The sequence below is a fragment of the Mycobacterium sp. IDUB_36 genome (assembly GCF_055419225.1).
Genome location: NZ_JBVAXH010000001.1, coordinates 2669240 through 2893682 on the forward strand (window position 1 = coordinate 2669240; position 224443 = coordinate 2893682).

A 224443-nucleotide genomic window follows, 5' to 3' on the forward strand; every position below is an offset into this window, starting at 1 on the left:
CGTTCTGCGAGGCGCTGGCCCAGGTCGGTGTGAACATCGATCTGATCTCCACCTCCGAGATCAGGATCTCGGTGCTGTGCCGCGACACCGAACTGGACAAGGCGGTTGTCGCGTTGCACGAAGCATTCGGCCTCGGCGGTGCCGAGGAGGCCACGGTGTATGCGGGAACAGGACGATAGATATGGGCGCCAATTCGGTGTCAATAGGAGTTGTAGGTGCCACCGGCCAGGTGGGCCAGGTGATGCGCCGGCTGCTGGAGGAGCGTGATTTCCCGGCGACCAGCGTGCGGTTCTTCGCTTCGGCTCGCTCGCAGGGCCGCAAACTGCCGTTCCGAGGTCAGGAAATCGAGGTCGAGGACGCCGAGACGGCCGACCCGAGCGGGCTGGACATCGCGCTGTTCTCCGCGGGCGCAACGATGTCGCGGGTTCAGGCACCGCGGTTCGCCGCAGCCGGCGCGACCGTCATCGACAACTCGTCGGCCTGGCGCAAAGACGACCAGGTGCCGCTGGTGGTCTCCGAGGTCAACTTCGACCGGGATGTACGCGGCGCCGGACGCCTGCCGAAGGGCATCATCGCCAACCCCAATTGCACGACGATGGCCGCGATGCCGGTGCTCAAGGTGCTGCACGACGAGGCCCAGCTTGTCCGCCTGGTGGTGTCGAGCTACCAGGCCGTGTCCGGTACCGGGGTGGCCGGCGTCGCCGAGCTGGCCGAGCAGGCCCGTGCGGTGATCGACGACGCCGAGCAGTTGGTGCAGGACGGTAGCGCGCTGCACTTCCCGGAGCCGAAGGCCTACGTCGCGCCGATCGCGTTCAACGTCGTGCCGCTGGCCGGAAAACTGGTCGACGACGACTCGGGCGAAACCGACGAGGACCAGAAGCTGCGCAACGAGAGCCGCAAAATCCTGGGCATCCCCGAGCTGTTGGTCAGCGGAACCTGTGTGCGGGTGCCGGTGTTCACCGGACACTCGTTGTCGATCAATGCCGAATTCGCTCAACCGCTTTCGCCGCAGCGGGCCCGGGACATCCTGGCCGGCGCGCCGGGGGTCAAGGTGGTCGACGTGCCGACACCGCTGGCCGCCGCCGGTATCGACGAATCGCTGGTCGGCCGGATCCGTCGCGACCCCGGTGCACCGGAGGGTCGTGGCCTGGCGCTGTTCATCTCGGGCGACAACTTACGAAAAGGCGCGGCGCTGAACACTATTCAGATCGCTGAACTGCTCGCTGCCGATCTGTGACGCACGGGTGAGCCTGGCCCGCCGCTCACTTGTCGCCGTCGTAGTACTTACCTGCCCAGGGTTTTCGATAGCGCATGCCGACCCACCGGCTCCGATGCCGCAGCCGGTTCTGCGGCCGCTGAACCCGGGCGAGGTCGTCCGGATCGGCCCGGCCGCCGGCACCGGTACGCCCACCCGCGACTACGGCATCGGCGCCACCGATCTGTGTGTGTTCCTGCAATTCCCGACGCAGGTGGTCCAGGTCTGCGGCGACAGCTTCGCCGGTCAGGGAGTCGGGTTCGGCGGCTACTACTCGCCGATCGCGCTGCGGGTGGACACCTCGTCGGTGGACGACCCGGACGGCGTCAAGTACACCGGGGTGACCGGTGTCGACGAACCGTTGCTGGCCGAGCCCACCCCGGCGGGCGCGTCCCAACTACCGGCCGGCGTCGTCCAGATCAACCGGCAGAACTATGTGCTGATCACCACCGCCGAGAACCTGGTTCCGAGGAGCTCGAGACTGGTGAAAGCTGAAGCGGGGCAAGGGCGTTGGCCGACAGTGACGGGCTCTGCGCGGGACGCCGACTATGCCGGCGGCCGGCAGTCGCAGATCAGCGGCTACTACGACCCGATTCCGACGGCCGAGTCGCCGACCGGCTGGGTGTACATCGTCGCCGATAATTTCGACCGCAGCCAGCCGATGGTGCTCTACCGCGTGACACCGCAGGACTTCGGCGACCGGTCCCGCTGGCAGGGCTGGGCGCCCGGGTCGGACGGCGGTTGGGGCAGACCGCCCGTCGCGCTGTGGGGCGATTCGATCGGTGAAATCAGCATGACGCAGATCGACGGCAGAGCGGTGCTCTCGTACTTCAATTCCAGCACCGGCAACATGGAGATCCGGGTTGCCGACGATCCGACCGCGCTGGCCACGGCGCCGGTCACCACCGTGGTTCAGCACGACGACTGGCCCGAGCCGGCCGAGAGCCTCCCGCCGCCGTACGACAACCGGCTGGCTCAGCCCTATGGCGGGTACATCTCGCCGGGTTCGACGCTGGACGAAGTGCGGGTGTTCGTCAGCCAGTGGCACAACACCGACGGGCGGGAGCGGTCGCCGTATCGGGTGATCCAATTTGCTGTCAATCCGTTCAAGCCCTGGCCGGATGCCGGCTGATACCGCGTGAGCTGCATCTCATAGCAGTTTCATAAGTTGCGCCTAGCGGAGCCTATTTGTTGCCACCGCATCATTCACATATGAGCGAAACACCTGAATCAGTAACGCGGCCGACTGCGGTCGCCACCGAGCCGGCGGTCGTGGCCGACAAACCCTATTGGGTCTACCGCTTCGCGGCGTGGGTCGTGATCGTCGCGGGCATCGTCTTCATCGTCCTGAGTGTCTTCTTCACCGGCTTCAAGGTCGCCCACTTGGGGCATCACAAGTGCCATCACCACGGTTGGCACCACCAGCACCCCGGCGGCCCGGACGGTCCGCGCCACCACGAGCAGGGCGCCGGCTTCCACCACGGCCTCGGCGGTCCCGGACCGTCGCACACGCCGGAATCGATCGCTCCGTCGTTGGCCCCGGCCCACTCCTAGCCCCGACTGTCCCCAGCCCGGCGTCCTCCGTGGACGCCGGGCTCTGCAGTTTTATCGAACCGATCGGTCGGGGTAGCGCTCGCGGACCGCGTTGAGCTGAGGCATTATGCGGGTATGAGCGAGACGCCCGAAGGGTCCACACCGCCACCGCCCCCGGTGTCGGCGCCCATCCTGGCTCCGTCGGCGCAGTCGGAACGGCTCTACCAAGTGGCGGCCTGGGTGGCGATCATCGCCGGAATCACGCTCATCGCCGTGGTCATCCTGAAGTTCGCCTGGGTGCTCGGCTACTAGGGATCCCGGAGCCATCGCCATCGTTTCTTTGCTCCCGACTCGCGCGCATCGCTGGTTGATGGGCGAGGCGCGCCTCGGCATGATCAAGACATGACCCAAGCTCCCGAACCCCCGATCGCGCCGCCGGGTCCACCCGCGGCCGTCCCGGCGGCCGCGCCGCTGCTGCCCCCGGCCAGGCATGCGCGGCTCTATCAAGCCGCGGCCTGGGTGGTGATCGTGGCCGGCACCGTATTCGTGCTGGCGGTCGTCTTCCTCGCCGGCGCCGAGCTGTCCGGCTACGGCCCGCAGAATCAACACCACAATCGCGGGGTGTTCGGGCCGGAGGCGCCGAGCGGGCCGGAAGGCCCACCGTGGGTGGTGTTCCCGGGTGGGCCGTTCCCGCCCGGTTCGGGTCCAGGCGGACCGCCGTGGGTCGGTCCGTGGGGTCCCGGCATGGGACCGGGAGGGCCGGGCGGTCATGGTGGTCATGGCGGCCCCGGCGGGCCCGGCGGCCCGGACCAGCCTCCGCCGCCGACCTACACGCCGTAATGACAGCCGATCGGCGATGATGAGCCGGATTGGATCGGCGGCAACGACATTCGTGGTATCGACGGTGTGCGCCACCATGTCGTGGGACGGCGCAGTCGCGTCCGCGCGACCCTCGGACCCCGGGGTGGTCAGCTACGCGGTCCTGAGTAAGGGTTCGGTGGGCAACATCGTCGGCGGCCCGATGCGGGACGAGTCGCTGTTCGCCCAACCGGTGCAGGCGTTCTCCGTCGACAATCCGGTGTGCAACAACTGGGCCGACATCGGGCTGCCAGAGGTCTACAACGATCCCGATCTGGCTTCCTTCAACGGAGCGAGCACGCAGACGTCGCCGACCGATCAGACGCACTTCGTCAAGCAAGCCGTCGGGGTGTTCGCCACCGGTCCCGCGGCCGGCGCCGCGTTCCATCGCGTGGTCGACCGCACGGCCGGTTGCTCGGGCCAGACCACGGCCATGCACCTCGACAACGGGACCACCCAGGTGTGGACGTTCGACGGCGGCCCGGCCGGCGCGTCCGACGCCGCATGGAGCAAGCAGGAAGCCGGCACCGACCGGCGATGTTTCACCCAGACCCGTCTGCGGGAAAACGTCGTCCTGCAAGCCAAAGTCTGTCAGTCCGGCAACGGGGGTCCGGCAGTGAACGTGCTGGCCGGCGCCATCGAAAACGCGCTCGGCCAGTAGCCGTCGGGCCCGGCGGGAATATGTCGGGGCGGTCTGGGGGATGAGTCTTGTGACTATCGTTGGTTAGCCGCGCGCAACCGGCGGGCTCGATCGCTCGGGACCTGCGGTGTGGGGTCGAAGGGATTCCGGTCATGGCGTTTGCCGTCGCATCGCAGGTCGATCCTGCGCGCCTGAAGGACGAGGAATTCGCCAGCGCCTCGGCGGCCGCCCAGTTCATCGCCGACGTCTGCTTGACGGACGGCCCGGTGGGCCGCGTCGGCTTGGAGATCGAGGCGCACTGTTATGACCCGGCCGACCCATATCGCCGGCCGAGCTGGGACGAGATCACCGGCGTCCTGGAGTCGCTGCCGGCCATGCCGGGCGAAAGCCTCGTCACGGTCGAACCCGGTGGCGCCGTCGAACTCTCCGGCCCGCCCGCACTGGGCGTGACGGCTGCGATCGAGGCGATCGCCGGCGACCAGGCCACGCTGGCCAAGGCGTTCGACGCCGCCGGCTTGGGTCTGGTGCCACTGGGAGCGGACCCGCTGCGGCCGGCCGGACGGGTGAATCCGGGCCCGCGTTATCGGGCGATGGAGGAGTTCTTCATCGCCAGCCACACCGGTGAGGCCGGCGCGGCGATGATGACCTCGACCGCATCCGTTCAGGTCAATCTGGACGCCGGTCCGCAGGCGGGTTGGGCGGACCGGGTCCGGCTGGCTCACGCGCTGGGCCCGGTGATGGTCGCGATATCGGCGAACTCGCCGCTGTTGAACGGGACGTTTTCCGGCTGGCGCTCGACCCGCCAGCGCGTGTGGAGTCAACTGGACTCGGCGCGGTGCGGGCCGGTCCTGACCGCGAGTGTCGACGACCCCGGCACCGACTGGGCGCGCTACGCGCTCAATGCGCCGGTGATGCTGGTGCACACCCCCGAGCCGACGCCGGTCACCCACTATCTGCCCTTCGCCGACTGGGCCGACGGTCGGGAGCTGCTCGGTGGTCGCCGGCCCACCCGTTACGACCTGGAATATCACCTGACCACGCTGTTTCCGCCGGTCCGGCCGCGTCAATGGCTGGAAATCCGCTACCTCGACAGCATGCCGGCCGCCGTCTGGCCCGCGGTGGTGTTCACCATCGTCACCCTGCTCGACGACCCGGTTGCCGCGGACCTGGCTGCCGAGGCGGTCGAACCGGTCGCCACGGCCTGGGATGCCGCCGCCCGGCTCGGCCTGGGCGATCAGCGGATTCAGGCCGCCGCCAACCGGTGCGTGGCCCTCGCCGCCGAACGTGCCCCCGCCGGTCTGGGCGACGGGATGCAGCGCCTGGCCGCCGCCGTGGAGCGGGGCCGCAGCCCGGCCGACGATTTCTCCGACCGGGTGATCGAGAGCGGGGTCGCGGCCGCCGTCACCGCCCTGGCGCTAGGGGAGCAGTGACGTCACGCGAAACGGTGGTCCGCGACTTGCAGCGGGCCCGGTCGAGAACCCTGCGGTTGGTGGATTTCGACGAGACCGAGCTGCGTCGCCAGTACGACCCGCTGATGAGCCCGCTGGTGTGGGACCTGGCGCACATCGGCCAGCAGGAAGAGCTGTGGTTGCTGCGCGGTGGCGACCCGGACCGGCCCGGAATCCTCTCCGGCGCGGTCGAAAGCCTTTACGACGCCTTCGTGCACTCCCGGGCCAGCCGGGTCGACCTGCCGCTGTTGTCTGCGGAACAGGCACGCAGCTACTGCCGCACCGTGCGGGCGGCCTCCCTCGATGCCCTCGACCGGCTGCCGGACGATCCGGACCACAACTTCGTCTACGGGCTGGTGGTCAGCCACGAGAACCAGCACGACGAAACCATGCTGCAGGCGTTGAACCTGCGGGTCGGCCCGGCGCTGCTGCACGATGCAGGTGTACTGCCGCCCGGTCGGGCCGGGCTCGCGGGTACGTCGGTGCTGGTGCCGGGCGGACCGTTCGCCCTCGGTGTCGACGCGGCCGACGAGCCGTTCTCGCTGGACAACGAGCGGCCCGCGCACGTCGTCGACGTGCCGACGTTCCGGATCGGCCGGGTTCCGGTGACCAACGGCGAATGGCGGCAGTTCATCGACGACGGCGGCTACCGGCAACCGCGGTGGTGGTCGGCGCGCGGCTGGGAGCATCGCGCCAGCGCCGGGCTGACCACGCCGCAATTCTGGGACGCCGACGGGCAGACCCGGACCCGGTTCGGGCACGTCGAGGAGATCCCCGCCGAAGAACCCGTCCAGCACGTCAGCTATTTCGAAGCGGAGGCCTACGCGGCGTGGGCCGGTGCGCGGCTGCCCTCCGAACGCGAGTGGGAGAAGGCGTGTGCCTGGGATCCGCAGCACGGAACGCGTCGGCGTTACCCCTGGGGGTCCGCGGAGCCGTCACCGGCACTGGCCAATCTCGGTGGCGATGCGCTGCGCCCGGCGCCGGTCGGCGCCTACCCGGGCGGCTCGTCGGCCTACGGAGTCGAGCAGCTGCTCGGCGACGTCTGGGAGTGGACCAGCTCGGCACTCGAACCGTGGCCCGGCTTCACACCGATGATCTACCAACGCTATTCAGAGCCTTTTTTCGGCGGCGACTACCGGGTGCTGCGCGGCGGATCGTGGGCGGTGGAGGCCAGCATCGTGCGACCCAGCTTCCGTAACTGGGATCACCCGTACCGCCGCCAGATCTTCTCCGGTGTCCGGCTGGCGTGGTCCGTCGACACCGACCCGGGGGGTCGCCCCTGATGTGCCGTCACCTCGGCTGGCTGGGACGCGAAACCTCCGTCTCGTCGCTGGTGCTCGACCCACCGCACGGTCTCCGGGTGCAGTCATATGCCCCGCGCCGGCAGAAGCACGGGTTGATGAACGCCGACGGCTGGGGCGTCGGCTTTTTCGACGGCACCACTCCGCGGCGCTGGCGTAGTGCCGCGCCGCTGTGGGGAGATGTTTCCCTCGTTTCCATCGCACCGGCGCTTCGCAGTCACTGCGTGGTCGCGGCGGTGCGGTCGGCTACCGTGGGTATGCCTATCGAACCCAGTGCGGCCGCCCCGTTCACCGATGGACGATGGCTGTTGTCGCACAACGGAGTCGTCGACCGTGACGTGCTGCCCGTCAGCGCTGCGGCCGAATCTACCTGCGACAGCGCCGTTCTGGCTGCCTTGATCTTCAGTCGCGGCCTCGGTTCATTAGGGCAGACCATCGCCGAAGTAGGTGCCGCCGACCCTGACGCGCGGTTGAACATCATGGCGGCTAACGGTTCTCGATTGCTGGCCACCACGTGGGGTGACACCCTGTCGATCCTGCGCCGCGATGACGGGGTGGTGCTGGCCAGTGAGCCCTATGACGACCAGCCCGGCTGGGAGGACGTTCCCGACCGCCATCTCGTCGAAGTCACCGCCGAACTGGTGACGATGACCGCGTTAAACCAAACGGAGGGATGAATATGACGCTCACCTTGTCCAACCACCTGGCCGCCGACTCGGCCTACGAGGCGCTGTGCCGTGACGTGCGGGCCGGGCTGCAGCGCACACCGAAGTCGTTGCCGCCCAAGTGGTTCTACGACGCGGTGGGTAGCGAACTCTTCGATCAGATCACCCGGCTACCGGAGTACTACCCCACCCGGGCCGAAGCGGAGATCCTCCGGACCCGCGCCTCGGAGATCGCGGCGGCCGCGGGCGCCGACACGCTCGTCGAATTGGGCAGCGGGACTTCGGAGAAGACCAGGGTGCTGCTGGATGCGCTGCGCGACACCGGCGCGCTGCGCCGGTTCGTCCCGTTCGACGTCGACGCGAGCATGTTGTCGATAGCGGCGAAGGCAATCCAGGACGAATATCCGGGTATCGAAATCGCGGCCGTGTGCGGCGATTTCGAAAAGCACCTGGCCAAAATCCCCGGCGGCGGCCGTCGACTGTTCGTGTTCCTCGGCTCGACGATCGGCAACCTGAAGCCCGGCGACCGGGCGGAATTCCTGGCCGGGTTGGCCGCGGCGTTGCAGCCGGGTGACAGCTTGCTGCTGGGCACCGACCTGGTCAAGGACACCCAGCGGCTGGTGGCGGCCTACGACGACGCGGCCGGGGTCACCGCCCAGTTCAACCGCAATGTCCTCGCGGTGGTCAACCGGGAACTCGACGCGGACTTCGACGTCGACGCGTTCCGTCACGTCGCCACCTGGAACGCGGCCGACGAGCGGATGGAGATGTGGCTGCGGTCCGAGCGGGCGCAACGGGTCCGCATCGCGGCACTGAACATGACCGTCGAATTCGATTCCGGCGAGCAGGTTCTCACCGAGGTGTCGTGCAAATTCCGGGCCGATTCGGTCGCCGCCGAGTTGGCGGAGGCGGGCCTGCGGCTGACCGAGTGGTGGACCGACGCCGCCGGCGATTTCGGATTGTCGCTGTCGGTCAAGTGAGCAACGGCCTGGCGCAGGCCTGGCGGTCCGCTCGACCACCGGTCGCCGGGCTACACCTGGACAGCGCGGCCTGTTCCCGGCAGAGCCTCGCCGTGCTGGACGCGGCGGCGCGGCACGCCCGACACGAAGCGGAGGTCGGTGGATACGTCGCCGCGGAGGCAGCCTCGCCGGTGCTTGACGCCGGGCGGGCTGCGGTCGCTGCGCTGACGGGAGCGCCGGACACGCAGGTCGTGTTCACCACCGGGGCGCAGCACGCACTGGACCTGTTGCTGGGCGGCTGGCCGGGTGGGCGGAGGCTGGCCTGCCTGCCCGGAGAATACGGACCGAACCTGGCCTTGATGGCCGCGCATGGCTTCGAGCGTCAGACGCTGCCGACGGACGCCGAGGGTCGGCTCGCGGTGCCGGAGTTGGCGGCCACCTTGGCCGCTGACCCACCTGACCTGGTGCATCTGACGTTGGTCGCCAGCCACCGCGGCGTGGTGCAGCCGCTGTCGGAATTGGCAACGCTGTGTGCGGAATTGGAGCTGCCGCTGATCGTCGACGCGGCTCAGGCGCTCGGACAGGTCGACTGCGCGGTGGGCGTCGACGCGATGTACGCGCCGTCGCGCAAGTGGTTGTCCGGACCGCGCGGGGTCGGCGTGCTGGCGGTGCGGCCTGCACTGATGCAGCGGCTGAAACCCCGTCTGCCGCCGAAGGACTGGATCGGATCGTTGACCAATGCCGACCGCCTCGAGCTGGGTGAGGCCAATATCGCGGCCCGAGTGGGCTTTTCGGTCGCGGTCGGTGAGCATGTAGCGGCCGGGCCGGCCGCCGTGCAGGGGCGGCTCGCTGAGGTTGGCCGGGTGAGCCGGACTGTCCTGGCCGACGTGCCGGGTTGGCGGGTGATCGAAGCGGTCGACGAACCGAGCGCCATCACCACGTTGGCCCCCACCGGCGGTGCGGATCCGGTGAAAATACGCGGATGGCTGATCGCTGAGCGCCAGATCGTGACGACCGCGGTGGCGGTCGAGCGTGCACCGATGGAGCTGGCCGCGCCGGTGCTGCGCATCTCGCCGCACGTCGACGCCGGCGTCGACGATCTCACGACCTTCGCGCACGCTCTCACCGAGGCCACGGCCGCGGTCTGACGCTCAGCGCTTGTGCGCGCTGAGCAGGTAGGCGGGCAGCTCCATCCGGCCCTTCTGGTCGCGGGGGTGCTCGATCATCGGCACGTCCGAATCCGCCGGAGCCGGCGGGATGTTCGCGTGGATCAAGGCCGGCCGGATAGCGTCGATCTGCCAGTGCTTTTCGACCGCGGCCCGTAGCTCGTCCTCGTCGACCTCGTTCGGCTTCTGCTCCCATTCGGCTGGGAATGCGCCCTTGGCGAATACCAGCACGAAGTACCCGGCGCCGTCGGCGGCCGCCCGGTACACCGCCGACAGGTAGTAATCGCGGCCCTCGACCGGCAGCGAGTGGAACAGCGTGCTGTCGACGACGGTGTTGAACCGGCCGTCGTGTCCGCTGAATGCCGTGATGTCGGCCTGCTCGAAGGTCGCGGTGCTCAGCCCGCGCTCCTGTGCGGCACGGGTGGCAGCGGCGACCGCGGTGGGAGTGAGATCGACACCGTGGACGGTGTAACCGTCGGCGGCCAGACTCAGCGACAACTCGGCGTACCCGCAACCGGCGTCGAGTACGTCGCTGCGGAACTCTCCGGCTGCGGCCAACGCGGCCAGCTCCGGCTGTGGCTCGCCGATGTTCCACGGCGGCGGTCCCTCGAAGCCCTCGTCTCGGTCCTGGCGGTATGCGCTGTCCCAGTCCATCACTTCATTTGCCATGTCCTCCAACGTACTCCGGGCCCTACCGCCTACAGATCGGCCCAGCCATGGACCGGCTCGTTGGTGTGCATGTTCCGGCAGTACAGCTTCAGCATTTCGGCCAGCGCCGCGGGTCGGTCGAGTCCGCGTTCCTCCAGTGCCCGGACAGCGGCCACCTGCCAGCTCGCGCCGTTGCGGCCGACGCGGGCGCGGCCCTCGATCACCCCGAGCAGCCGGTCCCGGATGTCGGGCGCGACACCCCAGCTGTCCAGCCCGTCGTAGGCCATCGGCAGCAGCTCGCTACGCACCAACTCCTCGATGCCGACCGTCTCCAATCCCGGCCAGTAGAGCTGGGCTCGCATTCCGTTTCGGGCGGCCTCGGTGAAATTGCGTTGCGCCGCAGCGAAATCCAGCCTGGTCCAGACCTGCCGATCCTCCTCCGACAGCGCCCGCAGCATGCCGTAGTAGAAGGCGGCGTTGGCCAGCATATCGATCACCGTCGGGCCGGCGGGCAGTACGCGGTTCTCCACCCGGAGGTGCGGACGGCCCTCGACCACGTCGTACACCGGCCGGTTCCATCGGTAGACGGTGCCGTTGTGCAGCCGCAACTCCGCCAGGTGCGGGGTGCGACCGGCCTCGAGTTCGGCCACCGGATCTTCGTCGGAGACCTCCGGCAGCAACGACGGAAAGTATCGGACGTTCTCTTCGAACAGATCGAAGATCGACGTTATCCAGCGCTCGCCGAACCACACTCGCGGCCGCACCCCTTGAGTTTTCAGCTCGTCGGGCCGGGTGTCGGTGGACTGCGCGAAAAGTTCGATGCGCGTCTCCGACCAGAGTTGGTGGCCGAAGAAATAGGGCGAATTGGCTCCCAGCGCCAACTGTGGGCCGGCCAGCACCTGCGCAGCGTTCCAATTCGCGGCGAAATCGTCGGGCGACACCTGCACGTGCAATTGCATGCTGGTGCAGGCAGATTCGGGTGCAATCGAGGCAGACTGAAGACTCAGTGGCTCCGGCCCGTCGATGTCGATCTCGAGGTCCTCACCGCGAGCGTTGAAGATCGAGTCGTTGAGTGCCTTGTAGCGCGACGATGCACTCATCCATCCGCTGGCGAGATGTTCCGGCATCAGGGTGGGCAGGATGCCGATCATCACGATGTGGGCGCCGCCGGCACTGGCCTGGTTTTCGGCGGCGTTCAGGCTGGCCCGGACTTCATCCTCGAGCTGGACAGCGGCGTGGCCGGCCAGCGGCCGGGGTGGAACGTTGAATTCGATGTTGTAGGCACCTAATTCGGTCTGGTAGGCGGGGTCGGCAATGGCCGCCAGCACCTCGGAGTTGCTCATCGCCGGCTGGTAGGCGTCGTCGACGAGGTTGCACTCGATCTCCATTCCGGTGAGCGGGTGGTCGACGTCGAAGCTGGACTGCGCGAGCATCCGCGCGAACACGTCGAGGCACTGTTGTACCTTGCGCCGGTACTCCTGCCGGTCGACGGGCGTAAAGGTAGTCCGCTTGACGTCTTCGCCCACGGTGCCGATGCAACCGCTTTACCTCGGGCCTCGCAACAGATCGGCCAAATGAACTGTTGTGACCGCCAATTGCCACGATGTGCCTTCCGCGTTAATTCACGTCGCACGCTATTGACGCTTACGTAGGACGCTTGCAACAATCTCAGCTCACGCTTACGTTATTCACAGGAATAGATCGGGGGGCGCCATGGCCCGCAGCTATCGCCGCATTGCCGCTGCTGCCGTGGGAACGTTGATCGCGTCGCCGGCACTCGCCATGCTGACCGGCACGGTCGCCCACGCCGACGATGTGGCGTCGATCGGACCCATCGACATCGGCGGGTATACCGAGACCCTTGCCTACAACACCGCCAGCGGAGGTTTCGACAACTATCTGGTCGGGTCCTACGACGGCTATCCGTACGACCTCGACGTCTACTTCGACCCCACCGGATCGGGCAACAGTGGCGTGCTGCTGACCATCCCCTTGCTGTTCCAGGGCGGTTTCACCGACGACGGCGGGACGATCACGCCGATTGCGTCGGTGCTCGACCCCGCCGACTTCCTCAGCCCCGACGCCGGCCTGATCGCCCTCGGCGGGACGCCCGACCCGGCCCTGGGGGTGATTTCGCTGGGGCCGTTCGATCTGGGCGGATTCGAAGACACGTTCAGCATCAATTCCGCCACCTATGCCATCGACAATTTTGTCACCGGATCGTTCAATGGACTGCCATTCGACCTCGACTTCGCCTCTGGCGCTCCGGGATCGGACTCCGCGGAGTTCTTACTGACGGTCCCGTTGCTCTTCCAGGCCGGCTTCGAAGACGTAGCTGGGGCGATCACGCCGATCTTCTCGATCGACTACACCGATTTCCTCGCCCCCGACGTCGGCCTGAGCTTCATCAGCGGCCTGTAGACCGACCGTGACGCGCGTAGTCCATGATGGACTGACGCGCGGGAGGAATGCAGTTGGCCGAGTTCGTCGCCTCGATCGACCAGGGCACCACCAGTACTCGATGCATCATCTTCGGTCACGATGGCGACGAGGTGGGCCGGCACCAACTCGAGCACGAGCAGGTCCTGCCGCGCGCGGGGTGGGTCGAGCACAACCCGATCGAGATCTGGGAGCGCACCTCGTCGGTGCTGATGTCGGCGCTCAACGCGACCAACTTGTCGGCTAAAGACCTTGTTGCGCTTGGTATCACAAATCAGCGCGAGACCACTCTGGTGTGGAACCGCCGGACCGGCCGGCCGTACCACAACGCGATCGTCTGGCAGGACACCCGCACCGACCGCATCGCGTCGGCGCTGGACCGCGACGGCCGCGGTGACATCATCCGGCACAAGGCGGGTCTGCCGCCGGCCACCTATTTCTCCGGTGGCAAGTTGCAGTGGATCCTGGACAACGTCGACGGCGTTCGCGCGGCGGCCGACGCCGGCGACGCGATCTTCGGAACCACCGACACCTGGTTGCTGTGGAACCTCACCGGCGGATCGCGGGGCGGCGTGCACGTCACCGACGTCACCAACGCCAGCCGGACCATGTTGATGAACCTCGAGACGTTGGACTGGGATGACGAACTGCTCTCGTTCTTCGACATTCCGCGCTCGATGCTTCCGCGGATCGCGGCGTCCTCACCGCTCGAGCCCTACGGCGTCACATCCGACAACGGCCCGCTGGGCGGCGAGGTGCCGATCGCCGGAATCCTCGGAGACCAGCACGCCGCCATGGTCGGGCAGGTCTGCCTGGAACCCGGGGATGCCAAAAACACCTATGGCACCGGCAATTTCCTGTTGCAGAACACCGGCGAGAAAATCGTCCGGTCGGCCAACGGCCTGGTGACCACGGTGTGCTACCAGTTCGGTGACGCCAAACCTGTTTACGCTCTTGAAGGTTCGATCGCGGTCACCGGATCGGCTGTGCAATGGCTGCGAGATCAGCTCGGCATCATCAGCGGGGCGTCGCAGAGCGAGTCGCTGGCCCGACAAGTCGACGACAACGGCGGAATGTATTTCGTGCCGGCCTTTTCGGGTTTGTTCGCACCCTATTGGCGCTCCGATGCCCGCGGCGCAATCGTGGGGTTGTCGCGCTTCAACACCAACGCGCACCTGGCCCGCGCGACCCTGGAGTCGATCTGCTACCAGAGCCGCGACGTGGTCGACGCGATGCAAGCCGATTCCGGTGTGCGCCTGGGTGTTCTGAAGGTCGACGGCGGGATCACCGCCAACGACCTGTGCATGCAGATTCAGGCCGACGTGCTCGGCGTCGAAGTGGTTCGCCCGGCGATGACCGAGACGACGGCATTGGGCGCCGCCTACGCGGCCGGCTTGGCGGTCGGTTTCTGGTCGGGCCCGGATGACCTTCGGGCCAACTGGCGCGAAGGTAAGCGGTGGGCGCCGGTGTGGAGCGAGCGGGAGCGCACCGCGGGTTACGCCGGCTGGCGAAAAGCCGTGCAGCGCACTCTGGATTGGGTCGAAGTCACCTGACGCGAAGGTGGGGACCGGCGACGCCGGCCCCCACCACTCACTCAGTTGGTCAGTCGTCTTCGCCGAGAATCGTGTAGATCTCGCGACGAGCGTTGTTCACGATGTCGAGAATTCGCTGCTGCTGCTCTTCGTTGGCGGCGTGCGCGGATTGCGCCACGGCGCCGAACAGCTGGCCGACTGCGGACCGCAGGTTGAGGTGGGCCGGGTCGACGCCGTCGGCGATCTCCTCCCACGGTGGCGTGGCGACCTTCTCGGCGGCCTCGCGGCCGGCGTCGGTCAATTCGAAGAGCTTCTTGCTGCCTTCGGATTCCCTGCTGACGATCAGGCCTTCGTCGACCAGCAGTTGCAGGGTCGGGTACACCGAGCCGGGGCTGGGCTTCCACAGATCCTGGCTGCGCTCGGCAACCTCTTGGATGATCTCGTAGCCGTGCATCGACCGCTCGGCGAGCAGTACCAGGATGGCGGCTCGCACGTCACCGCGCCGACCGCGCCGATTGTGACCGCCGCGGCGCCCGCCACGCGGGCCGGGGCCGAAGCCGGGCCCGAAGCCGAAGCCGGGACCGAATCCGCCCGGGCCGAATCCGCGCCCGAAGCCCCGGCCGAAACCCGGCCCGAACGGGCCGTCGTGGCCGGCGTCGTGGCCCCGTACCAAGTCGCGGAATTCGCGGCGGGCCTGCCTGCGCTGCAGATGAACCGCACGGCGGTCCTGCGGTGCGAAGCCGAAGCCGTGCGGTCCACCAGCGAAGGGTCCGCCCAGTTGAGGGTCGTCTGTATCGAAAAATGGGTTGTTCATTGAGTGATCTCGTTTCTGGAAAGGTCGCGCCCGAATGCGCAACCGATACAGTGACGATATATCGGGAAATATCGTTACGCAACATCTTGTTTCTGGCGGCTCGTTTGCCGGAGGGGTCGTCGGGGTAGCACCCAACACATGAGCAAGGACGTTGACGTACAAGATCACCCGGGCGTTGACCCCGAGGCGCGGGCGACCGGCCCCGACCGCGGTAGCCGTCGGCGGCTGTGGCTGAACTGGGCGCTTGCGCTGCTCACCGCCCTCGCGGCGGGCGTCACCATGGCGGTTGCCCTGGGTGCGGTGATGAGTACCGCCGCCTGCAGCGACAAGTCCTGCCCGAATCTCGGTCCCCGCGGGATCAGCTTCGACGTGCTGTACTACGGCGCGCCCGCGGTAGCGGTGGTGACGATCCTGCTCTCGATCTTCACCGCTCGGCGCCGCTGGGGCTTCGTGATCCCGGTAACCGCGCTGGCGTTGCTGATCGCCGACATGGCGATTCTGGCCATCACCGTCGCGCAGTAACCGCGTCAGAACCGCGGGGCGTACCCGGGCTGGAACGACGGCGGCCCCGGGTGCGGCCGTAGACGCCCCAGTTCACGGCGATGGCGCTCGGCGAGCACCGCGGCCAGCGCCAATTGCGGCGGCGTCCCCGGCGGCGGCGGGGGAGCGACCCGGCTGAATACGTCGCCCGCGATCTGGTACGCCATCTGATCGCGTAGCTGCGGATCGAGTTGCATTGCCCGCGAGAGGAATTGGCGCGCCACGTCGGCCTGTTCGGCCCGCAGGCCCGACAGCTGCAACGACGCGGCCCACCACGCCAGCTGCGGCGGCATGACGGGTGGGGGTCCCAGCTTCGGGCCGCGCTCGCTGATCACGATCGTGCCGGCGAAGACGTCACCGATTCGCTTCGCTGTGGGCGAGAGCATGCTGCAGATGACCGCCGGGCTGCCTAACAGCATCCAGATCTCGATGATCGACGCCAACGCGCGAAACAACGCTTGGCGAAAACGCTCGGGGCCACCGTCGTCGGAAACCACCCGCAGACCCATCACCATCTTGCCGAGGGTTCGGCCGCGGGTCGCGGTCTCCAGAACCAGCGGATAGCCGACGAACACCAGCACGGTGAAGATGATGATGATCGCCCCGACCACCGCATCGTCGAAACGGCCGAGGGTGCCTGCCCACAGCAGCAGCGATATCAGGTAGCCGATGACGACCACGGTGATGTCGATCAGGGCGCTGACAGCGCGTACCGGCAACTGAGCGACCCGCACGTCGAGCACCACGGCGTCCCCGGTCACCACCTCCGACATACTGCGCACCTTACCCGGCCACTACCCTCGGTCGAGTGGACGTCGACGCGTTCGTGATCGCGCATCGCGACAGCTGGGACCGCCTCGAGCGGTTGGTCCGCGGCCGCAACCGACTCAGCGGGGCGGAGATCGACGAACTCGTCGAGCTGTATCAACGGGTGTCGACGCACTTGTCCATGCTGCGTTCCGGTTCGTCGGATTCCGCGCTCGTCGGCAGGTTATCGAGCCTGGTCGCTCGGGCCCGGGCCGCGGTCACCGGCGCGCACGCTCCGCTGTCCAGCGAATTCGCCCGGTTCTGGACGGTGTCGTTCCCCGTGGTGGCCTACCGGGCGTGGCGGTGGTGGCTGGGGTCGGCCGTGGTGTTCTTCGCGGTGTCGGCCGTGATCGCGCTGTGGGTGATCGGAAGCCCGGAGGTGCAGTCGACGATCGGAACACCAAGCGAGATCGACGAATTGGTCAATCACGACTTCGCCTCGTACTACAGCGAGCACGCGGCGGCCGCATTCGGGCTGCACGTCTGGGTGAACAACTCCTGGGTGGCGGCCAAGTGCGTCGCGTTCTCCGTTCTGCTCGGTGTTCCGATCCCGTTCGTGCTCTTCGCCAACGCCGCCAATCTCGGTGTGGTGGCGGGGCTGATGCTGCAGGCCGGCAAGGCCGATGTGCTGTTCGGCTTGCTGCTGCCGCACAGCCTGCTGGAGCTGACCGCCGTGTTCCTGGCCGGTGCCGCAGGTATGCGGCTGGGTTGGTCGGTGATCTCACCCGGTGATCGTCCGCGTGGGCAGGTGCTGGCCGAGCAGGGCCGGGCAGTGATCTCGGTGGCCGTGGGATTGGTTGTGGTGCTGTTGGTTTCAGGCGTGATCGAGGCGTTCGTCACGCCGTCGTCGCTGCCGACCTTCGTGCGCATCGGGATCGGGGTACTCGCCGAGGCGGGCTTTCTGGCATACGTGGGGTATTTCGGCCGGCGCGCGGTGCGGGTGGGCGACGCCGGCGACATCGCCAACGCGCCGGACATCGTGCCGACCCGCTAGACCGGCTCGCTACAGCCGACCGGCGGCTTTCATCGCCAGGTAGCGGTCGGCCAGTGCGGGCGCCAGGTCGGTCGGCGCCGCGTCCACGACCTCCACTCCGCTCTGACGCAACCGCGACGCGATCGCGGACCGCTCGCCGCGTGAGCGTTCCGCGGACGCAGCGTCGTAGACCGCGGCCGGATCGGACCTGCCGGCGGCCAACTGGTTGACCCGCGGGTCGGCCACCGCCGCCACGATCACTTGGTGCTTGCTCGACAGCAGGGGCAGCACCGGCAGCAACCCCTCGTCGAGGGCGCTCGCGTTCAGGTCGGTCATCAGCACCACCAGCGCACGGCGCCGGGTACGTCGGATGATCGCGGAAACCATTGCTGTGGCGTCGGATTCGATCAGTGCCGGGGCGATCGGCGCCATCGCCTCGACCACGCGGCCCAGCAGTTCGGTTCGCGAGGCGCCGAAGACGGCCGCCCGGGTGACCCGGTCGTGCGCCAGGAAGTCGACGGTGTCGCCGGCCCGCGAGGCCAGCGCCGCCAGCAGCAGCGCGGCGTCCATCGACCAGTCCAGGCGCGGCCACCCGCTCGGGTCGCCCGCCGTCGGGTCGACACCGACGCGTCCGGCGGCAGTGCGTCCGGTGTCCAGCACGATGACGACGCGCCGGTCGCGCTCCGGCCGCCAGGTGCGGACCACCACGTCAGCCCGGCGGGCCGTCGCCCGCCAGTCGATGGAGCGGACGTCGTCACCGACCACATACTCACGCAGCGAATCGAATTCGGTGCCCTGGCCGCGGGTCAACGTCGGCAACAGCCCGTCCAGCTCGCGTAACCTGGCCAGCCGCGACGGCAGATGCTTGCGAGACAGGAACGGCGGCAGCACCCGAACCTCGCCGGGCACCGGGCGTGACCGCTGCCGGCCGGCGAGCCCGAGTGGGCCGATCGACCGCGCCGTGACCGCGGCCGATTGCTGATCGCCGCGACGGATCGGCCGGAGGCAGGTGTCCAACCGCAGCAGCTGTCCGGCCTCGACGTCGACGGCATGGCTGACCGGCTCGGCCTGGGTGCTGGGCGGCCAGGCGTCGCGGAGTCGACCACGAAACCGCTTGCGGCCGGCGTTGTGGACCAGCAGACCGAGGGTGACCAGCTCGCCGAGCCGGACCGAGCCGTTGGGCAGCCGGGTGTACTGCAGCTGAAGTGGGCTGGCCGCCAGGCCCGCGTCGATGATCACCGCGACCGCGAGCACGCCCAGCAGCACGCTGAATGTTGCTGCTGGCCAGGGGGATACGACGATCGGCAGCACGAACAGCAGGGCGACCAGCCCGGTCCGTCCGGTCAGCACCACTAGCGTGGCACCGGAACCGACGCCAGGATGCCGTCCAGCACACCGTCGGTGCTGGCGCCCTCCAGTTCTGCTTCAGGTCGAAGCATCACCCGGTGCCGCAGCGTCGGCCGGGCCATCGCCTTCACGTCGTCCGGGGTGACGTAGTTGCGCCCGGACAGCCACGCCCAGGACCGCGCCGTGGCCAGCAAGGCCGTGGCACCGCGCGGAGAGACCCCGAGCTGCAGAGCGGGTGAATGCCTTGTGGCGCCGACGATGTCGACGATGTAGCCGAGCACCTCATCGGCGACCAGGACCCGTCGCACCGCATCGCGTCCGGCGGCCAGCTCCGCCGGGCCGGCGACCGGTCGGATCGCCGACAGGTCGCGCGGATCGAAGCCGTGTGCGTGCCGGCCGAGGATGGCGATCTCGGCGTCGCGCGGCGGGAGCGGCACCTCCAGCTTCAGCAAAAACCGGTCGAGCTGCGCCTCCGGCAACTGGTAGGTGCCCTCGTACTCGATCGGGTTCTGCGTCGCCGCAACGATGAACGGGTCGGGCAGTGCCCGGGCCTCACCGTCCACACTGACCTGACGTTCCTCCATGGCCTCCAGCAGGGCGGCCTGCGTCTTGGGCGGGGTCCGGTTGATCTCGTCGGCCAGTAGCAGGTTGGTGAACACCGGGCCGTTGCGGAATGCGAACTCGGCGGTGCGGTTGTCGTAGACCAGCGAACCGGTGATGTCACCCGGCATCAGGTCCGGGGTGAATTGGACCCGCTTGAAATCCAACCGGAGTGCAGCGGCCAGCGATCGCACCAACAGCGTCTTCGCCACGCCCGGAACACCTTCGAGCAGGACGTGCCCCCGGCACAACAGCGCGATCACCAATCCGGTGATCACCGCGTCCTGGCCCACGACGGCCTTGCCGATTTCGCCGCGCAACGCCAGCAGTGCGTGGCGGGCCGACTGGCCTTCCGGTTGAGTCATGAATCTGCGACCTGCCTTTCGATGTCGTCGAGAGCCTCGGTGAGCTGTGTCAAGTCCGCGTCGGTGGTGGGTGGCGGCCCGAACAGGATGTGCCACAGCATCTCCGGGTCGGATCTGGCACGCGAGGCGATCGTGGCCACCACGGCCGGCGGTGGAGCGTCGACGCCGAGCCCGAGGCGCGGCAGCAGGCGCTGCAGTGTCGCGGTGCGCAGCGCCTGCGCGGCCCGGTCGCGGGCCCGCCGCGACCGATACAGCCGGCCACGACCTTCGACCGTCTCCGACGCGCGGACCACGACCGGCAGGTCCTCGGCCACCAACGGCCCGAGTCGCCGACCCTTCCACAGCGCGACGAGCCCCACGGTCAGCCACAGCTGCACGACCATCCACGTCACGGATTCCGGGATCAGGTCGAAGATCTTGCCCTTGGCCGCCGATCCGCCCTCGATGTGTTGCGGGGCGAACCAGACCAGGCGGGACTTCGCTCCGGCCAGGTTCATCGCCAGCGCGGCGTTGCCGGCGCGCAACAGCCCGCGATTGGTGAGGAACTCGCTGCTGCCGACCACCGTCACCGTCCGATCGCCGTCCAGGTAGCGCACCAGTGCGCCGCCGTAGCAACTCGTCACGGTGGTGTGGCCGTCGGCCTGGAAGGTGTTGGACGGGCCGAAGTCGACGGTCCCGGCCTGATTCGCCTCTCGCAGAGCGCAATTCGGCTCACTGTCGGCCGTCGCGGCGCTGGCGTTGCGGATACCGGGCGACACAGCGGCGCGGGTGCGTGAGGTGGGCTCGACCAGAAGTAGGTCCGCTTGGGTGTTGGCGAGCCGCTCGAGCAGCGGCTCGGCGCTGACGCGTTGGGTCTCGCCGAAGAGCAGCAGCGACCCCGGTCGTGCCGCGCGTGCGGCCTCGTCGACCGAGTTGGCGACGACGACCGTGACGCCGTGATCGCGGAGCAGGGCGACCAGCGCATGCGCTCCGTCGCGTTCGGTCGATGCCGGGTCCAGCTGCCCGCCCGGTCGCGGTGCGGTCAGGTAGGTGCTGATCGCGGCCACGGCGGAGACCGCGACCAGGGCGGCCAGTATCCATCCCCACGGTCGTCGGCGTACTGCCTGCGATGCCGGCGCGTTGTTCATCGAACCGGCGTCCACGACTCGGGGATCCGATGTTCTGAACGGTCGAATCGCCCACTGGGGGAACGGAACCGGAGGTGGTCGTCGAGGTCGACGATGAGCTGGTAGCCGGCCTGGGTGCCGGGCCGTTCACCGTAGGTGACGTCGTTGAACGCGGTCGCCGATCGGGACAGTTCGGCGGCCAGTGCTGGTAGTCGATCGGCGGCGTCGACGGCCAGTTCGCTGGCGGTACGCCCCGGTGCGGGATCCAGCGTCCCGTTCTCCTCCAGGCCCCGTGCCACCGCCCGCAGTCGATGGCGAATCGCTGACGTCCAATCCCCTTCGGCTGCAGAGTGTTCCGCAATAGCCCGGTGCTGGGCGGCGCTGAGCTGGCCGGCGTCGAACAGCTGGTAGTCGCCGCCGGCCCGGGTGCGGATGGTTCGGCGTGCGATGCGCACTGCCAGCACGATCAACGCGATCAGGACGGTGAGCAGCACGACGATGGTGAGCCAACCGCCGGGCAGCGACGAGCCTTTCTCGACGATGCGGTATAGCAGCTCGTGGATCCATTCGTCGATGCGCTGCGACACCGATCCTTTGGGATAGATCGGTTTGTCGAGTTCACGCTGGGCCGCCTCATGCGCGGTATCGCGGTCGATCTCGATGGCGGGCATCTGGGGGCGCTGTCCTATACCGGCCGGGTCAGCCAGAGGGCGTCGGTCGAAGCGGTCGCGGCAGGTCCGCGAGCAGCGCCGGTCTGCAGCACGAGATCGAATGCTTCGCCGCGGATCCGGCGATCGGTGTAGAGCAGCACGACGACGCCGGCGCCGAAGGGGGCGGTGATGATCTGGCCGATCGCCGCCCCGATGGCACCCACTGTCGCGGCGGCCAGCACAGAACCGCCGCCCAGCAGGTGGCCGATGAAGGTGAACGGGGCGCCAACGGCGCCGGCGACCAGGCTCACCACCAACCAGGTCAGCAACCGGATCCCGAGAATGCGCCAGAAGCTGTTGCGCACCAAGGCAAAAGAGCGTGTGATCGCGTCGAACACCGGCAGCCGTTCCAACACGATCAGCACCGGCGCGAAGGACAGCGCCACGTAGAGATACAGCACTGCGCCCACCGCCAGCAGGCTCAGGGGAAAGCCGAGCAGCACCGCCGCCGCCATGTTGCCCGCGGCGGCCGTGGCTCCGATGATCACGCCGACACCGCCGGCAAGCAGGATCATTCCGGCCGCCTCGAGGCCGACCAGACCGAGCAGCGCGGGCAACCGCCCGCGAATCCGGGCCCACGCTTCACCGGCACCGATCTGGCCGCCGAACACGGCGCGCCCCACCACGACCGTCAGCATGCCGGTCAGCAGGATGCCGCCCAGCCAGCCGACCAGCGCGCTGAGCCCGGTCGATGCCGACCAGGCTCCGACGTCACCCGCGGTGAGCTGGTCGGCGGGCGCCGTGCTGAGCCGGCTCGCCGCGGCCAGCGGTCCGGCGAATGCCGCCAGCGAGATGAGCTGCGAAATCACCACGACGACGGCGGTCACGCCCAGGGTGGCTCGCGGGTTGGCGCGGATGTACAGGGCGGCGCCGTTGAAGATGTCGCTGAGGCTCAGCGGCCGGAGCGGAATGATGCCCGGTGTCCAGAGTCCGCTCGCCGGCGGCGGTGGCCCTCCGTAGCCGGGCTGCGGCGGGTAGCCGGGCGGCGGGAAGTAACCGGGCTGTGCGGGGTAGCTGGGCTGCCAGCCCTGGACGGGCGGCGGGTAGCCCGGCGCGGTGTAACCGGGCGGCGGCTGACTCGTCGGCGGCCAGGCCATCGGGGGGTAACTCGCGCCGTAGTCGGGCGGCGGATAGGCCGGCGGTGGATACCCAGGTGGCGGATAGGCCGGTGGCTGCTGATAGGCGGGAGGTCCGTAGCCGGCCTGCGGGTATCCGCCGTAGGGGTAGACCGGGTAATCGGGTGGCGGCGCGCTCACCAGGTGCAGCCACCGTCGTGGTCGGCGGTTGAGCGCCGCTCCTCAGCATCGCTGCGCTCAGCATCGTCGTCGGCCTGCCTCACGAGCGCCACTCCTGAGCATCGCTGCGCTCTGCATCGTCGTCGGCGTGCATCACTGGCGCCACTCCTCAGCATCGCTGCGCTCTGCATCGTTGTTGGCCTGCCTCACGAGCGCCACTCCTCAGCATCGCTGCGCTCTGCATCGCTGCGCTCTGCATCGTCGTCGGCGCGCATGGCTCCATACTGTCGAGCACCCGGCCATTTCTCAACGTGCCGCTCCCCGGCGCGTAGCGTCTGCGGCATGGCCGAACTCAAGTCTCGACTGCGGGCGGACCTGACCGACGCGATGAAGGCGAAGGACAAACTGCGCACCGCGACACTCCGGATGCTGTTAGCCGCGATCCAGACCGAGGAGGTGTCCGGTAAGGAAGCCCGCGAGCTGTCCGACGACGAGGTGCTCAAGGTCCTGGCGAAAGAGTCCCGCAAGCGCGGCGAGGCCGCCGAGATCTACACCCAGAACGGCCGCGGCGAACTCGCGGCCAACGAGCACGCCGAAGCTCGGGTGATCGACGAGTATCTGCCGACCCCGCTGACCGATGCGGAGGTGGCCGACGTCGCCGACACCGCGATCGCGCAGTTGGCCGAGGAGTTGGGTGAACGGCCGGGCATGAAGCAGATGGGCCAGGTGATGAAGGCCGCCACCGCGCTGGCCGCGGGCAAGGCGGACGGGGCGCGGTTGTCCAAAGCGGTGAAAGACCGCCTCTGACGCGGTTCGCGCTGCCGAAATCGTTTGCGCTGACCGGTCTCGGGTACCCGAGCCCATATGACACGGTTCGGCTACACCCTCATGACAGAACAGAACGGCCCCAAAGATCTTGTCCAAAACGCGATTTCGGCCGAACACCGGGGATTTGACTTCGAGGTCGCCAGCGACCACTTCTCGCCGTGGCTGACGTCGCAGGGTCACGCCCCCAATGCGTGGGCGGTGCTGGGCGCGGTTGCCCAGATGACCGAGCGCGTCGACCTCTATACCTACGTGACCTGTCCGACCATGCGGTACCACCCGACGGTGGTCGCGCAGCAGGCGGCGACGGTGCAGATTCTGGCCGACGGTCGGTTCACGCTGGGTTTGGGTAGTGGGGAGAACCTCAACGAGCACGTGGTCGGACGTGGCTGGCCTGGCGTAACGCAGCGCCAGGACATGCTGTGCGAGGCCATCGAGATCATCCGCCGCCTGTTCAGCGGCGACCTGATCGATTGGCGCGGCGACTACTACCAGGTCGACTCCGCGCGGCTGTGGGATCTGCCGGACGTGCCCGTCGGCATCGGTGTGGCCGTAGGCGGCAAAAAGGGGATCGAGAAGTTCGGTCTGCTGGCCGAGCACCTCATCGCGGTGGAACCCGACGGTGAGCTCGTCGGCGAGTGGCACGCCGCCCGGCAGGCCAAGGACGTCGCGGACGGCGGACGCGTTGTCGGGCAGATCCCGATCTGCTGGGACCCCGACCGGGATGCGGCGATCGCGCGGGCACACGACCAGTTCCGTTGGTTCGGTGGTGGCTGGACGGTGAACGCCGACCTGCCCACCCCCGCCGGCTTCGCGGGCGCGACGCAGTTCGTCCGTCCCGAAGATGTCGCCGAGAGTATTCCGTGCGGACCCGACCTGGACGCGATCGTCGAGGCCGTCCGTCCTTACTGGGAGGCGGGTTTCACCGACATCGCCCTGCTCCAGGTCGGTGGCGACACCCAGCAGCAGTTCCTCAAGGAGGCCGCCGAGCCGCTGCTGGCCGCCCTGCGGTCCGCGGTATAGGAGTTAACAATGTCAAAACCGTTGCAAGGCCGAAAGATTGCGATTCTGGCCGCTGACGGCGTGGAAAAAGTCGAATTCGAAACGCCTCGTGCGCAACTCGTCGAGAAGGGCGCGGAGGTGGTGTTGCTCTCGCTCAAAGACGGTGACATTCAGGCGCGCAACCACGATCTCGAGCCGGCTGGGACGATCCGTGTCGACCGGCTGGTCTCCGAGGCCTCGGTCGACGAGTACGACGCGCTGGTATTACCCGGGGGCACAGTCAATCCGGACAAGCTGCGGATCGACAATTCGGCTGTCGCGTTCGTGCGCGACTTCGTCAACTCCGGCAAACCCGTCGCGGCCATCTGCCACGGGCCCTGGACCCTGGTCGAAGCGGGTGTCGTCGCGAACCGCACCCTGACCTCGTATCCCAGCATCCGGACCGATTTGCGGAACGCCGGTGCCACGGTGGTCGACGAAGAAGTGGTCGAGGACGGCAATCTGGTGACCAGTCGCTCGCCCGACGACCTGCCCGCATTCTGCGCGCGTCTCATCGGCCAACTCGAGCGAGCTGCGGCGCGCAACTGAGCACGTCGACCGTTCCATGCGGTTTCGGGATTGTTAATTGTGGGCATCAGACACGTCTAGCCGTAAGCAGCACGGCAATCAGCATTCGAAAGGCCGACGTGACTACTGCTTACTTCGCAAAGCCCAGTTCGTTTGACATCGATGGCGTGTATCCGCCACAGCAGGACTCTCAGCTGCTGATTCGCAGCATCGACCATTCTGGTCTGGCGCGGGGCCGCAATGTGCTCGATCTGTGCACCGGCAGCGGTGTCGTGGCGATTGCGGCGGCCGAACTCGGCGCCCGCAGCGTGACCGCGTTCGACATCTGCCCGCGGGCGGTCAGTTGCTCGCAGGGTAATGCGCTGTACGCCGGAGTCGAGATCAATGTGTGCGAAGGATCCTGGTCCGGCGCATTGGATTACGCGCCGTTCGATCTGATTGTCTCCAACCCCCCGTATGTTCCCACCCCACCGGCGGGTGACACCGACGTCATCCCGATCACCGCCGGGCCGGCCCGCGCCTGGGATGCCGGCGTCGACGGCCGGATGGTGCTCGACCCGCTGTGTGAATCAGCGGCCGGCATGCTGGACGCGGGTGGCTCGCTGCTGATGGTGCATTCGGCCCTGGCCGGCGTCGACAAGTCGCTGGACTCGCTGCGGTCGACCGGACTGAGTGCTGAAGTTGTTGCGTCGCAGCACATCCCATTCGGTCCCGTGTTGACAGCACGCGCCGGATGGTTGGAAGTCACCGGTCAGATCACCCGCGGATGCCGGACCGAAGAACTGGTCGTGATCCGCGCGGACAAGCCGTGACCGAGCCGGTTCGGGTGCAGGTGGTGCCTAACGGCCCGGTGCTGATACCCGGGCCGGTGCAGATCGAGATGCCGAGCGGAGAGGTGGTCGAATCCGACCGCTTCATGGTGGCGATCTGCACGTGCCGACGCAGCAAGATGTATCCGATGTGCGACACGAGTCACCGGCGATGTCGGCCGGCTCGTGCCCGCATCACCACCGATGTTGCGGCACAAAAAGATTCAGTCGAGCGGTCGTCGTAGCGAGCTTTCGCCGGCTGTCCACGACGCCATGATCACGTCGGCCAGTCGGTCTTCGACGGCGGCGTGAGCCCGGATGCCGAATACCACATCGCGGTCCAGGGCGGGCTCGTGCTCGACCAACGACCCCACTACGTCGCGGCGTACCACCTGCTCGTGCACCGCGTCTGCCTCGACGTGTTCGCTGTAGAACCCGACGCACTCCGACGGCGCGCCCATCCGCTGCAGCGCATCGACCAGGCGACGTGACCCCGGCGACGAGGTGATCTCCGTCGACGCGAAATGACCGACCGCGGCGCCGCGGAACTCTCGGTGTAAACCGAACAGCGACATCAGATTTACCGCGGCGAGCGCCTCGGCGGGAACATCGTCGAGATAGGCCAGGTAGGTCGCGTCGAGTCCAGCGGCGACCATCAAGTCGGCGAACAATTGTTGGTGTAGCTTCGCGCCCTTCCCACCGCCGAATTCGTCGAATTCGATTGCTACGAACGACGCCTTGGCCTGTCCGCTGAGGCGGGGAATAGCGAACGCGTGTGGATCCCCTTCTTTGAGGTGATACAGCGACCGGTGAACGAAGTACTCACGCATCTGCTGCCAAGATCCGTTGTCGCGCAACCAATATGAGGGGCCTGATCCGTCCGAGGACTCGATCGACAGATCCTCCATCTCGGCCTCGGCGGTGCGATCCGGCTCGATGGCGCCGACGTCGCGTCGCACCTCGGCCAGAAACGCCTGCTCCAGCTGTGAACGCAAGTGCAGCAGACCGGGATCCCACTCCCAGGACGGGTCGACGCCGGCAAAACCGCGATAATGCAGCTCGTAGCACATGTAGAGCGCCAGTTGCAGATCCAGACCGTACGGATCGGAATCGCGGAGCGACGCGTCGATACGGGTCAGCTGGTTGCGCGGGGCGGGCTCGGTGAGGCTGCGCCGGACTGCCATGGACACCGGTCCATGCGCGGCCGGCAGCCTGGGTTCGACAATGGTGGACAACACGGGGGTGTTTACCCGTGCATCGGCCCACCTCAAACGGGCCAGTCGCAGCCGGTCATCTCGACCGACACCTCCCAGAGCCGACGAGCCGTCGCGGAGTCGCGGGCCTTCTCCCGTGGCTTGGTCACCTTGGGCTTCCCCCATTGGCCGAAGCGCGGCGCCAAGTAGGTACCGCTGGGCAGATCGGTGGTGACGGCCTGAAGGGTCGACCGCGCTCCGACCTGGGCACTGTGCGCGGGGAACCCGCGGAAGGTGTGGTCCCGGATCCACGGCACGATGCCGCTGGCGTCCCGCGTGATGTCGGTGTTCGTCGCACCCGGGTCGGTCAGGTAGGTCCGCACGCCGCGCCGGGCCAGCTCGTGGCCGAACAGCATGACCGCCAATTTGGACTCGCCGTAGGCCGACCAGGTGGAGTATTTCCGAGCGTCCCAGTGAAGATCGTCGAGCCGGAGGCGGCTCAAGGCGTAGGACGAGCTCACCACGCAGATGACCCGGTCCTCGATCCGGTCGCCGAGCAGACAGGTCAACGCGAAATGGCCGAGGTGGTTGGTGCCCATGTGGGCTTCGAATCCGTCGGCGGTCCGGGTCAGTGGCAGGCCCAGCACTCCAGCGTTGTTGATCAGCACGTCGACCCCGTCCACCGAATCGGCGAACTTTCGGACGCTGGCCAGATCGGCCAGGTCCAGCTGAGCGACCGTCACATCGCCACTCATCGCGGCGGCGACTCGCTCGGCTTTCGGGATCGTTCGGCAGGCGATGACGACGCGGTGCCCGTCGGCCGCGAGCCGGGACGCGGTGGCGGCGCCGACGCCGCTGTTGCCGCCGGTGATGATGACTCTCACCCGGTGATCATCCCAATCTTTCCCGCGGCGGTGCGGCGGTTTCGAGGCAGTTCCGCCTGCGACCACCCGGCGATAGACTCTGCGGGGCTCGTTGACATCCGAAAGGTGGCGGTCATGAAAATCGTGGTAATTGGCGGAACAGGCGCGCTGGGATCGAAAGTTGTTGCTGCGCTTGACGATGCGGGCCACGAAGCGGTGGCGGCCTCGCCGCGGAGCGGTGTCAATGCCTTCACCGGCGAAGGGCTCGGCGAGGCGCTGGCCGGTGCGAGCGTGGTCGTCGACGTGGCCAACTCCCGGACGTTCGACGCCGATCCGGTGATGGAATTCTTCACCACGTCGACGACGAATCTGCTTGAGGCAGCGCGGAACACGGGTGTCGGACACTATGTCGTCGTGTCGATCGTCGGATGCGACACCATGCCCGAGAGTGGCTATATGCGGGCCAAGGTCGCCCAGGAAAAGCTTGTCGAGCAGTCAGGAGTTCCGTACACGATCGTGCGGGCCACGCAGTTCGTCGAATTCACCGATGCGATCACCGCGTCGTTGACGGTGGGCGACGAGGTGCGGGTGCCGGACGCGCTGATTCAACCGATCGCCACCGCCGACCTGGCCGAGGCGGTGGCCAGGGTTGCGGCCGCCGCACCCAGCGATGCCATCGAGAATGTCGGCGGCCCAGCGAAAATCACGTTCGAGCAGATGGCCCGCGACGTGCTGGCCAAACAGGGCGACACCAAAAAGGTCGTCATCGACCCGCAGGCGACCTATTTCGGGACGCCGCTGTCGACGGACAGTTTGGTGATCCCTTAGCCGCTTTTGGTCAGCTGCGCGCGGACCACGGGGCCCGAGCAGGCATGCGTCCAGACCAAGTGGGCGTCCACCGTGTGGGTGCACGTCTCACCGTCGAGCGAATTCACCGTTCCCGTCCACATGTTGCCCTGCAGATGCAGATCGAATTCGCCCCCCGGCGAGAGAACGTGCGTGCAACCGTTGCCGCAGGACGTGAAGCGCAGCGTCGCCGCCTTCTCAGACGACTCCGAGCCGGCGGAGTCGCCGATCACCGTCGCGGTGTAGCGCCCGACGGGTGCTTCCGCCGCCGCGTGAAATGCCAATCCGACAGCGGCAGCGACAAACGCCGTGCCCGCCGCCAATCCCCGTGCAGCCCCCATTACTTTCCCCCCTAGAACGAACGACTCGCTGGAGACGATAGTGGCACCGGCGTATCTCCGATACAGGGGAATCCCTCGATTCGGAAGCTGAGAAAAACAAGCAAGGCAGCGGGCGGAAAATCGCGCCTACTGCCTTGCTGGTTTGCCTGCGAGTCGGGGTGGCGGGATTCGAACCCACGACCTCTTCGTCCCGAACGAAGCGCGCTACCAAGCTGCGCCACACCCCGATTGAAGCCACGACAGCGTATCGCACCGACCCGGCAGCCTCCTAAAGCAGACCGAGCGTCATCACGCTGAGCGATGTGCGCCACACCGGGGCGTGGAATAAGTCGGTAGTGGGCACAGCTAACTACACTGAGCGCGCACGATGTGCAACGGAAGCAGGTAAATCATGACGGTGTTAGGCGCCGTGGTGTTCGGCGGAATCCTCGCCCTCGGGGTGCTGTGGTTACTGGTCACTGCTCCGGGCAGCGATGTCGACCAGGAGTGGGTCGAGTCGACCTGGCGTGAGCACGCCGAGTTTCGCGCATTGACGCACTCGTCGCCGCAGTAGTCGCGACGCCTCAGCTCACCGAATACGTCGGCTGGGAGCGGCCGTGCTGGTGTTGCGGGTCGCGTCCGCCGGTCGGGGCCGCGATCAACGTCAGCAGGGTGGCCTCGGGCCGGCAGCAGAATCGGACCGGCGCGTATGGCGACGTACCTACCCCCGCCGACACGTGCAAGCGCATGTCAGCGCCCCAGCGGGACGACCCTTTGGCGCGGGAGCGGTCCAGCCCCGAATTGGTCACCAGCGCGCCGTAGAAGGGCAGGCACAACTGCCCGCCGTGGGTGTGGCCGGCCATCACCAACTGGTAACCGTCGGCGGCGAACCGATCCAGCACCCGGGGCTCCGGAGAATGGGTCAGGCCCAGCCGGAGACTGGCCACCGGGCTCGCCATGCCGGCTATCGCGTCGTACCGGTCGCGTTCGATGTGCGGGTCGTCGACGCCGGCCGCCGCGACGTGCACGCCGGCGACATCGAATTCACGGCGATTGTGGGTCAGATCCAGCCAGCCACGCTCGGTGAACGCTGCCCGGAGGTCCTGCCAGGGCAGCGGCTGACCGTGCACCCGATGGCCGGGATTGGTCAGGTAGTTCAGCGGGTTCTTCGGACGCGGACCGAAGTAGTCGTTGCTGCCGAACACGAAGACCCCCGGCACCGACAACAGATCGCCGAGGCTCTGGACCACCGACGGCACCGCCCGGGGGTGCGCCAGGTTGTCACCGGTGTTCACCACCAGATCGGGCTCGAGGCCGGCGAGTTCCCGCAGCCAGGCCTGCTTGCGCCGCTGGCCGGGCCTCATGTGGAGGTCGCTGATGTGCAGCACCCGCAGCGGTGACGAACCCGGGTCCAGCACGGGAATGGTGAGCTCGCGCAGAACGAACGCGTTGCGCTCGATGAGCGATGCATAGCCGATTCCGGCGACAGCCGAGCCGAGCGCGACAGCGCCGGTGCTTTTCAGAGCGGTGAGGGTCCCACGAGGCATGCCGGCCAGCCTACTGCCGGTAACCGAGTGTTCGCGCGTCCCACACCAGCCCGCGGGTTAGGGAGGTGGCGGCGCCAGGATGGGGATGGTAATCGGTGGCAGACCCGGAATCTCGATCACCTGAGAGCCCACCGGCGCGGGCGGGAGGCCATCCGGCGGCGGGGGCGGCGCCGGCGGAATACCGTTGCTGGTCTGGATGGTGATGACGGCGCCCGGAATGGTCTGCCCGTTCGGGGACGTTCCGACTACCTCGCCGTACTTGGCACTGCTGTTGACGGACGCGGGTTGTTCCGAGACCTGGAAGCCCGATTCCTTCAGGCGTGTCTTGGCCGCGTCGACGTCGAGACCTGCGACGCTCGGCACCCGAGATCCCGGGCCGCCCTCGACGTACTCCCGGTCGGTCGGCGGCAGTTTCACCTCACCGAACAGCGTGGCGATCGGCTTCATCGCGGTGAACCAGGTGCGCGCCGGCTCGTTACCGCCGTACAAGTTGCCGTCACCGCAGCGACGCAGCGGCGACGAGCACAGATCCGACGGCGACGTGGAGTCGTCGTAGATGTAGTTGGCCGCCGCGTACTGGTTGGTGAAGCCGACGAAGCCCGACGACCGGTGCGCCTCGGTGGTGCCGGTCTTTCCCGACACCGGCAGGTTCCAGCCGGCCGCTCCGGCGGACCCGGCCGCGGTGCCGCCGCCGAGCGCGTCCTTGCTCATCGCGTTGGCCAGCGTGTTGGCCAGCCCGACGGGCACGACCTGCTCGCACGCCTCGGTGGTGACGGCCACCTGGTTGCCGTTGCGATCGATCAGCTTGTCGATGGGGTTGGGCGGGCACCACATGCCGCCCGAGGACAGCGTCGCCGCGACGTTGGAGAGCTCGAGGGCGTTGAGTTCGAACGGACCCAGCGTGAACGAGCCGATGTTCTGCCGCTTGATGAAGTCGGCCAGGCTCTCGTTGTTCTCCGGGTCGTAGTCGCGGGCGCTACCCGGCTCGGCGTAGGACCTCAGCCCGAGCTTGACCGCCATGTCGACCGTTCGCTGTACACCGACGAGCTGGATCAGCCGGGCGAAGGCGGTGTTCGGCGAGGTGGCCAGCGCGTCGGTCACGTTCATCGAGCCGCGGTAGTTGCCGGCATTGATGACGCACCAGGTTTCCTTGGGGCAGCCCTTGGCGCCGCCGTTGCCCATGCCCTTGGTCTGGAAGCGGCCGGGCACGTCGAGGTTGGTGTTGATGCCCATGCCCATCTGCATGGCGGCGGCGGTGGTGAAGATCTTGAAGATCGAGCCCGCGCCGTCGCCGACGAGAGAGAACGGCTGCGATCGCATGGTCTCGCCGGCTTCGGTGTTCAGGCCGTAGGTGCGGTTGCTGGCCATCGCGACGACCTTGTGCGAATTCTTGCCCGGCCGGATCACGCTCATCACGCTGGCGATGCCGTCGAGGGTCGGGCTGGCGAAGGTGTCGATCGCGTGCTTGACCGGCTCCTGCACTTCGGGATCGAGGTTGGTGCGGATCAGGTAGCCGCCGCGGGCGAGCTGCTCCTTGCTGATCCCGGCCCGAGCCAGGTAGGCCTGCACGTAGTCGCAGTAGAAGGCCCGGTCACCGGCCGCGATACAGCCCCGCGGCAGCTCCTTGGGCTGCGGCAGGATGCCCAACGGCTCGGCCTTGGCGGCACGGATCGCGTCGGCCTCATTGGGGACGTTCTGGATCATGGTGTCGAGCACCAGGTTTCGCCGGGCCAGCGCGCCGTCCGGGTTGGTGTAGGGATTGAGCGCGCTGGTCGACTGGACCATGCCGGCCAGCAGTGCGGCCTGCTGCCAGTTCAGATCCGTGGCGTTGATGCCGAAGTAGGTCTGTGCCGCGTCCTGTACGCCGAATGCGTTGTTGCCGAACGACACCAGGTTCAGGTAGCGGGTCAGGATCTCCGGTTTGGTGAAGGTCTTGTCCAGGGTGAGTGCCATCCGGATCTCACGCAGCTTGCGGGCCGGGGTGGTCTCGATGGCCGCCCGCTTCTCGGCGTCGGTCTGGGCGATCACCAGCAGCTGGTAGTTCTTCACGTACTGCTGCTCGAGCGTCGAACCGCCGCGAGTGTCGGCGTCACCCGAGGCGTAGCCGGCCAGCCCGGTCAGAGTGCCTTTCCAGTCCACGCCGTTGTGCTCGGCGAAGCGCTTGTCCTCGATCGACACGATGGCCAGCTTCATGGTGTTGGCGATCTTGTCGCTGGGCACTTCGAACCTGCGCTGCGAGTAGAGCCACGCGATCGTGTTGCCCTTGGCGTCCACCATCGTGGTCACCGCCGGGACGTCGCCCTCGAGGAGCTGGGCTGATGCGTTGCCGACGACCTCGGACGCGCGGTTGGACACCAGCCCGACTCCACCGGCGACCGGGAACATCAGGGCGGCGAGGATGACGCTGGCGAGCAGGCAACAGCCGGCGAGCTTGGCGATGGTGGCCGCGGTCGCGGGGCGCTCCGACATGGCTACTACACTAGCGGCGCTGCGAAGGACGTCTTCCCGCGCCGTTGTCGGAATTTTTTCCAGCCGACGCGAGGCCTCAGGTTTCTCTCAGTCGCAGCTCAGGCCGCCGTTAGTAGGTTCGCCGCCCGGTTTCTGACGTCTTTTCATGATCGGACTGCACGGTCGTCCCAAAAAAGCGTCTCCAGAATGTTGCGTAATTGGTATCTGACCACGTAGCTTATCCACACAATGAGATACAGGTAACACCGAGCAGCGCAGTGTGGCATAGGTCGCATCGGGAATCTGGATCACGCATTGCACGCCACACCGGGTGGCAATTAGCGAAGGGGAATCGCTGGTGTCAGCTATACGGACCGCACCGCGGAAGACAGCCGCAGTACCGACCAACGCCGTTCTTTACGGTGCGGAGGCGGAGTCGAGAATCACCTGGGTGTCGAAGGCGCTGTGCCGGGCCGCTGATCCTGACGAGCTGTTTGTGCGCGGGGCCGCGCAGCGCAAGGCCGCGGTCATCTGTCGGCACTGCCCGGTGATGCTCGAGTGCGGTGCCGATGCGTTGGACAACCGGGTGGAGTTCGGCGTCTGGGGTGGGATGACCGAGCGTCAGCGTCGTGCGCTGCTCAAGCAGCACCCCGAGGTGGTGTCCTGGGCTGAGTTCTTCAGCACCCAGCGCAAGCACCGCAGCGTCGGCTAGCCAGAACGCTTTTCTCAGGCGGTCGCCGTCATCTGATCGGCGATCGCACGCAGTGCCTCCAAATCGGAGACGTCGAACGGTAGAGACGGAACCCCGACGATCGCGACGTGGGGGTTCGCGCCGGTGAACCGTGACAGCAGTCGGATCTCCCGCTTCGACGTCGACGCCCGGTCGGCGTGAATCTGCAAGACGGCCTTGGTCAACGCGTTGGCGCCGTCGCTCTCGAAGGTTTCGGCCCCGTCGATCGCGCGCTCGACCGGCAGCGAACACAGCAGCGGGTGCGTCCGGTTGAGGATGAGCCCGGCCAGCGGCATCTTCTCTTCCGAGAGCCGGTCCACGAAGAACGAGGCCTCGCGCAGCGCGTCCGGCGCCGCAGCCGACACCACCACGAACTGCGTGCCGCGCCGCTTGAGCAGTGAGTAGGTGCGGTCGGCCTTCTCCCGGAAACCGCCAAAGGTGGCATCCAGTGACTGCACGAAACTGGCCGCGTCGGAGAGCATTTGCGAGCCGAGCACGGTCGACAGCGCCTTCATCGCCAGACCGACCGCGCCGGTGACCAGTCGTCCGATCCCTCGGCCGGGGCCCAGCAGCAACTTCCATAGTCGGCTGTCCATGAAGCTGCCGAGCCGCTTGGGCGCGTCGAGGAAGTCCAGCGCGTTGCGCGACGGCGGAGTGTCCACCACCACCAGATCCCACCGGTCCTCGGCCAGTAGCTGGCCGAGTTTCTCCATCGCCATGTACTCCTGCGTGCCGGCCAAGGAGGTGGCGACCGTTTGGTAGAACTGGTTGTCCAAAATCGCTTGTGCGCGATCAGGTCCCGAGTACTGCACGACCATTTCGTCGAAGGTGCGCCGCATGTCGAGCATCATCGCGAACAGCTCGCCGGTGACCTCCGGAGCGAGCGGCACCCGCTGCGGGGTGTTGCCCAGGTCGCTGATGCCCAGCGCCTGCGCCAGTCGCTTGGCCGGGTCGATGGTCAGCACCACGACGGTGCGGCCGTACTCCGCGGCGCGCAGTGCCATGGCCGCGGCGGTGGTGGTCTTACCGACCCCGCCCGCCCCGCAGCACACCACGACGCGGTTGGTGGTGTCGGACAGAATGCCGGCGATGTCCAGTACCGGCGGTGTGGTGCTCATCGAACTCCTTGCTGGCCAAGCGATTCCGAAAGCTCGTAGAGGCTACCGAGGTCGACGCCGTCGGCGATGGTCGGCAGTTCCAGCCGCGGCACCTTCAGCTCATCGAGCTGCTCGGCGGTCGACGCCCGCGCGGTGATCCGGGTGGCGTGCTGGATGGTCTCGGTCAGCAGGCCGGCGAAATCCTCGTCGCCGAGCTTGATCCCGGCGGCGGCCAGGCCGGCTCGCACCTCTTCGGCGTCGATGTCGCCCTCGGCGGCCTTGGTGAGATCGTCGGACTGTAGATAAGCCGGGATGTTGCGGTTGACGATCACCGACCCGATCGGCAGACCCAGCTCCTGCAACTCGTCGATCGCTTCCCTGGTTTCCTGCATCGGCAGTGCCTCGAGCAGCGTGACGAGGTGGATCGCGGTCTGATCGGAGTGCAGGATTTTGACCACGCCTTCGGCCTGCGAGTACACCGGTCCGCCCTTGGCGAGGTCGGAGACGGCCCGGGTGACGTCCAGGAAGCGGGCGATGCGACCGGTGGGCGGCGCGTCGACGACGATCGCGTCGTAGACCGGGGTCTTGGCGCCCTTCTCCACTCGGATCACGGCTTCCTTGATCTTGCCGGTGAGTAGGACGTCACGCAGGCCCGGCGCGATCGTCGTGGCGAATTCGATCGCGCCCACCCGGCGCATCGCCTTACCGGCGATACCGAGGTTGTAGAACATGTCCAGGTATTCCAGGAACGCTGCCTCGATGTCGATCGCGAGCGCGTTGACTTGACCGCCCCGCTCGGCGCTGGCGATCTTGAGCTCTTTGTAGGGCAGCGGCGGCACGTCGAAGAGTTGCGCAATGCCTTGGCGCCCTTCGACTTCGACGAGCAACACCTTGCGTCCACCCGAGGCGAGGGTCAGTGCCAACGCGGCGGCGACGGTCGATTTGCCGGTCCCGCCCTTGCCGGTCACGAAATGCAGACGAGTCTTCGACAATCGCGATGGCCAGCCGACGTTGCTGCCACCGCTCGATGTGGTCCCCACCCTTGCATGCTAACCACCGGGTCTCCCGGGCCTGCCGATAAGCTCGGGATATGAGCCAACCCACAACCTGGGAATACGCAACAGTCCCCCTGTTGACCCACGCCACCAAGCAGATCCTCGACCAGTGGGGAGCCGACGGGTGGGAGCTGGTGTCCGTGCTTCCCGGTCCCACCGGCGAGCAGCACGTCGCGTATCTCAAACGCCCCAAATGACCGCTGGGTCTGCCAAGGCGCGGCTGGCGGAGCTCGGTATCGAGTTGCCGGTCGTCGTCCAGCCGTTGGGCTCGTACGTTCCCGCAGTCCGCAGCGGCAACCTGGTCTACACCTCCGGTCAGTTGCCGATGCACGACGGCCAGCTGGTGCAGGCAGGCAAGGTCGGCGCCGAGGTCGCACCCGAGAAGAGCAAAGAGCTGGCGCGGATCTGCGCGCTGAACGCCTTGGCGGCGATCGACTCGCTGGTCGGCATCGACTCGGTGACCAGGGTGGTCAAGGTCGTCGGATTCGTCGCTTCCGCTGCCGGTTTCAACGGCCAACCCGGTGTGCTCAACGGCGCATCGGATCTGCTCGCCGAGGTGTTCGGCGAAGCAGGGGTGCATGCCCGCTCGGCGGTCGGCGTCGCGGAACTTCCGCTGGACGCCCCGGTCGAGGTCGAGCTGGTGGTCGAGGTCGGGTAGCGGCTCGTGGCGGGCGCTCCTGAGACGTTGCAGCATCCGGCCTACGGGCAGTTACGCCCGGTGACGACCACCGCGTCGGTGCTGCTGGCGAACAACCCGGGCAAGATGACGCTGGAGGGGACCAACACCTGGGTGCTGCGCGCTCCCGGCAGCGATGAGGTTGTCGTCGTCGACCCCGGACCCGACGACGACGAGCACATCGCGGCCCTCGCCGGGGTGGGGCACATCGCGCTGGTACTGATCAGCCATCGGCACGGCGACCACACCGACGCGATCGACAAGCTGGTGGAGCTGACCGGCGCCCCGGTGCGTTCGGCCGGCAGCGGATTCCTGCGCGGGCTGTCCGCCGAGCTGACCGACGGCGAGGTGATCGCCGCCGCGGGCGTACGGATCACAGTGTGGGCGACACCCGGGCACACCGCCGACTCGTTGTCCTTCGTTCTCGACGACGCGGTGCTCACCGCGGACACCGTGCTCGGGCGCGGAACCACCGTCATCGACAACGAAGACGGGAGCCTGGCCGACTACCTCGCTTCGCTGGAACGGCTCCGCGGGCTCGGCGAGCGCACTGTTCTGCCCGGCCACGGTCCCGACCTGCCCAACATCGGAGCGGTTGCGCAGGAGTACCTCGCGCATCGCGAACAGCGGCTCGACCAGATCCGCTCCGCTCTTCGCACTCTGGGTGACGAGGCGACCACGCGCCAAGTCGTCGAGCACGTCTATGTCGACGTCGACAAGGAACTGTGGGACGTCGCTGAATGGTCGGTGCAGGCCCAATTGGACTACCTGCGGCGATAGCGCCCGCGCTAAGATCGACGCCGCCGCGAGAAACTCCGAGAGACCGTCTCGCTAGCGTCGATCTGGACGCGCGCGCTTACCTCGCTCGGGTGGGATGCTCGCTCGGTTGCGCCCGCGCTTCGCGCGCGCTTACCTCGCTCGGGTGGGATGCTCGCTCGGTTGCGCCCGCGCTTCGCGCGCGCTTATCTCGCTCGGCGCGCCAGCCGCTCGGAGTCCGAGATCAGCACGCTCTTGCCCTCCAGGCGAATCCAGCCGCGGTGGGCGAAGTCGGCCAGCGCCTTGTTCACCGTCTCGCGGGAGGCGCCGACCAGCTGGGCGATCTCTTCCTGAGTCAGGTCGTGCGTCACCCGCATCGCGCCACCCTCTTGAGTGCCGAACCGCTGGGCGAGCTGCAGCAGCTGCTTGGCGACCCGACCGGGCACGTCGGTGAAGATCAGGTCGGCGAGGTTGTTGTTGGTGCGCCGCAGCCGGCGGGCCAGCACTCGCAGCAGTTGCTCGGCGATTTCGGGGCGGTCGGCGATCCAGGCCCGCAACGCGTCGCGGTCCATCGACACCGCACGCACCTCGGTGATCGTCGTCGCGCTCGAGGTCCGCGGCCCGGGGTCGAAGATCGACAGCTCACCGAACATGTCGGACGGACCCATGATGGTCAACAGATTTTCCCTGCCGTCCGGCGAACGGCGGCCGATCTTCACCTTGCCGGTGATGATGATGTACAGCCGATCTCCCGGCTCGCCCTCCGCGAAAACCGTGTGCCCGCGCGGGAAGTCGACGGGTTGCAGCTGCTTGGTCAGCGCAGCGACGGCGCTCGGTTCAACCCCCTGGAAGATTCCGGCCCTCGCCAGGATCTCGTCCACGTTGCCCCTTTAGGTATTCAAATGACAGGTGTCGGCGCGAGTTGTGTGCCCGACTCCTCCTCGGGCCGCCGTTGTGCGGCCCGCATCGTCATCGGACGGGTCTAGCGCCCGGGAGTGTTTCCCGGTCGATCCGAAGTCTAGAGCTACGGCCTCGACTCGACGTGCCAACGCTACACACGATTGGCATGCTGACGCGGCCCAAATTGCCGATTGGCTTGGGAATGCTGATGCCGCCGCTGAGATGAGCCGGGTTGATTGGCGGCCGAAACAATGGCGGCCGCCAGCACGTGGTCCGCGGTCGGGTCGTCGCGGCTGGGCAGATAGGGTGCCCCACCGGTGCCGTGGCCGATCCGGCGGTGTAAACCGTCGAGCGCCTCGGGCATTCCTTCCCGGGCCAATGTGCGCACATCTATAGGCTCGGCCTGCTCGAGAAATTCAGCGACATCAGTTGCGGTCACTGTGTCTTTCTCCAAGCCCGCTTCAAGCCTTTGCAGCCCGAAAGTTGCCAGCATTAGCAACCCCGGGGTGAATGCAACTAGCAACCAGGACACAAGCAGCAAGTAAACACGGCTAAGGTCTCAGCGGGATCACGAATTAGTACGCTGTCGGGGTGACAATGGGTAAACCTTCTCGCGCCGCCGCCAAGGGCGCAAAAGGTCAAACAGGGCCCTCCGCGGCCGTTGCCCGCCGCTTCGCGTCGGAGACTCGGACCGGGTTGGTGCGCCGGGCTCGTCGCATGAATCGCACACTGTCACAAGCTTTTCCCGATGCCCACTGCGAACTGGATTTCACCACGCCGCTGGAGTTGGCGGTGGCCACCATCTTGTTCGCGCAGAGCACGGACAAGCGGGTTAATCTCACCACCCCAGCGCTGTTCGTCCGCTATCGGACCGCGGTGGACTATGCGCAGGCGGACCGAGAAGAGCTCGAGGCGCTCATTCGTCCGACCGGTTTTTTCCACAATAAAGCGACCTCGCTGATCGGACTCGGCCAGGCATTGATGGAACGTTTCGGCGGCGAACTGCCGAGCACCATGGACGAGCTCGTGACGCTGCCCGGCGTCGGCCGCAAGACCGCCAACGTCGTCTTGGGCAACGCGTTCGACGTTCCCGGAATCACCGTCGACACTCACTTCGGACGCCTGGTCCGCCGGTGGGGCTGGACGACCTTGGAGGATCCGGTCAAGGTCGAGCATGCGATCGGCGAACTCATCGAGCGCAAGGAATGGACCCTGCTGAGCCACCGGGTGATCTTTCACGGTCGCCGGGTGTGCCACGCCCGCAAACCGGCATGCGGTGTCTGCGTGCTGGCCAAGGACTGCCCGTCGTTCGGAACCGGACCGACGGAGCCGGAACTCGCCGCCGCGTTGGTGACGGGTCCGGAAACCGAACACCTCCTGGCGATGGCCGGGTTGTAGCACCGCATGCTCACCACCCGAACCGCCCGCTGGACCCTCGCGGTCCTGGTGGTGGTCGCGGCCCTGATCGCCGCGTTGGTGGTGGCGCTGCGCGACGCGTCGCATTCGCCGGCACCGGCATCGATCGGCCCGGCACGCGAACATCGCGACGCCGACACCGCGGCGGCGCTCGCCGGCCCGCGCCGGCGCGCCGATCTGACGCCGTGCCCCCGGCCGAGCGGCCAGCCAGGCCCGGCCACCTTGACTGGTGTGACGGTCGAATGCGCGGCCGACGGCTCGGCCGTCGACGTCGGGCCGGCACTCGCCGGGCATCGCGTGGTGCTCAACCTCTGGGCGTATTGGTGCGGCCCGTGCGCGGCTGAGCTTCCCGCGATGGCGGAATATCAGCGCCGGATGGGCTCGGAGGTGATGGTGGTGACGGTGCATCAGGACGAGAACGAGGCGGCGGCGCTGATGCGGCTGGCCGAGCTCGGAGTCCGGCTGCCGACGCTGCAGGACGGCGGCCGACGGGTGGCCGCGGCGTTGCGGGTGCCCAACGTGATGCCCGCGACGGTCGTGCTGGACTCGGACGGTAGCGTTGCGGAGACGCTGCCCCGCGCTTTCGCGACCGCGGACGAGATCACGGATGCGGTCGGGCGGCTGGACGCACGAAGGGGGCGCCGGTGACCGGAGGCGGCACGCCCCAACGCCTCGATACTGATCGCGGCCATCGGGGTGCAACCGAGCTGTTGACGCCCGAACTGGGCCCGCCGTGGTTGCGGCCCCTGATCGACAATGTCGCTGACATGCCCGACGTGTACAAACGGCGGCTGCCCGCGGATGTCCGGGCCATGGTGACGGCCTCGAAGGCATTGAACGGTACCAAGGGCCGCGAAGCGGCGGTGCTGGTGCTCTTCTCCGGTCCGCCCGTTGCCGAGTCCGCCGGCGCCGCAACCGATTCCCTGCCAGACGATGCTGACTTGCTGCTGATCGTGCGTGCCTCCTCGCTGCGCCACCACGCCGGCCAGGCCGCATTCCCCGGGGGCGCATCCGATCCCGGCGACACCGGGCCGGTGGACACCGCGCTGCGCGAGGCGCGCGAGGAGACCGGCATCGACACCGGCAGACTGCATCCTCTGGTCACGATGGAGCGAACCTTCATCGCGCCGTCGGGTTTTCACGTCGTTCCCGTGCTGGCGTACTCGCCGGATCCGGGTCCGGTCACCGTGGTGGATGAGGCGGAGACGGCAGTCGTGGCCAGGGTTCCGGTCCGGGCCTTCATCAATCCCGCCAACCGGCTGACGGTGTACCGCGGTGCCCTAGGCCGCCGTTTCGCCGGGCCGGCGTTCCTGTTGAACGAGATGCTGGTCTGGGGGTTCACCGGTCAGGTGATTTCTGCAATGTTGGACGTCGCCGGGTGGGCAAAGCCCTGGGACACCAACGATGTTCGCGAATTGGACAAAGCAATGGCACTGGTCGGCGACGGGGAAGATGCCTGATGAGCTCCTCACAGTGGTTGGATATCGCGGTCCTGGCGGTCGCGTTCATCGCGGCGGTTTCGGGCTGGCGGTCGGGCGCGCTCGGCTCGCTGCTGTCGTTCGTCGGCGTGCTGCTCGGCGCGATCGCCGGGGTGCTGCTGGCTCCGCACCTGGTGGCGCATGTCGCCGCGCCGCGGGCCAAGCTGTTCGCGGCGCTGTTCTTGATCCTGGCGCTGGTGGTGGTCGGCGAGGTGGCCGGCGTGGTGTTGGGCCGCGCGGTCCGCGGCGCGATCCAGAGCAACTCGGTGAGATTCTTCGACTCGCTGATCGGGGTGGCGGTCCAGCTGGTGGTGGTGCTGGTGGCGGCGTGGCTGCTCGCGACACCGTTGACGTCGTCGGCGGGCCAGCCCAGTCTGGCTGCTGCAGTGCGAGGTTCGCGGGTACTCGGCGAAGTCAACGACTACGCGCCGGAGTGGCTGAAGACGGTGCCCAAGCGGTTGTCCGCGCTGCTGGACACCTCGGGCCTGCCGCAGGTGCTGGAGCCGTTCAGCCGCACTCCGGTCGTGGCGGTCGCCGCTCCGGACGCGGCGCTGTCCAAGAATCCCGTCGTCAAGAACGCCGAACCAAGTGTGGTGAAGATCCGCGCCATCGCGCCGGCCTGCTCGAAAGTGTTGGAGGGCAGCGGTTTTGTGCTGTCGCCAGACCGCGTGATGACCAACGCACACGTGGTCGCCGGTTCGAACAATGTCACCGTCGAGGCCAGCGGCAATCCCTATGACGCGACGGTGGTGTCCTACGACCCGACCGTGGACATCGCGATCCTGGCGGTGCCGCACCTGCCGGCGGGGCCGCTGGCATTCGCCAACGCACCGGTGACGTCAGGCACCGAGGGCATCGTGATGGGCTACCCCGGTGGCGGTGGATTCATGGCCACGCCGGCCAGGATCCGCGAGCTGATCGAGCTCAACGGCCCCGACATCTACCGTAAAGCGACCATCAATCGCGAGGTCTACACCGTCAGAGCCAATGTGGAGCAAGGCAATTCGGGTGGACCGCTGATCGATCTCGACGGGCAGGTGATCGGCGTCGTGTTCGGCGCGGCGGTCGACGACACCGACACCGGCTTCGTGCTGACGGCCAAAGAGGTGGCGGCTCAGCTCGCCCACATCGGTGACACCGCGTCGGTGCCGACCGGTGAATGCATCAGCTGAGCGGCGAGCGGTACACCCGGTCGATGAACCGCGACAGGTGGCCGTTGACTTCGTCCGGCTTCTCCTCGTGGCTGAAATGTCCTGCGCCGGAGATTGATACGTAACGTCCGTGGGGGGCGTAGCGCTGCGTCCTTTCGACCGGATCGGTCAGGACGTAAGGGTCGTCATCGCCGTGGATGTGCAACATCGGGATGCCGAACGGTCGGCTCATCGAGCGCATGAACCGCCTACCTTCCTCGCGCAGCTGACTGCGGACCGCCCAGCGCTGATACTCCAGTGCGCAGTGTGCGGACGATCGAATCTGGATGGCCTGTCGCAGATGTCCAATTGTCTCGGAGAAGTCTTCGGAAGCAAGCCATTTGGCGCCAGCGCGACTGCGAATCACACGCTCCAGCTCGGCGCCGTGATGGCGGGTCAACGCGCGCTCCGGCCAGACCGGCACCTGGTAGCGAAGCAGCGACGGTAACAACGCCCGGCCCTGGTCGCGACGCGTCAGCGCCGAGCGGCGCAGTGCGGCGGGATGCGGCGAGCTGATCACCGCGATCGCGCGGACCTGCCTCGCGTGCAGTACCGACGTGGCCCAGCAGACCAGGCCGCCGTCGGCGTGGCCGATGAGCGTCGCCGAGGTGTGCCCGAGCGCGCGGATGAGTCCGGCGGTGTCACCGGCCAGCGTCCAGCCGTCGTACCCGCGTGGCGGTTTGTCGCTGCCGCCGTAACCCCGCAGGTCGACCGCCACCACACGAGCGCCGGTCAGGCCGCGCAACTGATGACGCCACGACCACCAGAACGAGCCGAAGCCGTGCAGCATGATTACCAGCGGCAGAGCCGTCGACGGAGGGTCCTGGTCATCCGGCGTCGCCTCGACCACGTGGAACCGGATGCCGTTGGCGTGCACATCGAGATGGCGCCACGGCCCGTCGATACGGGTTACCGACGGATCTGGTGGGGCCATCTACCAACCCGAAGGATCGGTGGTTCCCGGATTGAGCGCCGGCGGCGCGGCGGTCTTGTCATGGCCCGGCGTCAGGGCTGACCGGGTTTCCTTCACGGATTCGATGGTCTGTTGCGGGCCGCGGATGCGCCGCACCTTCAGAAAGCCCAACAGCGCCAGAGCACCGGTGACCACCACCATGATCCCGAACACGATCAAGAACGCGGCCCAGCGCCACAGCCAGTTGTCCAGCAGCTCGGCCAGGAAGAAGAAGAAAAAGAAAGTCGAGTAGAACAGCACCACCAGCGCCGCGATGAAGAAGACGCTGCCGGTCAATCCCTTCTTGACGTCACGGGTGATCTCGGAGCGGGCCAGTTCGACCTCCGCGCGCACCAAGGTGGACATCTGCGCGGTGGCGTCTTTGACCAGCTGGCCGATCGACGGCTCGGCAGACAGGGCGTGCGGGTCCGTCAACGGGATATTGGTCAGCGTGCGTGGGACCCCGTCCTTGTCGTCGCCGTTCTTTCGATCTGACTTGCTCACAGACGGTCCTCTCGAGCTGGGTGTGGCTGCACGCTCCGACGCGGTTCATGTTGCCATGCAGCGCGGCGGCACACGAGGCAAGGCGGTTTGAGCACCGGCGACGGCGGGCATGGAGCAGACTAGACTGGCGCCGCCCCATCGGGTGCGCGTCCAACACGCAGGGGAGACGACTTTGCAGGCCATGGTCATGGGTCGTCGGATACTCCGGGTCGCCGCGGTATCCATCATGGCGAGCGCCCTGGTCATCGGTCAGCAACACGCTTCCGCTGGAGCGGACGACCGGATCCCGTTGGGTGGCGGCGCTGGCATCCTGGTCAACGGGGACGCCCTGTGCACTCTGACCGCGATCGGCACCAACCCCAAAGGCGACCTGATCGGCTTCACCTCCGCGCACTGCGGGGGCCCGGGTGCGGTGGTCGCCGCCGAGGAGGCCAAAGACCGCGGCAACATCGGCGTCATGGTGTCCGGCAACGACGGTCTCGATTATGCGGTGATCCAATTCGACAAAGCGAAAGTGTTGCCGCAGGCCAACTTTGGCGGCTTCGCCATCAACGGTATCGGACCGGATCCGTCGTCCGGTCAGATCGCCTGCAAGCAGGGCCGCACCACCGGCAACTCGTGCGGTGTCACCTGGGGCCCCGGGCAGGAGCCGGGCACGATTCTGATGCAGGTGTGTGGACAGCCGGGCGACTCGGGCGCCCCTGTGACAGTCAACGATCAACTGGTCGGCATGATCCACGGCGCGTTCAGTGACAACCTGCCGGTGTGCGTCACCAAGTACATTCCGCTGCACACGCCGGCGGTGGTGCAGTCGATCAACGCCGACCTGGCCGATCTGCAGGCCAAGAACCGTCCCGGCATGGGGTTCGTGCCGATCCCGGCCTAACGGTCACCGGGCGGGGCAGTTCCTCACTGGGCGGCTCGAATGGCGTCGAACACCCCCGGGTCGAGCAAGGTCGACGTGTCGCCGAGGTCGCGTTTTTCGGCGATATCGCGCAACAGCCGTCGCATGATCTTGCCGCTGCGGGTCTTCGGCAACTCCGGCACCACGTGCAATTCCCGCGGCCGCGCGATCGGCGAGATCACCCGCGCCACCTCCGCGCGCAACTCGTCGATGATCTCGGCGCCGGTCGTCTCGGCATGGTCGGCCTGCAGCACCACGAACGCGCAGATCGCCTGGCCGGTGGTGTCGTCGGTCGCCCCGACGACGGCGGCTTCGGCCACCCCGGAGTGGCCCACCAGCGCCGACTCCACCTCGGCGGTGGAAATCCGATGGCCGGACACATTCATCACGTCGTCGATGCGGCCCAGAATCCAGATCGCACCGTCGGCGTCGTAGCGGGCGCCGTCGCCGGCGAAGTACCAACCCTGCTCGGCGAACTTCGACCAGTACGTCTCGCGGAAGCGGTCGTCGTCACCCCAGATGCCGCGCAGCATCGACGGCCACGGCTGATCGAGCACGAGGTACCCGCTGGCGTGTTCGCCCTCGTCGGACGCCGGCGGATCGAGCTGCTTGCCCTCGTCGTCGACGATCTTCGCGGAGATGCCCGGCAGCGGGGCCATCGCCGACCCCGGCTTGGCGGCTGATACGCCGGGCAGCGGCGAGATCATCGCCGACCCGGTCTCGGTCTGCCACCAGGTGTCGACGATCGGGATGGCGTCGCGGCCGAGGACCCTGCGATACCAGCGCCACGCCTCGGGGTTGATCGGCTCGCCGACCGATCCCAGCAGCCGCAGGCTGGACAGGTCATGGGCGTCGGGTATCTCGCGGCCCCACTTCATGAAGGTCCGGATCATCGTCGGCGCGGTGTAATAGATTGTCACACCGTACTTTTCGATGATCTGGAAATGCCGGTGCTGGTCCGGGGTATCGGGCGTGCCCTCGAAGAGAACCTGGGTGACGCCGTTGGACAGCGGCCCGTAGACGCTGTAGGTGTGGCCGGTCACCCAGCCGATGTCGGCGGTGCACCAGAACACGTCGGACTCGGGCTTGAGATCGAAGATGTGGTGCTGGGTGTACGACGCCTGGGTGAGGTAGCCGCCGCTGGTGTGCACGATCCCCTTGGGCTTACCGGTGGTACCCGAGGTGTACAGCAGGAACAGCGGGTGCTCGGCGTCGAACGCGTCGGCCTGGTGCTCGGGCGGTGCCGCGTCCACGACGTCGTGCCACCACACGTCGCGGCCTTCGGTCCACGGAATGTCGGTGCCGGTGCGCTGGACCACCAGAACGTGCTCGATCGAGTCGGCGTCGGCGACCGCCTGGTCGGCCGCGTCCTTCAGCGACGCCGGCTTGCCGCGCCGGAACTGCCCGTCGGCGGTGATCAAGAGTTTTGCCTTGGCGTCGTCGATCCGGGCGCCCAGCGCGGTGGCGGTGAACCCGGCGAACACGACGCTGTGCAGTACGCCCAGCCGGGCGCAGGCCAGCATCGCGATCACGGCTTCGGGGATCATCGGCAGGTAGATCGCGGCGCGGTCGCCGGCCACCAGGCCGAGATCCGTCAGCGCGTTGGCGGCCTTGCTCACCTCGGCCTGAAGGTCGCTGTAGGTCAGGGTGCGGTCTTCGCCGATCCGCTCACCCTCCCAGTGGATGGCCACCCGGCCGCCGTTACCGGCTTCGACGTGACGGTCGACGCAGTTGTAGGTGACGTTGAGTTGGCCGCCGGTGAACCATTTGGCAAACGGACGCTCCGACCAGTCCAGCACCTCGGAAAACGGTGTGGCCCAAGACAGTCGGTTGGCCTGCTCGGCCCAGAACGCCAGCCTGTCCTCTTCGGCCTGTTGATACAGGTCATCGCGGGCGTTGGCCTGCGCGGCGAACTCGTCTGAGGGTGGATACGAGGTCGGTGTGTGCGTCTCGGTCACGGGCACGAGCGTAGCCGGGGCCCGCTCGGTTTTTGAGTGGCTGGAGGCAATAGCGGCGCGCGGGACTCTGGTAGGCGATTTCCTTTGACGACCTTGAAGCGCGGCGCCGAGCCGTCACAGTCGGTTGGGCGACACTGAGCCTGGAAGTCTATTTTCGGATCGAAGGAGGACGGCGTGCATCGGCTTCGCATTCTTGCTGCGACGACGATGCTGGCTGCCGCCTCGTTGACGGGCTGCGGGGTGGGGGTCGTCCGAACCGATGTGGTGATCGTCAACGCGGGTGAACCGCAGAATCCGCTGATTCCCACCAACACCAACGACAGCAACGGCGGCCGGATCGTCGACCGGCTGTTCGCCGGGCTGATGTCGTATGACGCCAAGGGCGCACCGGCCCTGGAAGTCGCCGAGTCGATCGAGACCGACGACAACGTCAACTACCGGATCAGGCTGAAGCCGGGCTGGACCTTCAGCGACGGCTCACCGGTCACCGCGCACTCTTTTGTCGATGCCTGGAATTACGGTGCACTGGCCGCCAATGCTCAACTGCAGCAGAGCTTTTTTGCTCCGATCGCCGGTTTCGACGAGGTGGCGGCCGCGAAGCCGAGCGCGACAGCGATGTCGGGGCTTCGGGTCGTCAACGACGGCGAGTTCACCGTGCGGCTGAAGAATCCGACCATCGATTTCACTCTGCGGCTTGGCTTTTCGCCGTTTTACCCGCTGCCCGACTCGGCGTGGAAGGATATCGCCGCATTCGGCCAGCATCCGGTCGGCAACGGTCCGTACCGGCTGGCGGACCAACCCGACCTTCCGGCGTGGCAGCACAACGTCAAGCTCGACATGGTCGTCAACCCCAGCTATCACGGCAACCGGACGCCGCAGAACAAAGGTCTGCGGTTCGTCTTCTACGCCAACCTGGACACCGCCTACGCCGACCTGCTGGCGAGCAATCTCGATGTGCTGGACACCATTCCGCCCAGCGTGCTGACGGTGTACCGGCGCGACCTCGGCGACCGCGCGGTGACCGCGCCGGCGGCGGCCAATCAGACCCTGGACACCCCGCTGCGTCTGCCGCATTTCTCCGGCGAAGAGGGCCGTCTGCGCCGCCTGGCACTTGCAGCGGCGGTGAACCGGGATCAGATCTGCCGCAAAATCTTTTCCGGCGCGCGTACACCCGCCCGCGAATTCACCGCCAGCTCGCTGCCGGGCTACGACTCCGGTATCGACGGCACCCGGGCGCTCGACTTCGATCCCGCGCGTGCCCGAAGGCTGTGGGCGCAGGCCGACGCCATCTCGACATGGACTGGTCGATACGCGATCGCCTACAACGCCGACGGATCGCATCAGGAGTGGATCGACGCGGTGGCCAACAGCATCAAGAACACCCTGAAGATCGACGCCGTCGGCGCCCCGCAGCCGACCTTCGCCGCCTTCCGGACGCAGATAACAACCCGCACGATCGGCACCGCGTTCCGGGCCGGCTGGCAGGGTGACTTCCCGTCGATGCTGGAATTCCTTGAGCCGTTGTTCGTCACCCACGCCGGCGCCAACGACGTCGGCTACTCCAACCCGCAGTTCGACGCAGCCGTCGCCGCCGCGGAGGCCGCGCCCGACCTGCCGCAATCGTCGACGTTGGCCAATACCGCGCAGCGGATTCTGTTGCAGGACATGCCAGTTGTGCCGCTGTGGTACACCGTCGCGGTAGCAGGGCGCTCTGCAGCGGTCAGCCACGTGGCGCTGACCTGGAACGGGCTACCCGACTACGAACGCATCGTGAAGACCTGACGTGGGGTGGTACATCGCGCGACGTCTCGCGGCCATGATCCCGGTCTTTCTGGGCGCGACGCTGCTGATCTACGGCATGGTGTTCCTGCTCCCCGGGGATCCGATCGCGGCACTGGGCGGTGACCGGCCGCTGAGTCCGGCGGTGGCCGCCCAATTGCGGGCGCAATATCACCTCGACGACCCGTTCTGGTTGCAGTACCTGCGCTATCTCGGCGGGGTTCTGCACGGCGACCTGGGCCACGCCTATTCCGGTCTGCCGGTCACTTCCGTTCTGGCGCAGGCATTTCCGGTAACTGTCAGGCTGGCGCTGATCGCGCTGGCGGTGGAGGCGTTGTTCGGCATCGGTTTCGGCGTGATTGCGGGATTGCGCCAGGGAGGAGCGTTTGACTCCGGTGTGCTGATCGTCAGCCTGATCATCATCGCGGTCCCGATCTTCGTGCTCGGCTTCGTGGCGCAATTCGTCTTCGGGGTGCGGCTGGGTTTGGCCGCGGTGACGGTGGGCGACCAGCCGACGTTCGCCAGGCTGCTGCTACCCGGAATCGTGCTCGGCGCAGTGTCATTCGCCTACGTGGTGCGGCTGACCCGGTCTGCGGTCGCCGAGAATGCACACGCCGACTATGTGCGAACAGCGACCGCGAAAGGCTTGTCGCGGCCGCGGGTGGTCGCCGTGCACATCCTGCGCAACTCGCTGATCCCGGTGGTGACTTTTCTCGGCGCCGACCTCGGAGCGTTGATGGGCGGAGCGATCGTCACCGAAGGCATCTTCAACATCCACGGTGTCGGCGGCGTGCTCTACCAGGCTGTCACCCGCCAGGAAGCGCCGACCGTGGTGTCGATCGTGACGGTGCTGGTGGTGGTCTACCTCGTCACGAACCTGGCCGTGGACCTGTTGTACGCAGCGCTGGACCCCAGGATCCGCTATGACTGAAACGCAGGCGGGCGTTGGCTTTTGGCGAGACACCTGGCGCACGCTGGGGCGTCGTCCGCAGTTCGTCGTCAGCGCGGTGCTGATCGGGGTGATCGTCCTCGCCGCGGTATGGCCATCGTTGTTCACAGCGGCCGACCCCGACTTCGCCAATCCAGAACTGAGTCTGCTGTCGCCGTCGGCCGCACACTGGTTCGGTACCGACCTGCAGGGCCACGACATATACGCCCGCACCATCTACGGAGCGCGGGCGTCCATCACGGTCGGCCTCGGCGCCACCCTCGTCGTCTTCGTCATCGGAGGAGCGTTGGGTGCGCTGGCCGGCTTTTACGGCGGCTGGCTCGATGCGATCTTGTCGCGCATCGCCGATGTGTTCTTCGCGATCCCGCTGCTGCTGGCAGCCATTGTGCTGATGCAGGTCATGCATCACCGGACGGTGTGGACGGTGATCGCGATCCTCGCGTTGTTCGGCTGGCCGCAGATCGCGCGGATCACCCGCGGCGCCGTTCTGGAAGTCCGCGGCAGCGATTACGTGCTGGCCGCAAAGGCGCTGGGAATGAGCAGGTTCGGCATCCTGCTTCGCCATGTTCTGCCCAATGCGATCGGCCCGGTGATCGCGATGTCCACCATTGCGCTTGGACTGTTCATCGTCACCGAGGCCACGCTGTCCTACCTCGGTGTCGGCCTGCCGCCGTCGGTGGTGTCGTGGGGCGGCGATATCAATGTCGACCAGATTCGTCTGCGTGCCGGATCACCGATCCTGTTCTACCCCGCTGGGGCGCTGGCGATCACGGTGCTGGCCTTCATGATCATGGGCGACGCATTGCGTGCCGCACTGGATCCCGCGTCACGGGCGCGACGTCCGTGAGCGCGCCGACGACGATGCAGAGCGCAGCGATGAGGAGGAGTGGCGCTGATGGCTGAGCCACTTCTGAGTGTCAGCGGACTCGAGGTGCGCTTCGGCGGAGGTGAACCGGTGGTCTGCGGCGTCGATCTCGCGGTTCGCGCCGGGCAGACCGTGGCGATCGTCGGCGAGTCAGGGTCCGGCAAGTCCACCACCGCAGCGGCGATCCTCGGCCTGCTTCCGTCCGGTGGGCGAATCACGGCCGGCCACATCGAGTTCGACGGCATCGACCTCACCGCCGCGAGCCGACGGCAGCTCCAGGCGGTGCGGGGTAGTGGAATCGGGTACGTGCCGCAGGACCCGATGACCAACCTGAACCCGGTGTGGCGGGTCGGGTTTCAGGTACGAGAGGCGCTGCGCGCGAACAATTTCAAGCGCAGCAGTATCGAACTGCTGGCCGACGCCGGTCTGCCCGAGCCGGACGTGCGGGCCCGGCAGTACCCGCACCAGCTGTCCGGCGGGATGTCTCAACGTGCGCTGATCGCGATCGGTTTGGCCGGCGGCCCCCGCCTGCTGATCGCCGACGAGCCGACCTCTGCGCTGGACGTCACCGTGCAACGCCGCGTGCTGGACCACCTGCAGGCGCTGGCCGCTGATCTGGGTACCGCGGTATTGCTGATCACCCACGACCTGGCACTGGCCGCCGAACGAGCCGAACAGCTCATCGTGATGAGCCAAGGCCGGATCGTGGAACATGGAGCGGCACAGGCGATTTTGAGCGAGCCGCAGCACCCCTACGCTCAACGACTGGTGGCAGCGGCTCCGTCATTGCGTCAGCCGCCCGCTCGAAAACCGCCGACCGAATCGCCGGACATCCTCGTCGCGACCGGCCTGACCAAGATCTACCGGTCCTCGCACGGCGCACCGTGGCGCAAGACCGAGGTGCGTGCCGTCGACGACGTGTCGTTCCGGCTGCGTCGCGGAACCACCCTGGCGGTTGCCGGCGAATCCGGATCCGGGAAATCCACCCTGGCCCGCATGGTGCTCCGTCTACTCGAACCCAGCTCGGGCACAGTCACTTTCGACGGGCAACCGACAGCTCCGCTCAGCCGCCAGGACACCCGCGCCTTTCGTCGCAAGATCCAGCCGGTGTTCCAGAATCCCTACGGCAGCCTGGATCCGATGTACTCGGTGTCGCAGATCATCGAGGAGCCGTTGCGAATCCACCGTATCGGTGACCGTCGTCGACGTGAGCGAACCCTCCGCGAGCTCGCCGAACAGGTCGCGCTGTCGCCGTCGCTGCTCGACCGCCGTCCGCGAGAATTGTCCGGAGGTCAGCGCCAGCGGGTGGCGATCGCGCGGGCGCTGGCGCTGCAACCGGACGTCGTGGTCTGCGACGAGGCCGTGTCCGCTCTCGACGTCGTCGTGCAGGCACAGATCCTGGACCTACTTGCCGAGCTGCAAGCCGAATTGGGCCTGAGCTATCTGTTCATCAGTCACGACCTGGCGGTGATCCGACAGATCGCCGATGAGGTGATGGTGATGCGGGCCGGCCGGGTGGTCGAGCACGCGGCCACCGAAGAAGTGTTCAGCCGGCCGCAGCACGACTACACCCGGCAGCTACTGGCCGCGATACCCGCGGCGGGCCCTGGCTACGCTGAGAACTCGTGAGTCCCGATCCGCTTGCTCCGCTGATGGAGCTGCCCGGTGTCGCCGCAGCCAGCGACCAGGCGCGTGAAGCGCTCGGCCGCGCTCATCGGCACCGCGCCAACTTGCGGCGTTGGCCGGTGACCGCCGCCGAGGCCGCGCTGCGGTCGGCGCGGGCGTCGGCGGTGCTCGACGGCGGTGGCCACAAGCTCGATGACCAGATCGACGCGTCAGCGATCGGCGACCCGGTCTTCGCCGGCGCGCTGCGCGTCGCGCAAGCTTTGGACGGCGGCGAGACTAACCTGGTCGGAGTGTGGCAGCGCGCGCCGCTGCAGGCACTGGCCCGGTTGCACATGCTGGCGGCGGCGGACCGGGTCGACGAAAGTCAGCTCGGCAGACCGCGTTCCGAACCCGACGTCGCACCTCGACTGGAACTGCTCGCCCACATCGTGTCGGGGGGTAGCAAGGCGCCTGCCCCGGTGATTGCCGCCGTTGCGCACGGTGAGTTGCTCACCTTGGCTCCATTCGGCACCGCGGACGGCGTGGTGGCGCGCGCAGTGTCGCGGTTGGTCACCATCGCCACCGGTCTCGACCCGCATGGGCTGGGTGTGCCCGAGGTGGGTTGGATGCGCCGCGCTGCCGATTACCGGGAGGCGACGGCTGGTTTCGCGGCCGGCACACCCAAAGGGATGGCTGCCTGGCTGGTGCTGTGTTGCCGCGCGATGCGCACCGGCGCGCAGGAGGCGTTGACGATTGCTGAAACGCTGTCAGAGCAGGGCGGCAGCGGGCACTCGACGCAATAAAGCGGGCGGCGTACCGAAGGGTTTCGGCTCACCGCCCGCTAGCACGGATCTCGGTTACCATGCGTGCACCTGTGGGTTGCGTGGGATGGCCTCGGCGATCTTGCGAAGCTTCCGGTTGCGGTCCCACCCAAAGGGCCGTCGACACCGTCCACTTGTCGCAATTACGCAGGCCCGCAACACTTCTGCCATTATCGCGGCTATGACTCCGCGTGGGTGCCGGGAACCGTGCTCGGTTGCCCCGTTCGGGAGATCGGCCCTTCTCTTCCGAGTCGACCTTGGCCTCACCGGACTTCCGTAGATCCTTTGTACTCCGTGACCTCGGTCACATCAAGGGTCAATTGTCATGAAATCGCCAAAGCGATGCCGAGCCGTGACATCGGAAGTTTGCTGGACGGCGCTAAAACGACAGCCGGCGCAGCAGCGAGTACGTCAGGGCGCCCGCAGCCAGGGCGCTGATCCCGACCGCGGCGGTGGTGGCGACCGCCGCTCCCGACGGGGCGGGGATGCGGTCGCGCAGCGACACCGGGCGGGAAAATTCCAGGACCGGCCAGTCGCGGGCGTTGGCCTCCCGCCGCAGCGCACGGTCGGGATTGACCACGCTCGGATGCCCGACCACCTCGAGCATCGGCATGTCAGTGATCGAGTCGGAGTAGGCGTAGCAGTGCTCCAGCGGGTAACCCTCGCGCGCAGCCAGCTCGCGAATCGCCTGTACCTTGCCTTCTCCGAAGCAGTAGAACCCGATCTCGCCGGTGTACTTTCCGTCCTCGACGACCATCCGGGTGGCCATCGCGTGGGTGGCACCCAACGCGCGCGCGATCGGGGCGACCAGTTCCTCGCCGGATGCCGACACCACCACCACGTCGCGGCCGCACAGTTTGTGGCTGGCGATCAGGTCGGCCGCCTCGGCAAACACCAACGGGGTCACGATGTCGTGCAAGGTTTCGTTGACGATCGTCTTGATCTGCTCGACGTCCCACCCGGTGCACATGTTGGTCAGGTGAATGCGCATCCGGTCCATCTGGTCGTGGTCGGCGCCCGAGAGCAGGAACAGGAATTGGGCGTAACTCGACTTCAGGACGGCGCGCCGGTTGATCAGTCCCTGCGCGAAGAAGGGTTTGCTGAACGCCAGCGTGCTGGACTTGGCGATGATGGTCTTGTCCAAATCGAAAAACGCCGCCGTGCGTGGCGTGGGACCGCTGGGCGTCGGCGATGTTTGCTGGTCAGCGGCCGAGTCGGAGACGGTCACCGATCCAGCATAGGACGGCGCGGCCGCAAATCGGCGTGCTGTCGACAAAAGCACCGGTCAAGCCTGGTCCAGATACGTGTGGTACCAGCGATACGTTTGGTTCAGCTACTTAAAGGTCATACTTATCCGTAGCAAGCAACCCTTGCGCTGCGTAACACTGTCATGTGTATAGTAAGCATCACTCGGCTTAGCCGAGGGTGTATCAGCCCGACCCCCCGGGGCTGATTCACGACGACCCTCGCCTCCTCCCCCCCTGGCGGGGGTCGTCCCTTTTGTCGGGCAATTCTTCGCTAGACACCTTCTGGCAACCTTTTTCACAGCCTTTCAGCTGTCCACATCCTTTCGCTGACGTGACTGGTGCGCTTGGCCCGCCCACGGCACGGTGGGCCGATGCCGAACAACGAGGCGCGCGGGATTCTGGCGGTCCTTACCGACCCCGCTCTCCGCGACGAGCTCGACCGGGTGGCCGCGGCCGTCGGAATACGAGTCGTGCACGCCGCCAGCGCATTACCGGTGAGCCGGAAGGTGTGGTCGGCCGCAGTCGCCGTCGTGCTCGACGAGTCGGCGGCATCGGGCAGTGTGCTGGCCGGTTTGCCGCGGCGCAGCCACGTGATCGTGGCCAGCGGGGACGACCCACCGCCGTCGACGTGGGCGGCCGCCATCGAGGTGGGTGCTCGTCAGGTGCTGAGATTGCCTGTGCAAGAACAAGATCTTGTTCGCGAGCTCGCTGACGCAGCGGAATCGTTTCGCGACACCGGGATTCGTGGCGCGGTGCTGGCAGTGATGGGGGGTTGTGGCGGCGCGGGCGCCTCGCTGTTCGCGGTTGCCCTGGCGCGGACGGCAACCGAGGCGATGCTGGTCGACCTGGATCCATGGGCCGGCGGTATCGACCTACTGGTCGGCGCCGAGACCACAGCCGGTGTGCGCTGGCCGGATCTGGCCCTGCAGGGCGGCAGGCTGACGTGGTCGGCGGTGCGCGAAGCCCTGCCGCGGCACCGCGGCCTGAGCATTCTCTCCGGCACCCGCAGGGGCTACGAAATACACTGTCGCGCAGTGCAAGCCGTGCTCGATGCCGGTCGACGCGGCGGAGTGACGGTAATCTGCGATCTTCCGCGCCGAATGACCGACGCTGTCGAAACTGCCGTGGACACAGCCGATCTTGTCGTACTGGTCAGCCCCTGCGACGTCCGGGCTTGCGCGGCGACCGCGACGCTGGCCCCGGTGCTCGCCGCGATCAACCCCAACATGGGCCTGGTGGTACGGGGCCCGTCGCCGGGCGGCCTGCGGGCCGACGAGGTGGCCGCGATCGCCGACGTACCGTTGCTGGCCGCCATGAAGCCGCATCCCGGTTTGGCCGAGCAACTGGAGCGCGGCGGCCTGGCGGTCGGTAAGCGTTCGCAGTTGGCCGCGGCCGCCCGCCGCGTGCTCGCTGTGCTGCCGAACCATCCGGCCGCCCAGATCGGTGGCCGAGCGGCGTGAGCGGTTCGCTGATCGATCGGGTACGCGAACGCCTGACGGCCGAATCCGCGCCGCTGCGCGCCGGCGTGGTGGCCGACGCGATCAGGGCCGAGTCCGGCGGAGTGCTCGGTGACACCGAACTGCTGAGCAGTCTGCGAATACTGCAGACCGAGCTCACCGGCGCGGGAATCTTGGAACCGTTGCTCTGCGTCGAAGGTGTGACCGACGTATTGGTCACCAGTCCCGACGCTGTCTGGCTGGATGACGGGAAAGGACTGCGGCGCAGCGACATCCGTTTCGCCGACGAAGCCGCGGTGCGACGCCTGGCGCAGCGGCTGGCGCTGGCGGCCGGCCGACGTCTCGACGACGCCCAACCGTGGGTGGACGGCCAGCTGACCGGGATCGGCCCCGGTGACGTTGCCGTTCGACTGCACGCCGTGCTGCCGCCGGTCGCGGCCGCCGGCACCTGCCTGTCGCTGCGGGTCCTGCGACCGGCAACACAGGATCTCCCCGCGTTGATCGCCGCGGGTGCCATCGCGCCCGAGGCCGCGGCGTTGCTCGATCAGATCATCGCGGCGCGGTTGGCGTTCCTGGTGTCCGGCGGGACCGGGGCGGGGAAGACGACCCTCCTTTCGGCGATGCTGAACGCGGTCGCGGACGACGAGCGGATCGTCTGCGTCGAGGACGCCGCCGAGCTGGCACCGCCGCACCCGCATCTGGTACGGCTCGTCGCACGGTGCGCCAACGTCGAAGGCATCGGCGAAATCACTGTGCGCCAACTCGTTCGCCAAGCGCTGCGGATGCGACCGGATCGCATCGTGGTCGGCGAGGTGAGGGGGGCCGAGGTCGTCGATCTGCTCGCTGCGCTGAACACCGGTCACGACGGCGGCGCGGGCACCGTGCATGCGAACAAACCCGCCGAGGTCCCGGCCCGTCTGGAGGCACTGGGTGCTCTCGGCGGCCTGGATTGTGCTGCGCTGCACAGCCAGCTCGCCGCGGCGGTACAGGTGCTGCTGCACGTCGCCCGTGATCATGCCGGGCGACGACGGCTCGACGAGATCGCCATGCTGCGCCGCACCGACCAACGGGTGCAAGCCCTCACTGTGTGGCACGCCGACCGTGGGCTCACCGACGAGATCGTGACTTTCCGTGCACTGCTGGACAATCGGATGCCGAGGTGATCGCATCCGCTGCGCTCGCGCTGGCCGCCGCGGTGCTGGTGCTGCCGTCCTCTTCCCGGCCGCGGCTGACCCGAATCAATCGCGACCACAAGGTCGTGGCGCCGCGAGTGGCCGTATTTGCGGCAGTGTGCACCGGCGCCATGGGTGCTGTAATACTGCCGCCGACAACGCTTGTCGCGGTGGCGGTGGTTGCCGGGACGCTGTCACTGCGCCATCGGCGACGACGGCGACGTGGTCGAGGGGCCGACGAGAGCCGGGCGCTGGAGACGGCGATCGACGTGTTGGTCGGTGAGCTTCGAGTTGGTGCGCATCCGGCGGCCGCCTTCGCCGTGGCGGCCGGTGAGACGGCCGGGCCGGTCGCCGATGCCTGCCGCGCGGTCGCAGCGCGGGCCCGGCTGGGGGCCGACGTTGCCGCGGGTCTGCACGGCGTCGCCGAAACATCTGTGCTGCAGGATTCCTGGGATCGGCTCGCGGTGTGCTGGCAGCTTGCCACCGATCAAGGCCTGGCGATGTCGGTGTTGATGCGCGCAGCCCAATGCGATATCGCTGAGCGACAACGATTCTCGAGCCAAGTCAACTCGGCGATGGCAGGAGCGCGTGCGACCGCCACCATCCTTGCAGGCCTGCCGCTGCTGGCGGTGTTGATGGGCCAGATGATCGGCGCGAATCCCCTGGCGTTCCTGTTCGGCGGTCGGCTCGGTGGATGGCTCTTGATCGTCGGGCTGACGCTGGTCTGTACCGGGCTGCTGTGGGCGGACCGCATCACCGACAGCGCGGGCGCATGATCGACGGGGTTCGGTGCGGATGAATCTTACTGCAGCAATACTTTTGGCCGGAGCGCTACTCAGCGGCGTCGGCCCGTCGATCGTGCGATCGCGTGCTACGGCACCGCGTCGTACCCCACCCGTGCAGTCCGGTAAGAGACGCGGACCGGATCCGTTGGCCGTCGCGTCGAGCCTGGATGTGCTCGCGGTCTGCTTGGCCGCGGGGATGGCGGTGTCGACGGCCGCGGCGGCGTCGGCGCGATCCGCCCCACCGACTCTGGCTCAGATTCTGCGCCGGGCAGCCGACCTGCTCGCACTGGGCGCCGATCCCAACATCGCCTGGTCGGCGCCGCCCGGGCTCGCCACCAGCGAGCTTGACCCTCAGATCGACGCGTTGTTGCGACTGGCCCGGCGGTCCTCGGCCTCGGGTCAGGCGCTGGCCGAGGCGGTATCCGGGCTTGCCGCGCAGTGCCGGCAGGACGCCACGCACGCGGCCGCCGCAACGGCCGAGCGAGCGGGCGTGCTGATCGCCGGACCGCTCGGCTTGTGCTTCCTGCCGGCATTCGTCTGCCTCGGCATCGTCCCCGTCGTCGCGGGTCTGGCGGGAGGATTTCTGGAGTCGGGCTTGCTGTGAATGTCAGATAACGAAAGAAGGAAAGATGCAATCAGTCAACGTGTTTCACGCATGTGCGACTCGCCTGAAGCTGCTGGCGGTGGACGAGGCCGGGATGTCGACGGTCGAATACGCCATCGGCACCATCGCGGCGGCGGCCTTCGCGGCCATTCTCTACTCGGTGGTCACCGGCGACTCGATCGTCTCGGCGCTGACCAACATCATCGCCCGCGCGCTGAACACCAAGGCCTAGCCGACGACACCGGTGCGGCCACTGTGGAGGCGGCATTCGGGGTGGCCACCCTGGTCACGGTGCTCATGCTGTGTCTGGCCGGTCTCACGGCGGTGTCAATGCAGATCCGCTGCATCGACGCGGCACGCGAGGCGGCCCGGTTGGCGGCTCGGGGGGATGAGCGCTCGGCGATCGGCGCCGCTCGCGGAGTCGCACCCGCGGGCGCGGCCGTGGATGTGCATCGCGATGGGGACTACATCGTCGCCAAGGTCACAGCGCGATCGAATCTGCTTCTGGCGCTGCATATCACCGCGAGTGCGGCTGCGGCGGTCGAGCCTGGGTGACGAGCGGGGCGCGGTCACCGTCGTCGCGGCGGCGATGGTCGTCGTCTTGTTGGTCGTCACCGCAGGAGGCGCCTACCTGGGCGCCGCCGTGGTCGCGCGGCACCGGGCGCAGGCCGCCGCCGACCTGGCCGCGCTGGCCGCCGCCGCCCAGCTGCCCGGTGGAGCTGAGTCGGCGTGTGGACGGGGCAGTGCGCTGGCCCGCACCATGGACGCCGACGTCGCTGACTGCGTTGTCGACGAGCTCGATGTCGTGATCACTGTCGAGGTGAGGGTCGCGGGCGGTCGCTGGGGCAATGCGCGAGCTGCCGCTCGCGCCGGTCCGGTCTGATCCGCCCGGCGCGATGAGTTCTGCCTCCGGGTGCAGTCTGATCGGCATGGGCACACTCACCTATGGCTTCAACGTCTCGGTGGACGGGTACATCGCCGACGCACACGGCAGCATCGACTGGTCAGAGCCGAGCGAGGAACTGCACCAGTACTGGAACGACTTCGAACGAGAGACGGCCCTGTCGATCTACGGACGACGGCTCTACGAACTGATGTCCGCGTACTGGCCGACCGCCGACGAGACCCCGGACGCCACCCCGCTGATCGTCGACTTTGCGCACATCTGGCGCGACATGCCCAAAGTCGTGTTCTCGCGCACCCTGGAGTCCGTCGACTGGAACTCCCGCCTGGAACGCGGCGACCCGGTCGAGGTGGTCACGAGGCTGAAAGCCGAAACCGACGGCTCGCTGGAGGTGGCCGGCGCGACGCTGGCCGCACCGATCGTGCGGGCCGGACTGGTAGATGAGTACCGAATCGTGGTCACGCCCACGATCGTGGGCGGCGGCACACCGTTCTTCCCGACCCTGCCGTCGTGGATCTCGCTCCGCTTGGTGGAGAACCGCACCTTCCCGGGCGGCACAGTCCTGCTGCGCTACGCGGCGAAACACGACTGACCGTCTTCCGGTCAGTCCGGCAGCCCCGCCTCGGCGAGTTCGGCGTCGGTCGGCAGCCGCACCGAGACCAGACCGGCAAAGGCGTCCTGGTCGAGCTCCACCCGGTTGACCGTGACGTGGATCGGCGCCCAGCCGCCGTCGTGAGCCGGCAAGCGCAGCACCGCAGATGCCGCACCGTCGGCGAACTCGGTGCGCATCGCGGCTCTCTTCGCCTCGTCGTCGGGATGTATCCGCGGGCTGTCGGCGGCGATGCGGCGCCAGTCGTAGAACGGGCACGGGGCGTCGAGCCACTTCAGCAGCGTCCAGCTGTGCGGGTCGAATAATGCGCGATGCACCCCGGGCTCAGCCAGCCCCCGCAGGATCTGCTCGGCAAGCCGGTCTGACGGCGTCGGCCGGTCGGCCGGTTCGGCGCGCCAGTTCAAGCCGCGCGCGACCATGTGCTCGCGGCCGTCCCCGCCCTCTTCGACCCCGTTGCGCACCACGAAGCTCACCCGAATGGCGTTGCCCTGCCAGTCCCGGCCGTCCCAGGTGTCGCACATCGTGTGACCGGGTTCGAACCGGACTGCCGCCGCAAGTGCCCGTCCTTCGTTGGGCTTGAGCTCACCCGATGGCCAGCACTCCGCGAACGCCCGCTCCTCGGGGCCGTCCATCTCGACCTGCCGGCCCATGTTGGCCAGCGACTCGGCGGTATCGGTGGCAACGCCGAGGGTCGCGTCCCACTTCAGCGGACCCGGAATGGGCCGCTCGGGAGGCTCCTGTTCGGGCGGGCCGCTCCAGACATGCACGCCGTGGACACGGCCGTCAGACATCAACACCGGTTCGGTCCGGATCACCCGGGCTTTCTTCGGCGTGATGCTGACCAGACCCTTGCTGGTTTGGACCGACTCCGCGATCGCGGACTGGATGGCCGCGCGGCCGGCGGTGCGCTTCAAAAACGCGGCAATGGGAACCAGGTCCTGCAGTTGACGGCCCACGGCCACCACGGCCGGTTCGGTGCCCAACGTCTCCACCAGCAGCCAGTCGTCGGTCATAACTCACGAGCTTAGCCGCGAAAATGCGATTCCCGTTGCGTCACACTCGAATCCGGGTACCGATCACTGTGATCAACCTGTGCGTAGCCTGATGCGCGGGTGCTGAACTTGCACAGGTCGAAGGCCGACGGTATTTTCTGCTGCGCCCATCGCAGGCTGTTTCGATGTTCTGCGGCGCGGACGCACGTTTCTTCAGCAGTGCGGAAAGCGTTTTCACCGTCGCCGCTGCGAAGGAATGGTCATAAGGACGTCGGCCGTTCGAGGGGTGGGTCGTCATCCCGATGACTGGCCGCCAGTCGCAAGCGCGTCGAGTACCAGTCGCAACACTCGCACCGCTCCCGCCTTGTCCAACGGATCGTTGCCATTGCCGCATTTCGGCGACTGCACGCACGATGGACAGCCCGACGGGCATTCGCACGCCTCGATCGCCGCGAGGGTGGCGCTGAGCCAGGTCTGGGCCTGCCGGAATCCCTGTTCGGCGAAGCCCGCCCCGCCGGGGTACCCGTCGTAGACGAAGACACTTGGCAGACCGTCGGATTCGGGACCGGCGGCGGTGGACAGGCCGCCGATGTCACCTCGGTCGCAGCTGGCTACCAGCGGCAGCAGGCCGATCGCGGCGTGCTCGGCGGCATGCAGCGAACCGGGAATCTGTAGGGGCTCGATCCCGTTGTCGTCCAACTCTTCTGGGGTGATGGTGTACATGACCGCCATGGTGTGCAGGGTGTGTGGCGGCAGCACCATCTCGACGAAGTCGATGACCTCGCCGTTCAACCGGCGACGCAAGTAGCCCACGATCTGATTCGTCACGCTGACCGGCACCAGGCCGAGAGTGACCGGTCCGAATGCGCGGCGCTCGCCGGGCCCGGTGACCGCGATGTCGGTGAGTTCGCGTGCGAACGTGGCATATCCGGGATCTTCGGCATGTACGAAGGCCATGCCGTCATCGAAATCCAGCGAGTCGACGACGTAGCTCTCGCCCTGATGCAGGTACACCGCGCCCGGATGCACCGCGGCGGCGGCCTGGCCTGCACTCGCCGTCCCCAACAGCCGACCGGTGTCGCCCTCGACGATCACGACCTGACCGCCCGTCGGCCCCCGAATGTCCACGGCCGGATGGGGATCCACCCCCGGCGCCGGGTAGTACTTGCCGGAACGACGTCGCAGCAGCCCGTCATCCACCAGGCCGGCGGCGACATCCTCCGCGCCCAACGATCGAACCTCGGCGTCGTCGATCGGTAGTTCTGTTGCAGCGCACAGCAATTGAGGACCCAGAATATAGGGGTTGGCCGGATCGATCACCACCCGCTCGATCGGCTTGTCCAACAGGGCGGCGGGGTTGTGCACCAGATAGGTGTCCAGCGGGTCGTCGCGGGCCACCAGCATCACCAGCGCCCCTTGGCCTCGCCGTCCAGAACGGCCGGCCTGTTGCCAGAACGAGGTGACCGTTCCGGGGAAACCGGCGAGCACCACCGCGTCCAGGCCGGCGATGTCGATACCGAGTTCCAGGGCGTTGGTCGTGGCCAGACCGCGCAACTGCCCGTCCAGCAGCGCCTGTTCCAGCGCGTTGCGATCCTCGGGCAGATACCCCGCCCGATACGACGCCACCGTCTCGACCAGCTGCGGAGCGATGTCTTCGAGGCGTGCACGAGTGGCGAGCGCGGTCAGTTCGGCACCGCGACGGGACCGGACGAACGTCAAGGTCCGCGCCCCCTCGGCGATCAGATCGGCCATCAGCCGCGCCGCCTCGCTGCCGGCGGACCGGCGGACCGGTGCGCCGTTTTCACCGGTGATGTCGGTGCGCAATGCCGGTTCCCACAGGGCCACCGTCCGGGCGCCCTGCGGTGATCCGTCTTCGGTGACCTCCGCGACAGGTTGGCCGATGAGCTCGGTGGCGGTCGCGCCCGGATCAGACGTCGTCGCGCTGGCGAAAATGACGGTGGGTACCGTGGCCGGGTCACTGGAATAGCGGGCGCACAACCGCAGCAGCCGCCTCAGCACCATCGCCACGTTCGATCCGAAAACGCCACGGTAGTAATGACATTCATCAACGACGACGAAGCGAAGATTGCGCAGGAAGATCGCCCAGCGAGCGTGGTTGCGTAGCAGTGCCAGGTGGACCATGTCGGGGTTGGAGAACACCCAGCGGGACCGCTCGCGCGCCAAACGCCGTATCTCGCTCGGGCTGTCGCCGTCGTACGCCGTCGGCGCGACATCGGCCAGCCGGGGGATCGCTGCGGTCAGTGCGTGGGCGGCCCGCAATTGATCGTGGCCAAGGGCTTTCGTCGGCGAGATGTAGAGGGCACGGGCGCGCGGACCGGTCGCCAGCGCATTCAAGATGGGCAGTTGGTAGGCCAGCGATTTCCCGGATGCCGTGCCAGTGCTGATAACAACGTGATGTCCGGCGTGTGCCAGGTCCGCGGCCTGCACCTGATGTGCCCACGGCAAGCTCACACCGCGGTCGGTGAAAGCGCGCAGCACATCGGGTTCGACCCATGTCGGCCAAGGCTGTTGGCGGCCGTGCCGCGCCGGTAGCTCGGCGACATGGCGCAGCGGGTGTTCACCGACCTCGATGCCGGCGACCGCGGCCGCGAGCAACTCGCTGCCGAACGTCACCACGATTAAGTGCCTCCTGATCTGAACTGACGACTCGGAAATGCGGCCGAGTGGCCCGCGTCGACCGGCGGTTTCGGGCCCGCACTTCAATTGTTTACCTCGTGGTAGCTCAATTGCTGACCTGAGGCTGTTGCTGGGGCGTTGAACATGGTTGACTGTTTGCGGTCGCAGCTTCTGTGTTCGTGTCAAACTTTCGCAGGATCGACGTTGCGGTCGCGGTTCCTGCGTTGTAGGTCGGGTGAAGTTCCGACGACTCAGCAAGGTCTAGCGGTCGGAACGGGCCCGGAGCATCGAGGTGATGCTTCGCACCCGAGTAGTAAAGGAAATATCGAGAAATGCCACAGGGAACTGTGAAGTGGTTCAACGCGGAAAAGGGATTCGGCTTCATCGCCCCCGAAGACGGTTCGGCCGACGTGTTCGTCCACTACACGGAGATCCAGGGAAGCGGCTTCCGCACCCTCGAAGAAAACCAGCGCGTGGAGTTCGAGGTCGGACAGAGCCCCAAGGGTCCTCAGGCCACCGGCGTCCGCTCCATCTGAGCAACTGTCAACGACGACCCCCCGCACGACCTGGTATCCCCAGGTTCGGACGGGGGGTTTTCGCTTCCCGCCCATCGTGATTCACGAGCGTCACGCGCGCCGTCCACGCTGGGGTTGGTGGGAGCGGGTCCTCCTCTCGCCGCGTTGCGGCGCGCATCGTCCTCGCTGGGGTTGGTGGGAGCGAGTCCTCCTCTCGCCGCGTTGCGGCGCGCATCGTCCGCGCTGGGGTTGGTGGGAGCGAGTCCTCCTCTCGCCGCGTTGCGGCGCGCATCGTCCGCGCTCGGGCGCTTAATGTCGATGTCGTGAGCCAGCTGTCTTTCTTCTCCGCTGAGTCGGTGCCGCCTGCGGTCACCGACCTCACCGGGGTGCTCGCCGCGGCCGGCCAGATCGTCACCGTCGGCAGCGGAGCCCGGCTGTCAGTGGTGGTCGATCAAGCCTGGCGGGCCGAGGCGCTCGGCCAGATGATCGACAACGCCGGATTGACCGCCGAAATCACCCAGACTGACGAACACACCCCGCTGGTTCGGACCGATGTCGACACCCGGCTGCGTCCAATGGCCGGAGAGTGGACCCGCGGCGCGGTGAAGACCGTTCCACCGATGTGGCTGCCTGGGCCGCGGGAATTGCGCGCCTGGATCCTGGCCGCCGGCAGCCCGGAAGCCGACCGCTACCTGTTGGGGCTGGATCCGCACGCACCGGACACGCATTCGCCGCTGGCGTCCGCGTTGATGCGCGTCGGGATCGCGCCGACGCTGATCGGCACCCGCGGCGCGCGGCCCGCTCTGCGTATCAGTGGTCGCCGCAGGCTATCGCGCCTGGTAGAGAACGTCGGGGAACCGCCTGAGGTGGCCGAGGCGTTGGCATTCTGGCCGCGCGTCTAGGTGAAATAGCGCGGCCTCGAAAACGGCTCCGCACGGGGGGTCGGTTTGCGTCGGCCCTTTTCGGGTGCCACATTGTCAGTTGTCTACCGGCCGAGAGGCTTCGTGGATTGACGTCGGCCGATCGCGGAAATACCTATCTGCGAGGCCGGTGGGGGCCGAAGAAGTAATGGAAGCGAGCGTAGGCACAAGTGGCTGATAGCGGCGGGAACGGCGCCACGAGGCGACTTGTCATTGTCGAGTCGCCCACCAAAGCGCGCAAACTGGCCGGCTACCTCGGCGCCAATTACATCGTCGAGTCGTCCCGGGGCCACATCCGCGACCTGCCGCGGGCGGCGGCCGACGTGCCCGCCAAGTACAAATCGGAGCCCTGGGCCCGTCTCGGCGTCAACGTCGACGAGGACTTCGAACCGCTCTACATCGTCAGCCCGGACAAGAAGAGCACGGTCACCGAGCTCAAGGGCCTGCTCAAAGACGTCGACGAGCTCTACCTGGCCACAGATGGTGACCGCGAGGGCGAAGCAATCGCCTGGCACCTACTCGAGACGCTGAAGCCCCGCGTTCCGATCAAGCGGATGGTGTTCCACGAGATCACCGAGCAGGCGATCCTGGAGGCCGCCGCCAATCCGCGCGACCTGGACATCGACCTGGTCGACGCGCAGGAGACCCGCCGCATCCTGGACCGGCTGTACGGCTACGAGGTCAGCCCGGTGCTGTGGAAGAAGGTGGCGCCGAAGCTGTCCGCAGGGCGCGTGCAGTCCGTGGCCACCCGCATCATCGTGCAGCGCGAACGCGACCGGATGGCGTTCCGCAGCGCCGCCTACTGGGACGTGGTGGCCGAGTTGGACGCCAGCGTGTCGGACCCCAAGGCGCAGCCGCCGCGGTTCAACGCCCGGCTGACCACGGTCGACGGCCTGCGGGTTGCGACCGGACGCGATTTCGACTCGCTGGGCGTGGTACGCAAGCCCGACGAGGTGACGGTGCTCGACGAGGCCGGTGCGGTTTCGCTGGCCACCGGCCTGCGCGGGCAACAGCTCACCGTCGGGTCGGTCGAGGAGAAGCCCTACACCCGTCGCCCGTACCCACCGTTCATGACGTCGACGCTGCAGCAGGAAGCCGGCCGCAAGTTACGGTTCTCCGCCGAGCGCACGATGAGCATCGCCCAGCGGCTGTACGAAAACGGCTACATCACCTACATGCGTACCGACTCGACCACGCTGTCGCAGTCGGCGATCAACGCGGCCCGTACGCAGGCCCGTCAGCTCTACGGCGAGGAGTACGTCTACCCCTCGGCGCGCCAGTACACCCGCAAGGTGAAGAACGCGCAGGAAGCCCACGAGGCGATCCGGCCGGCCGGGGAAACCTTCGCCACCCCCGACGGTGTGCGGCGTGAGCTCGACGGTGACGAATTCCGGCTCTACGAGCTGATCTGGCAGCGCACGGTGGCCTCGCAGATGGCCGACGCCCGCGGCACCACGCTGAGCCTGCGGATCAACGGCGAATCGGGCGGCCGTCAGGTTCAGTTCTCCGCCAGCGGCCGGACCATCACCTTCGCCGGGTTCCTGAAGGCCTACGTGGAAACCGTCGACGACCAGGCCGGTGGTGAGGCCGACGACGCCGAGAGCCGGCTGCCGCAGCTGACCCAGGGCCAGCGGGTGGACGCCACCGAGCTCACTCCGGACGGCCATTCGACCAACCCGCCCGCCCGCTACACCGAAGCCTCGCTGATCAAGGCGCTGGAGGAACTCGGCATCGGGCGACCGTCGACGTACTCGTCGATCATCAAGACCATCCAGGACCGCGGTTACGTGCACAAGAAGGGCAGCGCGCTGGTCCCGTCGTGGGTCGCGTTCGCGGTCATAGGTTTGCTGGAGCAGCATTTCGGCCGGTTGGTGGACTACGGCTTCACCGCCGCGATGGAGGACGAACTCGACGCGATCGCGTCGGGTACCGAGCGGCGGACCAACTGGCTCAACAATTTCTACTTCGGCGGCGACCACGGCGTCGACGACTCGATCGCCCGCTCGGGTGGCCTGAAAAAGCTGGTCGGCGTCAACCTCGAGGGCATCGATGCCCGAGAAGTCAACTCCATCAAGCTTTTTGACGACGCGGAGGGCCGAAAGGTCAACGTGCGGGTCGGCCGCAACGGGCCGTACCTCGAGCGGATGGTGACGGGTGACGACGGCGAACCGACGCCGCAGCGGGCCAACCTGCACGATTCGCTGACCCCCGACGAGTTGACCCTCGAGGTTGCCGAAGAGCTGTTTGCGACTCCCCAGGAGGGCCGCTCACTGGGCGTCGACCCGGAGTCCGGGCACGAGATCGTGGCCAAGGACGGACGTTACGGCCCGTACGTCACCGAGGTGCTGCCCAAGCCGGACGACGACGAGGGCACCGCCGGCCAGCCGGCGAAGAAGGGCAAGAAGCCGACCGGTCCCAAGCCGCGCACCGGATCGCTGCTGCGCAGCATGGACCTGCAGACCGTGACGCTCGAGGATGCCCTCAAGCTGCTCTCGCTGCCGCGGGTGGTCGGCGTCGACCCCGAATCGAAAGAGGAGATCACCGCCCAGAATGGTCGCTACGGCCCATACCTGAAGCGCGGCACCGACTCTCGCTCGCTGGCCACCGAGGACCAGATCTTCGACGTCACTCTCGAGGAGGCGTTGAAGCTCTACGCCGAACCGAAACGTCGTGGGCGCCAGGGCGCTGCGGCGCCGCCGCTGCGTGAACTGGGCAGCGACACCGCGTCCGGTAAGCCGATGGTGATCAAGGACGGCCGCTTCGGCCCGTACGTCACCGACGGTGAGACCAACGCGAGCCTGCGTAAGGGCGACGACGTCTTGTCGATCACCGATGCGCGCGCCTCCGAGCTGCTGGCGGATCGGCGGGCCCGCGGCCCGGTGAAAAAGACGGCTAAGAAAGCCGCCGCGAAGAAGACTCCGGCTAAGAAAACGGCGAAGAAGACCGCGGCCAAGAAGGCAGCAAAGCGCAGCTAGAGGCCTTTTCGGGAGGTCTGGCCGAGCCCGGAAAAATTAACTAGTGATTCTCAGCCAGTTCTCAGGTACAGTGTCCCTACACACGTCGTGAAAACATCACGCGTCCGATAGGGAGAATCATGCGACCCGCCGTCCGTTACTGCATCACCGCCGGTGTTGCGCTCGGTGGTGTCAGCATCCTGATCGCGGCCCCTTCTTCGCCGCCGCTGCGCGACGTACAGGTGCCGGCGATGCAGCTCTCCAACAACTCGCACGACAATCCCGATGCCGGCGGTCCCTCTTTCGCGGACCTGTTGCAGACCATGGGCGGGGTGGAAACGCCGGTCGTGGTGCAGAACATCACCGAGTCCGACGCCGGTGTGCTCGAAGGCGGTCAGCCGGCCAGCATCCCGGGCCTCAGTGATCTGCTGAATCTGGGCAGCGACCCGATCAGCGGCGGCCCTGACTCGCAGGGCAAGACATTCATCGATGTCGGCCCGCTGGTGCCCAGCGACCTCACCATCCCGCCGCCTGCCGGCCGCTAGCCGCTGAGTTCCTTCGAAACCCCCTCCGGCGCGGCCAGATTCAGCGGACGCGCCAACTGAGTCGGTGCCGTGCGCCCGCGCAAGCCCACCACTTCGGCGACGTCCCAACACAGGGCTTCGGCGTCCAGAGCGTTGCTGACCGCGACCGACGAGGCCAGCACGTGACCGGTCTCCAGCTTGGCCAGTTCGGTGAGCCGGGCCGCCTCGTTGACCGGGTCGCCGATCACCGTGTACTCGAATCGGGCCAGCGCGCCGATGTGTCCGGCGATGGCGCGGCCCGAGGACACCCCGATGCCGAATTCCGCCGAACCGATCACCGGCAACAGTTCGTCATGTAGCTCGCGTGCGGCGGCCAGTGCGCCACCGGAGGCGTCCGGGTGCTCGATCGGGGCGCCGAAGATGGCCAGCGCCGCGTCACCCTGGAACTTGTTGACGAAGCCGCCGTGGCGCCCGACGGTGTCCACCACGACCCGGAAGAACTCGTTGAGCAGGCTGACCACCTCGGCCGGCGGCCGGGTCGACGCCAGCTGGGTCGAGCCGACCAGGTCGACGAACAACACCGCCACGTCGCGCTCCTGGCCGCCGAGTTCGGTGCCGCGTTCCAGCGCGCGGCGGGCGACGTCCTCACCCACGTAGCGTCCGAACAAGTCGCGCAGGCGCTGCCGCTCGGACAGGTCGCGGACCATGTCGTTGAAGCCGGCCTGCAGCAGACCCAGCTCGCTGGCGTCGTAGATCTGCATGTGCGCGTTGTAGTTACCGCGCTGCACTTCGCCCAGGGCCCAGCGCAATTGGCGCAACGGGTCGGCGATCGACATCGCCACCAGTAGCGTGCTGGCCAGCCCGATGCCCAGTGCCAGCAACGCCAGCAACAGGATCGGATTGAGCAGCTTCTCCGGGGGCCCGAGCAGGTACCGCTCTTTGTCTCCCACCACGGCCAGCACGATCGCCAGTAGCGGTACGCCGGTGGACAGTGCCCAGGCCAGCATCTGGCGGCCGATCACGCCGGAGGCCCGGATGTTCTCTGGCAATCCGCCGCGCAGGGCGGCGACGGCCACCGGGCGCAGCACCCGCTCGGACTGCAGGTAGCCGATGATGGCGGTGGCAGTGGCACCCAGGCCGGTCGCGACCGCCACCACCGGCGCAGCGTGATGGGCCACCGGCCAGCTGGTGATGATGAACACCACGCCGCCGATCAACCAGGACGCCAGGTTGATCACCGTGCGGTGGAACGGTGTCCGCAGTGCCCGGCTGCGGGCCAACTCGGTCGCGACCGGATCGGTGTCGGCCAACAGCGCGTCACGGCGCTGCCACCGGAACACCGGCACCAGCAGCCGCGCGCTGATCAGTGTCCCGAGAGCGAACAACACGACGATCGACCCGACAAAGGTCGCCAGGTTCATCGCCGGCAGCTTCTGTAGCTCGATGCGGTCTTCCGGCGGAAGCCCGTAGCGCAGGAACCCCAGCACCAACAGCGCGCCGATGATGTCGGCCTGCAATTGGCTCAGCGTGAACACCGGCCACGGCGTGCGCACGAACCACTGGACGAATCCGCGGATTCGTCTGGGAAGTGCCCCTGCCATGCTCACCTGCCCACCGTATCGGTCGACGGGGACCAAAAAGTAGCCAAAAGGGCAGTATGCGGTGCCCGATCGCGCCGGGAGGTCGGCGGTGGCCACTACTGTTGCCGGTGATGTCACGGGTATTTACGCGCCTGGTTGGCCAGGAGTCGGTGGAGGCCGACTTGGTGGCCGCCGCGGCCGCGGCCCGCGGTGATTCGACTCACAGCGCCGCGATGACCCACGCCTGGTTGATCACCGGCCCGCCCGGTTCGGGGCGCTCGGTGGCCGCGCTGTGCTTTGCTGCGGCGCTGCAGTGCACCTCCGAGGGCCTGCCCGGTTGCGGTGAGTGCCGTTCTTGCACGACGACGATGGCCGGTACGCACGGCGATGTACGCCGCGTCATCCCCGAGGGGCTGTCGATCGGTGTCGACGAGATGCGTGCGATCGTGCAGATCGCGTCCCGGCGACCGAGTACGGGACGTTGGCAGATCGTGCTGGTGGAGGATGCCGACCGGCTCACCGAGGGCGCGGCCAACGCGTTGCTGAAGGTGGTCGAGGAGCCGCCGCCGTCCACGGTCTTCCTGCTGTGCGCGCCGTCGGTCGATCCCGAGGACATCGCGATCACGCTGCGCTCTCGCTGCCGGCACGTCGCCCTGGTGACGCCGCCGCCGGACGCCATCGCGCAGGTCCTGATCGACAGCGACGGGCTCTCACCCGAGACGGCGACCTGGGCGGCGTCGGTCAGCGGCGGTCACGTCGGGCGGGCGCGGCGGCTGGCCACCGATCCCGAGGCCCGAGACCGGCGGATGCAGGCGCTGGGGCTGGCCCGCGACGCCGCGACCCGCTCCAAGGCCTATGCCGCGGCTGAGGCATTGGTGGCCGCCGCCGAGTCGGAGGCGGCGGTGCTGACGGCCGATCGTGACGAGGCCGAGACCGAGGAATTGCGGACGGCGCTGGGCGCCGGCGGCACCGGTAAGGGCGCCGCAGGAGCGTTGCGCGGATCCGCCGGTGCGATCAAAGACCTTGAGCGACGGCAGAAGTCGCGCCAGACCCGGGCGTCCCGAGATGCGCTCGATCGCGCTTTGATCGACCTGGCAACCTACTTTCGCGACGCGCTGCTGGTCGCGGCGAGTGCCCCGGGCCCGCGGGCCAATCACCCCGACATGGCCGAGCAGATCGCCTCGATGGCTGCGCACGTTCCGGCCGATCGGTTGCTGCGCTGCATCGAGGCCGTACTGGGGTGCCGGGAGGCGCTGGCGATCAACGTCAAGCCCAAGTTCGCCGTGGACGCGATGGTCGCCACCATCGGTCAGGCGCTACGCGACTGAGCTGTTTGAGCGCCCGAGTGGCGCTGCCGTAGACTCGTGCCGCCCGACAGGGCAGGCCACCTTAGCTCAGTCGGTAGAGCAGCTCACTCGTAATGAGCAGGTCAGGAGTTCGATTCTCCTAGGTGGCTCCACTCCTCGACCGAGGGCCGCTCAGCGCGGCAATACGTACCCCACCGGTCCGGCCGCGACGCACACACTCAAGGCGGCGGTGTTGGCGCGTACCCGGATGGCGTTGCCCGCGCCGGGCAGTCGCACGAACACCCGGTTGAGCCCGGGGTGCACCGGAACCCGGGTGAAGGTCCCGTCCGACAAAGCCATCGACATCGACCCGTCGCTGTTGGCCAGGTAGTTGACCTCGGCCGTCCAATCCGTCGGCAGCAGTGGGCCGTCGAGACCGATCTGGATCGGGTGATCGGGTTGCACCAGATACCCGCACTGCGGCACCGGTCCGGGATTCATGGCGCGAACCCACGTCACCTGCGCGTCGACGAGGCGACCGCTTCCGTCAAGTGTCCTCAATTGTGTTGTCGTCAAGGCGAACTCAGGCCGATCCTGCATTAGCGCGAAGACGTGACCGGCCAGGTTGTCCGGCCACGCGACCCGGCCGAGAACCAGCGGATCCACCTCCTGCTCCAGCAGCGGTGCGCTCGACCGCGCGTGCGCCGCGGCGAGTTCGCGGCGAGCGGTCTGCAGATACGGCTGAGCCGGGTTTTCCCGCCAGGACGTCAGAAAGGTCGCCGTCGAATAACCACTGCTCGCCACGAACAGTGCTGCCGCCGCGACGGTGATCGCCGTGCGCAGCGCCGACGTGTCCAACCGGTGTGACGACGCACGGTTGGGTGCGCACAAACCGACCGCGGCCAGCAGTGCCAGGACGACCACGAGATCTGGTAGATAGCGCAAGGTTTGGGCCAACTCCAGCACCGTGAAGCGTGACGAACGCATCAGATAGATCGGCACCTGACAGGCGACCACGTAACCGGCCGCGGTCACCCACAGCACGGCGATGCGCTCCTTGCGCGCCAACGACAGCGCCAGCACGGCTGCCAGCGCCAACCAGCCGAGCGCCATCACGGACGTCGGCGGGGTAGCCCACGGCGAGGCGGGCGCCCACCGGCCCCACTGCCACGGCCCTCCGGCCAAACCCGGCACGATGCCGTGAGTAACGGAGCGGCGCAACAGATCCCACGTCATGGCCAGGTCCGAACTCCACCGGCGTTGGTTCACCACGGCCAGATAGACGGCGATCCAGCCGGCCGTCAACGCCAGCGAAACCACCCACAGTCGGACGCCGCCTCGCCACACCGTCCGGAGCGGGGTGCGATCGCCCCGCGCATGACACAACAGCGCGGTGACCGCGAATGCGACGAACGGGACCACCGCGGTTTTCTCGAAGAACAGCAACCCACCCAGGTAGGCGACCGTGCCGGTGACCGCGTACCGCTGACTGCCCGTGCGAACCAGCAGGATCGCGTCGGCGCACACCCAGGCCAGCGCGGCCAGCATCGGCAGCGAGTTCAGCGCCGCCGCCCACCACGCGAACCCGGGCACCCCGAGCGGCGTGAACAGCGCGAAGGTGAGCGGGACAAGCAACACCGGGCGCCAGCCGAGAATCACGTACAGCGCCCGCAGCAATGCCAGCGACGCCGCGAGCTGCAGCACCACCAGGCTGACGGCCGGCCCGATCCAGTTCAAGGGTGCGACCCGGGTGATGACCCCGGCCACCAGGAACGCCGCCGGCATGACGTGACCGTCGTGGTCGTCGAACAGATAGGACAGCGAGAGCAGGCCGTGCGTGCCGGCCCGGCTGACCAGAATGATGTCGTCCCAGTAGAAGTAGCCGCCGAAGGCCAGCACGCCGCGGATCACCAGCTGGATCGCGATGAGCCCCGCCGCGGCCAGCGCCACTATCGGCAGCCCGCCGACCCGTCGGTATGGTGAGCCGGTGCGCGCACTGGTCACCGGGGCTGCCGGGTTCATCGGGTCGACGCTAGTCGACCGGCTGTTGAGCGACGGCCACACCGTCGCCGGCCTGGACAACTACGCGTCCGGCCGGGCGACCAACCTCGAGCACCTCGCCGAGACCGGCGAGTTCGCGTTCGTCGAGGCCGACATCGTCACCGCCGATCTGCGGGCGATCTTCGAAGAGCACCGCCCCGAAGTGGTGTTCCATCTGGCCGCCCAGATCGACGTTCGGCACTCGGTGGCCGACCCGCAATTCGACGCGTCGGTCAATGTGATCGGCACTGTGCGGCTTGCCGATGCCGCCCGGCAGGCCGGGGTGCGCAAGGTGGTGCACACCTCGTCCGGTGGCTCGATCTACGGGACACCGCCGGTCTATCCGACCGGCGAAGCGGTGCCCACCGACCCGGCGTCTCCCTACGCCGCGGGCAAGGTGGCCGGCGAGATCTACCTGAACACGTTCCGGCATCTCTACGGGCTGGAGTGCTCGCACATCGCGCCCGCGAATGTCTATGGGCCCCGGCAGGATCCGCACGGCGAGGCCGGTGTGGTGGCGATCTTCGCGCAGGCTCTGCTGTCCGGAAAACCCACCAAGGTGTTCGGTGACGGTTCCAATACCCGGGACTACGTGTTTGTCGACGACGTGGTGGACGCGTTCGTCAAGGCCTCCGGCTCGGCGGGCGGTGGGCAACGATTCAACGTCGGCACCGGCGTGGAAACCTCGGACCGGCAACTGCATTCAGCCGTGGCCGCCGCCGTGGGCGCGCCTGACGACCCGGAGTTCCATCCGCCGCGACTGGGTGACCTGAAGCGGTCCTGCCTCGACATCAGTTCAGCGGAAACGGTTTTGGGCTGGAAGCCGCAGGTCGAACTCGACCACGGTGTGGCTCGGACCGTGGACTACTTCCGCCGGACCCACGCCGGCTAGCTGGTCACGGGGTCGAGGTCGGGGTCAACAGGGTCGGAGCCGGCGTCCACTGGTCGGTGTGCCGGTGATGCTTGGGGCCGTGCACCGCGGAGATCACGATGACGAGCGCGAGAAACGATCCGACGGTTGCCAGCGGCAGCCATACCCACCACTTGCGTCGTGTGGGCTGCGCCGGCGGGGGAGCCCAGACGCGGGTGTGCGCGACGCCGCCGCCGTGGTAGGTGGCCCACCACACCGCGTAGTCGTGGGCCTGCTGCGCCTGCAACCGCAGGGTCTTGCGCGCATTCGCGTTCTGCGACAACGAGATCGGATTCCACAGCACCGATGCGATGCTCCACCACCCCAGCAGGATGCAGTACTGTTGGGCCTCGTCGATGGCCGCTTCGCACTGCGCGTAGGTCCCGGTGGTGGTGAAACGCTGATTCATCCAGAAGATCAAGGCGCCCGTGTGCTTGACGGTGCGCACCTGGAAGATCGGCTCCGCCGGTGGCGGCGGATAGCTGGGCTGCTGCTGCGGCTGCGACACGTGATACTCCCCGGACGACGTTGCTGTGCCAGAAATCCTATCCAGGGTGCGGCGTCGGCAAGGGCACCAATTTTGCTCCTCCGCGGGTAGCGATCAGGTGGAGCCAATCCCTTGTTCGAGTTCGTGATCGCCGGTGAGCATCTGTGCAAGTCCCGGCAGGAAGGAGATTGCGGTGTCCACACCCGACCCCGACGGGGTGCACGACGACGATGGCTCGTCTCGGCACGGACACCGGCGACGTCTGAGCCTGGACTGGTGGGCCACCATCGTGGCCGGCGTCGTGGTGCTGCTGGCCGTGGCGGGCCTGCTGCCCAGGATTCCGTGGTGACCTGGTGAGCGCCGTTGCAACCGAGCCCGACAACGAGTTCGTCAGCCGCAACGTCGTCGAGTACGTGCCGGGGGTGCTGCTGCTGACCGCCATCGGACTGCTGGGCAAGTATGCCCAGGTCTGGTGGAATTCGCTTGCCCACCAGTACCATTGGCGCGTCCCGGATGTCGAATTCGTGTTGTGGGCAATCGTCCTGGGCCTGCTCGTCACCAACACCGTCGGATTGCACCGGATATTCCGCGCCGGCGTCCAGACCTACGAATTCTGGCTGAAGATCGGAATCGTCGCTCTCGGTGTGCGATTCGTGCTCGGCGATGTCGTGAAACTGGGCGGCATCTCGCTGATCCAGATCCTCGTCGACATGGTGCTGGCCGGAGCGATCATCCTTGCCGCGGCCCGCTTCTTCGGCCTGTCCGGCAAGCTCGGTTCCCTGTTGGCCATCGGCACTTCCATTTGCGGGGTGTCGGCCATCGTCGCGTCCAAGGGAGCGATCCGGGCCCGCAACGCCGACGTCGGCTACGCGATCGCTTCGATTCTCGCGCTGGGCGCTGTCGCGCTGTTCGCCCTACCGGTCCTCGGGCACGCGATCGGTTTGACCGACCACGAATTCGGTTTGTGGGCAGGGCTTTCCGTCGACAACACCGCGGAAACCACCGCCACCGGTTACCTGTATTCCGAGCAGGCCGGCAAGATCGCGGTGCTGGTGAAGTCCACCCGCAACGCGCTGATCGGCTTCGTCGTGCTGGGTTTCGCGTTGTATTGGGCGTCCCGGGGCGAGGCCGACGGCATAGCGCCGGGCCTGCGGGCGCGGGCCGCGTTCGTGTGGGACAAGTTCCCCAAGTTCGTGCTGGGTTTCCTCGCGGTGTCCGCGATCGCCACCGCCGGCCTGCTCAGCAAGGGCCAAGCCGCCAATGTGGCCAACGTGTCACGGTGGGCGTTCCTGCTGACGTTCGCCGGCGTCGGGCTCAACACCGACATCCGCGAACTGGTTCGCACCGGATGGCGGCCGTTGGTGGTCGCGGTCATCGGCCTGGTGGTCGTCGCCGCAGTCTCGCTCGCGCTGGTACTGATCACCTCACGCGGACTGCACTGGGGTGTCGGCGCCGGCTGATCGGGTCGACCGCCGGCGCCGCGGGTCCGCTACGGCCAGCGCTTGAAGCAGGCGTTCTCGTCGCCGAGCACTCCGTTGCGGAAGGCGTCGACGCGCGCGAAGACCGATGCCGCCGACTGGCCGTTCACGTCCCCGGCGACCTGGCCGTTGGTCAGGATGCCCGACACCGCCTCGTCGAGGTCACCGCCGCTGAGTGCGATGTTGGTGCCACCCGAAAGGCTCACCGGCTTGGCGAGTTTGGTGGTGAACACCCCGGTCAGACACGCCGTACGCAATCCGGTGTTGGTGTTGTCCAGCGGCAGTCCGCCGCGCTGGTTCTGCACTGCGAGCATGTACCGCGACGCGAACACCGAGAACGCCGAGTAGTCGCCGAACAGTGGGCCTGCACCCTGGAAGGGGGCGCCGCGGGCCAAACTGGTGCCCATCAGGATCAGTTGGGGCATATCGACCGCGATGGTGTTGGTTGCCGGGCAGTACGAGGCCGACGGGCTAGGGCGAGCGTCCGGGCAGAAGGCCGGATCGAAGCTCAACTGCGGGGCCTTGTCGAGCGGGAACACTCTGCCCAGCGCCTCGGTCACCTTCTTCACCGACTCCTGGCTGATCAGGAATTCGCCGGTCTGACCCTCTTCGACGAATTCCTTGGGCAGGTTGCCGCGGCGCTGCTTGATTTCCTTCTCGTCGATCCCGGCGCAGGCGGGCACTCCGCCGTCGAAACCGAACTGGAATGCCGTCACTCGCTCGAACGCCGACCCGTGTACCTGCCGCCGCTTGAGTCGGTCCGAAACCGCTGACGTGACAAGCGAATCGCTGATACCGATCATCACCGACAGCAACTTGGTCAAGCCGTCTCCGGTGCTCAGCGTGAAGCGTTTGGACTTGCCGTCGGCCACCCAGCGCATGTAGACCCCGGCATAGCAGTCCGCCTGCTGCTCGCCCACCGTCTGCGAAGCCTGGTCCTTGATCTCCAGACCCGCCAACCGCTGGACCGCGTGACCGTACTCGTGAGCGAGGACGACCACCACGCCCATATCGCCGCCGGTGCTGCGTTCCTCGGGCAGCAGCACGCCGCGGTCCCATCCGATGGTGTTGTAGGAGTTGGTGCACTGGCCAGGCGGGCTGGGCCGGTCGTCGGGGCAGTTGGTCCCTTTGACCGGGCAGTAGAAGGCGTTCGGCACCCCGTGGGTGTCCCTCGCGCAGAACATGCCGTTCTTGTACCGGGAGTCGTAGGAGAACAAATCGTTGACCGGGGTGAATTTGCCCTGCAACGGCGCCTTGTAGGCGTCGGCCCAGAACTGTTCGATGTCCGACACGGCCATCGCGGCCAGATTGTCGATCTCGCCGCCGTCGCCGTCCGCCACGTTGCGGGTGGGCCCGGGCGCGCCGGGCCGCAGCCCGGAGATCCCGTTGCCGACCGGCTTGTCGGCCACCTTCGACGGGTTCGGTTGCGTCAGAGTCGGTGCCGGCGGCGGGGTGGGCACCGAGGGCTTGTGGCATCCCACCACCAGGGCGGCCACACTCACCACGACCACGGCAGCGCGCAGGAGTCGGTTCATCGGGGAGCCTCCGTGGGTTGGGGCTTGGTCAACGAGACGATGATGGAGTCGGCGCTGGACAGGTGTTGCTCCCCGTTTCGGGAGCGCAACCAGAACTCGTTCAGCTTCTCGGCATCGCCTATCCCGAAATACTCGGCGCAGGATTCCGACGCGCTGTCGAAGTTGTCGATGGCCTGCTGCACCTCTGCGGTCAGGGTGGGGTTCGGCGACGGCATCACATCCCGCAGCCCCTCCGTGGCATTGCGCAGTTGATCGCAGTTGGCCTTCAACTTGTCGTCGTCGATGTGACCCCTGGCTGCGATGAGGCTGTACGCGTCGTTCTCGGCCTTGTGGATCGCCTCCACGTGCCCCGCGACTTTGGAGAGCCAGTCGGCGAGGTCGGTTTGGCTGGTCGCCGCGGCGTGTGGGCAGGTGATCAGCAGGGCGGCGGCCGTAGCGGTGGAGAGACAAATTGAGACGCGTTGCATCGCGGCACCTTTCGGGGTCAGCCGATTTTAATCTGTGGCGCGGCGCACCTATCGCGGTTTTTTCGGCTGCTGCGCGCCGTCCAGAGCGATCGAGCGGGCCAGCCGCGCGTACCGCAGTTCGAGGTCTTTGAATCGCAGATAGGTGCTCAGGGTGCTGAAGCTGAACGCGACGATCAACGCGTACAGCATCAGGTCGGTGCCGCGGGCGACGCCGAGCCAGTGGGCCACCACGGTCGTGTCGTTGGGTCGCACGACCGCATAGACGCCGGCCAGCAGGAACAATACGAAGCCGACCTTGACCCAGGCCTGCGACTGCACGCTGCGCCGAGACCGCACCAAGTAGACCAGCAGCGCGAAGATCGACGCGATCAGCAGACCCTGGATCCAATTCATCGCGGCATCCTTCCTCGCAAGAATCCGTCGACGATGATGTTGACACCGTTGAGAAGCGGCTGCCCCTTCGCCGAGGAGTACTCGGTGTAGAGCACCTCGACGGGTTGTTCGGCTACCCGCCAACGGTTTTCGTCGATCAGCATGACGAACTCGGTGGCGTGACTCATCCCGTTCATGGTGATGTCCAGCCGGTCGGCCACGGTTTTGTTGAACACCCGCAAGCCGTTGTTGGAATCGGTCAGACCCAGTCGTCGGCCCCGCGGGCTCAGCCGCGCGGCGGTCTGCAGCACGATGCGTTTCAGCAGCGGCGGCCGGCTGACGCCCGGACCGAAGCGGGTCCCGATGACGATGTCGGCCGCGTCCGATGCCAACCGGTCGATCATCGTGAGCACATCGCCGACGCGGTGCTGGCCGTCGGCGTCGAAGGTGGCGAACACCTGCGCGCCGGGCTGGCTGCGGGCGTACTCGACGCCGGTCTGGATGGCGGCGCCCTGGCCGAGGTTCACCGGGTGTCGCACCAGATGCGCTCCGGCGCCCAGGGCGATGTCGCCGGTGTCGTCGGCGCTGCCGTCGTCCACGCACACGACGTTCGGGAACGTCGACCGCAGTTCTGCGATCACCTCGCCGATGACGCCCGCTTCGTTGAAGGCGGGCACCACGATCCAGACGTCACGCGTATCACTGGGCATATCAAGCCCACAAGGTACACGCAGTTCAGCGGCCCGCACGCGCAAGCGCGACCAGGTGGACGCCGATCCCTACCAGCGGGCCGCACAGCAGCGCAGCCACTGTGCGGGTCTGCAGCGGCAGCGGCAGCAAGAGCAGTAGCGCCGCCGCCAGCGTTGCCGACACCCAGCCCAGCGCGTAGGCCCGGTGCAGCGCAGCCGCGACGGTGGCCGCGCCGGTGAGGGTCAGCATCGCAATCGTGATCGCCGCCGCGGTCAGCCAGGCCAGCAGGGCGCCGCCGGCGTGGTAGTCCGGACCGAACGCCACTCGCAGCAGCCACGGACCCAGTAGGCCGGCCGCCGTGACACCGATGCAGCCGATCACGGCGACCAGTGCCGCCGGCGCCAGCAACGCCCGCAGCCGTGCGGTGCGCTGGTCGACGAAGTGCGCGATCAGGTTGCCCTGCATGGCGGTGAGCGGCACCAGCAGCGGCGCCCGGGTCAAGGTCACCGCCAGGATGACGACGCCGCCCTGGGCGCCGAGCTGACTTGACGTCAGCTTCAGCAGCACCGGAAAACCCATCACCAGAATCGCGCTGGCTCCGGCCGCGGTGATCGAGTGCGCGGCCCCGCGCAGGAAGGTCGCGGTGCCGCCCGGTGTCAGCAGCCGGGCCGCGGCCCGCGTCGTCGGCGAGGCCGCGATCATGATCAACCAGGCCACCGCGCCGGCGACGGTGGCCCACAGGAATCCGACCAGGCCCCAGCCGACCAGAACGGTGACCGCGGAGACGGCCACCCGCATGATCGCGTCGGTGACCATCAGTGCGCCGTACTGCGTCCAGCGGTTGGTGCCGGCGAGCATGCCGAGCAATGTGGCGTGCAGGCAGAAGCCCGCCAGCCCGACGCCGAGCAGCCCAACCGACAGCCCGGGGGCGTGCGCGAACACCCGGCCGCTCCACAGTGGTGAGCTACCGGCGATCAGCACGGCGGCGCCGATCCCCACCAGCGCCGCGACCCGCAGCGGGTGGGTACGCGCGTCGGGCAGCACCTCCGCGTAGCCGGCCGCGCGCACCTCCCGGGTGGTTTCCTGCAGCAACCCGTTCGCCGCTCCCGTGACCAGGCCGAATGCGCCCCAGAACACCGCGAAGACCGAGAAGCCGGCCGGGGCCAGGTCGCGGGCGGCCAAGTAGACGACCGCGTAGCCGCACAGCGCCGTCACCGCCGTCGCGGTACCCACCCGGGCCATGCTGCTGCGCGCGATCGGACCGGCGAACGGCCCGATGCCTGCGCTGCCGCCCACTTCGGTCACGGTTTGAAAATACTCACAGCCGTCACCGACCTCGGCACGCTGCGACGGGCGCGACCTGACAGACTGCTGGGGGAGGGGAGTATTCCTCGGCCGCGGAGTCGTCATCACGTCGCCCACCATCGGGAGACCGGCACGCGGGCCGCCCAGTCGCGATCGTGGCGGTGGAAGAGACCTCTGGTTGCCAACGACCGGAGGTACGCGCATGCACGTCCACCCGCTGGAGTGGATCGTCACTCTCGGCCTGACCGTCGCGGTTCTGCTGTTCGACGTGGTGCTGATGGCACGCCGTTCAGGCGAAGAGCCGACGATGCGACGGTCTGCGGTCGGGCTGGCGGGCTACATCGCGCTCGCCGGGTTCTTCGGGATCTGGCTGTGGTTCGTCCACGGTCACCAATACGCGATCCAGTTCTTCGCCGGCTGGCTCACCGAATACAGCCTGTCGGTGGACAACCTGTTCATCTTCGTCATCATCATGGCGAGCTTCGGCGTGCCCCGGGTGTATCAACGTGAAGCCTTGTTCATCGGCATCGTGATCGCGCTGGTCTTCCGCGGCGTCTTCATCGCGTTGGGCGCCGCCGCCATCGAGCGGTTCACCTGGGTGTTCTACATCTTCGGCGCGTTTCTGGTGTACACCGCGGTGCGGTTGGCGCGGGGGGCAACCCATTCCTCGGATCGTGAGAACGCCCTGGTCCGGTTCGCCCGCAAGCACATGAGCGTGACCGACGAGTGGCACGGACGCCAGATCGTCGTCAAGGACGGCGGGCGACGCTCGATCACTCCGATGGCCCTGGTCGTGCTCGCGCTGGGGGCCACCGACCTGGTGTTCGCGCTGGACTCGATCCCGGCCATCTACGGCCTCACCTCCGAGCCGTATCTGGTGCTGGCCGCCAACGTGTTCGCCTTGATGGGCCTGCGCCAGCTCTACTTCATCGTCGAAGGACTGCTGCAGCGGCTGGTCTACCTGTCCAAAGGGCTTGCCGTCATTCTGGTCTTCATCGGGATCAAGCTGGTCCTGCACGCAATGCACGAGAATGACCTGCCATTCATCAACGGCGGCAAGCACTTTGACGTGCCCGAGATACCGACCCTGGTCAGCCTCGCGGTGATTGCGGTGACGCTGATCGTCGCCGCGGCGGCCAGCCTCATCGCCACCCGCGGGGATGACTGAGCCAGGTCGTACGCCCGTTCAGTCACATCGGCCACTGCGGCACCTGAGCGTGTCGGCAACACTCTGCGCGGAATCGTGACTATCGGCGATATCAGCTGGGCCGGTGATATCGCCGATAGTCACACAAGTAAAAACGAGTGCCACCCCGGAGATCGCCGGTCACGCCTCGATCCGCGCGGAGATGCGTTTGATCGGGCTCCTACTCGGGCCGATACTCGGCCCGCATCGTCGCCCTCAGTGCTGGATGGTCGGGCTTCTCCTCGGGCCGATTAATCGGCCCGCATCGTCGCCCTCAGTGACCCTCTTGCTTGAACCGCTCGATCGAGCGCTGCACCTCGGCCTCGGCTTCCTCGCGGCCCACCCAGTCGGCGGCCTTGACGAACTTGCCCGGCTCGAGCGCCTTGTACTGCGTGAAGAAGTGCTTGATCTCGTCCAGCTCGTTCTGCGGGACGTCGCCGATGTCCTGGATGTGGTCCCAGCGATGATCCTTGGCGGGCACGCACAGCACCTTGTCGTCGCCGCCGGCCTCGTCGGTCATCCGGAACATCGCGACCGGACGTGCCTTGACCACCACACCCGGGAAGACGGACTGCGGCAGCAGCACCAACGCGTCCAGCGGGTCGCCATCCTCGCCGAGGGTGTCGTCGAAGAAGCCGTAGTCGGTCGGATAGACCATCGACGTGTAGAGGTAGCGGTCCAGGAACACCCGGCCGGTCTCGTGGTCGACTTCGTACTTGTTGCGTTGACCCTTGGGGATCTCGACGGTCACGTCGAATTGCACCGGTCCGGCTCCTTCGCCTGAGGAATGTCGCTTGGCGTTGATCGTAGGGCTCCCGCGCCACGTCCGTCCGCGGGGGTTTGGCGCACAATAGGCGCAAAGAAGGCAGGAGAGTCATGCGTCCCACTCAGTGGCGTACGTCCACCCACCTGATCGTGGGCGTGGGGGTGCTGGCGATTGTCGCCGCCCTGGTGGCCGCTGCCGCGCTGCTCACCGGCGACCACGGTGCGAATGCCGCGCATGTTCCGCCACCGCCGCCGGCTGTCACGGCCAGGCCGGGCGTCGTCCCGGTGGCGGCCACCGCCCCCACACCGAGCCGCTCGGGATTGGCCGCGGCGCTGGCGCTGGTCGCGGCCGACCCCAACCTGGGCAAGCTGGGTGCGCGGGTCACCGACGCGATGACCGGCGAAGAACTCTGGCAGCAGGGCGACGACGCTCTGCTGCAGCCGGCGTCCACCAACAAGACGCTGACCAGTGCCGCGGCGCTGCTGGCGTTGGACCGCAACGCACGGGTCACCACCCGGATCGTGGCCGGCACCGGGCCGGACGCCACCGGAACCGTTGTGCTGGTCGGCGGCGGCGATCCAACGCTGTCGGGTGCCGCGCCGGGACAGGGCACCTGGTACCACGGCGCGCCGCGGCTCAGTGACCTTGCCGACCAGGTTCGCCGCAGCGGCGTGACGCCGACGGCCATCGAGGTGAACACGTCGCTGTTCACCGGCCCGACGTTCGCCCCCGGTTGGGACCCGGCCGACATCGAAGGCGGCGACATCGCGCCCATCGAATCGGTGATGCTCGATGCCGGACGGATTCAGCCGGCCACCGACGAGTCACGACGGTCGGTGACGCCCGCCCTGGACGCCGGCCGCGCGCTGGCCACCGCGCTGGGCGTCGACCCGCAGCGGGTGACGGTCACAAGCCGGCCCGTCGACTCCAGCGCGCGGCAACTGGCCGCCGTCCAGTCGGCGCCGCTGATCGACCGGCTCAACGAGATGATGAACGTCTCCGACAACGTGATGGCCGAATGCATCGCGCGGGAGGTCGCCGCGTCGATGCAGCGGCCGCTGAGCTTCACCGGAGCCGTTGCCGCAGTGACGAATCGGCTCAACACCGCGCACATCGACACCGGCAGCGCGATGCTGCGTGACTCCAGCGGGTTGTCCGTGGAAGACCGGCTGACCGCCAAAACCCTGGACGCCGTGGTGCAAGCGGCCGCCGGAGCCGACGAGCCGACGTTGCGGCCGCTGCTGGATGTGTTGCCGATCGCGGGCGGCAGCGGCACGTTGTCGGACCGATTCATCGACGGCACCCCCGCCGGTTCCGGGCCGGCAGGTTGGTTGCGTGCCAAGACCGGTTCGCTCACCGCGATCAACGCGTTGGCGGGGGTGGTGACCGATCGCAGCGGGCGGGTGCTGAGCTTCGCGCTGATCTCCAACGACGCCGGCCCGTCCGGTCGTACGGCGATCGACGCGGTGGCCGCCACGCTGTGGTCGTGCGGGTGCGTGGCATGACCCCCACGTCGGACCTGACCGTCGGGCGGACGGTCGACTGGGGATTCGCGGCCACGGTCGGGCAGCGGCTGGCCCGTCCGGGACCGCCGTCCACCGACTACACCCGCCGCCAGGTGATCGAAAACCTGTCCACCGCAGCCAAAGCCGCGGAGCCACCGGTGCGCGAGGTCACCGGCCTGCACGTCGACACAGCCGTCGCCGAGGCGCGCATCGTCGACCGGCCGGGCTGGATTCGGGCGGCGGCCGAGTCGATGCGGGTGATGACCGGCGGAACCGACACACCGCGCGGCGCGATCAGCGGCCGCATCACGGGCGCGCAGACCGGCGCCGTGCTGGCCTTCGTCGCGACCGGGATCCTCGGCCAATACGACCCGTTCGCCGACTCCGACGGTGGCGGTGCGTTGTTGCTGGTCTATCCGAACGTCATCGCGGTCGAACGCCAATTACGGGTCGAGCCGGCCGATTTCCGGCTGTGGGTCTGCCTGCACGAGGTCACCCACCGCGTGCAGTTCACCGCCAACCCCTGGCTGTCGGGTTACATGTCGGAGGCTCTCGGTGTGCTGACCACCGACGGCGCCGACGACATCACCCAGGTGGTCGGCCGATTGGCCGAGCTCGTCCGTGGCCGCTCGTCGCGGTCCGACCCGAATTCGGCAGGCATCCTCGGCTTCCTGCGCGCCGTGCAGTCCGAACCGCAGCGCGAGGCGCTGGATCAACTATTGGTCCTCGGCACGTTGCTGGAGGGTCACGCCGATCATGTAATGGATGCCGTTGGACCCGTTGTGATTCCGTCGGTGTCCGACATCCGGGCTCGCTTCGACGAGCGTCGGCAGCGCAAACAGCCACCGCTGCAACGGTTGCTACGCGCACTGCTGGGCATCGACGTCAAACTGAGTCAGTACACCCGGGGCAAGGCATTCGTCGACCACGTGGTGGACCGGGTCGGGATGGCCCGGTTCAACGCCGTGTGGACGAGTCCGGACACCCTGCCCCGGCCGGCCGAGATCGAAGATCCGCAGCAATGGATCGACCGGGTGCTGTAGCCGACCTCCGCGCAGCGGTGGCGGCGTTCGCAACGAAGCATCTCGGCCCCGCCGAACAGTGGTGCGTGGCCCTGTCGGGCGGCCCGGATTCGTTGGCGCTCACCGGCATTGCGGCGTCGCTGCGGCCCACCACCGCGCTGATCGTCGACCACGGCCTGCAGCCCGGATCGGCGGACGTGGCCGCGACCGCGCGCCGACAAGCAATGCAGCTGGGTTGCGTTGACGCTGAAGTACTTTCCGTCCAGGTGGACGGTGACGGCGGCCCAGAGGCCGCGGCGCGCAGTGCCCGCTACCACGCGCTGGCGGCGGCTCGTCACGATCGACCGGTATTGCTGGCCCACACCCTGGACGATCAGGCGGAGACGGTGCTGCTCGGGCTGGGCCGCGGGTCCGGGGCGCGGTCGATCGCCGGCATGTGGGCCCACGATCCGCCGTGGTGCCGCCCGCTGCTGGGCGTCCGACGCGAGGTCACCCACGCCGCTTGTGTGGAGCTGGGCCTGACCGCCTGGCAGGACCCGCACAACCTCGATCGGCGGTTCGCCCGCAGCCGGTTGCGCCACGAGGTGCTGCCGCTGCTGGAGGACGTGCTCGGCGGGGGTGTGGCCGAGGCGTTGGCGCGCACCGCAACCGCACTGCGCGCCGACACCGAGCTGATCGATTCGCTGATCGAGCAGGCGATGAGCACGGCGTCGACCGCCGACGGACTCGACGCCGGCGTGTTGACCGCGTTGCCCGACCCGGTCCGTCGCGGCGTCATCCGCAACTGGCTCCTGGCGGGTGGCGCGATCGGGTTGACCGACAAGCAGATTCGTGGGGTGGACGTGTTGGTCACCGCGTGGCGCGGTCAGGGTGGCGTCGCGGTCGGCTCCGCTTTGCGCGAGCAACGGCTGGTCGCCGGCCGGCGTGGCGGCGTTTTGACGTTGCATCAGGAGCCGGTCTAGTTCTCGACCGGATGGCATGGCACGCTGTGCTCGTGGCAGCGGAATCGCCGGAGCTCTACCCGGGGGACATCAAGTCGGTCCTGCTGGCCGAAGAGCAGATCCAGAGCCGCATCGCCGAACTCGGTGCTCAGATCGGGGTCGAGTACCGGCAACGCGCCGCCGATGGTGGTCGCGACCTGCTGCTGGTCACCGTGCTCAAGGGCGCGGTCATGTTCGTCACCGACCTGGCCCGCGCTATTCCACTACCGACCCAGTTCGAGTTCATGGCGGTCAGTTCCTATGGATCTTCTACGTCGTCCTCGGGCGTGGTGCGCATCCTCAAAGACCTCGACCGCGACATCAACGACCGCGACGTGCTGATCGTCGAAGATGTGGTCGATTCCGGCCTCACGCTGTCGTGGCTGCTGCGCAACCTGGCCACCCGCCGTCCGCACTCGCTGCGGGTGTGCACGCTGCTGCGCAAGCCTGACGCACTGCGCGCCAACACCGACATCGCCTACGTGGGTTTCGACATCCCCAACGAATTCGTGGTGGGGTACGGCCTCGACTACGACGAGCGCTACCGCGACCTGCCGTACATCGGCACCCTGGACCCGCGGGTCTACCAGGACTAACCGGCCGGGACTAACGCAGTTCCCAGACCGCGGTGACCGAGAAGCTCACTGTCTGCTGGCCGGGTTCCAGCGGCACTGCCGCCGGCATCATCCGCGGCGCCGGAGCAATGGTCGGGGCCGCGCCCCCGGACGCCTCCGAGATGGAGATGATTGTGCCCAGCCCGAGGCCGGACAGCTGGGCGTATTGGCCGGCGCGGTCCTTGGCGTCCTGAAACGCCCGTGCCCGGGCATCTTTGACCAGTTGCGAGTCGTCGGCGATGGAGTAGCTGACCGAGTTGATCCGGGTGGCGTCGCCGCCGGTGCCGACGATGACGGCCAGCAGCCGCGAGGCTGTGCCGGCGGGGTGGATCTTGACCCGGATCGAGTTCGCGGCGCGGAAGCCGGTGACGACGGTGCCGGCGGTATCGTACTGCGGCTGCAGGCTGACATCGGTGGTGCTGATGTCCTTGCGGTCGACGCCGGCATTGGCCAGCGCATCGATCACCGCCTGCTGGCGGGTGTTGGTCTGGTCCATTGCCGCGGTCACGTCGCGGGCGGTGAATTCGATGGCGGCGTCGGCGGTGAGGGTGTCGGGAACGCCCTGCACGTGCCCGGATCCGACGACCGTCACCTGACGCGGGTGTTCGCTGACCTTCTCAACCGCGGCGTGGTCGCACGCGGCGGCCGATGCAGCCAGGCCGGTGGCGAGCAGAATGCGGATCGGCAGTGAGGCACGCATGGTTGGCCACCCTAGTCGGCGGTGATGTTGAGGGCGCTGTGCCGGCGGCCCCACGCCAGGTAGAAAGCCAGCGCCACCGCGACCCAGCAGCTGAACGCGACCCAGGTGTACCAGTGCAGGCTGAACAGGATGTAGGCGCATGCCGCGATGGACAGGATCGGTGTCACCGGATAACCAGGCACTCTGAAACCGCGCGGCAGGTCGGGGTCCTGGATTCGGAGCACGATCACGCCGGCCGACACCACGATGAACGCCGTCAACGTGCCGATCGACACGATCTCGGCCAGCCGGTCCAAGGGGACCATGGCAGCCAGCACGGCCACCGCCGCCGCCACGATCACGGTGTTGTGCACCGGAGTCATGGTGCGGGGGTTGACCTTCGCGAAGGCAATCGGCAGCAGCCCGTCCCGCCCCATCGTGAACAGGATTCGGGTCTGGCCGTACAGCGTCACCAGCGTGACCGAGAAGATCGAGATCACCGCACCCGCCGAGACAATGGTGCTGCCCGCGGAATTGCCGGTGATGTGGTCGAGGATCACGGCCAGCACCGCCTCTTCGCCCTTGAAATCCTGCCAGCGCTGGGCCCCCAGCGCGGCGACCGAGACGAGCAGGTGGATTGCGGTCACGATCAGCAGCGCGGCGATGATCGCGCGCGGCATGGTGTGTTGGGGGTCTTTGACCTCGTCGCCGGCGGTGGACACCGCGTCGAGGCCGATGTAGGCGAAGAAGATCGTGCCGGAGGCCAGGCTGATGCCGGAGACACCGAACGGAGCCAGGTCGGTGAAGTTGCCCGCGTCGAACGCGGTGAACGCTACCGCTGAAAAGAGCACCAGCACACTGATTTTGATGACCACCATCACGGCGTTGGCCTTGGCCGATGTGCTGGCCCCGCGGATCAGCAGCAGCGTGCACATCGCGACCAGGGCGATCGCCGGCAGGTTGACCATGCCGTGTTGGGGGTCCCACGGCGCGGACGAAATCGATTGCGGCAGAGCAAAACCGAACAGATTGTAGAGCAATTTGTTGAGGTACTGACTCCAGCCGACTGCGACTGCTGCAGCGGACACGGCGTATTCGAGGAGCAGGCACGCCGCGACGCCCATCGCGGCGAATTCTCCCAGGGTGGCGTAGGCGTACGAGTAAGCCGACCCCGACACCGGTACCGCCGAGGCCAGCTCCGCGTAGCAGATCGCGGCCAGCCCCGCCGCGACGCCGGCGATGAGGAACGAGATGACGACGGCCGGGCCCGCTTGCGGCACCGACTGCGAGAGCACGATGAAGATGCCCGAGCCGACCGTCTCGCCGACGCCGAACATCGTCAGCAGGAAAACGCCGAGACTGCGTTGCAGATGCTCCGAAGCGCCCGCGGCCACGGGTGCGCCGTTGACCGGACGCCGCCGCAGCATCTGCTCGGGCAGGCTCAGCGCCGGCGTGGGCATGGCGCCTCCTCCGTGGCATCGGTGATCGCACGCCGGGTCGGTCGACTGCTCGGCCAAAGCTGCCCGCTTCGTCCATCGCGATGTGGCCAGCCCGGACCAAGATATACCAGCTCAGGGCCTCGCGCCGGGTGTGACACGGGCGGTCCGGCGGCAGCGGTGCGCGGGCGCGCGGCATGGCTTCGACCGGAAAATTTCGGAGTTATCGAAAGGTGTTGTCTGAGTTCAGACGTCAAAGAAACATCTACGAATAATGACTATTGACAACAAGTTTGAGATTTCACGCCGGACGGATGCCCCGGCGGATGGTGGTCAGAAAGTGAACATAGCTAGCCCCAGCAAAGCTTAGCGGGTAACGTCGCCCTCATCGGAAAGTTCATATCGTTTTCTAATCATACTGAACTCCAACATATTTCATGCCAATTACCTATCTGCCGAGTGGCTTTCGCAGCTAAGTGAATAGTTGCCGACTCGACGGTGAACAGGGTCGATGGAGGCTGTGTTGGGGCGCCATGGCTGGCCTAACGTGGCGGATGATCCGCTTCAGTCGCGACGACGCCAACTGAAGCTGTTGAACCCAAGTACTTTTCGGAGGGACCATGTCCAACGTCATTGCGCAGCCCGAAGTCCTCGCGGCCGCCGCGGGCAAGCTGCACACCATCAACGAGGCGCTGCGCGCCGGCAACGCGGCCGCGGCCGGCCCGACGACCGGCGTGACGCCGGCGGCCGGCGACCTGGTGTCAGCGCTGACTGCCGCTCAGTTCGCCTCGCACGCGCAGCTATATCAGACCGTCAGCGCGCACGCGGCCGCGGTGCAGCAGTTCATGGCCAACGTTCTGACCGCCAGCTCCGGTTCGTACGCGGCCACCGAGGCCGCCAACGCCGCCGCAGTCGGTTAGGCCCCGCCGGACATGATCGATTTTTCGTTGTTGCCCCCAGAGGTCAACTCGGGGTTGATGTACGCCGGTCCCGGCTCGAGCCCGATGGTCACCGCGGCCTCGGCGTGGGCGAGCCTCGGAGGTGAGCTGCACAGCATGGCCGCCGCCTACGAGTCGGTGATCGCCGCCCTGACCGACGGATCATGGGTCGGCCCGGCCGCCGCCTCGATGGCAGTCTCGTCGCAGGCTCAGGTCGAATGGCTGCTCGACAGCGCCGCGCGCGCTGAGCAGGTCGCGGCTCAGGCTTCGGCAGCGGTCAGCGCCTACGAGGCGGCCTTCATCGCGACGGTGCCGCCTGCGGAAGTGGCGGCCAACCGGGCGCTGCTGCTGCAGCTGATCGCGACCAACCTGCTGGGGCAGAACACGCCGGCGATCCTCGCCACCGAAGCGATGTACGCCGAGATGTGGGCGCAGGACGCGGGTGCCATGTACAGCTATGCCGGGGCGTCGGCCGCGGCGTCGACGCTGGCACCGTTCAACGTGGCGGCTGAGTCGGCCAACCCGGCCGGCCTCGGTGCCCAGGCGGCCGCTGTCTCGCAGGCGGTCGGTTCCAGCGCCGGACAGGACGTGACCAATGCTTTGGCGGCGGCGGCCGCACCGGCGGCGCCGGGTGACCTCACTTGGGAACAGTTGCTGGCCCAGCTGGGTCTGACCGGCACCCTTCCGAACTCCAACGGCGACGGCCTCGTCCTCAATGGCGTCCTCGGCGACATCATCGAGGGTCTGACCGGTTCGCAGACGGTGGATGGCAGTACACCCTTTGACTCGTTCATCCGGTTGATCTCCCCCTTCCGACTGTCCACCACCGCTACCAAGGACATCGAAGGGCTGGCCGAAGCGGCGACTAAATCGTTCGGGGGGGCTGCGAAAGTGTCGGCGGTCGAGGCGATCCCGGCGGCCCTTCCACCGCCGAGCCTGCCGTCGGGTATTTCCGGTGCCGGGGCTCTCGGCGGCCTGGGCAAGGCGGAATTGGTGGGCAGGCTGTCGGTACCACCGGGTTGGGGCGGAGTTGCCCCGTCGGTGAGCCCGGCCGTGACCTCGATCGGCAACCTCGGCACCCCGGTGTCGTCGCAACCGCTCACCGCCCAGCCCGTCGCCAACAGCATGGGTGCCCCGCCGGTGATGGCCGGCGGCGGCCGCGGCGGCATGCAATTCGCGGCTCCGCGTTACGGTTTCAAGCCGACCGTATTGCCTCGTCTGGTCGTCGGCGGTTAGGGAGTCACCAGGATCTTGCAGTGACGTTCGGGGTCGCCTAAGTCATCGAAGGCGGCCCCGACGTCCGCGAGACCGACGGTGCCGGTGATCATCGGGGCGACATCGATCTCCCCCTCGGCGATCGCCCGGAGCGCCTCGTTGAATTCGCCTGGCTCGTAGGCGAGGACGAACTGAACGCTGAGTTCCTTGGCGATCGCAAAGAACGGGTAGACGGTGTCAGCCTGCATGGAGACGCCGACCACGACGAGCCGCGTGCCGTGCCGGGTACGGCGGATCACGTCGTCGATGATCCCCGGTACGCCGACTGCGTCGAATACCACCGCCGGTTTCGCGGTGTCGAACGGCGAATCCTGCGCGGGGTCGACCGTCCGGTGGGCGCCCATGGCGGCGGCCAGTTCTCGTCGACTCGGCGAAAAATCGGATGCCACAATGCTTTCGATACCGCGTGCGCGTAGCGCGGCGATCACGGCGATGCCGATCGGGCCGCAGCCGAGCACCAGCGCCTCTTCGCCGGGTTTGACCGCGGATTTGTTCACCGCGTGCAGACCCACCGCCATCGGCTCGGTCAACGAAGCATGTTGCACGTCAAGGCCGTTGGGGATTGGTACGAGTAGCGGTGCGGATAGCAGCATTCGCTCGGCGTAGCCGCCCACCGTCGTGTTGCTGTAGACGATTGCCTCGACTCCCGTGCCCGACAACAGCACCGGCACCGACGTGACGAGGGTCCCGGCCGGATGCGTGTCGGTGTCGGGTCCGGCCTCCAGGATCTCCGCGCTGAACTCATGGCCCATGAACACATCGCGGCTCAAGTCGACGGCCATGCCACCACCGTTGGGCATCTCGCTGCTCAGCGACAGCACCTCGGCGCCGTGTGCCGCGAAATGCAGGTCAGAGCCGCAGATTCCGCATGAGCGGACCGCGACCAGCACCTGGCCGGCACCCGGCACCGGCTCGGGGAGGTCGTCGCGGTACACCATGCGGCCGTTCCGAAGCACCGAGGCGCGCATCAGTTGCTTTCGCCGACATGTTCGGTGATCGCTTGGACGACGGCTTGTCCGGCCCGTCCGATCAACTCGTCGCGCTTGTCCTTGGCCCATTCGTGTGACGATCGGGCGGCCTCGAGCTGTCCCTTGAAGTGCGGGATGACCTTGCGGGCCATCAGTTCGTAGCAGTGATAGGTCGCTTCGGGTGACGCCCAGTCGTGCCCGAGCATCAACAGCGTCCCGAATCCGCCCGAGCGCTCCAGTAGATCCTCGATGTGAGCGATCGCGTCGTCGGGGCTACCGATGCAGCAATTGCCTTTGGCCGCATAGTCTTCGACGAACCCGCGAGGCGTCTGCTCTCCCTCGACGGCGTTGGCCAGCGGAACGAACCCGGCAGCGCCGAAGTAGTTGGCGAAATCCTGCAGACCGTAGGTGCAGTCGTCGATGGCCTTGTCGCGGGTATCGGCGATGTGCATGATCGACAGGACCCGCCAGTCGGCGCGGTCCGGCTCGTCGCGGCCGGCTTTAGCGGCCTGTTCTTCGACCACTCCCCAGGTGTTGTCCAGCGCGGCGTAGCCGCCAGGCACCGACATCGACAGCGACAGCAGCGACGTGCCAAGCTTCCCGGCCAGCCGCGGGCCGGACGGGGAAAGCATTGCCGCCGTTGATATTTCCGGGTACGGCCAGGTGTAGGGACGGATGTGCAGTTGCGCGTCACGCAGAGTGAACCAGTCCGAGTGCCGGTTGATCCGCTCGCTCGGTTCGGCGCGGAGCAGGGCCAAGATCGCTTCCAGGGATTCCTGCATCATCCGGCGCTGCTCGATCGGGTCGATGCCCATCATGTACGCGTCCGAAGGCAGTGCTCCCGGGCCGGCCCCGAACATCACCCGCCCTCGGGTCAGATGATCCAGCAGCACCCATCGGTCGGCCACCATCAACGGGTGGTGGTAGGGCAGCGACACCACACCGGTGCCCAGCCGGATGTGCTTGGTCCGCTCGGCGGCCGCGGCGATGAACACCTCCGGGCAGGCGATCAGCTCGTAACCGCCGGAGTGGTGCTCGCCGAACCACGCCTCGTCGAAGCCGAGCCGATCCAGCGCCACTACCCGGTCCAGGTCGTATTCCAGTGCCAGAGTGGGTGATTGGCCGGTGGGATGAAACGGTGTGACGAAGACGCCGAAGTTCAGCGGACGCGTCATGCCCGCTCGGCCGCGATCTTCAGGCTCGACAGGAAGTCCAGCAGCAATTCGTTGACCTGTTTCGGTTTCTCCTGCTGCAACCAATGTCCGGCGCCGTCGATGAGCACCTCGCGGTAGCGGCCGGTGACCAGCTCCGGAGCGCGGTCCGGACGCATGAAGCTCAGCACCGGGTCGGCGGTGCCGCCGATGAACATGGCCGGCACGGTGATGGTTGCGGCCGGCGGGTCGGCCAGCAGCTCCCAGTTACGGTCCAGGTTGCGGTACCAGTTCAGCCCGCCGGTGAAGCCGGTGCGCTCGAATTCACCGACGTAGTGGTCGACCTCCTCGCCGGTGATCCAGTCCGGCAGGCCGTCGGCCTCCGGCAGCCGGTCGATGAAGCCGGCCGGGCCCGGTTCGATCATCCGCAGCGCTGCCGTCGGGTCGTCGGATCGGGTCAGTCCGCCCAGCATCCGGGTGATGGTTCGGTGGGGGTCGCCACCGAGTTCTGCGTCGGCCACCCCGGGCTGCTGGAAATACAGCATGTAGAAGAAGTTCTCACCGAAGATCGACCGGAACGCTGTGGTCGGCGGAACCTGCGACCGCGGCACCGGCGGCACGCTCATGCCGACGACGGCCGCGACCCGGTCCGGGTGCAGCTGGGCCGAACTCCACACCACCGGGGCTCCCCAGTCGTGACCGACGAACACCGCCTTGTCGGCCCCGACGTCGTCGAGCAGGCCGATCAAGTCAGCGGACAGCTCGGCGACGTTGTAAGCGGCGACGTCGGCCGGGCAGGTGGTGCGGCCATAACCGCGCTGGTCAGGCGCCAGCACGTGGTACCCGGCGGCGGCCAGCGCCGGAATCTGGTGACGCCAGGAGTAGGCGAGTTCGGGGAAGCCGTGGGCCAGCACGACAACCGGCGCGCCCCGCTCACCCGCCTCGAGGGTGTGCACCTGCACGCCGTTGGTGTCGATGATGCGTTCGGAGATGGGCTGGCTGTCAGACACCGCTTCACCAAAGCACACGTGCGCCCCGGCGGGTGTCGGGAACTTCGATTCGTTGTTCAGACCGAGACGTTCCGTGAGCCGACCACCTGCGCTCGGCTCTGGCCGGGTCGCCGTTTACCGCGGGCGGTAACCTGGACTATTCCAGCTGCGTGTATCGGGAAGGACCTGGCCGGCAACGGCCGATGATTGATGAACCGTAAAAACGTGATCCGCACGCTCACGGCCATCGCAGTCGTGCTTCTGCTTGGCTGGTCTTTCTTCTACTTCAGCGACGACACCCGCGGCTTCAAGCCGGTCGACACGTCGGTGGCGATGGCCCAGATCAAGGGCGGCAACGTCAAGAGCGCCCAGATCGACGACCGCGAGCAGCAGGTCCGGCTGACGCTGAAAAGCGCCGCCACCGGCACCGAGGGCTCCGACAAGATCATCACCCACTACCCGACCGGCTACGGCGTCCCGCTGTTCGACCAGCTGAACGGCAAGGACGCCCAGGTCGGCACCGTCGTCAATCAGGGCAGCATCATCGGCTCGATCGTGGTCTACGTGCTGCCGCTGCTGCTGCTGGTCGGCCTGTTCATGATGTTCTCCCGCATGCAGGGCGGCGCGCGGATGGGCTTCGGCTTCGGCAAGTCGCGGGCCAAGATGCTGAACAAAGACATGCCCAAGACCACCTTCGCCGACGTCGCCGGGGCCGACGAGGCGGTCGAAGAGCTCTACGAGATCAAGGACTTCCTGCAGAACCCCTCGCGGTACCAGGCGCTCGGCGCCAAGATTCCCAAGGGCGTGCTGCTCTACGGCCCGCCTGGAACCGGCAAGACCCTGCTGGCGCGCGCGGTCGCCGGTGAAGCGGGGGTGCCGTTCTTCACCATCTCCGGATCCGACTTCGTCGAGATGTTCGTCGGCGTCGGCGCCTCCCGGGTGCGGGACCTGTTCGAGCAGGCCAAACAGAACAGCCCGTGCATCATCTTCGTCGACGAGATCGACGCCGTCGGCCGTCAGCGCGGTGCCGGACTCGGTGGTGGCCACGACGAGCGCGAGCAGACGCTGAACCAGCTGCTGGTCGAGATGGACGGCTTCGGCGACCGCCAGGGCGTCATCCTGATCGCCGCCACCAACCGCCCCGACATTCTGGATCCGGCGCTGCTCCGGCCCGGCCGGTTCGACCGCCAGATCCCGGTGTCCAGCCCCGACCTGGCCGGTCGGCGGGCGGTGCTCCGGGTGCACTCCCAGGGCAAGCCGTTCGGCCCGGATGTCGAATTCGACGGCCTGGCGAAGCGGACCGTCGGGATGACCGGCGCTGACCTGGAGAACGTCATCAACGAAGCGGCGCTGCTGACCGCCCGCGAGAACGGCACCGTCATCACCGGAGCCGCCCTGGAAGAGGCGGTCGACCGGGTGGTGGGCGGCCCGCGCCGCAAGGGCCGGATCATCAGCGAGCAGGAAAAGAAGATGACCGCCTACCACGAGGCCGGGCACACCCTGGCCGGCTGGGCGATGCCGGGCATCGACACCGTCTACAAGGTGACGATCCTGGCCCGGGGCAACACCGGCGGTCACGCCCTGGCGGTGCCAGAGGACGACAAGGGCCTGCAGACCCGCTCGGAGCTGGTCGCCAAACTCGTGATGGCGCTGGGTGGTCGCGCGGCCGAGGAGCTGGTCTTCCACGAGCCGACCACGGGCGCGGTGTCCGACATCGAGAAAGCCACCAAGGTCGCCCGCGCGATGGTCACCGACCTCGGCATGAGCTCCAAGTTGGGCGCGGTCAAGTACGGAACCGAGGGCGGCGATCCGTTCCTGGGCCGGACGATGGGCACCCAGGCGGACTACTCGCACGAGGTGGCCCGCGAGATCGACGAGGAGGTGCGCAAACTCATCGAGACCGCGCACACCGAAGCCTGGGAGATCCTGACCGAATACCGCGACGTGCTCGACACGCTGGCCGGCGAGCTGCTGGAGAAGGAGACGCTGCACCGCGCCGAGTTGGAAGCGATCTTCACCGCAGTCGAAAAGCGCCCACGCCTGACACTTTTCGACGATTTCGGCGGTCGCATTCCGTCGGACAAGCCGCCGATCAAGACACCGGGCGAGCTCGCGATCGAGCGTGGCGAGCCCTGGCCCAAGCCGGAGACCGAGCCGGCCTTCAAGGCGGCCATCGCAGCGGCGGCGCGGGATGCCGCGCAGGCCGAAGCCGAACGAACCGCCAATGGCAACAACGGTTCTCACGGCGGTACCAACGGCGGCCCGCAGGTGTCGACGCAACCCGACTACGGTGCGCCCGTCGGCTGGCACGCACCGGGATGGCCACCGCCGCAGCAGCCGGGTTACTGGTACCCGCCGCAGAATCAGCCGCCACAACACTGGCCGGCGCCACCACACCAGCCCGCGGGTCAGCCCTACCCGCCGTATCCGCCGTATCCGCCGCCCGGTGCACCCGCGCCGGAGACGGGCCAGTCCGCCGACCCACCCGGTGGCGGCGCGGGACCGTCTAACCCCTCGACGCACGGCTGACACGAACGGAGTCTGCGATGGCGCAGCACAATTCCCATACCGCGACTCTGAACGGCCGGGTCTTCGATCAGCCGCGCGCCGAGGCCGCCATCCGCGAATTGCTCATCGCCATCGGTGAAGACCCGGACCGGCACGGGCTGCTGGACACCCCGGCCCGGGTCGCACGCAGTTACCAAGAGATGTTCGCCGGTCTCTACATCGACCCGGATGCAGTGCTGGACACCACCTTTGACGAACAGCACGACGAGCTGGTGCTGGTCAAAGAGATCCCGCTGTACTCCACCTGCGAGCACCACCTGGTGGCGTTCCACGGCGTCGCTCACGTCGGCTACATTCCCGGTCACGACGGCCGGGTCACAGGCCTGTCCAAGATCGCCCGGCTGGTCGACCTGTACGCCAAACGCCCGCAGATCCAGGAGCGCCTCACCGCGCAGATCGCGGACGCGCTGATGCGCAAGCTGGACCCACGTGGCGCCATCGTCGTGATGGAGGCCGAGCATCTGTGCATGTCGATGCGCGGAGTCCGCAAGCCGGGAGCGGTCACCACGACGTCGGCCGTGCGCGGACAGTTCAAGTCCGACAACGCACTTCGAGCCGAGGCGCTCGACCTGATCCTGCGCAAGTGAGCACGGCGCACGTTCAGATCATGGGCGTGTTGAACGTCACCGCTGATTCGTTCTCGGACGGCGGCCGTTACCTCGATGTCGAGCGTGCGGTGCAGCATGGTTTGGCATTGGCCGCCGACGGCGCGTCGATCATCGACGTCGGCGGCGAGTCCACTCGACCGGGCGCAGTCCGTGTCGATCCGCAGGTGGAGACCGACCGCGTCATCCCTGTCATCAAAGAGCTTGCCGCGCAGGGAATTACCGTCAGTGTCGACACCATGCACGCGGGTGTTGCGCGGGCCGCGCTGGAGAACGGTGCCGCGATGGTCAACGACGTCTCCGGCGGCCGCGCCGACCCGGCGATGGCCGACGTGCTGGTCGAGGCCGATGCGCCGTGGGTGCTGATGCACTGGCGCTCGGTGTCGGCCGAGTCACCGCATCAGGTGCCGCCATATCGCGACGTGGTCGCCGAAGTGCGTGACGAGTTGATGGCCGGTGTCGACACCGCGGTGGCCGCGGGAGTGAACCCGGCCAAGCTGATCGTCGATCCCGGATTGGGTTTCGCCAAGTCGGCCCAGGACAATTGGGCGCTGCTGCATGCCTTGCCCGAATTGGTGGCAAGCGGCTTCCCGGTTTTGGTCGGGGCTTCGCGTAAGCGCTTCCTGGGCAGCTTGCTGGCGGATTCCGACGGCGCGGTGCGGGCGCCGGACGGTCGCGAGACGGCCACCGCGGTGGTGTCTGCGCTGGCCGCGCTGCATGGTGCCTGGGGAGTTCGGGTACACGACGTGCGAGCTTCGGCCGATGCTGTCAAAGTGGTCGAGGCATGGACGTACGCAGGGAACGGTAATGGCTGACCGAATCGTGTTGCGCGGATTGAAGGTTCGCGGAAATCACGGCGTATTCGACCACGAACGCGCCGAAGGGCAGGATTTCATCGCCGACATCACCGTCTGGATCGACTTGGCGACCGCCGCGACCAGCGACGACTTGGCGGACACCTACGACTACGGCGTGCTGGCGGAACGGGCCGCCGCCGTGATCGCGGGTCCGGCCCGCAACTTGATCGAGACGGTCGCCGGCGAGATCGCCGAGGACGTCATGAAGGACGATCGGGTGCACGCTGTGGAGGTGACGGTGCACAAGCCGCAGGCTCCGATTCCACTGACCTTCGACGATGTCGCGGTGGTGGCCCGCCGGTCCCGCCGCGGCGGCCGCGGGCAGGTGGTGCCGGCGTGATCGCCTTCGACGACGACGATCCCGGTGAGGCCGGGGTGGAGGAGTGGCACATATGACACGCGTCGTGCTGTCGATCGGATCCAACATCGGCGACCGGCTGACCCGGCTGCAGTCGGTGCTCGACCGGCTCGGCGACTCCGTGCAGGCGGTGTCGCCGGTCTACGAGACGGCCGCCTGGGGCGGAGTCGAGCAGGGCGCGTTCCTCAACGCCGTGGTCATCGCCGACGACCCGACCCTCGACGGGCAGGGCTGGTTGCGTCGCGCGCAGGAGATGGAAGTGGCTGCGGATCGAGTCCGCGGCCAGAAGTGGGGCCCGCGCACCCTCGATGTGGACCTGATCTGCTGCCACGTGACGTCGCCGGACGGCGACAGCGAGCTGTTCTCGCTGGAGAACGGCCTGACGCTGCCGCATCCACTGGCTCACCTGCGGGCCTTCGTGCTCATTCCATGGCTTGCCGTCGACCCCGACGCGGCGTTGACGGTGGCCGGCGGCACGCAGTCGGTCGCCAGGCTGATCGCCGAGCTCGACACATCCGACCGTGCCGGTGTGCGGCACACGGATCTCGCCCTCGAGCCGCGTCCTGGAAGCTGATGGGCCCCACCCGGAAGCGTGAGCTGGCGGCCGCGGCACTCGGCGCCGCAGTCGCGGGATACCTGGTGGTTGTCGCCCTGTACCGGTGGTTTCCGCCGATCACGGTGTGGACCGGTTTTTCGTTGTTCGCGGTCGGGGTGGGCGAGGCGATCTGGGGGCGCCACGTGCGGGCGAAGATCGCCGCCGGCGAGATCGGCGACGCGTCGGGTTGGCTGCATCCGCTGTCGGTGGCCCGCACGGTGGTGATCGCCAAGGCGTCGGCCTGGGTCGGGGCACTGGCGTCGGGCTGGTGGATCGGTGTGTTGGTCTACCTTCTGCCGCGCCGCTCGTGGCTTCGGGTGGCCGCCCAGGACACCACCGGGACGGCCGTCGCGACGCTGAGCGCGCTGGCCTTGGTGGCCGCCGCGGTGTGGTTGCAGTACTGCTGCCGATCGCCCGGCGATCCCGGCGACAACGCCGACATCGGTGAGGGCGTCGAAAGTTAGCTAGCCCCGGTGACCACCGGAATTCGGCGATTAGTCCAGGTGAGAAACGCCGGAGCGCGGCGACACGCGCAGTGACCTAGGGCCGGTACAGTCGGGCCATGACCGATCTGTCCCGCGGCGTCCGCATGCGGCGCAGCGGCCGCAGACCCGGTTGGGTACTGCTGACGGCGTTGCTGGTTCTGGCCATCGGAGCCAGTTCCGCGCTGGTCTTCACCAGCAGAGTCGAACTCCTGAAGCTCGCGGTGATCCTCGCGCTGTGGGCCGCCGTGGTGGCGGCGTTTGTCTCGGTGATCTACCGCCGGCAGAGCGATGTGGATCAGGCCAGGGCGCGGGACCTCAAGCTGGTGTACGACTTGCAACTGGACCGGGAGATCTCGGCGCGGCGCGAGTACGAGCTGACCGTGGAGTCCCAGCTGCGTCGCGAGCTTGCCTCCGAACTGCGGGCGCAGGCGTCCGATGAGGTATCCGAGCTCCGCGCCGAGCTGGCGGCACTGCGTACCAACTTGGAGATCCTGTTCGACGCGGAGCTCAGCGACCGGCCGGCACTGGAGGGCGAGCGCAAGGCGGTCCGCGGCTACTCCGAGTGGGACCGCGAGAACGAAAGTGCCCGCGATCGCGTCAACCGGGTGTCGTCGGTCCGGGCCGAAGAACCTGCCCGGCGGTCCGACGACACCATCATCGACGTGCACGAGGAGCCGCTGGCCCCGGCCGCGCCGCGGCAGCCGGCGGTGGAGAGCTACCACCAGGCTTACGCCCCGCAGCCACACGAGGCCTACGCACCGCCTCGTCCGGGCCGGACCCCGGAGGCGACGGCTGAGCCGGAGCGCGGTTCGCATTGGCGTCCCAGCGAGCCCGAAACACCCCCCGCCCGCCAAGAGCCGGCGCCCACCGGCGGCTGGCATCCACCGCAGGCGCCCGTCGGCCCGATCGAGCGGCCACCCGAGGGCCGCGGCTGGGCTCAGCCACCGGCTCAGCCCGCTGGGTGGGTCGCCCCCGGCACCTCGCCCACGACCGGGCCGCAGCGATTCGAGCCGCCCCAGTCGCCGCGGCGGTCGCATCGTCGTGCCGAAGGCGGCCCGCCCTCTGAGCCGCTGCCGGCACCGCCTCAGCGTCCGGACCGGCCAGAACCGGTTCCCGCACAGTTCGCCCCGGCCCCGACGCCCCCACCGCCTGAGCCGCCGCAACAGCAGGCGACACCCGAGCGGCCCGAGCTGCAACAACCCGAGCCGCCCCAGTATCAGCCGCGGATCCCGTGGCCGCCACCCGGGGAGGCGCCGCGGCAACCGGAGCAACCGGCGACCTGGCAGCCGGTCAGCCAGGAGGGCCAATGGTTGCCTCCGGGAGCTCCGGGCAGCAACTGGAATTCCGGTCAACCCGAGAGTCCGGTGCCGGCGTCGTGGGCGTACGACAACGGTCCGTCCCGCGACAAGCTCTCACACCGTGCCCCCGGCAGCGGTGACCCAGCCGCAGAGGCGCCTGCTGAGCGTCGGGGCCGCCACTCCGGCGGCCCTGCCGAATCGGCTCCCAACCCTGCTGGCCAGCCCAACCCGGCCGGCCAGCCCAACCCGGCCGGCCAGCCGAGGGAGGTACAACCTGAGTCGAGCGAGTCGGGCCGGCGCGCCCGGTCTCGCCACTCGGCCGAGCCCGCCGACGCCGCGTCTGCCGATATCGATTCTCCAGCCCCGGCGATGTCACCGCCGCCGCCACCGCCACCACCATCACCGACGGCAGCTCCGGACCGCGGCCCGGCGATGTCGCCGCCGCCCGCGGCCAGCGCCCGCCATCGCGGCGCCGACGCGCTGGCCGAATCCGGCGACCCACAGTCCGGCGGGCAGTCGGTGGCCGACCTGTTGGCGCGGTTGCAGTCCACCCCGTCGGAGGGCGGGCGTCGACGACGCCGCGAGGACTGAGGCGAACACCACAGCGTCCGGCTGAGGTGTCGCGGTAGCATCTCTACGACCGTCCGGTACCCGCTACGCGGGACTGGAACGAAACCAAGGACTTGTGAGGGTCGTCTGCGATGGTGCAGTTCGACGGATTGCGCCCGGCTCGGCTCAAGGTGGGGATCATCTCCGCCGGCCGGGTTGGAACCGCACTGGGGGTGGCGCTGGAGCGCGTCGACCATGTGGTCGTCGCCTGCAGTGCCGTTTCGCGAGCGTCCCGGCAGCGCGCCGAGCGCTGGTTGGCGGACACTCCGGTGGCCTCGGTGCCTGATGTCGCGGGTGACGCCGAGTTGCTGCTGCTGGCCGTGCCGGACACCGAATTGCCCGGCCTGGTAACGGGTTTGGCGTCGACTCAGGCGGTGCGGCCCGGCACCATCGTCGTGCACACCTCGGGCGTCAACGGCGTTGACGTGCTGGCCCCGCTGAGCTCTCGAGACTGCATTCCGCTGGCCATTCATCCCGCGATGACGTTCACCGGATCCGACGAGGACATCGCACGCCTTCCCGACACCTGCTTCGGCATCACCGCGGCCGACGAAGTCGGCTATGCGATCGCGCAGTCCCTGGTGCTCGAGATCGGAGGCGAACCGTTCCGGGTTCCCGAGCACGCGCGCACGCTCTATCACGCGGCCCTGGCCCACGCCGGCAACCACATCGTCACCGTGGTCACCGACGCCCTCGATGCGCTGCGGGCCGCGGTGTCCGGTACCGAGCTGCTCGGACAACAGCTGGTCGACAATCAGCCCGGCGGCATCGCCGAGCGCATCCTGGGACCGCTGGCCCGCGCGGCGCTGGAGAACACGCTGCATCGCGGACAGGCGGCCTTGACCGGCCCGATCGCTCGCGGCGACGCCGGCGTCGTCGCCGGTCACCTGCGTGCGCTGCAGCTGGTCGACCCGCAGTTGGCCCAGGCCTACCGGGCGAACGCGATGCGCACGGCCGAGAAGGTCCATGCTCCCGACGACGTGCTCGAGGTGCTGGCGCGATGAGCAGCAGACGGCCACCGAAATTCAACGCCGGCGAGCTCAACCTCTTTGTGGAGCCGGCCGACGTCAGGCAGATCAGCCGGGCGTTACGCCGAACCGGCCGACGGGTGATGCTGGTGCCGACCATGGGAGCTCTGCACGACGGGCACCTGGCGCTGGTGCGGGCCGCCAAGCGCGTACCCGGCTCGGTGGTGGTGGTCTCGATTTTCGTGAACCCGTTACAGTTCGGCGCCGACGAGGATCTCGACGCCTATCCGCGCATCCTCGAGTCGGACTTGGCCTTGCTGCGCGGTGAGGGAGTCGAAATAGCGTTCACGCCAAGCGCTTCGGGGATGTACCCGGGCGGTCCGCGGACCACGGTGTACCCCGGACCGCTTGGATCGGAGCTCGAAGGCGCTGTGCGGCCGACGCATTTCGCGGGCATGCTGACGGTGGTCTGCAAACTGTTGCAGATCGTTGCACCCGATCGAATCTTCTTCGGCGAGAAGGACTATCAGCAGCTGGTGCTGGTCCATCAGATGGTTTCCGACCTCGACATCGACGTCCAGGTGGTCGGCGTGCCGATCGTGCGCGAAACCGATGGTCTGGCGATGTCGTCACGCAACCGGTATCTCAGCGCCGCCGAACGCGAATTGGCCGGCATCTTGTCGGCCGCTCTGCTGGCCGGCTCGCACGCCGCGCCGGGTGGCGCGCAGGCCGCACTGGATGCCGCCAATTCGGTCCTCTCGGAAGTCCCGGCGATCGACGTGGACTACCTCGAGGTGCGTGACGGCGGCCTGGGACCGGCCCCCGTCACCGGCGCCGGCCGTCTGCTGGTCGCCGCGCGACTGGGCAGAACCAGACTGCTGGACAACGTCGCAATTGAGATCGGAACCACCATCGGCGCCGACGGGCTGATGCCCGCCGCACCAGCCGAGCCTCTCGAATCACATTGGAGGAACTGATGATACGGACAATGCTCAAGTCGAAGATCCACCGTGCGACAGTCACGCAGGCGGACCTGCACTACGTGGGTTCGGTGACCATCGACGCCGATCTGATGGACGCGGCCGACCTGCTCGAGGGCGAACAGGTGACCATCGTCGACATCGACAACGGGGCCCGGCTCGTCACGTACGCGATCACCGGCAAACGGGGCAGCGGTGTGATCGGAATCAACGGTGCGGCAGCGCATCTCGTACATCCCGGCGACCTGGTGATCCTGATCGCCTACGCCCAGATGGAGGATGCCGAGGCGCGTAGCTACCAGCCCAGGATCGTCTTCGTCGACGCCGAGAACAAGGCCATCGACCTGGGTAACGACCCCGCCTTCGTGCCGGCCGACGCAGGCGAGCTGGTCTCGCCGCGATGAAGGCCCGCTAGCCGTGCTGCTGGCCATCGACGTCCGCAACACCCACACCGTCGTCGGGCTGCTGTCGGGCACCAAAGATCACGCGAAAGTCGAGCAGCAGTGGCGGATCCGGACTGAGTCCGAGATCACCGCCGACGAACTGGCGCTCACCATCGACGGGCTCATCGGCGACGACTCCGATCAGCTCACCGGTGCGACGGCGCTGTCCACCGTGCCCTCGGTGCTGCACGAAGTGCGGCTGATGCTCGAGCAGTACTGGCCGACGGTGCCGCACGTGTTGATCGAACCCGGTGTCCGCACCGGCATCCCGCTGCTGGTCGACAACCCGAAAGAAGTCGGTGCCGATCGGATCGTCAACTGCCTGGCGGCTTTTCAGAAATACAACACCGCGGCAATCGTGATCGACTTCGGCTCCTCGATTTGCGTCGACGTGGTGTCCGCCAAGGGTGAATTCCTCGGCGGCGCGATCGCGCCGGGCATCCAGGTCTCCTCTGATGCCGCCGCGGCCCGCTCGGCCGCCTTGCGGCGGGTCGAGCTGACCAGGCCCCGATCGGTGGTCGGCAAGAACACCGTCGAATGCATGCAAGCCGGGGCCGTGTTCGGTTTCGCCGGCCTGGTCGACGGCCTGGTCGGCCGAATCCGCGCCGACGTCGACGGCTTCGCCGGCGACAACGTGGCCGTGGTGGCAACCGGTCACACCGCTCCGCTGCTGCTGGCCGAGCTGAGCTCGGTGCATCACTACGACCAGCACCTGACCTTGCACGGGCTGCGCCTGGTGTTCGAGCGCAACCGCGACAGTCAGCGCGGACGCCTCAAGACCGCACGCTGACCGATCCGCTCCACGCCAGACCGAGTCAGGCGCGACCGCGCCCTGCTGCTGTCCCGCGACGCCGACCGCCGCGAACACCCCACCGTCTTAACTGCTTTAAGCTGGCTGTTCGTGACGGCCGGCGACAACGACTCCGCGGACCCCCGAGACCTCCCCGAGCAGTTTCGGATACGCCGGGACAAGCGGGAGCGTCTCGCCGCCGGGGGTCGCGATCCCTACCCCGTCGAAGTTCCTCGCACCCACACCCTCGCGCAGATCCGCGCCGCGTATCCCGATCTGCCGGCCGACTCCGCAACCGGAGACGTCGTCGGGGTCGCCGGCCGGGTGGTGTTCGCCCGCAACTCCGGCAAGCTGTGCTTCGCCAGTCTCCAGGACGGCGACGGCACCCAATTGCAAGTCATGGTCAGCCTGGCCGGGGTCGGGCAGCAGGCGCTCGACGAATGGAAGGCCGACGTCGACATCGGCGACATCGTCTTCGTCCACGGCGAGGTGATCAGCTCCCGGCGCGGTGAGCTGTCCGTGCTCGGCGACAGTTGGCAGATGGCCTCCAAGGCCCTGCGTCCGCTGCCGGTGGCGCACAAGGAGATGAGCGAGGAATCCCGGGTCCGGCAGCGCTACGTCGACCTGATCGTGCGCCCCGAGGCGCGCACGGTGGCCCGTCAGCGAATTGCCGTGATGCGCGCATTGCGTAATGCTCTGGAGCAACGCGGCTTTTTAGAAGTCGAGACGCCGATCTTGCAGACTTTGGCCGGTGGCGCGGCCGCACGACCCTTCGTGACGCACTCCAATGCGCTCGACATCGATCTCTACCTTCGGATCGCACCGGAACTGTTCCTGAAGCGCTGCGTAGTCGGTGGCTTCGACAGGGTCTTCGAAGTAAATCGAGTGTTCCGAAACGAAGGTGCCGATTCCACGCATTCGCCGGAATTCTCCATGCTGGAGACGTATCAAGCGTATGGAACGTATGACGATTCTGCCGTTGTTACCCGCGAGCTTATTCAACAGGTGGCTGACGAGGCGATCGGTAGTCGACAACTCCCGCTACCCGACGGCAGCGTCTATGACATCGACGGAGAATGGGCGTCGATTCAAATGTATCCGTCACTATCCGAGGCACTTGGCGAAGAGATCACACCGAACTCCAATGTTGCTGGCCTGCTCGCTATCGCGGCCTCACTCGGCGTCGAGGTGCCGACCGACCGCGGCTACGGCCACGGCAAGTTGATCGAGGAACTCTGGGAGCACACCGTCGGCGCAACGCTGACGGCGCCGACCTTCGTCAAGGACTTTCCCGTCGAGACAACTCCATTGACGCGTCAGCATCGCAGCATTGCCGGAGTGACCGAGAAGTGGGATTTGTATATCCGCGGGTTCGAGCTGGCCACCGGTTACTCGGAGTTGATCGACCCGGTGGTCCAGCGGGAGAGGTTCGCTGAGCAGGCCCGCGCGGCGGCGGCCGGCGACGACGAGGCGATGGTCCTGGACGAGGATTTCCTGGCCGCGCTGGAACACGCTATGCCGCCGTGCACGGGAACCGGAATGGGCATCGATCGGCTGTTGATGGCTTTGACCGGCCTGTCGATAAGGGAAACAGTATTATTTCCTATTGTGCGTCCGCATAGCAGCTGAGCTCCGGTGACGCTGTATTGAATTACCCGTCGGGGTATGGCAGATTATGCGGCGGGGGCGGTCCGAGCACGTGTCTTGTATGGCAAGTGTCTAAGAAGAAAGCATGAGGCTCAGCCATGGCAAAGAAAGTGACCGTTACTCTTGTCGACGATTTCGACGGTGAAGGCGCCGCCGATGAAACCGTCGAATTTGGTCTTGACGGTGTCACCTATGAGATTGACCTTTCGGCTAAAAATGCGACGAAACTCCGCAACGACCTGAAGCAATGGGTGGAAGCCTCTCGACGGGTCGGCGGGCGCCGTCGTGGGCGGTCGAGTTCCGGCCGGGGCCGCGGTGCCATCGACCGTGAGCAGAGCGCCGCGATCCGGGACTGGGCGCGTCGCAACGGCCACAACGTGTCGACGCGGGGCCGGATCCCGGCCGACGTCATCGACGCTTTTCACGCCGCGACCTGATCGGCGCCGTCCCACTTTCGCTAGCAGCGAACTGATCTGACACACAACGCGGGAAACGAATGCTCGTTTTCCCGCGTTGTCTTGTCACAGCTGTAACGGGTTCGCAACGGCAAGGTGGGTAGCCCGGCCGGCCGACCACTACAGTGGAAGTCAGGTACGCGGCGCCGGCGCTAAAGCCGGCAGAGACTGAAGTACCGATGGTGAGGGAGAGCAGGTAAACGCCAATGTTCGAACGTTTTACTGACCGTGCCCGCAGGGTTGTCGTCCTGGCGCAAGAAGAGGCCCGGATGCTCAACCACAACTACATCGGCACCGAGCACATCCTGCTGGGTCTCATCCACGAGGGCGAGGGCGTAGCGGCCAAGTCGCTGGAGTCGTTGGGCATCTCCCTGGAAGGTGTCCGCAGCCAGGTCGAGGAGATCATCGGTCAGGGCCAACAGGCCCCGTCCGGTCACATCCCCTTCACCCCGCGCGCGAAGAAAGTTCTCGAGCTGAGCTTGCGCGAAGCGCTGCAACTCGGCCACAACTACATCGGCACCGAGCACATTCTGCTCGGACTGATCCGTGAGGGCGAGGGCGTCGCCGCCCAGGTTCTGGTGAAACTGGGCGCTGAACTCACCCGGGTGCGCCAGCAGGTCATCCAGCTGCTGAGCGGCTATCAGGGCAAGGAGACCGCCGAGGCCGGCACCGGTGGCCGCGGCGGCGAGTCCGGCTCGCCGTCCACCTCGCTGGTGCTCGACCAGTTCGGTCGTAACCTGACCGCGGCTGCCATGGAGGGCAAGCTCGACCCGGTCATCGGCCGCGAGAAGGAAATCGAGCGGGTCATGCAGGTGCTGTCCCGCCGCACCAAGAACAACCCGGTGCTGATCGGTGAGCCAGGCGTCGGCAAGACCGCCGTCGTGGAGGGTCTCGCGCAGGCGATCGTGCACGGCGAGGTGCCCGAGACGCTGAAGGACAAGCAGCTCTACACCCTCGACCTGGGTTCACTGGTGGCCGGCAGCCGTTACCGCGGTGACTTCGAAGAGCGCCTGAAGAAGGTGCTCAAGGAGATCAACACCCGCGGCGACATCATCCTGTTCATCGACGAACTGCATACGCTGGTCGGTGCCGGAGCGGCCGAGGGCGCCATCGACGCGGCGTCGATCCTGAAGCCGAAGCTGGCCCGCGGCGAGCTCCAGACCATCGGAGCGACCACCCTCGACGAATACCGCAAGTACATCGAGAAGGACGCCGCCCTCGAGCGCCGGTTCCAGCCGGTTCAGGTCGGCGAGCCGACGGTGGAGCACACCATCGAGATCCTCAAGGGCCTGCGGGACCGCTACGAGGCGCACCACCGGGTGTCCATCACCGACGGTGCCGTGACGGCTGCCGCCACGCTGGCCGACCGCTACATCAACGACAGGTTCCTGCCGGACAAGGCAATCGACCTGATCGACGAGGCCGGCGCGCGGATGCGCATCCGCCGGATGACCGCTCCGCCAGACCTGCGCGAGTTCGACGAGAAGATCGCCGACGCCCGCCGGGAGAAGGAGTCCGCGATCGACGCGCAGGACTTCGAGAAGGCGGCCAGTCTGCGCGACCGTGAGAAGCAGCTGGTGGCCCAGCGGGCTGAGCGTGAAAAGCAATGGCGCTCAGGGGATCTCGATGTCGTCGCCGAGGTCGACGAGGAGCAGATCGCCGAGGTCCTCGGTAACTGGACCGGTATTCCGGTGTTCAAGCTCACCGAGGCCGAGACCACCCGGTTGCTGCGGATGGAAGACGAGCTGCACAAGCGGATCATCGGCCAGGAGGACGCGGTGCGGGCCGTCTCCAAGGCGATCCGTCGCACTCGCGCCGGGTTGAAGGACCCCAAGCGGCCGTCCGGTTCGTTCATCTTCGCCGGCCCGTCCGGTGTGGGTAAGACCGAGCTGTCCAAGGCGCTGGCCAACTTCCTGTTCGGCGACGACGACGCGCTCATCCAGATCGACATGGGTGAGTTCCACGACCGGTTCACCGCGTCGCGGTTGTTCGGTGCCCCGCCGGGATACGTCGGTTACGAAGAGGGCGGCCAGCTCACCGAGAAGGTGCGGCGCAAGCCGTTCTCGGTGGTGTTGTTCGACGAGATCGAGAAGGCCCACCAGGAGATCTACAACAGCCTGTTGCAGGTCCTCGAGGACGGTCGTCTCACCGACGGCCAGGGCCGCACGGTCGACTTCAAGAACACCGTGCTGATCTTCACCTCGAACCTCGGTACCTCCGACATCAGCAAGGCGGTCGGGCTGGGCTTCACCCAGGGCGGTGGCGAGAACAACTACGAGCGGATGAAGCAGAAGGTCAACGACGAGCTGAAGAAACACTTCCGCCCGGAGTTCCTGAACCGTATCGATGACATCATCGTCTTCCACCAGCTGACCAAGGAAGAGATCATCGAGATGGTCGACCTGATGATCGGCCGGGTGGGCAAGCAGCTCAAGGCCAAGGACATGGCGATGGAGCTCAGCGACAAAGCCAAGTCGCTGCTGGCCAAGCGTGGCTTCGACCCGGTGTTGGGCGCCCGCCCGCTGCGCCGGACCATCCAGCGGGAGATCGAGGACCAGCTCTCCGAGAAGATCCTGTTCGACGAGGTCGGTCCGGGCCAGCTGGTGACGGTCGACGTGGACAACTGGGACGGCGAGGGGAACGGCGAGGACGCGGTGTTCACGTTCCACGGCGCCCGCAAGCCAGTCGAGCCCGACCTCGCGAGCACCGGTGCGCATGCCGCCGGTAGCACGGGGACACCCACGCCGTAAGACGAACCGAAAAGCCGGCTAGCGCAACGCGTTAGCCGGCTTTCGGCTATTCGGCCGAGTCGGCGGTCCGGTAGCGGGCTTCGACGTCGGCCAGTTTCCAGTAGGCGATCGCGCCGAGCCAGGTCACCGCGAACAGGGCCACGATCGCCAGGCCGGCGTTGTTGAGGTCGATCCCGCTCACCCAACTGGTGATCGGATCGACCCAGTCGAGGTCGTCGTGCAGTATCGACACCAGTTCGATCGACCCGATCAGTAGCGCCACCGCGATCGACAGACCGGTGACCGCGAGGTTGTAGTAGATCTTGCGTACCGGCTGCATGAAAGCCCAGTCGTAGGCCACGGTCATCAGCAGCCCGTCCAGGGTGTCCATCAGCGTCATGCCGGCCGCAAACAACAACGGCACCACCAGTATTGCGTACCACGGCAGTCCGGCCGCCGCACCACTGCCCGCGAGTGCCAGTAACGCGACCTCGGTTGCGGTGTCGAACCCGAGGCCGAACAGTGCGCCCACCGGGTACAGCTGTATCGGCCTGGTGATGCGATTCATCACCGGACGCAACAGTCGGGCGAAAAACCCCCGATCATCAAGCGCCGCTTCGATTTCGCTGTCGGAGTACGAGCCGTCGCGAAGTTTGGCGAATGCGCGATGGATCCCGATCATCGCGATCACGTTCATGATGGCGATGAGATAGAGGAACAAGCCCGAGGCCAGGGTTCCGGCGAAGCCCAGCGCATGACGGGTGGGCGACTTGTCGTCGGCCAGGGTGCCCACCGCCCGCGCGCCGAGCATGATCAGCACGGCCATCACCAGCACCAAGGTCGAATGCCCCATGGCGAACCAGAATCCGACCGCCTTGGGCCGTTTTCCGTCCGACATGAGCTTGCGCGTGGTGTTGTCGATGGCCGCGATGTGGTCGGCATCGAACGCGTGCCGCAGCCCGAACAGGTACGCAGTGACGCCCAGCCCGACACCGAATACCTGCGTGCCAGAGCGATAGTGGTGCGGCGCGATGATGAACACCAATACCGCGAAGCCGACCAGATGCATCACCGCGATCACACCGAGCAAGACACCGATCTCGACGAAGTCGCGACGATTCCAGGTCGCCAGCAGGCGACGGACGAGTTGGGGCACTAGCGGTGTTGGGCAGGCAGCAAGGCGAAGACTTGTTTGGCCACCTGCAGCATCCAGCCAGTGAGACTCGGTCCGTGGTCGCGCGGCCAGTTCAGCTGAAAGCTCACCACGAAGGGCTGGCCGCCGATGTCGACGACGTACCAGCTGAACGTCAAATCACCCGGTAGACCACCGGCCTTCGAGCCAACGTACGGCCACTGGTTACGGTCGAGGTTGACGCCGGTCGCGGCATCCAGCATCTTCTTGACCGGTGCGGCGGCACCGACGGCGGCCGCCTGCAGCGCGACGTGCACGCGGCAGATGTCTTCGGCGCTGCCATACCATTCCGCGCCGAATGCTGAGGCTGGCACGTGTGCCCGGTTCGGATCTGGTTCGTAAACAGCGGAATCGGCGCGTTGCAGCATCTCGGCGCGCTCTTGCGCGGTGGCCTGTTTCCATTGGGCCCGGACGTCCGGCCGGCCCCATGCAATGGAAAACAGTTCGTACATCGTCGGGAACGGGGTCATCGCGGCGGGGTCGTGATGTCCCGCTTTTGCCAACGCGTCGTCGACAGCCTGCCGCCCGACTTTCTCGATCAGCATGTCGGTCGCCATGTTGTCGCTGGTGGCGATCATCTTCTCGGCGGCGGTGCGAACCGAGATTTGTTCTCCGACAGCCAGATCCATGCTGGACCCGACGGCTTTGCCCTTTTCGGTCACAAGTAGCTGGTCATCCCAGGACACCGTCCCGGCCGTGATCGATTCGGCTACGGCGTAGAGCACGTACAGCTTGAAGATGGAGGCCAGCGGCAGCGACAGGTCGGTGTTGGCGCCGGCAATCCGATCACATTGACCGGCATCGACTTTGGTGGCCTGCCATGAATAGCGGGCTTCGGTCTTGGCCAACAGCGCGTCGACGTCACTCCACCGCGAAATCTTCGGGGGGAGCGTGGTGAGGTCGAATCCGTCGACCATGGTGTTCTCGTCGGTGTGCACCCAGATCTCTTGCTGGGCACCGTACGACGTCGTCAGCTTCAGAGTGGCAGCACCCGCTTTGACGTCGACCGAGCGCAGTGTGAAGGGCCGATCCCACCACAGCTTCTCCATCACCGTCTGGACCTGCTCGACCATCTTCGGAGTCGCCAGGGTGCCAACCCCGACCGGGCCGATCGGCCAGTCCGAGTTCAGCATGTCCAGGGTCTGTCGCGCCCGCAGACCGGCCGGAGTCCGGACATCGATGTTCCGGTTGGACTCGGCGGCGTGTGCCGCCGGTGGCGGAGGTGGCGCGCAGGCCGGCGTCAATACGGTGAGCAGCGCGACGGTCGCCGCTATCGCCGCGGCCCGGCCTCCGCGCGGGCGCCGGTAGCGCCTACTTGCCGGATCCGGCAACGTCTAACACAACCTCGAATTCCAGCAGCGACGCGCCGGTCGCCACCGCGTTCTGCCGTTGCCCGGCGTGCGCCTCGATGGCAGGCCCGGTCGCCCAGGCCTGGAATGCCTCCTCGGACTCCCACTGCGTCACCACGAAGTAGCGGTCCTCGCCCTTGACGGGGCGCAGCAGCTGGAAGCCCAGGAACCCGGGCGAGTTGTCGACGGCGTGCGCGCGGTGGGCGAACCGCTTCTCCAACTCGGGGCCGGCGTCCGCAGGCACCTCGATTGCGTTGATCTTCACCACTGGCATTGCGCAAGGCTACCGCGCCCGCAATAGCCCACCTACAGCGCGCGAAGATAGCTGGATGGCCGCTGATCTGCTCACCCATCGCGGCGGTCGGGGTGAACCGCTGGTGCTGGTGCACGGCCTGATGGGCCGGGGCAGCACCTGGTCGCGACAGCTGCCGTGGCTGCGACGGTTGGGTGCGGTCTACACCTACGACGCCCCCTGGCATCGCGGTCGCGACGTCGCAGATCCGTTCCCGATCAGCACCGAGCGCTTTGTGTCCGACCTGGGCGACGCGGTGGCCGAACTGGGCGCAGCGGTCCGGCTTATCGGCCACTCGATGGGTGGGTTGCACTCCTGGTGCCTGGCCGCCGAGCGCCCGGAGCTGGTCTCTGCGCTGGTGGTCGAAGACATGGCACCGGACTTCCGCGGCCGCACCACCGGCCCGTGGGAGCCATGGCTGCACAGCCTGCCGGTCGACTTCGATTCCCCGGACAAGGTCATCGCGGAATTCGGCGACATCGCCGGCAGGTACTTCCTGGAAGCCTTCGACCGGACCGACGACGGGTGGCGGCTGCACGGGCACACCTCTCGATGGATCGAGATCGCCGCCGAGTGGGGCACTCGCGACTATTGGACGCAATGGCGGGCGGTGCGGTCACCGACCCTGCTCATCGAGGCCGGCAACTCGGTGGCCCCGGCCGGCCAGATGCAGACGATGATCGAAAACGGTTATCGGACAAAATATTTGCGTGTACCAGATGCGGGCCATCTGGTGCACGATGATGCGCCGCAGGCATATCGCCAGGCGGTGGAGTCATTCCTGGCGGCCGGTTAGCCTTCCTCGCCGGCCAGGGCGAAGCGCCCGTCGCTGGTCTTGGCCACCAGACCATCGGCGAGCAGCGACTCCAGTGCCCGGTCACGCTGTACCGTGTCGCGCAGCCAGACGACGTCGAGTTGGTCGCGGGTGACGGGTAAGTCGTTGCCGCGCAACACGTCCAGCAACCGCCCGCGGACCTGTCGGTCGGTTCCGGCGTAGCCCTGCGGTTTACGGGCCGGGCCGTCCGACGGCGGAAAACCGGCCTGCCGCCAGCCACAGGCGCTGAGCGGGCAGATGCCGCACTTCGGCGTCCGCGCCTGACACACCGTGGCACCCAATTCCATCAGCGCCGCGGAAAATGTATGCGCGGTCGAGTCTTTCGGCAACAGCGCCGACACGTCGGCGTGGTCGCGGACCGTGGACGCCGCACCGGCATCGGCCTTGCCGTGCACTACACGGGCCACCACCCGCCGCACATTGGTGTCGACCACCGGCACCGCCTGCTGGTAGGCGAAGCACGCCACCGCGCGGGCGGTATAGGCGCCGACCCCGGGCAGCGTCAGCAACAGCTCGACGTCGTCGGGTACCCGGTCGCCGTGATCGCGCGCGATGACGATCGCGCACTCGTGCAGGCGCTTGGCCCGGCGCGGGTAGCCGAGCTTGCCCCAGGCCCGCACGATCTCGCCGGTACCCGCCGCAGCCGTGGCCGACGGCGTCGGCCAGCGCGCGATCCACTCCCGCCAGATCGGCTCCACCCGCGACACCGGTGTTTGCTGCAGCATGAACTCGCTGACCAGGATCTGCCACGGCGTCACCGCGGGATCGCGCCACGGCAAGTCGCGGCGCGACCGGGCGTACCAGTCCAAGAGTTCACTATGCGTTACAGCGAGTGTCATAGCCGACTACGGCACAATGAGCGATATGCCGAATACCGATCCCGTAACCGCGTGGAAAGCACTCAAAGAGGGTAACGAGCGCTTCGTCGCGGGCCAGCCCGAACACCCGAGCCAGAGCATCGAGCACCGGGCCAGCCTGGCCAAGGGGCAGAAGCCCACCACCGCACTGTTCGGCTGCGGCGACAGCCGGGTGGCCGCCGAGCTCATCTTCGACCAGGGGCTCGGGGACATGTTCGTGGTGCGCACCGCCGGCCACGTCATCGACTCCTCGGTATTGGGATCACTGGAATTCGCAGTCGGCGCGCTGGGTGTGTCGGTGATCGTCGTCCTGGGTCACGACAGCTGCGGTGCGGTCAAAGCGACGCTGACCGCTTTGGACGACGGTGCGTTGCCCGGCGGCTACGTGCGCGACCTGGTCGAGCGGGTGACCCCGTCGATCCTGCTCGGTCGCCGGGAGGGCCTTACCCGGCCCGATGAATTCGAGGCACGCCACGTGGTGGAGACCGGCACCCAGCTGGTCGAGCGTTCGTCGGCGATCGCGGCCGCGGTTGCCGCCGGCGACCTGGCGATCGTCGGTGCGACCTACCACCTTGCCGACGGGCAGGTCGTGGTGCGCAACATCATCGGCGACGTCGGCGACAAGGTTGACGCCTGAGTCGCTGGAACGAGTTGGAGACGCACTCTGGCGGTGGCCGTCGGGCTGAGTTCCGGGGCGTCGCAGCCGCCGGATCTCCGAGCTAAGTCGGCGACACGCCGAGCCAGGTCGACCCTGTCGGTGTGACCTGGCCTTACCGTGTAAATGTGCTGGATCTGGAACCGCGAGGACCGCTGCCGCCGGAGATCTACTGGCGTCGCCGGGGATTGGCGATCGGGATCGCCGTCGTGGTGGTGGCCGTCATCGTCGCGATCATCGTCGCCATGCTGAGTGGAAGCGCCGGCGCCAACAACACCAACGCCGCCAAGAAGCCGACGCAGAACGCGCAAGGCGCGAACCCCGAGGGCAAGACCCCGGTGGAGCCGCCGGTCGGCGAGAATCCCGATCAGCCTGCCGAGACGCCGACGGCCGCGGTCCAGCCGCCGCCGGTGCTCAACGCCGGCGACGACTGCCCGGATTCGACGCTTGCCGTCAAAGGCCTGACCAACGCGCCGCAGTACGCCACCGGCGATCAGCCGAAGTTCGTGATGGTCGTGACCAACATCGGGCTGGTGGCCTGCAAACGCGATGTCGGGGCCGCGGTCCTGGCCGCCTACGTCTACTCGCTGGACAACAAGCGGTTGTGGTCGAATCTGGATTGCGCCCCGTCCAACGAGACACTGGTCAAGACGTTCGCGCCCGGCGAGCAGGTCACCACCGCGGTCACCTGGACCGGGATGGGGTCGGCGCCGCACTGCCCGCTGCCGCGTCCCGCGATCGGACCCGGCACCTACAACCTCGTCGTCCAGCTGGGAAACCTTCGCTCCCTTGCTGTTCCGTTCATCCTGGCGCCGGCGTTACCTCCCGGCCAGGCACCGCCTGCGGGGCCTGCGCCCGGACCCGCTCCGGGTCCGCTGCCCGGACCGGCGCCCGCACCCGGCGGCTGAGCCGCGCCGGCAGCGTTAACTGATGTGGTCGGCGATCGTCGATTCGGCCAACTGTGACAAGCCTTCTCGCACATGGCGAGCCCAGATCTCGCCGATCCCCTCGACTGATTCCAGGTCGCCCGCACTGGCGGCGAGCAGGCTCTGTAGCGACCCGAACTCGCGGACCAGGCGGTCCGCATGGGCGAACTGTAGCCGGGGGATCTCCGACATCGCCCGGTAGCCGCGCGAGCTCACCGCTGAGTCCTGTGCCTCCGCGGTCGAGGGATAACCGAAAACCCTTGCCATCGTGGTGAAGTCGAGTAGCTCGGCATCGGACATGGCATCCAGCTCGTCGAGCGTGGCCGCAACTTCGGCCTTGGACAGTGGCTCGGGGTTGGCGTGATAGTCCCGCACGATCAACTCGCGCGAGGCGTCGTTGCCGCCGAGCAGCTCTTCGAGCTGCAGTCGCAACTGGCGTCCGTCGGTACCCAACTCGACGACCTCGTTGTCCAGCTCCACGCCGATTCGGCGGACCAACTCGAGCCGCTGCACGACAGTCATCACGTCACGCAGAGTCACGAAGTCCTCGATCTCGGCCCGCGACAGCTGGCGGCTGACTTCGTCGAGGCGCGCCTTGTACCGTTCGAGGGTCGCGATGGCCTGATTGGCCCGCGACAGAATGGTCGACGAGTCAGCCAATACATGGCGTTCACCACTGAGGTAGACGGTCACGATGCTCATCGAATGGCTGACCGAGATCACCGGATAGCCCGTCTGGCTGGCGGCTCGCTCGGCCGAGCGGTGCCGGGTACCGGATTCGTCGGTGGGGATCGACGGGTCGGGCACCAGTTGGACGTTGGCCCGCAGGATCTTGCTGCCGTCGGTGGACAGCACCACCGCTCCGTCCATCTTGCACAGCTCACGCAGCCGCGTCGGCGCATAGCGCACGTCCAGGGAAAAGCCGCCGTCACAGATCGCTTCGACGCTGTCGTCGTAGCCGAGGACTATCAAGGCGCCGGTCCGGCCGCGCAGGATGCGCTCGAGGCCGTCGCGCAGGGCGGTACCCGGCGCCAGCCGCGCCACCGCCTCACGCAGAGTGGTGCGATGCTGCGGCGCCAAGCCGTTCGTTGTTGATTTGCCGACCGTCATCACCATTCATTGTGCTCTGTGGGCGCCGAGTCCACTCGATGTGGTGGGGTGGGGGCCTGGCCGCGGCGCTCGGTGATGTTGAGGACGTGCTCCAGCGCCGCGCCGATGTTGGCCGCCTGCAACGCCTTCAGCCCCGGTGGCACGGAGATGGTGCCCGCCGGGATCAGGGCCGTGGTGAAGCCCTGACGGGCGGCTTCGGCCAGTCGGCGTTCCATCCCGCCGACCCGACGGAGATCGCCGGCCAAGCCGACCTCGCCGATCATCACGGCGGTCGCCGGCAGCGGCAGGTTGGCATATGCCGAGGCCAGCGCGACGGCGACCGCGAGATCCGACGATGGGTCGGTCAGCCGCATCCCGCCGACGGTCGACAGGTAGACGTCGTTGACCGCGATCCTGAGGCGGGCGTGCTTTTCCAGCACGGCCGCGATCATCGCCGCTCGCGCATGGTCGATGCCGCTGACGGCGCGACGGGGTGCGCCGCCCGACGGGGTGGCCAGCAACGCCTGGATCTCGCCGACCAGCGGGCGCTTGCCGTCGAGTGCCACCGTGATCGCGGTACCCGCAACGGGTTCGGGCCGCTGGTCCAAGAAGAGCCCGGACGGGTCGGCCACACCTTCGATCCCGTTGTCCTGCAACAGAAAGCAGCCGACCTCCTCGGCGGCGCCGTAGCGGTTCTTCACGCCACGCACCATGCGCAGCAGCGAATTGCGGTCGCCTTCGAAGTGCAGCACCACATCGACCAGATGCTCGAGCGAGCGGGGGCCGGCGATGGCGCCGTCCTTGGTGACATGACCGATCAGAATCAGTGGCACCCCAGTGGTTTTCGCCGCCGCGGTCAACGCACTGGTCACCGCCCGCACCTGCGTGACGCCGCCGGCCACGCCGTCGGTGTCAGAGCTGGCCATGGTCTGCACCGAGTCGACCACCACCAGCGTCGGCTGCACGGCATCGATGTGGCCCAGCACGGCATGCAGGTCCGAGTCGGCGGCCAGATAGAGCTCGTCGTGGCTGCAACCGGTCCGGTCGGCCCGCATCCGGATCTGGCCCCTGGACTCCTCGCCCGATACATAGAGAGCGCGCCGGCCGGCCGCCGCCCACTGGTGGGCGACCTTGAGCAGCAGCGTCGACTTGCCTACCCCCGGATCGCCGGCGAGCAGCGTGACCGAGCCCGGCACGACGCCGCCACCCAGCACGCGGTCGAGCTCGTCGATCCCGGTGGGGCAGTGGCGGGTGCCGTCGGGTTCGACCGAACTGATCGGGACGGCGGCCGACGACGGGCTGACCACGGGACGGCTGCTGCCCCGGACGGCGCTGAGCATCGTGACCTCGTCAACGGAGCCCCAGGTGCCACATTCGAGGCAACGACCGACCCACTTGGCCGTGACGTGGCGGCACTCCGAACAGCGGTATTGCGATCGCGCCTTGGCCACCCGCTGACGGTATCCGCCGGCTGTGACAGAACTGTGGAGGCTAGCGGTGCGAGCCTTCCGGCGCCGAGATCGGCACCGCGAGGCTGACCCTGCCGGCCTTCTCGAAGTCGAAGGTGACGTCGTAGTTGGGCCCGTTGGTGATCGGCTTGCTCAACGCGATGGTCGCCTTGACCGTGTCGGCGGCCTCGACAGCGTCGTCCGCCTTTTTCGGCTGGCCGTTCTGCGCGCCGACGAACAAGACCCCGCTGGCGGGCAGGGTGGGATCGCCGGTGACCGTCACCTTGCCGATCTCGGTGGTGACGCCGAGCAGTCTGTCGTTGAAGTCCGGCGACTGATTGACGGCGACGAGGACGAGATCGACCGTCGCCCCCGGGCGCAGGAAGTCACCCGTCTGCCCCGCCTGGATGTGCACATTGCGCAGGGCAATGTTCTTGACGGTGGCCTGGTTGCCGTTGACGGCAGATTGCTGCATGGCCGTCTGCGCGATCTGGCCGGCCCCGCATCCGGAGATCATCAGGGCGCCGATCAAGGCGCCCGATCCGAGCGCGGCGATCTTTGCCGAGCGACGTGATCTCGAGACGCGGTTGTCGAAGCGGTTCACTCAAAGCCTCCTGCTCGGCCCACGAACGCCCTGTGGTTCGACTATGCACAGTAGTAGGTCGATCAGGCCGGCGAAAGCTGAGGGCCACCAATGCGTAGGCAGGCGGTTGTAGCAGCGCAGTAACCCGATTCCTGAGACGAATGGCGCCCATCCGGTCGTCTCCGGATGTCGATGAACGGCTTCGGAATTGGCCGCCGCCTTGCATGAATTCGGCGGTCTGTCAACCCCCTGTCCACACCCGCGGTGCCCCTGACCTGCACCGTTGTTCCACGGGTGTTGGCACGGCGTGTTAGTATGAAGGGACGAAAGGGGCTCGAAACAGATGAATTTTGCGGTCGGAGACACCGTTGTCTATCCACACCACGGTGCTGCGTTGATCGAGGCGATTGAAACCCGGACCATCAAAGGGGAACAAAAAGAGTATCTCGTCTTGAAAGTGGCGCAGGGCGACCTGACCGTTCGAGTACCCGCTGAAAACGCCGAGTACGTCGGCGTCCGCGACGTGGTCGGCCAAGAGGGCCTCGACAAGGTGTTCCAGGTGCTTCGGGCGCCGCACACCGAGGAGCCGACCAACTGGTCGCGCCGCTACAAGGCCAACCTGGAAAAGCTCGCCTCCGGCGACGTCAACAAAGTTGCTGAAGTTGTTCGCGACCTGTGGCGCCGCGACCAAGAGCGTGGCTTGTCCGCCGGCGAGAAGCGGATGCTCGCCAAGGCCCGTCAGATCCTGGTCGGCGAATTGGCGCTGGCCGAGAGCACTGACGACGCCCGCGCGGAGACCATCCTCGACGAGGCTCTGGCCGCCGCTTCCTGATTTTCTGACGCGCAAGGACCCGCATTGACCGGCACGGTCGCGGTCGTTCCGGCCGCTGGCTCGGGCGAGCGTCTGGCTGCCGGGGTGCCGAAGGCTTTCTTCGAACTCGATGGCCGCACCCTTGTCGAGCGTGCCGTGGACGGCCTACTGGGTTCTGGCGTGGTGGACCGCGTGGTGGTGGCAGTGCCCGCCGACCGCACCGACCGGGCCAAGCTCATTCTCGGTCACAACGCGACGGTGATCGCCGGCGGAGCCAACCGCGGAGACTCGGTCAGCCGGGCGCTGGCCGCCATCGCCGAGGCGGATACACCGGATTACGTGCTCGTTCATGACGCGGCGAGGTCGCTGACACCGCCCGAGCTGGTCGTTCGCGTCGTCGAAGCATTACGCGCCGGGTATCCTGCGGTCGTTCCCGCGCTGCCGGTCGCCGACACCATCAAAGCCATCGACGCCAACGGCGCCGTGCTCGGCACCCCTGAGCGGGCCGGGTTGCGCGCGGTGCAGACACCGCAGGGGTTCGTCACCGAGCTGCTGCTGCGGGCCTACCGACAGGCGGGGACGGCCGAGTTCACCGACGACGCGTCCCTGGTCGAACACATCGGCGGGCAGGTTCAGGTGGTCGACGGCGATCCGCTCGCCTTCAAGATCACCACGCGGCTCGATCTGCTGCTGGCTCAAGCGATTGTGAGCCGGTGAACGTCCGGGTCGGGCTGGGCACCGACGTCCACGTCATCGAGGCCGGCCGGCCCTGTTGGCTGCTGGGCCTGCTGTTTCCTGACGTCGACGGCTGCGCCGGACACTCCGACGGCGACGTGGCCGTCCACGCCCTGTGCGACGCCTTGCTCTCCGCTGCCGGCCTGGGCGACATCGGCGCGGTGTTCGGCGTCGACGACCCGCGCTGGGCCGGCGTCAGCGGCATGACGATGTTGCGCCACGTCGCCGATCTGCTCGCCGAGCGCGGCTTTCAGGTCGGAAATGCCGCTGTCCAGGTGATCGGAAACCGGCCGAAAGTGGGTCCCCGCCGCGACGAAGCACAGGCCGCGCTGTCGGAAGTCCTGCACGCGCCGGTATCGGTGTCGGCAACCACCACCGACGGCCTGGGCCTGACCGGGCGTGGCGAGGGTCGCGCGGCCATCGCAACGGCTCTGCTGGTCGGCAGCGTCGAGAACCTCGGTTAGCCGCGAGTCATTCGCCTCGCACTGATCGTTTCCCTTGCCGGCGAGACCCCGGGTCGAATCCGTCGGGCTTTGTAGCCCGAATCGACCCACCCGGGCCGCGGTGGTCATCGGCGCCGTGTTCGGCCCGGTAAGCTGGCACGTCGTGACCGATCGCGCCGACCTGCGGCTACACGACACGGCAACCGGCGCCGTTCGTGAATTCGTTCCGCTGCGCCCCGGTCACGTTTCCATTTACCTCTGCGGGGCTACCGTCCAGGGCCTGCCGCACATCGGCCACGTGCGCAGCGGAGTCGCTTTCGACATCCTGCGGCGCTGGCTGACCGCGCGTGGCTGCGACGTCGCGTTCGTCCGCAACGTCACCGATATCGACGACAAGATCCTGAACAAGGCCGCTGCGGCCGAGCGGCCGTGGTGGGAGTGGGCGGCCACCTTCGAGCGGGCGTTCTCCGCCGCCTACGACTCGCTGGGCGTCCTGCCGCCGTCCGTCGAGCCACGGGCCACCGGCCACATCACCCAGATGGTCGAACTGATCGAGCGACTGGTGGAGTCCGGCAACGCCTACGAAGGCTGCGGCGACGTCTACTTCGACGTGCTGAGCTACCCCGACTACGGCAAGTTGTCCGGTCACCGGATCGACGACGTGCATCAGGGTGAAGGCGTCGCGACCGGTAAGCGCGATCAGCGCGACTTCACGCTGTGGAAGGCCGCCAAACCCGGCGAGCCGTCCTGGCCCACGCCCTGGGGACGCGGACGACCTGGGTGGCATCTGGAATGCTCGGCGATGGCCCGGACCTATCTCGGGTCGGAATTCGACATTCATTGCGGTGGAATGGATCTCGTGTTCCCGCATCACGAGAACGAGATCGCGCAGAGCTGCGCGGCGGGTGACAAGTTCGCCAGGTACTGGCTGCACAACGGCTGGGTGACGCTGGGCGGCGAAAAGATGAGCAAGTCGCTGGGCAACGTGTTGGCGATCCCGGCGATGCTGCAGCGCGTCCGCGCCGCCGAACTCAGGTATTACCTGGGCAGCGCGCACTACCGTTCGATGCTCGAATTCTCCGAAACCGCATTGAAGGACGCGGTCAACGCCTACGTCGGGATCGAGGATTTCCTGCACCGGGTGCGCACCCGGGTCGGCGCTGTCGAACCCGGTGAGTGGACTCCGCGATTCGCCGCCGCGCTCAACGACGACCTGGCCGTGCCGACGGCGCTGGCCGAAGTGCACCGCACCCGCGCCGAGGGCAACCGCGCGCTCGATGCGGGCGACCATGACACCGCGCTCGCCGAAGCCGGCGCGATCCGCGCCATGATGGGCATTCTCGGCTGTGACCCGCTCGACGAGCGCTGGGTGTCGCGCGACGAGACGTCGGCCGCGCTGGGTGCGGTGGACGTGCTGGTTCGCGCCGAGCTGGAACGACGCCAACAGGCTCGCGCACAACGTGACTGGAAGCTGGCCGACGAGATTCGCGATCGTCTCAAAGACGCCGGCATCGAGGTCACCGACACCGGCGACGGCCCGCAATGGTCGTTGGAGTCCCAGGCCGATGGCCGGTAACTCTCAGCGCCGCGGCGCGATCCGCAAGACGTCGAAGAAGGGCCCGACGGTCGGCTCAGGCGGGCAACGGCGCCGTGGGTTGGAAGGTCGCGGCGCGACTCCGCCGGCCCACATGCGGCCCAACCATCCGGCCGGCAAGCAGGCCAAGGCGCAATCCCGGCGCCCCCCGCGGCGTAAAGAGGACGCCGCCGAGACGGTGCTGGGACGCAACCCGGTGCTCGAGTGCCTGCGTGCCGGGGTCCCGGCCACCGCGCTGTACGTCGCGCTCGGCGCCCAGGCCGACGAGCGGCTCAGCGAATCCGTCACGCTGGCAGCCGATTCCGGCATCGCGATCCTGGAAGTGCCGCGACACGACCTGGACCGGATGACCACCAACGGGCTGCATCAGGGCATCGCGCTGCAGGTGCCGCCCTACGCTTATTTACACCCGGACGAGCTGCTCAAGACGGCGCTGAACAACCCGCCCGCGTTGCTGGTCGCGCTCGACAACATCTCCGACCCGCGAAATCTCGGGGCGATTGTCCGCTCAGTAGCGGCGTTCGGTGGGCACGGGGTACTGATCCCGGAGCGGCGGTCCGCGTCGGTGACCGCCGTCGCCTGGCGGACCAGCGCCGGCGCCGCTGCGCGGATCCCCATCGCGCGGGCCACCAATCTCAATCGGACCCTGAAGGATTGGGCCGACAAAGGCCTGCAGCTCGTCGGCCTCGACGCCGACGGTGACACCGTCGTCGACGAGGTGGATGGCGGCGGTCCGATCGTCGTCGTGGTGGGATCGGAAGGCAAGGGACTGTCCCGCCTGGTCCGCCAGGCCTGCGATGCGGTGATCTCGATTCCGATGTCCGGGCCGACCGAATCGTTGAATGCCTCGGTGGCTGCCGGGGTGGTGCTGGCCGAGATCGCACGTCAGCGCCGTCGCTGAGATGGATTGGTTGCGCGACAACAAGATTCTCGTGGCGGCCGGTGCATTCACCGGCTACACGGTGGTGATGGCGGCTCTGGAACGACGCATGCTGGCCACCGGTGGTCCTGGAATCATCGCGTTCGAATTGGCCGGCAGCGGTTTTCGCGCCGAGCAGATCCTGGGGCAGTGGGGTCGCAGCGGCCAGCGCGCGGCGCGTACGTCGATGTGGCTCGACTTCGGGTACATGGCGACATACGGGGTGCTGACGGGGCTACTGGTGGAGCGCGCCCGTCGCCGTTGGGGGCATCCACAGGTGCTGACCACAGCCGTGGCCGTCGCGGTCGCCGGTGACGCCGTCGAGGGTGTGTCGCTGCTCAAGGTGCTCGACCGCGAGCAGGTCGACCGCAACGCCCGCCGAGCCCGCGGTGCCGCCCTGATCAAGTTCGCAGCACTCGCCGGTGCGCTCGGCTATGTCATCGCTGAATCGGTAGCTCCTCAACTGTCGAAATCCAGGGCAGGCCAACGCATCCGGCTAGCCGGGTCGTCGATCTTCCGCGAATCACGCTAGCCTCGACACCATGTCCGTCCAGCTGATCGTCCTGCTCTTCTCGGCCGCAACTGTCTTGGCCCCCAGCGTCCATGCCGAACCCGCCGCGTTCGACGTGGTTGCGCACCAAGGCGGGCCGGCCGGTGCGGGAACGGGGGAGTCGCTGCCGGCCTTTGCCAATGCACTCGAAATCGGCGTCAGCACATTGGAACTCGATATCGGTATCACAAAGGACCACCAGCCGGTGGTGTGGCACGACGATTTCATCGACCCGATGAAATGCCAGGACACCACGCCGGCCTTCGCGGGTGATCCGCAGTTCCCCTACCGCGGCAAGCTCGTGCACGATCTCACGCTCGCCCAAATCCGAACGCTGAACTGCGGCAACACCATTGCCGTATTGCCTGAGGTCTTCGCCCTGTTCGACGAGTACCGCGCCGACGTCCGGTTCGACATCGAGACAAAGGTCGATGCCGAGCAGCCTGCTCGAACCGCCGCTCCCGAGACATTCGTCGGGGTGATCCTGAGCGCCGTCCGTGCCGCGGGCCGGCTCGACCGTGTCGAGATGGAAAGCTTCGACTGGCGAACGCTGGATCTGGTGCGTCGCATCGATCCGTCAATACGACTGGCGGCCTTGTGGGATGCCCACACCTGGAGCACCGGCTCGCCGTGGCTGGCAGGCGTCAACCCCGCGGTGGTCGGCGACCCGGTCGTCGGTGCCGCGACGGTCGGCGCCACGATTCTGTCACCGGATCACGCACTGGTCGATCGCGGTCTGGTCGACCGCGCGCACGCCTCGTCACTCACCGTCCTTCCATGGACCGTGGACAACGTCGACGACATGCGGACCCAGATCGACGACGGGGTCGACGGCATCATCACGAATTATCCGGCCGTGTTGCGAGGCGTGCTGGCCGAACGGGGCATGCCCTTGCCCGCGGCGTACCGCCGAAACTAGCTGTGCGACAAGATGCGAGCGCCCGTCACACGCGCACCCAGGGATCCTCGCGCCGCCATACCGTCGGCATCTCCAGCGTGACACCGTCGCGGGCCGCTAAATCATCGAGGACCCGCAACGAGATGTCCAGGTCGTCAGCGACATAAGGCAAGGCCCGCAACGGCTTTGACAACGGCCGGAAGAAGTCGTCCCAGTGCACCGGCACCACCCGTTGTGCGCCGACGGTCCGCACCGTCTCCGCCCAGTAGTCGACGATGTAGGACTCCGGGAGCGCACCGAGCTGACCAATGCCCAGATAGACGACGTCGGCGCGCTGACCGGCCAGTGCACCTCTGACAAAACCGGCACTCCCCTGGACCAAGACTCGACGGTCCGACGAACGGTGATGGATCAGTGTCGACCACGCCTCCCCGCACCGGTAGGCGGCAGCCTTCACCGGCGGCACCACGGGTTCGTCGATGGTTCCGGGGAAACGGTCAGGCGGACTGTGGTGTGACTTCACCAGCGTGATGTCGAACTCGCCCAGCCGGATCGGCACACCCGAGTCGGCGACCACCAAGCGGTCCTCGTCGAGGCCGTGGCCGCGGCCCACATTCGCCGCGGACTCGCCTCCGACCAACTGGGCGCCGGTGCGGTCGGCGACGAGCGCGGAATCCAAGGCGTGGTCGAAGTGGGTGTGCACCGGCACAACCGCCGCGAGGCGGGTGATCCCGACTCGCGCGAGACACCCGTCGACCCGGGCAGGCGACGGCGACACTTTGCCGAGCCCGACCCGGGCCAGGCTCGGCCGGGAGAAGAAGCCGTCGGTCATCAGCGCCGAGGATCCGTCGTCGATCAGCAGCGTCGACACCCCCAACCACGTCACCGTCAACGGCGCATCGGAAGCGGCGGCCGGCACGGTGAAGCGGTGTGCGTGCCGTTCGAGGTCCGGACGTCCCGGTCGCAGGCGCATCAGCAGAATGCCTCCAGCTCGATACCGGCGGCCTGCAGCCGGTGCCGCACAGCGGTCGCGATCTGCACCGCGCCCGGTGAATCACCATGCACACAAACCGATTCCACGCTCACATCAAGGGTCGAACCGTCGACGGCGGTGACGGTCCCCGAGGTCACCATGGTCAGCACCCGCTCGGCGATCGCGGCCGCGTCGTCCAGCACCGCGCCGGGCTCACGCCGCGAGACGAGTCGACCGTCAGCCTGATAGGCGCGGTCGGCGAACGCCTCGGCGACCGTGCGAAGACCACACCGCTCGGCTTCGTCGAAGAACGACGAGCCCGCCAGGCCGAGCACCGGCAAACCCGGATCGACGCTCCGCACCGCTTCCGCGACGGCGGCCGCCTGGTCGCGATTCGTCACGATCGTGTTGTACAGCGCGCCATGGGGTTTGACGTAGGACACCGCTGAGCCGGCGGCCGCGGCCAGGCCCTGCAGGGCGCCGATCTGATACACCACGTCGGCCAGTAGATCCTCGGGTGCGACGTCGATGAAGCGCCGGCCGAAACCGGCCAGGTCGCGGTAGCTCACCTGAGCACCGATTCGCACACCGCGCTCGGCTGCCAACCGGCACACCGACAGCAGTCCGGCCGGGTCACCGGCGTGAAAACCGCACGCGACGTTGGCGCTGCTGACGACGCCGAGCATCGCGTCGTCGTCGCCGAGTCGCCACACGCCGAAGCCCTCACCGAGGTCGGCGTTGAGGTCGATTCTGGCCACGGTCGACAGCTTAAGCGCGCGATCGCCCGCCGCTTTGGGACTGTGGCGATTCCCGGCACAGCAGTGGCGATCGCAGGCGGATGCCGACGTCGGTGAGATCGTCGGGCGTCCTGCACGCAGGCGTAGTTGCCGAAAGACGGCTGACCCGACAACTGCCCGTTAAACTCGCAGGTTATGAGCCCATTGCCGCGACGCCGGGCGACCCTGGCCTCGCTGGCGGCCGAGCTCAAGGTGTCGCGGACGACCATCTCGAACGCCTACAACCGGCCCGACCAACTGTCGGACGCGCTGCGCGAAAGGGTGCTCGCCACCGCCAAGCGCCTGGGCTATCCCGGGCCCGATCCGGTGGCCCGCTCGCTGCGAACCCGCAAGGCCGGTGCGGTGGGCCTGGTGATCACCGAGCCGCTCACCTACTCGTTCAGCGATCCCGCGGCTCTGGATTTCGTTGCTGGACTTGCCCAGTCGTGCGAGGTCCTCGGCCAGGGTCTGCTGCTGGTGGCAGTGGGACCCGGCCGAAGCGTCGCCGACGGAACGGCGTCGGTGCTCGCCGCGGGAGTGGACGGGTTCGTGGTCTATTCGTCGGCCGGCGACGACCCCTACCTTCAGGTGGTGTTGCAGCGGCGGCTGCCGTTGGTGGTGGTCGACCAACCCAAAGGCGTGCCCGGCGCATCCTGGGTCGGCATCGACGACCGATCGGCGATGCGCGAAATCGCCGACTACGTCGTCGGTTTGGGGCATCGCGACATCGGTCTGCTGACGATGCGGCTGCTACGTGACCGGCACCAGGGTCTGGCCGACATGAAGCGCCTGCGGGCGTCCACTTTTCATGTTCAGAACGAACGCATCCAGGGGGTGCGCGAGGCGATGGTCGCGGCCGGACTCGACCCGGACTCGTTGACCGTCGTCGAGAGTCACGAGCACACTCCGACATCCGGCGGCGTTGCTGCCGACATCGCGCTGCAGGCCAACCCGCGGATCACCGCGCTGATGTGCACCGCCGACGTGCTGGCAGTCTCGGCGCTGGAATATCTGCGCGCCCGCGGCACACTCGTGCCCGGCCAGATGACCGTCACCGGCTTCGACGGCGTGCCCGAGGCGATGAACCGCGGCCTGACCACGGTCGCCCAGCCGAGCCTGCAGAAGGGACGACGCGCCGGCGAGCTCTTACTGAGCGGAGACCTCGACCCGACCGTCGAGGTGCTCGGCACCACGCTGATCCACGGCCGCACTGCCGTCGCGCCGGCCTGACCTCTACACCTGGGCGGTGTTCTCGTCGCCGATCAGGAGCCGAACCGCCAACTCCAGCCGCTTGGCGACGTCGGTCGCCGACGCCCGCCGGGTCAGCCAGGCAAGCAGGTTGTTCGTCCACACGTCCGAGATCACCCGGGCGATGTGGTACTGCTCCTCGGTCGGCTCGCCGTCGCTCATCGCGCGGGCGAACATCGAATCGATCAGCTTCTCCACCTGATCCACCTCGCCGGCCGCCGACGCATCGGCGAAGACGTAAGCGCGGGTCATGGCCTCGGTGAGCAGCGGGTTGCGCTGCATCGCGCGGTTGAGTTTGCTGATCATGAAGTTCAGTCGCTGATTCGGCGATCCGCCGACCAGCGTCGAGCGATCGGTCTTGGCGTCGATGCGCTCGAACTCCCGGCCCAGCGCCGAGACCAGCAGGTGCACCTTGGACGGGAAGTACCGGTACAGCGTGCCCACCGCGACGTCGGCACGGTCGGCCACCGCGCGCATCTGAACGGCCTCGTAGCCGCCCTTCGAGGCGATCGCCATGGTCGCATCGAGAATGCGCTTGCGCCGCTCCCGCTGCGCTTCGGAGCCGAGCTCCGACTCGGCCAGCACCGCCACGTTCAACACCTCACGAGGTTGCGCGGAGGATGAACTCGCGGATGATCCCGAGTTCTTGTTCGCCGGTGACGACATCTGACGGACTGCTCCTTCTCTTACGCGCTCGCCCGAAACGATACGCATGCCGAGCGCGAATCTCTCACCTCCGTGCGGCCTGGACACCCGGATGTCCTGCTGCGATGGCATTCGACTTGACGGTCGAACACTGGCACTATTAGAACACGTTCTAGTGCTGCGCGTTGCCTCTCGCGCTGCGCCGTTCCCCGTCGATCGAGGAGTTCAGGTGGCCACGAGTATCGCCGACGAGCAGTTTGCGGCGCGGGAGTTGGTCCGCGACTGGGCGGCCGGCAGCGGCGCGACGGAGGCGGTTCGGGATATCGAGCAGGGTGAGCCGAACGCCTGGCGCACCGCATTCGAAGGCCTGGCCAACCTGGGCCTGTTCGGCGTCGCGGTCCCCGAAGAGTGCGGCGGCGCCGACGGCAGCGTCGAGGACCTCTCGGCGATGGTCGAGGAAGCCGCACGGGCGTTGGTGCCCGGCCCGGTGGCCACCACCGCCTTAGCCACACTCGTAGTGTCCGACCCCGCGCTGCGGACGGCTCTGGCTGCCGGCGAGCGCACCGCCGGAGTGGCCTTCGAAAGCGACGTCGAATTCGACGAGACGGCCTCCCAGGTGTCCGGAACCCTGCCGTGGGTGCTCGGCGGCCTCGCCGACGGGCTGCTGTTGTTTCCGGCCGGAGAGGAGTGGCTGCTGGTCGACCCGAGCGCTGCCGATGCCGCGGGCACTGTCGTCGTCGAGGCGTTGCACCCCACCGACTTCTCCCGCCCGCTGGCCCGGGCGGTACTCACCTCGGCCCCGGCGAGCGTGATCGACGCCCCGGTGGGCTGGGTGTCCGATCTGACCGCGACGGTGTTGTCCGCCGAGGCCGCGGGGATCACCCGCTGGGCGCTGGACACTGCGGTCGCCTACGCGAAGGTTCGGGAACAATTCGGCAAACCGATCGGCAGCTTCCAGGCGATCAAGCATCTGTGCGCCGAGATGCTCTGTCGCACCGAGCAGATCGCGGTCGCCGCTGCGGACGCCGCTCGCGCCGCACAGGACGGCGACCCCCGGCAGCTGTCCATCGCGGCCGCCATCGCCGCGGGTCTCGCGATCGAGGCGGCAAAGGCCAACACCAAGGACTGCATCCAGGTTCTCGGTGGCATCGGCATCACCTGGGAGCACGATGCTCACCTGTACCTGCGCCGCGCCTACGGTATCGGCCAGTTCCTCGGGGGCCCCGCGCACTGGCTGCGCCGGACGGCCGAGTTGACCCAGGACGGTGTCCGCCGCGATCTCAGCATCGACCTCAGTGACGTCGCCGACCTTCGGCCCGAAATTGCCAGTGCCGCAGCAGGAGTCGCTGCTACGGCAGAGGGCGAGCGGCAGGCCGGGTTGGCCGAAGCGGGTCTGCTGGCGCCACACTGGCCGAAGCCGTACGGCCGCGGCGCCGGGCCGGCCGAGCAGCTGTTGATCGATCAGGAACTGGCGTCGGCCGGTGTGAGCCGACCCGATCTGGTGATCGGCTGGTGGGCCGCGCCGACCATCCTCGAGCACGGAACGCCCGAGCAGATCGAGCGCTTCGTTCCGGGCACGTTGAGCGGCGAAATCTTCTGGTGCCAATTGTTTTCCGAGCCTGGTGCCGGATCGGACCTGGCATCGCTGCGCACCAAAGCGGTTCGTGTCGACGGTGGCTGGGAGTTGACCGGCCAGAAGGTGTGGACCTCGTCGGCGCACAAAGCGCAGTGGGGTGTCTGCCTGGCCCGCACCGACCCCGAAGCTCCCAAGCACAAAGGCATCTCGTATTTCCTGATCGACATGACCTCGCCGGGTATCGAGATCCGGCCGCTGCGTGAGATCACCGGCGACGCATTGTTCAACGAAGTCTTCCTGGACAACGTGTTCGTTCCCGACGAGATGGTGGTCGGCACCGTCAACGACGGCTGGCGCCTGGCCCGCACCACACTGGCCAACGAACGTATCGCAATGGCCGCCGGCACCGCGCTGGGCAACCCGATGGAGCAGCTGCTCGACGAGGCGGCCAAGGCGAATATCGATGTCGCACAACAAGATCAGCTTGCCCACCTGATCATCACCGCGCAGGTCGGCTCACTGCTCGACCAGCGCATCGCCCAGTTAGCCGTCGGCGGTCAGGACCCGGGCGCGCAGTCGAGTGTCCGAAAGCTGATCGGAGTCCGCTACCGGCAGGCGCTGGCCGAATACCGGATGGACCTCAGCGAGGGCTCGGGCATCGTCGCCGACAACACTGTCAAGGACTTCCTGAACACCCGTTGCCTGACGATTGCCGGCGGTACCGAGCAGATCCTGCTGACCGTCGCCGCCGAGCGGCTTCTCGGTCTGCCCCGCTGAGTCAACACCGAAACCGCGACCTTGCAGTCAGTTTCGCGGCTGAGGGCTCAGGAGAAGGCGGCCTGCGCGCAGGTGCTCGGCGAGGTGATGTTGTTGCCGCCGTAGACCACCTGGATGTGCGTGCACATGATCACCGGCTTGTCGGTGCGCGGCTGGCCGGTGTGCCAGTCAGTCGCGTCGATCCGCCCGGTGGTCTGATACTTCTCCAGCGGGCCCTCACCCATGTAGATGGTGGTGACGTTGTCGTTGCCACCCTCTTTGAACACCCGGTCGTACTGCGCGTAGGCGTGCACGTCGAGGTACAGCGTGCGGTCCATCGAGCGAATATCGGTGCTCTGTCGTGACCAGAGGTCGTGGGGGAAGCCATCGAGGGCGTCACCGGTCCTGCGGCCGGCGCCGACGGTGAAGTCACACGTGCCGTTCGCGGCGTGGCAGTCGAGCGTGGCGCGGGTTTCCAGCTGGCTGCCGTCGTTGAGCGGGATCAGCGAGGTGGCGGTGTTGGCCGCCGCCGGCGCGATCGCGGGCGGTGTCAACGCGAGCATCAGGCCAACGCCCGCCAATGCCGTGACCAGCCGCATCATCTGCTTCGTCCTCCGTCTCGCCGCGCCTGAGCAGAACTTACGCCGCGGCTATTCGTCGTAAGTGACTTCGACCGAATCGGTCTCGGGGTGCGCCTGGCACGCCAGGATCAAGCCGTCGTCCAGATCCTGCTGTTCGAGAACATCGTTGACCTCCATGTTCACCTTTCCGTTGCGCAAGGTGGTGGCGCAGGCGCCGCAGTGTCCTTCGCGGCAGGAGAACGGCGCATCCAGGCCGGCGTCCAGCAGCACGTCGAGCAGCTTGGCCTTGCGCGGCCACGACACGGTGTGGGTCTCGCCGTCGAGTTCGACCACCGCACTGGCCGGGCCCGCGGCGTCATCGTCATCGTCGTGTTCGATCTTCACCGCCGCGAACGGGTCACTGTCCAGCGATTTGAACACCTCGAAATGCACTTGCCCCGCAGGCACTTTCGCACTCTCGAACGCCTCACGGGCAGCTGCCATGAACGGCCCGGGCCCGCAGATGAATGCCTGCCGGCCGGTGAACGGCGCGACCAGCTGCGCCAGCGCATTCGCCGACGGCAGCCCCTGCAACGACTCCAGCCAGTGCACGACGGTCAGCCGGTCCGGATACTTGGCGGCCAGCTCGCGGAGCGCGTCACCGAAGATTACCGACCGCTCGTCGCGGTTGGCGTAGAGCAGGGTCACCTGTCCGCCGCCCTCCGACAGCGCTGACTTGCAGATCGACATGATCGGCGTGATCCCACTGCCGGCCGCCAGCAGGACGAAGTCGTTGTCGAGCGTCTTGGGGACGAACGTCCCCGAGGGAGCCAGCACGTGGATGCGCATCCCGGCGCGCGCGTTGTCGCAGAGCCAGTTCGACGCATAACCGTCTTTGTCGCGCTTGACGGTGACCGTCAGCGCCTCGTCGGAGAACGGCGAACTGCACAGCGAATAGCAGCGGGCGACCGAGCCGGTGCGGTCGCTGGGGATCCGCAGGGTCAGGAACTGACCCGGGGCGTAGCGCAGCCGTTCGGGCGGCACCGCGGGATCCTCCGGGCCGCTCGGGACGCTGAACACCAGCGACCGCGCGTCGTCTGTCTCGACGACGACGTCGGCGATCTCCAGCTCCAGAACGTGACTGCCAAGTGGTTCGTCGGGAATTGTGCCCGTCACAACCCCGCCTTTCCGTCCGTCATAACTAGAACAGGTTACAGAAACGTGGATAGGTATCGCTACCAGCCGCAGCAATAGGCCGCTCGACACGAATCGGAACGTGTTCTAGTCTTGGTCTACGTAAGCCACCTTTGGAGGAAGCCGTGACGTCCATTCAACAACGTGACGCCCAGTCGGTCCTAGACGGCATCGACGACCTACTGCCCAAGCTGCGCCAGCGGGCTCAGGAGACCGAGGACCTGCGCCGTCTGCCGGACGCCACAGTGAGCGAACTCCAGGAGATCGGCTTCTTCAAACTGCTGCAGCCCAAGCAGTGGGGCGGGCTGGAAACCGATCCCGCGGTGTTCTACGAAGCGGTCCGCCGGATCGCCAGCGCATGCGGATCCACCGGGTGGGTCAGCTCCATCATCGGAGTGCACAACTGGCACTTGGCGTTGTTCGACCAGCAGGCTCAGGACGAGGTCTGGGGTGACGACACGAACGTGCGTGTCTCGTCGTCCTACGCGCCGATGGGTGCGGGCACGGTCGTCGACGGCGGGTATCTGGTCAACGGATCGTGGAACTGGTCCTCGGGCTGTGACCACGCCACCTGGGCCTTCCTCGGCGGACCGGTGATCAAGGACGGCCGGCCGGTCGACTTCGGCAGCTTCCTGATCCCGCGCACCGACTACCGCATCGACGACGTCTGGCATGTGGTGGGCCTCAAGGGAACTGGCAGCAACACCGTCGTCGTCAAGGACGTCTTCGTGCCGCGGCACCGGTTCCTGTCCTACAAGCAGATGAACGACGGCACCGCCGGCGGTTACCAGAACAACACCGCCGCGGTGTACAAGATGCCCTGGGGCACAATGCATCCCACGACCATCTCGGCACCGATCGTCGGCATGGCCTATGGCGCTTACGAGGCGCACGTGGAGCACCAGGGCAAGCGGGTGCGGGCGGCGTTCGCCGGCGAGAAGGCGAAGGACGACCCGTTCGCCAAGGTGCGTATCGCCGAAGCTGCCAGCGACATCGATGCGGCGTGGCGGCAGTTGATCGGCAACGTCGGCGACGAGTACGCGCTGTTGTCGGCGGGTAAGGAGATTCCGTTCGAGATGCGGGCTCGCGCTCGTCGTGACCAGGTGCGTGCCACCGGCCGTTCGATCGCCTCGGTTGACCGGTTGTTCGAAGCCTCCGGTGCGACCGCGTTGGCCAGCGATGCGCCGGTGCAACGGTTCTGGCGTGACGCGCACGCCGGCCGGGTGCATGCGGCCAACGACCCTGAGCGCGCTTACCAGATCTTCGGTAATCACGAGTTCGGGTTGCCGCCCGGCGACACCATGGTCTGAGGCGATGACGACGACCGAAGAGCTCACTTTCCAGTCCACCTCCCGGTTCGTCGAGGTCGACGTCGACGGCCCGCTGAAGCTGCACTACCACGAGGCCGGCGTCGGAAACGAACAGACGATCGTGCTGCTGCACGGCGGTGGGCCCGGCGCGGCAAGCTGGACGAACTTCTCGCGCAACATCCCGGTGCTGGCGGAGCATTTTCACGTGCTTGCGGTCGACCAGCCCGGCTACGGTCACTCCGACAAGCGGGCCGAGCACGGGCAGTTCAACCATTACGCGGCGCGGGCGCTCAAGGGCCTGTTCGACCACTTGGGTCTGGAACGCGTTCCGCTGGTGGGCAATTCGCTGGGCGGCGGTACGGCGGTCCGGTTTGCGCTGGACTACCCGGACAAAGCCGGCAAGCTGGTGCTGATGGGCCCCGGTGGCCTGAGCGTCAACCTGTTCGCCCCCGACCCCACCGAAGGTGTCAAAAGGCTCGGCAAGTTCTCCGTCAAGCCGACCCGGGAAAACCTGGAAGCCTTTCTGCGGGTCATGGTGTTCAACCAGAAGCTGATCACCCCGGAACTGATCGACCAGCGCTTCGAGCTCGCCTCCACGCCGGAGTCGTTGACGGCCACCCGCGCGATGGGAATGTCGTTCTCCGGCGCCGACTTCGAGCTCGGCATGATGTGGCGCGAAGTGTACAAACTCCGTCAGCCGGTGTTGCTGATCTGGGGCCGCGAGGACAGGGTGAACCCGATCGACGGTGCGCTGGTGGCGCTCAAGACCATCCCCCGGGCCCAGCTGCACGTGTTCGGCCAGTGCGGCCACTGGGCGCAGGTGGAGAAGTTCGATGAATTCAACAAGCTGACCATCGACTTCCTGGGAGGTCTGTGATGAGCATCCGTTCCCTGGGTTACCTGCGCATCGAGGCCACCGACATGCAGGCCTGGCGCGATTACGGCCTGAAGGTCCTCGGCATGATCGAGGGCAAGGGCAGCACCGAGGGCGCGCTCTATCTGCGGATGGACGACTTCCCCGCGCGCCTGGTCATCGTGCCGGGTGAACACGACCGGCTCTCCGAAGCCGGCTGGGAATGCGCCAATGCCGAAGGCTTGCAAGAGATCCGCAACCGGCTCGATGTCGAGGGCACTCCATACAAGGAGGCCACCGCCGCCGAGCTGGCCGATCGCCGCGTCGACGAGATGATCAGGTTCACCGACCCCTCCGGCAACGGCCTCGAGGTTTTCCACGGCGCGGCGCTCGAGCATCGCCGGGTCGTGAATCCGTACGGCCACAAGTTCGTCACCGGCGAGCAGGGTCTGGGCCACGTGGTGCTGACCACCCGTGACGACGTCGAGACGCTGCATTTTTACCGTGACGTGCTCGGCTTCTCGCTCCGCGACTCGATGCGTCTGCCGCCTCAGGTCGTGGGTCGTCCCGCCGACGGGGCGCCGGCCTGGCTGCGTTTCCTGGGCTGCAACCCACGTCACCACAGCCTGGCGTTCATGCCGGGTGAGACCTCCAGTGGCATCGTGCACCTGATGATCGAGGTCGGCGAGGCCGACGACGTCGGCTTGTGCCTGGATCGTGCGCTGCGCCGCAAGGTGCCGATGTCGGCCACCCTGGGCCGCCACGTCAACGACCTGATGCTGTCCTTCTACATGAAGACTCCAGGCGGGTTCGACATCGAATTCGGCTGTGAAGGAAGGCAAGTCGACGACGCCGACTGGGTCGCCCGGGAGAGCACCGCAATCAGCCTGTGGGGTCACGACTTCAGCGTCGGCTTCAAGTAATGTCCGGGCAGATCGACGCCCGCGCGTTTCGCAGTGTGCTGGGCCAGTTCTGCACCGGCATCACGATCATCACCACGATTCACGACGACGTCCCGGTGGGTTTTGCCTGCCAGTCTTTCGCGGCGCTGTCGCTGGATCCGCCGCTGGTGCTGTTCTGTCCGACCAAAGTGTCGCGGTCCTGGCAGGCCATCGAGGCGAGCGGGAAATTCTGCGTCAACGTGCTGACCGAGAGCCAGCAGCACGTCTCGGCGCGCTTCGGTTCGAGAGAGCCGGACAAGTTCGCCGGCATCGATTGGCATGCATCGGAACTCGGTTCCCCGATCATCGACGGATCGCTCGCCTTCATCGATTGCACAGTCGCTTCAGTGCATGATGGCGGCGACCATTTCGTGGTCTTCGGGTCGGTGCAGTCGCTGTCCGAAGTGCCGCAGATCAAGCCGCGGCCGCTGCTGTTCTATCGCGGCGACTACACCGGCATCGAGCCGGACAAGACCAGGCCGGCGCAGTGGCGTGACGACTTGGAGGCGTTCCTGACCGCGACCACCCAGGACACCTGGCTGTAGCGCGGCTACTGAACTACGGGTGGGCCTGCCGTCGAGATCGAGACATTGCCTTCGGCGATGCCGGTGACCTCTCCGGTGAACAGGACCGCGCGGGTCAACTGCCCGGCGAAGGCGTCGAAGAGCGACGGAAAAAGGCTGTACGCCATCATCATCGGACGGTTGAGCCATCCGACATGTCGCTCGGTCGAACTCCCGCGGGTCGTCGCGCGGACGATCGCGGCGGCGACGGTGATCGGTCCCACGGCGGTCGGCGGGACGTGCGCCGGATGGCCGAAATAGTTGGCGGCGTTGCTGGACATCGCGGTGTCCACCGGACCGGGATAGACCCCGTGGACTTTGACACCCGGCAGGTGACTGTTCTCCTGCCGCAAGGCTCGGACCAGGCCGTGCACGCCGAACTTGCTGACCACATAGGCCGATTGGTAGGGCATCGCGGCCTGCCCGAGTAGCGACCCGAGCAGCACCAGGTGGCCCTGCCCGCGCTCGTGGAAGTGCGCCAGCGACGACCGGGCGACGTTCACGGCGCCGATGAGATTCGTCCGCACCACGGTATCGAAAACGTCGACCGGCAGATCTTCGAAGCGCCCGAAGACGGTCAGTGCCGCGCACTGAGCGACGACGTCGATTCGGCCGAATTTCGCAAGCGTGATGTCGAACAGCTTCTGGACTTGGTCTGCCTCGGCGATGTCAATGGGCACAACGACGACATCGGCCGCACCCGCCGCCAAGCACTCCTCGGCGACCAGATCGAGGGCAGCTTCGGACCGTGAGCCGAGACAGAGCCGGGCGTGGCGGCCGGCGAACAGCAACGCGGTCTCTTTGCCGATCCCGCTCGAGGCTCCGGTCACGACGACGACCTGGGTGGTCTGCTCGGTGCGGAGTTCGGTATCCATCATCAGTTGCCTTCTCGTCGAACGTAACCGGAGCCACGCGGATCATGTTGCTCCGTAGGTGTGTTCGCCCTCCTTCGCTCGGATGCGGCGAACAGGTTGAGGATGGCGACGGAGGCGACTGAGGACCACCCGCCGCGAATCGTGGTCGCGATGGCGGCGACCACCGCAATCGGCGCAAGAAGTGCGACCGGGTCACGTCGTCGGGTCACCAATCGCTCCAGTGCCGCCGGGGTGCCACCGACGACATTGGCGGCAACGAACGCAGCATCCGTCAGTCCCGCCCGGCCGACGCCCGCGGCCCGGAGTACTGCCGCCGTGGTCCAGAGCAGCAGACTGCTGTCGTGGATCTGGTCTGACGCCCGGCGAAATCCCGACCGGTCGTCTTGTCTGGCGCCCATTGCCGCGCTGGAGCCCGACGCACCGTCGGCCAGGCCATCGATCAATTCCTTCGCGCTCACCGTCGACGATCGAGTCGGCGACCAACCCAATTCATCGCGCGCACAAGAGATGTCCATCGTCGGCGAATTCATCGCGACGTCATACCAACCGGGTGTGACGGCGACCGCGTGGATCGAGTGCAGGGCGGTGACGACCCTGCGCACGATTCGCGGATTCACCTCGATCGGACGGCCACCGACCAGTCCGGCCAGCGCGCGAGCGTCCAAGATGTCGGCGGCCAGGTTGAAAGCACCGGTAGCCCGGGTCTGCACCATGCGCACCACCGCTTCACCGACGTCGTCGGCGTGGACGAACTGTAGGGCGATCCCGGCCGGCAACGGCACGACGGGCAGCACCCGTCGGCGCAGGAGTTTCAGCACAGCGCGTGGCACGAAGGGGCCCAGGTACAGCGTCTGGACTTCCCACGCCGATTCACGCTGCACCACCAGAGTGGGACGGAACCGCGCGACCGCGACCTCCGGATGCGCCTGCGCGAACGCGTCCACCAGCTTTTCGGCGGCGACTTTGTCGCGGCTGTAGGCCGAGGTGGGTTGACCGCTGCACGGCCAATCTTCGGTGACCGGATCCGTTGCGCCCGGCGCGTATACGCCGAGACTGGAGGCGTAGATCAACTGCTGGACACCAGCGGTGGCCATCGCGGTGAGTACCGCGCCGGTTCCTGCCACGTTGACCCGGGAGAGATAATCTTCGTCTTCGGGTGGCCTGAGGGCCAGCGCGAGATGGATGACGACGTCGGCGCCCTGCATCGCGGGGGCTAGGTCGTCAACCGCGCTGCATGCGGACAGGTCGACACGGTGCCAGGTCACCGCCCCGCCGGCCGGATCTCCAGACGGCGGTCGACGGCAGATTCCGACGATTTCGCTATCCGGCAGCGCTCTGGTGAGCGCTCGCAGCACGCCGGTCCCGACGTTGCCTGATGCTCCGGTGATGACGATCTTCTGGGGGGCAATGGTCATCAAAAAGGCCGCAACATCATGCACAGCGGATGCCCGACCCGGGATTTCCTAAACCTGGGCCCGCCGGCCGGCCGGGCGCACGCCAGACATGTTGGCACTGAGTAACTTTGGCCAGACGCTGCTGTGCCGGGCTGCGCGGTCGGAATGAACGCGCCGGCGCTGCGATGAGTTCGGGCCCCGCAGCGGGTCTGTCCCAGCAGGCCACAGAGAGGAGAAACATGTCAATCGAACATGTCTTGGCGGCAGTACCGGTAACTGACCTGGGCGCAAGCTCTCGCTGGTACGAATTGCTGTTCGGACGGGCGCCCGACAACAACCCGATGCCCACGCTGGTGGAGTGGCAGGTGGTGCCGGGTGCGTGGGTCCAGGTGTTCGCCGAAGAGGATTGCGCCGGTTCGTCGTTCGTCAACTTTGCCGTCCAGGACCTCGAAGAGCACATCGAGCAGTTGCGACAGCGGGGGTTGCGGCCCGGTGAGATCGTCGAGGCCAACAAGGGTGTGCGCCTGTCGACGCTGACCGACCCGGATGGCAACACCGTCACGTTGATCGGTGGCTTTCGGATCAACTACTGACGTCCCAGATTTTTTTTGCTACCGCTACGCTCAGCGAAACAGTGTTTCGCGAGAGGCAGGCTGCGTTGGTCCGTTTTGCGGTGGTCGCGATGCTGGCCGTCCTCGCGGTGGCGTCGGCGGTTGCGGCGGTCGTCGTGGTGTGGACCTACTGGATCCCCGCAGCGCTGGTCGGGATCTTGGCCGCGCTCGGGATCTACGATCTTGTCCAGCGTCGACATTCCCTGTTGCGCAACTATCCGATCCTGGGACACATGCGGTTCCTGTTGGAGGCCCTGCGTCCGGAGCTGCAGCAGTACTTCATCGAGCGCAACTTCGATGGCCGCCCGTTCGACCGCGACGTCCGGTCGCTGATCTACGAACGTTCGAAGGGCACCGCCGCCGAGCTCGCCTTCGGAACCGAGCGCGACATCGATCAGATCGGCTACGAGTACCTGGTGCATTCGGCGCGGCCGCTGGAACCGCCCGCGGAGCCGTTCCGGGTTCGGGTCGGGGGACCGGATTGCACGCAGCCCTATGACATGGCCCTGATGAATGTCTCCGCAATGAGTTTCGGCGCGTTGTCCGCCAATGCGCTGCGCGCCTTGAACAACGGTGCCCGCAAGGGTCGGTTCGCCCATGACACCGGCGAGGGCGGGCTGACTCCCTACCACCTGGGCGGCGCCGACGTGATCTGGGAACTCGGCTCGGGTTACTTCGGGGCCCGCACGAAGGATGGACGATTCGACCCAGAGATCTTTGCGGCCAAGGCCGTTGATCCTCGGGTCAAGTGCATCTCGATCAAGCTGAGCCAGGGTGCCAAACCCGGCATCGGCGGTGTGTTACCGGCGGCCAAGGTCACCAAGGAGATCGCCGAGTACCGGGGAGTGCCGGTCGGTGAGAAATGCGTCAGCCCCGCCGCGCACTCGGCGTTCAGCACACCGCGTGAACTGATCCGGTTCGTGGCGCACTTGCGCGATTTGGCCGACGGAAAGCCGGTCGGATTCAAGCTCTGCGTTGGTTCGAGGATCGATGTGCTGGCGACCTGCAAAGCAATGTTGGCCGAAAATGTGACGCCCGATTTCATCGTCGTCGACGGCGCAGAGGGCGGTACCGCTGCCGCACCGCTGGAATACGAGGACAACATCGGTCTTCCGCTCACCGATGGACTGATGATCGTGCACAACGCGTTGACAGGCACCGGGTTACGGGACCGCATAAAGATCGGCGCCGGCGGGAAAGTCGCCTCCGGCAACGACATCGTCAAGCGACTGATCCAGGGCGCCGACTACACCAACTCGGCGCGGTCGATGATGATGGCGACCGGCTGTATCCAATCCCAGCGCTGCCACACCAACCACTGCCCGGTCGGCGTGGCAACCCAAGACCCGCGTCGGGCCCGCGCCCTCGTCGTCGCCGACAAGAGCGAGCGCGTGTACAACTACCAACGTGCCACCGTCGCGCAGGCAATGCGGATGATGGCTTCGATGGGTGTCGCGGATCTGTCGATGCTCAATCCGCAGATGCTCCGCAAGCGGATATCGCCGACCGAACAACGGTCCTACGCCGAGCTTTACGAATGGCTCGAGCCCGGTGAACTGCTCAACCACGCGCCGCCGAGTTGGCGTTCGGACTGGGAGATCGCCGATCCGGACCGCTATGCACCCGTGGGAACCAGTCTCGTCCGGGGCACCCCGGTCTAATGCCAGTGGGCCTGGTGCTCTGCATGAGTACCCAGGTAAGCACCGGGACCGAACAGCTCGTCGTAGAAGTCGGTGTCGAGATGCTGTGCCTGCAAATACATCAGCACGTGCACGGTCGGCATTGTGCCGGGCAGCTTGCCGAACGTGTCGTAGATGTAGGAGGCTTCGGCGACCACCACCTCTTGGATGCCTTCCGGCGGTAATGCCGAGCCGCGCACCTTCGCATTGTTCGCCCATGGACCCGGTGTGTCGGGGTGAAAGGGTCCACCGGGAGCGAACTTTCGCGCTACCAGCTTTTCGACGCCGGCCTCGATCGACGGCACATGCGGTGGGCTGAGCGTCTCGAAGTATCCGGGCAACCCGGTGACATTGGGGAAAGGCCAGCGGTCGTCATGGTCAGCGACGAAGCCGAGTCCGGGTGCGCGCGGATCGCCCGAGCCGCCCAGTACCGACAACCGGTCGAGACCGTCGTACGTCCAGCCGCCCAGACCCATCGCCTGGAGCGCCAACACCCCGTTGTTGGCGGCGATCGCCAGCTCGGCGCTGGCCTCGGTGATGGTGTACTGCTCGACGAACGACAGGGGTAAGGGGTCGTCGGCGTGCGACAGTGACGAAAACTGTTCCAAGCCGGCGATATTGCGACCATGGATGTCGTCGGTGATCAGGTAACCGTTGGCCGCGAAGAACCACAGGTTCTCCATCAGGTGCTCGGCGAGGTCGGCCGCCGGGAACGCCAGCAGGCTGCCCGGATGATTGCCGATCCAGGTGTTGTGGCCCTCCATGTACGGCTCTTCACGAGGCAGCTCGAGGCGGGCATCCGAGATCCGCACGTACGACTCGGCGGTGTGGCTGATCCACGCTTCGATGCTGTCGAACTGCCGCGGCGCCTCGTCACGGCTGGGCAGCAGATAGGTACCGGTGTCGTCGGTGAAGAACAACTGACTCGTGTGAAATCCGGCCGCGGACGGAAACGTCCGGCCGGTGGCGCTTCCCGAGTAGTTGGGCAACGCCGGCGCGTAACCCGGGTGGTGGGTGATCCCGAAGTTCCATCCTGTCACTCCGCCGGTGACCGAGATCAGCAGAGCCCGTTCGACTTCCGACAGGGGCTGAACCGGCCGGCGACTGGTGTAGGCCAGTGCCCCGCTCGGAATCCGCCCGCCGACCGGAAATCGGCGCGACCTACGTCCCGTCATGGCGGCCATCAGCGGAAACTGGGCGAGGTCGGCCAGCGCATCCCGCTCGCGGTCGGAGATCTCCAAGGCCATGTCCGGATGCTAACCCGGCGACCATTGCGCCGGGTCTGAAGCCATTGCATCGCCGGTGAGTAGCGCGGCAGCCCGCGTCGCGGGCACCGATCACCGTTGGTCCACAATGTCCTACATGACGCTGGATCTGGCCGCATACTTCGCGCGGATCGGCTACGGCGGCGACGCGGATCCGACCCTCGATGTCCTGCAGGAGTTGATCACGGCGCATGTCAGTACGATCGCGTTCGAAAACCTCGATCCGCTGCTGGGTGTGCCCGTCGACGACTTGAGTCCAGAGGCGTTGGTCGACAAGCTGGTTCACCGGCGCCGTGGCGGCTACTGCTACGAGCACAACGGCTTGCTGGGTTACGTGCTCGAGGAATTGGGCTTCGGGGTCCGACGATTCGCCGCCCGGGTGGTCTGGGGGGCCCAGCCGGGTTCGCCGGTGCCGGCGCAGACCCACACCCTGCTGGGGGTGGCGCCGCCACGCGCGCCGCAGCTCTTCCTCGTCGACGTGGGTTTCGGTGGGCAGACGCCGACGTCACCGCTTCGGTTGGAGACCGGAAGCATCCAACAGACGGCACATGAGCCCTATCGGCTGCAGAACCGTAACGACACTGTCGTCCTGCAAGCCGAGATCCGCGGCGAGTGGCAGTCGCTCTACGAGTTCGCCACCAAGACGGCGCCGCCGATCGACCTGCAGGTGGGTAGCTGGTATGTCTCGACTCATCCGTCCTCGCACTTCGTCACCTCCCTGATGGCATCGTTGGTCACCGCCGACGGGCGATGCAACCTCTCCGGCCGCAACCTGTCCATCCACCGCGGCAGCGACACCGAGAAAACTGAATTGCCTGATGCTGCAACAGTTGTCGACACATTGATCGATCGCTTCGGGATCAATGTGGCCGACACCGGAGACCGCGCGGTGCTCGAAGCCCGGATTGCCGCGGTCTCGGCCTGACAGCGATGCGGGCAGAAGGCACGAATTCGACGTCGTGAAGCCGGCCCCGCCCTAACCGAGATGCGGTAGCCAACCTCCGATCCGCCGCAGTGCCTCCTCGATGTCCTTTCCCGGACCCGCGAACGAAAGTCGCACGTAAGATCCGCCCCGCGCCGGGTCGAAATCGATACCGGGCGCGATCGCCACTCCCGTGTCGGCCAACAACTTCGAACAGAACCCCATCGAATCTTCGGTGAAATCCGAAACGTCGGCGTAGACGTAGAACGCTCCGTCGGTCGGCGCCAGTCGGTCGATGCCGATATGCCGCAAACCATCGAGCAGCGCCGCGCGGTTGTCGGAGTAGTGCTGCAGGTGGCTCTCGGCTTCCTGGACCGACTGCGGCGTGAACGCCTCGACCGCGGCCCGCTGGGACAGCACGGGTGGGCAGATGGTGAAGTTCCCGGTGAGCCGGTCCACGGCGCGCCGCAGCTCGACGGGTACCAGCAGCCAGCCGAGCCGCCATCCCGTCATCGCGAAGTATTTCGAGAAACTGTTGACCACGAACGTATTTCGCGACGTACTCCACGCGCAGCTGGTTTCTGGTGAGCCTTGGTACACCAACCCGTGGTAGACCTCATCGCTGATCAGTCGCACGCCGGTCTCGTCGCACCAGGCCGCGATCGCCGTGAGCTCCTCGGGCGGAATGACGGTCCCGGTCGGATTGGCCGGGCTGGCCACCACAACGCCTTTCACCGGCGGATCGAGTTCGGCCAGCATCCGCGCGGTGGGCTGGAAACGAGTTTCCGGGCCGCATTCCAAGACCACGACTTCACACCCGAGCGCGGACAGGATGTTGCGGTAGCAGGGATAGCCCGGGCTGCTGACCGCCACCCGGTCGCCGACGTCGAAGCAGGACAGGAACGCCAACAGGAAGCCGCCGGACGAGCCCGTGGTGATCACGACATCGTCGACGTCGACGTCGACGTCGACGCCGTAGCGGTCGCCGTAGGATGCCGCGATCGCGGTACGCAACTCCGGAATGCCCAGCGCCACGGTGTAGCCGAGTTCGTTGCGATTCAGTGCGGCGATGGCCGCGGCGCGCACCGGCTCGGGGGCACCGGCGCTCGGCTGGCCCGCCGACAGGTTCACCAGGTCGCCGTGGCTGCGCTGACGCTCGGCAGCCGACAGCCACACGTCCATCACGTAGAACGGCGGCACCCCGGCGCGTAGCGCGACCCCATCGGTCATACGGTTCAGGCTAGATGAGCCCGGCTCGATGAGCCCGGCTCCTCCTCATCGGGCCAGGCTCTCCGCGTCGTTGTCGGCGGAGAACACCTCGGATTCCAGCCGGCGCAGGGCGTCGCGCGGCGGCTCAAGAAGTTGCGAACTGCCATGTGCGCGTTTGAAATACAGCTGCATATCGTGTTCCCAGGTGATTGCGATTCCACCGTGCAGCTGAATGCCCTCGGCGGCGACCTTGGTGAACGCCTCGCTGGCCGCGACGCGCGCCAAGGCAGCCGAGGTGGCAGAGGGCGCGTCGGCGGCGTCGTTCACCACGGCGCCGGCTGCCTGCACCGCGACATACAGGTCAGCCATCCGGTGCTTGAGTGCCTGGAAGCTACCAATCGCCCGGCCGAACTGCTGGCGCTCCTTGGTGTAGGCGACGGTCAATTCGAGGCATCTGGTGGCCGCACCGACCTGCTCGGCGGCCAGCAGGATCGCCGCGGCATCGGCCAGGCCCGGGTCGTCTCCCAGCGGCATCGCGGCTCCCGGCCGAAGCCCGGCCAGCCGGCGGGTCGGGTCCATCGACGTGATCGGCTCGACGGTGTTGTCGGTCCACCGGTCCAGCCGGCCGTCCGCCGCGGCGATGACGACGTCGGCGACGTCGCCGTTGAGCACGTAGTCGGGGTCGAAGACCACCGCGCCGATCGTCGTCCCTTCGGCGAGCGATCCCAGCGCCTCGGCGTCAGGTTCGTCGGCGGCCAGCAACGCAAGTTCGGCCAGGGTGGTACCGAGCAAGGGGCTGGGCACCAGGTTCTTGCCGAGTTCTTCGACGACGACGGCTGCGTCGCCGAGAGTGCCTCCGGCCCCGCCGAATTCCTCGGGCACGACCAGAGCCGCCGCGCCGACCTGTTCGCACAGCAGCCGCCACAGCGACTCGTCATAGCCGCGGTCGGACTCCATCGCCGCACGCACGGCCGCTGGGGAAGCGTGCTTGGCTACCAGCGCCGCAACGGTCTCGCGCAGCAGTTCCCGTTCGTCAGAGCTCATGCCAGTGCCTCCAGAAGCCGTCGCCGGTGTGCGGCCGGGTCACCCCAGGCCGGCCGCAAAGCCTGCACCCGTAGCAGCCAGAGCGACAGGTCATGTTCGGCGGTGAAGCCGATCGCGCCGTGGGTCTGTAACGCCGATCGCGCGGCGAGCAGTGCGGCATCGGACGCGGAAGCCTTGGCGGCGCTGACATCTCGTGCCGTATCGGGTGACGAGTCAGCCAACGACAGGGCAGCGCCGAACACCAGCGGACGGGCCATTTCGAGGGCGATGTGCACGTCGGCCAGCTTGTGTTTGATCGCCTGGTACGAGCCGATGGCCCGACCGAATTGCGTTCGCTGCTTGGCGTAGTCGACCGCCGCGTCCAGCAGCGCCTGTCCGGCCCCTATCAATTGGGCGGCCGTGGCCAGCGCGCCGAATTCGTAGGCCCGCATCACATCGGCCTGCCACGTCGGGTCCCCGGCGGTGACGTCGAACAACTTGCGGCTCGGATCCACCGATTCGTGCTGCTCACCCGCACTCGCTTCGCGGACCGTCCCGTCCAGGTCGGCCAGCAGAGTCAGGCCGGCGGTGTCGGCGTCGGTGGCGCGCGGCACCTGCGGTGGTAGCGCGACGGTGGCGATCAGCTCACCGGAGGCCAGCGCGGCACTCCGTTCGTCATCGGCCAGCAATATCGGTGCCACCGCGATGGATTCGGTCACCGGACCGGGTACGCCCCAGCGGCCGAGTCGTTCCAGCGCGATGACCAGATCGACCGGGTGCGCCTCGATGCCGTCGAATCGCTCCGGCACCGCCAGCGCGGTGACCCCGAGGTCGGCCAGCCGCGCCCAGACCTTGCGACCGGGTCCGGTGTCGCCGCCGGCCCAGGCCCGCACCGCAGCTGGCAGATCTGCGGCCGCCAGCGCCGCGTCGATACTGGCGGCGAAGTCGCGCTGCTGCTCGTCGAGGTCGAATCTCATTTGGCCTTCTCCCGGGGCAGACCCAGCAACCGCTCGGCGATGATGTTGCGCTGAATCTCGTTGGTGCCGGCGTAGATCGGGCCACCCAGAGCGAACAGCAGCCCATCGGTCCATCCGCCGGCCAGTTCGCCGTCGGCACCGCGGATCTCCAGTGCGGTCTGATGGATCGCCACATCCAGGTCCGACCAGAACACCTTGGTGACCGACGACTCGGCACCCAGTTCGCCGCCGCCCGCCAGCCGCGTCACGGTGCCGAAAGTGTGCAATCGGTACGCCTGGGCTTTGATCCACGCATCGGCCACCTCGTCACCGAAAGAGCTGTTGCCGTTGGCTTTCCACTCCTCGGCCAGCCGTTCGGCGGAGGCCAGAAACCGGGCCGGGCTACGCAGCGACATGCCACGCTCGTTGCTCGACGTGCTCATCGCCGCCCGCCAGCCGTCGTTCGCCGAGCCGATCACGTCCGCGTCGGGCACGAAGACGTCGTCGAGGAAGATCTCGCCGAAGCCGGTATCGCCACCCAGTTGGGCGATCGGCCGGACCGTGACCCCGTCCGCGTGCAGGTCGAACATGAAGTAGGTCAGCCCGCTGTGTCGCTGGGCCTCCGGGTCGGACCGGAACAAGCCAAATGCCCGGTCGCCGAACGGTGCTCGTGAGCTCCAGATCTTCTGACCGTTCAGCAGCCAGCCACCGTCGGTGCGCGTTGCGGTCGACCGCAACGAGGCGAGGTCGCTACCCGATTCGGGCTCTGACCACGCCTGTGCCCAGATCTCCTCGCCGTTCGCCATTTTCGGCAGAATGCGATCGAGCTGCTCGTCGGTGCCGTGCGCGAACAAGGTCGGAGCGAGCATCGACGTGCCGTTGGCACTGGCTCGGCCGGGCGCGCCGGCGCGGAAGTACTCTTCTTCGTAGACCACCCACTGCAGCAGGCTCGCGTCTCGGCCGCCGTACTTCTCCGGCCAGGTGATCACCGACAGTCCAGCGTCGAAAAGAATTCTGTCCCAACGTCGATGCTGTTCGAAACCCTCCGCTGTGTCATACGACCGGGTCGGAAACGCGTCGCGGTGCGAAGTCAGGAACTCGCGCACCTCACGCTGAAAAGCCAGCGTCTCGTCGTCATAATGCAGGTCCATTACGCCATCTCTCGCAGTAGTGGTTTGACCACCTTGCCGCCCGCGTTGCGGGGCAACCCGTCGACAAATCTCACCGAACGTGGGGCCTTGAAATTCGCCAAATATTGGCGGGTATAAGCGATTACCGAGGTCTCGTCGAGACCGGCGTCGGGCCGTGTGACCAGGTAAGCGCGCCCGACTTCGCCGAGTCGCTGGTCGGGAACCCCGATCACCGCACAATCCAGCACGCCGTCCAGCCGGGCCAGCACCTGCTCGATTTCGGCGGGGTAGACGTTGAAGCCGCCGCAGATGTACATGTCCTTGAGCCGGTCGGTGATCTGGAGATTGCCTGCGGCATCTAGCTTTCCGATGTCACCGGTGTGCAGCCAGCCCTTGTCGTCGATGGCGGCAGCGGTGGCTCCCGGATCGTCGAGGTAACCGAGCATCACGTTGGGCCCGCGCAGCAGCACCTCGCCGGTCTTCTCGGCGATGCGCAACTCGAAGTCGGCGATCGGCCGGCCACAGGTGTTGGCGACGGTGGCTGCGTCGTCGTCGGCGCGGCACATCGTGCCCATCCCGTTGGACTCGGTCAGGCCGTAGGCCGTCAGCACGATGTCGAAGTCGAGCTCGCTCTGCATTCTTTCGATCAGCACGACGGGCACCGTTGCCGCACCGGTTACTGCGAACCGCAGCGAGCTCAGGTCGTAGTCACCACGCGACGGATGATCGAGCAGGGTCTGGTAGATCGTTGGCGGCCCGGGCAGCACGGTGATCCGGTGTTCGGTGACCGCGCGCAACGCCTGCTCGGCATCGAACGTGAGTTGGGGGATCAGGGTCGCTCCGGTCTGCAGGCAGGCCAGGATGCCGGCCTTGTAGCCGAAGTTGTGGAAGAACGGGTTGATGCAGAGGTAGCGGTCGTCGCTGGTGATTTTTCCGCACGCCGCCCACGACGCCGACCCGGCCAGTGATTGCCGGTGTGCGCACAGCACGCCCTTGCTACGGCCGGTGGTGCCGGAGGTGAACAGGACGTCGGAGATGTCGTCGGGCTGGACGGCGGCAGCGCGGGCGTCGGCCGCCGCCAGGTCGGTGCCCCGGCTGACGAACTCGTCCCACGTGCCGTCGTCACCGTCGATGGGCACCCGGACGATGTGCCGTAGATCCGGGAGTGCCGAGCGGTCGAGGTCCGCGACGCGATCTGCGCCGAGAAATTCGCCCATGGCCACCAGCAGCGGAGCCTTGGTTCGGGACAGGATGTCGCCCGCCTCGGCCGCGGTGTAGCGGGTGTTCAGCGGCACGACGGTGGCGCCGCTGTAGTGCGTGGCCAGGCAGGCCACCACCCAGTGCCAGGTGTTCGGCGACCAGATGGCCACCCGGTCGCCGGGGGTCACGCCGAGAGTGATCATCGCCGCCGCCGCCCGACGTACCGCGTCGCGCAGTTCGTTGAAGGTGAGCGACCGATCCGCGGTGACCAGCGCGTCGTGATCGGGGAGTTCGCGCGCGATGTGGTCCAGCGCCGCAGGAATGGTCTGCGGATGGCTCGACATCGAACTCCCTCAGGGTGCTGATTGCTATCGCCGCTGGCAGGAGAAGTTCGCTGCCGGGCTAACAAAGCAAGTGCTTGGTAGGTTAGCCTACTAGGGTGCAAGGCGTCGAGAAGTTCCGGGCCGAGGTCCGCGACTGGCTGGCCGAGAACCTGGTCGGCGATTTCGCCGCTCTCAAGGGGCTCGGCGGTCCCGGTCGCGAGCACGAGGCGTTCGAAGAGCGGCGGGCGTGGAACCAGCATCTCGCAAAGGCCGGTCTGACCTGTCTGGGGTGGCCGGAAAAGCATGGCGGCCGCGGCCTGTCAGTGGCGCATCGGGTGGCCTTTTACGAGGAATACGCCCTTGCCAATGCGCCGGCCAAGATCAACCACTTCGGTGAGGAACTGCTCGGTCCGACGCTGATCGCCTACGGCACCGCGGAGCAGCAGCAGCGTTTCCTGCCGCGCATTCTCGACGTCACCGAATTGTGGTCGCAGGGCTATTCCGAGCCGGGCGCGGGCAGCGACCTGGCCAACGTCTCGACCACCGCCGTCCTCGACGGTGACCAGTGGGTGATCAACGGCCAGAAGGTGTGGACTTCGCTGGCGCACTGGGCGCAGTGGTGCTTCGTGGTGGCCCGCACTGAGAAGGGCTCCAAGCGGCATGCGGGCCTGTCGTATCTGCTGGTGCCGCTCGATCAGCCCGGCGTGGATGTCCGTCCGATCGTGCAGTTGACCGGTGACTCCGAATTCAACGAGGTGTTCTTCGACGACGCGCGCACCGAGGCCGAGCTGGTGGTCGGTGAACCCGGTGACGGCTGGCGGGTGGCAATGGGAACGCTGACATTCGAGCGTGGTGTGTCGACGCTCGGTCAGCAGATCGTCTACGCACGCGAACTCGAATCCGTTGTCGATCTCGCCAAACAAACTGGTGCATCAGATGATCCGTTGATCCGCGAGCAGCTGACCCGGTCCTGGGCCGGCCTGCGGGCGATGCGGTCCTACGCCCTGGCGACGATGGACGTCGAGCAGCCCGGTCAGGACAACGTGTCGAAATTGTTGTGGGCCAACTGGCATCGTGAACTCGGCGAGATCGCGATGGACATCCGGGGCAAGGCGGGTTTGGTGCTGTCGGGTGGCGAGTTCGACGAGTGGCAGCGGCTGTACCTGTTCACTCGCGCCGACACCATCTACGGCGGCTCCAACGAGATTCAGCGCAACATCATCGCCGAGCGGGTGCTCGGCCTACCGAGGGAGGCTCGATGACACTGGCCGTTGCGCCGAAAGAAGTTGCCGGACATGGACTTCTGCAGGGCAAGGTTGTGGTCGTCACGGCGGCGGCGGGTACCGGCATCGGCTCGGCGACCGCTCGACGTGCCCTCGTCGAAGGTGCCGACGTGGTTGTCTCCGATCACCACGAACGACGGCTCGGTGAGACTCGCGACGAGCTGACCGCGCTGGGCCTCGGCCGGGTGGAGAGCGTGGTCTGCGACGTCACGTCCACCGCTCAGGTCGACGCGCTGATCTCTTCGACTACCGCGCGCCTCGGCCGACTCGACGTCCTGGTCAACAACGCCGGGCTCGGCGGCCAGACCCCGGTGGTCGACATCACCGACGAGGAATGGGATCGCGTCCTCAACGTCACGCTGACGTCGGTGCTCCGCACGACGCGCGCGGCGCTGCGGTACTTCCGCGACGCGGACCACGGCGGCGTCATCGTCAACAACGCCAGTGTACTGGGTTGGCGCGCGCAGCACTCGCAGTCGCACTACGCGGCGGCCAAGGCCGGAGTGATGGCGCTGACCCGTTGCAGCGCAATCGAAGCCGTCGACTATGGCGTGCGAATCAACGCGGTGTCGCCGAGCATCGCGCGGCACAAGTTCCTCGACAAGACCAGCTCGCCCGAACTGCTCGACCAACTGTCGGCCGGTGAGGCGTTCGGCCGAGCCGCCGAGCCGTGGGAGGTCGCCTCGACCATCGCGTTCCTAGCCAGCGACTACTCCAGTTATCTGACTGGAGAAGTGATTTCGGTGTCGAGTCAGCATCCATGACCCAACTGCCTCAGCCGAACAGTCGACGCGACGAGTTACTGGAACTCGCCGCGACGATGTTCGCCGAGCGCGGGTTGCGCGCGACCACCGTGCGCGACATCGCCGACAGCGCGGGCATTCTCTCCGGCAGTCTGTATCACCACTTCGCCTCCAAAGAGGAGATGGTCGACGAGGTCCTGCGAAAGTTCATGGACTGGTTGTTCGCCCGGTATCAGGAAATTGTTGACACCCAACCGAATTCGCTGGAGCGATTGAAGGGGCTGTTCATGGCGTCGTTCGATGCCATCGAACATCGCCACGCCGAGGTCGTCATCTACCAGGACGAGGCCAAGCGGCTGCTGCCGCAGCCCCGGTTCTCCTACCTGGAGGACCTGAACAAGCAGCAACGCAAGATGTGGGTCGACGTCCTGCATCAGGGCATCGAAGAGGGTTACCTGCGTCCCGATCTCGACGTCGATCTGGTTTACCGATTCATTCGTGACACCACCTGGGTGTCGGTCCGCTGGTATCAGCCCGGCGGACCGCTCACCGCGCAGCAGGTGGGTCAGCAATATCTCGCGATCGTCCTCGGTGGAATTACCAAAGAAGGAAGTTAGACCATGGCTCCAACCAATCAGGCCTACGTCATCGATGCCGTCCGTACCGCAGTCGGCAAACGCAACGGCTCGCTCGCCGGGGTGCATCCCGTCGACCTGGGTGCGCTCGGGTGGCGTGGACTGCTCGACCGGGTGGACATCGACCCCGCCGCCGTCGAGGACGTGATCGCCGGCTGCGTCGACGCGATCGGTCCGCAGGCCGGCAACATCGCCCGGCTCTCGTGGTTGGCCGCCGGCTACCCCGAAGAAGTCCCCGGCGTCACCGTCGACCGTCAGTGCGGCTCGAGCCAACAGGCCATTTCCTTTGGCGCCCAAGCGATCATGGCGGGCACCGCGGACGTGATTGTCGCGGGTGGCGTACAGAACATGAGTCAGATCCCGATTTCGTCGGCCATGCTCGTCGGCGAGCAGTTCGGCTTCACGTCACCGACCAACGAGTCCAAGCAGTGGCTCCACCGCTACGGTGACCAGGAGATCTCGCAGTTCCGCGGATCGGAGATGATCGCCGAGAAGTGGAACCTGTCCCGTGAGGAGATGGAGCGGTACGCGCTGACCAGTCACGAGCGCGCCTTCGGCGCGATCCGCGGCGGCCACTTCGACAACGAGATCATCACCGTCGAAACCGAACACGGCCCCTTCCGGGTGGACGAAGGTCCGCGGGAGTCGTCCCTGGAGAAGATGGCCGGGCTCAAGACGTTGGTCGAGGGCGGCCGCCTGACCGCCGCGATGGCCAGCCAGATCTCCGACGGCGCCAGCGCCGTGCTGTTGGCCTCCGAGCAGGCGGTCAAGGACCACAACCTGACTCCGCGGGCGCGCATCCATCACATCAGCGCTCGCGCCGCCGACCCGGTGTTCATGCTCACCGGGCCGATCCCGGCCACCCGCTACGCGTTGGAGAAGACCGGACTGTCCATCGACGACATCGACACCGTCGAGATCAACGAGGCGTTCGCGCCGGTGGTGCTGGCCTGGCTCAAGGAGATCAAGGCGGACCCGGAAAAGGTGAACCCCAACGGCGGCGCGATCGCGCTCGGCCACCCGTTGGGTGCAACCGGGGCAAAGCTTTTCACGACGATGCTCAACGAGCTCGAGCGCACCGGCGGTCGCTATGGACTGCAGACGATGTGTGAAGGCGGCGGCACCGCCAACGTCACGATCATCGAGCGTCTGTAACTCTTGCGCCGAGGGTGAATCTCGCGACGCCGATGCGGCGTGTCGCGTCGCACGGTTCACTATCGCGGCCTTGTCGGTGCATGTTGGCAGCATCTCGGCATGGCAGAGATTGACTGGCCGTTTCTCGGGCAGGAGGCGCTGGCCGCGAAGGCGTTGCCGGAGCGCGCAATGCGTTCGCTGTATGACCCAATCTACCCGGGCGTGTACGTGCCGGGTGGCATCGATCTGACGGCAGTCCATCGCGCGGAGGCTGCGTGGTTGTGGTCGCGCCGGCGGGCGATCGTGGCCGGAGCGTCGGCAGCCGCATTGCTCGGCGCCAGGTGGGTGGAGCCGCGGCGGGACGCCGAGTTGATACACCACAATCGTCATCCACCAGCAGGCATCACAGTGCGCAGCGAGACGCTGCTGGCCGACGAGTTCACGTACGTCGGCGGGATCGCTGTGACCTCTGCGGCCCGAACAGCTTTCGACGTCGGTCGCCGGACGGGCCCGCGCCTGGCGACGGTGCAACTGCTCGATGCGTTGGCCAATGCGACGGACGTCAAGGCTTCCGACGTGGAGGCAGTCGCCGCCAGGCATCCTGGAGCGCGTGGTCTGGTGCGGCTTCGACGTATCCTGCCCCTTGTCGACGGCGGTGCAGAGTCGCCGCAGGAAACATGGACGCGCCTGGCGTTGATCGACGCGGGGCTACCACCGCCCACGACGCAGATCGTGGTGCGCGACGTATACGGCGAATTCGTCGCCCGCATCGATATGGGCTACCAGGACCTTCGCGTCGGAATCGAGTACGACGGCGCGCAACATTGGACGAGCGCGCAACAGCGCGAACGTGACATCGACAGGTACAGCGCCCTGAGCGACTTGGGCTGGGTGATCATCCGGGTGAGCAATGACTTGCTCAGATACCGCAAGGGCACGCTGATCGCTCGCGTCGACGCGGCGATAGACGCCGCGCGGCGTGCTGCCTGACGGTCGAAAGTGAACGGGGCGACGCGTCAACGGCGTGTTGCGTCGTGAATTTCACGCTGGGGCAGGACTAGTCGATGTGCCCGGGTGGATCGGCCACACCGGGCCCGATCGTGTCGCAACTCTTCTCCGGTATCAGGAATGAGCTGGCGCCCTGGTAATTCAGGTGGGTCGTCACCACGCAACGCTGCCAGGTGCCGTCGGGCTGAATCGGTCCGTCGCACTTGCTGATCACGCCTGGAGCAGACAGGCAGCCGGCGCTGGCCGGTGGTGCCGCCTCGATCAACCCCACTGCGATCAGCGCAGCGGCCAGTCCCGCTAGGACACAGCGCTTCATGGTTGCCTCCCGTCCGGCTCATCACCGACGCTAATCCGTTGTTGCCGCATTGTGGACGTTTTCACCCGGGACGCGACAGTCCGGCGATGATGTCGTCGACTGTGCGCGCGGCCAGGGCATTGACTTCGCGGCGTGTCGCATGGCGCAACGGTCCGCGCAGGGCGAGTTCGGCGAATCCGTGCACCGCAGACCAGCACGGCCACTCGGCACCGGTGCGGCGCTCGGGCGACAACTCGCCGCTGTCCACCATCGCGTCGAGCGCATCGATCAGCGCCAGATACGGTGGTGCGCTCGCGGTCTCGTCGTTGGGCCCAACCGGGTCGGCGCCGAAGAAGGCCACCGTGAACCAGCCCGGCTCGTCGAGTGCGAATTTGATGTAGCCCACGCCGACCGCGCGCAGCCGATCCGACGCCGCCGAGTTGTGGAAGCGGGCCATCTGCGCCGCCATCCGATGCTGGATCGCTGACGCGACGGCACCCACTAGTGCCTCCCGGTCGACGAAGTGCCGATACGCCGCATTGGGTGAGACCCCTACCCGCCGCGTCGCTTCCCGAATGGTCAAACTTCCGGGCCCACCGCCACGGGTGAGGTGCAGGCCCGCGTCGATCAGAGCCATCCGCAGGTCACCGTGGTGGTAACCGGTCTTCAAGGTGGTCACGCTTGACCCTTCTCGACGCTGAAGTGTACGGTGTGAACATTAGCATGTTGACGGCGTAAACATCACTTTGGAGGGGATTGTTGTGAGCACCGCAGGATTGCCGCCCGTTGTGGATCAGCAGACCTGGGAACGCGAATTGGAAGCGCTCCGGGTTCGGGAGAAGGGCGCTACCCGCGAACTCGACGCGATCGCAGCACAGCGACGCAGGCTGCCGATGGTGGCGATGCCGGACTACACCCTGGACGGCGAAAAGGGGCCCGTGCGACTGGTCGACGTGTTCGACGGCAAGTCGCAGTTGATTGTCTACAACCACATGTGGTTTCCGGGAGAAGAGTGGCAGTGCCCGGGATGTACCGGCATGACGTCGCAGTACACCCGGCTGGAGTTCCTGGACAACTGGGACGCCCGGTTCGTCGTCGTCACGCAGGGCCCGATCGACGAGGCGCTCGCCTACAAGCGGCGGGTCGGCAATCAGATGACCTGGTATTCCACCGCCAACAGCTCATTCGGCGCCGACGTGGGTGCGCCGCCGAACGGCGGCTTCGGCGTGAATGTCTTTCTGCGAGACGGCGACAACGTGTATCGAACCTGGCACACCAATGGCCGCGGGACCGAGCAGTTGCAGCACACTTTCGCGTTGATCGACCTGCTTCCCTACGGTCGGCAGGAGGAGTGGCAGGACTCTCCGGAAGGTTGGCCGCAGTCACCGACCTACAGCCGCTGGGCCGGCTCGCAGGACATCGCGCGAGCCTACGGTCCTCAGTCCTGAATCAACCCGGACGCGGCCTGCAGATGCTTGACGGCGTCGGCGACGATCGCGTCGATAAGCTCCGCGCAGGACGGTAGGTCTTGGACGATGCCGGCGACCTGACCGGACGCCAGGACGCCGGCATCGGTATTGCCTTCGACCAGACCGGCTTTGAGCAGCATGGGCGTGTTGGCCGCCATCACGATCTGCGCCATGGTCATTTCTTTGCCGTGCCGCATCGCCAGGCCGTCGCGAATCATCGACGCCCAGGTCATGCCGGACATCTTCTTGAACTTGCCGGCGTTACCCACCGCGGCAGTAAATCCCCTTGCCCGCGAACCACTTTCGAGCTTCTCGACCAGGCCGGTACGCAGCACCCGGTGCGGCATGCCGTCGACCCGGGTGGTGACGACGGTGCCGTCCAGGGCCGATTGCAGATAACGCTGCTTGACCGCGTCGGGCACGGTGGAATCCGAGGTGAGCAGGAACCGGGTTCCCATCGCGACGCCGGCGGCGCCGTAGGACAGCGCCGCCGCGAGGCCGCGGCCGTCGAAGAAGCCGCCCGCCGCGATCACCGGGATACTGACGGCGTCCAGCACCGAGGGCAGCAGCAGCGTGGTGGCGATCGGGCCGGTGTGGCCGCCGCCCTCGCCGCCCTGGACGATCACCGCGTCAGCGCCCCAGGACGCCACCTTGCGGGCGTGTTTGGCCAGACCCACCGATGGAATGACCACGGAGCCGGCATTTTTGAGCTTGGCGATCAGTTCCTGCTTGGGCGCCAGTGCGAAGGACGCGACCTTGACGCCCTCGCGGATCATCAGGTCCACCCGGTCGCCCGCGTCACCGGCATCGGCGCGAATGTTGACCCCGAACGGCTTGTCGGTGGCCGCCTTGACCTTTCCGATCGCGACGGCCAGCTCGTCGAGCGTCATGGTCGCCGAGGCCAAGATGCCCAGGCCGCCGGCGTTGGAGGTCGCGGCGACCAGACGCGCACCGGCCACCCAGCCCATTCCGGTCTGCACCACCGGATGCTCGATACCGATCAGTTCGGTCAGCGGCGTACGTAGCTTTGTCACCGGATTTCTCTATCCCGCAGTGACTTCGGGTCGATCTTCTCTCGGATCAGGTGTAATTCTTCCTCGGTCGGCAGTCGGGACTCGTCGGCGTCGTCGAGGCCGTGCACCTCGAATGAGGTGTTCTCCCTGACCTCGTCGGCCGTGACCCCGGGGTGCAGCGACAATGCCCGCATCGTGCGATCAGGGCCGTCGAAGTCGAAGACGCCGAGATTGGAGATCACCCGATAGGTGTTGGCGAATCGGAACGCCGGATTGTCGGTGTCGATGTTGTCCCAGCCGATGCCGCAGACGACGTCGACCGTCTCGCCGAACACCCGCGTGGAATGGTTGCCCACCCAGTAGCTGGTCGCGTGGTTGATCGCGTTGCCGGGTGCGCCGCGCACGCCGAACATCTGCCGCTTCGGCTGTTGCACTGGACCGAACGCCGAGATGTTCTGATTTCCGTGCCGGTCAACCTGATTGGCGCCCATCACGACGTGACGCCTACCCCAGGCCAGCGTCTCGAACACTCGGCCGAACGGCATCCAGCCCTCGACAAGTCCGGTCTTGCCCAGCGCCGGAGTGTCGGCGAGCAGCTGCGCTTCACCGTCGGTCAGCAGGATGTCGGGGGAGAACGTCAGTCGGGCCAACCGCGCGCCGACCGACGCCATGTTCGTCATCGGGCTGACCATGATCTCGCCGGCGTCGCGGAACAAGTCGGCGCAGGCGATGGCGCAGACCTCGGCGCGAGTGCTCATTGTGATGCCTCCTCGGCGAACTTACGCACCGCCGCTTGGTATTCGGCCTCGCCGCCGGAAAGGTAGGTCCCGACGAACGTTTGCCAACCCTCGTCCGTTCCGGCGGCCTCGGCGTAGTGTCGCTGGAACTTCTCGTCGCGGCCGTAGTCGGGGGCGGCGGTGGTGAAGTGGGAGCCGCCGGGTGCCTCGACCACCCCGTCGACCATCATCCGGTTCACCAGCAATGCCTGTGGCGGTACGGCTTTGACCAATTCCTCGGTGGAGACGATGCGCTCGACCGACAGGTAGCGATGCTGCGCAGCCATCAGGAAAAGGTCGTCGAAGTAGGGGTCGATTCCGGTGTAGGCGGCGTTGCCTCGCTCGTCACCGAGGTTGAGATGAACGAACGCGGCGTCGAGATTCAGCGCCGGCATCGCCAGCAACGTCTCGTGTCCGCCACCGGCTGCGGGGTAGGGGCTGTCGACCGTTTTCAGCTCACCCTCCCAGAAATCAATCACCGAGCTGCCCAGCCCGGCGCGAATCGGCAAGAACGGCAACCGTTGTGCCGCCGCCTGCAGGCCGCACCGCAGCATGCCCTCGTCCATCTCGCGAGCCTCGAGCGTGCCGGCGCTGCGGGCCTTGGCGAACCAGGGGTCGTAGAAGGGTGGCGAGTCCAGCGAGACGAACCCGTAGTACGCCCGCTTGACCTTGCCGGCGGAGCACAGCAGTCCCAGGTCCGGGCCGCCGTAGGTCACCACGGTCAGATCCTTGACGTCGGTGCGCAGTAACGCGCGTACGAACGCCATCGGCTTGCGCCGCGATCCCCAGCCGCCGATGCCGATCGTCATGCCGCTGCGCACTTGCGCGACGGCGTCATCGAGAGTGATGCGCTTGTCGGTCATTTTTCACCGGCGCCCTTCGAGGTACCGGCGAACGCGTCGCGGTGCTCGTCAGCCACTCCGGCGAGGTTGAGCTCAAACGTAAAGCCTTGTTCCATGCGATAACTGGAGTTGACCCGCTGGACATCGATCAGGTTCAGCGCTTCCTTGGCGGCGCGGATCACGCGGGTGTCCTTGGCGGCGATGTCGCGAGCGACCCGCAGCGCGGCCTCGTCGAGTTCGGCTCGCGGCACCACTTCGTGCACGGAGCCGAAGTGATGCAGGGTGGCGGCGTCAACAGTGGCCGCGGTGAAGAACAGCCGGCGCATCATGTGTTGCGGTACCAGGCGCGACAGGTGCGTCGCCGCGCCCAGTGCGCCACGCTCCACTTCGGGCAACCCGAACGTCGCATCGTCGGATGCCACGATGACGTCGGCGTTACCCACCAGGCCGATGCCGCCCCCGACGCAGAACCCGTTGACCGCGGCGATCACCGGGACGGCGCATTCGTAGACCGCGCGGAATGCGGCGAAGCAACCGCGGTTGGCGTCGATCAGTGCGGTGAAGCCCTCGGTGCGCTGCATTTCTTTGATGTCCACGCCCGCGTTGAAGCCGCGGCCCTCGGCGCGCAGGATCACCGCGTGAGTGGTCGAGTCGTTGCCGGCGGCGGTGAGGACCTCGCCGAGTTCGAACCAGCCCTGCGACGGGATGGCGTTGACGGGCGGGTAGTCGACGGTGACCGCGACTATCCCCGGTTCGACGGTGCGCGATGTGATTGTCATCGAGATCCTCGACCACTTCCTTGGGGGACGACGGGAGACGATTTACCTAAGCAAGCACTTGCTTGGTACGCTAGCACAGTGACTCATGCCGACGAAGGCCGCGCTTTCAGCTTCGGGCTCACTGGCAGGGTCGTGCTGGTCACCGGCGGCGTTCGAGGGGTTGGCGCCGGGATCAGCACTGTTTTCGCTGAGCAGGGCGCCACCGTGGTCACCTGCGCCAGGCGCGAAGTCGACGGCCTGCCCTTCGAATTCCACCCCTGCGACATCCGCGACGACGACGCCGTCAAGGCGATGGTCGGCGCGATCGTGGAGCGGCACGGCCGCCTCGACGTCGTGGTGAACAACGCCGGAGGTTCCCCGTTCGTGTTGACGGCGGATGCCAGCGCGAAGTTCAACCGCAAGATCATCGAACTCAACCTCTTCGGCGCGCTGTCAGTGTCGCAGCACGCCAACGAGGTGATGCAACGCCAGGCTTCGGGCGGGTCCATCGTCAACATCTGCAGCCTCAGCGGCCGCCGACCGTCGCCCGGAACCGGCGCCTACGGTGCGGCCAAAGCCGGCTTGGAAAATCTCACCCAAACGCTTGCGGTCGAGTGGGGACCGAAGGTCCGGATCAACGCCTGCGTCGTCGGAATGGTCGAGACCGAGCAGTCGGAACTGTTCTACGGCGACGCCGACTCGATCGCGGCGATCTCGAAGAACGTACCCCTCGGTCGACTCGCCAAGCCTGCTGATGTCGGTTGGGCCGCAGCGTTTCTCGCCTCAGAAGCGGCGTCGTACATCAGCGGCGCCTCACTCGAGGTGCACGGCGGCGGGGAGCCGCCACACTATCTGGCCACCACCAACGCGAGCTCGGTCAAATAAGAGGAGAACAAACTATGGGTGTGGTTGACGGCCGTGTGGTCATCGTGACCGGAGCGGGCGGCGGCATCGGACGTGCGCACGCGCTGGCGTTCGCCGCCGAAGGCGCGCGCGTGGTCGTCAACGACATCGGCGTGGGTCTGGACGGGTCACCGGCCGGCGGCGGTAGCGCTGCCCAAGGCGTGGTCGACGAAATCGTCGCCGCCGGAGGCGAAGCCGTCGCCAACGGTGCCAACATCGCCGACTGGGACCAGGCCGCGGGACTGATCCAGACCGCCGTGGACACCTTCGGCGGCTTGGACGTGCTGGTGAACAACGCCGGCATCGTGCGCGACCGGATGATGGCCAACACCAGCGAAGAAGAATTCGACGCTGTGATCGCAGTGCACCTCAAGGGCCACTTCGGGGCCATGCGGCACGCCGCCTCGTACTGGCGCGGGCTGAGCAAAGAGGGCAAAAGCGTTGACGCGCGGATCATCAACACCAGTTCCGGCGCGGGCCTGCAGGGCAGTGTCGGTCAGGGCAACTACAGCGCGGCCAAGGCCGGTATCGCTGCGCTGACACTGGTCGGCGCGGCCGAGATGGGCCGGTACGGCGTGACGGTCAACGCGATCGCCCCCTCGGCCCGCACCCGGATGACCGAGACGGTGTTCGCCGACATGATGTCCACCCAGGACAACGACTTCGATGCGATGGCACCGGAAAATGTGTCGCCGTTGGTGGTGTGGTTGGGCAGCAACGAGTCTCGCGACGTCACCGGGCAGGTGTTCGAGGTCGAGGGCGGCAAGATCAGGGTCGCCGAGGGATGGGCCCACGGACCACAGATCGACAACGGCGCCCGCTGGGACCCGGCCGTGCTGGGGCCGGTGGTGGCCGATCTGCTGGCCAAGTCGCGCACACCGGTGCCGGTGTACGGCGCCTAGACCGAACCGCCCAACGCGGCGACGATGTCGTCGAACACCGCGATTGGGAATTGCGAAGCCGCCATTTCGATCTGGCTGAAGCCGAGTTGAAACGCACTGTCGATCGTTGTCGCGTTGCCGGTCAGGAGTGCCTCGTAGATGTCGTAGCCGACGAGTTGCGGAACCTGGATCAGGTCGCGGAAGTCGACGAACAGGTCGGTCAGCAGTCCCGGGTCCTCCGGCACCGGGATGCCGTCCCAGCTCACCAAAGTCCAGTCGCCCGGTGAGCCCTCGATGACGACTTGTCCTGTGTAGGGCAGTAATTCGCCGGTGGTGAACAACTCTTTGAGGACCAGCCCGAAGTCGGGGTTGTCGACGTTCATCAACGCCCAGATCGCTATGGTGCCCTCGTGGGAGAACACGGCATCGATGTCGCCGGGAACACTTCCTTCGTAGATGTTCTCGATCGCCGCGTCGACGCGGGCGTCGAACACGATGCCGTTGGCGTCGGTAGACCCGAACTCCGGAACGGAGGTGAACCCCAGCGTCCACAGTGCCGGCGCGAGCAGGTACAGCGCACCACCCAGCGGCAGTTCGCCGACATTCACCGGCGCACCTTCGAAAATCCCTGCGTCGATCTCGTTGAGTCCGGCCTGTAAGGGTTGAATCGTCAGGTTCAGTGCGTCGGCCAGCGGCGCCGCGGTCTGCTCAGATCGGACCATGGTGGATGCCCAGATCTCATCGATCCCGCTGTTCTGCAGGGTATCTGCCAAGTGTGAGGCCTGCAGGTCGCCCGCCTCGGTGAGTCCAGGTCCGGGCACGGTCGTGTTGATCGCGGTCATGTCGCCGGATTCGGCGTGCCGGATGAAGTCCAGCACGATCGAGCCGTCGTCGGCCCAGGCGACTGCGGGTCCGGCGGAAAGGGTTGCCGCGGTGAGCAATCCGGCGATCGTTGCGCGACGACGCATCAGACGCTGCCTCCGAATGCGGCGACGAGGTCTTCGAACACCTCGACCGGGAATTGGCTGAATGCGGCGTCGATCTGGCCGAACCCGGTCTGCAGTGCGGAGTCGATCGTCGCCGAGTTGCCGGTGAGCAGGGCCTCGTAGATGTCGTAGGCGGCGATCTGCGGAGCTTGGATGAGGTCGCGGAAATCGACGAACAAGTTGGTGAACAGGCCGGGGTCCTCCGGGACGGCAACCCCGTCGTAGCTCACCAGCGTCCAGTCCCCCGGGCTGCCGCTGATGATCACCTGGCCGGTGTTGGGCAGGAATTCCTGGTTCTTGATCACCTCGTCGATCAGGATCGAGAAGTCGGGGTTCTTGACGTTCATCAGCGTCCAAACGGCGATCGAGCCCGCACTGGAGTACGCGACATCGTTGACCGTGGCGGTCGAACTCACCGTCCCCTCGTAGATCGTCTGCACGGCGGCATCGAAGCCTTCGTCGAAGGTGATGCCGTTGACGCTGGGATCACCGAAGGCCGGGACGAGAGGCAGGCCAAACGTCCAGGCAATCGGGCCGAGCAGGTAGAGCAGACCGGCGAGACTGGTCGTCGATTGACCTTCGAAGATGCCGGCCGGGATCTCGTTGAGTCCCTCCAACTGCGGGATCGACGATGTCGGGATGCCGAGCAGATCGGCCAGCGGGGTCGCGGTCTGCAGGGTGCGCTCTGCCTGCGAGGCGAAGACCCCGGCGATGTCCTTGTCGAAGTCCGCATAGATCGAATCGGCGACGGCATTGGCTTGGACGATGCCCGTCACGTCCAGCGGCGCCCCCGGCGGCGCCGTGTCGATGATGCCGTTGAGATTGGACAACGTCTCCCCGTGCCGGACCAGGTCCAGCACGATCGTTCCGTCGTCGGCCCGCGCCAGTGCTGAGCCCATGGTCAACAGCGCGGTGGACAGCAGACCGATGGCGAGGGAACGCGCAGACCGATGGCTCATCACGCAGGCAATCTATCGCAGTTAACCTGCTTGTTTAAGCAAAATCACAGCTTTGTTTAAGCCGGTCCACACAACCTTTCGACTCAGATGCGGCCGACCTCCCGCAACCCGTCGACGGTGTCGGCGAGTGTCTGCGCCGCGTCCCGGTGCGTGATTCCGAGGTCACGCTCGGCAGGCGTGTCATCCGAAGGCGGCATCTGGGTGTAGTACTGCATCGCCGCAGAGTTGATCGGCGTCTCGAACGGCAGATAGTCGCCGATCACGTCGAACACGTGACCCAGGGCACGCAAACCGGAATCGGGAACCGGGAGGGCGACCAGCCTGCGGTCGGCGGCGGCACCGAGCAGCGATGCGAGGCGATCCACCGCGATGCGCCGGCCACCGGCCATGTATCGGCGCGGTCCTTTCCCCGGCTGCAAGAGGGCGACGTGCAAGGCGGCGAGGTCGCGGACGTCCACGACGATCCAGCCGGCGCTGCGGCCGGGCACACCGCGCATCTTGATCGCCGCCTCCACCCCCTCGGCCGCCTCACCGAACTGGTCACCCGCGGGTGGGCCCAGCACCATGCCGGGATAGGTGATGTTCACCGGCGCACCGGCGTCCTGGAGACCGCGCCCATACGCTTCGACGACGGCCTTGGACTTGCCATAGCCGTCGGACCCGCCGACCACGGGTAGGTCCGCATGCAGCATGGGTAAATCGGGCCGGAACAGCGCCGAGAAACTCGAGACGTGGATGATCGGATCGATCTTCGCCGCGGCAGCCCCGCCCAGCACATTGCGGGCGCCGTCGAGGTTGGTGCGGAGCATTTCCTCGCTGCGGTCGGGGTCGGTGGAAACCATTGCTGCGCAATGAATGACGGCGTCACAGTCTTGTAGGGCCGCGGCGGTGCTGTCGGGGTCGGCGATGTCACCGACGACGTGATCGCTGACGTCGACGCCGATCTGCGCGGCGCTGGTGTGCAGGCGATCGGGGTTTCGCGCGAGAAACCTGACGTGGTGTCCGCCGTCTTGGGCCGCCTTCGCCGTCCACGCCCCCACGAATCCGGTGCCGCCCGTGATCAGAACCTTCATCCCGGTGGGTTACGGGTCGCAGATGACGATTGGGATGACGCGGTCGGTCCACGACTTGTAGTCCTCGAACGAGGAGTACATCGCGACGAGTTTCGGCCAGTACTGCTCGCGTTCGGCTTCGGTGGCGTCGCGGGCGGTGAGCTTCAGCACGTCCTTCTTGACCTGCACCGTCACCTTCGGGTTCGCCTTGAGGTTCAGGTACCACATCGGGTTGTCGGCCCGCCCGCCCTGCGAGGCCACCAAGACGATGCGGTCGCCTTCGCGCAGGAACAGCAGCGGGCTGACCCGCGGTTGCCCGGTCTTGCGCCCGATGGTGGTCAGCAGCGCGACCGGCGCGCCCTTGAGAAATGTGCCGCCGATTCTGCCGCTTGAGACCTTGTAGGCGGCGGTGTTGAGTCGCGACATCCATTTGATGAGGACGCCGGTGCCGGCGGAATTCAGTGCGCGCGGCGGATTGGCCATCGGGTTCTTCCTATCAGCGGTGCTGGATGAACGGACGCATCCGAGCGTTGATGTGTCGGATCTTGCCATCCACGATCAGGAAGGTTTCGTCGACGTGCGCGCATACTCGACGCCCCACCAGCGTCGGTTTGGTGATCACGTCGAACTGAGCACGCACCTGGTTGCCGTCCACGTCGAACTTCGGCGGCGTGCACTGCTCGATGAGTCGGAACTGTGGTCCGCGATTCAGGCTGCGCCGCAAGTGGTTCCCGGAGAATCCGGTCTTGATCCCCATCTCGATCCGAACACAATCCGGCGCGAACGGAACCTCGTCGCCCCGATGGTTGGCCAGCGCGTCGATGTAGAGCTGTGCCGCGGTGATCCGGTCTTGGTCGGAAGTCACCGTTTAGATGCGCTCGATGATCGTGCCGGTCGACAACGCTCCACCGGCGCACATCGTGATCAACGCGGTGGTCTGGTCGGTGCGCTCCAACTCGTGCAGCGCGGTGGTGATCAGCCGGCTGCCGGTGCTGCCGACCGGGTGGCCCAGCGCGATCGCGCCGCCGTTGACGTTGACCTTGTCCATGTCCGGGTTGTGCACCCGCGCCCACGACAGCACCACGGAGGCGAAGGCTTCGTTGATCTCGGTGATGTCGATATCGCCCATCTTCATCCCGGCCTTCTCCAGCACCTTCGCCGTCGACTGCACCGGGCCGTCCAGGTGGTAATAAGGCTCGGCGCCCACCAGTGCCTGGCTGATGATGCGAGCCCGCGGCTTGAGGCCGAGCGCCTTGGCCTTGTCCTCGTCCATCCACAGCACGGCGGCCGCGCCGTCGGAGATCTGCGAGGACGTGCCCGCGGTGTGGATGCCGCCGTCGAGTACCGGCTTGAGTTGGCTCAGGCCCTCCAGCGTGGTGTCACGCAGACCCTGGTCCTTGCTGACGATGTGCCGGTCGCTGGTCGGCTGCTTGTTCTCGTCGAGCACGGGTGCCTCGATGCCGCTGATCTCGCGGTCGAAGCGGCCCTCAGCCCATGCCTGCTTGGCCTTGCGCTGCGAGTCGAGGCCGAATTGGTCGATCTCCTCGCGAGTGATGCCGCGGCGCTTGGCGATTCGCTCGGCGGCGGTGAACTGGTCCGGCAGGTCGATGTCCCACGAAGCGGGCCGAAGTATCCCGCGATCCGGGCCGGCGTTGGCGCCCAGGCCGACACGGCTCATCGCTTCGATGCCGCACGCGATGCCGACGTCGATGGCGCCGGCCGCGATCAAACCGGCGATCAGACCGTTGGCCTGCTGGCCGCTACCGCACTGACAGTCGACGGTCATGGCGCCGACATGCTCGGGCAGCCCGGCGACGAGCCAACCGACCCGGGTGATGTTGTTGGACTGCTCGCCGTACTGCGTCACGCAGCCGCCGACGATCTGCTCGACCTCGCCCGCGTCGATGCCGGCCTTCTCCACAAGCGCCCGCTGGGTGGCGCCCAACAGCTCGGTGGCGTGCAGTCCTGACAACCATCCGGCGCGCTTGCCGATCGGGCTGCGGGTGGCTTCAACGATTACCGGGTTACCCATGAGGTCAGGCTAGAACACGTTTCATTAGCCTGACAAGCGACGATGCGCGCGCACCTTTTGGTCTGCGGTGAGAGCATGTTTTACTGGCACTAGAACACGTTGTAGTTCAGGAGACCCTTTATGGCACCCCCCAGCATTCCGGCGGACTTCGACTTCCTCGATCCGGACGTCAACCTGGCCGGACTTCCCGTCGACGAACTCGCCGAGCTTCGTAAGTCCGAGCCGATCCATTGGGTCAACGTGCCCGACGGCTGCGGCGGCTTCGAGGACAACGGCTACTGGATCGTCAGCAAGCACGCCGACGTCAAGGAAGTGTCGCGCCGCAGCGACGTCTTCTCCAGCTGGCAGAACGGCGCGATCCCGACGTGGCCGCCGGAGATGACGCGTGAGCAGGTGGAACTGCAGCGCAGCGTCATGCTCAACATGGACGCCCCGCACCACACCCGGCTGCGCAAGATCATCTCCCGCGGGTTCACCCCGCGCGCGATCGGCCGGCTGGAAGAAGAACTCGCGCAGCGCGCGCAGAACATCGCCAAGGACGCGGCGGCGGCCGGCGGCGGTGACTTCGTCGAGCAGGTCTCGTGCGAGCTTCCGCTCCAGGCCATCGCCGGTCTGCTCGGTGTGCCGCAGGAAGATCGGGACAAGCTGTTCCGCTGGTCCAACGAAATGACCGGCGGCACCGACCCCGAATACGCCGACGTCGATCCCGCGCAGTCGTCGATGGAACTGATCATGTACGCGATGGCGATGGCCGCGGAGCGCAACGAGAACCCGACCGACGACATCGTGACGACCTTGATCCAGGCCGACATCGACGGAGAGAAGCTCTCCGACGACGAATTCGGGTTCTTCGTGGTGATGCTCGCGGTCGCGGGCAACGAGACAACGCGTAATTCGATCACCCACGGCATGATCGCGTTCGCGGACAACCCCGATCAGTGGGAGTTGTTCAAGAAGGAGCGCCCGTCGACGGCCGCGGATGAGATCGTCCGTTGGGCCACACCGGTATCCGCCTTCCAGCGCACCGCCAACGAGGATCTCGAACTGGGCGGGGTGCAGATCAAGAAGGGTCAGCGGCTGGTGATGTCCTACCGCTCGGCCAACTTCGACGACGAGGTTTTCGACAACCCGCACAGCTTCAACGTCCTGCGTGACCCCAACCCACACGTCGGGTTCGGCGGCACCGGCGCGCACTACTGCATCGGCGCCAACCTCGCCCGGATGACGATCAACCTGATCTTCAACGCGGTCGCCGACCACATGCCGGACCTCACACCGATTTCGGAGCCTGAGCGGCTGCGTTCGGGCTGGCTCAACGGCATCAAGCACTGGCACGTCGACTACTCCGGCAAGAGCGCGGTCGCACAGGGATGAATCTCAAAGCGACGATGGACTTCACGCCGGACGCCGAGCAGCAGGCAGTCGCCGACGTCGTCACGTCGGTGCTGGATCGAGACAACTCCTGGGATGCGCTGGTCGCCGGTGGCGTGACCGCACTGCCGGTGCCGGAACGTATCGGCGGCGACGGTGTGGGATTGCCCGAGATAGCGACGGCGCTCACCGAAATCGGTCGGCACGGCCTGATCGGCCCGGCGGTGGCCACCCTGGGGTTCGGTGCAATCACATTGCTGGACTTGGCTTCCGACGATCAGCAGGATCGCTTCCTCGCCGGTCTGGCCAAGGGTTCGGTCCTGACCGCCGCGCTCAACGAGCCCGGCAGCGCGTTGCCGGACCGGCCCGCAACGACCTTTACCGACGGCCGGTTGTCGGGCACCAAAGTCGGTGTCGGTTATGCCGAGAACGCCGAATGGATCCTGGTCACCGCGGACAGTGCCGTCGTCGTGGTGCCCGCCAATGCCGACGGTGTGCGCATCGTGAAGACACCGACTTCGGCCGGGTCCGACGAGTACGTGGTCACCTTCTCCGACGTCGAGGTCGGCCCCGACGACGTACTGGTCGGGGCGACGGCGCAGCGGGTGAACCAGCTGGCGCTGGCCGCGATCGGTTCGTACGTCGCCGGCCTGGTCGCCGGTGCCTTGCGCCTGACCGCGGACTACGTGGGGAGCAGGCAGCAGTTCGGCAAGCCGCTTTCGACCTTTCAAACCGTTGCCGCGCAGCTCGCTGAGGTGTACATCGCTTCGCGGACAATCGATTTGGCCTCCATCTCGGTGATATGGCGACTGACCGAAGGTCGCGATGCCGCCGACGACCTGGACGTGCTCGGCTACTGGATCACCTCGCAGGCGCCGCGGGTGATGCAGATCTGCCACCACCTGCACGGGGGCATGGGGATGGACATCACCTATCCGATGCACCGGTACTACTCGACGATCAAAGACCTGACCCGCCTACTCGGTGGGCCGTCGCATCGCCTCGACCTGGTGGGAGCGCAATGTTCATCGACCTGACCCCGGAGCAGCGTCAGCTGCAAGCCGAACTGCGGCAATACTTCTCGAATCTGATCACGAGCGACGAGATGAAGGCGATGGAGAAGGATCGCCACAACGACGCCTACCGCGCCGTGATCCGGCGGATGGGTAAAGACGGCAAGCTCGGCGTCGGCTGGCCGAAAGAGTTCGGCGGCTTGGGATTCGGACCGGTCGAGCAGTCGATCTTCGTCAACGAAGCGCACCGCGCCGACGTACCGCTGCCCGCGGTGACGCTGCAGACGGTCGGTCCGGTGCTGCAGCAGTTCGGGACCGAGGCCCAGAAGAAGAAGTTTCTGCCGGCGATCCTGGCCGGTGAGGTGCACTTCGCGATCGGCTACAGCGAGCCGGAGGCCGGTACCGACCTGGCGTCGTTGCGCACCTCCGCCGTCCGTCACGGAGACGAGTACATCGTCAACGGCCAGAAGATGTGGACTACCGGCGGGCACGACGCCGACTACGTCTGGCTGGCCTGCCGCACCGATCCGGAAGCGGTGAAGCACAAGGGTATTTCGATCCTGATCGTCGACACCAAGGATCCGGGATACTCCTGGACGCCGGTCATCCTGTCCGACGGGGCGCACCACACCAACGCCACCTACTACAACGACGTCCGTGTTCCCGCCGACATGCTGGTCGGTGAGGAGAACGGCGGGTGGCGACTGATCACCACCCAGCTCAACAACGAACGGGTGATGCTCGGCCCGGCCGGCCGCACCGCGGGCATCTACGACCGGCTGCACGACTGGGCATCCAAGCCCGGTGGCGACGGGGTGACCCCCATCGACCATCAGGACGTCAAGCGGACGCTCGGCGAGATCTATTCGATGTGGCGGGTCAACGAACTGCTGAACTGGCAGGTGGCCGCCGCCGGCGAAGACATCAACGTGGCGGATGCCGCGTCGACCAAAGTCTTTGGCACCGAGAGCATTCAGTACATCGGACGGCTGGCCGAGGAGATCGTCGGCAAGTACGGCAACCCCGCCGAGTCCGCCACAGCCGAGCTGCTCGACTGGCTCGACTCGCAGACGAAGCGCAATCTGGTGATCACCTTCGGTGGAGGCGTGAACGAAGTGATGCGCGAGATGATCGCGGCGTCCGGCCTCAAAGTGCCGAGGGTGCCCAGATGACAGACATCGCAGAGGCGCTCGAGAAGATCAAGGCGGCCGGCGGCCCCAAGCCGCGCAAAGGCCGCGACCCGGTGAACCAGCCGATGGTCAACAGCTGGGTCGAGGCCATCGGCGACACCAACCCCATCTATCGGGACGCCGACGCTGCCCGCGCCGTCGGCCATCCGGGAATCGTCGCGCCGCCGGCCATGATTCAGGTCTGGACGATGTTCGGCCTCGGCGGGGAACGTCCCTCCGACGACCCCATGGGTCCGATCATGCAACTCTTCGACACCGAAGGTTACATCGGCGTGGTCGCGACAAACTGCGAGCAGACCTATCACCGGTATCTGCAACCCGGTGAAGAGGTCACGATCCACTCGGAGATGGGCGACGTCGTCGGGCCCAAGCAGACCGGGCTCGGCGAGGGCTGGTTCATCAACCAGCACATCAGCTGGCGGGTCGGCGATGAGGACGTCGCCGAAATGAAGTGGCGGATACTCAAATTCAAACCGCGCGAGTCGTCGACCGGATCGGTGCCCGAGGATCTCGACGCCGAAGCCATGATGCGGCCCTCGGAGTCCAAGGACACCAAGTTCTTCTGGGACGGCGTCAAGGCGCACGAGCTGCGCATTCAGCAGCGGCCCGACGGCAGCCTGCAGCATCCTCCGGTGCCCGCTTTGTGGAAGGACGCCGGCGAGGATGTGAAGCCGACCGACTACGTCGTCGCCAGCGGCGAGGGCACGGTGTTCAGCTTCGTGGTCCACCACGCGCCGAAGGTGCCGGGCCGCACGCTGCCGTTCGTCATCGCGCTGGTGGAATTGGAGGAGGGCGTCCGGATGCTCGGCGAGCTGCGCAACGTCGACCCTGCGGCCGTGGAAGTCGGAATGCCGGTTCGCGCAACGTATATCGACTTCCCCGCCAACGACATCGGTCCGGCGTGGACACTGTACGCGTGGGAGCCCTCGGAGGTCGGAGCATGAGCGCCCCGACGATCGAAGTCGGCACCACGCTGCCGGAGCTCGCTCTCTACGGCGATCCCACCTTCATCATCTCGACGGCGATCGCCACCCGCGACTACCAGGACGTCCACCACGATCGGGACAAGGCGCAGGCCAAGGGATCCAAGGACATTTTCGTCAACATTCTCACCGACACCGGTCTGGTCCAGCGCTACATCACCGACTGGGCCGGCCCGTCGGCGTTCATCAAGTCGATCGGGTTGCGGCTCGGGGTGCCCTGGTACGCCTACGACACCGTGACGTTCAAAGGTGAAGTGACCGCAGTGGACGACGGCCTGATCACACTGAAAATCGTTGGCAGCAACAGCCTCGGCGATCACGTCATCGCGAATGCGACCCTGACCATCGGGGGTTCCGGTGCCCGGTGAACTCTCCGGTAAGGCCGCGATCGCCGGGATCGGCGCCACCGACTTCTCCAAGAACTCCGGGCGCAGCGAGCTCCGGTTGGCCGCCGAGGCGGTCCTCGACGCCCTCGGCGATGCCGGCCTGACACCGGCCGACGTCGACGGCATGGTCACCTTCACGATGGACTCCAACACCGAGGTGGCCATCGCCCGGGCCACCGGCATCGGCGACCTCAAGTTCTTCTCCAAGATCCACCACGGTGGTGGCGCCGCCTGCGCCACGGTGCAGCAAGCGGCCATCGCGGTGGCCACTGGTGTCGCGGATTGTGTTGTGGCGTACCGCGCTTTCAACGAGCGCTCAGGTATGCGGTTCGGTCAGGTGCAGACCCGTCTGGTCGAGAACGCGGACTCGACCGGCGTGGACAATTCGTTCTCCTACCCGCACGGCTTGTCGACACCCGCCGCGCAGGTGGCCATGATCGCCAAGCGCTACATGCACTTGTCGGGGGCCACCAGCCGCGACTTCGGTGCGATATCGGTGGCGGATCGCAAGCATGCCGCCAAGAATCCGAAGGCATACTTCTACGAGAAGCCGATAACCATTGAGGATCACCAGAATTCGCGGTGGATCGCCGAACCGCTGCGGTTGCTGGACTGCTGCCAGGAGACCGACGGCGCGGTTGCGCTCGTCATCGTCTCAGCGGAGCGGGCGAAGGACCTGAAGAACCGGCCGGCCGTCATCGAGGCCGCGGCGCAGGGTGCGAGCCCGGACCAGTACTCGATGGTCAGCTACTACCGGCCCGAGCTCGACGGGCTGCCAGAAATGGGTCTGGTGGGCAAGCAGCTGTGGTCGCAATCGGGCCTGAAACCCGCCGACATCCAGACCGCGATCCTCTATGACCACTTCACGCCGTTCACCCTGATTCAGTTGGAGGAGTTGGGATTCTGCGGTTGGGGTGAGGCCAAGGACTTCATCGCCGACGGTGCGATCGAAATCGGTGGACGCCTGCCGATCAACACCCACGGCGGCCAACTGGGCGAGGCCTACATCCACGGCATGAACGGCATCGCCGAAGGCGTGCGCCAACTGCGCGGCACTTCGGTGAACCCGGTGCCCGACGTCGAGCACGTGCTGGTCACCGCCGGCACCGGTGTTCCGACGTCCGGCCTGATCTTGGGCTAGCTGGTTTCTGCGCGAGCGCCCGGCTGGCAGGGCGCTCGACGCCCAACGGTCGACTGCCCGGGCGCTCGACAGCTGAAGTGACGGCGACGATCTTGCGTGCGAATCTGCGGCGATGGGCCAGCCATTTGTCGGGAGCGAAGCTGTTGCACGTGGAGTGCTGACCAAGAGCCAATTGCAGACGCGATACACCCGAGTGTTGCGAGACGTCTACATCGATCGGAACGCTGAGATCACCGCCGTGGAGCGCGCCGAGGCCGGGTGGTTGTGGACCCGCCGATTGGGAGTCGTGGCGGGGTTCTCGGCAGCCGCGCTGCACGGGAGTAAGTGGGTCGACGACAGAAGACCGGTGGAGTTGATCCACGACAATCACCATCGCGCGGCGGGGATACAACTGCACAGGGACCTTGTCGAGGCGGACGAAGTCGAGATGATCGGCGATGTCGTAGTCACATCGCCGACAAGGACAGCTCTCGACCTGGGCTGCTGGTACCCGAAGATGACCGCCGTGGCGGGGATCGATGCGCTAGCCGGAGCGACGGAAATAAAGGCTGCTGATGTGGAGCTGTTGGCGCGCAGATACCCCGGACGCCGAGGGATCGCGCGAGCCCGCCTGGCGATCGAACTCTTCGACCCGGGCGCACAGTCGCCGAAGGAGTCATGGCTACGGCTTGTTCTGATTCAAGCCGGCCTGCCGCGACCGCAGACACAGATCCCTGTACTCGACGAGTTCGGTGATGCTGTCGCGTATCTCGACATGGGTTGGGAGGACAAGAAGGTAGCCGTCGAGTACGACGGTGAACAGCATCGCGTCGACCGCAGGCAGTACACCTGGGACGTCCGAAGGCTGGAAATGCTTGAGCGACGTGGGTGGATCGTCATACGAGTCGTGGCAGGAGACCGGCCGGCGGAAGTTGTGAGACGTGTTCGCGCGGCGTTGGCGCGCCGAGCGCTCAGCCAGACGGGCGCTCGACCACTCAGTCCCGGCTAGCCGGGCGCTCGGCCAGTCAAGCGCGGCAGCAGCGTAGCTAGCGTGGCGAAAGCTCGACTCCGCTGAGCACCACGGCGTTATCCCGCGAAGGCGCGGTGACGGTCGCGAGCAGGCGGCCGTCCTCTTTCCAGACCGACGCCTTCAGCGTCTCGCCCGGGAAGGCCACACCGGCGAACCGCGCGGCGTAGGAGCCGACGGCACCGGCGTCGCCGTCCAGTAGCGCGTCCGTCAGCGCCTTGCAGGTCATGCCGTAGGTGCAGAGTCCATGCAGGATCGGACGGGGAAACCCTGCGGCAGAGGCGAATTCGGGGTCGGAGTGCAGCGGGTTGCGGTCGCCGCACAGCCGATACAGCAGAGCCTGCTGCGGCAGGATCGGGATGTCGAGCTCGAGGTCGGGCGAGCGCTCAGGTGCCGCGGCGGAGGTCGACGCCCCGCGGTCGCCGCCGAATCCGCCCTCGCCGCGGGCGAAAATCGACCGGCGTTGCGTCCAGAGCAGTGTCCCGTCCGGGGCATTCACCCGGGTCTCGGACCAGATCACGGCGGCCTTGCCCTTGTCCCAGATGTCGGTGAACCGGGTGATCGCGGTTCCCGAACCCGACGGCGGCAGCGGGGCGGGCGCGCTGACCTGCTCGCTGGCGTGCAGGACCTTACCCAGCTCGATGTCGATGCCGGGGTATTGAACGGTCGGTGGCTTGGTCAGGTGAAAACTCGAGGCGACGTTGCCGAACGTCGGTAACACCTGCGGGGTGTCGTCGATCAGGTAACGCAGTTCGCCGGCGTCCATCGGGTCGGCGCCGGCACCCAAGCCCAGATGGTAGAGCTGGATATCGCTACTGCTCCAGGAGAATTCGATCGGTTCCAGCTCGGCGGCGAGCGCAACGTCGACGTCGATCGGCATGTGTCAGTTCTCTCCCGCGATGTGCAGTGCGGCAAGGTAACCGAACGTCATCGCGGGTCCGATGGTGCCGCCCGGACCGGGGTAGGTGTGCCCCATGACCGGAGCACTGACGTTGCCCGCGGCGTACAGGCCTTCGATGACGCTGCCGTCGTCACGCAGCGCGCGGCCGTGGACATCGGTCCGGATGCCGCCCTTGGTGCCCAGGTCGCCGGGCACCAACTTGGCGGCGTAGTACGGCCCGTGGCTGATCTCGCCGAGGTTGGGGTTCGGCTTGTTGGTCGGATCGCCGTAGTACCGGTCATAAGCGCTCTCGCCGCGGTGGTAGTCGGCGTCGACGCCCGAGCGGGCGAACCCGTTGAAACGCTGCACCGTCGCCGCGAACTCGTCTGCGGGTAAGCCCGCTTTGGTGGCCAACTCCTCCAGGGTGTCGGCTTGAATGATCACCCCGGACTCCATCCACTTGCGTGGAATACGTTGTCCTGGTTGCAGTCCCGCGAAGATGTAGCGGTCGCGATATTGCTGGTCGAACACCAGCCACGCCGGGATGTTCTCACCCGGGCCGGAGCCCTGGCCGAACTCACCGCCGTACATGTGGTGGCAGGCCTCGACGTACGGCATGGATTCATTCATGAATCGCTGCCCGGACATGTTGACGATGATCGACCCGGGGGAGTTGCGCTCCGACAGCGCGAACCACGGCGCCCCGACCAGTGGAACCGTCGGACCCCACCAGGCGTCCTCCATGATTTCCAGTGCCGCACCCAGCTTTTCGGCGGCGACGATGCCGTCGCCGGTGTTGGCCTTCGCGCCGACGGTCCACTCGGTGGTGATCGGCGCTCGCTGGTACTTCACCCGCATCTGCTCGTTGTGTTCGAACCCGCCGCTACCCAGAATCACAGCCTTACGAGCCCGAATCAGCTGTGGCTCACTGGCTTCCGACTGCCCCGTCTCGCGCACGTAGATTCCGCGGACGACGCCGTCCTCGACGTAGAGGTCGGTCAGCGCGGTGTTGAGCCGGACCGGAACCCCGGCCTTGCGGAGCCCGACGCGAAGCGGCGCTATGAGCGCGCGTCCCATACCGACCAGATTCTGGCCGGTCGCCTTGGCCCACATGGTGCGGGCGCCGACCTTGAGGCTGCGCAGCACTCCGCGAGGGTGGCGCTTGAGCTGATTGAGTCGAACGTAATCCTGTTGCATGACAACGACATTGAGTGGCACCTTGCCGTAAGCCGGCTCCAGGCCGGCAAGGTCGGGCCCGAGTTTCTTGGCGTTGAACGGCTTTGGTTCGATCGAGCGCCCCCCGGCGCGACCGCCCGGTGCTTCGGGGTAGTAGTCGGCGTACTGCGGCACCCAGCACATCTTCAGCGGCGAGTTCTTCAGCACGAACGACAGCATTTCGGGCCCGCGCTCGAGGTAGGTGTCGATGCGCTGCGCCTCGACGACGTCGCCGACGATGCCGTGCAGGTATGTGCGAGCCGCTTCGGCGGTGTCCTTGACGCCGTCGCGTTGGAGAACCTGGTTGTTGGGAATCCACACGCCGCCGCCGGAGCGGGCGGTGGAGCCGCCGAAGTGGGCGGCCTTCTCTACGATTATAGTGTTGAGACCCCGGTGGGCGGCTGCGAGCGCAGCAACCATGCCGGCGCCGCCGCTCCCGACCACGACGACGTCGAACTCCTGATCCGTCATGTAGAACACGTTATAGAATTGCCGGGGCCGGGCGCTACCGCCCCGGTCAATCGAGTGAGGGGACTTCGGCTCAATGCTTCCGTCAGCCACCCGTGATGCGCTGGCCGCCGACCTCGCCGAGGCCGAACGGACCCGCCTGCCCATCACTCCGCTGACCGCCGGGCACCCCGAGATCGACGTGGTCGACGCCTACGAGATTCAGCTGATCAACATTCGGCAGCGAGTCGCCGAGGGCGCCCGGGTGGTGGGCCACAAAGTGGGCCTGTCATCGCTGGCGATGCAGCAGATGATGGGCGTCGACGAGCCCGACTACGGGCACCTGCTCGACGAGATGCAGGTCTTCGAGGACGTCCCGGTCAAGTCCGACAGGTTTCTGTACCCACGGGTGGAGGTCGAGGTCGGTTTCATCTTGGCGCACGACCTGCCCGGCGCGAACTGCACCGAGGAAGACGTGCTGAAGGCGACCGAGGCGTTCGTGCCGTCGATCGAGCTGATCGACACCAGGATCACCGACTGGAAGATCGCGTTGTGCGACACCATCGCCGACAACGCGTCGTCCGCGGGCTTCGTGCTGGGCGAGGCCCGGGTCGCGCCGACCGATATCGACATCACCAAGATCGACGCCGTGCTGACCAACAACGGCGAGGTGGTGGCCGAGGGACGCAGCGATGCGGTGCTGGGAAATCCGGTCACCGCGGTGGCGTGGCTGGCCCGCAAGGTGGAAAGCTTCGGAGTGCGGCTTCGGGCCGGTGACATCGTGTTGCCCGGTTCGTGCACTCGAGCCATCGACGCACCTCCCGGCAGCAATTTCGTCGCCGACTTCGACGGGCTCGGGTCCGTCCGGCTGTCTTTCGAGTAGGAGCGATCGCAAGCGCGGCGAAGCCGGGTGCAGCGGGTCGCGAGAGGTAGATGAGGAGCGATCGCAAGCGTGGCGAAGCCGGGTGCAGCGGGTCGCGAGAGGTAGATGAGGAGCGATCGCAAGCGCGGCGAAGCCGGGTGCAGCGGGTCGCGACAAACAGATAAGGAGCGTCCATGCCGTCGAAGCTGACTGCGGCCATCGTCGGATCGGGCAACATCAGCACCGATCTGCTCTACAAGCTGCTCCGCTCGGAGTGGCTGGAGCCGCGCTGGATGATCGGGATCGACCCGGAGAGCGAGGGCCTGGCCCGCGCTCGCAAGCTGGGACTCGAGACGAGCCACGAGGGCGTCGACTGGTTGCTGGCACAGTCCGAGAAACCCGACATCGTGTTCGAGGCCACCAGCGCCTACGTACACCGCGATGCCGCCCCGAAGTACGAGGCCGCCGGAATCCGGGCGATCGACCTGACACCGGCCGCGGTCGGCCCCGCGGTGATCCCGCCGGCCAACCTGCGCGAGCACCTCGATGCACCCAACGTCAACATGATCACCTGCGGCGGCCAAGCGACCATCCCGATCGTCTATGCGGTCAGTCGCGTCGTGGAGGTGCCCTACGCCGAGATCGTCGCGTCGGTGTCGTCGTCATCGGCGGGGCCTGGCACCCGGGCCAACATCGACGAGTTCACCAAGACCACGTCGCGGGGAGTGCAGACCATAGGTGGCGCGAAGCGCGGCAAGGCGATCATCATCCTGAACCCGGCCGATCCGCCGATGATCATGCGCGACACCATCTTCTGCGCCATCCCCGAGGACGCCGACCGCGACGCGATCGCCCAGTCGATCCGCGACGTGGTCGCCGAAGTGCAGACCTACGTGCCGGGTTACCGCCTGCTCAACGACCCACAGTTCGACGACCCGTCGGTGCACTCCGGCGGTCAGGCGCTGGTCACCACCTTTGTCGAGGTCGAAGGTGCCGGCGATTACCTGCCGCCGTACGCGGGCAACCTCGACATCATGACCGCCGCGGCCACCAAGGTGGGCGAGGAGATCGCCAAGGAATCGCTGTCGGCGACGGCCCAGGGAGCACAGGCATGACTACCCAAGACATCTTCTTCAACCCGATCTGGGACGTCCGGATGACGGACACCTCCCTGCGTGACGGCTCGCACCACAAGCGTCACCAGTTCACCAAGGACGAGGTCGGCGCGATCGTGGCCGCCCTCGACAACGCCGGCGTGCCGGTGATCGAGGTGACCCACGGCGACGGGCTGGGTGGCTCGAGCTTCAACTACGGCTTCTCCAAGACGCCCGAGCAGGAGCTGATCAAGCTCGCTGCCGAGACCGCCAAGGAAGCCAAGATCGCGTTCCTGATGCTGCCCGGCGTCGGAACCAAGGAAGACATCAAAGAGGCGCAGAACAACGGCGGTTCGATCTGCCGGATCGCCACCCACTGCACCGAGGCGGACGTGTCCATCCAGCACTTCGGCCTGGCCCGCGAGCTGGGTCTGGAAACTGTTGGCTTCCTGATGATGTCGCACACCATCGCGCCGGAGAAGCTGGCCGCCCAGGCCCGCATCATGGCCGATGCCGGCTGCCAGTGCGTCTACGTGGTCGACTCCGCGGGAGCCCTGGTGCTCGACGGCGTGGCCGACCGGGTTGCGGCGCTGGTGTCCGAGCTCGGCGACGACGCCCAAGTGGGATTCCACGGCCACGAGAACCTGGGGCTGGGCGTGGCGAACTCGGTGGAGGCCGTTCGGGCCGGCGCCAAGCAGATCGACGGCTCCTGCCGCCGGTTCGGCGCGGGTGCGGGCAACGCCCCGGTCGAGGCGCTGATCGGGGTGTTCGACAAGATCGGCGTCAAAACCGGCATCGACTTCTTCGACATCGCCGACGCGGCCGAAGAGGTTGTCGCACCGGCCATGCCGGCCGAATGCCTGCTCGACCGCAACGCGTTGATCATGGGCTACTCCGGGGTCTACTCCAGCTTCCTCAAGCACGCCGTCCGGCAATCCGAGCGGTACGGCGTTCCGGCACATCAGCTGTTGCACCGGGCCGGGCAGCGCAAGCTGATCGGCGGCCAAGAGGATCAGCTGATCGACATTGCGCTGGAGATCAAGCGCGAGCAGGAAGCGGCCGCCGCCTCGCAATAGTCTGGCCAATTGCACAGGCTGCCCATAGCTGTCACGCGTAGCGTCGCATCCATGAGTACGAGATTCATCTGGGCCGGTCGAGTGGCCGGTGCACTGGTTGCGGCATCGGCCGCCACGATCATTGCGCTGCCGGTGGCGAACGCCGCCTGCAATCAGACTGTGGGTCAGTCGATCGACTCGTATCTGCAACGTCACCCTGATGTGAGGCAACGCCTCTCCTCGCAGTCGCAGGCGGAGGGCGGTGGACCCGACGTCATGGGCTACCTGAACCGGCACCCGGACGTCAGGCAGCAGTTGATCGACCTGTCTGCGCGGTGCACGGACTAGCTGACTCGTTGTCGTCGGACGCGGCGCCATTGTTCGCTTGTTGACGAAAACTAGAACACGTTCTAGCGTCAGAGCGTGCCCGATCCCCTCTTCTCTCAGCCGCTGATCGACGCCGTCGCCGAGTCCGAGAAACTCGTCGCCGCCGCGCCGCACATCGAGTCCGAGGCCGACCTGCTCGAGGGGTTGCAGTACCTGGCCGGTTGTGTGGCCGCGTGCACGCACATGGTGTTCGACTACGACCGCGACCATCCGGTGCTGCTCTCCGGTACCGGGCCGTATACGAAGATGGGCCTGGACAATCCGGACACCCTCTACTTCGGTTGCCGGGTGCAGCCGGATCACGACTACCTCGTCACCGGGGTCCGTGGCACCACCACGGATCTGAGTTTCCAATTGCTCGGCGGCGAGTACACCGACGACAACGTGCCCGCCAGCCAGGCCGCGTTCGACGACCGCGAACTCGAGATCGCGGCCGACGGCAGCTTTCAGTGGCAGGTCAGGCCCACCAATCCCGGCCAGTTGGTGATCCGTGAGGTTTACGGCGACTGGGCCGCGCGACGGGGAACGCTGTCCATCTCGCGTTCCGACACCGCCGGCACGGCGCCGCCGCCCCTGAGCCGGGCAACGATCGAAAAGCGTTACAGCGCAGCGGGAAAGCAGCTGGTCAACCGGATCAAGACCTGGCTGCAGTTCCCGCAGTGGTTCTACCTCGACCTTCCGGTCAACACGATGGTCGCACCGCGCCTGACGCCCGGCGGGCTGGCGACGCAGTACTCCTCGGTCGGTCACTTCGACCTGCGGCCCGACGAGGCATTGGTGATCACGCTACCGGTGACCGACGCGCCCTACCTCGGGTTCCAGCTGGGCAGTTTGTGGTACATCTCGCTGGACTACATCAACCACCAGACGTCGCTGAACAACGCTCAGGCGCAAGCAGATCCGGACGGGATGGTCCGCATCGTCGTCGCAGACCAGAATCCCGGCGTCACCAACTGGGTGGAAACGCTGGGGCATCGCCGCGGGTTCCTGCAGTTCCGCTGGCAGCGGGTGTCGCGCCAACTCACCGAAGCCGACGGCCCCACCGTCCAGCTGGTCGACATCGACAAGCTTTCGGAAGCTCTGCCCTACCTCGAGCACAACAAGATCTCAGAGCAAGACTGGCGTACACGAATCGCGTTGCGCCAGCAGCAAATCGCGGCCAGGATGCTGGGGTGACCATGACGGGACTGCTGGAGAAGAAAGTCATCGTGATCAGTGGTGTGGGCCCGGGGCTCGGCACCACGCTGGCGCATCGATGTGCCAACGACGGCGCCGAATTGGTGCTGGCGGCTCGTACGGTCGAACGGCTGGAGGAACTGGCCGCTCAGCTCGGTGACGCAGGGCACAAGGCGCTGGCCGTGCGCGCCGACATCACCGAGGACGACGACGTCGCGGCCCTGGTGGAATCCACCACCTCGAATTTCGGCAAGGTGGACGTGCTGATCAACAACGCGTTCCGGGTGCCGTCGATGAAACCGTTGGCCGGCACCAGCTTCCAGCACATCCGCGACGCGATCGAGCTGAGCGCGCTGGGCGCGTTACGGCTCATCCAGGCCTTCACGCCGGCCTTGGAGGACGGTGGCGGCTCGATCGTCAACGTCAACTCGATGGTGCTGCGGCACTCGCAGGCGAAGTACGGCGCCTACAAAATGGCCAAGTCCGCGCTGCTGTCCATGTCGCAGTCGTTGGCCACTGAGTTGGGCGAGAAGGGTATCCGCGTGAATTCCGTTGCACCCGGCTATATCTGGGGTGAGACGTTGCAGGGCTACTTCGAGCACCAGGCAGGCAAGTACGGCACCTCGGCCGACGAGATCTACCAGGCGACCGCGGCCAATTCGGACCTCAAACGCTTGCCGACCGAAGACGAGGTGGCGTCGGCGATCATCTTCATGGCCAGCGACTTGTCCAGCGGTATCAGCGGGCAGACGCTCGATGTCAACTGCGGCGAGTACCACAACTAGGCCTCCGCCGACGATGCAGAGCGAAGCGATGAGGAGGGAGACGGGCTAGTGGGTGAACGCACCGATATCGCGACCGTCGATGAATTGCATGCCTCGGCTACCAAGCTGACCGGGCTCGACGACTTCGGCGCCGACGACGACAACTACCGCGAGGCGCTCGGCGTGCTGCTGGAGTCATACCGGCAGGAAGCCGACCTAACGGTGTTGGGCAGCAAGATGAATCGATTCTTCCTGCGCGGCGCCCTGGTTGCCAGGCTGTTGTCGGAGTCCGCGTGGAAGCAGTACCCGCAGCATGCCGACATAAAGGTCACGCGGCCCATCTTCGTCACCGGTCTGGTGCGCACCGGTACCACCGCCCTGCACCGACTGCTCGGCGCGGACCCGGCACACCAGGGGCTGCACATGTGGCTGGCGGAATTCCCGCAACCGCGTCCCCCACGCGACACGTGGGAGTCCCACCCGCTGTACCGCCAGCTCGACGACCAGTTCACCCAGCATCACCAGGACAATCCCGGCTACACCGGACTGCACTTCATGGCCGCCTACGAGCTCGAGGAATGCTGGCAGCTGCTGCGACAGTCGCTGCATTCGGTGTCCTATGAGACGCTGGCGCACCTGCCGACGTACTCGAAGTGGTTGGCGCAACAGGACTGGACGCCGGCCTACCAGCGGCACCGCAAGAACCTCCAGCTGATCGGGCTCAACGATGCCGACAAGCGATGGGTGCTGAAGAACCCGAGCCACCTGTTCGCGCTCGACGCGTTGATGCAGACCTATCCCGACGCGCTGGTCATCCAGACCCATCGACCGGTCGAGACGATCATGGCGTCGATGTGCTCCTTGGCCCAGCACACCGCCGATGGCTGGTCGACAGGGTTCACCGGTGAGCAAATCGGTGCGGACGCAATGGAAACCTGGGCGCGCGGATTGGAGCAGTTCAACACCGCGCGGGCCAAATACAACCCGAACCAGTTCTACGACGTCGACTACCGGGAGCTCATCGCCGACCCGATCGGCACCGTGGCCGACATCTATCGCAAATTCGACATCCCGCTCACCGATGAGGCGCGGCAGGCAATGGAAAACAGCCACGCCGAAAGCCAAACCGGTGCAAGGGCTCCCAAGCACAAGTACTCGTTGGCCGACTACGGGTTGACGGCCGACGAGGTCAAGGAGCGATTCGCGGGGCTGTGACGGTGACCGGGGTCAGCCGTCGCCCGGTGGGGGAGCGGTCGACACCGCGTCGAGGCAACCCTCGGCGACGGCGTGCTCGATGCTGTCGCCCAGCTTGGGACAGGACCGGCTGCGAGCGCTGGGCTCGCCCGACGCCCGCACCTCGGTGAAGTAGGCGCAGCGCTGCGAGGCGTCGCTGTTCCATTGCACCGCAGTGTGTCCGGGCCCCAGCCGTTTCACATTGACGGTGGCATGGCAGAAGCGGCAGTCCACCGGTTGCAGGCCCGACGTCAGGTAGCGGGCCTTGTCTGCCTGAGTGGCCGCCTGCACAGCGGCGGCCCGTTCCGGGTCGTCGGCGAAATTCGGTGCCTTGGACCAGGATCCACTGCTCTTGCCGTTACCCGCAGCGGCCGGCTCGTCGTGGCTTTCGTGATCGCCGTGGAGCATCAGCATCGACCGAGCTAACCGATCGACGTCGGGTGGCTGGTGGGATGAGCTCATGTGGCCGGCTGTTCGGTCTTCTCTTCTTCGGCTTGCTTGGCCAGGTTGTCGTCGACCTCGACGTGCCACTTCTCGTTGGCGACGGTGGTGTCGACCTCGATCTCGAAGCGGTCGGTCATGTCGGCCGTGACATCGGCGACGTCGACGTAGAACTGCTGGTACCACCGCCGCATCTGGTAGACGGCACCGTCCTCCTCGACCAGCAGCGGGTTGTCGATCCGGGTCTTGTGCTTCCAGATCTCGACGTCTTGCAGGAAGCCTTTGCTGACCCCCTCGGTGAAGACCTTGGCCAGCTTGTTCGTCATCTTTTCGTCCATGCCCTTGGGCTTTTCGACGATGACGCCCCACTGCAGCACGAACGAGTTCTGGGTCACCGGGTAGTGGCAGTTGATCAGGATCGACTCGGCCTTGTAGTCGCCGTATTGGTTGTGCAGCCAGTTGATCATGAACGACGGGCCGAAATACGACGCCTCCGAGTCCAGGTGCGCCTCGCCGTAGGAGGTGCCGAGGTCGTTGACGTCGGGCCGGCCCACGTTGTGCAGGTACTGCGAGGCGATGTGGCCTTCGAAGACGTTCTTGAAATACGTCGGCAGACCGAAGTGGATGTAGAAGAAGTGCGCCATGTCGGTGACGTTGTCGATGATCTCGCGGCAGTTGGAGCCCTCGATCAGCATCGAATGCCACCGCCAGTCGGTCCACTCGTCGCTGGCGAACTCCGGAAGCTCCGGAATCCGCAGCTCCGGCGGCGGCGGATTACCCTCGTGGTCGTGCCAGACATACAGCAGCCCGCTGCGCACATCCGTGGTCCAGGATCGCGTGCGGGCCAGCCGGGGGGTGCGCTTGGCGTAGGGCACCAGCTTGCACTTGCCGTCGCCGCCCCAGCGCCAATCGTGGAACGGGCAGGCCACCTCGTCGCCCTTGATCGTGCCCTGCGCCAGGTTGCCACCCATGTGCCGGCAGTATCCGTCTAGGACATGCAGGTCGTCGTGCGAGTCGGCGAACACCACCAGATGCGTGCCGAACGCCTCGATGCCGTGCGGTTCGCCGTCGAGATAGTCCTTCACCGGGCCTAGGCAGTGCCAACCGCGGGCATAGCGGTCGGGCAGGGTGCCGGCGTCGATCTCGCGGACAGCGGCGGTCTCGGTAGCCATCAGGCCTCCAGATTTATCGGGCTTCTAACTAGAACACGTTACAGTTTTTCTCCCGTTTCGCGCAATGACGGGGATATCACTGCCGGTTACCCGGCCTGCGGTATATCTGAACGATGCCGCTGTATTCCTTCGAGGGCCGATCGCCGCGCGTCGACCCCACTGCGTTCGTCGCGCCCACGGCCACGCTGATCGGCGACGTGACCGTCGAGGCGGGGGCGTCGGTTTGGTTCAACACCGTGTTGCGCGCCGACTACGGCCCGGTGATCGTTCGTGAGGGCGCGAATGTCCAGGACGGTTCGGTGCTCCATTCACCGCCGGGCATCCCGGTCGACATCGGTCCGGGGGCGACGGTGGCCCACATGTGCGTCATCCACGGCGCCCACATCGGCGCCGAGGCGTTGATCGCCAACCACGCCACCGTGCTCGACGGGGCGGTGATCGGGGCGCGCAGTTTGGTCGCGGCCGGCGCTCTGGTGACCGGCGGGACGAAGATCCCGGCCGAAGTCCTGGTGGTGGGGGCTCCCGCGACCATCAAGGGCCCGATCGCGGGGACCGGGGCCGAGATGTGGGTGAAGGTGAACCCGCAGGCCTACCAGGATCTGGCCCAGCGTTATCTGACGGGGCTGGAACCGATTTAGAGCTTGCGGGCGCTGGCGGTGGCCCGGTCGACTTCCCAGTAAGCGCGCAGCGCCAGCATCTTGCCGTCGTCGTCGACCTTGTAGGTGAACACGCCTTCGGCGGTGATCTGATGTCCTGCGGCGGTGATCAGGATGTGGCCGACGTTGGCCTCTTCGTCACCGCATTGGTAGGTCTTGTCGAAGACGAACTCGATCTTGTCCGTCGGCGCGATCGCCATGTCCCAGAATGCCGAGATTGCGTCGCGACCGCGATGCCCTGTGCCCTCGGGGTCGAAATGTGAAGGGCCGACCGGGTCTTCGACGATGCCGTCGTCGGCGAAGTTCGACACCCACGCCTCTTTGTCACGGGCCGCGACCGCGTCGCGGGAGCGCTTACCGGCCAGGTGCGCGGGGGTATCGCTCATTTCTGCCAGCCCGAGTGGATGTAGGTTTCGGCCCAACGCTTGAGCGAGTCCTTCTTCTGTTCCAGCGGCGCGTCGGTACCGAGACCGTCCAGAAGCCACGGGATGGTGATGTAGTCGGTGACGCCGATCTCGGCGAGCTCGCGGTGGCCGTCCACACCGAACTTGTCGATGCATACCGCCTGAATCTCGAAAGGCAGGTCCGCGCGGCCATTTTCGGCGCGCAGCGCGTCGAGCTTGCCGATGGTCTCGGCGAGCTGCGCGTGGGTCATCATCGCACTGGTCCACCCGTCACCGATCCGCGCCGCTCGGCGCAGCGCCACGTCAGTGTGGCCGCCCACGTAGAACGGCACCGGTTCAATGGGTGCGGGGCTCATCTGCAGGCGGTCGAAATCATAGAAATCACCGTGGAATTCGACCATCCCGCCGGCCAGCACCAGCTTGATGACCTCGATCATCTCGTCGACCCGCTTGCCGCGCTTGGCGAACGGGACGCCGCACCATTCGAATTCCTCGGGAGCCCAGCCGATGCCGACGCCGAACCCGAAGCGGTTGTTGGTCAGGTTGGCCACCGAGCCCACCTGGCGGGCCAGCAGCAGCGGGTTGCGCGAACCCAACTTCATGACGTTCGTGTAGAACCGCAGTTTGGAGGTGACCGCGCCCATCGCGCCCGCCAGGATCAGCGGGTCCACCCAGGGCGACTCCTCGTCGAACATCCGCTTGCCGTCGGCGGTGTAGGGATAGTCGACGGACTGCTTCTCGAAATAGAAGATCGAGTCCGGCAGCGCGATCGAGTCGAAGCCGACTTCCTCCGCGGTCTTGGCCAGTTCGGTCAGCTGGTCGATCTGGCCGAACGCGATACTGCAGGTGTACTTCACTTCTTGTCCGCTCCAACCACCCACATCGAGTAATACTGCGAGCCACCGCCGTAGGCGTGGCCAAGTGCCTTGCGCGCGTTGGGGACCTGATGATCACCGGCCTTGCCCATCACCTGGATCGCTGCCTCGGCGAACCGGATCAGGCCGGAGGCGCCGATCGGGTTGGACGAGAGCACCCCGCCGGAGGCGTTCAGCGGAATTCTGCCGCCGATCGCCGTCTCGCCGGCCTCGGTGAGTTTCCAACCTTCACCTTCGGCGGCGAACCCGAGGTTCTCCAACCACATCGGCTCGAACCAGGAGAACGGCACGTAGATCTCCGCGCAGTCGATTTCGTCGATCGGGCTGGTGATGCCGGCCGCCTTCCACAACGCCTTGGCGGCGTCCCGGCCGGCCTGCGGATTGACCTGGTCGCGACCGGAGTACGCCAGCGGTTCGGTGCGCAGCGCGGTGGCGTGGATCCAGGCCACCGGATGGCCGTCGGAGACCCGCTTGTCGGCGACTTCTTCGTTGCCGATCACGACTGCGCAGGCACCGTCGGACGACGGGCAGGTCTCGTCGAACCGGATTGGGTCCCAGAGCATCTGGGACGACATCACCTTGTCCAACGTGATGTCGGGTTGATGCAGGTGCGCCAACGGGTTCTTGGCTCCGTTCAACCGGTCCTTGACCGCGACCATGGCCCCGATGTGGGTCGGGGCGCCGGATCGGCGGATGTAGGACCGCACGTGCGGAGCAAAGTAACCACCCGCGCCGGCGCCCACCGGCTTGGTGAACGGAACTGGAATGCTCAACGCCCACATGGCATTCGACTCGGACTGCTTCTCCCAGGCCATCGCCAGCACCCGCCGGTACTTGCCCGACTGAACCAGGCTGGCCGCCACCACACCGGTCGACCCGCCGACCGAACCGGCAGTGTGCACCCGGATCAGCGGCTTGTTGGTGGCGCCCACGGCATCGGCCATGAACAACTCCGGCATCATGACGCCCTCGAAGAAGTCGGGCGCCTTGCCGACCACCACCGCGTCGATGTCGGCCATCGTCGACCCGGAGTCGGCCAATGCCTTGTCGATGGCCTCGCGAACCAGACCGTTCATCGAGACGTCCTGGCGCTTGGCGACGTACTTCGTCTGACCGGTGCCGAGCACCGCAGCCAACTGGCCCGCCATTATCTACTTCCCTTCCAGCACGGCGACGAGATTCTGCTGCAACACCGGGCCACTGGTCGCGTGCGCGAGCACCCGCCCCGCTGAGCCGTCGAAAATGTGTTGCGCGGCAAAGCCGATGCGCTCCAACCCGGCGGAGAACATCGGGTTGGCCGCCAGCGCGCCGCCCGAGGGATTGATCGTCGTCGACGACGGCAGGCCGATGGCCTCGGTCAGGATCAGCTGCTGATGAGTGAACGCCGCGTAGATCTCGGCAATCGCGATCGAGCCGGCGTCGCCACCCGTCGCGGCCTTGGCCGACGCCTCGGTCGACGGCGAAGCGGTCAAGTCGCGGGCGCCGAGCACCGGGGTTTCGATGCGGTGTTCGATGCCGGTGATCCACGCCGGGTTCTCGCGCAGCTCGCGGGCCTTGTCGCCGGCGGCCAACACGATGGCCGCCGCGCCGTCGGTGATCGGCGCAATGTCATGGCGCCGAAGCGGATCCGCGAAGTACGGACGGGAGAGTAGCTCGTCGATGCTCTTCGCCGGCTTCTCCGAATCAGTGCGCTCGGATGCTGCGAACGAGTCGAGCGCGACCTGGGCCATCTGCTCGGCGGTCCATTTACCGGAGTCCAGGCCGAACCGGGCCTGCAGTCCGGCCATCGACACGGCGTCGGGCCACAGCGGCGCCACGGTGTACGGGTCGGTCTGCAGTGCAAGCACCCGGCGCAACGTGCCTGCCGAGGACTTTCCGAAGCCGTACACCAGCGCGGTGTCGACCTCTCCGGTCAGCAACTTGATGTAAGCCTCGTAGAGGGCCCATGCCGCGTCCATCTCGACATGCGACTCGTTGATCGGCGGCACCGCACCGATCGAGTCGATCGCCGAGATGAACGAAAATGCCCGTCCGGCAAGGTAATCCGATGACCCCGAGCACCAGAAGCCGATGTCAGTCTGCTGCAGGCCGAGTTCCTGGTAGAGCGATTGAAAACACGGCATCAGCATCTCGACGCCATTGGTGGTGCCGTCGGTCCGGCGCACATGCGGGGCATGGGCGAATCCGACGACAGCTACATCGCGAAAAGTCACGTCGTTCCCTTTGATCGGCGGTGCTCAGAGGTGATGCTTGTAGGTGTCGTAGTCGGCGTCGGGCTCGCCGGTCGGCTTGAAGTACTCGATGTTGTCGATGCCCAGGCCCCACTCCTCGCGGGGCTTCCACACCGCCTCGACCCGCATGCCCATCCGCACCTCGGTCGCATCGATCTCTTGAATCAGGTGCAGGAACGCGATATCCGCGCCGTCGAGCAGCACGTAGGCCGCGACGTACGGCGGTTTGATCCGCTGCCCGGCGAACGGGATGTTGATGATGGCGAATGTCGTGACCGTGCCCTTGTCCGGGAGCTCGATGAAGTTGTCGAGCACCAGACCGGTCGCCGGATCGGCTTCCTTGGGCGGAAAGTAGACCTTGCCGCTGTCGCCCGTGCGGGCGCCCAGCAGCTTGCCCTCCTCCAGGCCGCGGAGGAACGCGGTCTCGGGAAGTGAAGCGGTGTGCTGGATTTCGATGCTGGCCGGGGTCACCTGGACCGTCACCGGCTCGCGATCGTCCTTGTCACCGGAAACCTGCTCGGCCTCGTCACCGAGGACGAAGTAGGCGATGTCGGTGATCGCGCCCGCTGGGTCGTCGACCCAGTGCGCGTGTACCCGGGCACCGCTGCTGATCGCATCGGCGGATCCGGCATCAACCGCGTGCAGCAGCGGGACGTCGGCACCGTCGAGCTTGATCAGCGCCCAGGCGAACGGGTGGTCGACCGGTTGTCCTTCGAGTGGCTGAGCCTGCCACGTCCAAGACAGCACGGTCCCGACGCTTTCCACCGGGACGATCTCGGTCAGCTGTTCATAGGTCACCGGGTCGAACTCGGCCGGCGGGACGTAGACCCGGCCGTCGGAGCCTCGGACGCCGACAATGCGTCGTTCGCGCAGGGCGGTGAAGAACTGACTCAGGACAGGGCCGACTGAACGGGTGTAGTCGAAGGTCAGCTTCAGAGGCGCCGAGAGAACCTTCTGATGGGTATCGATCTGCACCGGGCTGCTTTGGCTGGTGGTCACAGTGTCGAGTAGAACAGGTTCTAAGAATGGATTCAAGATAGGGTCGAGACCTGCAGGAAGGTAGTGCGCATGAAGCTCGGACTCCAGCTGGGATATTGGGGTGCTCAGCCGCCCGACAACCACGCCGAACTCGTGGCGGCCGCCGAGAACAACGGATTCGACGCGGTGTTCACCGCCGAAGCGTGGGGATCGGACGCCTATACGCCGTTGGCCTGGTGGGGCTCGTCGACACAGCGGCTACGGCTCGGCACGTCCGTCGTCCAGCTGTCCGCGCGCACCCCGACCGCCTGCGCGATGGCCGCGTTGACGCTCGATCACCTGTCCGGCGGTCGGCACATCCTGGGCCTCGGGGTGTCCGGGCCGCAGGTGGTGGAGGGCTGGTACGGCCAGGCCTTTCCCAAGCCGCTGGCCCGCACCCGCGAATACGTCGACATCATCCGCCAGGTGTGGGCCCGCGAGAAGCCCGTCACCAGCGACGGCCCGCACTACCCGCTGCCGCTGAAGAGCGAGCGCGCAACGGGTCTGGGCAAGCCGCTCAAGCCCATCACCCACCCGCTGCGCTCCGACATTCCGATCATGCTGGGCGCCGAAGGCCCCAAGAACGTGGCGCTGGCGGCCGAGGTCTGCGACGGCTGGCTGCCAATCTTCTACACGCCAAGGATGGCCGACACCTACAACGAATGGCTCGACGAGGGGTTTGCCCGCCCAGGTGCACGCCGCAGTCGTGAGGACTTCGAGATCTGCGCGACGGCCAACATCGTCATCACCGAGGACCGTCCCGCGGCGTTCGCCGCGATGAAGCCCTACATCGCCCTCTACATGGGCGGGATGGGGGCCGAGGACACCAACTTCCACGCCGACGTCTACCGCCGGATGGGTTACGCCGAGGTGGTCGACGACGTGACCAAGCTGTTCCGCAATGGGCAGAAGGATAAGGCCGCGGAGATCATCCCGGACGAGGTCATCGACGACGCCGCTATCGTCGGCGACGTCGACTACGTGCGTAAGCAGATCAAGGCCTGGGAGGCCTCCGGCGTCACCATGATGGTGGTGTCAGGCCGCAGTACCGAGCAGGTCCAGGAGTTGGCAGGCTTGATCTGACCGCGTTCTTGCGATCAGCTAGAACACGTTCTAGATTGGCCGGATGGCGGTTCGTGACCGGTCAGCTGATGGCGTGTGCGTCGCCGAAGGTCATCTCGACGTGGCCGACTGCTCCCGACACCATCGCGCGGCTCGGCAGACCCAGCGACGCCAACTCCTTGGCATACGGGTGATCGCCGAGACGCAACGTCGCCCCGCCCGGCCGGCCGCGCACCTCGCGGATCCGCATCTCCCACGGAACCTCGCGGGTGGTGCCCTCGGCGAACGTGTAGGTCTTGAGCACCCGGGGCTTCGATGTGAACACGGCGGGCACCGGCAGGCCGCGGCCGAAGTCGATGCCGGCGATGTGCTGCCCCTCCGCGCTGACGTCGAAGCCGAAGTGACGGCCCTCGCGAACGGTGAAGTCCGCCATGATCTTTGGGAAACCCCAGATGGCACGACCGGCCTCCAGGGTGAAGGCCTGGTCGACCGGCAGGTGGTGGATGAAAGCAGCCGCATCGCCGAGGGCCTTGAGGCCGTGGGCATTCGAACCCGGCGGATTGACCATGACCGCGGTGCCGAATTCGTTGTACTCGCCCAGATCCCCGTCGATGTAGCGGGCCAGCATCAGGGTGACCACCGCGCGGCCGGGGCGGTGCCGGCAGACCTGCAGGCCGCTGTAGTCGACAAGCCGCTGCGCCGCGGCGGCGTCGACAGAGAACATCGCGGTGCGAACGTCCGCCTTGCGGATCTGCACCGGCATGGTGAGCACCGTTCCGGCGATGGTGTGCTGTGAATTCGGCATGCCGGCCACTGTAATCCGCTAGTAATTGGGCCAAGTACATAACTGGAGGCTTAGGTACATGACCGCAACCATTCCGACCACGATCGCGAACATCGATCTCGCGGACGGCAACTTCTATGCCGACCGCACGGCTTCGCGCGAGGCCTATCGCTGGATGCGCGCCAACCAGCCGGTGTTTCGCGACCGCAACGGTCTGGCCGGCGCGACGACGTATCAGGCCATCATCGATGCCGAGCGCAATCCCGAACTGTTCTCCAACACCGGTGGCATCCGCCCGGATCAGCCCGGCATGCCGTACATGATCGACATGGACGATCCGGCGCATCTGGTGCGGCGCAAGCTCGTCAACGCCGGGTTCACCCGTAAGCGGGTCACCGAGAAGATTCCGTCGCTGGGCCGGCTGTGCGACGCGTTGATCGACGCCGTCTGCGAGCGCGGTGAATGCGACTTCGTCCGCGACATCGCCGCCCCGCTGCCGATGGCCGTGATCGGCGACATGCTCGGCGTCCTGCCCGAGGAGCGGGGCATGCTGCTGAAGTGGTCGGACGATCTGGTTTCGGGACTGAGTTCGCACCTGGACCCGACTGGACCCGAGTTCCAGACGGTGATGAATGCCTTTGCGGGATATACCGAATTCACCATGGGCATCATCGCCAAGCGCCGGGCCGAGCCGACCGACGACCTGTTCTCCATCCTGGTCAACGCCGAGGTCGAAGGTCAGCGGATGAGCGACGCCGAGATCGTGATGGAGACCCTGCTGATCCTGATCGGCGGCGACGAGACCACTCGGCACACGCTCTCCGGCGGCACCGAGCAGCTGGTGCGTCACCGCGATCAGTGGGACGCGCTGCGCGCTGACCCTGACACGTTGCTGCCCGGCGCGATCGAGGAGATGCTGCGCTGGACGTCGCCGGTGAAGAACATGTGCCGAATGTTGACTGCGGACACCGATTTTCACGGCACCGAGCTGAAACAGGGCGAGAAGATCATGCTGCTGTTCGAGTCGGCGAACTTCGACGAGTCGCAGTTCGACACACCGGATCAATTCGATATTCGTCGAGACCCCAACGGCCACGTCGCTTTCGGCTTCGGCACCCACTTCTGTCTGGGCAATCAGCTGGCGCGGCTGGAACTGCGGCTGATGACCGAGCGGGTGCTCGAGCGGCTACCGGACCTGCGCCTGGCCGACGACGGCGACCGGTTGCCGTTGCGCCCGGCCAACTTCGTCAGCGGGTTGGAGTCGATGCCGATGGTGTTCACCCCGACCGCTCCCGTCGGCAGCTGAGGTTTGGCGCGCCGAGCGTGCCGTGCCCCTGCGCCGAGCGTGCACTCAGGGCGCTGATTCCTCCTGAATTCCGCCCTGGATGCACGCTCGGCGATCCCGGACCGCCCGCACTCGCGCAATGACGCCGCCTTCGGTGTCGTCGGCAGTGACCCGGACAACGGCCCACCCGAGGTCGTTCAACGTCTCGAGCCGAGTGATGTCTTTGTTGAACTGCCGCCGATCGGTGCGATGATGGTCACCCTCGTATTCGACAGCGAGTTTCATTGCCTCCCAGCCCATGTCGAGCTCCGCGACCAGTTGACCGTATTCGTCGTGGACCGGGATCTGAGTCCTGGGGGCGGGAAAGCCGGCGCGGATGAGCAGCAGTCGCAGCCAGGTCTCGCGAGGCGACTCGGCTCCGGCGTCGACCAGGCTCAGCGCGCGGCGGGCTCGCCGGATGCCGCGTCGTCCCTGGTGGCGCTCGGCGAGCAGCTCGACGTCGGCCATCTTGAGATCCGTCGCCCTGGCCAGCGCGTCCAGTGCGGCGATCGCGGATCCGATCGGTAGCGACACGCAATGTCGAGAGCAGTTCGTGCCGGCGTGGTCGTCCGCATCTGGGCGACTATCTGGACTTCGTCGTCGTCCAGGCGATCTGACCAGGTTCGAATCGCCCTTGGCGGGCGGCGGTAGTCGTAGAGCAACTCGGCCGGCGCCCGAGCGTCGACCCACTTGGAGCCGTGCAGCGCCGCGGCGGACTGTCCGGCCACGACTCCTCGTCGCCTCGACCACAGCCAGGCTGCGCGGGCACGCAATTCAGCGGAGAGCTCGGCGCCGGCTGGAAGGTAGACGTCGGGGTGAACGGCGACGAAGTTGCTTCGCAACGCGTGGCGGGTGAGCCGACCGCACGCCAAGGCTTCGCTGCCGAGGAACGGGTCCGCCATGGGGGGAAGTGTGCCGCTGCGGTCCGACATCTCACCCAGCGTGCACTGAGGGCGGAGAATCGACAAAAAGCCGCCCTGAATGCACGTTCGGCGAGCACGCAAGCTCGGCTAAACCGCACGTTCGGCGAAAAGCACCCCGCGTCAGCGGTTTTTGAACTGCGGGGCGCGCTTCTCCTTGAAGGCCAACGGGCCTTCCTTGGCGTCCTCGGACAGGAACACCCCGATGCCCAGCTTGGTGTCGATCTTGAACGCGTCGTTCTCGTGCAGGCCTTCGGTCTCCCGGATCGAGCGCAGGATCGCCTGTACCGCCAGCGGACCGTTGTTGGCGATCACGTCGGCGATCTCGAGCGCCTTGTCCAGCGCGCTGCCGTCGGGGACGACGTATCCGATGAGTCCGTAGGACAGCGCCTCGGCGGCGGTGATGTGCCGTCCGGTCAGCAGCAGGTCGGCGGCGATCGTGTACGGGATCTGCCGAACCAGGCGGACCGCCGAGCCGCCCATCGGGTACAGGCTCCACTTGGCCTCGGAGATGCCGAACTTGGCGCTTTCACCCGCGATGCGGATATCGGTGCCCTGCAGGATCTCGGTACCCCCGGCGATCGCCGGACCTTCGACCGCCGCGATCAGCGGTTTGGTCAGCCGCCGCCCTTTGAGCAACGCGTCGATTCGTGACGGGTCGTAGCTGCCGTCTTTGAACGAGTCGCCCGGCGGTTTCGCGGTCGCGGCTTTGAGGTCCATGCCCGCGCAGAAGTAGCCGCCGGCCCCGGTCAGGATGCAGCAGCGGATGTCGGGATCGGTGTCGACGCGGTCCCAGGCCTCGACCATGATCGAGAGCATCTCGGTGGAAAGCGCGTTGCGGGCCTCGGGGCGGTTCAACGTCAGGATCAGAGTGTGTCCGCGCTGCTCAATGAGGGCGTCGGCCTTCTTTTCTGCCTCGCTCACCGATGATCACCTTCCCGTGCGCCGGCCTGAAACTTGTCAGGAAATGTAACACGTTCTAATTTAGGTCCCGTGGCCCTGAATATTGCCGACTTGGCGGAGCACGCCATCGATGCCGTCCCAGACCGTGTCGCCCTGATCTGCGGTGACGAGCAGCTGACCTACGCCCAGCTCGAGGAGAAGGCGAACCGCCTCGCGCACTACCTGCAGGAGCAGGGGGTGAAGAAGGACGACAAGGTCGGCCTGTACTGCCGCAACCGCATCGAGATCGTCATCGCGATGGTCGGGATCATCAAGGCGGGCGCGATCCTGGTCAACATCAACTACCGCTACGTCGAGGGCGAACTGCGCTACCTGTTCGACAACTCCGACATGGTCGCGTTGGTGCACGAGCGGCAGTACTCCGAGCGCGTCGCCAACGTGCTGCCGGACACCCCCGATGTGAAGACGGTCCTCGTCGTCGAGGACGGCTCGGATGCTGAATACCAGAGCTACGGCGGTGTCGAGTTCTACTCCGCGATCGCCGGCAGCTCCGCCGAGCGTGACTTCGGCCCGCGCAGCGCCGACGACATCTACCTGCTCTACACCGGCGGCACCACCGGTTTCCCGAAGGGCGTGATGTGGCGCCACGAGGACATCTACCGGGTGCTGTTCGGTGGAACCGACTTCGCCACAGGCGAATTCATCAAGGACGAACACGACCTGGCCAAGGCCGCCGCGGCCAACCCGCCGATGGTGCGCCACCCGATCCCGCCGATGATCCACGGCGCCACCCAGTCGGCCACCTGGATGTCGATCTTCTCCGGCCAAACCACCGTTCTCGCACCGGAATTCAACGCTGATGAGGTGTGGCGCACGATCCACGATCACAAGGTGAACCTGTTGTTCTTCACCGGTGACGCGATGGCACGGCCGCTGCTGGACGCGCTGCTGGCCCACCAGGACAAAGGAAACGAGTACGACCTGTCGTCGCTGTTCCTGCTCGCTTCCACCGCGGCGCTGTTCTCGCCGAGCATCAAGGAGAAGTTCCTCGAGCTGTTGCCCAATCGGGTCATCACCGACTCGATCGGCTCGTCGGAGACCGGTTTCGGCGGCACCAGCATCGTCGCGAAGGACGCGCCGCACAGCGGCGGCCCACGTGTGACGATCGACCACCGCACCGTCGTTCTGGACGACGACGGCAACGAGGTCAAGCCAGGCTCGGGGGTCCGCGGCTTCATCGCCAAGAAGGGCAACATTCCGGTCGGCTACTACAAGGACGAGAAGAAGACCGCGGAGACCTTCAAGACCATCAACGGCGAGCGGTATGCCATCCCCGGCGACTGGGCGACGGTCGAGGAGGACGGCAGCGTCACAATGCTCGGCCGCGGTTCGGTGTCGATCAACAGCGGCGGTGAGAAGATCTACCCCGAGGAGGTCGAGGCCGCGTTGAAGGGGCATCCCGACGTGTTCGACGCACTGGTGGTCGGAGTGCCCGACCCGCGCTACGGCCAGCATGTGGCGGCCGTCGTGCAGGCGCGGCCCGGGGCCCGGCCGGCGCTCTCCGACTTGGACTCGTTCGTCCGCGCCGAGATCGCGGGATACAAAGTGCCGCGAAGTCTTTGGCTGGTCGACGAGGTCAAGCGCTCACCCGCGGGCAAACCCGACTACCGGTGGGCCAAGGAGCAGACCGAGGCGCGGCCGGCCGACGACGTCCACGCCGCGCACGCGACCGCTTGACCGACTTCGTCAAGCGCCACGCCGGCGCGCCGGCCGGGTTCTTTGAATGCGAAGCCGCAGGGCTGCAATGGCTTTCGACCGCCGACGGCGGTGTGCCCTGCGTGCCGGTGCGGTCGGTGGACGAGACGGGTCTGACGTTGCGACGGCTCGAGTCCGTTCCGCCCAGCCGGGAGGCGGCCCGCGAGTTCGGGTCGCGACTGGCCGCGACGCATGACGCGGGAGCGGCGGGTTTCGGTGCCGGCCCCGATGGATGGGACGGGCCGGGGTTCTTCGGGCCGTTGACCCAGCCGTTGCCGATGTCGCTGGAGCCGCAGCCGCTTTGGGGGCAGTTCTACGCCGACCAGCGGCTGACGCCGATGGCGGTGCGTGCCGCGCCGCAGCTCACTGCGTCGACGCGGGAGACGGTGGAACGTGTCGCAGCGCGATGCCGGGCGGGTGACTTCGACGACGGCGATAGGCCCGCTCGGCTGCACGGTGATCTGTGGGCGGGCAACGTGATGTGGACGCCCGACGGTGTGGTGCTGATCGATCCGGCCGCTCACGGTGGCCACCGGGAGAACGACCTGGCCATGCTTGCGCTGTTCGGCTGCCCGCACTACGACGCCATCATCGACGGCTACCAGAGCGCGCACCCGTTGCGGCCGGGGTGGCGCCGGCGAATCGGGCTGCACCAGCTTTATGCACTGCTGGCGCACGTGGTGCTGTTCGGCGGTGGGCATGCGCAGCGGACCCAGATCTGCGCCCAGGCCGCGCTGGCGATCTGAGCAGTTCTAGAGTCGAAGCGTGAACGGTGCGCAGGCTCTGATCAACACGCTGGTCGACTCCGGAGTCGACGTGTGCTTCGCCAACCCCGGCACGTCGGAGATGCACTTCGTCGCCGCCCTGGACGCGGTTCCCCAAATGCGAGGTGTGTTAGGCCTTTTCGAGGGCGTGGCGACCGGTGCGGCCGACGGTTACGCCCGCATCTCCGGTCGGCCGGCCGCGGTGCTGCTCCACCTCGGTCCCGGCCTGGGCAATGGGCTGGCCAACCTGCACAATGCGCGCCGCGCCCGCGTGCCGATGGTGGTCGTCGTCGGTGATCACGCCACGTATCACAAGAAGTACGACGCCCCATTGGAATCCGACATCGACGCGCTCGCCGGCAGTGTCTCGGGTTGGCTGCATCGGTCGACCGGTACTGCCGGTGTGGCAGCGGATGCGGCCCAAGCGGTAGCCGCGAGCCGGGCGGGAGCCCAGATTGCGACGCTGATCCTGCCCGCCGACGTGTCCTGGTCGGAGGGAGCCGAACCCGTCGGCGAGCTGCCGAGGCGCATACCGGCCGCCGACCCGGCGCTGGCACCCGAGGTCGTGGAGGTGTTGCGATCCGGGGAACCCACGACGATCTTCGTCGGTGGAGACGCCACACGGCGGCCCGGGCTGGCCGCGGCCACCCGGATCGCCCAGGCCACCGGTGCGCGTCTGCTGTGTGAGACCTTCCCGACGCGGCTCGAGCGCGGCGCCGGGGTCCCTGCCGTCGAGCGGCTCGCCTACTTCGGCGAGGCTGCGCTGGCGCAGCTCGATGGCGCCAAGCATCTGGTGCTGGCCGGCGCCAAGTCACCGGTGTCCTTCTTCGCCTATCCCGACAAGCCCAGCGACCTGGTGCCACCCGGTTGCGAAGTGCACGTCCTCGCCGAAACTACCGGTGCCGCAGACGCATTGATCGCTCTGGCCGACGAGTTGGCACCGGGCACGGTTGCACCGGTCGCCGAGCTCTCCCGCCCGCAACTGCCGTCCGGGCCCCTCACGGCGGTGTCGGTGGCCGACGTCGTCGGCGCGCTGATGCCCGACAACGCGATCGTGGTCGACGAGTCGAATACATCCAGCCTGCCGTTGGCGGCGGCTACCGCCGGCGCCCCCGCGCACGACTGGTTGACGCTGACCGGCGGCGCCATCGGATACGGAATTCCGGCAGCCGTGGGAGCCGCGGTGGCAGCTCCCGATCGCCCCGTGCTCTGTCTGGAATCGGATGGTTCAGCCATGTATACGATTTCGGGGCTGTGGACCCAGGCCCGGGAGAGCCTCGATGTCACCACCGTCATCTACAACAATGCCGCGTACGACATCCTGCGGCTGGAACTGCAGCGGGTCGGGGTCGGTGCGGCGCCCGGGCCGAAGGCGCTCGATCTTCTCGACTTATCCCGTCCGACAATGGATTTCGTCAAGATCGCTGAAGGCATGGGGGTGCCGGCCCGCCGGGCCACCACGGTGGTGGAATTCGCCGATGCGCTCCGGGCGGCGTTCGCCGAACCCGGCCCGCACCTGATCGACGCCGTCGTGCCGTCAGTACTCGGTTAAGGCCTCGCCGAGGATCCAGTCGGCCAGTAGGTCGACCACGCCGACCCCCGCTTCGTAGCCGCCTTCGTCGACTTCGGCCGCCAGCGCGACACCGACGTTCCCGGATACGACCGCGAACTGGCGAACGAGATACCCGCCGCCCGGTCCCGGACCCCAACCGCCCTTTGCGGCATGGCCTTTCGCAGCCAAACCCCAACGATGCCCGGCGGTGAGGCGACCCATCAACTCGACCACCCGGGCCGCCCCGTCGACGTCGGACAACCCGGCGGCGAAGCGGGCCTGGTCGGCCAGCGACCATCGCGTCTGACCGAACGGCGTGTACTCGGCGCGCAGGCGGCGTGATTCGACGACCGTGACCGGATCACCCGCGTCGCGGATCACGGCTTGCACGAGCTGTCCGGGGTGGTCGCCGAGCCGCGCCCACAATGTCTCGGCGGTGGCGTTGTCGGACTGGGTGATCGTCTCGACGACGAGCTCGTCGCTGTCCGATCTCGCGCGGAGGGCAGCGATTGCCAACGGCACCTTGATCGTCGACCATGCGACGCCGGTTTGCCAGTCGCCGTAGCAGGCCGGCCGACTGCTGTTGGACGATGCGATCGCGAAACCGACGGTTGCCGGGATGCTTCCCGACAACTCCTGAAAGCCGGCCTCCACCAATCGCTTCACGATGCCCGAATCCTACCGACCGGACGTTACGACGAACCGTCTGGTCGCACGGTTTACAGTCGGTGTCACAAACCGACATTCGGCCTGAGGACCGCAGATGACCGAGCTTCCAGGTACGCCGTCGGATGCCGTGACCGGTGTTCTCGGGACGGGAGACGGCGGCATCGGCACGCTGTTCGTCTCGATGGCGACTCGGCACCCCGATGGATCCGACGCCGAATATCTGCGTTGGCACACACTGGATCACCGCCCGGAACAACATCGGCTGGCGGCCCTGCGCGCATCGCTCCGCTTGGTGTCGACGCCGGCCTGCCGGTCGGTCCGCGCGGTCAGCCATGACGGATTCGACCCCGTCGATCACGTCATGACCTACTTCTTCACCGATCCCGACGGGTTGACCGGCTTCCTGGAGCTCGGGAAGGCGTTGCGCGACGCCGGCCGGATACCCACGTTGCTGCCCCCGGTGCAGCGTGGGGTGTACCAGGTACACACCAAGGCCTCAGCACCGGAAGTCAAGGTCGGTGCCGACGTGCTGCCGTGGTGGCCGATGCGGGGAGTGTTCCTGTTGGTCGAGAAGGGAACCGCACCCGCGACCGGGCTTCTCGACGTCGACGGTGTCGCCGGGGTCTGGTCGGCGTCGGCGAGCGGCGACGACACGCGGCCGGGTCAGTCCATCACGTACTGCTTCCTCGACGGCGACCCGGTGGACACCGGGAACCGGTTGCGGCCGGTGCTGTCCGCGCGATGGCGGGACGCACCCGTGGAACCCTTGCTGGCCGCGCCGTTCTACCCGGTGGTGCCACACGAGTGGGATCGCCGAATCCCCTAGCGGCTAGCGGCGAATCGGCACGACCGGGTCGACACAGTTCAGCCCTTCGGCCGACAGTTGTCGCTTGAGCACCTTGAACGTCGCGGTCCGGGGCAGGTTCGAGCTGACCCGGACGTAGGACGGCCATTGCTTGGGTCCGAGATCCGACTGTTCGGCGAGAAAGGCCCGGAACTTGTCGACATCGAATTCGGCACCCGACGCCAACACCACCGCGGCCATCACCTGATCGCCGACGGCCGGATCCGGGACGGCGTACACCGCCACCTCGGTGACGTCGGGGTGGCGGGCCAGTACCCGCTCGATCGGTGCGGTGCCGAGGTTCTCACCGTCGACCCGCAACCAGTCGCCGAGTCGCCCGGCGAAGTAGGCGTAGCCGGCCTCGTCACGATAGGCGAGGTCACCGCTGTGGTACTTACCGCCGGCCAACCGCTGCGCGTTTGCTTCCACGTCGTTGTAATAGCCCTCGAAACGTCCGGCGCCGGTGACGTTTACCAGCTCGCCCACCACGCCTACCGGGCAGGGATCGCCGGTTTCGACATCGAGGATCTGAACCTCGGCAGGCAACGGACCCAAAGCTCCCGCCGGGGTGTCCGGTGTTCGGCCGATGGCGATCCCGCCCTCGGTCGACCCGAACCCGTCGACAACCCGGCAGCCGAAGCGGGCCGCGAACCGGTCGATGTCGGCGGGTGCACCCTCGTTGCCGTACACCGCCCGCAGCGGATTGTCCGCATCGTCGGGCCGCTCGGGTGTGGCCAGCACGTAGGACAGCGGCTTGCCCACGTAGTTCGCGTAGGTGGCGCCGTAGCGGCGGATGTCGGGCAGGAACCCGGACGCGGAGAACTTGCGCCGCAACACCATCGAGCCACGACAGGCCAATGAAACTGCCCACCCGACCAGCACCGCATTCGAGTGGAACAGCGGCATCGAGGCGTAACAGACATCGGTGGGTCCGAGGCCGAATCGCTCGGACATGGTCACACCGGCGATCGCCACCTTGCCATGGCTGCACATCACCGCCTTCGGGTTGCCGCTGGTGCCCGAGGTGAAGATCAGCATGAACAAGTCGTCGGGTGACGCCGCCCGGAACTGAAGCGCGGTGCCACGATGACCGGCCACTTCGGCCGCCCACTCGGGACTATCGACATTGACGTGGTCGATACCGTCGAGCGTCGCTGACGATTTCGAATCAGCAAGCACCAGTTGACAGTCCGCGTGTTCGATATCGCGGAGGAGCGCATCGCCGCGGCGCACCGGGTTCAGGCCCACCGGAATGATTCCGGTCATGCCCGCGGCGACCAGCACCGCGGAGAAGAACGGTGTGTTCTCCAGTAACACCCCGACGTGCGGAGGCCGGGCCGGATCGAGTCGCGCCCGCAGCGCCGCCGCCACCGCCGCGCCGTCACGGAGATGGTCGTGCCAGGAGACGAAGGTGTCTTCGAAAAAGACGCCTCGGTCGTCGATGTCGACCAGCGGTGCCAGGAGATCGGCAACCGTGGGCAGGGCCTCGGCCACTAGCCCGTCTCCTCCTCGGGCCGCTGCGCGGCCCGCATCCTCACCCGGGGAGTCACGTGCTAGGCGGGAGTGTCCGCCAGCTCGCGGCCGATCTTCAGCAATTGACCGGTCGCTCCGCCCACCGCGAATTCGATTTGCTTGGCGGCCAAGAAGTATCGGTGTACCGGGTGGTCGGTGTCGATACCGACACCGCCGTGGATGTGCACAATGGTGTGCGCCACGCGGTGTCCGGCATCGGCCGCCCAGAACGCCGCGGTGGCCACTTCGGTGTCGGCGGGCAGGTCCTCGCTGAGCCGCCACGCCGCTTGGGTCAGGGTCAGACGCAGGCCCTTGACGTCGATGTAACCGTCGGCAAGTCGCTGCCCGACGGCCTGGAAGCTGCCGATCGGACGGTCGAATTGCTCACGCTCGCGGGCGTATTCGGCAGTCAGCTGCAGGCCGCGCTCGAGAACGCCGAGTTGGAAAGCGCTGTGGCCCAGCACGCCCAGTGTCGTGATCCAGCTGACGACATCGGCCCCACCGACCGCCCGCGCGCCGGACACCTCGGCCCCGTCCAACCGCAGGTGCCCGATGCTGCCCAGCCCGGTGGTGTCCAGCGCGGTCACCGTGACGCCGGGATCGTCAGCGGCGACCAGGAAAACGGTAGTGCCGGAATCAGTTTCGGCCGGCACCAGGAAGGCGTCGGCCACCGGACCGAAGGCGATCTGGGTGCGGGTTCCGGTCAATCGGTAGCCGTCGCCGGCCGTCGCGGCTTGAACCGGCCCGTCGCCCATCTCCCCGTCGAGGGCGACGGCCAGAATCTTGGACCCATTCACCGCCGCCGTGCCCCACTGCTGTTGCAGCTCGGGTGAGCCGAACCTGGCCAGCGCCCCGGCCGCCAAGACCGCCGATTCGAGGTAGGGGACCGCGGCGAGTTGGCGGCCGAGGCCGACCAGCACCGCGATTTCCTCGAGCACGCCGAATCCACCTCCGCCCAACGATTCCGGCGCGGCCGTGGACAAGATGTCGGCGTCGATCAGCTTGCTCCAGAGCTCACGGTCGAACCGTTGCTCGAGTCCGTCCAGTTGGCGCTGGTGCTCGGGTGTGCACACCGCGTCGACGATGGTGGTGACCAGCCCGCCCAGATCCTGCGCGGCCTCGGTTGTCGAGAAGTCCATGGGTCCTCCTGCCGTTCTCAGCGGTTCGCTCGGGGCAGGCCGAGCGCCACCATGCCGATGATGTCGCGCTGCACCTCGTTGGTGCCGCCGCCGAAGGTCAGAATCAGGCACGCCCGGTGCATCCGCTCGACGCGGCCGCGCAGCAGCGCGCCGGGGGAGTCCTGGCGCACAGTCGCCGCGGTGCCCAGCACCTCCATCAGCAACCGGTAGGCCTCGGTGGCCAACTCGGTGCCGAACACCTTGGCCGCCGATGCGTCGGCCGGCGACGGGCTCTCCGATTCCGCCGAAGCCAGCTCCCAGTTGATCAACTTGAGCACTTCGACTTTGGCGTGGACGCGGGCCAGGTTGAGCTGGATCCATTCCGAGTCGATCAGCCGCGCGCCGGCGGCGTCCTTGGTGTTCTGCGCCCAGTCACGAACCTGGTTGAGCGCCATGATGATCGGCATCGGTGACACCAGTGCCACCCGCTCGTGGTTGAGCTGGTTGGTCACCAACTTCCAACCGGCGTTCTCTTCGCCGACCCGGTTGGCCACCGGCACGCGGACGTCCTGGTAGTAGGTGGCGCTGGTGTCCACACCTGACATGGTGTGCACCGGTGTCCAGGAGAATCCCTCGGCGGTGGTCGGCATGATCAGCATCGAGATGCCGCGGTGTTTCTTGGCTTCGGTGTTGGTACGGACCGCCAGCCAGACGTAGTCGGCGTAGGCGATCAGGCTGGTCCACATCTTCTGGCCGTTGACCACATAGTCGTCGCCGTCGCGCACCGCGGTGGTCCGCAGGTTCGCGAGGTCGGTGCCCGCGCCGGGCTCGGAGTAGCCGATCGAGAAGTGCAGATCGCCGGCGGCGATCTTGGGCAGGAAGAACTTCTTCTGCTCCTCGGACCCGTAGTGCATGATCGTCGGTGCGACGCTGTTGATGGTCAGAAACGGCACCGGGGCGCCGGCGATCGCTGCCTCGTCGGTGAAGATCAGCGAGTCCATCGGGGAGCGGTCCTGGCCGCCGTACTCCTTGGGCCAGTTCAGGGTCAGCCACCCGTCCTTGCCCATCTGCGCCACCGTCTCGCGGTAGACGTTGCCCTCGCCGACCTCGCCTGAGGTCGAGCTCAACGCCTCGCGACGTTCGGGGGTGACCAGCTTGGCGAAGTACGCCCGCAGTTCGCGGCGTAGCTCCTCCTGCTCCGGTGTGTAACTGATGCGCATTTCGGCCGCCCTCCGGTCATCGGTGAGTTCTGCGGCAGCCTGCATCGTCGGCCACCCATTCGCTTCCCTGGTTGTAACACGTTCTAGTCTGAGGGTCCAGCGACCATTCCCCTGGACGCGTTCGGGACTGGTCGTATGGTGGGCATACCGTTTTTCAGCCACAGTCCAGGCTTGCGTCAGAGGAGGAACGTCGTGCGGGTGAAAGTCGACCATGACCGGTGTGAAGGCAACGCGGTGTGCTTGGGAATCGCGCCGGATATCTTCGACCTCGACGACGAGGATTACGCAGTGGTCAAGGCCGACCCGGTGCCTGCCGACCAGGAGGCGCTGACCGAGCAGGCGATCGCGGAATGCCCGCGAGCCGCGCTGCTGCGTAGCGAATAACACAGACTAGAGGTATTCATAAATTGACTACGCCCAACGAACCGGCTTCTCCTCAGACCGCCGGGCGGTCTGCATCGTCGCCGGCGGCAAGCACCAACGCGATCGACCTGTCCGGGAAGGTTGCGGTGGTGACCGGTGCGGCCGCGGGGCTGGGCCGTGCCGAGGCGATCGGCCTGGCCCGCGCCGGCGCCACCGTCGTCGTCAACGACATCGCCGCCGCCCTGGATGCGTCCGACGTGATCGACGAGATCACCAGCGCCGGCTCGAAGGCCATCGCGGTGGCCGGCGACATCAGCCAGCGTGAGACCGCCGACGAACTGGTCAGCACCGCCGACGGACTGGGCGGACTCGGCATCGTGGTGAACAACGCCGGCATCACCCGCGACCGGATGCTGTTCAACATGTCCGACGAGGAGTGGGACGCGGTGATCGCGGTCCACTTGCGCGGCCACTTCCTGCTGACCCGCAACGCCGCCACCTACTGGCGGGCCAAGGCCAAGGACAACAACGGTTCGATCTACGGGCGGATCATCAACACGTCGTCGGAGGCCGGGCTGGTCGGCCCGGTCGGTCAGGCGAACTACGGCGCCGCGAAAGCGGGCATCTCCGCGCTGACCCTCACCGCGGCGCGCGCGCTGGGCCGGTACGGGGTGTGTGCCAACGCGATCGCCCCACGAGCTCGGACCGCGATGACCGCCGACGTCTTCGGTGACGCCCCCGATCCCGCTTCGGGCGAGATCGATCCGCTCTCGCCGGAGCACGTCGTGACATTGGTGCGGTTCCTGGCGTCGCCGGGAGCCAAGGATGTCAACGGTCAGATCTTCATCGTCTACGGTCCGCAGGTGACGCTGGTGGCCGCACCGACCGTGGAGCACCGGTTCGACGCGAACGCGGCGGCCTGGGACCCGGCTGAGCTGAGCGACGAGTTGCAGCACTACTTCGCCGGACGCGATCCCGAACGCAACTTCGCGGCCACCGCATTGATGGAGTGATCGACGCATCGACGCGTTGCCGCGACGGCACGTATCGATTGGAAATCAACTAGAACACGTTTCAGGATGATCTACGTCACAAACGCTCTGACCTGCAGTGTTACTAACTTTTGTCTAATTCAATCGTTCTTTGACACTGCGAACATGTTCTAGTTACGATTGGCCGGCTCACGCGGAGCGCCGGCGGCTCAGCAACAAGCTAAGGCGGCGCGACCGGGGACACAAGGCCTTCGGTCTGAAGGTGGTAGACGCCCGCGCGAGAAGGGAACCAAGTTGATCGAACAGCTTGCGGTTCCGGCGCGGGCCGTGGGCGGTTTCGTCGAGATGGCCCTCGAGACGTTCCGAAAGGCGTTCCAGCGTCCCTTCCAATTCCGCGAGTTCCTCGACCAGACATGGATGATCGCCCGGGTTTCGCTCGTTCCGACGCTGTTGGTGGCCATCCCGTTCACCGTTCTGGTGGCCTTCACACTCAACATCCTGCTGCGCGAGATCGGCGCTGCCGACCTCTCGGGTGCCGGCACCGCCTTCGGCACCATCACCCAGCTCGGCCCCGTCGTCACGGTGTTGGTGGTGGCCGGCGCCGGCGCCACCGCAATCTGCGCCGACTTGGGCGCGCGCACCATCCGCGAGGAGATCGACGCGATGCGGGTGCTGGGCATCGATCCGATTCACCGACTGGTCGTGCCGAGGGTGCTGGCGTCGACCTTCGTTGCGCTGCTCCTCAACGGTCTGGTCTCGGCGATCGGGATCGCCGGCGGCTACGTCTTCTCGGTGCTGCTGCAGGGTGTCAATCCGGGCGCGTTCGTCAGCGGGCTGACCGTGCTGACCCACCTGGGCGAGTTGATTCTCTCCGAGGTCAAGGCACTGTTGTTCGGCGTTGTCGCGGGCCTGGTCGGCTGCTACCGCGGGCTGACGGTCAAGGGCGGCCCGAAAGGGGTCGGGGTCGCGGTCAACGAGACGGTGGTCTACGCGTTCATCTGCCTGTTCGTGATCAACGTGATCATGACGGCCATCGGTGTTCGGGTGCTGACCCGATGAGTCGCGCCGGCGTCGTGGAGTCGCGCCGATGAGTTATGACGCCTCCGTCCGGGTCCGCCGCTTCTTGCACCAGTTCGCCGGCCCGGTCGACAACTTCGGCGAGCAGGCGCTGTTCTACGGCGAGTCGATGCGCTACATCCCGAATGCGTTGACCCGCTATCGCAAAGAGACCATCCGTCTGATCGCCGAAATGACCATGGGTACCGGCGCGCTGGTTCTGATCGGTGGAACAGTGGGTGTCGCAGCCTTTTTGACGCTGGCATCGGGTGGTGTGATCGCAGTCCAGGGCTACGAGTCGTTGGGCAACATCGGTATCGAGGCGCTGACCGGATTCCTGTCGGCGTTCTTGAACGTTCGCATCGTCGCCCCGGTCGTCGCGGGAATCGCGTTGGCCGCCACCATCGGTGCCGGGACGACGGCGCAATTGGGCGCCATGCGAGTGGCCGAGGAAATCGACGCCGTCGAAGCGATGGCCGTGCATTCGGTGTCCTACCTGGTGTCGACCCGGTTGATCGCCGGCCTGATCGCGATCGTCCCGTTGTATTCGCTTGCGGTGCTTGCCTCTTTCTTCGCGGCCCGCTCCACCACGGTGTTCATCAACGGGCAGTCGGCCGGTCTGTACGACCACTACTTCAGCACCTTTCTGATCCCCACCGATCTGCTCTGGTCGTTCCTGCAGGCGATCGTGATGTCGATCGCCGTGATGCTGATCCATACCTACTACGGCTACAACGCATCTGGCGGTCCGGTGGGCGTCGGCTTGGCGGTGGGTCAGGCCGTGCGCACCTCGCTGATCGTCGTGGTGGTCATCACCTTGTTCATCTCCCTGGCCGTCTACGGAGCCTCCGGTAATTTCAACCTCTCCGGATGAGCCCGACGGGGACGCAGGGCGTGGACGCGCGATGACTGAGCAGATGGGCATTTAGCAGAAAGGGGGACAGTGGCAAGCACCGGCGCACAACGCACTCACGTCAGGCTGGCAGCGGCGCTGCTGGCCTCTCTGCTGCTTGGGTTCGTGGTGCTGACCTATCTGTCCTACACGGCCGCGTTCTCCCCGGTCGACACCGTCACGCTCACTGCGCCGCGCGCCGGCCTCGAGATGGACCGCGGCAACAAGGTCAAGTACCGCGGCATCCAGATCGGCAAGGTCGACGAGATCAGCTACGAGGGCGAGCATGCTCAGCTCACACTCGCGATCGATGGTGGCCAGCTGCACTACATCCCGTCCAACGCCGCCGTCCACATCGCCAGCAGCACAGTCTTCGGGGCCAAGTCGGTGGAGTTCATTCCACCCAAGGCGGCATCGCCCGCGGCGCTGCGGCCGGGTTCGCATCTGGCGGTCTCAGCGGTCTCGCTGGAAGTCAACACACTGTTCCAATCGCTCATCGGGCTGCTGCAGAAAATCGATCCGGTCGAATTGAACGGGACACTGAGTGCGCTCGCCGAGGGGCTACGCGGGCATGGTCACGACCTGGGCGGCGTGCTGTCGGGGCTCAATACCCTGACACAGCAACTGAACCCGAAGCTTCCGGCGTTGCAGCAGGACTTCCGTCGGACCGCTGCCGTAGCCAACATCTACGCTGACGCGGCACCCGATCTGGTCACCGTCTTCGAGAACACCCCCACCATCGCCAAGACCGTGGTGGACCAGCAGACCAACCTCAACACCAGCCTGCTGTCGGCAATAGGCCTGTCCAACAACGCATACGACACGCTGGCGCCGGCCGAACAGAATCTGATCGACGGGATCAAGCGACTGCGCGCCCCGCTGAAGGTCGCCGCCGACTATTCGCCCGAATTCGGCTGCCTGTTCGGAGCCATCAATCGCGGCATCCAGGAATTCGCGCCCATCCTCGGTGTCAAGAAGGCGGGTCTGTTCACCTCGTCGAGCTTCATCCTCGGTGCCCCGACCTACACCTATCCGGAAAGCCTGCCGAGGGTCAACGCCTCCGGTGGCCCGAACTGCCGCGGCCTGCCGGACCTACCGACCAAGCAGACCGGCGGCTCGTGGTACCGCGCTCCGTTCCTGGTGACTGACAACGCGAACATTCCCTACGAGCCGTTCACCGAGCTTCAGGTCGACGCCCCGTCCACGCTGCAGTGGCTGTTCCACGGCGCGTTCGCCGAGCGGGACGACTTCTGATGGACAATTACGAATCGCAGCGATCGATCATGGTGAAGGTCGGAATCTTCACCGTGACCATGCTTTTGGTGGCGCTCGGTCTGGTGGTGACGTTCGGCGAATTCCGCTTCGGGCCGTCGAACACCTATCACGCGAACTTTCTCGACGCCACCCGACTGAAGGGCAACCAGAAAGTTCGTATTGCCGGGGTGCCGGTTGGCGCGGTGAAGGAAGTCAAGCTCAACCCGAACAACACCGTGGACGTGGAGTTCACCGTCGACAAGCGCTACACGTTGTACTCGTCGACTCGCGCGCTGATCCGCTACGACAACCTGGTGGGCGACCGGTTCCTCGAAATCGCTTCGGGCCCAGGTGAACTGCGAAAGCTTTCGCCGGGCGCGACGATCGACCAACGTCACACCCAGCCCGCGCTGGACCTCGACGCCCTGCTCGGCGGCCTGCGCCCGGTGCTCAAGGGACTGGACGCCGACAAGATCAACAGCATCAGCGGTTACGTCATCGATCTTCTGCAGGGCCAGGGTGGCGCGCTGTCGAACCTGCTGGCCAACACCAACGCGTTCGGCTCGACGCTGGGTGCCCGCGACCAGGCCATCGGCAGCGTGATCACCAACCTCAACGCCGTGCTGGCCAACGTCGACGCCAAGGGTGCGCAGTTCTCCGACACCGTCGACCAGTTGCAGAAACTGATCACCGGTCTGGCCGAGGGCCGCGACGCGATTGCCGGAGCCATTCAGCCGCTGGCCACCACCACGACGGATCTGACTGACCTGCTGAAGCATTCACGACGGCCGCTGCAAGGAATCATCGAGAACACCCGCCCGCTGGCCGGCGAGCTGGTCGATCGACTCCCCGAGGTCAACAACGACATCGAGCAACTCGGCGAGGACTATCTCCGGCTGTCCGCGCTCGGTGCCTACGGCGCGTACTTCAACATCTACTTCTGCACGGTGTCGCTGAAGATCAACGGCCCGGCCGGTAGCGACATCATCATCCCGATGGGCGGCCAGGTGGATCCGAGCAAAGGCAGGTGCGCTTTTGTCAACAAGTAGCACCCACCGCCGCGACCGCGACCCACTCCGCACCGGGATCTTCGGGGTGGTCCTCGTGGTGTGCGTCATCCTGGTCGCGTTCGGCTACACCTCGTTGCCGTTCTGGCCGCAAGGCCGGCCCTACACCGCGTACTTCGCCGACGCCGGAGGCCTCGACCCCGGCAACGATGTCTACGTTTCCGGCATCAAAGTGGGTAAGGTGCAGGCGGTTTCGCTTGCCGGCGACACCGCCAGGGTGGACTTCACCGTCGACCGCCACGTCAACGTCGGGAACGGCTCGCTCGCGGCGATCCGCACGGAGACCATCCTCGGCCAGCGCGCCGTGGCAGTGACACCGTCCGGAGCGGGAACCGCCACGACCATCCCGTTGAGTCGTACGACGACGCCGTACGCACTGGGCTCGGCGCTGGAAGACCTGGGCCACACTGCCGGCGAGCTGGACAAGGCGCAGTTCGAGAAGTCGCTGAAGGTGCTGACCGACGCATTACACGACGCCACGCCGCAGCTGCGCGGAGCGCTGGACGGCATCACCTCGCTGTCGCGCTCGTTGAACACCCGCGACGAGGCGCTGGAACAGCTTCTCGCGCATGCCAAGTCGGTGACAGGGGTGCTTGCCGAGCGTGCGGGCCAGGTGAACAAACTGATCGTCGACGGAAACCAGTTGTTCGCCGCGCTCGATGCCCGCCGCGCCGCGCTGGGGGAGCTGATCGGCGGCATCGACGACGTGTCGGCACAGTTGTCCGGCTTCGTCGCCGACAACCGCAAGGAGTTCGGTCCGGCGCTGAGCAAGCTCAACACCGTGCTCGACGACCTCAACGAACGTCGTGACTACATCAGCGAAGCGCTGAAACGGCTGCCGGCCTACGCAACCACGCTCGGTGAGGTGGTGGGATCCGGGCCTGGATTCAACGTGAACGTCTACGGTGTGATCCCGGCGCCTATCGTCGGCATGATGTTCGACGCCGTGTTCCAGCCCGGCAAGCTGCCGAACAGCTTCGCGGATTACCTGCGCGGCCTCGTGCAGGAGCGCTGGAAATTGAGGCCGCAGTCGCCATGACACTTACCTCGGCTATCCGGCAACGTCGTCGCGGTGTGCGGCTGACGTTGGCTGTGCTGCTTGCGGTTTCGCTCGCTGTGAGCGCTTATCTGGTCTGGCCGGGTCGTGTGGGCAACAAGATCGTCGGCTACTTCACCTCGGCGGTCGGGTTGTACCCCGGCGACCAGGTTCGGATCGTCGGCGTTCCCGTCGGCACGATCGACTCGATCGAGCCGCGGGCCGAGGACGTCAAGATCACCATGTCGGTGGACAGCGGCGTCAAAATCCCCTCGGATGCGCGCGCGATCGTCATGTCGCCCAACTTGGTTGCGGCGCGGTTCATTCAGCTCGCCCCGGCGTACACCAGCGGGCCGGCATTGTCCGACGGGGCGGCCATCCCGTTGGCCAAGACAGCGGTGCCGGTGGAGTGGGACGAGGTCAAAGAGTCGCTGACCGATCTCGCCAAACAACTCAGTCCCGCGGCCGGGGAGCTGCAGGGGCCGCTGGGCAAGGCGATCAACCAGGCCGCGGATACCTTCAACGGCAACGGTGATTCGTTCCGTACCTCACTGCGGGAGCTCTCGCAGGCCGCCGGCCGGCTGGGCGATTCGCGCACCGACATCTTCGGCACGGTCAAGAACCTGCAAGTACTTGTCGACGCGTTGTCGGCGAGCAACGAGCAGATCGTCTCGTTCGCCGGACACGTGGCCTCGGTGTCGCAGGTCCTGGCCAAGAGCTCTACCCACCTCGACAACACCCTCGGCACCTTGAACCAGGCGCTGATCGACGTCAAAGGCTTCCTGCAGCAGAACAACTCGACGCTGATCGGCACGGTCAACAAGCTCACCGACCTGACCCAGGTGTTGAGCGACCAGAGCGAAGACATCGAGCAGGTGCTGCACGTCGCCGGACCTGGTATCTCCAACTTCTACAACATCTACGACCCGGCGCAGGGAACGCTGAACGGCCTGATATCGATTCCCGAGTTCGCCAACCCGGTGCAGTTCATCTGCGGTGGTTCCTTCGACACGGTGGCGGGTCTGTCCGGCCCGGACTACTACAAGCGCGCCGAGATCTGCCGCGAGCGACTGGGTCCGCCATTGCGCCGACTGACATTCAACTATCCGCCGCTGATGTTCCACCCGCTGAACATGATCACCGCGTACAAGGGCCAGATCCAATACGACACCCCGGAGACCCAGGCCAAGTCTCAGACACCCATCCCGGATCTGCATTGGATACCGGCGCCCGGTGCACATCCGCCCAGCGCGACCGACCTGCAGGCGATGATGGTGCCGCAGGCAGGACCCGTCGGTGGGTCCCCGGCAGCAGGTGCACCAGGTCCGGCCCCGAGTCCGTTCGGCCCACGGCCCGGTCCCGGACCGGCCGCGCCACCGCCCGTCCTGCCGTTGCCCGCCGAACAGGGAGCCGGCCGATGAAGCGGATCTTGTTGCGCGGCAGCGCCTTGGCTGCCGGAACCGCGCTGCTGGCCGGCTGCCAGTTCGGCGGACTCAACTCGGTGGCGCTGCCCGGCACAGCCGGACACGGCTCCGGTTCGTTCTCGATCACCGTGGACCTGGCCGACGTCGCGACGCTTCCGCAGAACTCGCCCGTCATGGTCGATGACGTCACGGTGGGCAGTGTCTCGGGTATCGACGCGTTGCAGCGCCGCGACGGAACTTTCTACGCCGCGGTCAAGCTGGCGCTGGACAAGAACGTCGTGCTGCCGGCCAATTCGATTGCCCGGGTGGCGCAGACGTCGCTGCTCGGTTCCCAGCACGTCGAGCTCGCGGCCCCGCCGGATCAGCCGGCCGTCGGCCGACTCGTCGAGGGCTCGGCCATCCAAGAAGCGCGGACCAGCCGCTTTCCGACCACCGAGGAAGTGTTCTCCGCCCTCGGCGTGGTGGTCAACAAAGGCAATCTCGGTGCGCTGCAAGAAATCACCGACGAGACCTATCAGGCGGTCGCCGGCCGGGAGGGGCAGTTCACCAACCTGGTGCCGCGGCTGGCAGAGCTGACGGCCGGGCTGAACAACCAGGTGAAGGACATCGTCGCCGCCATCGACGGACTCGACCGGTTCTCGACGATCCTGGCCGACAACAAGGACAGCCTGGGGCGGACGCTGGAGACGCTGCCCGAGGCACTGCGGGTGCTCAACAAGAACCGGGACAAGATCGTCGAGGCGTTCGGCGCACTGAAGAAAGTCTCGACCGTTGCGGCGCATGTGCTTTCGCAGACCAAGGTCGACTTCGCCGCCGACGTCAAAGACATCTATGCCAACATCAAAGCGCTGGCCGACAACCGGAAGAACTTCGTGACGTCGATGCAGTTACTGCTGACGTTCCCGTTCCCGAACTTCGGCATCAAGCAGGCGGTGCGTGGTGACTATCTGAACGTGTTCACCACGTTCGATCTCACCGTGCGGCGACTGGGCGAGACGTTCTTCACCACGTCGTGGCCGCTGGACCCGAACATGCAGCACATGAAGGAGATTCTCAATCCGCCGGACTTCCTGCTCGGGGAAATGGCCAACCTCTCCGGACAGGCCGCGGACCCGTTCAAGATTCCGCCCGGCACGCCAGCGGGGAACAACTGATGCTGGACCGACTGACTCGTATCCAACTGGCCATCTTCGCAGTGGTCACGGTGATCACCGTGGTCATCATGGCGATCTTCTACCTCAGGTTGCCCGCCGCGCTGGGTATCGGAACATACCGTGTGACAGCGAATTTCGTCGCCGGCGGTGGGCTGTACAAGAATGCCAACGTCACCTACCGCGGAGTTGCGGTGGGCCGGGTCGATTCGGTGGGCCTCACCCCTGACGGCGTTGACGCGGTGATGCGACTGAACAGCGGCACCGTCGTCCCGTCGAACGTCACCGCATCGGTGAAGAGCGTCTCCGCCATCGGTGAGCAGTACATCGATCTGGTGCCTCCCAAGCATGCGGCATCCGACAAACTGCACAACGGATCGCGAATCGACCGGGCCAACACCGTGATCGGTGTGGACATCGCGACGCTGCTGCACCAATCGGAGACGCTGGTCAACAGCGTGGCCGACACCCGGCTACGCGAACTGCTGCGCGAGACCTTCAAGGCCTTCAACGGATCCGGACCGGAACTGGCCCGGTTGTTCGAGTCGTCGCGGCTGCTGGTGGAGCAGGCCAACGCGGATTTCCCGCAGGCCTCGCAACTGATCGATCAGGTCGGCCCGTTCCTGCAGAGTCAGATCCGCTCCGGCAACGACATCAGGGCGTTGTCGGACGGCCTGGCCCGGTTCACTTCCGAAGTGCGCCAGGCTGATCCACAGCTACGCACGCTGCTGACCGTCGTTCCGCCCGCGGTGGACCAGGCCAACACCGCGTTCTCCGGTATTCGCCCGTCGTTCCCGATGCTGGCGGCGAACCTGGCCAACCTGGGTCGCGTCGGGGTCATCTATCACAAGTCGATCGAGCAGCTGCTGGTCGTCTTGCCGGCCCTGTTCGCCGCGATCATCACCGCGGCCAACGGCGCGCCCCAAGACGAGGGCGCCAAGCTCGACTTCAAGGTCAATGTCGATCCGCCGCCGTGCACCACCGGTTTCATTCCGCCACCGCTGATTCGGACCCCCGCGGACGAAACTTTGCGAGAACTGCCGACGGACATGTACTGCAAGACCGCGCAGAACGACCCGGCGGCGGTCCGCGGTGCGCGCAACTACCCGTGCCAGGAGTTTCCGGGCAAGCGGGCGCCGACCGTCGCGCTGTGTCGCGACCCGAAGGGCTACGTGCCGATCGGTACCAACCCGTGGCGTGGACCGCCGATCCCGTACGGGACGCCGGTGACGAATGGGCTGAACATCCTGCCGCCCAACAAGTATCCGTTCATTCCGCCGGGCAACGACCCGGATCCGGGAACGCCGATCGCCGGGGCGCTTCCGCCCGGGGTGATCGAAGGACCCGGGCCGGCGCCACACCAGCCGTTCCCGGCACAGCCACCACCCAACACCGGCGGTACGGACGGGCGGCAGGCCTGGATACCCCCCTCGCCGTATCCGCCGCAGGCTCCGGCCATCCCCTTCCCGAAGGCCGTCCCCGCCCCGCCGCCTCCGGTGGGGTTGCCGGGAGCGCCGTACCCGCCGGCCGAGAAGCCTTGGGGCCCACCGCCGGGTGCGGCCCCGCGGGCCAACGGGACGTCGTACACCACCTATGACGACAGCACCGGGGAGTTCCAGGACCCGTCCGGCGGCACTGGTATTTTTGCGCCCGGCAAAGCGTCGACCGCGGAGAACTGGTTGGACCTGATGCTCGACCCGAGGCAGTTGTGACCGAGAACGAATCGACCGCGCGTCCCCCGCGCCGCCGGGCGTCGCGGGCTGCCGGTCCGCATGGCGGTGAGCCGGCCACCACCACGGTCGAGGTGGAGACCGCGGCATCGCCGGTCAAGCGGCCGAATGTACCGCTCGGTTCGCCGCCGCGCCGACCCGCGAACAGCAGGCGGGTCGGGTGGATCGCGTTGGCGGCCGGTCTGATCGGGATTGCGATACTGGCCGTCGGGGTGTGGTTCGAGATCTATCAGCAACGTCACGCCGATGCCGCGCTCGCTCGATCGCAGCGCTTCGTCGACACCGCCACCCAGACCGTGGTCAACATGTTCAGCTACAAGCAGGACAACATCGACCAGAGCGTCGCCAGATTCGTCGAGGGCACCAGCGGACCCCTGCACGGCATGCTCAGCAGCAACAACAACGTCGAGAACATCAAGGCGTTGTTCCGCCACACCGACGCGAACTCCGAGGCGGTCGTCAACGGTGCCGCACTGGAAAGTATTGACAGTGTGAGCGATAACGCTTCGGTACTGGTGTCCATTCGCGTCACGGTGACCGATTTGGACGGGGTCAACAAGCCGTCCCAGCCCTACCGCATGCGGGTGATCGTGCACGAGGACGAGAGCGGGCGGATGACCGGTTACGACTTGAAGTATCCCGACGGGGGCAATTGATGCGATGGTTCATCACCGCCGTTGTGTGCCTGCTGACCTCCGCCTTTGTCGGGTTGGCCGGTCTGGGGGGCTGGCTGTACTGGGAGCGGGTCGAGACTCGCGGTGAGCAGGCCGCCCGCACCGCGCTTCCGCCGTTGGCCACCAAGCAGATTCCGGAAGTATTCGCCTATGACTTCCAGACGGTGGAGCGCAGTCTGAGCGCCGCATACCCGCTGCTGACCCCGGCTTACCGCCGGGAGTTCGAGAAGAGCGCCAACGACAAGATCATCCCCGAGGCACGCAAGCGCGAGGTCGTGGTACAGGCGAGCGTGGTGGGCGTGGGAGTGATGAGCGCACAACGCAATTCAGCGTCGGTGATGGTGTACATGAATCGCACTGTGACCGACAAATCGCGCCAGCCGCTGTATGACGGTAGCCGGCTGCGGATCGAGTATCAGCGCATCGACGGCACGTGGTTGATCAACTTCATCACGCCGATCTAGCCGGTCCGGGGCGTCAGCGGCACTGCCCGATCTCGTTGCAGTTCAACGGATAACGATCGACCGGGTTAGGCAGGGGTCCCGTGAGGGCCAGCGAGAACGGTGTCTTGGTCATCGCGGGCTGTAGGCCGCAGACATCACCGTGAATGCTGGTGTGCGTGCCGGTGAGTGACACGTCGTCGAAGGCGTAGGTATCCGTCGAGGCCGCTGTGCTGCCGTCAGGGCATGCGACGCCATTGGTCTTGGGGACCTGAAAGGTCCATAGATCGCTGGTCAATCGGGCCCGGCCGACGTAATTCGCCATCTTCTCCGGACGGCTGATCACCCGGGCGGTGGTGCTGCTGACGTTCAGCGCGCACAGGTCGGCGGCGATGACGGGGTCGCTGAAGTCGGGGATCGCCCGTTGCCGCGACGGGGCGTCACACAGCGCGGAGATCTTCCACGTCGCCGCGGGCACGCCGGCCTCGGTGAAGGTGTAGATGCCGTCCGGGGGCGGCCCGAGTGCCTGTGCGGGACCCGATGTTCCGACAGCGACGAGTGTGATGGCTGCGGCGGCGGTCAGGCCGCGGGAGATGAGCGCCATGCGTCGAGTATCGCAGCGCGCCAACCGCCGCACCACGGATTCAGCTGTTTGACGGCTGACCGGCGGCCAGCGCGTCCAGGAATGCCCGGGCCCACCGGTCGACGTCATGGATCAGCACCTGCCGTCGCAAGGCCCGCATCCGTCGCCGCCCCTCGGCCTCTGGCTGACCGATCGCCGCCTCGATAGCGTCTTTGACACCTTCGAGGTCGTGTGGGTTGACCAGGTAGGCCTGCGTGAGTTCTGCTGCGGCGCCGGTGAATTCGCTGAGCACGAGTGCGCCGCCAAGATCGCTGCGGCACGCGACGTATTCCTTGGCCACCAGATTCATGCCGTCTCGCAGCGGGGTCACCAGCATGACGTCGGCGGCCACGAAGAACGAGATGAGTTCGTCGCGGGGGATGGGGCGATGCAGGTAATGCACCACCGGGCGGCCGACCTCGCCGTATTCGCCGTTGATGTGGCCGACCTGGCGCTCGATGTCCTCGCGCAGTTTCTGATAGCTCTCCACCCGTTCGCGGCTCGGGGTGGCCAGCTGAACCAGCACGGTGTCTTCACCTTTGACGCGGCCTTCGGCAAGCAGTTCCGACAGCGCGTTGAGCCTGACGTCGATGCCCTTGGTGTAATCCAACCGGTCGACGCCGAGCATGATTCGGCGGGGATTTCCGATTTCGGCGCGGATCTCCTTGGCCCGTTTCCGGATGTTGCGGTTGCGGCCTTTCTGGTCGAGCTCGGCCGAGTCGATGGAGATGGGGAATGCCCCCACGCGCACGACGCGATCGTCGAGGTGCACCTCACCGAGGCGTGAACGCACGCCGACCGATCCGCGGGAGGTACTCGCGTCGAGCAGGCGTCGCGCCAGGATGAGGAAGTTCTGCGCGCCGCCGGCCAGATGAAAGCCGACCAGATCGGCGCCCAGCAGACCCTTGACGATCTCGGTGCGCCACGGCATCTGCATGAACAATTCGACCGGCGGGAACGGGATGTGCAGGAAAAACCCGATCGTCAGATCGGGCCGGAGTTCACGCAGCATCGCCGGTACCAGCTGAAGCTGGTAGTCCTGCACCCAGACGATCGCGTCCTGGGCGGCGGCTCGCGCGGTGGCCTCGGCGAACCGGCGGTTGACGTCGACGTAGCGGTCCCACCATTCCCGGTGGTAGATCGGTTTGACGATGACGTCGTGATACAGCGGCCACAGCGCGGCATTGGAGAAGCCTTCGTAGTACTCCTCGACGTCGTCGGCCGAGAGCCGCACCGGATACAGCCGGAGGTCGTCGTCGTCGATGGGCTCGTCGACGACGTCCACGTCCTCGTCGGCGACGCCGGGCCACCCGATCCAGGCGCCGCGACGGCGGCGCAGCAGCGGCTCCAGCGCGGTGACCAGACCGCCCGGGCTGCGCTTCCAGTTGGTGGTGCCGTCGGGCAATCGCTCCATGTCGATCGGCAGCCGGTTGGCGACGACGACGAAGTCGGAAACACCGGAGGAAGGGCTCTTGGAGCCCTTGCCGCCCGCGCGGGGCACTTACACCTCGATCTTCGCGGGTCCAATACCAAGCATCGCGAGGAAGACGCGGCACTCGTCGGCGTCCATCGCATAGGCCGCGACGACGCGCCTGGCCTGGCTTGCGGTGTCGTCGGCCAACGGCTCCACGTCTTCGATTTCGCTGGTGTCAGATTTGGCGGGCATGACATAACTGTAGGCGAAGTGCGTGATCAACCGCTCAGCGCGCTGCAACCCCGCCGGGGCGGCGTTACGGCCTGGTCGTAATGTGTAACTCCGCAGGACCATAGGCAAAGCCGAGGCGAATGAGGTGGCCGATGTCAGACTCCGATGAGTTGGTGGCTTACGAAACTCTCGACGAAGGCCGCATCGCGCGGATCTGGCTGAACCGCCCCGAGGCGCACAACGCGCAGAGCCGCGGCTTGCTTGTGCAACTCGACGAAGCGTTCCTGCGTGCCGAGGCCGACGACGCCGTGCGCGTGGTGATCCTGGCCGCTCGCGGAAGGAACTTCTCCGCCGGCCACGACCTCGGGTCCGAGCTGGCGCTGGCCGAGCGGGCTCCGGGTGACGCCCAGCTGCCCAGCTTCCGGAGCAACGGCGGCACCCGCGAAGCGGTCATGGAGAAGGTCTACCTCCAGGAGTGGCACTACTTCTTCCAGAACACCTGCCGCTGGCGGGATCTACGCAAGATCACGATCGCCCAGGTGCAGGGCAACGCGATCTCGGCCGGCCTGATGCTGATCTGGGCGTGCGACCTGATCGTCGCCGCCGACAACGCGAAATTCAGCGACGTGGTCGGTGTCCGGATGGGGATGCCGGGAGTCGAATACTTCGCTCACCCTTGGGAATTCGGCGCACGGAAAGCCAAGGAGTTGCTGCTGACCGGTGACTCGCTGGACGCCGACGAGGCTTACCGGCTCGGCATGGTGTCCAAAGTATTTCCGGCCGACGACTTGGCGGACAAGACGCTCGAGTTCGCCCGCCGGATCGCGGAGCGGCCGACCATGGCGGCCCTGTTGATCAAGGATTCGGTCAACGCCGCGTCCGACGCGACGGGCTTCACCGAAGCGCTACGGCACGCCTTCCACATCCACGAGCTGGGACACGCGCACTGGGCGGCGCACAACGAGAACCGCTACCCCGTCGGACTGCCACCCGACGTCGAGGACTGGCGTAACCCCAAGCCCACGTCGATCGCCCGCAAGGACACCCCGTAGTCGCGAGGGGCGCCGGTCCGAGGACCCACAGCTCTCGGAGCTTGTCGTCATGGGTGTGGTTGTATGACTAGAACGTGTTTCAGTTTTCGGTGCGAGGGGTTGGCATGCAGCTTTCGTTCGAGGACCGCACCTACCTGGTGACCGGCGGTGGCAGCGGCATCGGTAAAGGTGTCGCCGCCGGCCTGGTCGCCTCCGGGGCGTCGGTCATGATCATCGGCCGCAACGCCGACCGCCTGGCAGCGGCGGTCGAGGAGATCGGCGACGGCCAGAGCGGCGAGATTCGTTACGAACCCGCCGACGTGACCAATGAAGACGAGGTCACCCGCGCCGTCGAGGCCGCGACCGCCTGGCACGGGCGGTTACACGGCGCCGTGCACTGCGCCGGCGGATCGCTGACCATCGGGCCGCTCACCCAGATGGACTCCGACGCCTGGCGACGCACCGTGGACCTGAACATCAACGGCACCATGTACGTGCTCAAGCACTGCGCCCGCGAGATGGTGCGTGCCGGCGGCGGATCGTTCGTCGGCATCTCGTCGATCGCGTCCAGCAATACCCACCGCTGGTTCGGCGCTTACGGCGTCACCAAGGCCGGGCTCGACCATCTGATGCAGCTGGCCGCCGACGAACTCGGCCCGTCCTGGGTGCGGGTCAACAGCATCCGTCCGGGCCTGATCCGCACCGACATGGTCGCCGCGATCACCGATTCCCCCGAACTGTCCGAGGACTACGCGGCATGCACGCCGCTGCCGCGGGTCGGCGAGGCCGAAGACATCGCCAACATGGCGATGTTCCTCCTCAGCGACGCCGCGGGCTGGGTCACTGGTCAGGTGATCAACGTCGACGGCGGGCACCTGTTGCGCCGTGGTCCGGACTTCACCGCGATGCTCGAGCCGGCGTTCGGCGCCGACGGACTGCGCGGCGTCGTCTGATATCTGTCCGCTGATTGAGATGTCGATCTTGCGGTCACGTCGACATGCGGAAGGCTAGCCTCGACAGCGATACCGCCGGAGGACGCGATGCCTACAACGTGGGACACGATCGACCGTTACGTCGTCATTTCGACCGATACCCACGCCGGTGCGGATCTGCTGGATTACCGGCGATATCTGCCCGCGCAACTGCACGACGAGTTCGACGCCTGGGCCAAGACTTACGTCAGCCCATTCGACGACCTGATCGTTGCGACCGCGAACCGGAACTGGGATCACAAGCTCCGCATCGCTGAGATGGATGCCGACGGGGTCGCCGCAGAAGTGTTGCTGCCCAACACCGTTCCGCCGTTCTTCCCGACGACACCCAACATCACCATCAGTTTGCCCCGCACCCGGGACGAGTTCGAGAAGCGGTGGGCCGGGGTGCAGGCGCACAACCGTTGGCAGGTCGACTTCTGTTCCCTCGCCCCGACGCGACGTCGCGGTCTGATCCAGATCTTCCCCAACGACATCGAGCTGGCGATGCAGGAGATTCGCTGGGCCGCCGAACTGGATTGCTTTGGTGGCGTGCTGATTCCGCCGGTATCACCCGGCGACCCGCACGTGGCTCCGCTCTTCCACACCCGCTACGACCCGCTGTGGGAACTGTGTACCGAGTTGGATCTGACGGTGGTGCAGCATGCGGGGGCGGGTAGCCCGGAGATGCCGATGGACCAGCCCGCGTCCAACGCTGTCTTGGTCACCGAGATGGCGCTGTGGGCTCAGCGCACGCTCGGGCATCTGATTCTCGCCGGCGTCTTCGAGCGGTACCCGACGCTACGGTTCGTCCCGACGGAGCAGGGCACGCTGTGGGTGCAGTCGCAACTGGCCATTCTCGACGCCATGGTGCCGACCATGAAATCAGAAGCTGGGAACCGCACCTACGGAATGTTCGGTGGCTCCTCGGTCGACGCGTTGGCCCTGACGCCTACCGAATATGCAAGGCGGAATTGCTATTTGGCCAGTGAACTGACGCCCTACGAATCTCAGATGATCGATTTCATGGGGGCGGACCACATCATGTGGGGCAGTGACTACCCCCACGAAGAAGGCTTCACGCCACACTCCAAGCTCGCCATTCGCTGGGCGTTGCACAACCGGTCAGGGGATGAGTGCCGAAAGATCCTCGGAGGTAACGCAGGTCAGTTGTACCGCTTCGATCTCGAAGCGCTCGCACCCATCGCCAGCGAAATCGGTCCGACGGTCGCCGAGGTGCACACACCGCTCGAGGACACCGGATATCTCGCACCTGCTGCGTTCGCCTACCGGCCGTTCGAAGGCGGGCTGGCTCTCACGCGTCTGGCCCCCGTCCGCACTTAGCGAGTTCGGTCCCGAGGGTGGATGAACACGCCTTCGGCCTCGACGGTGACACCGCGTTCGTCCGCCAGGTGCCCGACGGCGAAAGTCTTGGCGCCCTCGACTCGGTCGATGCGGGCGCGGGCACTCAGTTCTCCGAGTGGAGTGCCACGCAGAAAACGGATGCGCAGGGTTCCGGTGTAAGCCGCCCTCCCCGGCTTGTGCGCTGTCGCGCCCAACACGTGGTCGAGCACCATTGCGCACACCCCGCCGTGCACCAGACCGGGTGGACCCTCATAAGCCGCGCCGAGACTGAAGTCGCTCCAGACATCGCCGTCTGACCCGCGATGGACCACCAGGGGAGGCGCGACGGCGTTGCGTAGACCGATCATCACGTTGCCCCAGGCCATCGGCCGGCCGTCCTCAGTGGCCTGGACGCCGAAAGAACCCGGCATCACCACAGCACCCAATTCCTCACTCGCGCAGTCGATGGCACGGCTGACGTCGACCAACGTGGGCGCGTCGGCCTGAGTTCTGATCGTGACATCGATGAGGCGACGCACGGAATCGGCCAGCTGTCGAGATGCCGACTCCAGCTCCGCCAAGTCATCGGTCACCAGAACCTCCGTCGCAGTCTGTGCGCAAGACATCGTTCGTCGCACAGCGTCTGCCGGGCAAGAGGGCCTCCCAGCCAGCGGTCAGTGACTCCCTGGGTCGCGACCCGGGTTGTTAGCCTGGCCAAATGGAGGACGACGCTTCGCCCGGCAAGCCGAATCTTGCGGCGACCAGCTGGGCGCTGCTCGGCATGTTGTCCTACGAGCACGAGCTCTCGGGCTACGACATCCGCAAGTGGATCGACTGGAGTATGCGGTTCTTCTACGGCAGTCCGGCCTACAGCCAGATCTACTCCGAGCTCAAGAAACTGGAGAAGCTGGGCCTGGTCACCTCCCGGGTCGAGAACACCGGCGGCATCCGTAATCGCAGGTTGTACAAGATCACCAGTGCGGGGCTCGACGCAGTAACCCGTTGGGCGAATGAAGCGCCTGTCGACCCACCAACCCTCAAGCACGGCCCGCTGCTGCGGGTCACGCTCGGGCATCTTGCCGGTCCGGAAAGGCTCAAAGAGGTCCTGCAGGAGCACTTTGCGTACGCCGACGAGATGCACCGCAAGGCCGCCAAAGATGCGCGGTGGGCCGGTGCCGATCCGTCCTGGGCGTACGCACGTGTAGCGCTGGAATGGGCGGAGCGGTATTACGCCAACGAGCGGGAGCTAGCCCTGAAGACCCTCAAAGAACTGGACGAGGCGGAAGCTGCCTTTCCTCAGCCCGGTAAAGCTGGTGGTGCCAAGATCCCCTGGCCACCACCAGAATTCTGGTACGAAATCGAAAAGAAAGCCGACGCCGAGGAACCGGACTGATCATTCCCCGGCGGCGTGCCGGGCGGCGATGTAGCCGTACACCAGTCCTTGGGCGATCGTCGCACCCGCGCCGGGGTAGGTGTTGCCGAACGCATTGGCCGCGGTGTTGCCGATCGCGTACAGACCACCGATGACGCTGCCATCTTCGCGCAGCACCCGAGCGCGGTCATCGGCGCGCACACCGCCGCAGGTGCCCAGATCGCTGAGCAACATCTTCACCGCATAGAACGGACCTCGATCGAGTGCGCGCAGGTTGGGGTTCGGGCCGATGGTGGGATCGCCGTAGTACCGGTCATAGGCGCTGTTGCCGCGGCCGAAGTCAGCGTCGCATCCGGCCCGCGACATCTCGTTGAACCGCGTCATCGTGGCCATGAATGAAGCGCGGTCAACGCCGATTTTCTCCGCAAGATCGCCGAGATCCTGTGTTCGATAGGCAATTTCGGCCGCATACCATGACCGTGGTATCGGCATGCGCGGAAAGAGCGCGCCGGCGAAGACGTAGCTGTCACGGTACTTCTGATCGAAGATGATCCACATGGCTTCCACCGGGCTACCGGTTCGTTCGCGCTCGAGCAGCAGCTGCCCGAAGGACATGTAGTCGGTTGCCTCGTTGATGAAACGGGTGCCGCTTTGGTCGATGATCAGACACCCCGGCAACGATCGCTCGGCCAGCATCACCGACGGGGTGGCTCCGGGCAACGGTGCGACAGCCGGAAACCACCACGCCTGATCCATCAGATCGATTGCGGCGCCGACGTCTTGGGCAGCGTGGATCGCGTCGCCGGTATTGGTGTCGGCGCCGAAACTCAGGTGCTCACCCAGGGATTCGGATTGGAATTTCTTTCGCAAGGTCATGTTGTGGTCGAAGCCGCCGGCAGCGAGCACCACCCCGCGCCGTGCGGAAACCGTGACCTGGCGCCCGTCATGATTCAACAGCGCACCGGTGACCCGTCCGTTGTCGAACGTCAGCTGCGTCAATTCGGTGTCAGTCCATATCGGGATACCCGCCTTCAGCGCACCGCCGAACAGTCCTGCGGCCAAGGCCTGCCCGCCGGCGACGTAGCGTCGGCCGAGTGCACGTCCGCCCACTCCCTGCGCCAGCCGTTTGGCGATGGTAGGCAGGCCTTTTCGTGGGACACGGGCCATCAGGTTCATCCACCGGTAGTCCGCTGTGGTGGTGGGCATCGGGATCTTGACTTCCATCACGCCGGGCCGTAATCGAGCTCGGTGCTCACCCAGGATCGCGGTGTCCAGCGGGCGGCATTCGCAGGTGCGCCCGCCCGCGGTTCCGCCGGGCAGCTCCGGGTGGTAGTCGGAGTAGTCCTTGGCCCACGTCAATCGAATCGGGGTGGTTCGTCGAAGCATCTCGACTGTCGCGGTGATGTTGCGCAGGAAGGCGTCGGAACGAGCGGCGGGAGCACTGTCTGCCACCACGGATCGCAGATAAGTCGTCGCGCGCTCCAGGCTGTCGCCGGCCGCCTTCTCCGCCAGGATCGGGCTTGCCGGTAACCACACCGCCCCGCCCGATCGCGCGGTCGATCCCCCGACATACCGCGACTTCTCGACGATCAACACCGACAGTCCGGCTTCGTGCGCTGTCAGTGCAGCCGCTATTCCTGTCCCGGACCCCACGACAAGAAGGTCGACGGTGATGTCGTCCTGGATTTCAGTGGGCAGGCCTGAGGTCATGGAGCTGACATTAGGTCGTGTATTGGTCGCGGCGCGTGCTTTTTCCCTGCCAGCGGGAGGTCGGCCGCTACAACCCCGTCGTCGGTTGTAGAACATCCTGATGACCTTGCAGTCGTACACCGAAGAGATTCGCCAGATCGAAGCCACGCCGTCCCCGGCCAGATTCGCCCGCGGCTGGCACTGCCTGGGACTGACCAAAGACTTCGGCGACGGCAAGCCACACGGCGTCAACGCTTTTGGACGAAAGCTGGTCGTGTTCCGAGGCGGCGACGGCACGATCAATGTTCTCGACGGCTACTGCCGTCACATGGGTGGTGACCTCACGCAGGGGGAGGTGAAGGGGAACGAGATCGCGTGCCCGTTCCACGATTGGCGCTGGGGCGGCGACGGCCGCTGTAAGCGGGTGCCGTACAGCAAGCGGGCACCACGACTGGCCCGCACCGCGAAATGGACGACGTTGGAACAAGACGGCATGTTGTTCGTGTGGAACGACCCCGAAGGCAATCCGCCGCCGCCCGAGGTGGCGATCCCGCTGATCGAGGGCGCGGTCAGTGACGAATGGACCGATTGGCATTGGTACACCACGACTGTCAGCACCAACTGTCGGGAGGTGGTCGACAACGTCGTCGACATGGCGCACTTCTTCTACATCCACGGCTCACTGCCGACACACTTCAAGAACATCTTCGAGGGGCATGTGGCGACCCAGTACATGAACAGCCAGGGTCGACCCGACCTCGGTGACACCGAGGGAGCCCCGATGCTCGGTACCACGTCGGTGGCGTCCTACTACGGGCCGTCTTTCATGATCGACGACTTGACATACCACTACGAAGAGGCCGACCACCACACCGTGCTGATCAACTGCCACTACCCGATCGACGCGAATTCCTTTGTGCTGCAGTACGGCATCATCGTGAAGAAGTCTGCGGCACTCCCCGAAGATCTTGCGG

Annotated in this window: 228 protein-coding genes, 2 tRNA genes and 3 pseudogenes (2 of these 233 cut by a window edge); 140 read left to right on the plus strand and 93 right to left on the minus strand. The window is 66.7% G+C overall.

The window, feature by feature from the left end; genetic code table 11:
* The 12 genes from ACZYW1_RS13135 to egtE all read left to right on the plus strand — a co-directional run.
* Positions 1 to 179: the end of an aspartate kinase gene (locus ACZYW1_RS13135; protein WP_463786366.1), read on the plus strand. The gene continues 1087 nt to the left of window position 1, outside the view; the window shows 179 of its 1266 coding nt (coding positions 1088-1266); the start codon falls outside the window, past its left edge; its stop codon occupies positions 177 to 179.
* A gap of 2 nt (positions 180 to 181) precedes the next feature.
* Complete coding sequence (locus ACZYW1_RS13140) at positions 182 to 1237, plus strand: aspartate-semialdehyde dehydrogenase (protein ID WP_463786368.1); 1056 nt, start codon at positions 182 to 184, stop codon at positions 1235 to 1237.
* Positions 1238 to 1331: 94 nt separating this feature from the next.
* On the plus strand, positions 1332 to 2387 hold the full coding sequence (locus ACZYW1_RS13145) for a DUF4185 domain-containing protein (protein ID WP_463786369.1): 1056 nt from the start codon (positions 1332 to 1334) through the stop codon (positions 2385 to 2387).
* A gap of 80 nt (positions 2388 to 2467) precedes the next feature.
* Positions 2468 to 2809: a hypothetical protein gene (locus tag ACZYW1_RS13150; RefSeq protein ID WP_463786370.1), complete on the plus strand. Its 342-nt coding sequence runs from the start codon at positions 2468 to 2470 to the stop codon at positions 2807 to 2809.
* Positions 2810 to 2923: 114 nt separating this feature from the next.
* Positions 2924 to 3100 (plus strand): hypothetical protein, encoded by a 177-nt coding sequence (locus ACZYW1_RS13155; RefSeq protein WP_463786372.1) that lies wholly within the window; start codon positions 2924 to 2926, stop codon positions 3098 to 3100.
* Positions 3101 to 3190: 90 nt separating this feature from the next.
* Positions 3191 to 3628 (plus strand): hypothetical protein, encoded by a 438-nt coding sequence (locus tag ACZYW1_RS13160; RefSeq protein WP_463786373.1) that lies wholly within the window; start codon positions 3191 to 3193, stop codon positions 3626 to 3628.
* A 76-nt stretch (positions 3629 to 3704) separates the two neighbouring features.
* Entirely contained in the window at positions 3705 to 4307 is a 603-nt protein-coding gene (locus tag ACZYW1_RS13165; protein ID WP_463787819.1) for a sensor domain-containing protein, read from the plus strand.
* Positions 4308 to 4438: 131 nt separating this feature from the next.
* Positions 4439 to 5716: an ergothioneine biosynthesis glutamate--cysteine ligase EgtA gene (gene egtA, locus ACZYW1_RS13170; RefSeq protein WP_463786375.1), complete on the plus strand. Its 1278-nt coding sequence runs from the start codon at positions 4439 to 4441 to the stop codon at positions 5714 to 5716.
* A complete protein-coding gene (gene egtB, locus ACZYW1_RS13175; protein WP_463786377.1) occupies positions 5713 to 7017 on the plus strand; it encodes an ergothioneine biosynthesis protein EgtB in 1305 nt (434 codons plus the stop codon). The genes egtA and egtB overlap by 4 nt, the downstream gene beginning before the upstream one ends.
* Positions 7017 to 7712 (plus strand): ergothioneine biosynthesis protein EgtC, encoded by a 696-nt coding sequence (egtC, locus tag ACZYW1_RS13180; RefSeq protein ID WP_463786378.1) that lies wholly within the window; start codon positions 7017 to 7019, stop codon positions 7710 to 7712. The genes egtB and egtC overlap by 1 nt, the downstream gene beginning before the upstream one ends.
* A gap of 2 nt (positions 7713 to 7714) precedes the next feature.
* Complete coding sequence (gene egtD / locus ACZYW1_RS13185) at positions 7715 to 8680, plus strand: L-histidine N(alpha)-methyltransferase (protein ID WP_463786380.1); 966 nt, start codon at positions 7715 to 7717, stop codon at positions 8678 to 8680.
* Entirely contained in the window at positions 8632 to 9807 is a 1176-nt protein-coding gene (egtE, locus tag ACZYW1_RS13190; RefSeq protein WP_463786382.1) for an ergothioneine biosynthesis PLP-dependent enzyme EgtE, read from the plus strand. The genes egtD and egtE overlap by 49 nt, the downstream gene beginning before the upstream one ends.
* 3 nt (positions 9808 to 9810) lie before the next feature.
* On the opposite strand, the gene ACZYW1_RS13195 is transcribed toward egtE, so the two are convergent.
* Both ACZYW1_RS13195 and ACZYW1_RS13200 read right to left on the minus strand, forming a co-directional pair.
* Positions 9811 to 10494: a class I SAM-dependent methyltransferase gene (locus ACZYW1_RS13195; protein WP_463786384.1), complete on the minus strand. Its 684-nt coding sequence runs from the start codon at positions 10492 to 10494 to the stop codon at positions 9811 to 9813.
* Positions 10495 to 10523: 29 nt separating this feature from the next.
* Positions 10524 to 11999, minus strand: a complete 1476-nt coding sequence (locus ACZYW1_RS13200) for a glutamate-cysteine ligase family protein (protein WP_463786386.1) — start codon at positions 11997 to 11999, stop codon at positions 10524 to 10526.
* A 187-nt stretch (positions 12000 to 12186) separates the two neighbouring features.
* Between ACZYW1_RS13200 and ACZYW1_RS13205 the strand changes: the two genes are divergently transcribed.
* Entirely contained in the window at positions 12187 to 12894 is a 708-nt protein-coding gene (locus ACZYW1_RS13205) for a hypothetical protein (protein WP_463786388.1), read from the plus strand.
* A 47-nt stretch (positions 12895 to 12941) separates the two neighbouring features.
* On the plus strand, positions 12942 to 14465 hold the full coding sequence (glpK, locus tag ACZYW1_RS13210) for a glycerol kinase GlpK (protein ID WP_463786390.1): 1524 nt from the start codon (positions 12942 to 12944) through the stop codon (positions 14463 to 14465).
* Between the two features lie 49 nt (positions 14466 to 14514).
* On the opposite strand, the gene ACZYW1_RS13215 is transcribed toward glpK, so the two are convergent.
* The gene (locus ACZYW1_RS13215; RefSeq protein ID WP_463786392.1) at positions 14515 to 15258 is read right to left on the minus strand and encodes a PadR family transcriptional regulator; all 744 of its coding nucleotides are present in this window, start codon (positions 15256 to 15258) and stop codon (positions 14515 to 14517) included.
* 138 nt (positions 15259 to 15396) lie between these two features.
* Here ACZYW1_RS13215 and ACZYW1_RS13220 point away from each other — a divergent pair, with 138 nt between their 5' ends.
* Positions 15397 to 15780 (plus strand): hypothetical protein, encoded by a 384-nt coding sequence (locus ACZYW1_RS13220; RefSeq protein ID WP_463786395.1) that lies wholly within the window; start codon positions 15397 to 15399, stop codon positions 15778 to 15780.
* Between the two features lie 5 nt (positions 15781 to 15785).
* Here the strand turns inward: ACZYW1_RS13220 and ACZYW1_RS13225 are convergent, their stop codons facing one another.
* A complete protein-coding gene (locus ACZYW1_RS13225) occupies positions 15786 to 16571 on the minus strand; it encodes an RDD family protein (protein WP_463786397.1) in 786 nt (261 codons plus the stop codon).
* A 35-nt stretch (positions 16572 to 16606) separates the two neighbouring features.
* Here ACZYW1_RS13225 and ACZYW1_RS13230 point away from each other — a divergent pair, with 35 nt between their 5' ends.
* Positions 16607 to 17599: a stage II sporulation protein M gene (locus tag ACZYW1_RS13230; RefSeq protein ID WP_463786399.1), complete on the plus strand. Its 993-nt coding sequence runs from the start codon at positions 16607 to 16609 to the stop codon at positions 17597 to 17599.
* A gap of 9 nt (positions 17600 to 17608) precedes the next feature.
* On the opposite strand, the gene ACZYW1_RS13235 is transcribed toward ACZYW1_RS13230, so the two are convergent.
* The 6 genes and pseudogenes from ACZYW1_RS13235 to ACZYW1_RS13260 form a co-directional block, all read right to left on the minus strand.
* The gene (locus ACZYW1_RS13235; RefSeq protein ID WP_463786401.1) at positions 17609 to 18931 is read right to left on the minus strand and encodes a DUF58 domain-containing protein; all 1323 of its coding nucleotides are present in this window, start codon (positions 18929 to 18931) and stop codon (positions 17609 to 17611) included.
* Positions 18931 to 19890 carry an AAA family ATPase gene (locus ACZYW1_RS13240; RefSeq protein ID WP_463786402.1) on the minus strand — a complete coding sequence of 320 codons (960 nt, stop codon included), beginning with the start codon at positions 19888 to 19890 and terminating at the stop codon, positions 18931 to 18933. The genes ACZYW1_RS13235 and ACZYW1_RS13240 overlap by 1 nt, the downstream gene beginning before the upstream one ends.
* Positions 19887 to 21017 (minus strand): DUF4350 domain-containing protein, encoded by a 1131-nt coding sequence (locus tag ACZYW1_RS13245; RefSeq protein ID WP_463787820.1) that lies wholly within the window; start codon positions 21015 to 21017, stop codon positions 19887 to 19889. Before ACZYW1_RS13245 ends, ACZYW1_RS13240 begins: the two co-directional genes overlap by 4 nt.
* Positions 21014 to 21667: a DUF4129 domain-containing protein gene (locus ACZYW1_RS13250; RefSeq protein WP_463786406.1), complete on the minus strand. Its 654-nt coding sequence runs from the start codon at positions 21665 to 21667 to the stop codon at positions 21014 to 21016. The genes ACZYW1_RS13245 and ACZYW1_RS13250 overlap by 4 nt, the downstream gene beginning before the upstream one ends.
* Positions 21668 to 21681: 14 nt before the next feature.
* Positions 21682 to 22962 carry a hypothetical protein gene (locus ACZYW1_RS13255; RefSeq protein WP_463786408.1) on the minus strand — a complete coding sequence of 427 codons (1281 nt, stop codon included), beginning with the start codon at positions 22960 to 22962 and terminating at the stop codon, positions 21682 to 21684.
* Between the two features lie 99 nt (positions 22963 to 23061).
* Positions 23062 to 23132, minus strand: a pseudogene (locus ACZYW1_RS13260) (hypothetical protein); the annotation flags it as partial.
* 151 nt (positions 23133 to 23283) lie between these two features.
* Here ACZYW1_RS13260 and ACZYW1_RS13265 point away from each other — a divergent pair.
* The 5 genes from ACZYW1_RS13265 to ACZYW1_RS13285 all read left to right on the plus strand — a co-directional run bounded on the left by ACZYW1_RS13265 (position 23284) and on the right by ACZYW1_RS13285 (position 26389).
* A complete protein-coding gene (locus ACZYW1_RS13265; RefSeq protein ID WP_463786410.1) occupies positions 23284 to 23748 on the plus strand; it encodes a GatB/YqeY domain-containing protein in 465 nt (154 codons plus the stop codon).
* A 57-nt stretch (positions 23749 to 23805) separates the two neighbouring features.
* The gene (locus ACZYW1_RS13270) at positions 23806 to 24789 is read left to right on the plus strand and encodes an LLM class F420-dependent oxidoreductase (RefSeq protein ID WP_463786411.1); all 984 of its coding nucleotides are present in this window, start codon (positions 23806 to 23808) and stop codon (positions 24787 to 24789) included.
* Positions 24790 to 24798: 9 nt separating this feature from the next.
* Positions 24799 to 25356: a type 1 glutamine amidotransferase domain-containing protein gene (locus ACZYW1_RS13275; RefSeq protein WP_463786412.1), complete on the plus strand. Its 558-nt coding sequence runs from the start codon at positions 24799 to 24801 to the stop codon at positions 25354 to 25356.
* A gap of 98 nt (positions 25357 to 25454) precedes the next feature.
* Positions 25455 to 26147, plus strand: a complete 693-nt coding sequence (locus ACZYW1_RS13280) for a HemK2/MTQ2 family protein methyltransferase (RefSeq protein ID WP_463786414.1) — start codon at positions 25455 to 25457, stop codon at positions 26145 to 26147.
* Complete coding sequence (locus ACZYW1_RS13285) at positions 26102 to 26389, plus strand: CDGSH iron-sulfur domain-containing protein (RefSeq protein WP_463786415.1); 288 nt, start codon at positions 26102 to 26104, stop codon at positions 26387 to 26389. The genes ACZYW1_RS13280 and ACZYW1_RS13285 overlap by 46 nt, the downstream gene beginning before the upstream one ends.
* Here ACZYW1_RS13285 and ACZYW1_RS13290 read toward each other — a convergent pair.
* Together ACZYW1_RS13290 and ACZYW1_RS13295 are read right to left on the minus strand one after the other, a co-directional pair.
* Positions 26369 to 27328, minus strand: a complete 960-nt coding sequence (locus ACZYW1_RS13290; RefSeq protein ID WP_463786417.1) for an iron-containing redox enzyme family protein — start codon at positions 27326 to 27328, stop codon at positions 26369 to 26371. The genes ACZYW1_RS13285 and ACZYW1_RS13290 overlap by 21 nt on opposite strands.
* A gap of 83 nt (positions 27329 to 27411) precedes the next feature.
* Positions 27412 to 28221, minus strand: a complete 810-nt coding sequence (locus tag ACZYW1_RS13295; RefSeq protein WP_463786419.1) for an SDR family NAD(P)-dependent oxidoreductase — start codon at positions 28219 to 28221, stop codon at positions 27412 to 27414.
* A 114-nt stretch (positions 28222 to 28335) separates the two neighbouring features.
* Between ACZYW1_RS13295 and ACZYW1_RS13300 the strand changes: the two genes are divergently transcribed.
* Positions 28336 to 29028: an SDR family oxidoreductase gene (locus tag ACZYW1_RS13300; protein ID WP_463786421.1), complete on the plus strand. Its 693-nt coding sequence runs from the start codon at positions 28336 to 28338 to the stop codon at positions 29026 to 29028.
* Here ACZYW1_RS13300 and ACZYW1_RS13305 read toward each other — a convergent pair.
* On the minus strand, positions 29025 to 29387 hold the full coding sequence (locus ACZYW1_RS13305) for a hypothetical protein (protein ID WP_463786423.1): 363 nt from the start codon (positions 29385 to 29387) through the stop codon (positions 29025 to 29027). The two genes, ACZYW1_RS13300 and ACZYW1_RS13305, sit on opposite strands and share 4 nt — an antisense overlap.
* Positions 29388 to 29540: 153 nt before the next feature.
* A tRNA-Pro gene (locus tag ACZYW1_RS13310) sits at positions 29541 to 29614 on the minus strand.
* A 164-nt stretch (positions 29615 to 29778) separates the two neighbouring features.
* Between ACZYW1_RS13310 and ACZYW1_RS13315 the strand changes: the two genes are divergently transcribed.
* On the plus strand, positions 29779 to 29940 hold the full coding sequence (locus ACZYW1_RS13315; protein WP_463786425.1) for a hypothetical protein: 162 nt from the start codon (positions 29779 to 29781) through the stop codon (positions 29938 to 29940).
* 10 nt (positions 29941 to 29950) lie between these two features.
* Here the strand turns inward: ACZYW1_RS13315 and ACZYW1_RS13320 are convergent, their stop codons facing one another.
* A complete protein-coding gene (locus tag ACZYW1_RS13320; protein ID WP_463786427.1) occupies positions 29951 to 30913 on the minus strand; it encodes a metallophosphoesterase in 963 nt (320 codons plus the stop codon).
* A 57-nt stretch (positions 30914 to 30970) separates the two neighbouring features.
* Positions 30971 to 33382 carry a transglycosylase/D,D-transpeptidase PonA2 gene (gene ponA2 / locus ACZYW1_RS13325; RefSeq protein WP_463786429.1) on the minus strand — a complete coding sequence of 804 codons (2412 nt, stop codon included), beginning with the start codon at positions 33380 to 33382 and terminating at the stop codon, positions 30971 to 30973.
* A gap of 337 nt (positions 33383 to 33719) precedes the next feature.
* On the opposite strand from ponA2, the gene ACZYW1_RS13330 reads away from it, so the two are divergent.
* Positions 33720 to 34073: a WhiB family transcriptional regulator gene (locus ACZYW1_RS13330; RefSeq protein WP_463786431.1), complete on the plus strand. Its 354-nt coding sequence runs from the start codon at positions 33720 to 33722 to the stop codon at positions 34071 to 34073.
* A gap of 14 nt (positions 34074 to 34087) precedes the next feature.
* Here the strand turns inward: ACZYW1_RS13330 and bagB are convergent, their stop codons facing one another.
* Positions 34088 to 35209: an ATPase BagB gene (gene bagB, locus ACZYW1_RS13335; RefSeq protein ID WP_463786433.1), complete on the minus strand. Its 1122-nt coding sequence runs from the start codon at positions 35207 to 35209 to the stop codon at positions 34088 to 34090.
* Positions 35206 to 36228: an ATPase BagA gene (gene bagA, locus ACZYW1_RS13340; protein WP_463786434.1), complete on the minus strand. Its 1023-nt coding sequence runs from the start codon at positions 36226 to 36228 to the stop codon at positions 35206 to 35208. The genes bagB and bagA overlap by 4 nt, the downstream gene beginning before the upstream one ends.
* A 50-nt stretch (positions 36229 to 36278) precedes the next feature.
* Here bagA and ACZYW1_RS13345 point away from each other — a divergent pair, with 50 nt between their 5' ends.
* The 3 genes from ACZYW1_RS13345 to ACZYW1_RS13355 are packed head-to-tail and all read left to right on the plus strand — an operon-like array spanning position 36279 to position 37699.
* On the plus strand, positions 36279 to 36440 hold the full coding sequence (locus ACZYW1_RS13345) for a DUF4177 domain-containing protein (RefSeq protein WP_156751501.1): 162 nt from the start codon (positions 36279 to 36281) through the stop codon (positions 36438 to 36440).
* Complete coding sequence (locus ACZYW1_RS13350; protein ID WP_463786435.1) at positions 36437 to 36901, plus strand: RidA family protein; 465 nt, start codon at positions 36437 to 36439, stop codon at positions 36899 to 36901. Before ACZYW1_RS13345 ends, ACZYW1_RS13350 begins: the two co-directional genes overlap by 4 nt.
* 6 nt (positions 36902 to 36907) lie before the next feature.
* Positions 36908 to 37699 (plus strand): MBL fold metallo-hydrolase, encoded by a 792-nt coding sequence (locus ACZYW1_RS13355; RefSeq protein ID WP_463786437.1) that lies wholly within the window; start codon positions 36908 to 36910, stop codon positions 37697 to 37699.
* 182 nt (positions 37700 to 37881) lie between these two features.
* On the opposite strand, the gene crp is transcribed toward ACZYW1_RS13355, so the two are convergent.
* Both crp and ACZYW1_RS13365 read right to left on the minus strand, forming a co-directional pair.
* Entirely contained in the window at positions 37882 to 38556 is a 675-nt protein-coding gene (gene crp / locus ACZYW1_RS13360; RefSeq protein ID WP_285185747.1) for a cAMP-activated global transcriptional regulator CRP, read from the minus strand.
* Between the two features lie 170 nt (positions 38557 to 38726).
* Positions 38727 to 39068 (minus strand): hypothetical protein, encoded by a 342-nt coding sequence (locus ACZYW1_RS13365; protein WP_463786439.1) that lies wholly within the window; start codon positions 39066 to 39068, stop codon positions 38727 to 38729.
* A 224-nt stretch (positions 39069 to 39292) separates the two neighbouring features.
* Here ACZYW1_RS13365 and nth point away from each other — a divergent pair, with 224 nt between their 5' ends.
* Genes nth through marP form a run of 4 tightly spaced genes read left to right on the plus strand, consistent with a single transcriptional unit; the run spans position 39293 to position 42641 of the window.
* Entirely contained in the window at positions 39293 to 39973 is a 681-nt protein-coding gene (gene nth / locus ACZYW1_RS13370) for an endonuclease III (RefSeq protein ID WP_463786441.1), read from the plus strand.
* Positions 39974 to 39979: 6 nt separating this feature from the next.
* Entirely contained in the window at positions 39980 to 40639 is a 660-nt protein-coding gene (locus ACZYW1_RS13375; protein WP_463786443.1) for a TlpA family protein disulfide reductase, read from the plus strand.
* Positions 40636 to 41451 (plus strand): NUDIX hydrolase, encoded by an 816-nt coding sequence (locus ACZYW1_RS13380; protein WP_463786445.1) that lies wholly within the window; start codon positions 40636 to 40638, stop codon positions 41449 to 41451. The genes ACZYW1_RS13375 and ACZYW1_RS13380 overlap by 4 nt, the downstream gene beginning before the upstream one ends.
* Positions 41451 to 42641 carry an acid resistance serine protease MarP gene (marP, locus tag ACZYW1_RS13385; RefSeq protein ID WP_463786446.1) on the plus strand — a complete coding sequence of 397 codons (1191 nt, stop codon included), beginning with the start codon at positions 41451 to 41453 and terminating at the stop codon, positions 42639 to 42641. Before ACZYW1_RS13380 ends, marP begins: the two co-directional genes overlap by 1 nt.
* On the opposite strand, the gene ACZYW1_RS13390 is transcribed toward marP, so the two are convergent.
* Both ACZYW1_RS13390 and ACZYW1_RS13395 read right to left on the minus strand, forming a co-directional pair.
* On the minus strand, positions 42634 to 43593 hold the full coding sequence (locus tag ACZYW1_RS13390) for an alpha/beta fold hydrolase (protein ID WP_463786448.1): 960 nt from the start codon (positions 43591 to 43593) through the stop codon (positions 42634 to 42636). The two genes, marP and ACZYW1_RS13390, sit on opposite strands and share 8 nt — an antisense overlap.
* Positions 43594 to 44115 carry a phage holin family protein gene (locus ACZYW1_RS13395; protein WP_463786449.1) on the minus strand — a complete coding sequence of 174 codons (522 nt, stop codon included), beginning with the start codon at positions 44113 to 44115 and terminating at the stop codon, positions 43594 to 43596.
* Positions 44116 to 44341: 226 nt separating this feature from the next.
* Here ACZYW1_RS13395 and ACZYW1_RS13400 point away from each other — a divergent pair, with 226 nt between their 5' ends.
* Positions 44342 to 45001: a chymotrypsin family serine protease gene (locus ACZYW1_RS13400; protein ID WP_463786452.1), complete on the plus strand. Its 660-nt coding sequence runs from the start codon at positions 44342 to 44344 to the stop codon at positions 44999 to 45001.
* Positions 45002 to 45024: 23 nt separating this feature from the next.
* Here the strand turns inward: ACZYW1_RS13400 and acs are convergent, their stop codons facing one another.
* Positions 45025 to 46983, minus strand: a complete 1959-nt coding sequence (acs, locus tag ACZYW1_RS13405) for an acetate--CoA ligase (protein WP_463786454.1) — start codon at positions 46981 to 46983, stop codon at positions 45025 to 45027.
* A gap of 201 nt (positions 46984 to 47184) precedes the next feature.
* Between acs and ACZYW1_RS13410 the strand changes: the two genes are divergently transcribed.
* The 5 genes from ACZYW1_RS13410 to ACZYW1_RS13430 are packed head-to-tail and all read left to right on the plus strand — an operon-like array spanning position 47185 to position 52978.
* Positions 47185 to 48759: a peptide ABC transporter substrate-binding protein gene (locus ACZYW1_RS13410; protein ID WP_463787821.1), complete on the plus strand. Its 1575-nt coding sequence runs from the start codon at positions 47185 to 47187 to the stop codon at positions 48757 to 48759.
* A gap of 1 nt (position 48760) precedes the next feature.
* Positions 48761 to 49687 (plus strand): ABC transporter permease, encoded by a 927-nt coding sequence (locus ACZYW1_RS13415; protein ID WP_463786455.1) that lies wholly within the window; start codon positions 48761 to 48763, stop codon positions 49685 to 49687.
* Positions 49680 to 50552 (plus strand): ABC transporter permease, encoded by an 873-nt coding sequence (locus ACZYW1_RS13420; protein ID WP_463786457.1) that lies wholly within the window; start codon positions 49680 to 49682, stop codon positions 50550 to 50552. The genes ACZYW1_RS13415 and ACZYW1_RS13420 overlap by 8 nt, the downstream gene beginning before the upstream one ends.
* Positions 50553 to 50600: 48 nt before the next feature.
* Positions 50601 to 52199, plus strand: coding sequence for a dipeptide ABC transporter ATP-binding protein (locus tag ACZYW1_RS13425; protein ID WP_463786458.1), 1599 nt, complete (start codon positions 50601 to 50603; stop codon positions 52197 to 52199).
* Positions 52196 to 52978, plus strand: a complete 783-nt coding sequence (locus tag ACZYW1_RS13430) for an oxidoreductase (RefSeq protein ID WP_463786459.1) — start codon at positions 52196 to 52198, stop codon at positions 52976 to 52978. The genes ACZYW1_RS13425 and ACZYW1_RS13430 overlap by 4 nt, the downstream gene beginning before the upstream one ends.
* 397 nt (positions 52979 to 53375) lie before the next feature.
* On the opposite strand, the gene ACZYW1_RS13435 is transcribed toward ACZYW1_RS13430, so the two are convergent.
* Positions 53376 to 54224, minus strand: coding sequence for an HAD-IB family hydrolase (locus ACZYW1_RS13435; protein ID WP_463786461.1), 849 nt, complete (start codon positions 54222 to 54224; stop codon positions 53376 to 53378).
* A 390-nt stretch (positions 54225 to 54614) separates the two neighbouring features.
* Here ACZYW1_RS13435 and ssd point away from each other — a divergent pair, with 390 nt between their 5' ends.
* The 8 genes from ssd to ACZYW1_RS13475 are packed head-to-tail and all read left to right on the plus strand — an operon-like array spanning position 54615 to position 59757.
* On the plus strand, positions 54615 to 55703 hold the full coding sequence (ssd, locus tag ACZYW1_RS13440) for a septum site-determining protein Ssd (RefSeq protein WP_463786462.1): 1089 nt from the start codon (positions 54615 to 54617) through the stop codon (positions 55701 to 55703).
* Positions 55700 to 56863 (plus strand): TadA family conjugal transfer-associated ATPase, encoded by a 1164-nt coding sequence (locus tag ACZYW1_RS13445; RefSeq protein ID WP_463786463.1) that lies wholly within the window; start codon positions 55700 to 55702, stop codon positions 56861 to 56863. Before ssd ends, ACZYW1_RS13445 begins: the two co-directional genes overlap by 4 nt.
* Positions 56863 to 57648, plus strand: a complete 786-nt coding sequence (locus tag ACZYW1_RS13450) for a type II secretion system F family protein (protein WP_463787822.1) — start codon at positions 56863 to 56865, stop codon at positions 57646 to 57648. The genes ACZYW1_RS13445 and ACZYW1_RS13450 overlap by 1 nt, the downstream gene beginning before the upstream one ends.
* A 19-nt stretch (positions 57649 to 57667) precedes the next feature.
* Positions 57668 to 58261 (plus strand): type II secretion system F family protein, encoded by a 594-nt coding sequence (locus ACZYW1_RS13455; RefSeq protein ID WP_463786465.1) that lies wholly within the window; start codon positions 57668 to 57670, stop codon positions 58259 to 58261.
* A 25-nt stretch (positions 58262 to 58286) separates the two neighbouring features.
* Positions 58287 to 58493 (plus strand): DUF4244 domain-containing protein, encoded by a 207-nt coding sequence (locus ACZYW1_RS13460; protein WP_463786466.1) that lies wholly within the window; start codon positions 58287 to 58289, stop codon positions 58491 to 58493.
* Positions 58494 to 58516: 23 nt separating this feature from the next.
* Complete coding sequence (locus ACZYW1_RS13465) at positions 58517 to 58816, plus strand: TadE family type IV pilus minor pilin (protein ID WP_463786468.1); 300 nt, start codon at positions 58517 to 58519, stop codon at positions 58814 to 58816.
* Positions 58788 to 59144, plus strand: coding sequence for an Rv3654c family TadE-like protein (locus ACZYW1_RS13470; RefSeq protein ID WP_463786469.1), 357 nt, complete (start codon positions 58788 to 58790; stop codon positions 59142 to 59144). The genes ACZYW1_RS13465 and ACZYW1_RS13470 overlap by 29 nt, the downstream gene beginning before the upstream one ends.
* 46 nt (positions 59145 to 59190) lie before the next feature.
* Positions 59191 to 59757 carry a dihydrofolate reductase family protein gene (locus tag ACZYW1_RS13475; protein WP_463786471.1) on the plus strand — a complete coding sequence of 189 codons (567 nt, stop codon included), beginning with the start codon at positions 59191 to 59193 and terminating at the stop codon, positions 59755 to 59757.
* An 11-nt stretch (positions 59758 to 59768) separates the two neighbouring features.
* On the opposite strand, the gene ACZYW1_RS13480 is transcribed toward ACZYW1_RS13475, so the two are convergent.
* A complete protein-coding gene (locus tag ACZYW1_RS13480) occupies positions 59769 to 60788 on the minus strand; it encodes a PAS domain-containing protein (protein WP_463786474.1) in 1020 nt (339 codons plus the stop codon).
* 273 nt (positions 60789 to 61061) lie between these two features.
* Positions 61062 to 63404 (minus strand): DEAD/DEAH box helicase, encoded by a 2343-nt coding sequence (locus ACZYW1_RS13485; protein ID WP_463786475.1) that lies wholly within the window; start codon positions 63402 to 63404, stop codon positions 61062 to 61064.
* Between the two features lie 332 nt (positions 63405 to 63736).
* Between ACZYW1_RS13485 and ACZYW1_RS13490 the strand changes: the two genes are divergently transcribed.
* The 4 genes from ACZYW1_RS13490 (at position 63737) to ACZYW1_RS13505 (ending at position 68338) form a co-directional block, all read left to right on the plus strand.
* Positions 63737 to 63940, plus strand: coding sequence for a cold-shock protein (locus ACZYW1_RS13490; RefSeq protein ID WP_003925183.1), 204 nt, complete (start codon positions 63737 to 63739; stop codon positions 63938 to 63940).
* A 302-nt stretch (positions 63941 to 64242) separates the two neighbouring features.
* The gene (locus tag ACZYW1_RS13495) at positions 64243 to 64821 is read left to right on the plus strand and encodes a hypothetical protein (RefSeq protein ID WP_463786477.1); all 579 of its coding nucleotides are present in this window, start codon (positions 64243 to 64245) and stop codon (positions 64819 to 64821) included.
* A gap of 188 nt (positions 64822 to 65009) precedes the next feature.
* Positions 65010 to 67814, plus strand: coding sequence for a type I DNA topoisomerase (gene topA / locus ACZYW1_RS13500; protein WP_463786479.1), 2805 nt, complete (start codon positions 65010 to 65012; stop codon positions 67812 to 67814).
* 119 nt (positions 67815 to 67933) lie between these two features.
* Positions 67934 to 68338 (plus strand): hypothetical protein, encoded by a 405-nt coding sequence (locus ACZYW1_RS13505; protein WP_463786481.1) that lies wholly within the window; start codon positions 67934 to 67936, stop codon positions 68336 to 68338.
* Here ACZYW1_RS13505 and ACZYW1_RS13510 read toward each other — a convergent pair.
* The gene (locus ACZYW1_RS13510) at positions 68335 to 69918 is read right to left on the minus strand and encodes an adenylate/guanylate cyclase domain-containing protein (protein ID WP_463787823.1); all 1584 of its coding nucleotides are present in this window, start codon (positions 69916 to 69918) and stop codon (positions 68335 to 68337) included. The two genes, ACZYW1_RS13505 and ACZYW1_RS13510, sit on opposite strands and share 4 nt — an antisense overlap.
* 110 nt (positions 69919 to 70028) lie before the next feature.
* Between ACZYW1_RS13510 and ACZYW1_RS13515 the strand changes: the two genes are divergently transcribed.
* Positions 70029 to 71225: a DNA polymerase III subunit delta' gene (locus ACZYW1_RS13515; RefSeq protein ID WP_463786482.1), complete on the plus strand. Its 1197-nt coding sequence runs from the start codon at positions 70029 to 70031 to the stop codon at positions 71223 to 71225.
* A 55-nt stretch (positions 71226 to 71280) separates the two neighbouring features.
* Positions 71281 to 71356: transfer RNA gene (locus ACZYW1_RS13520), tRNA-Thr, on the plus strand.
* Between the two features lie 19 nt (positions 71357 to 71375).
* On the opposite strand, the gene ACZYW1_RS13525 is transcribed toward ACZYW1_RS13520, so the two are convergent.
* Positions 71376 to 73205: a hypothetical protein gene (locus ACZYW1_RS13525; RefSeq protein ID WP_463786484.1), complete on the minus strand. Its 1830-nt coding sequence runs from the start codon at positions 73203 to 73205 to the stop codon at positions 71376 to 71378.
* Between ACZYW1_RS13525 and ACZYW1_RS13530 the strand changes: the two genes are divergently transcribed.
* Complete coding sequence (locus tag ACZYW1_RS13530; protein WP_463786486.1) at positions 73171 to 74115, plus strand: NAD-dependent epimerase/dehydratase family protein; 945 nt, start codon at positions 73171 to 73173, stop codon at positions 74113 to 74115. The genes ACZYW1_RS13525 and ACZYW1_RS13530 overlap by 35 nt on opposite strands.
* A 4-nt stretch (positions 74116 to 74119) precedes the next feature.
* On the opposite strand, the gene ACZYW1_RS13535 is transcribed toward ACZYW1_RS13530, so the two are convergent.
* On the minus strand, positions 74120 to 74641 hold the full coding sequence (locus ACZYW1_RS13535) for a hypothetical protein (RefSeq protein ID WP_463786487.1): 522 nt from the start codon (positions 74639 to 74641) through the stop codon (positions 74120 to 74122).
* Positions 74642 to 74813: 172 nt separating this feature from the next.
* On the opposite strand from ACZYW1_RS13535, the gene ACZYW1_RS13540 reads away from it, so the two are divergent.
* Both ACZYW1_RS13540 and ACZYW1_RS13545 read left to right on the plus strand, forming a co-directional pair.
* Complete coding sequence (locus tag ACZYW1_RS13540; RefSeq protein WP_463787894.1) at positions 74814 to 74969, plus strand: hypothetical protein; 156 nt, start codon at positions 74814 to 74816, stop codon at positions 74967 to 74969.
* A 1-nt stretch (position 74970) separates the two neighbouring features.
* A complete protein-coding gene (locus tag ACZYW1_RS13545; protein ID WP_463787824.1) occupies positions 74971 to 76080 on the plus strand; it encodes a YeiH family protein in 1110 nt (369 codons plus the stop codon).
* Between the two features lie 29 nt (positions 76081 to 76109).
* Here the strand turns inward: ACZYW1_RS13545 and ACZYW1_RS13550 are convergent, their stop codons facing one another.
* From ACZYW1_RS13550 to ACZYW1_RS13570, 5 genes are read right to left on the minus strand one after another with little or no spacing between them, the layout of a single operon-like run.
* Positions 76110 to 77633, minus strand: a complete 1524-nt coding sequence (locus tag ACZYW1_RS13550; RefSeq protein ID WP_463786489.1) for a neutral zinc metallopeptidase — start codon at positions 77631 to 77633, stop codon at positions 76110 to 76112.
* The gene (locus tag ACZYW1_RS13555; protein WP_463786491.1) at positions 77630 to 78100 is read right to left on the minus strand and encodes a hypothetical protein; all 471 of its coding nucleotides are present in this window, start codon (positions 78098 to 78100) and stop codon (positions 77630 to 77632) included. The genes ACZYW1_RS13550 and ACZYW1_RS13555 overlap by 4 nt, the downstream gene beginning before the upstream one ends.
* A gap of 48 nt (positions 78101 to 78148) precedes the next feature.
* On the minus strand, positions 78149 to 78493 hold the full coding sequence (locus ACZYW1_RS13560) for a DUF2304 family protein (protein WP_463786493.1): 345 nt from the start codon (positions 78491 to 78493) through the stop codon (positions 78149 to 78151).
* Positions 78490 to 79182 carry a glycosyltransferase family 2 protein gene (locus ACZYW1_RS13565; RefSeq protein ID WP_463786495.1) on the minus strand — a complete coding sequence of 231 codons (693 nt, stop codon included), beginning with the start codon at positions 79180 to 79182 and terminating at the stop codon, positions 78490 to 78492. Before ACZYW1_RS13565 ends, ACZYW1_RS13560 begins: the two co-directional genes overlap by 4 nt.
* A gap of 25 nt (positions 79183 to 79207) precedes the next feature.
* Positions 79208 to 80404, minus strand: coding sequence for a hypothetical protein (locus ACZYW1_RS13570; RefSeq protein ID WP_463787825.1), 1197 nt, complete (start codon positions 80402 to 80404; stop codon positions 79208 to 79210).
* Positions 80405 to 80669: 265 nt separating this feature from the next.
* Here ACZYW1_RS13570 and ACZYW1_RS13575 point away from each other — a divergent pair, with 265 nt between their 5' ends.
* A complete protein-coding gene (locus tag ACZYW1_RS13575) occupies positions 80670 to 81635 on the plus strand; it encodes a TerC family protein (RefSeq protein ID WP_463786498.1) in 966 nt (321 codons plus the stop codon).
* 292 nt (positions 81636 to 81927) lie between these two features.
* Here the strand turns inward: ACZYW1_RS13575 and ACZYW1_RS13580 are convergent, their stop codons facing one another.
* On the minus strand, positions 81928 to 82416 hold the full coding sequence (locus ACZYW1_RS13580; protein ID WP_293004239.1) for an inorganic diphosphatase: 489 nt from the start codon (positions 82414 to 82416) through the stop codon (positions 81928 to 81930).
* 113 nt (positions 82417 to 82529) lie between these two features.
* On the opposite strand from ACZYW1_RS13580, the gene dacB reads away from it, so the two are divergent.
* From dacB to hpt, 4 genes are read left to right on the plus strand one after another with little or no spacing between them, the layout of a single operon-like run.
* Positions 82530 to 83924 (plus strand): D-alanyl-D-alanine carboxypeptidase/D-alanyl-D-alanine endopeptidase, encoded by a 1395-nt coding sequence (dacB, locus tag ACZYW1_RS13585; RefSeq protein WP_463786500.1) that lies wholly within the window; start codon positions 82530 to 82532, stop codon positions 83922 to 83924.
* On the plus strand, positions 83921 to 84967 hold the full coding sequence (locus ACZYW1_RS13590) for a zinc-dependent metalloprotease (RefSeq protein WP_463786502.1): 1047 nt from the start codon (positions 83921 to 83923) through the stop codon (positions 84965 to 84967). Before dacB ends, ACZYW1_RS13590 begins: the two co-directional genes overlap by 4 nt.
* The gene (tilS, locus tag ACZYW1_RS13595) at positions 84946 to 85908 is read left to right on the plus strand and encodes a tRNA lysidine(34) synthetase TilS (protein ID WP_463786503.1); all 963 of its coding nucleotides are present in this window, start codon (positions 84946 to 84948) and stop codon (positions 85906 to 85908) included. Before ACZYW1_RS13590 ends, tilS begins: the two co-directional genes overlap by 22 nt.
* Before the next feature lie 11 nt (positions 85909 to 85919).
* Positions 85920 to 86522 (plus strand): hypoxanthine phosphoribosyltransferase, encoded by a 603-nt coding sequence (gene hpt, locus ACZYW1_RS13600; RefSeq protein ID WP_463786505.1) that lies wholly within the window; start codon positions 85920 to 85922, stop codon positions 86520 to 86522.
* 10 nt (positions 86523 to 86532) lie between these two features.
* Here hpt and ACZYW1_RS13605 read toward each other — a convergent pair whose 3' ends face one another.
* Both ACZYW1_RS13605 and ACZYW1_RS13610 read right to left on the minus strand, forming a co-directional pair.
* Positions 86533 to 87240 (minus strand): SIMPL domain-containing protein, encoded by a 708-nt coding sequence (locus ACZYW1_RS13605; protein WP_463786508.1) that lies wholly within the window; start codon positions 87238 to 87240, stop codon positions 86533 to 86535.
* Positions 87241 to 87251: 11 nt separating this feature from the next.
* Positions 87252 to 88679 carry an APC family permease gene (locus ACZYW1_RS13610; RefSeq protein ID WP_463786510.1) on the minus strand — a complete coding sequence of 476 codons (1428 nt, stop codon included), beginning with the start codon at positions 88677 to 88679 and terminating at the stop codon, positions 87252 to 87254.
* Between the two features lie 596 nt (positions 88680 to 89275).
* Here ACZYW1_RS13610 and ACZYW1_RS13615 point away from each other — a divergent pair.
* Together ACZYW1_RS13615 and ACZYW1_RS13620 are read left to right on the plus strand one after the other, a co-directional pair.
* On the plus strand, positions 89276 to 89575 hold the full coding sequence (locus tag ACZYW1_RS13615; RefSeq protein ID WP_463786512.1) for a PE family protein: 300 nt from the start codon (positions 89276 to 89278) through the stop codon (positions 89573 to 89575).
* A 12-nt stretch (positions 89576 to 89587) separates the two neighbouring features.
* Positions 89588 to 90829 (plus strand): PPE family protein, encoded by a 1242-nt coding sequence (locus ACZYW1_RS13620; RefSeq protein WP_463786514.1) that lies wholly within the window; start codon positions 89588 to 89590, stop codon positions 90827 to 90829.
* Here the strand turns inward: ACZYW1_RS13620 and ACZYW1_RS13625 are convergent.
* Genes ACZYW1_RS13625 through ACZYW1_RS13635 form a run of 3 tightly spaced genes read right to left on the minus strand, consistent with a single transcriptional unit; the run spans position 90826 to position 93997 of the window.
* The gene (locus tag ACZYW1_RS13625; protein WP_463786515.1) at positions 90826 to 91836 is read right to left on the minus strand and encodes a zinc-binding dehydrogenase; all 1011 of its coding nucleotides are present in this window, start codon (positions 91834 to 91836) and stop codon (positions 90826 to 90828) included. The two genes, ACZYW1_RS13620 and ACZYW1_RS13625, sit on opposite strands and share 4 nt — an antisense overlap.
* Complete coding sequence (locus tag ACZYW1_RS13630) at positions 91836 to 93011, minus strand: LLM class flavin-dependent oxidoreductase (RefSeq protein ID WP_463786517.1); 1176 nt, start codon at positions 93009 to 93011, stop codon at positions 91836 to 91838. The genes ACZYW1_RS13625 and ACZYW1_RS13630 overlap by 1 nt, the downstream gene beginning before the upstream one ends.
* The gene (locus ACZYW1_RS13635) at positions 93008 to 93997 is read right to left on the minus strand and encodes an alpha/beta fold hydrolase (protein ID WP_463786518.1); all 990 of its coding nucleotides are present in this window, start codon (positions 93995 to 93997) and stop codon (positions 93008 to 93010) included. Before ACZYW1_RS13635 ends, ACZYW1_RS13630 begins: the two co-directional genes overlap by 4 nt.
* A 189-nt stretch (positions 93998 to 94186) precedes the next feature.
* Between ACZYW1_RS13635 and ftsH the strand changes: the two genes are divergently transcribed.
* From ftsH to clpC1, 14 genes and pseudogenes are all read left to right on the plus strand, one after another.
* On the plus strand, positions 94187 to 96505 hold the full coding sequence (gene ftsH, locus ACZYW1_RS13640) for an ATP-dependent zinc metalloprotease FtsH (RefSeq protein WP_463786519.1): 2319 nt from the start codon (positions 94187 to 94189) through the stop codon (positions 96503 to 96505).
* Positions 96506 to 96522: 17 nt separating this feature from the next.
* The gene (gene folE, locus ACZYW1_RS13645) at positions 96523 to 97131 is read left to right on the plus strand and encodes a GTP cyclohydrolase I FolE (protein WP_463786521.1); all 609 of its coding nucleotides are present in this window, start codon (positions 96523 to 96525) and stop codon (positions 97129 to 97131) included.
* Positions 97128 to 97964 carry a dihydropteroate synthase gene (gene folP / locus ACZYW1_RS13650; protein ID WP_463786523.1) on the plus strand — a complete coding sequence of 279 codons (837 nt, stop codon included), beginning with the start codon at positions 97128 to 97130 and terminating at the stop codon, positions 97962 to 97964. Before folE ends, folP begins: the two co-directional genes overlap by 4 nt.
* Positions 97957 to 98346 carry a dihydroneopterin aldolase gene (gene folB, locus ACZYW1_RS13655; protein WP_463786524.1) on the plus strand — a complete coding sequence of 130 codons (390 nt, stop codon included), beginning with the start codon at positions 97957 to 97959 and terminating at the stop codon, positions 98344 to 98346. The genes folP and folB overlap by 8 nt, the downstream gene beginning before the upstream one ends.
* A 52-nt stretch (positions 98347 to 98398) precedes the next feature.
* The gene (folK, locus tag ACZYW1_RS13660; RefSeq protein WP_463786526.1) at positions 98399 to 98938 is read left to right on the plus strand and encodes a 2-amino-4-hydroxy-6-hydroxymethyldihydropteridine diphosphokinase; all 540 of its coding nucleotides are present in this window, start codon (positions 98399 to 98401) and stop codon (positions 98936 to 98938) included.
* Positions 98938 to 99423 (plus strand): DUF3180 domain-containing protein, encoded by a 486-nt coding sequence (locus ACZYW1_RS13665; RefSeq protein WP_463786527.1) that lies wholly within the window; start codon positions 98938 to 98940, stop codon positions 99421 to 99423. Before folK ends, ACZYW1_RS13665 begins: the two co-directional genes overlap by 1 nt.
* 98 nt (positions 99424 to 99521) lie before the next feature.
* Positions 99522 to 100034 (plus strand): annotated as a pseudogene (locus ACZYW1_RS13670) (DUF6779 domain-containing protein); the annotation flags it as partial.
* A 1409-nt stretch (positions 100035 to 101443) separates the two neighbouring features.
* Complete coding sequence (locus ACZYW1_RS13675) at positions 101444 to 102355, plus strand: Rossmann-like and DUF2520 domain-containing protein (protein WP_463786529.1); 912 nt, start codon at positions 101444 to 101446, stop codon at positions 102353 to 102355.
* Positions 102352 to 103296 carry a pantoate--beta-alanine ligase gene (gene panC / locus ACZYW1_RS13680; RefSeq protein WP_463786530.1) on the plus strand — a complete coding sequence of 315 codons (945 nt, stop codon included), beginning with the start codon at positions 102352 to 102354 and terminating at the stop codon, positions 103294 to 103296. Before ACZYW1_RS13675 ends, panC begins: the two co-directional genes overlap by 4 nt.
* A complete protein-coding gene (gene panD / locus ACZYW1_RS13685) occupies positions 103296 to 103703 on the plus strand; it encodes an aspartate 1-decarboxylase (protein WP_463786532.1) in 408 nt (135 codons plus the stop codon). The genes panC and panD overlap by 1 nt, the downstream gene beginning before the upstream one ends.
* Before the next feature lie 13 nt (positions 103704 to 103716).
* Positions 103717 to 104532 carry a type III pantothenate kinase gene (locus ACZYW1_RS13690; protein WP_463786533.1) on the plus strand — a complete coding sequence of 272 codons (816 nt, stop codon included), beginning with the start codon at positions 103717 to 103719 and terminating at the stop codon, positions 104530 to 104532.
* A gap of 111 nt (positions 104533 to 104643) precedes the next feature.
* Positions 104644 to 106161, plus strand: a complete 1518-nt coding sequence (gene lysS / locus ACZYW1_RS13695) for a lysine--tRNA ligase (protein ID WP_463786535.1) — start codon at positions 104644 to 104646, stop codon at positions 106159 to 106161.
* A 116-nt stretch (positions 106162 to 106277) separates the two neighbouring features.
* Positions 106278 to 106616, plus strand: a complete 339-nt coding sequence (gene lsr2 / locus ACZYW1_RS13700) for a histone-like nucleoid-structuring protein Lsr2 (protein ID WP_285185623.1) — start codon at positions 106278 to 106280, stop codon at positions 106614 to 106616.
* A 224-nt stretch (positions 106617 to 106840) separates the two neighbouring features.
* Positions 106841 to 109384 carry an ATP-dependent protease ATP-binding subunit ClpC gene (gene clpC1, locus ACZYW1_RS13705; protein ID WP_463786537.1) on the plus strand — a complete coding sequence of 848 codons (2544 nt, stop codon included), beginning with the start codon at positions 106841 to 106843 and terminating at the stop codon, positions 109382 to 109384.
* A 46-nt stretch (positions 109385 to 109430) separates the two neighbouring features.
* On the opposite strand, the gene nicT is transcribed toward clpC1, so the two are convergent.
* Genes nicT through mhuD form a run of 3 tightly spaced genes read right to left on the minus strand, consistent with a single transcriptional unit; the run spans position 109431 to position 112178 of the window.
* Positions 109431 to 110519 (minus strand): Nickel transporter NicT, encoded by a 1089-nt coding sequence (gene nicT / locus ACZYW1_RS13710; RefSeq protein WP_463786538.1) that lies wholly within the window; start codon positions 110517 to 110519, stop codon positions 109431 to 109433.
* Positions 110519 to 111886 (minus strand): serine hydrolase, encoded by a 1368-nt coding sequence (locus ACZYW1_RS13715; protein WP_463786542.1) that lies wholly within the window; start codon positions 111884 to 111886, stop codon positions 110519 to 110521. Before ACZYW1_RS13715 ends, nicT begins: the two co-directional genes overlap by 1 nt.
* Positions 111867 to 112178, minus strand: a complete 312-nt coding sequence (gene mhuD / locus ACZYW1_RS13720) for a mycobilin-forming heme oxygenase MhuD (protein ID WP_463786544.1) — start codon at positions 112176 to 112178, stop codon at positions 111867 to 111869. The genes ACZYW1_RS13715 and mhuD overlap by 20 nt, the downstream gene beginning before the upstream one ends.
* 55 nt (positions 112179 to 112233) lie before the next feature.
* Here mhuD and ACZYW1_RS13725 point away from each other — a divergent pair, with 55 nt between their 5' ends.
* Positions 112234 to 112992, plus strand: coding sequence for an alpha/beta fold hydrolase (locus ACZYW1_RS13725; RefSeq protein ID WP_463786546.1), 759 nt, complete (start codon positions 112234 to 112236; stop codon positions 112990 to 112992).
* Here ACZYW1_RS13725 and ACZYW1_RS13730 read toward each other — a convergent pair.
* Complete coding sequence (locus ACZYW1_RS13730; protein ID WP_463786547.1) at positions 112989 to 113870, minus strand: HhH-GPD family protein; 882 nt, start codon at positions 113868 to 113870, stop codon at positions 112989 to 112991. The genes ACZYW1_RS13725 and ACZYW1_RS13730 overlap by 4 nt on opposite strands.
* 25 nt (positions 113871 to 113895) lie before the next feature.
* Here ACZYW1_RS13730 and ACZYW1_RS13735 point away from each other — a divergent pair, with 25 nt between their 5' ends.
* Both ACZYW1_RS13735 and ACZYW1_RS13740 read left to right on the plus strand, forming a co-directional pair.
* Entirely contained in the window at positions 113896 to 114525 is a 630-nt protein-coding gene (locus ACZYW1_RS13735; RefSeq protein WP_463786548.1) for a carbonic anhydrase, read from the plus strand.
* 146 nt (positions 114526 to 114671) lie between these two features.
* Positions 114672 to 115451, plus strand: a complete 780-nt coding sequence (locus tag ACZYW1_RS13740) for a hypothetical protein (protein ID WP_463786549.1) — start codon at positions 114672 to 114674, stop codon at positions 115449 to 115451.
* Between the two features lie 15 nt (positions 115452 to 115466).
* Here the strand turns inward: ACZYW1_RS13740 and disA are convergent, their stop codons facing one another.
* From disA to ACZYW1_RS13755, 3 genes are read right to left on the minus strand one after another with little or no spacing between them, the layout of a single operon-like run.
* Complete coding sequence (gene disA / locus ACZYW1_RS13745) at positions 115467 to 116579, minus strand: DNA integrity scanning diadenylate cyclase DisA (protein WP_463786551.1); 1113 nt, start codon at positions 116577 to 116579, stop codon at positions 115467 to 115469.
* Positions 116579 to 118009, minus strand: coding sequence for a DNA repair protein RadA (gene radA, locus ACZYW1_RS13750; protein ID WP_463786552.1), 1431 nt, complete (start codon positions 118007 to 118009; stop codon positions 116579 to 116581). The genes disA and radA overlap by 1 nt, the downstream gene beginning before the upstream one ends.
* 40 nt (positions 118010 to 118049) lie before the next feature.
* Positions 118050 to 118610, minus strand: a complete 561-nt coding sequence (locus tag ACZYW1_RS13755) for a copper chaperone PCu(A)C domain-containing protein (RefSeq protein ID WP_463786554.1) — start codon at positions 118608 to 118610, stop codon at positions 118050 to 118052.
* Positions 118611 to 118932: 322 nt separating this feature from the next.
* Between ACZYW1_RS13755 and carD the strand changes: the two genes are divergently transcribed.
* The 7 genes from carD (at position 118933) to ACZYW1_RS13790 (ending at position 124560) form a co-directional block, all read left to right on the plus strand.
* A complete protein-coding gene (gene carD / locus ACZYW1_RS13760; RefSeq protein ID WP_067340958.1) occupies positions 118933 to 119421 on the plus strand; it encodes an RNA polymerase-binding transcription factor CarD in 489 nt (162 codons plus the stop codon).
* A gap of 24 nt (positions 119422 to 119445) precedes the next feature.
* Positions 119446 to 120117: a 2-C-methyl-D-erythritol 4-phosphate cytidylyltransferase gene (ispD, locus tag ACZYW1_RS13765; protein ID WP_463786556.1), complete on the plus strand. Its 672-nt coding sequence runs from the start codon at positions 119446 to 119448 to the stop codon at positions 120115 to 120117.
* Positions 120114 to 120599, plus strand: a complete 486-nt coding sequence (ispF, locus tag ACZYW1_RS13770; protein ID WP_463786558.1) for a 2-C-methyl-D-erythritol 2,4-cyclodiphosphate synthase — start codon at positions 120114 to 120116, stop codon at positions 120597 to 120599. Before ispD ends, ispF begins: the two co-directional genes overlap by 4 nt.
* 142 nt (positions 120600 to 120741) lie before the next feature.
* Positions 120742 to 122154 (plus strand): cysteine--tRNA ligase, encoded by a 1413-nt coding sequence (gene cysS, locus ACZYW1_RS13775; protein WP_463786559.1) that lies wholly within the window; start codon positions 120742 to 120744, stop codon positions 122152 to 122154.
* Entirely contained in the window at positions 122144 to 123073 is a 930-nt protein-coding gene (rlmB, locus tag ACZYW1_RS13780; protein ID WP_463786561.1) for a 23S rRNA (guanosine(2251)-2'-O)-methyltransferase RlmB, read from the plus strand. Before cysS ends, rlmB begins: the two co-directional genes overlap by 11 nt.
* Position 123074: 1 nt before the next feature.
* Positions 123075 to 123623, plus strand: a complete 549-nt coding sequence (locus ACZYW1_RS13785; RefSeq protein WP_463786563.1) for a hypothetical protein — start codon at positions 123075 to 123077, stop codon at positions 123621 to 123623.
* A gap of 10 nt (positions 123624 to 123633) precedes the next feature.
* On the plus strand, positions 123634 to 124560 hold the full coding sequence (locus ACZYW1_RS13790; protein ID WP_463786565.1) for a glycerophosphodiester phosphodiesterase family protein: 927 nt from the start codon (positions 123634 to 123636) through the stop codon (positions 124558 to 124560).
* A 25-nt stretch (positions 124561 to 124585) separates the two neighbouring features.
* Here ACZYW1_RS13790 and ACZYW1_RS13795 read toward each other — a convergent pair whose 3' ends face one another.
* A complete protein-coding gene (locus ACZYW1_RS13795; protein ID WP_463786567.1) occupies positions 124586 to 125512 on the minus strand; it encodes an MBL fold metallo-hydrolase in 927 nt (308 codons plus the stop codon).
* Positions 125512 to 126270 carry a LamB/YcsF family protein gene (locus ACZYW1_RS13800; protein WP_463786569.1) on the minus strand — a complete coding sequence of 253 codons (759 nt, stop codon included), beginning with the start codon at positions 126268 to 126270 and terminating at the stop codon, positions 125512 to 125514. Before ACZYW1_RS13800 ends, ACZYW1_RS13795 begins: the two co-directional genes overlap by 1 nt.
* 174 nt (positions 126271 to 126444) lie before the next feature.
* Between ACZYW1_RS13800 and ACZYW1_RS13805 the strand changes: the two genes are divergently transcribed.
* A complete protein-coding gene (locus ACZYW1_RS13805; protein WP_463786570.1) occupies positions 126445 to 127518 on the plus strand; it encodes a LacI family DNA-binding transcriptional regulator in 1074 nt (357 codons plus the stop codon).
* Positions 127519 to 127521: 3 nt separating this feature from the next.
* Here the strand turns inward: ACZYW1_RS13805 and kstR are convergent, their stop codons facing one another.
* Positions 127522 to 128127, minus strand: a complete 606-nt coding sequence (gene kstR / locus ACZYW1_RS13810; protein WP_463787826.1) for a cholesterol catabolism transcriptional regulator KstR — start codon at positions 128125 to 128127, stop codon at positions 127522 to 127524.
* Positions 128128 to 128410: 283 nt separating this feature from the next.
* Between kstR and ACZYW1_RS13815 the strand changes: the two genes are divergently transcribed.
* Complete coding sequence (locus tag ACZYW1_RS13815; RefSeq protein ID WP_463786572.1) at positions 128411 to 130534, plus strand: acyl-CoA dehydrogenase family protein; 2124 nt, start codon at positions 128411 to 128413, stop codon at positions 130532 to 130534.
* Positions 130535 to 130581: 47 nt separating this feature from the next.
* Here ACZYW1_RS13815 and ACZYW1_RS13820 read toward each other — a convergent pair whose 3' ends face one another.
* Positions 130582 to 131115, minus strand: a complete 534-nt coding sequence (locus ACZYW1_RS13820; protein ID WP_463786574.1) for a hypothetical protein — start codon at positions 131113 to 131115, stop codon at positions 130582 to 130584.
* Between the two features lie 48 nt (positions 131116 to 131163).
* On the minus strand, positions 131164 to 132249 hold the full coding sequence (locus tag ACZYW1_RS13825) for a 2Fe-2S iron-sulfur cluster-binding protein (protein ID WP_463786575.1): 1086 nt from the start codon (positions 132247 to 132249) through the stop codon (positions 131164 to 131166).
* A 143-nt stretch (positions 132250 to 132392) separates the two neighbouring features.
* Between ACZYW1_RS13825 and hsaA the strand changes: the two genes are divergently transcribed.
* Genes hsaA through hsaB form a run of 4 tightly spaced genes read left to right on the plus strand, consistent with a single transcriptional unit; the run spans position 132393 to position 135916 of the window.
* Positions 132393 to 133577: a 3-hydroxy-9,10-secoandrosta-1,3,5(10)-triene-9,17-dione monooxygenase oxygenase subunit gene (hsaA, locus tag ACZYW1_RS13830; protein WP_463786576.1), complete on the plus strand. Its 1185-nt coding sequence runs from the start codon at positions 132393 to 132395 to the stop codon at positions 133575 to 133577.
* 4 nt (positions 133578 to 133581) lie between these two features.
* On the plus strand, positions 133582 to 134454 hold the full coding sequence (gene hsaD / locus ACZYW1_RS13835) for a 4,5:9,10-diseco-3-hydroxy-5,9,17-trioxoandrosta-1(10),2-diene-4-oate hydrolase (RefSeq protein ID WP_463786578.1): 873 nt from the start codon (positions 133582 to 133584) through the stop codon (positions 134452 to 134454).
* On the plus strand, positions 134454 to 135353 hold the full coding sequence (hsaC, locus tag ACZYW1_RS13840) for an iron-dependent extradiol dioxygenase HsaC (RefSeq protein ID WP_463786579.1): 900 nt from the start codon (positions 134454 to 134456) through the stop codon (positions 135351 to 135353). The genes hsaD and hsaC overlap by 1 nt, the downstream gene beginning before the upstream one ends.
* A complete protein-coding gene (hsaB, locus tag ACZYW1_RS13845; RefSeq protein WP_463786581.1) occupies positions 135353 to 135916 on the plus strand; it encodes a 3-hydroxy-9,10-secoandrosta-1,3,5(10)-triene-9,17-dione monooxygenase reductase subunit in 564 nt (187 codons plus the stop codon). Before hsaC ends, hsaB begins: the two co-directional genes overlap by 1 nt.
* Positions 135917 to 135921: 5 nt before the next feature.
* On the opposite strand, the gene ACZYW1_RS13850 is transcribed toward hsaB, so the two are convergent.
* Both ACZYW1_RS13850 and ACZYW1_RS13855 read right to left on the minus strand, forming a co-directional pair.
* Positions 135922 to 136809, minus strand: a complete 888-nt coding sequence (locus ACZYW1_RS13850) for an SDR family NAD(P)-dependent oxidoreductase (protein WP_463786582.1) — start codon at positions 136807 to 136809, stop codon at positions 135922 to 135924.
* Positions 136810 to 136811: 2 nt separating this feature from the next.
* Positions 136812 to 138224, minus strand: coding sequence for an NAD-dependent epimerase/dehydratase family protein (locus ACZYW1_RS13855; protein ID WP_463786584.1), 1413 nt, complete (start codon positions 138222 to 138224; stop codon positions 136812 to 136814).
* Positions 138225 to 138442: 218 nt separating this feature from the next.
* Here ACZYW1_RS13855 and ACZYW1_RS13860 point away from each other — a divergent pair, with 218 nt between their 5' ends.
* Positions 138443 to 138796, plus strand: a complete 354-nt coding sequence (locus tag ACZYW1_RS13860) for a VOC family protein (protein ID WP_463786585.1) — start codon at positions 138443 to 138445, stop codon at positions 138794 to 138796.
* Positions 138797 to 138861: 65 nt separating this feature from the next.
* Positions 138862 to 140475 carry an FMN-binding glutamate synthase family protein gene (locus tag ACZYW1_RS13865; protein ID WP_463787828.1) on the plus strand — a complete coding sequence of 538 codons (1614 nt, stop codon included), beginning with the start codon at positions 138862 to 138864 and terminating at the stop codon, positions 140473 to 140475.
* Here the strand turns inward: ACZYW1_RS13865 and ACZYW1_RS13870 are convergent.
* Positions 140472 to 141740 carry a hypothetical protein gene (locus ACZYW1_RS13870; protein WP_463786586.1) on the minus strand — a complete coding sequence of 423 codons (1269 nt, stop codon included), beginning with the start codon at positions 141738 to 141740 and terminating at the stop codon, positions 140472 to 140474. The two genes, ACZYW1_RS13865 and ACZYW1_RS13870, sit on opposite strands and share 4 nt — an antisense overlap.
* Before the next feature lie 115 nt (positions 141741 to 141855).
* Between ACZYW1_RS13870 and ACZYW1_RS13875 the strand changes: the two genes are divergently transcribed.
* Positions 141856 to 142683 carry an arylamine N-acetyltransferase family protein gene (locus ACZYW1_RS13875; RefSeq protein ID WP_463786588.1) on the plus strand — a complete coding sequence of 276 codons (828 nt, stop codon included), beginning with the start codon at positions 141856 to 141858 and terminating at the stop codon, positions 142681 to 142683.
* Positions 142684 to 142734: 51 nt separating this feature from the next.
* Here the strand turns inward: ACZYW1_RS13875 and ACZYW1_RS13880 are convergent, their stop codons facing one another.
* Genes ACZYW1_RS13880 through fadD3 form a run of 5 tightly spaced genes read right to left on the minus strand, consistent with a single transcriptional unit; the run spans position 142735 to position 148542 of the window.
* Positions 142735 to 143910 carry a pyridoxal phosphate-dependent aminotransferase gene (locus ACZYW1_RS13880; RefSeq protein WP_463786590.1) on the minus strand — a complete coding sequence of 392 codons (1176 nt, stop codon included), beginning with the start codon at positions 143908 to 143910 and terminating at the stop codon, positions 142735 to 142737.
* Between the two features lie 45 nt (positions 143911 to 143955).
* Complete coding sequence (ipdE2, locus tag ACZYW1_RS13885) at positions 143956 to 144933, minus strand: acyl-CoA dehydrogenase IpdE2 (RefSeq protein WP_463786592.1); 978 nt, start codon at positions 144931 to 144933, stop codon at positions 143956 to 143958.
* Positions 144930 to 145889, minus strand: a complete 960-nt coding sequence (locus ACZYW1_RS13890) for an acyl-CoA dehydrogenase family protein (RefSeq protein WP_463786594.1) — start codon at positions 145887 to 145889, stop codon at positions 144930 to 144932. The genes ipdE2 and ACZYW1_RS13890 overlap by 4 nt, the downstream gene beginning before the upstream one ends.
* Positions 145886 to 147019 carry an acyl-CoA dehydrogenase family protein gene (locus tag ACZYW1_RS13895; protein WP_463786596.1) on the minus strand — a complete coding sequence of 378 codons (1134 nt, stop codon included), beginning with the start codon at positions 147017 to 147019 and terminating at the stop codon, positions 145886 to 145888. Before ACZYW1_RS13895 ends, ACZYW1_RS13890 begins: the two co-directional genes overlap by 4 nt.
* The gene (gene fadD3 / locus ACZYW1_RS13900; RefSeq protein ID WP_463786598.1) at positions 147019 to 148542 is read right to left on the minus strand and encodes a 3-((3aS,4S,7aS)-7a-methyl-1,5-dioxo-octahydro-1H-inden-4-yl)propanoate--CoA ligase FadD3; all 1524 of its coding nucleotides are present in this window, start codon (positions 148540 to 148542) and stop codon (positions 147019 to 147021) included. Before fadD3 ends, ACZYW1_RS13895 begins: the two co-directional genes overlap by 1 nt.
* 95 nt (positions 148543 to 148637) lie before the next feature.
* Between fadD3 and ipdE1 the strand changes: the two genes are divergently transcribed.
* From ipdE1 to ACZYW1_RS13925, 5 genes are all read left to right on the plus strand, one after another.
* Positions 148638 to 149783, plus strand: coding sequence for an acyl-CoA dehydrogenase IpdE1 (gene ipdE1 / locus ACZYW1_RS13905; RefSeq protein ID WP_463786600.1), 1146 nt, complete (start codon positions 148638 to 148640; stop codon positions 149781 to 149783).
* Positions 149780 to 150568: a (5R,7aS)-5-hydroxy-7a-methyl-1-oxo-2,3,5,6,7,7a-hexahydro-1H-indene-carboxyl-CoA reductase gene (ipdF, locus tag ACZYW1_RS13910; protein WP_463786603.1), complete on the plus strand. Its 789-nt coding sequence runs from the start codon at positions 149780 to 149782 to the stop codon at positions 150566 to 150568. Before ipdE1 ends, ipdF begins: the two co-directional genes overlap by 4 nt.
* Positions 150565 to 151164, plus strand: a complete 600-nt coding sequence (gene kstR2, locus ACZYW1_RS13915; RefSeq protein WP_463786605.1) for a TetR family transcriptional regulator KstR2 — start codon at positions 150565 to 150567, stop codon at positions 151162 to 151164. Before ipdF ends, kstR2 begins: the two co-directional genes overlap by 4 nt.
* 3 nt (positions 151165 to 151167) lie before the next feature.
* The gene (gene fadA6, locus ACZYW1_RS13920; RefSeq protein WP_463786607.1) at positions 151168 to 152337 is read left to right on the plus strand and encodes a steroid 3-ketoacyl-CoA thiolase FadA6; all 1170 of its coding nucleotides are present in this window, start codon (positions 151168 to 151170) and stop codon (positions 152335 to 152337) included.
* A 99-nt stretch (positions 152338 to 152436) separates the two neighbouring features.
* Positions 152437 to 153306 (plus strand): endonuclease domain-containing protein, encoded by an 870-nt coding sequence (locus ACZYW1_RS13925; protein WP_463786608.1) that lies wholly within the window; start codon positions 152437 to 152439, stop codon positions 153304 to 153306.
* A 67-nt stretch (positions 153307 to 153373) separates the two neighbouring features.
* Here ACZYW1_RS13925 and ACZYW1_RS13930 read toward each other — a convergent pair whose 3' ends face one another.
* Together ACZYW1_RS13930 and ACZYW1_RS13935 are read right to left on the minus strand one after the other, a co-directional pair.
* Positions 153374 to 153640, minus strand: a complete 267-nt coding sequence (locus tag ACZYW1_RS13930) for a CDGP domain-containing protein (protein WP_463786610.1) — start codon at positions 153638 to 153640, stop codon at positions 153374 to 153376.
* Positions 153641 to 153701: 61 nt separating this feature from the next.
* Positions 153702 to 154298 carry a TetR/AcrR family transcriptional regulator gene (locus ACZYW1_RS13935; protein WP_463786611.1) on the minus strand — a complete coding sequence of 199 codons (597 nt, stop codon included), beginning with the start codon at positions 154296 to 154298 and terminating at the stop codon, positions 153702 to 153704.
* Between the two features lie 82 nt (positions 154299 to 154380).
* Here ACZYW1_RS13935 and ACZYW1_RS13940 point away from each other — a divergent pair, with 82 nt between their 5' ends.
* Positions 154381 to 155067, plus strand: coding sequence for a DUF899 domain-containing protein (locus ACZYW1_RS13940; RefSeq protein WP_463786613.1), 687 nt, complete (start codon positions 154381 to 154383; stop codon positions 155065 to 155067).
* Here the strand turns inward: ACZYW1_RS13940 and ipdC are convergent.
* Genes ipdC through echA20 form a run of 4 tightly spaced genes read right to left on the minus strand, consistent with a single transcriptional unit; the run spans position 155058 to position 158498 of the window.
* Complete coding sequence (gene ipdC / locus ACZYW1_RS13945) at positions 155058 to 156122, minus strand: (3aS,4S,5R,7aS)-5-hydroxy-7a-methyl-1-oxo-octahydro-1H-indene-4-carboxyl-CoA dehydrogenase (RefSeq protein ID WP_463786615.1); 1065 nt, start codon at positions 156120 to 156122, stop codon at positions 155058 to 155060. The two genes, ACZYW1_RS13940 and ipdC, sit on opposite strands and share 10 nt — an antisense overlap.
* Entirely contained in the window at positions 156119 to 156859 is a 741-nt protein-coding gene (gene ipdB / locus ACZYW1_RS13950) for a cholesterol ring-cleaving hydrolase subunit IpdB (RefSeq protein WP_463786617.1), read from the minus strand. The genes ipdC and ipdB overlap by 4 nt, the downstream gene beginning before the upstream one ends.
* Positions 156856 to 157740 carry a cholesterol ring-cleaving hydrolase subunit IpdA gene (gene ipdA / locus ACZYW1_RS13955; protein ID WP_463786619.1) on the minus strand — a complete coding sequence of 295 codons (885 nt, stop codon included), beginning with the start codon at positions 157738 to 157740 and terminating at the stop codon, positions 156856 to 156858. The genes ipdB and ipdA overlap by 4 nt, the downstream gene beginning before the upstream one ends.
* Positions 157737 to 158498: a (7aS)-7a-methyl-1,5-dioxo-2,3,5,6,7,7a-hexahydro-1H-indene-carboxyl-CoA hydrolase gene (gene echA20, locus ACZYW1_RS13960; RefSeq protein ID WP_463786621.1), complete on the minus strand. Its 762-nt coding sequence runs from the start codon at positions 158496 to 158498 to the stop codon at positions 157737 to 157739. The genes ipdA and echA20 overlap by 4 nt, the downstream gene beginning before the upstream one ends.
* 78 nt (positions 158499 to 158576) lie before the next feature.
* Between echA20 and ACZYW1_RS13965 the strand changes: the two genes are divergently transcribed.
* Positions 158577 to 159362 carry an SDR family oxidoreductase gene (locus ACZYW1_RS13965; protein WP_463786623.1) on the plus strand — a complete coding sequence of 262 codons (786 nt, stop codon included), beginning with the start codon at positions 158577 to 158579 and terminating at the stop codon, positions 159360 to 159362.
* Positions 159363 to 159376: 14 nt separating this feature from the next.
* Positions 159377 to 160282, plus strand: coding sequence for an SDR family oxidoreductase (locus ACZYW1_RS13970; RefSeq protein WP_463786624.1), 906 nt, complete (start codon positions 159377 to 159379; stop codon positions 160280 to 160282).
* Here the strand turns inward: ACZYW1_RS13970 and ACZYW1_RS13975 are convergent.
* From ACZYW1_RS13975 to ACZYW1_RS14000, 6 genes are all read right to left on the minus strand, one after another.
* A complete protein-coding gene (locus ACZYW1_RS13975) occupies positions 160279 to 161229 on the minus strand; it encodes a histidine phosphatase family protein (protein WP_463786625.1) in 951 nt (316 codons plus the stop codon). The two genes, ACZYW1_RS13970 and ACZYW1_RS13975, sit on opposite strands and share 4 nt — an antisense overlap.
* Positions 161229 to 162206 (minus strand): histidine phosphatase family protein, encoded by a 978-nt coding sequence (locus tag ACZYW1_RS13980; RefSeq protein WP_463786628.1) that lies wholly within the window; start codon positions 162204 to 162206, stop codon positions 161229 to 161231. The genes ACZYW1_RS13975 and ACZYW1_RS13980 overlap by 1 nt, the downstream gene beginning before the upstream one ends.
* An 83-nt stretch (positions 162207 to 162289) precedes the next feature.
* Complete coding sequence (locus ACZYW1_RS13985) at positions 162290 to 163279, minus strand: SDR family NAD(P)-dependent oxidoreductase (RefSeq protein WP_463786629.1); 990 nt, start codon at positions 163277 to 163279, stop codon at positions 162290 to 162292.
* Between the two features lie 9 nt (positions 163280 to 163288).
* Entirely contained in the window at positions 163289 to 163741 is a 453-nt protein-coding gene (locus ACZYW1_RS13990) for a nitroreductase family deazaflavin-dependent oxidoreductase (RefSeq protein WP_463786632.1), read from the minus strand.
* Positions 163742 to 163754: 13 nt separating this feature from the next.
* Positions 163755 to 164123: a DUF8021 domain-containing protein gene (locus ACZYW1_RS13995; RefSeq protein ID WP_463786634.1), complete on the minus strand. Its 369-nt coding sequence runs from the start codon at positions 164121 to 164123 to the stop codon at positions 163755 to 163757.
* 3 nt (positions 164124 to 164126) lie between these two features.
* Positions 164127 to 165290: a steroid 3-ketoacyl-CoA thiolase gene (locus ACZYW1_RS14000; protein WP_463786636.1), complete on the minus strand. Its 1164-nt coding sequence runs from the start codon at positions 165288 to 165290 to the stop codon at positions 164127 to 164129.
* Positions 165291 to 165410: 120 nt separating this feature from the next.
* Here ACZYW1_RS14000 and ACZYW1_RS14005 point away from each other — a divergent pair, with 120 nt between their 5' ends.
* From ACZYW1_RS14005 to ACZYW1_RS14035, 7 genes are all read left to right on the plus strand, one after another.
* Positions 165411 to 166664 (plus strand): cytochrome P450, encoded by a 1254-nt coding sequence (locus ACZYW1_RS14005; protein ID WP_463786637.1) that lies wholly within the window; start codon positions 165411 to 165413, stop codon positions 166662 to 166664.
* Between the two features lie 14 nt (positions 166665 to 166678).
* Positions 166679 to 167698, plus strand: a complete 1020-nt coding sequence (locus tag ACZYW1_RS14010) for an acyl-CoA dehydrogenase family protein (RefSeq protein WP_463787829.1) — start codon at positions 166679 to 166681, stop codon at positions 167696 to 167698.
* A complete protein-coding gene (gene fadE29, locus ACZYW1_RS14015; protein ID WP_463786639.1) occupies positions 167683 to 168846 on the plus strand; it encodes an acyl-CoA dehydrogenase FadE29 in 1164 nt (387 codons plus the stop codon). The genes ACZYW1_RS14010 and fadE29 overlap by 16 nt, the downstream gene beginning before the upstream one ends.
* Positions 168843 to 169808 carry a bifunctional MaoC family dehydratase N-terminal/OB-fold nucleic acid binding domain-containing protein gene (locus tag ACZYW1_RS14020; protein ID WP_463786641.1) on the plus strand — a complete coding sequence of 322 codons (966 nt, stop codon included), beginning with the start codon at positions 168843 to 168845 and terminating at the stop codon, positions 169806 to 169808. Before fadE29 ends, ACZYW1_RS14020 begins: the two co-directional genes overlap by 4 nt.
* Positions 169805 to 170215 (plus strand): MaoC family dehydratase, encoded by a 411-nt coding sequence (locus ACZYW1_RS14025; RefSeq protein ID WP_463786642.1) that lies wholly within the window; start codon positions 169805 to 169807, stop codon positions 170213 to 170215. Before ACZYW1_RS14020 ends, ACZYW1_RS14025 begins: the two co-directional genes overlap by 4 nt.
* Positions 170205 to 171374: a lipid-transfer protein gene (locus ACZYW1_RS14030; protein WP_463786644.1), complete on the plus strand. Its 1170-nt coding sequence runs from the start codon at positions 170205 to 170207 to the stop codon at positions 171372 to 171374. Before ACZYW1_RS14025 ends, ACZYW1_RS14030 begins: the two co-directional genes overlap by 11 nt.
* A 112-nt stretch (positions 171375 to 171486) precedes the next feature.
* Positions 171487 to 172362 (plus strand): DUF559 domain-containing protein, encoded by an 876-nt coding sequence (locus ACZYW1_RS14035; protein ID WP_463786645.1) that lies wholly within the window; start codon positions 171487 to 171489, stop codon positions 172360 to 172362.
* A gap of 37 nt (positions 172363 to 172399) precedes the next feature.
* On the opposite strand, the gene ACZYW1_RS14040 is transcribed toward ACZYW1_RS14035, so the two are convergent.
* Positions 172400 to 173260, minus strand: a complete 861-nt coding sequence (locus ACZYW1_RS14040) for a MaoC family dehydratase (protein ID WP_463786646.1) — start codon at positions 173258 to 173260, stop codon at positions 172400 to 172402.
* A 3-nt stretch (positions 173261 to 173263) separates the two neighbouring features.
* A complete protein-coding gene (gene kstD, locus ACZYW1_RS14045) occupies positions 173264 to 174946 on the minus strand; it encodes a 3-oxosteroid 1-dehydrogenase (RefSeq protein WP_463786647.1) in 1683 nt (560 codons plus the stop codon).
* Positions 174947 to 175019: 73 nt separating this feature from the next.
* Here kstD and ACZYW1_RS14050 point away from each other — a divergent pair, with 73 nt between their 5' ends.
* From ACZYW1_RS14050 to ACZYW1_RS14080, 7 genes are all read left to right on the plus strand, one after another.
* Positions 175020 to 175805, plus strand: coding sequence for a 2-keto-4-pentenoate hydratase (locus ACZYW1_RS14050; protein ID WP_463786650.1), 786 nt, complete (start codon positions 175020 to 175022; stop codon positions 175803 to 175805).
* A 173-nt stretch (positions 175806 to 175978) separates the two neighbouring features.
* Positions 175979 to 176899, plus strand: coding sequence for an acetaldehyde dehydrogenase (acetylating) (locus ACZYW1_RS14055; protein WP_463786652.1), 921 nt, complete (start codon positions 175979 to 175981; stop codon positions 176897 to 176899).
* On the plus strand, positions 176896 to 177954 hold the full coding sequence (dmpG, locus tag ACZYW1_RS14060) for a 4-hydroxy-2-oxovalerate aldolase (RefSeq protein ID WP_463786654.1): 1059 nt from the start codon (positions 176896 to 176898) through the stop codon (positions 177952 to 177954). Before ACZYW1_RS14055 ends, dmpG begins: the two co-directional genes overlap by 4 nt.
* Positions 177955 to 178005: 51 nt before the next feature.
* The gene (locus ACZYW1_RS14065) at positions 178006 to 178281 is read left to right on the plus strand and encodes a hypothetical protein (protein ID WP_463786655.1); all 276 of its coding nucleotides are present in this window, start codon (positions 178006 to 178008) and stop codon (positions 178279 to 178281) included.
* 75 nt (positions 178282 to 178356) lie between these two features.
* Positions 178357 to 179496 carry a hypothetical protein gene (locus ACZYW1_RS14070; RefSeq protein ID WP_463786656.1) on the plus strand — a complete coding sequence of 380 codons (1140 nt, stop codon included), beginning with the start codon at positions 178357 to 178359 and terminating at the stop codon, positions 179494 to 179496.
* 2 nt (positions 179497 to 179498) lie between these two features.
* Positions 179499 to 180281, plus strand: a complete 783-nt coding sequence (locus tag ACZYW1_RS14075; RefSeq protein ID WP_463787830.1) for an SDR family oxidoreductase — start codon at positions 179499 to 179501, stop codon at positions 180279 to 180281.
* A gap of 48 nt (positions 180282 to 180329) precedes the next feature.
* Positions 180330 to 181475: a sulfotransferase family protein gene (locus ACZYW1_RS14080; protein WP_463786657.1), complete on the plus strand. Its 1146-nt coding sequence runs from the start codon at positions 180330 to 180332 to the stop codon at positions 181473 to 181475.
* A 12-nt stretch (positions 181476 to 181487) separates the two neighbouring features.
* Here the strand turns inward: ACZYW1_RS14080 and ACZYW1_RS14085 are convergent, their stop codons facing one another.
* Together ACZYW1_RS14085 and ACZYW1_RS14090 are read right to left on the minus strand one after the other, a co-directional pair.
* On the minus strand, positions 181488 to 181955 hold the full coding sequence (locus tag ACZYW1_RS14085; RefSeq protein ID WP_463786658.1) for a hypothetical protein: 468 nt from the start codon (positions 181953 to 181955) through the stop codon (positions 181488 to 181490).
* Complete coding sequence (locus ACZYW1_RS14090) at positions 181952 to 183106, minus strand: Rieske 2Fe-2S domain-containing protein (protein WP_463786660.1); 1155 nt, start codon at positions 183104 to 183106, stop codon at positions 181952 to 181954. The genes ACZYW1_RS14085 and ACZYW1_RS14090 overlap by 4 nt, the downstream gene beginning before the upstream one ends.
* A gap of 113 nt (positions 183107 to 183219) precedes the next feature.
* Here ACZYW1_RS14090 and ACZYW1_RS14095 point away from each other — a divergent pair, with 113 nt between their 5' ends.
* Positions 183220 to 183744, plus strand: coding sequence for a gamma carbonic anhydrase family protein (locus ACZYW1_RS14095; RefSeq protein ID WP_463786661.1), 525 nt, complete (start codon positions 183220 to 183222; stop codon positions 183742 to 183744).
* Here the strand turns inward: ACZYW1_RS14095 and ACZYW1_RS14100 are convergent.
* The 5 genes from ACZYW1_RS14100 to ACZYW1_RS14120 are packed head-to-tail and all read right to left on the minus strand — an operon-like array spanning position 183741 to position 188271.
* On the minus strand, positions 183741 to 184148 hold the full coding sequence (locus tag ACZYW1_RS14100) for a nuclear transport factor 2 family protein (protein WP_463786663.1): 408 nt from the start codon (positions 184146 to 184148) through the stop codon (positions 183741 to 183743). The two genes, ACZYW1_RS14095 and ACZYW1_RS14100, sit on opposite strands and share 4 nt — an antisense overlap.
* A complete protein-coding gene (locus ACZYW1_RS14105) occupies positions 184145 to 185023 on the minus strand; it encodes a TIGR03619 family F420-dependent LLM class oxidoreductase (RefSeq protein WP_463786664.1) in 879 nt (292 codons plus the stop codon). Before ACZYW1_RS14105 ends, ACZYW1_RS14100 begins: the two co-directional genes overlap by 4 nt.
* Entirely contained in the window at positions 185020 to 186189 is a 1170-nt protein-coding gene (locus ACZYW1_RS14110; protein WP_463786666.1) for a thiolase domain-containing protein, read from the minus strand. The genes ACZYW1_RS14105 and ACZYW1_RS14110 overlap by 4 nt, the downstream gene beginning before the upstream one ends.
* A 3-nt stretch (positions 186190 to 186192) precedes the next feature.
* On the minus strand, positions 186193 to 187254 hold the full coding sequence (locus ACZYW1_RS14115; protein ID WP_463786668.1) for a thiolase domain-containing protein: 1062 nt from the start codon (positions 187252 to 187254) through the stop codon (positions 186193 to 186195).
* A 24-nt stretch (positions 187255 to 187278) separates the two neighbouring features.
* Entirely contained in the window at positions 187279 to 188271 is a 993-nt protein-coding gene (locus ACZYW1_RS14120; protein WP_463786669.1) for a Zn-ribbon domain-containing OB-fold protein, read from the minus strand.
* Positions 188272 to 188340: 69 nt separating this feature from the next.
* On the opposite strand from ACZYW1_RS14120, the gene ACZYW1_RS14125 reads away from it, so the two are divergent.
* A complete protein-coding gene (locus tag ACZYW1_RS14125) occupies positions 188341 to 189372 on the plus strand; it encodes an LLM class F420-dependent oxidoreductase (protein ID WP_463786671.1) in 1032 nt (343 codons plus the stop codon).
* 61 nt (positions 189373 to 189433) lie between these two features.
* On the opposite strand, the gene ACZYW1_RS14130 is transcribed toward ACZYW1_RS14125, so the two are convergent.
* Positions 189434 to 190156: an acetoacetate decarboxylase family protein gene (locus tag ACZYW1_RS14130; protein ID WP_463786672.1), complete on the minus strand. Its 723-nt coding sequence runs from the start codon at positions 190154 to 190156 to the stop codon at positions 189434 to 189436.
* Between the two features lie 58 nt (positions 190157 to 190214).
* On the opposite strand from ACZYW1_RS14130, the gene ACZYW1_RS14135 reads away from it, so the two are divergent.
* On the plus strand, positions 190215 to 191441 hold the full coding sequence (locus ACZYW1_RS14135) for a cytochrome P450 (RefSeq protein WP_463786675.1): 1227 nt from the start codon (positions 190215 to 190217) through the stop codon (positions 191439 to 191441).
* 45 nt (positions 191442 to 191486) lie between these two features.
* On the opposite strand, the pseudogene ACZYW1_RS14140 reads toward ACZYW1_RS14135, so the two are convergent.
* Positions 191487 to 192361, minus strand: a pseudogene (locus ACZYW1_RS14140) (hypothetical protein).
* A 141-nt stretch (positions 192362 to 192502) separates the two neighbouring features.
* Positions 192503 to 193303 carry a crotonase/enoyl-CoA hydratase family protein gene (locus ACZYW1_RS14145; RefSeq protein ID WP_463786677.1) on the minus strand — a complete coding sequence of 267 codons (801 nt, stop codon included), beginning with the start codon at positions 193301 to 193303 and terminating at the stop codon, positions 192503 to 192505.
* Between the two features lie 69 nt (positions 193304 to 193372).
* Between ACZYW1_RS14145 and ACZYW1_RS14150 the strand changes: the two genes are divergently transcribed.
* Genes ACZYW1_RS14150 through ACZYW1_RS14160 form a run of 3 tightly spaced genes read left to right on the plus strand, consistent with a single transcriptional unit; the run spans position 193373 to position 197353 of the window.
* On the plus strand, positions 193373 to 195019 hold the full coding sequence (locus ACZYW1_RS14150; protein WP_463786678.1) for an acyl-CoA synthetase: 1647 nt from the start codon (positions 193373 to 193375) through the stop codon (positions 195017 to 195019).
* Complete coding sequence (locus ACZYW1_RS14155; protein WP_463786679.1) at positions 195016 to 195783, plus strand: fructosamine kinase family protein; 768 nt, start codon at positions 195016 to 195018, stop codon at positions 195781 to 195783. The genes ACZYW1_RS14150 and ACZYW1_RS14155 overlap by 4 nt, the downstream gene beginning before the upstream one ends.
* Before the next feature lie 19 nt (positions 195784 to 195802).
* Positions 195803 to 197353, plus strand: a complete 1551-nt coding sequence (locus ACZYW1_RS14160) for an acetolactate synthase large subunit (protein ID WP_463786681.1) — start codon at positions 195803 to 195805, stop codon at positions 197351 to 197353.
* Here ACZYW1_RS14160 and ACZYW1_RS14165 read toward each other — a convergent pair.
* Complete coding sequence (locus ACZYW1_RS14165) at positions 197339 to 198019, minus strand: serine hydrolase (protein WP_463786682.1); 681 nt, start codon at positions 198017 to 198019, stop codon at positions 197339 to 197341. The two genes, ACZYW1_RS14160 and ACZYW1_RS14165, sit on opposite strands and share 15 nt — an antisense overlap.
* A 97-nt stretch (positions 198020 to 198116) precedes the next feature.
* On the opposite strand from ACZYW1_RS14165, the gene ACZYW1_RS14170 reads away from it, so the two are divergent.
* Complete coding sequence (locus ACZYW1_RS14170) at positions 198117 to 198848, plus strand: hypothetical protein (protein ID WP_463786684.1); 732 nt, start codon at positions 198117 to 198119, stop codon at positions 198846 to 198848.
* 3 nt (positions 198849 to 198851) lie between these two features.
* On the opposite strand, the gene fadD17 is transcribed toward ACZYW1_RS14170, so the two are convergent.
* From fadD17 to ACZYW1_RS14185, 3 genes are read right to left on the minus strand one after another with little or no spacing between them, the layout of a single operon-like run.
* Positions 198852 to 200360, minus strand: a complete 1509-nt coding sequence (gene fadD17 / locus ACZYW1_RS14175; RefSeq protein ID WP_463786686.1) for a long-chain-fatty-acid--CoA ligase FadD17 — start codon at positions 200358 to 200360, stop codon at positions 198852 to 198854.
* Between the two features lie 59 nt (positions 200361 to 200419).
* Positions 200420 to 201517: an acyl-CoA dehydrogenase family protein gene (locus tag ACZYW1_RS14180; protein ID WP_463786688.1), complete on the minus strand. Its 1098-nt coding sequence runs from the start codon at positions 201515 to 201517 to the stop codon at positions 200420 to 200422.
* Positions 201518 to 201534: 17 nt separating this feature from the next.
* A complete protein-coding gene (locus ACZYW1_RS14185) occupies positions 201535 to 202716 on the minus strand; it encodes an acyl-CoA dehydrogenase (protein WP_463787832.1) in 1182 nt (393 codons plus the stop codon).
* Positions 202717 to 202908: 192 nt separating this feature from the next.
* Between ACZYW1_RS14185 and ACZYW1_RS14190 the strand changes: the two genes are divergently transcribed.
* From ACZYW1_RS14190 to ACZYW1_RS14245, 12 genes are all read left to right on the plus strand, one after another.
* Positions 202909 to 203100 carry a ferredoxin gene (locus ACZYW1_RS14190; RefSeq protein WP_292980529.1) on the plus strand — a complete coding sequence of 64 codons (192 nt, stop codon included), beginning with the start codon at positions 202909 to 202911 and terminating at the stop codon, positions 203098 to 203100.
* Positions 203101 to 203123: 23 nt separating this feature from the next.
* Positions 203124 to 204092: a 3-oxoacyl-ACP reductase gene (locus ACZYW1_RS14195; RefSeq protein WP_463786690.1), complete on the plus strand. Its 969-nt coding sequence runs from the start codon at positions 203124 to 203126 to the stop codon at positions 204090 to 204092.
* A gap of 273 nt (positions 204093 to 204365) precedes the next feature.
* Positions 204366 to 205130, plus strand: a complete 765-nt coding sequence (locus tag ACZYW1_RS14200; protein ID WP_292980526.1) for an MlaE family ABC transporter permease — start codon at positions 204366 to 204368, stop codon at positions 205128 to 205130.
* Positions 205131 to 205158: 28 nt separating this feature from the next.
* Positions 205159 to 206001, plus strand: a complete 843-nt coding sequence (locus ACZYW1_RS14205; protein WP_463786692.1) for an MlaE family ABC transporter permease — start codon at positions 205159 to 205161, stop codon at positions 205999 to 206001.
* 69 nt (positions 206002 to 206070) lie between these two features.
* Complete coding sequence (locus ACZYW1_RS14210) at positions 206071 to 207273, plus strand: MCE family protein (RefSeq protein WP_463786694.1); 1203 nt, start codon at positions 206071 to 206073, stop codon at positions 207271 to 207273.
* Complete coding sequence (locus tag ACZYW1_RS14215; RefSeq protein WP_463786695.1) at positions 207273 to 208322, plus strand: MCE family protein; 1050 nt, start codon at positions 207273 to 207275, stop codon at positions 208320 to 208322. The genes ACZYW1_RS14210 and ACZYW1_RS14215 overlap by 1 nt, the downstream gene beginning before the upstream one ends.
* Complete coding sequence (locus tag ACZYW1_RS14220) at positions 208309 to 209379, plus strand: MCE family protein (RefSeq protein WP_463786697.1); 1071 nt, start codon at positions 208309 to 208311, stop codon at positions 209377 to 209379. Before ACZYW1_RS14215 ends, ACZYW1_RS14220 begins: the two co-directional genes overlap by 14 nt.
* A complete protein-coding gene (locus ACZYW1_RS14225) occupies positions 209376 to 210797 on the plus strand; it encodes a virulence factor Mce family protein (RefSeq protein ID WP_463786698.1) in 1422 nt (473 codons plus the stop codon). Before ACZYW1_RS14220 ends, ACZYW1_RS14225 begins: the two co-directional genes overlap by 4 nt.
* Positions 210794 to 211954, plus strand: coding sequence for an MCE family protein (locus ACZYW1_RS14230; protein ID WP_463786701.1), 1161 nt, complete (start codon positions 210794 to 210796; stop codon positions 211952 to 211954). The genes ACZYW1_RS14225 and ACZYW1_RS14230 overlap by 4 nt, the downstream gene beginning before the upstream one ends.
* A complete protein-coding gene (locus ACZYW1_RS14235; RefSeq protein WP_463786703.1) occupies positions 211954 to 213663 on the plus strand; it encodes an MCE family protein in 1710 nt (569 codons plus the stop codon). The genes ACZYW1_RS14230 and ACZYW1_RS14235 overlap by 1 nt, the downstream gene beginning before the upstream one ends.
* Entirely contained in the window at positions 213627 to 214337 is a 711-nt protein-coding gene (locus ACZYW1_RS14240; protein WP_463787833.1) for a mammalian cell entry protein, read from the plus strand. The genes ACZYW1_RS14235 and ACZYW1_RS14240 overlap by 37 nt, the downstream gene beginning before the upstream one ends.
* The gene (locus ACZYW1_RS14245; protein ID WP_463786705.1) at positions 214337 to 214819 is read left to right on the plus strand and encodes a mammalian cell entry protein; all 483 of its coding nucleotides are present in this window, start codon (positions 214337 to 214339) and stop codon (positions 214817 to 214819) included. The genes ACZYW1_RS14240 and ACZYW1_RS14245 overlap by 1 nt, the downstream gene beginning before the upstream one ends.
* Before the next feature lie 13 nt (positions 214820 to 214832).
* Here ACZYW1_RS14245 and ACZYW1_RS14250 read toward each other — a convergent pair whose 3' ends face one another.
* From ACZYW1_RS14250 to ACZYW1_RS14260, 3 genes are read right to left on the minus strand one after another with little or no spacing between them, the layout of a single operon-like run.
* Positions 214833 to 215399: a hypothetical protein gene (locus tag ACZYW1_RS14250; protein ID WP_463786707.1), complete on the minus strand. Its 567-nt coding sequence runs from the start codon at positions 215397 to 215399 to the stop codon at positions 214833 to 214835.
* Positions 215400 to 215439: 40 nt separating this feature from the next.
* Complete coding sequence (locus tag ACZYW1_RS14255; protein ID WP_463786709.1) at positions 215440 to 216918, minus strand: alpha,alpha-trehalose-phosphate synthase (UDP-forming); 1479 nt, start codon at positions 216916 to 216918, stop codon at positions 215440 to 215442.
* Positions 216919 to 217083: a hypothetical protein gene (locus ACZYW1_RS14260; RefSeq protein WP_463786711.1), complete on the minus strand. Its 165-nt coding sequence runs from the start codon at positions 217081 to 217083 to the stop codon at positions 216919 to 216921.
* Positions 217084 to 217214: 131 nt separating this feature from the next.
* Here ACZYW1_RS14260 and ACZYW1_RS14265 point away from each other — a divergent pair, with 131 nt between their 5' ends.
* The 3 genes from ACZYW1_RS14265 to ACZYW1_RS14275 all read left to right on the plus strand — a co-directional run bounded on the left by ACZYW1_RS14265 (position 217215) and on the right by ACZYW1_RS14275 (position 220408).
* Positions 217215 to 218114, plus strand: coding sequence for an enoyl-CoA hydratase (locus ACZYW1_RS14265; protein ID WP_463786713.1), 900 nt, complete (start codon positions 217215 to 217217; stop codon positions 218112 to 218114).
* Positions 218115 to 218218: 104 nt separating this feature from the next.
* A complete protein-coding gene (locus tag ACZYW1_RS14270) occupies positions 218219 to 219046 on the plus strand; it encodes an SDR family oxidoreductase (RefSeq protein ID WP_463786714.1) in 828 nt (275 codons plus the stop codon).
* Between the two features lie 87 nt (positions 219047 to 219133).
* A complete protein-coding gene (locus ACZYW1_RS14275; protein ID WP_463786716.1) occupies positions 219134 to 220408 on the plus strand; it encodes an amidohydrolase family protein in 1275 nt (424 codons plus the stop codon).
* Here ACZYW1_RS14275 and ACZYW1_RS14280 read toward each other — a convergent pair.
* Positions 220405 to 221034, minus strand: a complete 630-nt coding sequence (locus tag ACZYW1_RS14280) for a PaaI family thioesterase (protein WP_463786717.1) — start codon at positions 221032 to 221034, stop codon at positions 220405 to 220407. The genes ACZYW1_RS14275 and ACZYW1_RS14280 overlap by 4 nt on opposite strands.
* Positions 221035 to 221126: 92 nt before the next feature.
* On the opposite strand from ACZYW1_RS14280, the gene ACZYW1_RS14285 reads away from it, so the two are divergent.
* On the plus strand, positions 221127 to 221801 hold the full coding sequence (locus tag ACZYW1_RS14285) for a helix-turn-helix transcriptional regulator (protein WP_463786718.1): 675 nt from the start codon (positions 221127 to 221129) through the stop codon (positions 221799 to 221801).
* Here the strand turns inward: ACZYW1_RS14285 and ACZYW1_RS14290 are convergent, their stop codons facing one another.
* Positions 221802 to 223490 (minus strand): 3-ketosteroid-delta-1-dehydrogenase, encoded by a 1689-nt coding sequence (locus tag ACZYW1_RS14290; protein WP_463786722.1) that lies wholly within the window; start codon positions 223488 to 223490, stop codon positions 221802 to 221804.
* Between the two features lie 100 nt (positions 223491 to 223590).
* Here ACZYW1_RS14290 and ACZYW1_RS14295 point away from each other — a divergent pair, with 100 nt between their 5' ends.
* A protein-coding gene (locus ACZYW1_RS14295; RefSeq protein ID WP_463786724.1) for a Rieske 2Fe-2S domain-containing protein crosses the window boundary here: on the plus strand, positions 223591 to 224443 show its 5' portion. Its footprint extends 287 nt past the window's final position; the window shows 853 of its 1140 coding nt (coding positions 1-853); its start codon is at positions 223591 to 223593; its stop codon lies off the right edge, out of view.

Coding starts and splice junctions, on each gene's coding strand:
- ACZYW1_RS13140 (WP_463786368.1), top strand. CDS start 182: ATGGGCGCCAATTCGGTGTCAATAGGAGTTGTAGGTGCCACCGGCCAG.
- ACZYW1_RS13145 (WP_463786369.1), top strand. CDS start 1,332: ATGCCGCAGCCGGTTCTGCGGCCGCTGAACCCGGGCGAGGTCGTCCGG.
- ACZYW1_RS13150 (WP_463786370.1), top strand. CDS start 2,468: ATGAGCGAAACACCTGAATCAGTAACGCGGCCGACTGCGGTCGCCACC.
- ACZYW1_RS13155 (WP_463786372.1), top strand. CDS start 2,924: ATGAGCGAGACGCCCGAAGGGTCCACACCGCCACCGCCCCCGGTGTCG.
- ACZYW1_RS13160 (WP_463786373.1), top strand. CDS start 3,191: ATGACCCAAGCTCCCGAACCCCCGATCGCGCCGCCGGGTCCACCCGCG.
- ACZYW1_RS13165 (WP_463787819.1), top strand. CDS start 3,705: ATGTCGTGGGACGGCGCAGTCGCGTCCGCGCGACCCTCGGACCCCGGG.
- egtA (WP_463786375.1), top strand. CDS start 4,439: ATGGCGTTTGCCGTCGCATCGCAGGTCGATCCTGCGCGCCTGAAGGAC.
- egtC (WP_463786378.1), top strand. CDS start 7,017: ATGTGCCGTCACCTCGGCTGGCTGGGACGCGAAACCTCCGTCTCGTCG.
- egtD (WP_463786380.1), top strand. CDS start 7,715: ATGACGCTCACCTTGTCCAACCACCTGGCCGCCGACTCGGCCTACGAG.
- ACZYW1_RS13195 (WP_463786384.1), bottom strand. CDS start 10,494: ATGGCAAATGAAGTGATGGACTGGGACAGCGCATACCGCCAGGACCGA.
- ACZYW1_RS13205 (WP_463786388.1), top strand. CDS start 12,187: ATGGCCCGCAGCTATCGCCGCATTGCCGCTGCTGCCGTGGGAACGTTG.
- glpK (WP_463786390.1), top strand. CDS start 12,942: ATGCAGTTGGCCGAGTTCGTCGCCTCGATCGACCAGGGCACCACCAGT.
- ACZYW1_RS13215 (WP_463786392.1), bottom strand. CDS start 15,258: ATGAACAACCCATTTTTCGATACAGACGACCCTCAACTGGGCGGACCC.
- ACZYW1_RS13220 (WP_463786395.1), top strand. CDS start 15,397: ATGAGCAAGGACGTTGACGTACAAGATCACCCGGGCGTTGACCCCGAG.
- ACZYW1_RS13225 (WP_463786397.1), bottom strand. CDS start 16,571: ATGTCGGAGGTGGTGACCGGGGACGCCGTGGTGCTCGACGTGCGGGTC.
- ACZYW1_RS13240 (WP_463786402.1), bottom strand. CDS start 19,890: ATGACTCAACCGGAAGGCCAGTCGGCCCGCCACGCACTGCTGGCGTTG.
- ACZYW1_RS13245 (WP_463787820.1), bottom strand. CDS start 21,017: ATGAACAACGCGCCGGCATCGCAGGCAGTACGCCGACGACCGTGGGGA.
- ACZYW1_RS13250 (WP_463786406.1), bottom strand. CDS start 21,667: ATGCCCGCCATCGAGATCGACCGCGATACCGCGCATGAGGCGGCCCAG.
- ACZYW1_RS13265 (WP_463786410.1), top strand. CDS start 23,284: ATGGCCGAACTCAAGTCTCGACTGCGGGCGGACCTGACCGACGCGATG.
- ACZYW1_RS13270 (WP_463786411.1), top strand. CDS start 23,806: ATGACACGGTTCGGCTACACCCTCATGACAGAACAGAACGGCCCCAAA.
- ACZYW1_RS13275 (WP_463786412.1), top strand. CDS start 24,799: ATGTCAAAACCGTTGCAAGGCCGAAAGATTGCGATTCTGGCCGCTGAC.
- ACZYW1_RS13285 (WP_463786415.1), top strand. CDS start 26,102: ATGCCGGACCGAAGAACTGGTCGTGATCCGCGCGGACAAGCCGTGACC.
- ACZYW1_RS13290 (WP_463786417.1), bottom strand. CDS start 27,328: ATGGCAGTCCGGCGCAGCCTCACCGAGCCCGCCCCGCGCAACCAGCTG.
- ACZYW1_RS13300 (WP_463786421.1), top strand. CDS start 28,336: ATGAAAATCGTGGTAATTGGCGGAACAGGCGCGCTGGGATCGAAAGTT.
- ACZYW1_RS13305 (WP_463786423.1), bottom strand. CDS start 29,387: ATGGGGGCTGCACGGGGATTGGCGGCGGGCACGGCGTTTGTCGCTGCC.
- ACZYW1_RS13315 (WP_463786425.1), top strand. CDS start 29,779: ATGACGGTGTTAGGCGCCGTGGTGTTCGGCGGAATCCTCGCCCTCGGG.
- ACZYW1_RS13320 (WP_463786427.1), bottom strand. CDS start 30,913: ATGCCTCGTGGGACCCTCACCGCTCTGAAAAGCACCGGCGCTGTCGCG.
- ponA2 (WP_463786429.1), bottom strand. CDS start 33,382: ATGTCGGAGCGCCCCGCGACCGCGGCCACCATCGCCAAGCTCGCCGGC.
- bagB (WP_463786433.1), bottom strand. CDS start 35,209: ATGAGCACCACACCGCCGGTACTGGACATCGCCGGCATTCTGTCCGAC.
- ACZYW1_RS13345 (WP_156751501.1), top strand. CDS start 36,279: ATGAGCCAACCCACAACCTGGGAATACGCAACAGTCCCCCTGTTGACC.
- ACZYW1_RS13350 (WP_463786435.1), top strand. CDS start 36,437: ATGACCGCTGGGTCTGCCAAGGCGCGGCTGGCGGAGCTCGGTATCGAG.
- ACZYW1_RS13365 (WP_463786439.1), bottom strand. CDS start 39,068: ATGCTGGCAACTTTCGGGCTGCAAAGGCTTGAAGCGGGCTTGGAGAAA.
- nth (WP_463786441.1), top strand. CDS start 39,293: ATGAATCGCACACTGTCACAAGCTTTTCCCGATGCCCACTGCGAACTG.
- ACZYW1_RS13375 (WP_463786443.1), top strand. CDS start 39,980: ATGCTCACCACCCGAACCGCCCGCTGGACCCTCGCGGTCCTGGTGGTG.
- marP (WP_463786446.1), top strand. CDS start 41,451: ATGAGCTCCTCACAGTGGTTGGATATCGCGGTCCTGGCGGTCGCGTTC.
- ACZYW1_RS13390 (WP_463786448.1), bottom strand. CDS start 43,593: ATGGCCCCACCAGATCCGTCGGTAACCCGTATCGACGGGCCGTGGCGC.
- ACZYW1_RS13400 (WP_463786452.1), top strand. CDS start 44,342: ATGGCGAGCGCCCTGGTCATCGGTCAGCAACACGCTTCCGCTGGAGCG.
- ACZYW1_RS13410 (WP_463787821.1), top strand. CDS start 47,185: ATGCTGGCTGCCGCCTCGTTGACGGGCTGCGGGGTGGGGGTCGTCCGA.
- ACZYW1_RS13420 (WP_463786457.1), top strand. CDS start 49,680: ATGACTGAAACGCAGGCGGGCGTTGGCTTTTGGCGAGACACCTGGCGC.
- ACZYW1_RS13425 (WP_463786458.1), top strand. CDS start 50,601: ATGGCTGAGCCACTTCTGAGTGTCAGCGGACTCGAGGTGCGCTTCGGC.
- ssd (WP_463786462.1), top strand. CDS start 54,615: ATGCCGAACAACGAGGCGCGCGGGATTCTGGCGGTCCTTACCGACCCC.
- ACZYW1_RS13455 (WP_463786465.1), top strand. CDS start 57,668: ATGAATCTTACTGCAGCAATACTTTTGGCCGGAGCGCTACTCAGCGGC.
- ACZYW1_RS13460 (WP_463786466.1), top strand. CDS start 58,287: ATGCAATCAGTCAACGTGTTTCACGCATGTGCGACTCGCCTGAAGCTG.
- ACZYW1_RS13475 (WP_463786471.1), top strand. CDS start 59,191: ATGGGCACACTCACCTATGGCTTCAACGTCTCGGTGGACGGGTACATC.
- ACZYW1_RS13480 (WP_463786474.1), bottom strand. CDS start 60,788: ATGACCGACGACTGGCTGCTGGTGGAGACGTTGGGCACCGAACCGGCC.
- ACZYW1_RS13490 (WP_003925183.1), top strand. CDS start 63,737: ATGCCACAGGGAACTGTGAAGTGGTTCAACGCGGAAAAGGGATTCGGC.
- ACZYW1_RS13505 (WP_463786481.1), top strand. CDS start 67,934: ATGCGACCCGCCGTCCGTTACTGCATCACCGCCGGTGTTGCGCTCGGT.
- ACZYW1_RS13510 (WP_463787823.1), bottom strand. CDS start 69,918: ATGGCAGGGGCACTTCCCAGACGAATCCGCGGATTCGTCCAGTGGTTC.
- ACZYW1_RS13515 (WP_463786482.1), top strand. CDS start 70,029: ATGTCACGGGTATTTACGCGCCTGGTTGGCCAGGAGTCGGTGGAGGCC.
- ACZYW1_RS13525 (WP_463786484.1), bottom strand. CDS start 73,205: ATGAACCCGGCAGCCCCGGTGACCAGTGCGCGCACCGGCTCACCATAC.
- ACZYW1_RS13550 (WP_463786489.1), bottom strand. CDS start 77,633: ATGAACCGACTCCTGCGCGCTGCCGTGGTCGTGGTGAGTGTGGCCGCC.
- ACZYW1_RS13555 (WP_463786491.1), bottom strand. CDS start 78,100: ATGCAACGCGTCTCAATTTGTCTCTCCACCGCTACGGCCGCCGCCCTG.
- ACZYW1_RS13560 (WP_463786493.1), bottom strand. CDS start 78,493: ATGAATTGGATCCAGGGTCTGCTGATCGCGTCGATCTTCGCGCTGCTG.
- ACZYW1_RS13565 (WP_463786495.1), bottom strand. CDS start 79,182: ATGCCCAGTGATACGCGTGACGTCTGGATCGTGGTGCCCGCCTTCAAC.
- ACZYW1_RS13570 (WP_463787825.1), bottom strand. CDS start 80,404: ATGGCCCGGGTGGGTACCGCGACGGCGGTGACGGCGCTGTGCGGCTAC.
- ACZYW1_RS13575 (WP_463786498.1), top strand. CDS start 80,670: ATGCACGTCCACCCGCTGGAGTGGATCGTCACTCTCGGCCTGACCGTC.
- dacB (WP_463786500.1), top strand. CDS start 82,530: ATGCGTCCCACTCAGTGGCGTACGTCCACCCACCTGATCGTGGGCGTG.
- ACZYW1_RS13590 (WP_463786502.1), top strand. CDS start 83,921: ATGACCCCCACGTCGGACCTGACCGTCGGGCGGACGGTCGACTGGGGA.
- tilS (WP_463786503.1), top strand. CDS start 84,946: ATGGATCGACCGGGTGCTGTAGCCGACCTCCGCGCAGCGGTGGCGGCG.
- hpt (WP_463786505.1), top strand. CDS start 85,920: ATGGCATGGCACGCTGTGCTCGTGGCAGCGGAATCGCCGGAGCTCTAC.
- ACZYW1_RS13605 (WP_463786508.1), bottom strand. CDS start 87,240: ATGCGTGCCTCACTGCCGATCCGCATTCTGCTCGCCACCGGCCTGGCT.
- ACZYW1_RS13610 (WP_463786510.1), bottom strand. CDS start 88,679: ATGCCCACGCCGGCGCTGAGCCTGCCCGAGCAGATGCTGCGGCGGCGT.
- ACZYW1_RS13615 (WP_463786512.1), top strand. CDS start 89,276: ATGTCCAACGTCATTGCGCAGCCCGAAGTCCTCGCGGCCGCCGCGGGC.
- ACZYW1_RS13620 (WP_463786514.1), top strand. CDS start 89,588: ATGATCGATTTTTCGTTGTTGCCCCCAGAGGTCAACTCGGGGTTGATG.
- ACZYW1_RS13625 (WP_463786515.1), bottom strand. CDS start 91,836: ATGCGCGCCTCGGTGCTTCGGAACGGCCGCATGGTGTACCGCGACGAC.
- ACZYW1_RS13630 (WP_463786517.1), bottom strand. CDS start 93,011: ATGACGCGTCCGCTGAACTTCGGCGTCTTCGTCACACCGTTTCATCCC.
- ftsH (WP_463786519.1), top strand. CDS start 94,187: ATGAACCGTAAAAACGTGATCCGCACGCTCACGGCCATCGCAGTCGTG.
- folE (WP_463786521.1), top strand. CDS start 96,523: ATGGCGCAGCACAATTCCCATACCGCGACTCTGAACGGCCGGGTCTTC.
- folB (WP_463786524.1), top strand. CDS start 97,957: ATGGCTGACCGAATCGTGTTGCGCGGATTGAAGGTTCGCGGAAATCAC.
- folK (WP_463786526.1), top strand. CDS start 98,399: ATGACACGCGTCGTGCTGTCGATCGGATCCAACATCGGCGACCGGCTG.
- ACZYW1_RS13665 (WP_463786527.1), top strand. CDS start 98,938: ATGGGCCCCACCCGGAAGCGTGAGCTGGCGGCCGCGGCACTCGGCGCC.
- ACZYW1_RS13675 (WP_463786529.1), top strand. CDS start 101,444: ATGGTGCAGTTCGACGGATTGCGCCCGGCTCGGCTCAAGGTGGGGATC.
- panC (WP_463786530.1), top strand. CDS start 102,352: ATGAGCAGCAGACGGCCACCGAAATTCAACGCCGGCGAGCTCAACCTC.
- panD (WP_463786532.1), top strand. CDS start 103,296: ATGATACGGACAATGCTCAAGTCGAAGATCCACCGTGCGACAGTCACG.
- lsr2 (WP_285185623.1), top strand. CDS start 106,278: ATGGCAAAGAAAGTGACCGTTACTCTTGTCGACGATTTCGACGGTGAA.
- clpC1 (WP_463786537.1), top strand. CDS start 106,841: ATGTTCGAACGTTTTACTGACCGTGCCCGCAGGGTTGTCGTCCTGGCG.
- mhuD (WP_463786544.1), bottom strand. CDS start 112,178: ATGCCAGTGGTGAAGATCAACGCAATCGAGGTGCCTGCGGACGCCGGC.
- ACZYW1_RS13725 (WP_463786546.1), top strand. CDS start 112,234: ATGGCCGCTGATCTGCTCACCCATCGCGGCGGTCGGGGTGAACCGCTG.
- ACZYW1_RS13730 (WP_463786547.1), bottom strand. CDS start 113,870: ATGACACTCGCTGTAACGCATAGTGAACTCTTGGACTGGTACGCCCGG.
- ACZYW1_RS13735 (WP_463786548.1), top strand. CDS start 113,896: ATGCCGAATACCGATCCCGTAACCGCGTGGAAAGCACTCAAAGAGGGT.
- disA (WP_463786551.1), bottom strand. CDS start 116,579: ATGACGGTCGGCAAATCAACAACGAACGGCTTGGCGCCGCAGCATCGC.
- carD (WP_067340958.1), top strand. CDS start 118,933: ATGAATTTTGCGGTCGGAGACACCGTTGTCTATCCACACCACGGTGCT.
- rlmB (WP_463786561.1), top strand. CDS start 122,144: ATGGCCGGTAACTCTCAGCGCCGCGGCGCGATCCGCAAGACGTCGAAG.
- ACZYW1_RS13785 (WP_463786563.1), top strand. CDS start 123,075: ATGGATTGGTTGCGCGACAACAAGATTCTCGTGGCGGCCGGTGCATTC.
- ACZYW1_RS13790 (WP_463786565.1), top strand. CDS start 123,634: ATGTCCGTCCAGCTGATCGTCCTGCTCTTCTCGGCCGCAACTGTCTTG.
- ACZYW1_RS13795 (WP_463786567.1), bottom strand. CDS start 125,512: ATGCGCCTGCGACCGGGACGTCCGGACCTCGAACGGCACGCACACCGC.
- ACZYW1_RS13805 (WP_463786570.1), top strand. CDS start 126,445: ATGAGCCCATTGCCGCGACGCCGGGCGACCCTGGCCTCGCTGGCGGCC.
- ACZYW1_RS13820 (WP_463786574.1), bottom strand. CDS start 131,115: ATGATGCGGCTGGTCACGGCATTGGCGGGCGTTGGCCTGATGCTCGCG.
- hsaD (WP_463786578.1), top strand. CDS start 133,582: ATGACGACGACCGAAGAGCTCACTTTCCAGTCCACCTCCCGGTTCGTC.
- hsaC (WP_463786579.1), top strand. CDS start 134,454: ATGAGCATCCGTTCCCTGGGTTACCTGCGCATCGAGGCCACCGACATG.
- hsaB (WP_463786581.1), top strand. CDS start 135,353: ATGTCCGGGCAGATCGACGCCCGCGCGTTTCGCAGTGTGCTGGGCCAG.
- ACZYW1_RS13850 (WP_463786582.1), bottom strand. CDS start 136,809: ATGGATACCGAACTCCGCACCGAGCAGACCACCCAGGTCGTCGTCGTG.
- ACZYW1_RS13855 (WP_463786584.1), bottom strand. CDS start 138,224: ATGACCATTGCCCCCCAGAAGATCGTCATCACCGGAGCATCAGGCAAC.
- ACZYW1_RS13860 (WP_463786585.1), top strand. CDS start 138,443: ATGTCAATCGAACATGTCTTGGCGGCAGTACCGGTAACTGACCTGGGC.
- ACZYW1_RS13870 (WP_463786586.1), bottom strand. CDS start 141,740: ATGGCCTTGGAGATCTCCGACCGCGAGCGGGATGCGCTGGCCGACCTC.
- ACZYW1_RS13875 (WP_463786588.1), top strand. CDS start 141,856: ATGACGCTGGATCTGGCCGCATACTTCGCGCGGATCGGCTACGGCGGC.
- ACZYW1_RS13880 (WP_463786590.1), bottom strand. CDS start 143,910: ATGACCGATGGGGTCGCGCTACGCGCCGGGGTGCCGCCGTTCTACGTG.
- ipdE2 (WP_463786592.1), bottom strand. CDS start 144,933: ATGAGCTCTGACGAACGGGAACTGCTGCGCGAGACCGTTGCGGCGCTG.
- ACZYW1_RS13890 (WP_463786594.1), bottom strand. CDS start 145,889: ATGAGATTCGACCTCGACGAGCAGCAGCGCGACTTCGCCGCCAGTATC.
- ACZYW1_RS13895 (WP_463786596.1), bottom strand. CDS start 147,019: ATGGACCTGCATTATGACGACGAGACGCTGGCTTTTCAGCGTGAGGTG.
- fadD3 (WP_463786598.1), bottom strand. CDS start 148,542: ATGTCGAGCCATCCGCAGACCATTCCTGCGGCGCTGGACCACATCGCG.
- ipdF (WP_463786603.1), top strand. CDS start 149,780: ATGACACTGGCCGTTGCGCCGAAAGAAGTTGCCGGACATGGACTTCTG.
- kstR2 (WP_463786605.1), top strand. CDS start 150,565: ATGACCCAACTGCCTCAGCCGAACAGTCGACGCGACGAGTTACTGGAA.
- fadA6 (WP_463786607.1), top strand. CDS start 151,168: ATGGCTCCAACCAATCAGGCCTACGTCATCGATGCCGTCCGTACCGCA.
- ACZYW1_RS13925 (WP_463786608.1), top strand. CDS start 152,437: ATGGCAGAGATTGACTGGCCGTTTCTCGGGCAGGAGGCGCTGGCCGCG.
- ACZYW1_RS13930 (WP_463786610.1), bottom strand. CDS start 153,640: ATGAAGCGCTGTGTCCTAGCGGGACTGGCCGCTGCGCTGATCGCAGTG.
- ipdB (WP_463786617.1), bottom strand. CDS start 156,859: ATGAGCACTCGCGCCGAGGTCTGCGCCATCGCCTGCGCCGACTTGTTC.
- ipdA (WP_463786619.1), bottom strand. CDS start 157,740: ATGACCGACAAGCGCATCACTCTCGATGACGCCGTCGCGCAAGTGCGC.
- echA20 (WP_463786621.1), bottom strand. CDS start 158,498: ATGACAATCACATCGCGCACCGTCGAACCGGGGATAGTCGCGGTCACC.
- ACZYW1_RS13970 (WP_463786624.1), top strand. CDS start 159,377: ATGGGTGTGGTTGACGGCCGTGTGGTCATCGTGACCGGAGCGGGCGGC.
- ACZYW1_RS13975 (WP_463786625.1), bottom strand. CDS start 161,229: ATGCGTCGTCGCGCAACGATCGCCGGATTGCTCACCGCGGCAACCCTT.
- ACZYW1_RS13980 (WP_463786628.1), bottom strand. CDS start 162,206: ATGAGCCATCGGTCTGCGCGTTCCCTCGCCATCGGTCTGCTGTCCACC.
- ACZYW1_RS13985 (WP_463786629.1), bottom strand. CDS start 163,279: ATGAAGGTTCTGATCACGGGCGGCACCGGATTCGTGGGGGCGTGGACG.
- ACZYW1_RS13990 (WP_463786632.1), bottom strand. CDS start 163,741: ATGGCCAATCCGCCGCGCGCACTGAATTCCGCCGGCACCGGCGTCCTC.
- ACZYW1_RS14000 (WP_463786636.1), bottom strand. CDS start 165,290: ATGGGTAACCCGGTAATCGTTGAAGCCACCCGCAGCCCGATCGGCAAG.
- ACZYW1_RS14005 (WP_463786637.1), top strand. CDS start 165,411: ATGGCACCCCCCAGCATTCCGGCGGACTTCGACTTCCTCGATCCGGAC.
- ACZYW1_RS14010 (WP_463787829.1), top strand. CDS start 166,679: ATGGACTTCACGCCGGACGCCGAGCAGCAGGCAGTCGCCGACGTCGTC.
- fadE29 (WP_463786639.1), top strand. CDS start 167,683: ATGTTCATCGACCTGACCCCGGAGCAGCGTCAGCTGCAAGCCGAACTG.
- ACZYW1_RS14020 (WP_463786641.1), top strand. CDS start 168,843: ATGACAGACATCGCAGAGGCGCTCGAGAAGATCAAGGCGGCCGGCGGC.
- ACZYW1_RS14025 (WP_463786642.1), top strand. CDS start 169,805: ATGAGCGCCCCGACGATCGAAGTCGGCACCACGCTGCCGGAGCTCGCT.
- ACZYW1_RS14035 (WP_463786645.1), top strand. CDS start 171,487: ATGGGCCAGCCATTTGTCGGGAGCGAAGCTGTTGCACGTGGAGTGCTG.
- ACZYW1_RS14040 (WP_463786646.1), bottom strand. CDS start 173,260: ATGCCGATCGACGTCGACGTTGCGCTCGCCGCCGAGCTGGAACCGATC.
- kstD (WP_463786647.1), bottom strand. CDS start 174,946: ATGACGGATCAGGAGTTCGACGTCGTCGTGGTCGGGAGCGGCGGCGCC.
- ACZYW1_RS14050 (WP_463786650.1), top strand. CDS start 175,020: ATGCTTCCGTCAGCCACCCGTGATGCGCTGGCCGCCGACCTCGCCGAG.
- ACZYW1_RS14055 (WP_463786652.1), top strand. CDS start 175,979: ATGCCGTCGAAGCTGACTGCGGCCATCGTCGGATCGGGCAACATCAGC.
- dmpG (WP_463786654.1), top strand. CDS start 176,896: ATGACTACCCAAGACATCTTCTTCAACCCGATCTGGGACGTCCGGATG.
- ACZYW1_RS14065 (WP_463786655.1), top strand. CDS start 178,006: ATGAGTACGAGATTCATCTGGGCCGGTCGAGTGGCCGGTGCACTGGTT.
- ACZYW1_RS14075 (WP_463787830.1), top strand. CDS start 179,499: ATGACGGGACTGCTGGAGAAGAAAGTCATCGTGATCAGTGGTGTGGGC.
- ACZYW1_RS14085 (WP_463786658.1), bottom strand. CDS start 181,955: ATGAGCTCATCCCACCAGCCACCCGACGTCGATCGGTTAGCTCGGTCG.
- ACZYW1_RS14090 (WP_463786660.1), bottom strand. CDS start 183,106: ATGGCTACCGAGACCGCCGCTGTCCGCGAGATCGACGCCGGCACCCTG.
- ACZYW1_RS14095 (WP_463786661.1), top strand. CDS start 183,220: ATGCCGCTGTATTCCTTCGAGGGCCGATCGCCGCGCGTCGACCCCACT.
- ACZYW1_RS14100 (WP_463786663.1), bottom strand. CDS start 184,148: ATGAGCGATACCCCCGCGCACCTGGCCGGTAAGCGCTCCCGCGACGCG.
- ACZYW1_RS14110 (WP_463786666.1), bottom strand. CDS start 186,189: ATGGCGGGCCAGTTGGCTGCGGTGCTCGGCACCGGTCAGACGAAGTAC.
- ACZYW1_RS14125 (WP_463786671.1), top strand. CDS start 188,341: ATGAAGCTCGGACTCCAGCTGGGATATTGGGGTGCTCAGCCGCCCGAC.
- ACZYW1_RS14130 (WP_463786672.1), bottom strand. CDS start 190,156: ATGCCGAATTCACAGCACACCATCGCCGGAACGGTGCTCACCATGCCG.
- ACZYW1_RS14135 (WP_463786675.1), top strand. CDS start 190,215: ATGACCGCAACCATTCCGACCACGATCGCGAACATCGATCTCGCGGAC.
- ACZYW1_RS14170 (WP_463786684.1), top strand. CDS start 198,117: ATGACCGAGCTTCCAGGTACGCCGTCGGATGCCGTGACCGGTGTTCTC.
- ACZYW1_RS14180 (WP_463786688.1), bottom strand. CDS start 201,517: ATGGACTTCTCGACAACCGAGGCCGCGCAGGATCTGGGCGGGCTGGTC.
- ACZYW1_RS14185 (WP_463787832.1), bottom strand. CDS start 202,716: ATGCGCATCAGTTACACACCGGAGCAGGAGGAGCTACGCCGCGAACTG.
- ACZYW1_RS14205 (WP_463786692.1), top strand. CDS start 205,159: ATGAGTTATGACGCCTCCGTCCGGGTCCGCCGCTTCTTGCACCAGTTC.
- ACZYW1_RS14215 (WP_463786695.1), top strand. CDS start 207,273: ATGGACAATTACGAATCGCAGCGATCGATCATGGTGAAGGTCGGAATC.
- ACZYW1_RS14225 (WP_463786698.1), top strand. CDS start 209,376: ATGACACTTACCTCGGCTATCCGGCAACGTCGTCGCGGTGTGCGGCTG.
- ACZYW1_RS14230 (WP_463786701.1), top strand. CDS start 210,794: ATGAAGCGGATCTTGTTGCGCGGCAGCGCCTTGGCTGCCGGAACCGCG.
- ACZYW1_RS14235 (WP_463786703.1), top strand. CDS start 211,954: ATGCTGGACCGACTGACTCGTATCCAACTGGCCATCTTCGCAGTGGTC.
- ACZYW1_RS14245 (WP_463786705.1), top strand. CDS start 214,337: ATGCGATGGTTCATCACCGCCGTTGTGTGCCTGCTGACCTCCGCCTTT.
- ACZYW1_RS14250 (WP_463786707.1), bottom strand. CDS start 215,399: ATGGCGCTCATCTCCCGCGGCCTGACCGCCGCCGCAGCCATCACACTC.
- ACZYW1_RS14260 (WP_463786711.1), bottom strand. CDS start 217,083: ATGCCCGCCAAATCTGACACCAGCGAAATCGAAGACGTGGAGCCGTTG.
- ACZYW1_RS14265 (WP_463786713.1), top strand. CDS start 217,215: ATGTCAGACTCCGATGAGTTGGTGGCTTACGAAACTCTCGACGAAGGC.
- ACZYW1_RS14270 (WP_463786714.1), top strand. CDS start 218,219: ATGCAGCTTTCGTTCGAGGACCGCACCTACCTGGTGACCGGCGGTGGC.
- ACZYW1_RS14275 (WP_463786716.1), top strand. CDS start 219,134: ATGCCTACAACGTGGGACACGATCGACCGTTACGTCGTCATTTCGACC.
- ACZYW1_RS14280 (WP_463786717.1), bottom strand. CDS start 221,034: ATGTCTTGCGCACAGACTGCGACGGAGGTTCTGGTGACCGATGACTTG.
- ACZYW1_RS14285 (WP_463786718.1), top strand. CDS start 221,127: ATGGAGGACGACGCTTCGCCCGGCAAGCCGAATCTTGCGGCGACCAGC.
- ACZYW1_RS14290 (WP_463786722.1), bottom strand. CDS start 223,490: ATGACCTCAGGCCTGCCCACTGAAATCCAGGACGACATCACCGTCGAC.